General features: G+C 70.8%; 162 protein-coding genes, 4 tRNA genes and 1 pseudogene (1 of these 167 cut by a window edge). 91 read left to right on the top strand and 76 right to left on the bottom strand.

Features of this window, described 5'->3' with window-relative positions; genetic code table 11:
• Both H7A73_RS00535 and nucS read right to left on the bottom strand, forming a co-directional pair.
• Positions 1–547, bottom strand: the 5' portion of a protein-coding gene (locus H7A73_RS00535) for an HAD hydrolase-like protein (protein ID WP_182064210.1). Its footprint begins 128 nt before the window's first position; 547 of the gene's 675 nt are visible here — the first part of the coding sequence; it begins with the start codon at positions 545–547; its stop codon lies beyond the left edge, outside the window.
• Between the two features lie 103 nt (positions 548–650).
• Positions 651–1,346 carry an endonuclease NucS gene (gene nucS / locus H7A73_RS00540; protein WP_182064211.1) on the bottom strand — a complete coding sequence of 232 codons (696 nt, stop codon included), beginning with the start codon at positions 1,344–1,346 and terminating at the stop codon, positions 651–653.
• 174 nt (positions 1,347–1,520) lie between these two features.
• Here nucS and H7A73_RS00545 point away from each other — a divergent pair, with 174 nt between their 5' ends.
• The 6 genes from H7A73_RS00545 (at position 1,521) to H7A73_RS00570 (ending at position 9,597) form a co-directional block, all read left to right on the top strand.
• On the top strand, positions 1,521–2,894 hold the full coding sequence (locus tag H7A73_RS00545; protein WP_182064212.1) for a purine-cytosine permease family protein: 1,374 nt from the start codon (positions 1,521–1,523) through the stop codon (positions 2,892–2,894).
• A 165-nt stretch (positions 2,895–3,059) separates the two neighbouring features.
• On the top strand, positions 3,060–4,616 hold the full coding sequence (locus H7A73_RS00550) for a hydantoinase/oxoprolinase N-terminal domain-containing protein (RefSeq protein ID WP_182064213.1): 1,557 nt from the start codon (positions 3,060–3,062) through the stop codon (positions 4,614–4,616).
• The gene (locus H7A73_RS00555) at positions 4,613–5,767 is read left to right on the top strand and encodes a DUF917 domain-containing protein (protein ID WP_220456572.1); all 1,155 of its coding nucleotides are present in this window, start codon (positions 4,613–4,615) and stop codon (positions 5,765–5,767) included. The genes H7A73_RS00550 and H7A73_RS00555 overlap by 4 nt, the downstream gene beginning before the upstream one ends.
• Entirely contained in the window at positions 5,764–6,888 is a 1,125-nt protein-coding gene (locus H7A73_RS00560) for a DUF917 domain-containing protein (protein WP_182064214.1), read from the top strand. The genes H7A73_RS00555 and H7A73_RS00560 overlap by 4 nt, the downstream gene beginning before the upstream one ends.
• Before the next feature lie 94 nt (positions 6,889–6,982).
• A complete protein-coding gene (locus tag H7A73_RS00565; protein WP_182064215.1) occupies positions 6,983–8,077 on the top strand; it encodes a DUF917 domain-containing protein in 1,095 nt (364 codons plus the stop codon).
• Positions 8,074–9,597: a PucR family transcriptional regulator gene (locus H7A73_RS00570; RefSeq protein WP_182064216.1), complete on the top strand. Its 1,524-nt coding sequence runs from the start codon at positions 8,074–8,076 to the stop codon at positions 9,595–9,597. The genes H7A73_RS00565 and H7A73_RS00570 overlap by 4 nt, the downstream gene beginning before the upstream one ends.
• A gap of 12 nt (positions 9,598–9,609) precedes the next feature.
• Here the strand turns inward: H7A73_RS00570 and H7A73_RS00575 are convergent, their stop codons facing one another.
• Positions 9,610–10,983 carry an MFS transporter gene (locus H7A73_RS00575; RefSeq protein WP_259362635.1) on the bottom strand — a complete coding sequence of 458 codons (1,374 nt, stop codon included), beginning with the start codon at positions 10,981–10,983 and terminating at the stop codon, positions 9,610–9,612.
• A 49-nt stretch (positions 10,984–11,032) separates the two neighbouring features.
• On the opposite strand from H7A73_RS00575, the gene H7A73_RS00580 reads away from it, so the two are divergent.
• A complete protein-coding gene (locus tag H7A73_RS00580) occupies positions 11,033–12,166 on the top strand; it encodes a substrate-binding domain-containing protein (protein ID WP_182064217.1) in 1,134 nt (377 codons plus the stop codon).
• Between the two features lie 262 nt (positions 12,167–12,428).
• A complete protein-coding gene (locus H7A73_RS00585; RefSeq protein WP_182064218.1) occupies positions 12,429–15,962 on the top strand; it encodes a hypothetical protein in 3,534 nt (1,177 codons plus the stop codon).
• A 69-nt stretch (positions 15,963–16,031) separates the two neighbouring features.
• On the opposite strand, the gene H7A73_RS00590 is transcribed toward H7A73_RS00585, so the two are convergent.
• Positions 16,032–17,255: a lipopolysaccharide biosynthesis protein gene (locus H7A73_RS00590; RefSeq protein ID WP_182064219.1), complete on the bottom strand. Its 1,224-nt coding sequence runs from the start codon at positions 17,253–17,255 to the stop codon at positions 16,032–16,034.
• A 92-nt stretch (positions 17,256–17,347) separates the two neighbouring features.
• Positions 17,348–18,658 carry an MATE family efflux transporter gene (locus tag H7A73_RS00595; protein WP_182064339.1) on the bottom strand — a complete coding sequence of 437 codons (1,311 nt, stop codon included), beginning with the start codon at positions 18,656–18,658 and terminating at the stop codon, positions 17,348–17,350.
• A 175-nt stretch (positions 18,659–18,833) separates the two neighbouring features.
• On the opposite strand from H7A73_RS00595, the gene H7A73_RS00600 reads away from it, so the two are divergent.
• A complete protein-coding gene (locus tag H7A73_RS00600; protein ID WP_182064220.1) occupies positions 18,834–19,091 on the top strand; it encodes a hypothetical protein in 258 nt (85 codons plus the stop codon).
• A 65-nt stretch (positions 19,092–19,156) separates the two neighbouring features.
• Here the strand turns inward: H7A73_RS00600 and H7A73_RS00605 are convergent, their stop codons facing one another.
• Both H7A73_RS00605 and H7A73_RS00610 read right to left on the bottom strand, forming a co-directional pair.
• Complete coding sequence (locus H7A73_RS00605) at positions 19,157–19,588, bottom strand: hypothetical protein (RefSeq protein ID WP_182064221.1); 432 nt, start codon at positions 19,586–19,588, stop codon at positions 19,157–19,159.
• Between the two features lie 184 nt (positions 19,589–19,772).
• Entirely contained in the window at positions 19,773–21,110 is a 1,338-nt protein-coding gene (locus tag H7A73_RS00610) for a uracil-xanthine permease family protein (RefSeq protein WP_182064222.1), read from the bottom strand.
• An 81-nt stretch (positions 21,111–21,191) separates the two neighbouring features.
• Here H7A73_RS00610 and H7A73_RS00615 point away from each other — a divergent pair, with 81 nt between their 5' ends.
• From H7A73_RS00615 to H7A73_RS00625, 3 genes are read left to right on the top strand one after another with little or no spacing between them, the layout of a single operon-like run.
• Entirely contained in the window at positions 21,192–23,156 is a 1,965-nt protein-coding gene (locus H7A73_RS00615) for a M13 family metallopeptidase (protein WP_182064223.1), read from the top strand.
• Positions 23,156–24,094, top strand: coding sequence for a serine hydrolase (locus tag H7A73_RS00620; RefSeq protein WP_182064224.1), 939 nt, complete (start codon positions 23,156–23,158; stop codon positions 24,092–24,094). The genes H7A73_RS00615 and H7A73_RS00620 overlap by 1 nt, the downstream gene beginning before the upstream one ends.
• A 17-nt stretch (positions 24,095–24,111) precedes the next feature.
• Positions 24,112–24,456 (top strand): YciI family protein, encoded by a 345-nt coding sequence (locus tag H7A73_RS00625; RefSeq protein ID WP_182064225.1) that lies wholly within the window; start codon positions 24,112–24,114, stop codon positions 24,454–24,456.
• Between the two features lie 10 nt (positions 24,457–24,466).
• On the opposite strand, the gene H7A73_RS00630 is transcribed toward H7A73_RS00625, so the two are convergent.
• Genes H7A73_RS00630 through H7A73_RS00640 form a run of 3 tightly spaced genes read right to left on the bottom strand, consistent with a single transcriptional unit; the run spans position 24,467 to position 26,941 of the window.
• Positions 24,467–25,777 (bottom strand): hypothetical protein, encoded by a 1,311-nt coding sequence (locus H7A73_RS00630; protein WP_182064226.1) that lies wholly within the window; start codon positions 25,775–25,777, stop codon positions 24,467–24,469.
• Positions 25,778–25,837: 60 nt separating this feature from the next.
• Entirely contained in the window at positions 25,838–26,257 is a 420-nt protein-coding gene (locus H7A73_RS00635) for a GNAT family N-acetyltransferase (RefSeq protein ID WP_411468918.1), read from the bottom strand.
• Positions 26,258–26,278: 21 nt separating this feature from the next.
• Complete coding sequence (locus tag H7A73_RS00640; protein WP_182064228.1) at positions 26,279–26,941, bottom strand: DUF4232 domain-containing protein; 663 nt, start codon at positions 26,939–26,941, stop codon at positions 26,279–26,281.
• Positions 26,942–27,040: 99 nt separating this feature from the next.
• Here H7A73_RS00640 and H7A73_RS00645 point away from each other — a divergent pair, with 99 nt between their 5' ends.
• Positions 27,041–27,316 (top strand): hypothetical protein, encoded by a 276-nt coding sequence (locus tag H7A73_RS00645; protein ID WP_071404469.1) that lies wholly within the window; start codon positions 27,041–27,043, stop codon positions 27,314–27,316.
• A gap of 3 nt (positions 27,317–27,319) precedes the next feature.
• On the opposite strand, the gene H7A73_RS00650 is transcribed toward H7A73_RS00645, so the two are convergent.
• Complete coding sequence (locus tag H7A73_RS00650; protein ID WP_259362636.1) at positions 27,320–27,718, bottom strand: NUDIX hydrolase; 399 nt, start codon at positions 27,716–27,718, stop codon at positions 27,320–27,322.
• Positions 27,719–27,753: 35 nt separating this feature from the next.
• Complete coding sequence (locus tag H7A73_RS00655) at positions 27,754–29,076, bottom strand: glutamyl-tRNA reductase (protein ID WP_182064230.1); 1,323 nt, start codon at positions 29,074–29,076, stop codon at positions 27,754–27,756.
• A gap of 38 nt (positions 29,077–29,114) precedes the next feature.
• Here H7A73_RS00655 and hemE point away from each other — a divergent pair, with 38 nt between their 5' ends.
• From hemE to hemL, 11 genes are all read left to right on the top strand, one after another.
• A complete protein-coding gene (hemE, locus tag H7A73_RS00660; protein WP_182064231.1) occupies positions 29,115–30,251 on the top strand; it encodes a uroporphyrinogen decarboxylase in 1,137 nt (378 codons plus the stop codon).
• Complete coding sequence (locus tag H7A73_RS00665; protein WP_259362637.1) at positions 30,248–31,564, top strand: protoporphyrinogen/coproporphyrinogen oxidase; 1,317 nt, start codon at positions 30,248–30,250, stop codon at positions 31,562–31,564. The genes hemE and H7A73_RS00665 overlap by 4 nt, the downstream gene beginning before the upstream one ends.
• Positions 31,565–31,664: 100 nt before the next feature.
• Positions 31,665–31,919, top strand: a complete 255-nt coding sequence (locus H7A73_RS00670) for a hypothetical protein (protein ID WP_017887727.1) — start codon at positions 31,665–31,667, stop codon at positions 31,917–31,919.
• The gene (locus H7A73_RS00675; RefSeq protein ID WP_071248880.1) at positions 31,916–32,374 is read left to right on the top strand and encodes a phage holin family protein; all 459 of its coding nucleotides are present in this window, start codon (positions 31,916–31,918) and stop codon (positions 32,372–32,374) included. The genes H7A73_RS00670 and H7A73_RS00675 overlap by 4 nt, the downstream gene beginning before the upstream one ends.
• A 41-nt stretch (positions 32,375–32,415) precedes the next feature.
• Entirely contained in the window at positions 32,416–32,646 is a 231-nt protein-coding gene (locus H7A73_RS00680) for a DUF3618 domain-containing protein (protein ID WP_182064232.1), read from the top strand.
• Positions 32,647–32,714: 68 nt separating this feature from the next.
• Complete coding sequence (hemQ, locus tag H7A73_RS00685) at positions 32,715–33,467, top strand: hydrogen peroxide-dependent heme synthase (RefSeq protein ID WP_247737316.1); 753 nt, start codon at positions 32,715–32,717, stop codon at positions 33,465–33,467.
• An 11-nt stretch (positions 33,468–33,478) separates the two neighbouring features.
• Positions 33,479–34,696: a ferrochelatase gene (locus H7A73_RS00690; protein ID WP_182064342.1), complete on the top strand. Its 1,218-nt coding sequence runs from the start codon at positions 33,479–33,481 to the stop codon at positions 34,694–34,696.
• Positions 34,693–35,745, top strand: coding sequence for a hydroxymethylbilane synthase (hemC, locus tag H7A73_RS00695; protein WP_182064233.1), 1,053 nt, complete (start codon positions 34,693–34,695; stop codon positions 35,743–35,745). Before H7A73_RS00690 ends, hemC begins: the two co-directional genes overlap by 4 nt.
• 258 nt (positions 35,746–36,003) lie before the next feature.
• Positions 36,004–36,585 (top strand): uroporphyrinogen-III synthase, encoded by a 582-nt coding sequence (locus tag H7A73_RS00700; protein WP_259362638.1) that lies wholly within the window; start codon positions 36,004–36,006, stop codon positions 36,583–36,585.
• Positions 36,582–37,637 (top strand): porphobilinogen synthase, encoded by a 1,056-nt coding sequence (gene hemB, locus H7A73_RS00705; protein ID WP_259362639.1) that lies wholly within the window; start codon positions 36,582–36,584, stop codon positions 37,635–37,637. The genes H7A73_RS00700 and hemB overlap by 4 nt, the downstream gene beginning before the upstream one ends.
• Positions 37,634–38,965 carry a glutamate-1-semialdehyde 2,1-aminomutase gene (gene hemL / locus H7A73_RS00710; RefSeq protein ID WP_182064234.1) on the top strand — a complete coding sequence of 444 codons (1,332 nt, stop codon included), beginning with the start codon at positions 37,634–37,636 and terminating at the stop codon, positions 38,963–38,965. Before hemB ends, hemL begins: the two co-directional genes overlap by 4 nt.
• 48 nt (positions 38,966–39,013) lie before the next feature.
• Here hemL and H7A73_RS00715 read toward each other — a convergent pair whose 3' ends face one another.
• From H7A73_RS00715 to H7A73_RS00740, 6 genes are all read right to left on the bottom strand, one after another.
• The gene (locus H7A73_RS00715; RefSeq protein ID WP_182064235.1) at positions 39,014–39,691 is read right to left on the bottom strand and encodes a hypothetical protein; all 678 of its coding nucleotides are present in this window, start codon (positions 39,689–39,691) and stop codon (positions 39,014–39,016) included.
• Positions 39,692–39,790: 99 nt separating this feature from the next.
• On the bottom strand, positions 39,791–40,588 hold the full coding sequence (locus tag H7A73_RS00720) for an ABC transporter ATP-binding protein (protein ID WP_182064236.1): 798 nt from the start codon (positions 40,586–40,588) through the stop codon (positions 39,791–39,793).
• A complete protein-coding gene (locus H7A73_RS00725; protein WP_182064237.1) occupies positions 40,585–41,901 on the bottom strand; it encodes a hypothetical protein in 1,317 nt (438 codons plus the stop codon). The genes H7A73_RS00720 and H7A73_RS00725 overlap by 4 nt, the downstream gene beginning before the upstream one ends.
• A 3-nt stretch (positions 41,902–41,904) precedes the next feature.
• Complete coding sequence (locus H7A73_RS00730; protein ID WP_182064238.1) at positions 41,905–42,573, bottom strand: GntR family transcriptional regulator; 669 nt, start codon at positions 42,571–42,573, stop codon at positions 41,905–41,907.
• 92 nt (positions 42,574–42,665) lie between these two features.
• Positions 42,666–43,643, bottom strand: a complete 978-nt coding sequence (locus H7A73_RS00735; protein ID WP_182064239.1) for an MDR family oxidoreductase — start codon at positions 43,641–43,643, stop codon at positions 42,666–42,668.
• A 209-nt stretch (positions 43,644–43,852) separates the two neighbouring features.
• Positions 43,853–44,881: a 6-phosphofructokinase gene (locus tag H7A73_RS00740; protein WP_027467034.1), complete on the bottom strand. Its 1,029-nt coding sequence runs from the start codon at positions 44,879–44,881 to the stop codon at positions 43,853–43,855.
• 73 nt (positions 44,882–44,954) lie between these two features.
• Here H7A73_RS00740 and H7A73_RS00745 point away from each other — a divergent pair, with 73 nt between their 5' ends.
• On the top strand, positions 44,955–45,923 hold the full coding sequence (locus H7A73_RS00745; RefSeq protein ID WP_182064240.1) for a DNA-3-methyladenine glycosylase family protein: 969 nt from the start codon (positions 44,955–44,957) through the stop codon (positions 45,921–45,923).
• Between the two features lie 86 nt (positions 45,924–46,009).
• On the opposite strand, the gene H7A73_RS00750 is transcribed toward H7A73_RS00745, so the two are convergent.
• Positions 46,010–46,867, bottom strand: coding sequence for an NAD-dependent epimerase/dehydratase family protein (locus H7A73_RS00750; protein WP_259362640.1), 858 nt, complete (start codon positions 46,865–46,867; stop codon positions 46,010–46,012).
• A gap of 99 nt (positions 46,868–46,966) precedes the next feature.
• On the opposite strand from H7A73_RS00750, the gene H7A73_RS00755 reads away from it, so the two are divergent.
• The 6 genes from H7A73_RS00755 to H7A73_RS00780 all read left to right on the top strand — a co-directional run bounded on the left by H7A73_RS00755 (position 46,967) and on the right by H7A73_RS00780 (position 52,130).
• Positions 46,967–48,331 carry a hypothetical protein gene (locus H7A73_RS00755; protein ID WP_182064242.1) on the top strand — a complete coding sequence of 455 codons (1,365 nt, stop codon included), beginning with the start codon at positions 46,967–46,969 and terminating at the stop codon, positions 48,329–48,331.
• An 87-nt stretch (positions 48,332–48,418) separates the two neighbouring features.
• Positions 48,419–48,946: an AAA family ATPase gene (locus H7A73_RS00760; protein WP_182064243.1), complete on the top strand. Its 528-nt coding sequence runs from the start codon at positions 48,419–48,421 to the stop codon at positions 48,944–48,946.
• 119 nt (positions 48,947–49,065) lie between these two features.
• On the top strand, positions 49,066–50,181 hold the full coding sequence (locus H7A73_RS00765; protein ID WP_182064244.1) for a TerC family protein: 1,116 nt from the start codon (positions 49,066–49,068) through the stop codon (positions 50,179–50,181).
• 43 nt (positions 50,182–50,224) lie between these two features.
• A complete protein-coding gene (locus H7A73_RS00770) occupies positions 50,225–50,914 on the top strand; it encodes a YceI family protein (RefSeq protein ID WP_182064245.1) in 690 nt (229 codons plus the stop codon).
• On the top strand, positions 50,911–51,426 hold the full coding sequence (locus tag H7A73_RS00775; RefSeq protein WP_071245305.1) for a sigma-70 family RNA polymerase sigma factor: 516 nt from the start codon (positions 50,911–50,913) through the stop codon (positions 51,424–51,426). Before H7A73_RS00770 ends, H7A73_RS00775 begins: the two co-directional genes overlap by 4 nt.
• Complete coding sequence (locus tag H7A73_RS00780; protein ID WP_182064246.1) at positions 51,423–52,130, top strand: zf-HC2 domain-containing protein; 708 nt, start codon at positions 51,423–51,425, stop codon at positions 52,128–52,130. Before H7A73_RS00775 ends, H7A73_RS00780 begins: the two co-directional genes overlap by 4 nt.
• Here H7A73_RS00780 and H7A73_RS00785 read toward each other — a convergent pair.
• Positions 52,127–52,606, bottom strand: coding sequence for a MarR family winged helix-turn-helix transcriptional regulator (locus H7A73_RS00785; protein ID WP_182064247.1), 480 nt, complete (start codon positions 52,604–52,606; stop codon positions 52,127–52,129). The genes H7A73_RS00780 and H7A73_RS00785 overlap by 4 nt on opposite strands.
• A gap of 128 nt (positions 52,607–52,734) precedes the next feature.
• On the opposite strand from H7A73_RS00785, the gene H7A73_RS00790 reads away from it, so the two are divergent.
• Entirely contained in the window at positions 52,735–56,304 is a 3,570-nt protein-coding gene (locus tag H7A73_RS00790; protein ID WP_182064248.1) for a bifunctional proline dehydrogenase/L-glutamate gamma-semialdehyde dehydrogenase, read from the top strand.
• 102 nt (positions 56,305–56,406) lie between these two features.
• Here the strand turns inward: H7A73_RS00790 and H7A73_RS00795 are convergent, their stop codons facing one another.
• The 4 genes from H7A73_RS00795 to H7A73_RS00810 are packed head-to-tail and all read right to left on the bottom strand — an operon-like array spanning position 56,407 to position 58,528.
• Complete coding sequence (locus H7A73_RS00795) at positions 56,407–56,604, bottom strand: hypothetical protein (RefSeq protein WP_035809337.1); 198 nt, start codon at positions 56,602–56,604, stop codon at positions 56,407–56,409.
• 10 nt (positions 56,605–56,614) lie between these two features.
• Complete coding sequence (locus tag H7A73_RS00800) at positions 56,615–57,157, bottom strand: dihydrofolate reductase family protein (RefSeq protein ID WP_182064249.1); 543 nt, start codon at positions 57,155–57,157, stop codon at positions 56,615–56,617.
• A 34-nt stretch (positions 57,158–57,191) separates the two neighbouring features.
• Complete coding sequence (locus H7A73_RS00805; protein WP_182064250.1) at positions 57,192–57,515, bottom strand: hypothetical protein; 324 nt, start codon at positions 57,513–57,515, stop codon at positions 57,192–57,194.
• Between the two features lie 17 nt (positions 57,516–57,532).
• The gene (locus tag H7A73_RS00810) at positions 57,533–58,528 is read right to left on the bottom strand and encodes an SDR family oxidoreductase (RefSeq protein ID WP_182064251.1); all 996 of its coding nucleotides are present in this window, start codon (positions 58,526–58,528) and stop codon (positions 57,533–57,535) included.
• Positions 58,529–58,627: 99 nt separating this feature from the next.
• Between H7A73_RS00810 and H7A73_RS00815 the strand changes: the two genes are divergently transcribed.
• Positions 58,628–59,248 carry a hypothetical protein gene (locus H7A73_RS00815; RefSeq protein WP_182064252.1) on the top strand — a complete coding sequence of 207 codons (621 nt, stop codon included), beginning with the start codon at positions 58,628–58,630 and terminating at the stop codon, positions 59,246–59,248.
• Between the two features lie 12 nt (positions 59,249–59,260).
• On the opposite strand, the gene H7A73_RS00820 is transcribed toward H7A73_RS00815, so the two are convergent.
• From H7A73_RS00820 to H7A73_RS00835, 4 genes are read right to left on the bottom strand one after another with little or no spacing between them, the layout of a single operon-like run.
• On the bottom strand, positions 59,261–60,022 hold the full coding sequence (locus tag H7A73_RS00820) for a YqjF family protein (RefSeq protein WP_259362641.1): 762 nt from the start codon (positions 60,020–60,022) through the stop codon (positions 59,261–59,263).
• Positions 60,019–60,852, bottom strand: a complete 834-nt coding sequence (locus tag H7A73_RS00825; RefSeq protein WP_182064253.1) for a nitroreductase family protein — start codon at positions 60,850–60,852, stop codon at positions 60,019–60,021. The genes H7A73_RS00820 and H7A73_RS00825 overlap by 4 nt, the downstream gene beginning before the upstream one ends.
• Positions 60,853–60,855: 3 nt before the next feature.
• On the bottom strand, positions 60,856–61,236 hold the full coding sequence (locus H7A73_RS00830) for a hypothetical protein (protein ID WP_182064254.1): 381 nt from the start codon (positions 61,234–61,236) through the stop codon (positions 60,856–60,858).
• Positions 61,237–61,246: 10 nt separating this feature from the next.
• Complete coding sequence (locus tag H7A73_RS00835; RefSeq protein ID WP_017887694.1) at positions 61,247–61,684, bottom strand: Lrp/AsnC family transcriptional regulator; 438 nt, start codon at positions 61,682–61,684, stop codon at positions 61,247–61,249.
• Positions 61,685–61,920: 236 nt separating this feature from the next.
• Here H7A73_RS00835 and ddaH point away from each other — a divergent pair, with 236 nt between their 5' ends.
• Entirely contained in the window at positions 61,921–62,823 is a 903-nt protein-coding gene (gene ddaH / locus H7A73_RS00840; RefSeq protein WP_182064255.1) for a dimethylargininase, read from the top strand.
• Positions 62,823–64,052 (top strand): ornithine--oxo-acid transaminase, encoded by a 1,230-nt coding sequence (gene rocD / locus H7A73_RS00845; protein ID WP_182064256.1) that lies wholly within the window; start codon positions 62,823–62,825, stop codon positions 64,050–64,052. Before ddaH ends, rocD begins: the two co-directional genes overlap by 1 nt.
• A gap of 121 nt (positions 64,053–64,173) precedes the next feature.
• Here rocD and H7A73_RS00850 read toward each other — a convergent pair whose 3' ends face one another.
• Both H7A73_RS00850 and H7A73_RS00855 read right to left on the bottom strand, forming a co-directional pair.
• Positions 64,174–65,166 carry an NAD-dependent epimerase/dehydratase family protein gene (locus tag H7A73_RS00850; RefSeq protein WP_182064257.1) on the bottom strand — a complete coding sequence of 331 codons (993 nt, stop codon included), beginning with the start codon at positions 65,164–65,166 and terminating at the stop codon, positions 64,174–64,176.
• 43 nt (positions 65,167–65,209) lie between these two features.
• Positions 65,210–65,869 carry a hypothetical protein gene (locus tag H7A73_RS00855; protein ID WP_182064258.1) on the bottom strand — a complete coding sequence of 220 codons (660 nt, stop codon included), beginning with the start codon at positions 65,867–65,869 and terminating at the stop codon, positions 65,210–65,212.
• A gap of 206 nt (positions 65,870–66,075) precedes the next feature.
• Between H7A73_RS00855 and H7A73_RS00860 the strand changes: the two genes are divergently transcribed.
• Complete coding sequence (locus tag H7A73_RS00860) at positions 66,076–67,086, top strand: aldo/keto reductase family protein (protein WP_182064259.1); 1,011 nt, start codon at positions 66,076–66,078, stop codon at positions 67,084–67,086.
• 141 nt (positions 67,087–67,227) lie between these two features.
• Here H7A73_RS00860 and H7A73_RS00865 read toward each other — a convergent pair.
• The 3 genes from H7A73_RS00865 to H7A73_RS00875 form a co-directional block, all read right to left on the bottom strand.
• A tRNA-Phe gene (locus H7A73_RS00865) sits at positions 67,228–67,300 on the bottom strand.
• Position 67,301: 1 nt separating this feature from the next.
• Positions 67,302–67,378, bottom strand: a tRNA-Asp gene (locus H7A73_RS00870).
• 76 nt (positions 67,379–67,454) lie between these two features.
• Positions 67,455–67,527 (bottom strand) — tRNA-Glu (locus tag H7A73_RS00875).
• A 258-nt stretch (positions 67,528–67,785) separates the two neighbouring features.
• Between H7A73_RS00875 and H7A73_RS00880 the strand changes: the two genes are divergently transcribed.
• Together H7A73_RS00880 and H7A73_RS00885 are read left to right on the top strand one after the other, a co-directional pair.
• The gene (locus tag H7A73_RS00880) at positions 67,786–69,063 is read left to right on the top strand and encodes a M23 family metallopeptidase (RefSeq protein ID WP_182064260.1); all 1,278 of its coding nucleotides are present in this window, start codon (positions 67,786–67,788) and stop codon (positions 69,061–69,063) included.
• Between the two features lie 34 nt (positions 69,064–69,097).
• Positions 69,098–70,570, top strand: coding sequence for an NlpC/P60 family protein (locus H7A73_RS00885; RefSeq protein WP_182064261.1), 1,473 nt, complete (start codon positions 69,098–69,100; stop codon positions 70,568–70,570).
• 254 nt (positions 70,571–70,824) lie between these two features.
• Here H7A73_RS00885 and H7A73_RS00890 read toward each other — a convergent pair whose 3' ends face one another.
• The gene (locus H7A73_RS00890; protein WP_027467055.1) at positions 70,825–71,316 is read right to left on the bottom strand and encodes an inorganic diphosphatase; all 492 of its coding nucleotides are present in this window, start codon (positions 71,314–71,316) and stop codon (positions 70,825–70,827) included.
• 64 nt (positions 71,317–71,380) lie between these two features.
• On the opposite strand from H7A73_RS00890, the gene tilS reads away from it, so the two are divergent.
• The 15 genes from tilS (at position 71,381) to H7A73_RS00960 (ending at position 84,213) form a co-directional block, all read left to right on the top strand.
• Positions 71,381–72,400: a tRNA lysidine(34) synthetase TilS gene (gene tilS, locus H7A73_RS00895; protein WP_182064262.1), complete on the top strand. Its 1,020-nt coding sequence runs from the start codon at positions 71,381–71,383 to the stop codon at positions 72,398–72,400.
• Positions 72,401–72,409: 9 nt separating this feature from the next.
• On the top strand, positions 72,410–72,961 hold the full coding sequence (gene hpt / locus H7A73_RS00900; protein ID WP_017887686.1) for a hypoxanthine phosphoribosyltransferase: 552 nt from the start codon (positions 72,410–72,412) through the stop codon (positions 72,959–72,961).
• 158 nt (positions 72,962–73,119) lie between these two features.
• Complete coding sequence (ftsH, locus tag H7A73_RS00905; protein WP_182064263.1) at positions 73,120–75,108, top strand: ATP-dependent zinc metalloprotease FtsH; 1,989 nt, start codon at positions 73,120–73,122, stop codon at positions 75,106–75,108.
• Between the two features lie 6 nt (positions 75,109–75,114).
• Complete coding sequence (gene folP, locus H7A73_RS00910; protein WP_182064264.1) at positions 75,115–76,083, top strand: dihydropteroate synthase; 969 nt, start codon at positions 75,115–75,117, stop codon at positions 76,081–76,083.
• Positions 76,080–76,469 carry a dihydroneopterin aldolase gene (gene folB, locus H7A73_RS00915; RefSeq protein WP_182064265.1) on the top strand — a complete coding sequence of 130 codons (390 nt, stop codon included), beginning with the start codon at positions 76,080–76,082 and terminating at the stop codon, positions 76,467–76,469. The genes folP and folB overlap by 4 nt, the downstream gene beginning before the upstream one ends.
• The gene (gene folK, locus H7A73_RS00920) at positions 76,466–77,020 is read left to right on the top strand and encodes a 2-amino-4-hydroxy-6-hydroxymethyldihydropteridine diphosphokinase (protein ID WP_182064266.1); all 555 of its coding nucleotides are present in this window, start codon (positions 76,466–76,468) and stop codon (positions 77,018–77,020) included. Before folB ends, folK begins: the two co-directional genes overlap by 4 nt.
• Positions 77,017–77,508, top strand: coding sequence for a DUF3180 domain-containing protein (locus tag H7A73_RS00925; RefSeq protein WP_182064267.1), 492 nt, complete (start codon positions 77,017–77,019; stop codon positions 77,506–77,508). Before folK ends, H7A73_RS00925 begins: the two co-directional genes overlap by 4 nt.
• Positions 77,509–77,532: 24 nt before the next feature.
• Positions 77,533–78,054, top strand: a complete 522-nt coding sequence (locus tag H7A73_RS00930; protein ID WP_182064268.1) for a PH domain-containing protein — start codon at positions 77,533–77,535, stop codon at positions 78,052–78,054.
• Between the two features lie 9 nt (positions 78,055–78,063).
• Positions 78,064–79,824, top strand: a complete 1,761-nt coding sequence (locus H7A73_RS00935) for a PH domain-containing protein (RefSeq protein ID WP_182064269.1) — start codon at positions 78,064–78,066, stop codon at positions 79,822–79,824.
• Positions 79,821–80,513 carry a Rossmann-like and DUF2520 domain-containing protein gene (locus H7A73_RS00940; protein ID WP_182064270.1) on the top strand — a complete coding sequence of 231 codons (693 nt, stop codon included), beginning with the start codon at positions 79,821–79,823 and terminating at the stop codon, positions 80,511–80,513. Before H7A73_RS00935 ends, H7A73_RS00940 begins: the two co-directional genes overlap by 4 nt.
• Before the next feature lie 71 nt (positions 80,514–80,584).
• Positions 80,585–82,111, top strand: a complete 1,527-nt coding sequence (lysS, locus tag H7A73_RS00945) for a lysine--tRNA ligase (RefSeq protein WP_110863567.1) — start codon at positions 80,585–80,587, stop codon at positions 82,109–82,111.
• Between the two features lie 29 nt (positions 82,112–82,140).
• Positions 82,141–82,344, top strand: a complete 204-nt coding sequence (locus tag H7A73_RS00950; protein ID WP_071245264.1) for a hypothetical protein — start codon at positions 82,141–82,143, stop codon at positions 82,342–82,344.
• 86 nt (positions 82,345–82,430) lie between these two features.
• Positions 82,431–82,604 carry a hypothetical protein gene (locus H7A73_RS00955; RefSeq protein WP_182064271.1) on the top strand — a complete coding sequence of 58 codons (174 nt, stop codon included), beginning with the start codon at positions 82,431–82,433 and terminating at the stop codon, positions 82,602–82,604.
• Between the two features lie 63 nt (positions 82,605–82,667).
• The gene (locus H7A73_RS18010) at positions 82,668–82,802 is read left to right on the top strand and encodes a hypothetical protein (RefSeq protein WP_258320880.1); all 135 of its coding nucleotides are present in this window, start codon (positions 82,668–82,670) and stop codon (positions 82,800–82,802) included.
• A 352-nt stretch (positions 82,803–83,154) separates the two neighbouring features.
• On the top strand, positions 83,155–84,213 hold the full coding sequence (locus H7A73_RS00960; protein ID WP_035809350.1) for a sigma-70 family RNA polymerase sigma factor: 1,059 nt from the start codon (positions 83,155–83,157) through the stop codon (positions 84,211–84,213).
• Positions 84,214–84,441: 228 nt separating this feature from the next.
• Here the strand turns inward: H7A73_RS00960 and H7A73_RS00965 are convergent, their stop codons facing one another.
• A complete protein-coding gene (locus H7A73_RS00965) occupies positions 84,442–85,374 on the bottom strand; it encodes an NAD(+)/NADH kinase (RefSeq protein ID WP_027467066.1) in 933 nt (310 codons plus the stop codon).
• 206 nt (positions 85,375–85,580) lie between these two features.
• Here H7A73_RS00965 and H7A73_RS00970 point away from each other — a divergent pair, with 206 nt between their 5' ends.
• Entirely contained in the window at positions 85,581–88,100 is a 2,520-nt protein-coding gene (locus tag H7A73_RS00970; RefSeq protein WP_027467068.1) for an ATP-dependent Clp protease ATP-binding subunit, read from the top strand.
• A gap of 302 nt (positions 88,101–88,402) precedes the next feature.
• Here the strand turns inward: H7A73_RS00970 and H7A73_RS00975 are convergent, their stop codons facing one another.
• The 5 genes from H7A73_RS00975 to H7A73_RS00995 form a co-directional block, all read right to left on the bottom strand.
• Positions 88,403–89,425: an alpha/beta fold hydrolase gene (locus tag H7A73_RS00975; RefSeq protein WP_182064272.1), complete on the bottom strand. Its 1,023-nt coding sequence runs from the start codon at positions 89,423–89,425 to the stop codon at positions 88,403–88,405.
• The gene (locus tag H7A73_RS00980; RefSeq protein ID WP_182064273.1) at positions 89,422–90,372 is read right to left on the bottom strand and encodes a hypothetical protein; all 951 of its coding nucleotides are present in this window, start codon (positions 90,370–90,372) and stop codon (positions 89,422–89,424) included. The genes H7A73_RS00975 and H7A73_RS00980 overlap by 4 nt, the downstream gene beginning before the upstream one ends.
• A 4-nt stretch (positions 90,373–90,376) precedes the next feature.
• Entirely contained in the window at positions 90,377–90,832 is a 456-nt protein-coding gene (locus H7A73_RS00985; protein ID WP_182064274.1) for a hypothetical protein, read from the bottom strand.
• Positions 90,829–91,272 carry a hypothetical protein gene (locus H7A73_RS00990; protein ID WP_182064275.1) on the bottom strand — a complete coding sequence of 148 codons (444 nt, stop codon included), beginning with the start codon at positions 91,270–91,272 and terminating at the stop codon, positions 90,829–90,831. Before H7A73_RS00990 ends, H7A73_RS00985 begins: the two co-directional genes overlap by 4 nt.
• Positions 91,273–91,465: 193 nt before the next feature.
• Positions 91,466–91,918, bottom strand: coding sequence for an SRPBCC family protein (locus H7A73_RS00995; RefSeq protein ID WP_182064276.1), 453 nt, complete (start codon positions 91,916–91,918; stop codon positions 91,466–91,468).
• Positions 91,919–92,038: 120 nt separating this feature from the next.
• Between H7A73_RS00995 and H7A73_RS01000 the strand changes: the two genes are divergently transcribed.
• Positions 92,039–92,581, top strand: coding sequence for an amino-acid N-acetyltransferase (locus H7A73_RS01000; RefSeq protein WP_071245253.1), 543 nt, complete (start codon positions 92,039–92,041; stop codon positions 92,579–92,581).
• Positions 92,582–92,645: 64 nt separating this feature from the next.
• Positions 92,646–93,341: a hypothetical protein gene (locus H7A73_RS01005; protein ID WP_182064277.1), complete on the top strand. Its 696-nt coding sequence runs from the start codon at positions 92,646–92,648 to the stop codon at positions 93,339–93,341.
• 111 nt (positions 93,342–93,452) lie between these two features.
• Here H7A73_RS01005 and H7A73_RS01010 read toward each other — a convergent pair whose 3' ends face one another.
• Complete coding sequence (locus H7A73_RS01010; RefSeq protein WP_017887662.1) at positions 93,453–93,662, bottom strand: cold-shock protein; 210 nt, start codon at positions 93,660–93,662, stop codon at positions 93,453–93,455.
• A gap of 280 nt (positions 93,663–93,942) precedes the next feature.
• On the opposite strand from H7A73_RS01010, the gene H7A73_RS01015 reads away from it, so the two are divergent.
• Entirely contained in the window at positions 93,943–94,326 is a 384-nt protein-coding gene (locus H7A73_RS01015) for an SseB family protein (RefSeq protein ID WP_182064278.1), read from the top strand.
• A gap of 4 nt (positions 94,327–94,330) precedes the next feature.
• On the opposite strand, the gene radA is transcribed toward H7A73_RS01015, so the two are convergent.
• Together radA and H7A73_RS01025 are read right to left on the bottom strand one after the other, a co-directional pair.
• On the bottom strand, positions 94,331–95,692 hold the full coding sequence (gene radA / locus H7A73_RS01020) for a DNA repair protein RadA (protein ID WP_182064279.1): 1,362 nt from the start codon (positions 95,690–95,692) through the stop codon (positions 94,331–94,333).
• 10 nt (positions 95,693–95,702) lie between these two features.
• Positions 95,703–96,710, bottom strand: coding sequence for an SGNH/GDSL hydrolase family protein (locus tag H7A73_RS01025; RefSeq protein WP_182064280.1), 1,008 nt, complete (start codon positions 96,708–96,710; stop codon positions 95,703–95,705).
• Between the two features lie 144 nt (positions 96,711–96,854).
• Between H7A73_RS01025 and H7A73_RS01030 the strand changes: the two genes are divergently transcribed.
• Positions 96,855–96,944, top strand: a tRNA-Ser gene (locus tag H7A73_RS01030).
• A 359-nt stretch (positions 96,945–97,303) separates the two neighbouring features.
• On the top strand, positions 97,304–99,001 hold the full coding sequence (locus tag H7A73_RS01035; protein WP_182064281.1) for an acid phosphatase: 1,698 nt from the start codon (positions 97,304–97,306) through the stop codon (positions 98,999–99,001).
• 51 nt (positions 99,002–99,052) lie between these two features.
• On the opposite strand, the gene H7A73_RS01040 is transcribed toward H7A73_RS01035, so the two are convergent.
• On the bottom strand, positions 99,053–99,550 hold the full coding sequence (locus tag H7A73_RS01040; RefSeq protein ID WP_182064282.1) for a MarR family winged helix-turn-helix transcriptional regulator: 498 nt from the start codon (positions 99,548–99,550) through the stop codon (positions 99,053–99,055).
• A 96-nt stretch (positions 99,551–99,646) separates the two neighbouring features.
• On the opposite strand from H7A73_RS01040, the gene H7A73_RS01045 reads away from it, so the two are divergent.
• The gene (locus H7A73_RS01045) at positions 99,647–100,588 is read left to right on the top strand and encodes an EamA family transporter (protein ID WP_182064283.1); all 942 of its coding nucleotides are present in this window, start codon (positions 99,647–99,649) and stop codon (positions 100,586–100,588) included.
• On the opposite strand, the gene H7A73_RS01050 is transcribed toward H7A73_RS01045, so the two are convergent.
• Entirely contained in the window at positions 100,548–101,072 is a 525-nt protein-coding gene (locus H7A73_RS01050; protein ID WP_182064284.1) for a hypothetical protein, read from the bottom strand. The genes H7A73_RS01045 and H7A73_RS01050 overlap by 41 nt on opposite strands.
• Positions 101,073–101,587: 515 nt before the next feature.
• Between H7A73_RS01050 and H7A73_RS01055 the strand changes: the two genes are divergently transcribed.
• The 6 genes from H7A73_RS01055 (at position 101,588) to H7A73_RS01080 (ending at position 108,926) form a co-directional block, all read left to right on the top strand.
• Complete coding sequence (locus H7A73_RS01055) at positions 101,588–102,271, top strand: hypothetical protein (RefSeq protein WP_182064285.1); 684 nt, start codon at positions 101,588–101,590, stop codon at positions 102,269–102,271.
• Between the two features lie 83 nt (positions 102,272–102,354).
• The gene (wecB, locus tag H7A73_RS01060) at positions 102,355–103,521 is read left to right on the top strand and encodes a non-hydrolyzing UDP-N-acetylglucosamine 2-epimerase (RefSeq protein ID WP_017887643.1); all 1,167 of its coding nucleotides are present in this window, start codon (positions 102,355–102,357) and stop codon (positions 103,519–103,521) included.
• Positions 103,522–103,541: 20 nt separating this feature from the next.
• The gene (locus H7A73_RS01065) at positions 103,542–104,741 is read left to right on the top strand and encodes an MFS transporter (RefSeq protein WP_182064346.1); all 1,200 of its coding nucleotides are present in this window, start codon (positions 103,542–103,544) and stop codon (positions 104,739–104,741) included.
• Between the two features lie 16 nt (positions 104,742–104,757).
• The gene (locus H7A73_RS01070) at positions 104,758–106,020 is read left to right on the top strand and encodes an FG-GAP repeat domain-containing protein (protein WP_017887641.1); all 1,263 of its coding nucleotides are present in this window, start codon (positions 104,758–104,760) and stop codon (positions 106,018–106,020) included.
• 3 nt (positions 106,021–106,023) lie between these two features.
• Complete coding sequence (locus H7A73_RS01075) at positions 106,024–107,754, top strand: FAD-dependent oxidoreductase (RefSeq protein WP_182064286.1); 1,731 nt, start codon at positions 106,024–106,026, stop codon at positions 107,752–107,754.
• Positions 107,751–108,926, top strand: a complete 1,176-nt coding sequence (locus H7A73_RS01080; RefSeq protein ID WP_182064287.1) for an acyltransferase family protein — start codon at positions 107,751–107,753, stop codon at positions 108,924–108,926. The genes H7A73_RS01075 and H7A73_RS01080 overlap by 4 nt, the downstream gene beginning before the upstream one ends.
• Before the next feature lie 49 nt (positions 108,927–108,975).
• Here the strand turns inward: H7A73_RS01080 and H7A73_RS01085 are convergent, their stop codons facing one another.
• A complete protein-coding gene (locus H7A73_RS01085; RefSeq protein ID WP_182064288.1) occupies positions 108,976–109,860 on the bottom strand; it encodes a helix-turn-helix domain-containing protein in 885 nt (294 codons plus the stop codon).
• Positions 109,861–110,074: 214 nt separating this feature from the next.
• Between H7A73_RS01085 and H7A73_RS01090 the strand changes: the two genes are divergently transcribed.
• Positions 110,075–111,460, top strand: coding sequence for an MFS transporter (locus tag H7A73_RS01090; RefSeq protein ID WP_182064347.1), 1,386 nt, complete (start codon positions 110,075–110,077; stop codon positions 111,458–111,460).
• A gap of 81 nt (positions 111,461–111,541) precedes the next feature.
• Here H7A73_RS01090 and H7A73_RS01095 read toward each other — a convergent pair whose 3' ends face one another.
• The 13 genes from H7A73_RS01095 to ppk2 form a co-directional block, all read right to left on the bottom strand.
• Complete coding sequence (locus H7A73_RS01095) at positions 111,542–112,255, bottom strand: NADPH-dependent F420 reductase (protein ID WP_182064289.1); 714 nt, start codon at positions 112,253–112,255, stop codon at positions 111,542–111,544.
• A 26-nt stretch (positions 112,256–112,281) separates the two neighbouring features.
• A complete protein-coding gene (locus H7A73_RS01100) occupies positions 112,282–112,902 on the bottom strand; it encodes a TetR/AcrR family transcriptional regulator (RefSeq protein WP_182064290.1) in 621 nt (206 codons plus the stop codon).
• A 103-nt stretch (positions 112,903–113,005) separates the two neighbouring features.
• Positions 113,006–113,347: a hypothetical protein gene (locus H7A73_RS01105; RefSeq protein WP_182064291.1), complete on the bottom strand. Its 342-nt coding sequence runs from the start codon at positions 113,345–113,347 to the stop codon at positions 113,006–113,008.
• Positions 113,348–113,396: 49 nt separating this feature from the next.
• On the bottom strand, positions 113,397–113,927 hold the full coding sequence (locus H7A73_RS01110; protein WP_182064292.1) for a DUF6611 family protein: 531 nt from the start codon (positions 113,925–113,927) through the stop codon (positions 113,397–113,399).
• Positions 113,924–114,484, bottom strand: coding sequence for a hypothetical protein (locus H7A73_RS01115; protein WP_182064293.1), 561 nt, complete (start codon positions 114,482–114,484; stop codon positions 113,924–113,926). The genes H7A73_RS01110 and H7A73_RS01115 overlap by 4 nt, the downstream gene beginning before the upstream one ends.
• Before the next feature lie 85 nt (positions 114,485–114,569).
• Positions 114,570–115,163 carry a biotin transporter BioY gene (locus tag H7A73_RS01120; protein WP_182064294.1) on the bottom strand — a complete coding sequence of 198 codons (594 nt, stop codon included), beginning with the start codon at positions 115,161–115,163 and terminating at the stop codon, positions 114,570–114,572.
• A 30-nt stretch (positions 115,164–115,193) separates the two neighbouring features.
• The gene (locus tag H7A73_RS01125) at positions 115,194–115,886 is read right to left on the bottom strand and encodes a TetR/AcrR family transcriptional regulator (RefSeq protein WP_182064295.1); all 693 of its coding nucleotides are present in this window, start codon (positions 115,884–115,886) and stop codon (positions 115,194–115,196) included.
• A gap of 26 nt (positions 115,887–115,912) precedes the next feature.
• A complete protein-coding gene (gene atzF, locus H7A73_RS01130; protein WP_259362642.1) occupies positions 115,913–117,679 on the bottom strand; it encodes an allophanate hydrolase in 1,767 nt (588 codons plus the stop codon).
• A gap of 17 nt (positions 117,680–117,696) precedes the next feature.
• A complete protein-coding gene (uca, locus tag H7A73_RS01135) occupies positions 117,697–121,416 on the bottom strand; it encodes an urea carboxylase (RefSeq protein WP_220456573.1) in 3,720 nt (1,239 codons plus the stop codon).
• Positions 121,413–122,117, bottom strand: a complete 705-nt coding sequence (locus H7A73_RS01140; protein ID WP_182064296.1) for an urea amidolyase associated protein UAAP2 — start codon at positions 122,115–122,117, stop codon at positions 121,413–121,415. Before H7A73_RS01140 ends, uca begins: the two co-directional genes overlap by 4 nt.
• Positions 122,117–122,956 carry an urea amidolyase associated protein UAAP1 gene (locus tag H7A73_RS01145; protein ID WP_182064297.1) on the bottom strand — a complete coding sequence of 280 codons (840 nt, stop codon included), beginning with the start codon at positions 122,954–122,956 and terminating at the stop codon, positions 122,117–122,119. Before H7A73_RS01145 ends, H7A73_RS01140 begins: the two co-directional genes overlap by 1 nt.
• Before the next feature lie 15 nt (positions 122,957–122,971).
• Positions 122,972–124,564 carry an APC family permease gene (locus H7A73_RS01150; RefSeq protein WP_182064298.1) on the bottom strand — a complete coding sequence of 531 codons (1,593 nt, stop codon included), beginning with the start codon at positions 124,562–124,564 and terminating at the stop codon, positions 122,972–122,974.
• A gap of 186 nt (positions 124,565–124,750) precedes the next feature.
• Positions 124,751–125,659, bottom strand: a complete 909-nt coding sequence (ppk2, locus tag H7A73_RS01155; RefSeq protein ID WP_027467245.1) for a polyphosphate kinase 2 — start codon at positions 125,657–125,659, stop codon at positions 124,751–124,753.
• Between the two features lie 177 nt (positions 125,660–125,836).
• On the opposite strand from ppk2, the gene H7A73_RS01160 reads away from it, so the two are divergent.
• Positions 125,837–126,196, top strand: coding sequence for a UBP-type zinc finger domain-containing protein (locus H7A73_RS01160; protein ID WP_182064299.1), 360 nt, complete (start codon positions 125,837–125,839; stop codon positions 126,194–126,196).
• Between the two features lie 18 nt (positions 126,197–126,214).
• Here H7A73_RS01160 and msrA read toward each other — a convergent pair whose 3' ends face one another.
• On the bottom strand, positions 126,215–126,736 hold the full coding sequence (gene msrA / locus H7A73_RS01165) for a peptide-methionine (S)-S-oxide reductase MsrA (protein WP_111024046.1): 522 nt from the start codon (positions 126,734–126,736) through the stop codon (positions 126,215–126,217).
• Between the two features lie 252 nt (positions 126,737–126,988).
• Between msrA and H7A73_RS01170 the strand changes: the two genes are divergently transcribed.
• The 3 genes from H7A73_RS01170 to H7A73_RS01180 all read left to right on the top strand — a co-directional run bounded on the left by H7A73_RS01170 (position 126,989) and on the right by H7A73_RS01180 (position 128,649).
• Positions 126,989–127,465, top strand: a complete 477-nt coding sequence (locus H7A73_RS01170) for a DUF4265 domain-containing protein (RefSeq protein ID WP_182064300.1) — start codon at positions 126,989–126,991, stop codon at positions 127,463–127,465.
• A 163-nt stretch (positions 127,466–127,628) separates the two neighbouring features.
• Positions 127,629–128,003 carry a hypothetical protein gene (locus H7A73_RS01175; RefSeq protein ID WP_182064301.1) on the top strand — a complete coding sequence of 125 codons (375 nt, stop codon included), beginning with the start codon at positions 127,629–127,631 and terminating at the stop codon, positions 128,001–128,003.
• 43 nt (positions 128,004–128,046) lie between these two features.
• Positions 128,047–128,649, top strand: coding sequence for a HEAT repeat domain-containing protein (locus tag H7A73_RS01180; protein ID WP_182064302.1), 603 nt, complete (start codon positions 128,047–128,049; stop codon positions 128,647–128,649).
• Between the two features lie 57 nt (positions 128,650–128,706).
• Here H7A73_RS01180 and H7A73_RS01185 read toward each other — a convergent pair whose 3' ends face one another.
• The 3 genes from H7A73_RS01185 to H7A73_RS01195 are packed head-to-tail and all read right to left on the bottom strand — an operon-like array spanning position 128,707 to position 130,483.
• Positions 128,707–129,528, bottom strand: a complete 822-nt coding sequence (locus H7A73_RS01185; protein ID WP_182064303.1) for an aldo/keto reductase — start codon at positions 129,526–129,528, stop codon at positions 128,707–128,709.
• Between the two features lie 35 nt (positions 129,529–129,563).
• Positions 129,564–129,962, bottom strand: a complete 399-nt coding sequence (locus H7A73_RS01190; protein ID WP_182064304.1) for a hypothetical protein — start codon at positions 129,960–129,962, stop codon at positions 129,564–129,566.
• Between the two features lie 2 nt (positions 129,963–129,964).
• Entirely contained in the window at positions 129,965–130,483 is a 519-nt protein-coding gene (locus H7A73_RS01195) for a hypothetical protein (RefSeq protein WP_182064305.1), read from the bottom strand.
• 139 nt (positions 130,484–130,622) lie between these two features.
• Between H7A73_RS01195 and H7A73_RS01200 the strand changes: the two genes are divergently transcribed.
• Positions 130,623–131,354 carry an OBAP family protein gene (locus tag H7A73_RS01200; RefSeq protein WP_182064306.1) on the top strand — a complete coding sequence of 244 codons (732 nt, stop codon included), beginning with the start codon at positions 130,623–130,625 and terminating at the stop codon, positions 131,352–131,354.
• 58 nt (positions 131,355–131,412) lie between these two features.
• Here H7A73_RS01200 and H7A73_RS01205 read toward each other — a convergent pair whose 3' ends face one another.
• Positions 131,413–131,874: a DUF4383 domain-containing protein gene (locus H7A73_RS01205; protein ID WP_027467234.1), complete on the bottom strand. Its 462-nt coding sequence runs from the start codon at positions 131,872–131,874 to the stop codon at positions 131,413–131,415.
• A 78-nt stretch (positions 131,875–131,952) separates the two neighbouring features.
• A complete protein-coding gene (locus tag H7A73_RS01210; protein WP_182064307.1) occupies positions 131,953–132,585 on the bottom strand; it encodes a TetR family transcriptional regulator in 633 nt (210 codons plus the stop codon).
• Positions 132,586–132,673: 88 nt separating this feature from the next.
• Between H7A73_RS01210 and H7A73_RS01215 the strand changes: the two genes are divergently transcribed.
• Together H7A73_RS01215 and H7A73_RS01220 are read left to right on the top strand one after the other, a co-directional pair.
• A complete protein-coding gene (locus H7A73_RS01215; RefSeq protein WP_182064308.1) occupies positions 132,674–133,288 on the top strand; it encodes a GNAT family N-acetyltransferase in 615 nt (204 codons plus the stop codon).
• Between the two features lie 85 nt (positions 133,289–133,373).
• Positions 133,374–133,730 (top strand): VOC family protein, encoded by a 357-nt coding sequence (locus H7A73_RS01220; RefSeq protein WP_182064309.1) that lies wholly within the window; start codon positions 133,374–133,376, stop codon positions 133,728–133,730.
• Positions 133,731–133,814: 84 nt separating this feature from the next.
• Here H7A73_RS01220 and H7A73_RS01225 read toward each other — a convergent pair whose 3' ends face one another.
• Complete coding sequence (locus H7A73_RS01225) at positions 133,815–134,837, bottom strand: LacI family DNA-binding transcriptional regulator (RefSeq protein ID WP_071245173.1); 1,023 nt, start codon at positions 134,835–134,837, stop codon at positions 133,815–133,817.
• A 216-nt stretch (positions 134,838–135,053) separates the two neighbouring features.
• Here H7A73_RS01225 and H7A73_RS01230 point away from each other — a divergent pair, with 216 nt between their 5' ends.
• The 4 genes from H7A73_RS01230 to H7A73_RS01245 all read left to right on the top strand — a co-directional run bounded on the left by H7A73_RS01230 (position 135,054) and on the right by H7A73_RS01245 (position 140,345).
• Entirely contained in the window at positions 135,054–137,087 is a 2,034-nt protein-coding gene (locus H7A73_RS01230) for a beta-galactosidase (protein ID WP_182064310.1), read from the top strand.
• Positions 137,084–137,998, top strand: coding sequence for a carbohydrate ABC transporter permease (locus H7A73_RS01235; RefSeq protein ID WP_027467229.1), 915 nt, complete (start codon positions 137,084–137,086; stop codon positions 137,996–137,998). The genes H7A73_RS01230 and H7A73_RS01235 overlap by 4 nt, the downstream gene beginning before the upstream one ends.
• On the top strand, positions 137,995–138,945 hold the full coding sequence (locus tag H7A73_RS01240; protein WP_247737319.1) for a carbohydrate ABC transporter permease: 951 nt from the start codon (positions 137,995–137,997) through the stop codon (positions 138,943–138,945). The genes H7A73_RS01235 and H7A73_RS01240 overlap by 4 nt, the downstream gene beginning before the upstream one ends.
• Before the next feature lie 62 nt (positions 138,946–139,007).
• Positions 139,008–140,345 (top strand): ABC transporter substrate-binding protein, encoded by a 1,338-nt coding sequence (locus tag H7A73_RS01245; RefSeq protein WP_182064311.1) that lies wholly within the window; start codon positions 139,008–139,010, stop codon positions 140,343–140,345.
• Between the two features lie 141 nt (positions 140,346–140,486).
• On the opposite strand, the gene H7A73_RS01250 is transcribed toward H7A73_RS01245, so the two are convergent.
• Genes H7A73_RS01250 through aztB form a run of 4 tightly spaced genes read right to left on the bottom strand, consistent with a single transcriptional unit; the run spans position 140,487 to position 144,680 of the window.
• Complete coding sequence (locus H7A73_RS01250; RefSeq protein ID WP_182064312.1) at positions 140,487–141,665, bottom strand: hypothetical protein; 1,179 nt, start codon at positions 141,663–141,665, stop codon at positions 140,487–140,489.
• A gap of 26 nt (positions 141,666–141,691) precedes the next feature.
• Positions 141,692–142,594 (bottom strand): metal ABC transporter substrate-binding protein, encoded by a 903-nt coding sequence (locus H7A73_RS01255; RefSeq protein WP_259362643.1) that lies wholly within the window; start codon positions 142,592–142,594, stop codon positions 141,692–141,694.
• On the bottom strand, positions 142,591–143,790 hold the full coding sequence (locus H7A73_RS01260; RefSeq protein WP_182064313.1) for an ABC transporter: 1,200 nt from the start codon (positions 143,788–143,790) through the stop codon (positions 142,591–142,593). The genes H7A73_RS01255 and H7A73_RS01260 overlap by 4 nt, the downstream gene beginning before the upstream one ends.
• Positions 143,787–144,680, bottom strand: coding sequence for a zinc ABC transporter permease AztB (aztB, locus tag H7A73_RS01265; RefSeq protein WP_182064314.1), 894 nt, complete (start codon positions 144,678–144,680; stop codon positions 143,787–143,789). The genes H7A73_RS01260 and aztB overlap by 4 nt, the downstream gene beginning before the upstream one ends.
• A gap of 50 nt (positions 144,681–144,730) precedes the next feature.
• Here aztB and H7A73_RS01270 point away from each other — a divergent pair, with 50 nt between their 5' ends.
• Positions 144,731–145,375, top strand: a complete 645-nt coding sequence (locus H7A73_RS01270) for an ATP-binding cassette domain-containing protein (protein WP_259362644.1) — start codon at positions 144,731–144,733, stop codon at positions 145,373–145,375.
• A gap of 96 nt (positions 145,376–145,471) precedes the next feature.
• Here H7A73_RS01270 and H7A73_RS01275 read toward each other — a convergent pair whose 3' ends face one another.
• From H7A73_RS01275 to H7A73_RS01290, 4 genes are read right to left on the bottom strand one after another with little or no spacing between them, the layout of a single operon-like run.
• Entirely contained in the window at positions 145,472–146,704 is a 1,233-nt protein-coding gene (locus H7A73_RS01275; RefSeq protein ID WP_182064315.1) for an MFS transporter, read from the bottom strand.
• A 53-nt stretch (positions 146,705–146,757) separates the two neighbouring features.
• Complete coding sequence (locus H7A73_RS01280; protein WP_182064316.1) at positions 146,758–147,495, bottom strand: copper homeostasis protein CutC; 738 nt, start codon at positions 147,493–147,495, stop codon at positions 146,758–146,760.
• Positions 147,492–149,039: a M81 family metallopeptidase gene (locus H7A73_RS01285; RefSeq protein ID WP_182064317.1), complete on the bottom strand. Its 1,548-nt coding sequence runs from the start codon at positions 149,037–149,039 to the stop codon at positions 147,492–147,494. The genes H7A73_RS01280 and H7A73_RS01285 overlap by 4 nt, the downstream gene beginning before the upstream one ends.
• Complete coding sequence (locus H7A73_RS01290) at positions 149,032–150,216, bottom strand: ROK family protein (protein ID WP_182064318.1); 1,185 nt, start codon at positions 150,214–150,216, stop codon at positions 149,032–149,034. Before H7A73_RS01290 ends, H7A73_RS01285 begins: the two co-directional genes overlap by 8 nt.
• A gap of 227 nt (positions 150,217–150,443) precedes the next feature.
• Here H7A73_RS01290 and H7A73_RS01295 point away from each other — a divergent pair, with 227 nt between their 5' ends.
• The 5 genes from H7A73_RS01295 to H7A73_RS01315 all read left to right on the top strand — a co-directional run bounded on the left by H7A73_RS01295 (position 150,444) and on the right by H7A73_RS01315 (position 156,788).
• Entirely contained in the window at positions 150,444–152,237 is a 1,794-nt protein-coding gene (locus tag H7A73_RS01295; protein WP_182064319.1) for a peptide ABC transporter substrate-binding protein, read from the top strand.
• A 96-nt stretch (positions 152,238–152,333) separates the two neighbouring features.
• Positions 152,334–153,293 (top strand): ABC transporter permease, encoded by a 960-nt coding sequence (locus tag H7A73_RS01300; protein WP_017887592.1) that lies wholly within the window; start codon positions 152,334–152,336, stop codon positions 153,291–153,293.
• A complete protein-coding gene (locus H7A73_RS01305; RefSeq protein ID WP_111024068.1) occupies positions 153,290–154,183 on the top strand; it encodes an ABC transporter permease in 894 nt (297 codons plus the stop codon). Before H7A73_RS01300 ends, H7A73_RS01305 begins: the two co-directional genes overlap by 4 nt.
• On the top strand, positions 154,183–155,868 hold the full coding sequence (locus H7A73_RS01310; RefSeq protein ID WP_182064320.1) for a dipeptide ABC transporter ATP-binding protein: 1,686 nt from the start codon (positions 154,183–154,185) through the stop codon (positions 155,866–155,868). The genes H7A73_RS01305 and H7A73_RS01310 overlap by 1 nt, the downstream gene beginning before the upstream one ends.
• On the top strand, positions 155,865–156,788 hold the full coding sequence (locus tag H7A73_RS01315; protein WP_182064321.1) for an ROK family protein: 924 nt from the start codon (positions 155,865–155,867) through the stop codon (positions 156,786–156,788). The genes H7A73_RS01310 and H7A73_RS01315 overlap by 4 nt, the downstream gene beginning before the upstream one ends.
• A gap of 15 nt (positions 156,789–156,803) precedes the next feature.
• On the opposite strand, the gene H7A73_RS01320 is transcribed toward H7A73_RS01315, so the two are convergent.
• On the bottom strand, positions 156,804–157,526 hold the full coding sequence (locus H7A73_RS01320) for a hypothetical protein (protein WP_182064322.1): 723 nt from the start codon (positions 157,524–157,526) through the stop codon (positions 156,804–156,806).
• 122 nt (positions 157,527–157,648) lie between these two features.
• Here H7A73_RS01320 and H7A73_RS01325 point away from each other — a divergent pair, with 122 nt between their 5' ends.
• From H7A73_RS01325 to H7A73_RS01350, 6 genes are all read left to right on the top strand, one after another.
• A complete protein-coding gene (locus H7A73_RS01325) occupies positions 157,649–158,935 on the top strand; it encodes a HupE/UreJ family protein (RefSeq protein WP_182064323.1) in 1,287 nt (428 codons plus the stop codon).
• A gap of 138 nt (positions 158,936–159,073) precedes the next feature.
• Positions 159,074–161,206 carry an Ig-like domain repeat protein gene (locus tag H7A73_RS01330; RefSeq protein ID WP_182064324.1) on the top strand — a complete coding sequence of 711 codons (2,133 nt, stop codon included), beginning with the start codon at positions 159,074–159,076 and terminating at the stop codon, positions 161,204–161,206.
• A 335-nt stretch (positions 161,207–161,541) separates the two neighbouring features.
• Positions 161,542–162,807 carry an ice-binding family protein gene (locus H7A73_RS01335; RefSeq protein ID WP_307804538.1) on the top strand — a complete coding sequence of 422 codons (1,266 nt, stop codon included), beginning with the start codon at positions 161,542–161,544 and terminating at the stop codon, positions 162,805–162,807.
• Positions 162,808–162,971: 164 nt separating this feature from the next.
• Positions 162,972–164,009, top strand: coding sequence for a carboxypeptidase-like regulatory domain-containing protein (locus H7A73_RS01340; RefSeq protein ID WP_182064326.1), 1,038 nt, complete (start codon positions 162,972–162,974; stop codon positions 164,007–164,009).
• A 266-nt stretch (positions 164,010–164,275) separates the two neighbouring features.
• Positions 164,276–167,077: a hypothetical protein gene (locus H7A73_RS01345; protein WP_182064327.1), complete on the top strand. Its 2,802-nt coding sequence runs from the start codon at positions 164,276–164,278 to the stop codon at positions 167,075–167,077.
• A gap of 2 nt (positions 167,078–167,079) precedes the next feature.
• On the top strand, positions 167,080–167,583 hold the full coding sequence (locus H7A73_RS01350) for a GNAT family N-acetyltransferase (RefSeq protein WP_182064328.1): 504 nt from the start codon (positions 167,080–167,082) through the stop codon (positions 167,581–167,583).
• Between the two features lie 4 nt (positions 167,584–167,587).
• On the opposite strand, the gene H7A73_RS01355 is transcribed toward H7A73_RS01350, so the two are convergent.
• Entirely contained in the window at positions 167,588–168,325 is a 738-nt protein-coding gene (locus tag H7A73_RS01355) for a GAF and ANTAR domain-containing protein (protein ID WP_182064329.1), read from the bottom strand.
• A gap of 166 nt (positions 168,326–168,491) precedes the next feature.
• On the opposite strand from H7A73_RS01355, the pseudogene H7A73_RS01360 reads away from it, so the two are divergent.
• Positions 168,492–168,877: pseudogene (locus H7A73_RS01360) on the top strand (acyl-CoA desaturase); the annotation flags it as partial.

A 168,877-nucleotide genomic window follows, 5' to 3' on the forward strand; every position in this document is an offset into this window, starting at 1 on the left:
CGTGCACGGTCGCGCCCTCGACGTCGTGCTTCCGGTCGCCGATCAGCACCGGGCGGCTGGTGTCGAAGCCGTGGGCCTCGAGGCGTCGCAGTGCCTCCTCGACGACGTCGGCCTTGCTCGACCGCACCTCGTCGTCGCTCGCACCCGTGATGATGTCGATGTCCCCGGTGAGGCCGTAGTGCTCGAGGATGTAGGTCGCCGGGGTCTCCGGCTTGCTCGTCGCCGTCGAGATCGGCAGCCCCGCCTGGTGCAGGGTGCGCAGCACCACGTCGATGTCCGGGAACATGGCGGAGTCGAGCGCCCCGTGCGAGAAGTAGTGCTCGCGGTAGACGGCGAGGGTGCGGTCGGCGAGCTCCTCGTCCATGCCCATCGCGACCCGGAACGTGTCCATGATCGGCGGGCCCACGAACGACATCAGGGTGTCGTGGTCCGGCACCGGGACGCCGACGGTGCGGAAGGTGTGCGTCAGGCTCTCGAGGATGCCCGGCGCGGAGTCGCTGATGGTGCCGTCGAGGTCGAACAGGATGGCGGAGAACGGGCTGGTCATGTCCTGCCCACCCTAGCCGGGCCGTGGCGGCGACCATCCGGGATCCCGTCGGCCGCGGGGCGGGGGTGCGCCGTGCCTCCAGACCGGGGGTGACGTGGTCCGCTCAGAACAGGCGGGTGTGACCGCCCTCGATGCCGCGCATCGCGTCGTAGTCGAGCACGAGGACGCGGATGCCGCGGTCCTCGGCGAGGGTGCGGGCTTGCGGTGCCACCGTCTGCGCAGCCAGCACGCCCTGCACCGGGCGCAGGTGCGGGTCGCGGTTCATGAGCTCGAGGTACCGTGTGAGCTGCTCGACCGCGTCGATGTTGGCGTTGCGTTTCATCTCGACGGCGACGCTCGCGCCCGCGTCGTCACGCGCCAGGATGTCGACCGGCCCGATCGCCGTCATGTACTCCCGGCGGACCAGGGTGTGGCCGTCGCCGAGGAGCTCGATCTGCTCGGCCAGGAGCTGCTGCAGGTGCGCCTCGACCCCGTCCTTCACCAGGCCCGGATCGACGCCCAGGTCGTGGGACTCGTCGGACACGACCTCGTACAGCGAGACGATGAGCTTGTCCTGCGTCTTCTTCTGGGTGACCGTCCACACCTGCGTGATGCCGGCGCCCGACTGCTCGTCGTCCGGCTCGGTGATCTCGATCGAGCAGGGCGGGCTCATCCAGTTCAGCGGCTTGTAGCTGCCGCCGTCGGAGTGCACGAGCAGGGAGCCGTCCGCCTTGAGCATGAGCAGGCGGGTCGCGAGCGGCAGGTGGGCGGACAGCCGGCCCGCGTAGTCGACGGAGCACCGGGCGATGACGAGACGCACCCCGGAAGCCTAACCGGCATGGTGTCGTGACCCGGACCGGGCGCGCAGGCTGTGCACAGCGCACGGATTCACATGCCCGTAACGACGTTCTGCACATGTACGGCGGTCCGACGCCGTCCTACCGTGGCTGACACCCCGATCGGCTCACGCCGACCCCCTCCCCGAGGAGCCACGATGGCCAGCGAGACCGCAGTGTCAGCACCACGAACGCCCCGTTCCGAGTCGGTCGCCGTCGACGACTACTCGCTCAGCCGAGTCCCGATGTCCGCGCGCTACGGCTGGTTCCAGGTCGCCGTGCAGCGCTTCGGGCAGATCTCGGCCCTGTCCCAGTTCCTGCTCGGTGCGACGCTCGGCTTCGGCATGAGCTTCTGGGATGCCTTCTGGGCGATCACCCTCGGCGCCGTGATCCTGGAGATCGTCTCGGTGCTCGTCGGCGTCATCGGCGTGCGCGAGGGGCTCAACACCTCGGTCATCGCCCGCTGGACCGGGTTCGGCAAGGCCGGCTCGGCGCTGGTCGGGCTGGCGATCGGGCTGAGCCTGATCGGCTGGTTCGGCATCCAGTCCGGGGTCTCGGCGGCCGGCCTCGTCGCGATCCTGCCGATCCTGCCCGCGTGGGCGTGGTCGCTCGTGTTCGGGCTGCTCGTCACCGCGATCGTCCTGCGCGGCTTCCACTCCATGCAGTGGCTGGCGAACGTCACCGTGCCGCTGTTCCTGGTGCTCGTCGGCTGGGCGGTCATCGTCGAGCTGAGCCGGCACTCGATCGCCGAGCTCGCCGCGCGTGCCCCGGCCGGTCCGGAGCTGAGCTTCGTCGCCGGCACCACCCTGGTGGCGGGCGGGTTCATCGTCGGTGCGGTGATCACGCCGGACATGACGCGCTTCAACCGGTCGGTCGGCGACGTCGTGAAGCAGACGCTGCTCGGCGTGACGCTCGGCGAGTACGTCATCGGCCTGGCCGGTGTCCTGCTCGCCCACGCCGTCGGCTCCGCGGACATCACCCGCGTGATCACGTCGAGCGTCGGCTGGGTCGGCATCCTCGTGATCCTGCTCGGCACGTTCAAGATCAACGACTGGAACATCTACAGCTCGAGTCTCGGCGTCACGAACTTCATCGACGCGGTGTTCGGCAAGCAGGTGAACCGCGGGCTCGTGACGCTCGTGATGGGCGTCGTCGGCTCGGTGCTCGCCGCGGTCGGGTTCCTCGGGGCCCTGACACCGTTCCTGTCCGTGCTCGGCGTCGTCTTCCCGCCCATCGCCGGGATCATGGTGGCCGAGTACTTCGTCGTGAAGCGCTGGCGCCGCGAGCTGAGCGACGCCGAGAACATCCCGGCGACCTCGCCCACCTGGGTGCCGGCCACCCTGGTCATCTGGGCGATCGCCTCGCTCGTCGGGTACTTCGTCGCCGTCGGCATCCCGTCGATCAACTCCGTGGTCATCGCCTTCGTGCTCTACGTCGTCGCCGGCAAGGTCGGGCTGATCCGCGGCGTCGGGGTCAGTCGGACCGAGGCCGCGCCGGCCCCGGCGTCGGCCCCAGCCACCCCTGCCGCCTGACGCAGGCTCCCCGAACGGCCGGTCGCGGCGTCGCGCACCTGATCCGCGTGACGGCGCGGCCGGTCCCCACGAACCACCAGCACCCACGAACCACCAGCACCCACGAACCACCAGCACCCACGAACGACCCCGCACCCGCTCCACCGCACCACCGAAGGGAACCCCATGCGCATCGGCATCGACGTCGGCGGCACCAACACCGACGCCGTCCTGATGGACGGCAGCACCGTCCGAGCGGCGGTCAAGCGGTCCACCACCCCCGACGTCACCTCGGGCATCGTCGCCGCGCTCGACGGCCTGCGCGAGCAGCACGCCTTCGGTGCCACGGACATCGACGGCGTGATGATCGGCACCACCCACTTCATCAACGCCCTGGTCGAGGCGCGCGGCCTCGCCCCGACCGCCGCGGTCCGCCTGGGCCTGCCGGCGACGGCGTCGCTGCCGCCGTTCACGGACTGGCCCGGACACCTGGTGTCGGCCGTGCACGCGCAGCCGTTCCTGGCCCACGGCGGCCACGAGTTCGACGGCCGCGTCATCTCGGAGCTCGACCCCGAGGAACTCAAGCGGCACGCCGGTGCCATCGCGGCCGCGGGCATCCGTTCCGTCGCGATCTCGTCGGTGTTCTCCCCGATCAACGACGAGTTCGAGCAGCGCGCGCAGGAGATCATGGCCGCCGAGCTCGGCCCCGACGTGGCGTTCTCGCTGTCGTCCGAGATCGGTCGCATCGGCCTGCTCGAGCGCGAGAACGCGACGATCATCAACGCGGCGCTCCGTGAGCTCGCCGACCGCATCGTCGACGGCCTGTCCGGGTCCGTCACGGGCAGCGGCATCGACGCACCGCTGTTCCTGAGCCAGAACGACGGCACGCTGATGGACGTCGAGTACGCCCGTCGCTACCCGGTCGCGACGTTCGCCTCCGGCCCGACGAACTCGATGCGCGGCGCCGCGGTGCTGTCCGGCTTCGACACCTGTGCAGTCGTCGACGTCGGCGGCACGACGAGCGACGTCGGCGTCCTGACCGCGGGCTTCCCGCGTGAAGCCACGGGCGAGGTCGCCGTCGCCGGCATTCGCACGAACTTCCGGATGCCCGACGTCCTGTCCGTCGGCATCGGCGGCGGCTCCCGCATCCGCGAGGACGGCAGCGTCGTCGGCCCGGACTCCGTCGGGTACCGCCTGACCGAGGAGGGCCTGGTCTTCGGCGGCACGACCCTGACCGCCACCGACGTGGCCGTCCGCGGTGGCCGTGGCGCGATCGGGGACCCGTCGCTCGTCGCCGGGGTGCCGGCCGAGGTCGCCGCCCGCGCGCTCGACGTCATCGCGGAGCGCGTCGCCGACATCGTCGAGCGGATGCGCACCTCGTCCGACCCGCTGCCCGTCGTGGCGGTCGGCGGCGGCTCGGTGCTGCTGCCGGACACCCTGCCCGGACTCGGCACCGTGCACCGCCCGGAGCACTACTCGGTCGCCAACGCCATCGGCGCGGCGATCGCGCAGGTCAGCGGCGAGGTCGACAAGGTCTACGCGATCAGCGACGGCCGCCGGTCGGCCGTGGTCGACGAAGCCCGGCAGGAGGCCGTCGACCGTGCCATCGCGGCCGGCGCCGACCCCGGCTCGGTCGACATCGTGGACTTCGACGAGGTCCCGATCCCGTACCTGCCGGGCAACGCGACGCGGATCCGCGCCAAGGCCGTCGGCGACCTGGCACTCGGGGCGCTGGTCCGATGAGCGCCACGCAGGCCGCGCCCCGCGCCGCCGCGCCCACGGCACCCCTCACCGCCATCGGCGCCGACTGCTCCGCCCTCGCCCGCGGCGCCGCGATCCTCGGCACCGGCGGCGGCGGTGACCCCTACATCGGACGCCTGCTCGCCGAGGCCGCCGTCCGCGCCCACGGCCCGGTCGACATCGTCCAGGTCGAGGACCTGCCCGACGACGCCGTGGTGCTCTCGGTCGCGATGATCGGCGCACCCACCGTGATGGTCGAGAAGCTGCCGTCCGCCGGCCAGTTCGCCGAGGCCATCCGCAGCCTCTCGGCGTTCCTCAACGTGACCCCCACCCACCTGGCCTGCATCGAGGTCGGCGGCGTGAACTCGACGACCCCGATCGTCGCCGCGGCCGAGCTCGGCCTGCCCCTGGTCGACGGTGACGGCATGGGCCGCGCCTTCCCCGAGGTGCAGATGGTGCTGCCGACCCTGTCCGGGGTCAGCGCGACACCGATGGCCCTGGCCGACGAGAAGGGCAACACCGTCGTCTTCGACACGGTGGACAACCGGTGGGCGGAGCGGCTCGCCCGCACGGCGACGGTCGAGATGGGCTGCTCCGCGATCACGGCGCAGTACGCCATGTCCGGCGCGCAAGTGAAGGAGTCGTTCGTCCGGGGCAGTCTGTCGCTGAGCGTCCGGCTCGGCGAGACGCTGGTCCGCGCACGCAGCGAGAACGCGGACCCCGTCACGGCGGTCACCGAGGTGCTCGGCGGCACGGTCGTGTTCCAGGGCAAGGTCGCCGACATCGAGCGCAAGACCGTCACCGGGTTCGCCCGTGGCACGGCCCGCATCGCCGGTTCCGGCAGCGACACCGGCCTGGAGGCGGTGCTCCGGTTCCAGAACGAGCACCTGCTGGTCGAGGTGGCCGGCCAGGTCCGCACCACGGCTCCCGACCTCATCATCACGTTGGACGCCGAGACCGGCGAGCCGATCACCACCGAGGCCCTGCGGTTCGGCGCCCGCATCCGGATCGTCACCGCACCGGCCGACGAGCGCTGGCACTCCCCGGACGGCCTGCGCCTGGCCGGCCCGCGGTACTTCGGTTACGACACCCCCGCGGTCCGCCACGACGGCACCACGAGCGCGGGCGAGACGAACACGGGAGCGCACCGATGAGCTGGATCCTCGACGTCGACGACCTGCCCGACCTGGCCCGCGGCGCCGCGCTGCTCGGCACCGGCGGCGGAGGCGACCCCACCATCGGGATGCTCCTGGTCCGTGCCGCGATCGAACAGCACGGCCCCGTCACGATCCTCGACCCGTCCGAGGTGCCCGACGACGCCCTCGTCATCCCCACCGCGCAGATGGGCGCACCGACCGTGGTGCTCGAACGCATCCCGGCCGGACCGGAACCCCTCGGCGCACTCCGTCGGCTCGAAGCCCACCTGGGCAGGACGGCGACCGCGACGATGCCCATCGAGTGCGGCGGCATCAACTCGATGATCCCGCTGCTCGTCGGTGCCACCGGTGGCCTGCCCGTCGTCGACGCGGACGGCATGGGCCGCGCGTTCCCCGAGCTGCAGATGGAGACGTTCTCGGTCTACGGGGTCCCCGGCAGTCCACTGGCGATCAGCGACGAGAACGGTCACGGCGTCATCATCGAGACCGGCACGGACAACAAGCAGATGGAGTGGCTCGCCCGCGGGGTCACCATCCGGCTCGGCGGCGTCGCCTACATCGCCGAGTACGCCATGTCCGGCCGCCAGGTGAAGGAGACCGCCGTCCCACGCACGCTGTCCCTCGCGCTCGCCGTCGGCCGGGCGATCCGGGTGGCCCGCGAGACGCACCGCGACCCGATCGACGCCCTGGCCGAGGCGTTCGGCGCGACGATCTACACGCACCTGCGCGAGCTGTTCAACGGCAAGGTCGTCGACGTCGAGCGCCGCACGGTCGACGGGTTCGCTCGCGGTCGTGCCACCGTGCAGGGGACCGACGGCTCCGAGCTCGAGCTCCGGTTCCAGAACGAGAACCTCGTCGCCCGGCGGGACGGCCGCCTCGTCGCCGTCGTGCCCGACCTGATCTGCGTCCTCGACGCCGAGACCGCCGAGCCGATCACCACCGAGCGCCTGCGGTTCGGGCAGCGCGTCTGCGTGATCGGCATCTCGACGCCCGACCTGATGCGGACCCCGGAGGCGCTCGCCGTGTTCGGGCCGTCGTGCTTCGGGCTCGACGAACCGTTCGTCCCGGTCGAGGACCTGCACGAGCACGTCCGCCCGGCCGCCCCGGCGGTCGGCTGACCGACGGCCGCGCGCCGACCCCGGCGCCCGGCACGTGCACCCGGCCCCGGGCTCTGCCCCCCCCGGGACGCGACCACGGCAGCAGAATGGACCCATGGACCACGGTGAGCGGCGGGGCGGCGGTGTGGCGGGCCTCCAGGCCGACGACGCGACCGTCTTCGGACGCGGCACCGCCCTGCTCGGCTGCGGTGGGGGCGGCCGCGTCGATCACATGGTCAGCGCACTCCGCGTCGCACTCGGCGACCGCAGCGTGCCGGTCGTCCACCTCGACGACCCCGCGCTCGGCTCGGTGGTGGCCGTCGGGCTGATCGGGTCGACGACCGTGCTCGAGGAGAAGATGCCGAGCGGCGAGGAGCTGCCGGCCGCGCTCGCGGCGGTCGAACGCTGGACGGGCACCCGTGCCGACGCCGTCGTCGCCGCGCAGATCGGCGGCGTGACCGGACCGGCCGCGGCCCTCACCGCCCACGCCGCCGGACTGCCGCTCGTCGACGCCGACCTGGTCGGCCGCGCGGTCCCGCGCATCGACCAGCTGTCGGTGTTCGTCGGCCCGACCACGACGGTCACGGCCGCCGCGGCCACCACGAGCCGGCTGCGGATCGTGGTCGACGCCCGGCACCCCCACGACGTCGAGACGGTCTGGCGCGAGGCCGTCTCGCACAGCGGCGGCTGGGCGGCCTTCGCGATCGGCCCGGTCCCGGTTGCGCTGCTGCGCGAGCGGGCCGTCGTCGGCAGCGTGCAGCGTGCCCTCCGGATCGGACGTGCGGCTGGTGGTGCACGCGACGCGGCGGAACTCGCCGCGCTCATCGGCGGCCGGGTCGTCGCACAGGGCCGGGTCATCGACGTCCAGCGCGAGGGGGACGCGCTCGCGTTCGTCCGCAGCAGCCTGGCCATCCGCGACGCCGACACCGGTGCGGTCGCCCGGGTCGAGGCGGGCAGCGAGTACGTGCACTGCCTGGTCGACGGCCTGCCGGTCGCCAGCACGCCGAGCGTGATCACCGTCGTCGACGCGCGGTCGCTCGCGCCGGTGGCGACCGACCGCACGCGGGTCGGCAACGAACTCGCCGTGCTCGTGCTGCCGTCGGCACCGTGGTGGTGGGCGGACCCCGACCGCACCGCGCGCATGGGCCCGCGGGCGTTCGGCATCGACGCGGACGTCGTCCCCGAGGCCGTGGGCCAGGTGCTCGCGTGAACGCCGTCGGCGACCTGTTGCCGCTCCTGCCCTCCGGCACCCGCCTGCTCGTCGGCCCCGGCAGCACCGCGGTCGGGAGCGTCCGCGGGGTGGTGGGGACCCCCGACCAGGTCGGCCGGTCCCTGTCGCAGGGCGACGACGTCGTCGTGCTGCTCACCCCGGTCGACCGCGCGGACGCGCGCTTCGACGTGTTGCTGCGCCGGGCGTCCGCGGTCGGCACCACCCTGCTCGTCGTCGACGGCGCCCTGGAACTCGGCCCCGGCACCACGACGCTCGCCGACCGGCTCGGCGTCGCCGTGCTCGCCACCCCGGACCCGTGGGCGACCTCGGTCCGCCTGCACGAACTCATCGGCACCGGGATGGGCCCGGCGGCCCGGGCCGCCCTCGACGCCTCCCGCGTCGCGCTCGATGCCGGCCCCGAACTCGACGACCTGTTCGCCCGGCTCGACCGCTCGCTCGGCCACCCGGTGCGCTTCCTCGACGCCTCGGGCCTGGCACTCCGCGGAGCCGCGGTCGACGACGCGGCCCGCGCCGTGCTCGTCCGCCGCGCCGGCACCAGCGACGTGCTGACCGCCGAGGGTATCGACGAGACGCTCGTGGCGATCCCGGTCGGCACCGGCATCGGACCGCGCGCCTGGCTGGCCGTCGGCCTGTCCGTCCCGATCGCCGCCGAACAGCAGGTGGTCGCGAGTGCCCTGCAGGTCGCCGCCGTCGCCGTCGGCCACCGGCTGCTGCTCACCAGGCTCGACGACGAGCGCGACGCCCGCTACCGGATGGCGATGCTCGACGAACTCCGTGCGGCCGACGGGGCGCCCGCCCCGCAGCTCGTGCAGCGGACCATCGCCGCCGGGTGGCGGCTGGACGCCTGGCACGTCGGCGCACGCGTGGTCGCGCGGCAGGGCGTCGACCTGGTCGCGCTCCGCCAGCAGGTCGACGCCGCGGTGCGCGCCGAGGGACTCGACGCGGTCGTCGTCGAACAGGCGGACGGCTGGGTGCTGTGGCTGTCGGAACCCGACGAACCCGGCCGGGAGGCAGTGGCCGACATCGCGGGTCGGCTGCGGCGCGCGCAGAACACGCTCCGCACCACCGTGGAGACCAACGTGGGCGTCGGCAGTCTGCAGGCGGGCCCTGCCGGGCTGGTCCGGACGCTCGGCGAGGCGGGCGACGCCGCCCGTCTGGCCGCCAGCCGTCCGGAGTCGGGGCACTTCGTGCACGTCGACCGGCTCGGGCTCGCGCAGCTGCTGCTCGCGTGGACGCAGACGGACACGTTCCTGCCCGCCTCTCGGCAGTTGCTCGCACCGCTCGAACGCGGCGGCGGGGCGCTCCTGACGACGCTCGCCGCCTACCTGGACGCGGAGTCGTCGATCGCCGAGACCGCCGCGGTGCTCGGGGTCCACCGGAACACGGTGTCCGACCGCATCGCGCGGGTGGAGCGGCTGCTCGGGGTGGACCTGTCCGACCCGGAGACCCGGCTCGCGCTGCACCTGGCGACGCGGGCGCGGGCGGGGGGCGGCGACTGAGCGCGGGGTGCGTCAGCTGCGGCTGGTCTCGCTCGTCTTGTCGGTCTGGCTGGCTTTCTCGGTCTCGCGCTTCGTCGTCCCGCTCGTCTTGGCGGTCCCGCGGGCGGGCCGGGCGGCGGCACCGGTCTCGCGGGCCGCGCCCGAGGCCAGGCCGGCCGCGATGATGAACACGAAGACGATGAGCAGCGCGCCGAGCAGGCCGATCTCCTCACCGAGGAACCCGATCAGCGGCGGCCCGGCCAGGAACGCCACGTAGCCGATCGTCGCGACGGCGCTGACCTTGGCGGCGGCGGTGCGGGGGTCGTCGGCCGCGGCGGACATGCCCATCGGGAAGCCGAGGCTGGCACCGAGGCCCCAGAGCACGACGCCCACGATCGCGAGCGGGACGTTGTCGATGAAGATGAGCATGCCGAGGCCCACCACCGCGACGGCGGCGCTGATGCGCAGGATCGGCACGCGGCCGAACTTGTCGATCAGCGGGCTGCCGGCGACGCGGCCGGCAGTCATCGCGGCGAGGAACACCGTCAGCACGGCAGCACCGCCGGCGTTGTCGAGCCCGTGGCCGTCGATCATCGCGAGGGGCAGCCAGTCGTTCGCGGACCCCTCGGCCAGCGCCATGCCGAGCACGATCACGCCGATGAGCAGCGTCGAGGGCTGTGCCCAGACCTGCCAGCGGGTGAGCGGGGTCGCGACCGGGCTGGTGTCGGTGGACACCGGCTGCTCGAAGCGGTGCTCGTCCTGGAACTTCCTGACGGCGACGAGCATGGCGGCGCTCGTGACGACCACGAGCACGATGAAGTGCCACGACACCGGGATCTCGAACCGCTCGGCCAGCGCACCGAGGCCTGCACCCGCGAGCGTGCCGAGGCTGAACGCGGCGTGGAACAGCGGCATGATCGTGCGTCCGCCGGCTTTCTCTGCCGCGGCGCCGGAGACGTTCATCGACACGTCGCACAGGCCGTTGCCGAAGCCGAACGCGATGAGCGCGATCCAGATGGCGGCGAAGCCCCACCCGAGCGTGACCGCGACCCCGGCGAAGATCATCCCGACCGCCAGGCACGCCGCAGCCACCTGCACGCCCCGACGAGCACCGAGCTTCGCGACGATGTGCCCGGCGAAGGTCAGACCGCCGATGGAACCGACGGCCATGCCGAGCACGAGCAGGCCCATCTCGAACGTGCTCGCCCCCAGGGAGTCGCGGACGCTCGGGATCCGGCCCAGCCACGTCGCGATGTCGAGCCCGGACAGGGTGAACACCACGAACACCGCGATGATCCAGGCCTTGGTGGTCGGGATGGTGCGGGTGGACGGCGTCGTCATGGTGGTTCCCATCGTGCTGCGGCGCGCTCGGTGCTGCGCGTTCCGGTGCGGGTTCGTGCTGGTCATGCCGCTGTCGAATCGATTCGACTGCTTGTTCCGGCTACGCTAACGGGCGATGGACGAACCGGCAACAGGACCCGGCGCGTCGCCTCCCCGCGACGTCGCTGCTCGACGACCGCGCCCGACGCTCGCCGCGGTCGCCCGTGCCGCCGGCGTGGCGCCGTCGACGGCCTCACTCGCCTTCAGTGGTCTCGGCCCGGTGTCCGAGGACGCCAAGGCCCGCGTGCTCGCCGCCGCCGCCGACCTCGGGTACGGCGGCCCCGATCCCCGTGCCCGTTCCCTGCGCCGCGGCCGCTCCGGCGTCATCGGTGTCGTGATGGACGAGCGCCTGAGCGATGCCTTCCGCGATCCGGTCAACGTCCTGACGCTCGACGGCATCGCCGAGGTCGCCGGTGCTGCCGGTGCCTCACTGTTGCTCGTGCGGAGTCCGCTCGACGACGAGCAGGGTGCCGGCCCGCTGGTGGACGCCCCGATGGACGCCGTCGTGCTCGTCGGGTGCAACGTCCGGATCGACCCCGCCGTCGCGGTGCTGCGTCGCCGACAGATCCCCGTCGTCGCGATCGAGGCGGACGAGATCGAGGGTGCCGTCCCCGTCCAGCTCGACAACCGCAATGCCTCACGCCGTGCTGCCGAGTACCTGCAGGGGCTCGGCCACCAGGACGTGACCGTCGTGACCCTGCCGCTCGATGCCGCGCGTCGCCGTGGCCCGATCAACGCGGCCCGGCAGAACGAGGGCATCGCCTTCACCACGCTCGAGCGCCTGCGTGGTGTGCGCCAGGTCTACCCGGACGCCGTCGCGATCGAGACCGCTGGCAGCTCGGTGGAAGAGGGACGTCTCGCCGGCACCCAGCTCTTCGCGCCGGACGGCCCCCGCCCCACCGCCGTCATCGCCCAGAGCGACCTGATCGCCGTCGGGGTGATCTCGGCTGCACTTGATGCCGGGCTCCGTGTGCCCGAGGACGTCAGCGTCGTCGGCTTCGACGGCATCACCGTGGACGACAGCCTGCTCCACCGGACCCCGATCCGGCACCTGACCACCCTGGTGCAGCCCTTCGTGCAGAAGGGGCAGGCCGCCGCACGTGCCGCCCTGGCGATGCTCGAGGGGGCGGAGCCGCAGCCGGCGTCGTTCACCTCGGAGTTGCGGGTGCGGGACACGACGGGGCCGCCGCCCGGCTCGATTGCGGACTAGCGCGAGCACCGTCTTCGGTTGCGTATGGCATTGGGGTTGGACCCTTACGCGCATCTGCGGCGAGAGCCCTGGCGGACCCCAGAACGACGCCCGTTCGGGCGTGGGGCACGATGGTGATTAGGCATAACCCACGACTGCAGCGAGACTGACCGGAAGGGGACGTCACGGCGTGCCGCACCCGCTGCGGAAGCTGACGAGTGTGGGCGTTTATCGGACTGTGTCTGTCAGAGGGGCATGACAACCTGAGGGCGGGAGGCCATCCATGTCGGAACTCGTACCCGCTGCGAAAGCTGCGAGTGGTTTGTTAAAATTCGTCCCTATCGTCGCCCGTCCCTTCAGGATTGCGAAGCTTGCGAGTGCAGAGCTTGCTGAGCGTGGCATTCATGTGAGCCGACCGGAAGTCAGAAGGCTGCTGCGCTTTGGGCAGGTGCGTAAATCGCTGCTGACTCGGGGGCTCGGAGAGCACACGCAGCAGGAGATAGCGCGTCGGATGCCGCCGCATCGTTTTCACTTGAGCGAACTCGAAGCCTTGGCGGAGGTGCTACTCGAAGCCCACGCAATTTATGACACCGCTAATTCTGCAAGGTACGCACAACTGGGTACGGGCCGGTCGATAGAGAGAACGGAGCAGGTGGTCCTCGGGGCCTTGGCGACCTTCCAGACTGATGACGCGCGTTTCGACTTACTCGCAGCAAAACTTCCGCAAAAATTCGCGCGAGAAGCAGCGGCTGTTCGACGAGATTGGCCCGCCCTGGCTAAATTCCTTGGGGAGTATTTTAGTAGCGAAGATCTCAGACAGTTGTTTTCCCTTTGGACTACTCGGCCAGAAGTATCCCAAGCGCCCTGGCGAGCGACGGCTTTCCTCGGAGAGCTCGCGGAGGCGCACGGCTTAACATCGAGCGCTGATGAGTTTTTGGAGGCAGCGCTCAAGTCCGGAGCGCAGCCACAGGGATACTGGGCTGTACGCAGAGTGCAATGTATCGCCGGAGCGAGCGATGATGAACGCGTTGCATTGCTCGGTACGATGGACCCGCATCCTTGGGCGAGTCTCGCAAGTGCACAGTTGCAAAATATCCTCACCGACGAGGACGTTGACCGACACATGCAGCTATGGAAGGAATCTGCGAAGGACCCATCGGAGCGGAGTTATCTCCGCGTGGTGGAGGCGCGAGTTGCACGGGCGGCAGGGCGACTTGATGAGGCTCGGACGCTCGGCTGGAAAGCCTGGGAAGAAGATGACAATCTTGACGGTGCCGAGATCAGCATCGAGGCGAGCCTTGCGCAGGATGCCTCTGGAGACGTACGCCTGCGCAGCACGGCGCTGGAGCGCATTTTGGTCTCTGGGCTTGCGGTTCGCGACCGCGCGCGCGGCCTTCGGCTTCCTACTGGGGATTTAGTTCGACAAGCGATGGTGGCAGCGTTACTCCTTCAAGACGTTGACCGTGCAAGGTCGTTGGGACAAGCACCGCCTATCGGAGAAGCGACACTCCAGGAGGCGAGTAACCAGGCTGTAGTGAGTGAACTCGCTCTTCTGTTCGCGAGAGGCGGTGAGGTCAACCCTACGAAGCAGCTCCTAGGCAGGATGGAGAGTGCAGGCACCCGCGCGGATGTCATGGCTACTCTAAACGAGACTCTTGGGCATGGAAGTGCCGCCGTTGTGCTCTGGCACATGGCACTATCGGCGGAGCCGGATGTTAGACGCGCTTCGCAATTGTGCATGATGCTGGCGCAATACGGCGTCGAGCACGACTCAATTGCTAGAGTTCGTCGACTTGCCCCTGAAGTTGCGGACGACATCGAGTTGACCGCAAGCCTTGCGCGCGGGAGCGCCGAGGCACTTGCAATCGCGCGACGGGATGCACTTCAGAACCCTCGGGTGGCATTTAGTCTCCTTCAGTTCTACCAGCGGAATGGCGACGAGCATGCTGTGGACGCTCTGGCGACGCAACTAGCGCGACAGTCGGGAGATTCGGACCTATGGTTAACGGCTGCTCGAGTGTCGCAGCGCGCCAAGCGCTGGGCAGAGGCGATCGACCGGGCGGAGAATGCTATAGCTCGGGCGAGCGATTCTTGGGGAGGGCTCGGCAACGCCTACTCGGTTTTGGTTGAGGGGCACAGCAGTCTCGGAAATTGGGCCGACGCGGCAGTAGCGGCGGAGGAACTGCACGCGTATCTTCCACGTAATGAAACGGCGCTCTGGTGGATCATTCAATGTAGGACGAACGCCGGTCACCTAAGAAAAGGTCTAGAAGCATGGATCAAAGGGGGACGGCCGGATCCTGTCTCCCTTGATCAGGCTCTCAACTTGATGCACCTCAGGCAGAGACTTGGGCGCGAGGTGTTTGGGCTTGCTGAAGCTCTGCGTCTAGTCGCTCGATGGCCCGATGACGAGCGCATCCATGCGGCGTTGGTAGCAACCTTCGCCGGGGAGGTGCGCGAAGAGGAGGAAGCCGAAGAGTTCTCTGGCTTCTTACAAAGATACTTCGATCGATTCCCAGAATCGAAGTTGGTTCGGCGGTTCGAGGTGAGCGATGCGGGGAACTTCCTCGACAGTCTTGGGTCAGCTCTCGGTCCCGTTCCCGACTTGACGTCGCTTGAAACGGCCGTGCGGGAAGGCAAGCTGCCGCTTGGGGCGCTTCAAGCCGCGACGGGACGGCTATTTGCGACTATCAATGCCGCCTGGTTTGCATCGCCGCGCTTCTCAACTCCGGTCGATCTAGAGAATGAGATTGCCGCCGTCGCGGCTGCTCTCGCTGACCCTGTTGTAATTGACACGACAGCTGTCTTCGCATTGGCGCTTTTTGATGATCGGAGTTCTGCTGTTCTTTATGGCCTTTTCGCGTCGCCGCGTGTAGTTCTAGCGCAGGCGGCAGATGCCTCTGAGGCAGAATTTGACCTACCCACTCGCGACAGTTTGGTGCCGAACTGGGGACCTGGGCCGGACTGGGTCCCGAGGAGAGTGCACGATTCGGTCGTGGATCGTCAAAGTGGGTTGCAACGCAAAATCGCGCAGTGGTTTACGCGCGCGGAGCACGTTCACCACAGCGTGACGGTCTTTAAGGACGAGGCAGAGTCGACCAGTACGGATCTGTCAGGAAACGTGTGGCTGCTTGCAGCCGATCGGGCTATTGATGCTGGTGAAGTGCTGTGGTCCGACGACAGTGTGATGCGTGCAATTGCTCGCCAGAGCGGTGCCCAAGCGTTTGGTACGATCGCGCTAATTGAGTGGGCTGCGCGTGCGGGTAGCCTCAGCGACGCCGAGAGGGATTTGCTAGAGGCGCAGTTGTTGAGCGCTGGGTTCTCGGGAGTGCCGTTCCGGCCACGTACTTTCGCGCTTGCGTTGCAATTAGATGGTCAAGAACCAAAAGGGGTCGCCGCTGGCCTGCGCCTTGACCCTGCAATCGACGTTGACAGAAAGTTGGTGGCGATCCTTCGAGCCCTCGAGGCCTCCGCTGGCAGTCCGGATTCGTTGCAAGGCTGGGTCCAAGCCGTAGGCAAATGGCTCCGCCGTATCGCCGGAAACGCTGCCGGAGGTGCAATCGCACAATTTGTATTAGTGTTACTAGAGCAATCCTGGATGACTTCGTCGGCCTTCGGTGCAGTTGTGCGCGGGCTTATGTCTGACGATCATGCGGCAGATGGGTCTGGAATTGTTGTCGACGCTTGCTCGCAATATCACAGGAGGCTGGTGGACGTAGTTGGCGCAAGAATTGCCTACACATCTGTCCGGCAGCTCGTCGGTGAGATTCCTGAGGCACTGCAGCTCCGAGTAGCCGAAGCCTTGCTCAGGGCCTGATCACGGGTCTCGCTAGGACAGAGTGATTCGACATGGGAGTGCCTTATCGGAACGCAGGAGCGTAGCCGGTCACCCCTTCCGCTGGTCGGCTACCGGTCCTCGGCGAATGGACGTGGCCGCTCTGACCGGCCACACCCCGACCCCCACCACCGCAACCAGGTTCACCGCACTCCCCACCAAGAACCCCGTCGTCCCACCAGCGACACCCGCGACTGGCCCGAGCACCGCCATGAGCCCAGCCCCGACGACGAACCCGGCGACCGAAGCCAGTGCGACCTGCCGTGAACGCCCAGCGGCGAGCAGCAACGCGGCAGGCACGAGCCCGACGGTGAACACCCACACCGCGACCATCAGGTACCGCAGGTCGGCGACTGCCGCGGCACCCTCGGCGGGGTAGACGATCGGCAGGAACCACCCGGCGAGCAGCGCGACCAGGCCGAACACCACGGCGGAAGCAGCGGCGAACCCGACCACGAGCACCAGCGCCCCACGAGACCGCAACGAACCACCACCGGTCCGGTGCGCGAACGCCGGCACGAGCACCTGCCCCAACGCCTGCCCGAGCATCGACGCCGGCGTCGCCAGGGTGAAGGCGGCCGCGTAGACACCGGCGTCGTGCGCCGACGACGTCACCTGCGCCGAGATCATCGTCAACTGCAGCAACCCGTTCGAGGTCACAACCGCCAGCACGTTCCATGCCGCAAACCCGAGCACCCCGGCAGCGGGTTCGCGCGAAACAGGTGGGAAGCCGTTGCCCCGGGGCCAGCACGCGATCGCGAACACCGTGTACCCGATGGCCAGGGGCAGCAGCACGAAGGGCTCGAGCCGGGCGACGCACGCCACCACGAGCAACGCGAGCGCCAGCACGCTCGTCACGGAGTCCCACAGCGCTACCCGGGGTGCCCGGTCGTAGCCGAGCTGCGCGCCGCGGGCGTAGCAGTAGAGGCCGTAGCCGACGACGACCGCGGCACCACCGAGCACCATCCCGGGGCCGTTGCCCCAGGCCAGCGCAATCGGCACGGTGACTGCGGCGAGCACCACGCTCGACACCAGCATCGACACCCCGAGCAGCCGGTTCACCGCGGCATCGGACCGCCGACCCCGCAGCGCGATCGCCAGGAACCGCGACGCGGTGTTGCCCGCGGCGTTCGGCCAGAGCAGGGCGACGAACACCGAGAGCGACAGCAGCGCGGTGGTCTGCCCGAGGGTCTCGGTGCCGAACACCCGCCCGACGACGACGGTCACGAGCAGCTTCGCGACGCCCTGCACCCCGATGCCGACCGTGGCGAGCACGGCCGACGAAGCGACCGAAGACGACGGTGCCGCAGGAGAATCAGGCCCGGCAGGCGAGGCAGACGAAGCGGGCCCAGAAGGAGCAGACCCGCTCACCGCGCCAACGCCTGTTCCACCCAGCCGCGACGGTGCGCCCGCGCCCCGAGCGTCACCGCCCGGACTCCGATGTACCCGAGGGAGAACACCGCCCACAGCCCCGCGAGCGTCCCACCGGCCCACCAGAGCAGCGGCAGGTACACGACCAGGTTCACGCCTCCGGCGATGGCCAGGTACCGCGCGTCCCCGGCGCCGATCAGCACCCCGTCGAGCACGAAGACGTACCCGGCGACGGGCATCCCGACCGCGATGAGCACCAGCACGACGGGCAGGGCGTCCCGCACCGCCTGCGAGTCCGAGAACACCGGCCCGAGCAGCCCGCTCACGGCCAGGGTCAGCACCCCGAGCACCACTCCACCGGCAATCCCGAGCAGCACGAGCCGCCTGGTCACCAGCCGCACCCGCTCCGGGTCACGTCCGCCGAGTCCGTGTCCGACCAGCGCCTGCCCGGCGATCGCCAGGGCGTCGAGCGCGAACGCCAGCGTGGAGAACACGGTCAGCCCGACCTGGGTCGTCGCCAGTCCGGTGGTCCCCAGCCCGGCGGCGGCCCCGACGGTCGCGAGCATCGCGATCCGCAGCGACGCGGTCCGCAGGAACAGCCACGCGCCCGACCGCAGTGCCCGTGCGACGCCCGAGGCACCGGGTCGCAGCGGCGCCCCCGACGACCGAGCGGCCCGCACCGCGATGCGCACGTAGACGACGGCCATCGCCCACTGCACGATGACGGTGCCGGCGGCGGATCCCTCGACACCCCAGCCGGCGCCGTAGATCAGGACGGCGTTGAGCAGTCCGTTCGCGACGAACCCGACGGTCGCGACGACGAGCGGGGTCTTCGTGTCCTGCAGCCCACGCAGCAGTCCGGTCGAGGCGGTCACCACCAGGATGCCCGGCAGCCCGATCAGCGAGACGGTCAGGTACGCGGTCGCGGCGGCCGCCACCTCGGCCGAGGCGCCGAACAGGTCGACGAGCGGCCCGGCGAGCGGCCACCCGACCAGCGCCAGCACCACCCCCAGCACGAGCGCGAGCCACATGCCGTCGATGCCGGCGTGCACGGCTCCGCGACGGTCACCACCGCCGAGCGCACGGGCCACGGCCGGCGTCGTCGAGTACGCCAGGAACACCAGCAGCCCGGTCACCGTCGACAGCACGGCACTCGCGAGCCCGACGGCCGCCAGCGGCGTCGCCCCGAGGTGCCCGACGAGCGCGGTGTCGGTCAGCAGGAACAGCGGCTCGACCACGAGCGCGCCGAGCGCCGGCACCGCCAGCCGCACGATGTCGCGGTCGACCGCGCGCCGCTCAGCGGTCACGGCAGGTCGGGTGGGTCGGTGCACCGACCCATTCTGTCGGCGATGCCGACCCGTCGTGATCACCAGGCGCGGTGGGCGCGACCCCATGACGGACTGGAGGCCCGTGGCGGCGCCGCCACGGGCCTCCAGCCCGCCATCCCTGTGTTCGCGACCAGGGGTCGTTATCGTGGGCCGGGTGAAGCCGAGCAGACGCGAACGCCGTCTCCGCAACGTCCAGTCACTGATCCTCGTCGGGTCGATGTTCGGAGTGGTCGCCCTGGCAGGTCTTGCCGGCTGGCTCGGTGCCCCGCAGTGGGCGGTCCTGCCGTTCGTCGGCATCGGCTATCTCGTCTGCTGGCAGGTGACGCTCAGGGCGGTCCGGCGTCGCCGAGCGCTGTGGAACGACCACGCCGAGCGCTCGCCCACCGGAACGGCGACCGAGACGGACGGGTGAATCGGGCACGGCGAACGCCCTCGTCCACGCCGCGGCGGAGCTGCGCGCTCGTCACTCGGGCAGGGTCAGGGACAGACCCATCCGCTCCCGAACGCCTCGTGCACGCGTCGGAGGGCTTCCGGGTTGCCCCACTCCTGCACGTGCGAGCAGTCGGCGTCCGCCCGGGCCGCGACGAGTCCCCAGTTGCCGACGTTCTGGTACGCGTAGTGGTCGCCCGACTCCGAGGTCGACGCGCCGCCGCCGCCCTGTTGCTCCGGCAGCTGGATCTGCTCGCCGTCGGGGAAGACGAGGGTCTGCCCGATCGGATCACAGGTGGGCAGTTCCTCGGTCCGCAGCGCCTCGACCTGCACCGGCGCCGCGGTCGGACAAGCCGACAGGGTGGCCTCGCCCGCAGTCAGCGTGAGGTACCCGTCTTCCTGGCCCTGGTGGGCGCAGCTCGTGATCGACAGCGCAGCGGCGAGGAGCATCCCAGAGACAGCGGGTGTGCGGAGGTTCACGGGGACGAGTCTGCCGCTGATCTGCCGTGGGCGTCGTCCCCGTTGCTCAGCCCGAGCCGGACGCGTTCCTGATTGCACCCCGCACCGTGACGGACTGGAGGCCCGTGGCCGTGTCCGCCACGGGCCTCCAGTCCGGTGGTCCCACGTCGTCGGGCCGGACGCGCGTTCCGGCCGACCACTCGCGTCAGTCGGCGCGCGGTTCGGCGGGGACGCCGCCGGTGGCGGCGTGTGCCGGGTCGGGAGCCTCGGTCGACGGCTCGTCGGTGCCGCGAGCCCGGCCGATGACGTCCATCACGTGGTAGACGACGATCGCGGCGATCGTGCCGACGATGATGCCGCCGAAACTGGCCTGGCCGAAGCGGAACGTGAAGTCCGCGATGCCGATGATCAGGGCGATGCCGGCGGTCAGCTGGTTCTTCGGTTTCGAGAAGTCGACGCGGTTCTCGACCCAGATGCGGATGCCGATGACGCCGATCAGGCCGTAGAGCGCGGTGGTGGCACCGCCGAGCACGCCGGCCGGCACCGAGGAGATGACGGCGCCGATCTTCGGCGACAGGCCGAGCAGGACGGCCGCGATCGCGGCGACCCAGTAGGCGGCGGTGGAGAAGACGCGGGTGGCGGCCATGACGCCGATGTTCTCGCCGTAGGTGGTGGTGGCGGAGCCGCCGCCGACGCCGGCCAGCACGGTTGAGATGCCGTCGGCGAAGAGCGCCCGACCGGTGAGCGGCGTGAGGTCGCGGCCGGTCAGCTGCCCCACGCCCTTGACGTGGCCGACGTTCTCGGCGACCAGTGCCAGGACGACCGGCACGAACGCCAGGTAGATCGCGAGCTGCGACGGGTCGAAGGCGGGAGCGGTGAACTCCGGCAGACCGATCCACGGTGCTGCGTCGACCTTCGAGAAGTCGACCTGGCCGCCGATGAGCGCCGCGACGTAGCCGACGAGCACACCGATGACGATCGACAGCCGGCCGATCAGGCCCTTGAACAGGACCGTGACCAGGATGATCGCCGCGAGGGTGATGAGCGCGATGACCGGGGCCGCCGTGAAGTTGTCGCGGGCCGCCGGGGCCAGGTTGAAGCCGATCAGGGCGACGATCGCGCCGGACACCACCGGGGGCATCAACCGGTCGATCCAGCCGGCGCCGGCCAGGTGCACGACGAGCCCGACGATCGCCAGCAGCACGCCGACGACGATGATGCCGGACAGGGCGAGCGGGATGCCACCGATCTTGGTCGCCGCACCGATCGGGGCGATGAAGGCGAACGACGAGCCGAGGTAGCTCGGCAGGCGGTTGCCCGTGATGAGCAGGAACAGGATCGTGCCGATGCCGCTGAACAGCAGCGTCGTCGACGGCGGGAACCCGGTCAGCAGCGGCACCAGGAACGTGGCGCCGAACATCGCGACGACGTGCTGCACGCCGAGACCGATCGTCCGGGGCCAGGTGAGCCGTTCATCGGGTGCCACGATCGTCGTCGCGGAGACGGTCTTGCCGTCGCCGTGCAGCTTCCACGGAAGTCCCATGCGATGACCGTACCGGCAGCCGTGTGCCGGTGACGACCCGGATCGGCCTGCCCCATGGGGTCGGTGGCTATCGTGGACCGCATGACCGACGTCGCACGTGCCTCCGGCATCCACACTGACGAACTCGACCCCGCGGTGCGCCCCCAGGACGACCTGTACCGCCACGTGAACGGGACCTGGATCGAGGCGACGCCGATCCCCGACGACAAGGCCCGGTACGGCTCCTTCACGGTGCTGGCCGAAGCCGCCGAGATCGCCGTGCGCGACATCATCGAGCGCTCGCAGCAGGCCGCCCCCGGCACCGAGGAGCGCAAGGTCGGTGACCTCTTCACCTCGTTCACCGACGAGGCCCGGCTCGAGGAGCTGGCGACGGCACCCATCGAGCCGCTGCTCGCCGAGATCGACGCCATCCAGTCCGTGCCCGAGGTCATCGCCACCGTCGGCCGCTTCGAGCGGCTCGGCCTGCCGAGCTTCCTGCAGCTCTTCGTGGACAACGACCCGGGCGACCCCGAGTCGTACGTCGTGTTCCTGGAGCAGTCCGGCCTGGGGCTGCCCGACGAGTCGTACTACCGCGAGGAGCGGTTCGCCGACATCCGCACGAAGTACCGCGAGTTCGTCGCCGCGATGTTCCCGCTCGCCGGATTCGAGGACGGCGGGGAGCGCACCGAGCACGTCATCGCGCTCGAGACGGCGCTCGCCGCGAAGCACTGGGACAACGTCACCACGCGTGACAGCCAGAAGACCTACAACAAGCTGCCGTGGGCCGACGTCGCCGCGCTCGCGAAGGGCGTCGACCTGCAGGTCTGGTGGCAGGCCATCGATGCTCCGGCCGGCGCCTTCGAGACCGTCGTGGTCCGCGAGCCGTCGTTCATCACCGGTCTCGCCGACCTGCTCAACGACCAGCCGCTCGAGGTCTGGAAGGACTGGCTGCGGTGGCAGGTCATCCGCGGGTCGGCCGCGTACCTGAACAGTGCGTTCTCGGCCACGAACTTCTCGTTCTACGGCACCGCACTCACCGGTGCGCCGAAGCAGCGCGAGCGCTGGAAGCGCGGCGTCTCGCTGGTCGAGGGTGCGATGGGCGAGGCCGTCGGCCGCATCTACGTGCAGGAGCACTTCGACGAGACGTCGAAGGCCAAGATGGACGACCTCGTCGCCAACCTGGTCGAGGCGTACCGGCAGAGCATCACGGCGCTCGACTGGATGACCGACGAGACCCGTGCCCGTGCGCTCGACAAGCTCGACAAGTTCACGCCGAAGATCGGCTACCCGGTGCGGTGGCGCGACTACTCGGCGCTGCCCGTCCGTGCCGACGACCTGGTCGCGAACGTCCGCGCCGTCGCCTCGTTCCAGGTCGACCGCGAGCTCGGCAAGATCGGCAAGCCGATCGACCGCGACGAGTGGTTCATGACCCCGCAGACGATCAACGCGTACTACAACCCCGGCTTCAACGAGATCGTGTTCCCGGCGGCGATCCTGCAGTTCCCGTTCTTCGACGCCGGTCGCGACGCCGCCGCGAACTACGGCGCGATCGGTGCCGTCATCGGGCACGAGATCGGCCACGGCTTCGACGACCAGGGGTCGCAGTACGACGGCGACGGCAAGCTCGAGAACTGGTGGACCGAGGCCGACCGCGCGGCGTTCGAGGAGCGCACGAAGGCCCTCATCGCCCAGTACGACGCCCTGGTGCCGACCGAGGTGCCCGACAGCCACGTGAACGGTGCCCTGACGATCGGCGAGAACATCGGTGACCTCGGTGGCTTGTCGATCGCGTGGAAGGCGTACCTGCTGTCGCTCGACGGCCAGGAGCCCCCGGTCGTCGACGGCCTCACCGGTGCCGAGCGCTTCTTCCTGAGCTGGGCACAGGCGTGGCGCATGGCGATCCGCCCGGAGGAGGCGGCTCGTCTGCTGAGCATCGACCCGCACTCGCCCAACGAGTTCCGCTGCAACCAGGTCGTGCGGAACATCGACGTCTGGTACGACACCTTCGGCGTGACCGAGCAGGACGCGATGTACCTCGACCCCGCCGAGCGCGTCGCGATCTGGTGATGACGGAGCCGGACGCGGCCCGGTCGTCGCGCCGCCGGCGACCGGACGACCGCCCAGCAGGTGGCGGCCGCGGTCGTGGTCGGCACAGCGGCCGGTCCGACGACCGCTTCACCGCCACCACCGAGGCCCTCGGTGCTCTCGCGCTCGAGGGCGCCGGGGTCAGCGCCTCGGTGATCGACACCTCCAGCGGCAAGGCCCTGCTCGCGATCGACGACACCCTCGTGCAGCCGGTCGCGAGCCTGGGCCGCGTCCTGCTGCTCATCGAGGTCGCCGCCCAGCTCGAGGACGGCCGCCTGCACGGCGACCGACTGCAGCGCATGGCCCGCGACACCGCGACCGGTGCCGGCCTGTGGCAGTTCCTGCAGGAGCCGACCATGCAGGTACCCGACCTGGCGACCCTGGTCGGGGCCACCGCCGACGCCTGGGCCGTGAACGCGCTGCTGTCGACCGTGGGCATCGACGCCGTCCGGGAGCGCGCGGAGTCCCTGGGCATCGAGCGCACGGCGTTGATCGACCGCGTGCGGGACCGCCGCGGCCCGGACGACGCCCCCGACGCCTCCGTCGCGCCGACCGGGGAGCTGTCGTGGGTGATGCGCGGACTGGCGCTCGGCGAGGTCGTCGACGAGGCGGTGTCGAACCGCGTGCTCGGCTGGTTGTCCCTGGCGAGCGACCTGAACCTGGTCGCCGGTTCCTTCGGGCTCGACCCCCTGGCACACCGTGCGCTCGACCACGGGCTGCAGGTCGTCGCGGTCACCGGGTCGAGTACCGGCGTGCGCGCCGAGGCGGGGATCCTGCGGGGGCCTGGGTCGTCGGTCAGCTACGCCGTGACGGTGACGTTCGACGACGCCTCGTTGCAGCGGCGGTTGGCCGTCGTCGAGGCGCTGCGCACCATGGGGACCGAGGTGCTCGAGGCCGTGCACGCCCCGGCTCGTCGCTGAGGAGCATGATGCTGGGCATGACCCGGTACCTGATCTCCTTCGACGAGGGCACGATGGTGTTTCCCATGGCCGACCTGCCGGTCGTCTCCGAGGCGTCGCACGCCGTCGTCCGACAGGCGAAGTCCGCCGGTGTGTGGGTGTTCGGCGGCGGGATGCTGGAAGCGTCGGGCGGCGCGGTCGTCGACACCGACGGCACCGTCCACGATCCCGCCACACGCCCCGGTAAGGACATCTTCATCGGGGGTTTCTCGGTGATCGATGTCGAGAGCCGGGCAGATGCACTGGCCTGGGCCGCCCGTATCGCCGAGGCGTGCCGCTGTGCGCAAGAGGTGCGCGAGATCATGGACGACCCCGAGTCCTGACCGCGTTCGGTCAGGGGACGCAGACCGACTCGGCGCTCAGACTCAGCCCGTCGGCGGTGCCCCGGATGCTCGCCGTGGCGGGGTCCGCCCCGGTCGACGACGACCAGTAGTCCCGCCCCATCGCCCGGCCGCTGACCCTGAAGCCCTCCGACGTCCACAGCGCGGTCACGGCGTCGAACGGCCCCTGTGCGTCGTCGACGATCTGGAACACCGGCACGACGCTGAACGCCGTCGCGCGGGTGCCGGTCGCGTCGGGCGACCAGCTCGACCCGGGCGGCGCGCACTGTTCGGTGCCCGTGGTCACGGTCGCCGGGACCCCGGCAGCGTCGGCGGAGCGCTCGAGGAACCCACGGAGCGTCGCGGCCCGGTCGCTGACGTCGGCGGCCACCCACGGGGTCGGCGACGGGCCCGACGTCGGGGTGCCCGGGGCGGTGGCGTCCTGCGGCTTCTCGGCGTCGAGGGGGAGTCCGAGCCAGCCGCTCGTCCCGTCGAGGCCGACGGAGAACGCGGTGCGCGGAGCGCGGTGTGCGTCGGCGGCTTCGTCCTTCGTTCCGACGAGGACGTCGACGACGGCACCGAGTCGTTCGCCGGAGATCGACAGGTACGGGCGTTCGGCCTCGGCGACCGTTTCGGTCGGGGCCTGCGCCGTGTCGGCGTAGGTCGTGCCCGGTGAGTAGTACAACTGCTCGACGTCGTGGTCACCGTCGCCGACGAACCCGTCGATCGCGCGCAGGAGCGCTCGGCCGGGCTGTGTCGCCGTGATGCCCACGGACACGTCACCACGGAGCAGGGAGGCCGGGTGATCATCGAGGATCGGCCGGGCCTGCTCGACGGCGTCGCTGAAGCTGATGCCCTGCACGAGCCGGATCGTTGCATCGGACGGCGTCAGCCACAGCCGACGCACGAAGGGCTCCGCACGCAACCGACCGGCCAGCTCGACGACGTCGGCGTCCATCGGGTCGACGATGACCGGAGCCGACGCTCGCCCGCGCGGCACGTCCACGCTCACCGTCAGCGTCGTCCCGGTGACACCCCGCGCTGCCGTGTGCCGGATCCGTTCGGCGACGGCGAGGTCGCTCGTGTCGGCCTGCACCTCGAGCGACGTGATCCAGTTGTGCGGGTCGTCCTTCGCGTCGACCTGACGGACCTCGCCCTCGGCCGTGTCGACGCCGGGCAGTCGTTCGACCCGGGTGATGAGCTTCGCGAGCGCCGATTCCGACCCAGCCGGCGGTGGTGGCGACGTGCACGCGGCGAGGGCGAGCACGACGCCGAGCGCGGTCGCGACGGCTGCCGCTGAACGTGTCCGTGCGCGAGCCCCCATGCGTCCGAGTCTAGGAACGCCATCGTGTCGCACGGAATCGGTCGCGAGACCCATCCGTGCTCAGCGCAGGAGCACGAAGGAGCGCAGCGACTGCGGTTCCATGTCGTGGGCCTCGACGAAGCCACGTGACTCGTAGAACGCTCGCTGCCCCGGCTCGTCGTCGGTGAGCAGGACCGTCTGGCGAACGTCGGCGTGCCGCTGCAGCACGGCGTCGAGCAGTGCACCACCGATGCCCGACCTGTGCGCGGACGGCACCACGAGGACGTCCTGCACGTACACGATCGTCACGCCGTCGGAGACCGTGCGGAGCAGGCCGAGCAGGTGTCCGTCGTCGTCGCGGGCGGTCAGCACGGTGTGGGCCCCGGCGATCGCCGCGGTGAGGACCGCGGGGTCCTGCGTGTACGCGGTCCACCCGACGGCGTCGTACAGCGCCACCAGCTCATCGGTGTTCGGGCGTTCGTCGCTGATCGTGGTGGTCACGGTGACCATGGTGCCCGACCGCTACGACGTCGCCTGCCCCTCCGGCACGAACGCCTGCACGGACAGCAGCGAGGCATCGGCCGACGCGCACGCCTGGTAGTCCGTGTCCTTCACGAACAGGGACTGCTTCGAGCCGGGCGGGTACACGCGGAAGCCGTCCGGGGTCTGCGGCGAGCAGTCGCCCGCGGAGTAGTTCTCGGCCCGGACGATCTTGAGCGGGGCGACGGCGGTCTTGCCGGGAGCGAGTGTGACGGTCGGGTGCGGGGAACTCTTCTCCGCCACGGCCGCCGCTCCGATCTGCTTGCCGGTGCCACCCCCGACGAACGAGACCCCCGGCCACCCCTGCACAGTGCAGGTCGTCGACCCGGTGTTCTCGAGCACCAGGTGCACGATGACGCTGCCGGCGGCACCACCGCTGCCGGCCTCGATGCGTCCGGCGAGCGACGACGCCGCGCACCGGTCACCAGCAGACGAACCGGTGGCACCGGATCCGGAGGACGGTGCCGCCGAGGCGGACTCCTCGGACGACTGCGGCGTGGACGGCGACGCGGACGGCGACGGCGCGGGCGCCGTGACGGTCTCGGTGGCGGCGGGCTGCCCGTCCGAGGCGCACCCCGCCAGGGTCCCGACGGCGACGAGCCCGGTCACGACGAGCAGGAACTTCGATCGGCTGCTGCGTTGCATGGTGCACAGGCAACCACCGAACGCCGCATCCGGTTCGGTCGGCGTCCAGGGACCACGGGCACACTCCGAGGCAAGCAACCCGAGCAGCGGAGGTCGGACATGACGGGCAAGCACGAACAGGCACGAGGCGACGAGGGTCGCGCGGACGGGGTCGAACCCCGCGCCGGAGCCTTCACGGACAGCGAGATCCCGGGCGAGGAGCACGTCGAGTCGACGGAGCCCGTCGGCGAGTTCGTCTCGAGCGACATCCCCGGCGAGACGCGTCCGACCGGAACCGGACCCGACGGCGAGTACGTCGACTCGGACATCCCCGGCGAGGCCGAGCCGGCCCAGAACGGCGAGGTCGGGGAGTACACCGACACCGACAAGGCCTGACGGTCAGTCGATCAGCTCCGCCGCCACCAGGCGGCGGAGCGTCTCCACGCCAGCAGGCGGACAACGACCCGCGTCGGCGGAGGTGACCCAATCGACCTCGTCCACCTCGGACGAGGCGACGGGCGTGGCGGAGTCCAGCGGGCCTCCCGGCCGGACCAGGAACAGCGTCATCGCGACCATGGTCCCGGGAGCCTGCCCGTGGGCGGGCTCGAGCACGACGCCGAACGGGTCGACGTCGGCGGCGGTGAGCCGCAGACCGGTCTCCTCGTACGCCTCGCGCACGGCGGCCTCGACGTCGGTCTCGTGCGGCTCCGCCTTGCCGCCGGGCAGGTAGAGCACGTCGCGCGCCCGGGCGCGCACCATCAGGACACGTCGGTCACGCACCAGCAACAGCGCACTCACGCGCAGCGTGGGTGGCTGCAAGCCTGTCTGGAGGCTCAGCTCGCGTCCGCCTGGTCGTCGCGATCCGACGCGGTCGGGTCCAGTGCCGTGCGGTCGGCCAGCGGGACGACGGGCGACGACAGCTCCGGCTCGGCCTCCGGCCGGACGCCGTACAGGGAGTCGATCGCCCCGACGAACTCCTCACCGCGACCGGCGCGACCGAGCTCGCGAGCGCGGACCGAGGGACGGTGCAGCAGCACGCCGACCAGGTGCCGGAGCGCCCGCTCGGTGTGCTCGACGGACTCGCCGTCGGCGTCCGCGCGGCGCTTGGCCCGGTCGATCTCGTCGTCGAGGATGTCGAACACGTGCTTGCGGAACGCCACGAGCGCCGGGGTCGTCGACTGCTCCATCGCCTGGGCGCGGAACCGGGACACGGCGTCGTCGACCATCGCGCGGGCCTCGGACTCGGCGTTCAGCTCGGAGATCGGGGCGTGGATGCTGATCGTCTCGAGGTCGAGCAGTTCGACGCCGTCGACGCCGGCGGCTGCGGGGTCGACGTTGCGGGGGAGCCCGAGGTCGATGACGATGCGGCGCACCCCGTCGTCGAGGTCGGCCGGTGCGACGACCGGGACCTCGCTCGAGGTGCAGGTGATCAGGACGTCGCTCTCGCCGATGGCCTGGCGCAGGTCACGGGCGGCGACGAGGTCGTGCTTGGCAGCGAACCAAGGAGCGCGGCCCGAGGGCGAGAACACCTGGATGTTCGTGGCGCCGCGGTCACGCAGGGCGGCGATGGTGGTGGCCGCGTAGCTGCCGGTGCCGACGAGCAGCACGCGGGTGCGGGCCCAGTCGGTGACCCGCGACGAGGCGAGCTCGAGGCCCAGGCGCACGAGCGACCGGCCGGCGGCGCCGATTCGGGTGCGGGTCTTGACGCCGCGCGAGGTGTGCGCAGCCTCTTGGAAGAGGCGCTCGAGGTCCGAGGTGGTGGTGCCGTTCGACCGGGCGTCCTCGAGCGAGCGCCGGACCTGGCCGGAGATCTCGGTCTCGCCGACGACGACGGACTCGAGTCCGCTCGACACGGCGAACAGGTGCTGCACGACGTCCTTGCCGCCCAGCACGTTGACGGAGTCCAGGACCTCGGTGGCGTCCAGGTCGCTCGCGGCAGCCACGGCCTGCACGGTGGCGGAGACGGCGGAGTCGCTCTCGTCGCCCGCGATGTCGAGGTACGCCTCGAAGCGGTTGCAGGTCGCGAGGACCACTGCACCGTCCAGGACGCCGGCATCCGTGACGAGTCGGCTGGCTGCCGCGGGTGCACCGATGCTCAGTCGCTCCAGGAGATCGAAGCTGGCGTTGCGATGCGACGCCGTGAGACAGATGAGCACGTAGTCAATGGTAACGCGCTCGATGGGAGAATCATCCGGTGACCGAAGCGACGACCACATCCCTCCCCGACTCCCACCCCCTGGCATCAGGGCGGACGAGTGGTTCCCGCCTGGTGCGGGCCCTGAGGGGTGACCGTCCGGAGACGCTCCCGGTCTGGTTCATGCGGCAGGCCGGACGGTCCCTGCCGGAGTACCGGGAGCTCCGGGTCGGCACAGCCATGCTCGACGCCTGTCTCGACCCGGAGATGGCGTCGGAGATCACCCTGCAGCCGGTCCGCCGGCACGGGGTCGACGCGGGCATCTTCTTCAGCGACATCGTCGTGCCGATCAAGCTCGCCGGTGTTGACGTCGAGATCGTCCCCGGTCGTGGCCCGGTGCTCTCGTCGCCGATCCGCACCCCCGCCGACGTCGACGCCCTCGAGCAGCTCGACCCCGCGGCCCTCGCCCCGATCGAGCAGGCCGTCCGGCGCACGGTCGAGCAGCTCGGCGACACCCCGCTGATCGGTTTCGCGGGGGCGCCGTTCACCCTCGCCGCCTACCTGGTCGAGGGCGGCCCGTCCAAGGACCACATCCGCGCCCGCACGCTCATGCACGCCGACCCCGAGACGTGGGCGCGGCTGCTCGCCTGGGCCGCCGAGGTGTCCGGGATGTTCCTCCGGGCACAGGTGCTCGCCGGGGCCTCGGCCGCGCAGCTCTTCGACTCGTGGGTCGGGTCGCTCTCCCGCGCCGACTACGTCCGCTCCGTCGCACCGCACTCCGCGCAGGCGATGTCGCACGTCGCCGAGCTCGGGGTGCCGCGCATCCACTTCGGTGTCGGCAGCGGCGAGGTCCTGGCCGACATGACGACCTTCGGCACGGACACCGTTGGTGTCGACGCGGTCGGGGTCGACTGGCGCCTGCCGCTCGACCAGGCGGTCCAGCGCGTCGGCACCGGTGTCAGCGTGCAGGGCAACATCGACCCGGCGATGCTCTCGGCGCCGTGGGGCGTCCTCGAAGCGCACGTCCGCGACGTCGTCCGTCGGGGCGGTGCCGCACGGGCCCACGTCGTGAACCTCGGCCACGGGGTCCCGCCCGAGACCGACCCGGACGTCCTGACCCGCGTGGTCGAGCTGGTCCACTCGCTCGGCGACGGCCGCGCGGACGACGGTGCAGCGCAGGACGGAGCCGGCGCGTGACCGACGTCGTCGTGATCGGCGGCGGGATCGCCGGGCTCGTCACCGCCCGTGACCTCGCCAAGGGCGGCGCCCACGTGGTGCTCGTCGAGTCCTCGGGCGAGCTCGGGGGCATGATCCGTCGGCACACCGTCGGCGGGATCGACCTGGACATGGCGGCGGACTCCTTCGCCACCCGCACGGACGCCGTCGGCCGCCTGGCGATCGAGCTCGGGCTCGGCAACGACGTCGTCGCCCCCGACCCGCGCGGCGCCTGGCTCATGACCCGCGACGGCCGGACCTCCCCGATCCCCGCGACCGGGCTCCTCGGCATCCCGAGCACCCCGATGGCCGCCGACGTGCTGGCCGTGGTCGGGCAGAAGGGCGGCCTGCGCGCCCAGATGGACTCGCTGCTGCCGGCACCGGTGGGTGCCAAGGCGTCCTCGCTCGGCGAACTCGTCCGCCGGCGCATGGGGGAGCGGGTGCTCGACGACCTCGTGGTGCCGATCGCCGGTGGCGTGCACTCCACCCACCCCGACCAGCTCGACCCCGACCGGGTGGCTCCGGGCCTGCGTGCCGCGCTGCTCCGCGAGGGGTCGCTCGCGCGGGCGGTCCTGTCACTCCGCGCACGCGCGGCCGCCGGCACCCCGGTGCAGGGGATCCGCGGTGGGACGGTGCGTCTGGTGGACGAGCTCGTCGCCGACATGGAGACCTACGGGGTGGACGTCCGGCTGCGCACCCGGGCGACCCGCATCGAGGCGCACGCGGTCGAGATCGTCCGCGCCGACGGCACGACCGAACGGCTGCCGGCCCAGCACACCCTGTCCTCCGTCGCCGATCCGGAGCGCACCGCCGCCCCCGACCGGACGGGCATCCAGCTCGTCACGCTCGTCGTCGACCAGCCGGACCTCGACGCCGCACCGCGTGGCACCGGGATGCTCGTGCACCCGGACGCGCAGGCGGTGTCGGCGAAGGCCCTCACACACGCGACGGTGAAGTGGCCGTGGCTGGCCGACGTGGCGGACGGACGCCACGTCCTGCGGCTCAGCTACGCGACCGCCGCGACGGACCCTGCGGGCGTCGCCACGAGCCTCCCGGTCGACCCGGCCGACCCCGTCGGCAGCCGCGCCCTGCAGGACGCGTCCACGCTGCTCGGCGTGCCGATCACGGCGGACCGCGTCAGCGGCGCCGCGCGTGTCGGCTGGTACGGACCGGACCTCGCCGCGGCCGGTCTGGCCGAGGGTGTCGTCGGCATCGGCGAGGCCTCGACCGGACGCGGCCTGGCGGGCATCATCGCCGCCGCTCGGAAGGCGGCCGACGAGATCCTCGCTTCCTGAGCGGACCCCGCAGCCCCTGAGGGCTACTGTTGGTGAGACCGCCGGACGTATTCCGTTCGGTGCATGACCACCGCACAACCAATGCACGGAGGAATCGCACATGCGCGGAAAGCTCCTGTTCGTCGCCGGCGCCGCACTCGGGTACGTCCTGGGATCGCGAGCCGGACGGGCGCGGTACGAGCAGATCAAGACCGTCAGCGGCAAGGTCTGGAACAGCAACGGCGTCCAGAAGGGCGTGCACGTCGCCGAGGACTTCATCGCCGACAAGACCCCGGACGTCGCCGAGTTCATCGGTGAGACGACCAAGAAGGCCGTTCGCAAGGTCGGCCAGAAGAAGGACACCACCACCTCATGACCGACACCCGCGATCGCAAGTCGCGTTCGCTGTTCGGCCTGGTCGGTGACGTCCCGAAGCTCGTCAAGGGCCTGGTCAAAGGCGAGATCGACCTGCTCAAGGCCGAGATGCTCGCGAAGGCGAAGATCTTCGGCCTCGCAGCCGGTCTGCTGGTCGGCGCGCTCGTCGTCGTGCTCTACGCGATCGGCGTCCTGCTGACAGCAGCCGTGATGGGCCTCGCGACCGTGATGCCGGCGTGGCTGGCCGCGCTGGTGGTGGCCGTGGTGATGCTGATCATCGCCGCGATCCTCGGTCTCGTCGGCTGGAAGCGCCTGAAGAAGGGCCTGCCGATCACGCCGAAGCGCACCATCGCCAGCGTCAAGGACGACATCAACGCGGTCAAGGGCCTCGGCAAGAAGCCGACCCCGCCGACGCAGTACGGCAGCCGCAAGCCGGACGTCGACGGCCGCTCCTGAGCGCCGACAGCCCTGACAGCCGCACCACCGACGGAGGAACCGTGACCGACCCGCACGACGATCTCGCTGCTCGCGTCGCCGCGACCCGCGCCCAGTTGTTCGACACCCTCGACGCGATCGAGGACAAGCTCAACGTCCCGAGGCAGATCGGGATCGCGGCGTCGAAGTTCAAGCGCGGCCTCGACGAGAAGCCGGTGCCCTACCTGGCCGGTCTCGCAGCCGGCGTGGCGGTGGTCGGGGGTATCGTCGTGATGGTGCTCCGACGGCGGTAGACCGCCCGAGCGCGGTCCACCGGATGCGGGGCGGCCAACACCCTGGCAACCGATAGGACAATGGATCCATGAGCTCCGACGCGCCCGCGCACGCGAACGACCACCCCCACACCGAACCCGCCGAGACCGTTCACCCGGACTCCGGGATCGACCCGAACCTGCTGACGGCCTACGCCCTCTGGGCAGTGTTCCGCCGGCCCCTCGGTCCGGTCCACCGCGTCGGCGACGACGCCGTGGCCGAACTCGACACCGTGATCGCCGGCGCCGCCGAGCGCGGGGTCACGATCCGCGGCTTCTACGACGTCTCGGCCTTCCGTGCCGATGCCGACGTCATGGTCTGGCTGCACGGCGACGACGCGCAGGCCATCCAGGCCGTGCTGCGCGAGATCCGTCGCACCGGCCTGTTCCAGGACGCCGAGCCGGTCTGGCACGTGATGGCGATGCACCGCGAGGCCGAGTTCAACAAGCGGCACACCCCCGCGTTCCTGCGCGGTAAGGACCCCGAGGCGTGGATCACGGTGTACCCGTTCGTCCGCTCCTACGAGTGGTACCTGCTGCCCGAGGAGGAGCGCTCGAAGATGCTCCGCGACCACGGCATCGCCGGCGCGAAGTACCGCCGCGTGCTCACGAACACCATCGCGACCTTCGCCCTGAGCGACTACGAGTGGATCCTGCCGCTCGAGAGCCCGGACCTCGTCGACCTCGTCGACCTGATGCGCGATCTCCGCTACACCGAAGCGCGCATGCACGTGCGCGAAGAGGTCCCCTTCTTCACGGGTCGTCGCGTGACGACCGCCGAACTCCCGGAGGTGCTGTCTTGACCGACACCAGCATGATCACGAACGGCCAGGTCCTCGCCGCCACCCCCGCGGCGGCGTCCGGTCCCGAGCACGTCGAGACCCCGAACGCGTACGACGCGATCCTGCTCGCCGGCTTCGGTGGCCCCGAGGGCCAGGACGACGTCATCCCCTTCCTGCGCAACGTCACCCGCGGCCGCGGGATCCCGGACGAGCGTCTGGAAGAGGTGGCGCACCACTACCGCCACTTCGGCGGCGTGAGCCCGATCAACGCGCAGAACCGGGCGCTCAAGGCCGCACTCGAGGCCGAGTTGGCGTCGCGCGGCATCGACATGCCGGTCCTCTGGGGCAACCGCAACTGGGAGCCCTACCTGGAAGAAGCCTTCACCGAGGCGGCGGACAAGGGCTACACGAAGCTCGTCGCCATCGCCACGAGCGCGTACTCGTCGTTCTCGAGCTGCCGGCAGTACCGCGAGGACTACGCCCGCGTGCTCACCGAGACCGGTCTGATCGACACGATCCAGATCGACAAGGTCCGCCAGTTCTTCGACCACCCGGGCTTCGTCCGCCCGTTCATCGACGGCGTCCGCGACGGCATGGCCCGCGCGATCGCCGAGAACGAGGGCCTCGACGTCGCGACCGAGCTGCAGGTGCTCTTCTCGACGCACTCGATCCCGTCGTCCGACGCCGCCCGCTCCGGGCCCGACTACCGCGGGTTCGACGAGCACGGCGCGTACGAGGCGCAGCACCTGGCCGTCGGCGAGGTCGTCCTCGACCAGGCTTGGGCCGAGCTCCTCGAGCAGCCCGAGCACGCCCACCTGCAGGGCACGTCGAAGCCCGCCTGGAAGCTCGTCTACCAGTCGCGCTCCGGCCCCCCGACGCAGCCGTGGCTCGAGCCCGACATCAACGACTACATGAACGACGACCTCAAGGGCGGCCCGACCCGTGCCGTGCTGATCGTCCCGCTCGGCTTCGTCAGCGACCACATGGAGGTCATGTGGGACCTCGACGAGGAAGCCACCGAGACCGCCGGTGAGCTCGGCTTCTGGTCGCTCCGCACGCAGACCCCCGGCATCGACCCGGCCTACGTGTCCGGTCTCGTCGACCTGGTGCTCGAGCGCGTCAACGGCACGCCCAAGGCCGAGCGCCCGCACATGACCGACATCGGCCCCTGGTACGACGTGTGCCGTCCGGGCTGCTGCGAGAACGTGCGAGCGGGGTTCAAGCCCGCCGCCGCGGGCGTCGCTCCGTGACCGACACGACCGCGGACGACCCCAGCGCCACCGGGCCCGACGGGCCGACCCCGATCCGGCTCGGCACCCGTGCCAGCCGGCTCGCGGTCGCGCAGTCGCAGGACGTCGCCGACCGCCTGGCGAAGGCGGCCGGTCGCCCCGTCGAACTCGTCACCGTCACGAGCGAGGGCGACACGAACCGTGCCTCGCTGGCGTCGCTCGGCGGCACCGGCGTCTTCGCCAGCGCGCTGCGTGAAGCCCTGGTCGCGGGCGAGGTCGACGTCCTCGTGCACTCGCTCAAGGACCTGCCGACCGCGCCGTACCCGGGCCTGACGATCGGTGCCGTGCCGAAGCGTGCCGACGCCCGTGACGTCCTCGTCGCCCGGAACGGCGCCACCGTCGACACCCTGCCCGAGGGCGCGAAGGTCGGCACCGGTTCGCCGCGCCGTGCCGCGCAGCTCCGTGCGCAGCGCCCGGACCTCGACGTCGTCGACATCCGCGGCAACATCGACACCCGCCTCGGTCGGGTGGACGACGACCTCGACGCCGTGGTGCTCGCGGCCGCGGGCCTCGGCCGCATCGACCGCCTGTCGGCCGCCACGGAACTGCTCGACCTCGGCTTCTGGCCGAGTGCTCCGGGACAGGGCGCGCTCGCGGTGGAGATCCGCTCGGACGAGACCGACCGGGGGCTGCTCGCCGCACTCCGCAAGATCGAGCACGCCCCCACCCGCTTGACGGTGACGGCCGAGCGCGAGGTCCTCGCCAAGCTCGAGGCCGGCTGCTCCGCCCCGATCGGTGCGACGGCCGTCGTGGACGCCGAGCTGCTGCTCGTGTCCGCGACCGTCTACCGTCCCGACGGCACCGAGTACCGCACCGCGTCGCACGCGGCCGTGCTCGACGGGTCGGCGCAGGACCGCCTCGACGAGGCGCTCGCGGTCGGCGGTCGCGTGGCGACCGAGCTGCTCGAGAACGGCGCTGCAGACCTCGCCGACCTGGCGACCACCGTCGCCGAGGACACCACGGACGGGCCGTACACCGCGGGTCCCGGCCTCGCGACGCCGGCCGAGTAGGCGGTCACCACGGAACCCTCCACCACCGCGACGGACGAGGCGCGACCCCCGGTCGTCCTCGTCCCGCGTGGCGGTGCGTGGGGGGACCGGGTCAGCACGGCGGCGCGGGCCCGTGGGCTCACCCCCGTCGTCGTCCCGCTCATCACGGACGCTCCGCCGTCCGACCCCGCCGCGCTCGACGCTGCGGTCCGCCGACTGGTCGCCCAGGACACGGCCGGGAGGAACGGATCGCCGACGCACGTCGGTGACCGAACCCCTGTGGCTGGGTACGCCTGGGTGGTGGTGACCAGTGCGACGGCCGTGACGGTCCTGTCGGAACGCGTGGCGGGCCTCCCGGCCGGGGTCCGCGTCGCCGCGGTCGGCGAGCCGACCGCCCGTGCCGCGCGCGCTGCGGGCTGGATCGTCGACCTCGTGCCGGACGAGACGTCCGCCGCCGGCCTGGTGCAGGAGCTGCCGGACACCGACGGCACCGTGCTGTTCCCCCGCTCCGAGATCGCGGCACCCACGCTCGTCGACGGCCTGCGTGCCCGCGGCATCGACGTGGACGACGTGGTCGCGTACCGTACCGTGGGGACCGGCGACGAGCCGATCACCCTCGAGACGGCGCCGGCTGCGGTGCTCGTGACGAGCGGCAGCGTCGCCCGCGAGATCGCCCGCCGGATGACCCCGCTCGACCTCCGCACCATGGTGGCCTGCATCGGCCCCGGGACCGCGACCGACGCCCGTGCGGCCGGACTCCCCGTGCACGCGGTCGGACGAACCCGGTCCGCAGAAGCCCTGCTCGACGCCGTCGTCGAGGCACTGAACCCAACCACCCCCCACCAGGAAGGTCACCCGTGACTGGACGCTTCCCCCAGGTCCGACCCCGTCGGCTCCGCGCCACCCCCGCGATGCGACGACTCGTGGCCGAGACCCGGCTCCACCCCGCCGAGCTCGTGCTGCCGATGTTCATCCGCGAAGGTGCGACCGACGCCGTGGACATCTCGAGCATGCCGGGCGTGCAGCAGCACTCCCTCGACTCGTTCCGCCGCGCGCTGGTCGACGCCGCGTCGGTCGGTGTGGGTGGCGTGAACCTGTTCGGCGTCCCGACCACGAAGGACGCCACCGGCTCCGGCGCGACCGACCCGGACGGCATCCTCAACGTGGCGATCCGCGTCGCTCGGCAGGAGGTGGGGGATGCCCTCGTGGTGCAGTCCGACCTGTGCCTCGACGAGTTCACCGACCACGGGCACTGCGGCGTGCTGGCGGCCGACGGCTCCGTCGACAACGACGCCACGCTGCTGCGCTACCGCGACATGGCGGTCGCCCAGGCCGAGGCCGGCGCCGAGCTCGTCTGCATGAGCGGGATGATGGACGGCCAGATCGCCGCCGCACGTGACGCCCTCGACGGCGCCGGGCACAGCGGCACCGCGCTGCTCGCCTACGCCGCCAAGTACGCCTCGGCGTTCTACGGTCCCTTCCGCGAGGCCGTGTCGTCCTCGCTCGTCGGTGACCGCCGGACGTACCAGATCGACGCCGCGAACGGTCGGCAGGGGCTCCGCGAGGTCGCGCTCGACGTCGACGAGGGCGCCGACATCGTGATGGTGAAGCCCGCGATGAGCTACCTCGACGTGCTCGCCGAGACCGCGGCGACCTCGCCGGTCCCGGTCTGGGCCTACCAGATCTCCGGCGAGTACGCGATGATCACCGCAGCAGCGCAGAACGGGTGGATCGACCGCGACGCCGCCGCGATGGAGTCGCTCGTCGGCATCAAGCGCGCCGGAGCCGACGCGATCCTGACCTACTTCGCCGTCGACATCGCACGGAAGCTCAACGAGGAAGCGGGCCTCCGCACCTCGGGCAGCACCGCGGACGTCGCCGGCATCGCCTCGACCGGGAAGGCCCCCGAATGACCACGAACGACCAGCTCTTCGGCCGTGCCAAGAACGCGATCCCCGGTGGCGTGAACTCCCCGGTCCGCGCCTACGGGTCGGTCGGCGGTACCCCGCGCTTCCTGGTGTCCGCGAAGGGCGCCTACGTCACCGACGCCGAGGGCCGCGAGTACGTCGACCTCGTCGCGTCGTGGGGCCCCGCGATCCTCGGGCACGCCCACCCGGGCACGGTCGAGGCCGTGCAGCAGGCCGCCGCACGTGGACTGTCGTTCGGGGCGTCGACCCCGGGCGAGACCGAGCTGGCCGAACTCGTGAAGCAGCGGGTGTCGGTGGACGGCGACGGCCCCATCGAGAAGCTCCGCATGGTGTCGACGGGCACCGAGGCCACGATGACCGCGATCCGGCTGGCCCGCGGCTACACCGGTCGCGACCTGCTCGTGAAGTTCGCCGGGCACTACCACGGGCACTCGGACTCCCTGCTGGCCGAGGCCGGCTCGGGTGTCGCGACCCTGGCCATGCCGGGCAGCGCGGGCATCACCGCCGAGACCGCCGCGCAGACCCTCGTGCTGCCGTACAACGACCTCGACGCCGTCCGACGCGCGTTCGACGAGCACTCCGAGCGCATCGCCGCCGTCATCGTCGAGTCCGCCGCCGCGAACATGGGTGTCCTGGCACCCGAGCGCGGCTTCAACCGTGCCCTGGCGCAGATCACGCAGTCGCACGGGGCCCTGCTCATCGTCGACGAGGTCCTCACCGGGTTCCGTGTCGGTGCTGCCGGCTGGTGGGGCCTCGAGGCGTCCAAGGTCGTGCCGGACGGCGCCGGGTGGAAGCCCGACCTCATCACGTTCGGCAAGGTCATCGGCGGCGGCATGCCCCTCGCCGCGCTCGGCGGTCGGCGCGAGGTCATGGACTTCCTCGCCCCGCTCGGGCCGGTGTACCAGGCTGGCACCCTGTCCGGGAACCCGCTGGCCGTCGCCGCCGGCACCGCGACGCTCCGGGCCGCCACCGCCGAGGTGTACGAGCACCTCGACCGCACGGCCTCGACGATCGCCACCGCGACGAGCGAAGCCCTGTCGGCCGAGGGCGTCGCCCACACCGTGCAGCACGCCGGCAACCTGTTCTCGTTCGCGTTCTCGGAGACCGCGCCGCGGAACTACGACGACGTGCGGGCGCAGGACGTGTTCCGCTACGCGCCGTTCTTCCACGCGATGCTCGACGCGGGGGTGACCCTGCCGCCGAGCGTCTTCGAGGCGTGGTTCGTCACCGCCGCGCACGACGACCGCGCGGTCGGGCGGATCCTCGACGCCCTGCCCGCGGCCGCGAAGGCTGCTGCCGCCGCGACCGCGTGACGGCCGCGAAGGCTGCTGCCGCCGCGACCGCGTGACGGGCAGCGGGCCTCAGGAGCAGTCGGACTTCGTGAAGGTCGTGTCGACGGTCTTCGACGAGCCCTCGAACGCGTAGGTGTACCGCATGTCGACGTCCTCGTCGAGGAGCTTCTTCGTCTCGCTGTTCGAGCAGAGGTTCGGCCCGACGGCGTCGCGGATGGCCCCCTCGGTGATCGAGGCCGGGTCGACGTTCGCCGACACGGTGTAGTCGTAGTGGATCGCGGCGCCCTCGGCCTCGATCCCGGTCCACGTCGTGACGGAGTCGACCTGCTTGGGCAGGTCGCTCTGCTCGCGGATCTGCGCGACGGCCTTCGAGACCTTCTCTTCCGTGGAGTCGCTGAAGGCCGCGTTGAGGCCCTGGCGGACGAGGAACGCCACCACCACGGCGACGACGACGCCGAGCACCGAGATCAGGACGCGCTTGCCTCGGGAGGACGACGACTTGGGCGGGGGTGCGTACGGTGCGGCTCCGGCGGGGGCGGCCTGGGCGTAGGGCTGGCCTGCGAGCGGTTGCTGCGCATAGGGCTGGCCTGCTGGCTGCTGCTGCGCGTAGGGCTGGCCCGCGGGCTGCTGCTGGGGCTGGCCGACGGGCTGCTGCGGGTACTGCTGGCCGTTGGGCTGGCCGGCGTCGGGCTGGCCGGCGTTGGGCTGCGGCTCGGACCCCGGGTAGGGCGGCGGCGTGTTCGTCATGGTTCCCCCTGGTGACGGTCCGCGGCGTGACACCATCGTGCGGTGCCGGGTCCCTCCCCGACACGGGCCGCGGACACTGAACAGCCATTCAAGCACGCGTCAGGCGGATCGGCGCGCGGCCCAGCGCCCCTCTGCCCGCAGGATCGCGAGCGGGAAGTCGAACGCGTGTGACACCGCCGACGACGTGATGACCTCGTCCGAGGTGCCCTGAGCCACGACGGCGCCGTCGCGGAGCAGCATCGCGTGCGACGTCGAGGCCGGCAGGTCCTCCAGGTGGTGGGTCACCATCACGCTGCCCAGCTCGGGGTGCCGGTGCCGCAGCGCGTCGACGGTCTCGAGCAGGTGCTCCCGCGCGGCGACGTCGAGGCCGGTCGCCGGCTCGTCGAGCAGCAGCAGCTGGGGTTCGGACATCAAGGCTCGGGCGATGAGGGCGCGTCCCCGCTCACCCTGCGACAGCACCGGCCAGCGGGCGTCGCGTCGTGCGGTGAGCCCGACGTCGGCGATGTGCTGCTCTGCCAGGGCGACCTGCTCGGCCGAGGGGTCCCACCGCATCATGAGGTCCGTCGTGCCGGTCAGCCCGGTGAGCACCGTCTCGAGCACGGTGAGCGGTGAGAGCATCCGGTGCCGGGGGTCGACGTGGCCGATGTGCTCGCGGAGTTCACGGACGTCGACGCGTCCGAGCCGGCGGCCCAGGACCTCGACCGTGCCCGCGGTGGGGTGCCCGGTGGCACCGAGGACGGCCAGCAACGTGGACTTGCCGGCACCGTTCGGTCCGAGCAGGGCCCAGTGCTCCCCGCGTCGGACGGTCAGGTCGACGTCGTGCAGCAGGTCGCGGCCGGAGCGCGTGACGCGGACCCCGGTGGCGTTGATCAGGACGTCATCGTGCGCGTCGGTCATGACCCCATCGTGCCCCACCGCGCCGTGACGTCGTCCACGTGGGCCCGCGCGATGTCGACGAAGAGCTCGGCGGCCGTCCGGGCGGCCACCGGTTCGCCGCTGCCCGCAGCCGCGTCGAGGGCGGACCAGAGCGCTCCGGCGTCCCACTGCCGGAACGCAGGGGCCTCGGGCAGCGCGTAGACGAGCCGGCCGAGCGCAAGGCGCAGTGCTCCTCGTTCCCACCGGTTGCCCGAGTGCTCGGCGAAGAACCGGCTCACGGCGAAAGCACTGTCCGTGTACCGGTGGTCGCGGACCTCGCCGTCGGTGCGGGCGCGCTCGACGAGGTCGTGGAACTCCTCGAGCGCGTCACCCTCGAGCGCCGGGAGCAGGCGCCGAGCAGCTGCCGTGAACAGTCCCGCGAGCAGCTCCATCGCGTCCCGCCACGCGGTGAGGGACGGTTCGGCGATCCGCACCATCCCGTGGTCGTCCTCGATCAGGGCGAGGTCGGCCAGGCTCCTCAGGGCTTCGGCCACCCTCGCCGGAGGCGAGCCGGTCCGCGCGACCAGGCTCTGGAACGCGTGCGTCGAGCCGACGGGGAGCGCGCCGGTGCGGATGTCCCGCAGGAGCGCCCGCTCCGTCGCCGACCGACGGCGTTCGGAGGCGGACACGGCGAGGCCGGAGGGGTGGGGGATCCCGGCGTTCCGGCGTTGCACGTCGAAGAGCGCGGAGAGCTCGTGGACGGCCGTGTCCACGTCGTCGGCTGCACGGCCTGCGGCGACACGCTCGACCGCGGCGAGCCACGGGCCGAGTTGCGGGACGGTCCAGGGTTGGTTCGGGAACCTCGCCCATCGGAGTCGCTCGAACGCCTGCACGCCCAACGACCGGACCAGGCGGTTCGGGCAGTGCTCGAACCAGAGCTGGGCCGTGGTCGCGAACGCCGCGCGGTACTCCGGCTGCCGGAGCGCCGCGAGTGCCCGTGTGCTGGCGGCAGCGGTGCCCAGGCGTTGCACGAGGTCGTCCGACAGCACCGGCACCGTCGCCCGCATCGCCGGGCCCATCAGGGCGACCCAGAAGTCGTACCCGTCCGAGATGTCCTCGTCGGAGAGCCCGTCGTACTCCCACGACCCGTCGCTCCGGAGCGTGAACAGCCCGAGGTCCTGCAGGCGGGCGGCTGCGGCGCGCAGCCGTGCTGGGGGTGCCCCCTGCGTGACAGCGAGGTGGTCGACGTCGACCACGACAGCGTCCCCTGGACCGGAACGGACGTGGGCGAGCAGGGCGGTGTACGCGTCGTCGTTCACCGACGCCCACGGATCACCCCACTCGCCGGTGACCACGGGTCAGCCGCGGTCGGCGCGGACCGCTTCGATGTGCTGCTCGAAGTTGCGCGTGAGGGCTCGTCCGGCCTCGGCGGCACCTTCGCCGTCGCGCTCGGTGAGCGCTTCGCGCAGGATCGAGAAGAACGCCTCGGACCCCCACTGCTCGAACGCCGGCGTGGGGTTGAGCGTGAAGCGGACCCGCTCCATGGCCCCGACGGCCGCGTTCTGCACCAGGGGATTGCCGGAGTGCTCGACGCCGAACTCGATGATCTCGGTGAGCGCACCGCTGAAGCCGTAGTCCCGCACCTTGCGCATGCGGTCGGCCTTGTCGAGCAGCGCGGTGAGGGCTTCGACGTCCTCGTCGCTGTACTCGGGGACGCCCCAGCGCAGGCTGAGCTCGAAGAACCCGGCGGTCGCGCGGGTCGCGATGACCCAGTCCTCGAAGGTCGGGGTGGCGACGCGGGTGTACCGGTTCGCCTCCATCTCGACCAGGCCGATGTCGACGAGCTTCGCGATCGCCTCGCGGATCGGGGTGCGACTCACACCCAGCCACTGCACCAGTTCGTCGTCGTTCAGGCGCTCGCCGTGCTGCAGCGTGCCGTCGCGCAGGGCCGCGAGCATCTTGTCGTAGACGACGTCGCGCAGGAGCTTCCGGGGAGAGCTCTCCACGGTGGATTTGGGGACCGGCATGTCATCTCCTCGAGGACGAAATCGACACTCGAAATCCTAGCGTGTCAATATGCAAACGTTTGCTAAATCAACCGCTCGGGGAGCTTGCCCGATCAGCCCGCGACGGCGACGACCGTCCGACCGTGCACTCGCCCAGCGACGACCTCGGCACCCACCGCGATGGCCTGCTCGGGCGTGACCGTGCGGGTGACGTCGGCCAGGAGCGCTGCGTCGAGATCGGTCGCGAGCCGGTCCCACGCCCGACGTCGGAGCTCCAGCGGCGCGTCGACGGAGTTGATCCCGAGCAGCGACACCGACCGCAGGATGAACGGCAGCACGGTCGTCGGCAGCGCGGAGTCCTGCGCCAGCCCGCACGCCGTGACGGCACCACCCCACCGGGTCGATGCCAGCACGTTCGCCAGCGTGGCCCCACCGACGCTGTCCACCGCTCCGGCCCAGGTGGCGCGCTGCATCGGCTTGCCCGGCTCGGACAGGGTGGCGCGGTCGACCACCTCGGTCGCACCGAGTCTGCGGAGCGAGTCCGTGTTGGCCGCGCGACCGGTCGACGCCGTCACCCGGTACCCGCGGGCCGCGAGGAGCGCGATCGCCGCCGTGCCGACCCCGCCGGACGCCCCGGTCACGAGCACCGGTCCGTCGTCCGGTGCGACGAAGCGCTCGAGGGCGAGCACACTGAGCATCGCCGTGAACCCCGCCGTACCGATGGCCGCGGCGAACGAGTCGTCGATCGCCTCGGGCAGCACGACGAGCGACCCGGACGGCACCACGGCCTGCGTCGCCCAGCCCCCGTGCCGGGTCTCACCCAGGCCGGCGCCGTTCAGCACCACCCGGTCACCGATCGCGACCTCGTGCACACCCGGTCCGAGCCCCGACACCGTTCCGACCACGTCGATCCCCGGCACGAGCGGATCGAGCCGGGCGACGCCGGGGTTCCGCGCGAGGGCCAGGCCGTCCTTGTAGTTGACGCTCGAGTACGTGACGTCGACGAGGGCCTCGCCCTCGGCCGGATCCGGCAGGTCGACGTCGGTGACGGTGGGCGGGGCTGCACTGGACACGAGGACGGCGCGGGTCATGCGCCGGACGCTACCCCGGGCCTCCCGGCGGCCTGCCCGTTCTTTCCCAGAACGCGCGCGATGCCTGGTGGTTTCGGGCTTACTGGGTCGGAAGAACCGACCAGGTACGCCCGATTCGACCCGCTACGCCCGAAACCGCCCAGCCCAGCCCAGCCCAGCCGCCCCACCCTCCCCAGCCCAGCCGCCCCAGCCCGCCCCAGCCAGCCCACTCAGCCGAACATGATGGCGGCCTCGTCGAACCGCGCCTGCGGCACCGTCTTGAGCTCGCCGAGCGCCTCCTCGAACGAGACGTGCTCGATCTCGGTGCCCCGGAGCGCCACCATCCGGCCCCAGCGCTCCTCGACCACGGAGTCGATCGCCGCCAGCCCGAGCCGGGTCGACAGCACCCGGTCGTAGGCGGTCGGCGTACCACCGCGCTGGATGTGCCCGAGGGTCGTGGCCCGCGTCTCGATGCCCGTCATCTCCTCGATGAGCGGCGCGAGGCGCTCGCCGATGCCGCCGAGCCGCGGCCGCCCGAAGGCGTCGAGTCCGCGCTCGGTGTGCGCGGTGTCCTCGTGGTCGGGGACGAAGCCCTCGGCCACCACCACGAGCGGTGCGCGACCGCGGTCGTACGCGGCCCGCACCCACTTCGCGATCTGTTCCATGCTCGTCTTCTGCTCGGGGATGAGGATCGCGTGCGCGCCCGCGGCCATGCCGGAGTGCAGCGCGATCCAGCCCACGTGCCGACCCATCACCTCGGCGACCATGCAGCGCGAGTGCGACTCACCGGTGGTGCGCAGGCGGTCCATCGCCTCGGTCGCGATGGCGACGGCGGTGTCGAAGCCGAACGTGTAGTCGGTCGCGCCCAGGTCGTTGTCGACCGTCTTCGGCACACCCACGATCTTCAGGCCGGCGTCGGTCAGGCGCTTCGCGGCGGCCAGGGTGCCCTCGCCACCGATCGCGACGATGGCGTCGATGCCGTGCCGCTGCAGGGTCGCGGAGATGTTCTCGACCCCGCCGTTGGGCCCTTCGAACGGATTCGTGCGGCTCGTCCCGAGGATCGTGCCGCCCTGCTTCGCGATGCCCTGGATGTCCTTGCGGCCGAGCGGGACGATGTCGCCGTCGACCACCCCGCGCCACCCGTCACGGAAGCCGACGAAGTCGTGTCCGTAGATGGCGATGCCCTTCAGGACGATCGCGCGGATGACCGCGTTCAGGCCGGGGCAGTCGCCTCCGGAGGTGAGGATGCCGATGCGCATGGGAACTCCGTCGTCGGGTGGTGGGGATCAGTGCCCATCATGACTGACGGTGGTTCCGCATTACCATCCCCGTGTGTCCCTGCTCGCTTCCGCTTCGCCGCCTGCGGCCGCTGGTGCGTCCGGCGAAGCGTCTCGCGTCGACACGGTGTACCGGCCTGGAGGCGCGGTGGACGTCGCGTCGACCTTGCGGCCCCTGCAGCGCGGCTCCGGCGACCCGGCCTTCCAGGTGGTCGGCGGCGTCGTGTGGCTCGCGCTGCGCACGCCCTCCGGTCCCGCTTCCGTGGCGATCCGGCGGGCCGGCGACACGATCGCGGTGTCGGCGTGGGGCGACGGTGCTGCGTGGGCCGTTTCCCACGCTCCGGAGATGCTCGGTCGCGGCGACGACTGGGACGGGTTCGACGTCACGCGCCACGAGTTCCTCGCCGCCGCCCGCCACAAGCAGCCCGGGCTCCGGCTGCTCCGCACGAACACCGTGGTCGCGATGCTCGTGCCGGCGATCATGGAGCAGAAGGTGACCTCGCGCCAGGCGTGGGGGGCGTGGCGGTACCTGCTCCGTCGGCACGGCACCCCGGCGCCCGGTCCGGCACCCGCGGGCATGATGGTGCCGCCGGACGCTCCGACGTGGGCGCGGATCCCGAGCTGGGAGTGGCACCGTGCCGGCATCGAACCGGGGCGCTCGGCCACCGTGATGCGTGCCGTGAAGCTCGCGCCGGCACTCGAGCGGACCCTGGCCCACGGCCGCGGTGGCGAGGTCGTGTCCACGAAGCTGCAGACGATCCCCGGGGTCGGCCGGTGGACCGCAGCCGAGACCGCGCAGCGCTCCCACGGTGACCCGGATTCGCCGAGCGTGGGGGACTTCCACGTGCCGGCGCTCGTCGGGTGGGCACTCACGGGCGCCCCCGTGGACGACGACGGGATGCTCGAGCTGCTCGAACCCTGGCGCGGGCACCGGGAGCGTGTCGTGCGGTTGATCGGCGGCTCCGGGTTCCGGAAGCCGTCGTTCGGGCCGCGGATCACGATCCAGGACCACCGGGGCCACTGAGCGGCGGTCCGTGGAACACCGGTGTTCGCAGCTTGAACACCCGCACGCGGGTGTTCGGCGCGTGGACACCGGTGTCTTGCGGGGTGTCAGGGGTGGCGGGTGCCCTCACCGGCCAGCACGGCGCGGTAGCCCTCGCGGAACGTCGGGTACTGGGGCGTCCATCCCGTCGACCGGAGCAACGCGTTCGACAGGCGCTTGTCGCCGCCGGCCTGCCGCGCGTCACCGTCGCCCGTCGACGGCTCGGCGACGTGGAGTTCGTCGGCCAGGAACCGCAGCACGTCGTCCAACCGGCTCGGCTCGTCGTCTGTCCCCAGGTAGAGCGGTGCCGGGTCGGGCAGGGCCGCCAGGTGCACGAGCGCGGCGGCGGCGTCGTCGCGGTGGATGCGGTTCGTGTGCGGTGAGGTCCCCGGTGCCAGCCGTGCGGACCCGGACCGGACCTGGTCGATGAGCCGCTCGCGGCCCGGACCGTAGACGCCCGACAGCCGGACCAGCACGGCGCCGGGAGCGCGCTCGCGCAGCAGGACCTCGGCCTCGACCAGGACCTCGGCGGTCGGGGTCGCACCGCGCGACGGGGTCTCCTCGGTGACCTCGCTGCCGTCCGAGACGTCGTACACGGCGGTCGAGGACACGACGAGCACCCGGGGGTCGGCCTCCGAGGCGTCGATGCCGTCGAGCACGTTGCGCAGGCCGTCGACGTAGGTGGCGCGGTACTCGTCGACGTCGCGGCTGCCGGCGGCGAAGGCCACGACGACGACGCTCGTGTCGGCGGGGATCTCGGGGACCTCGTGGCGCAGGTCGACGCTCCGGCCGGTGATCGGTGCGGGGATCAGCTCGGCGCGGCGGCGGAGTCCGATCACGTGGTGGCCCTGGTCGGCGAAGCGCAGGCCGGCTTCGGTCCCGAGGTCGCCGCATCCGGCGATGACGACTGTCGTGGAGTTCTGCACGGCTCGACCTTGGCACGGTCTCATGGTGGAAGGCGGAGAGCTTTGTGATAATCGTTCTCAACTGGGCGACCACCGTCCGGTCTTCCCGACAGGAGCTCCATGTCCGCTCGATCCCTGCGTCTCCTCCCCGCACTCGTCCTGGCCGGGCTCGTCCCGCTCGTCGGCGCCGCGATCGCCGTCCCCGCCTCGGCTGCACCCACCGTGACCCGGACCGCCCACCACAGCTGGCTCGTCACGGCCGATCCGACGGCGAAGCGCGTGTACGTCAACGACGCCGTGACGGGCCGGCGGACCGCCACCCTGAGCGGGATCGAGTTCGGCACCCACGCGGGCTCCGTGCAGCTCGGCCACGGGCAGATCGCGTTCATGGACGAGTCGAAGCCGCAGCTCGACGTCCTCGCCATCGGCCCCCGCGGCACGGCTCGCATTGCGCAGCACTACGCGATCCCGAACGGCGACGGCAGATGGGAGCGCGCCGGCTGGCTGTCCACCGACACCGCGCGGCGTCACCTGGCGGTCGGTTCCGACTTCGACGGCTCCGAGCGCCAGCGGGTCACGGTGATCGACCTGCGGCGGAAGACGGAGCGCACTGCTCGGATCGACACCTCGGCCGTGCAGCTCGCCACGACGGGCAAGCGCGGCACGGAAGAGGTGGAGACGTTCCTGGTCGGCAGCCCCCTGCGCCTGGTGGTCACCGCGGGCGGACGACTCGACGCCTACTCCGTCTCGGCGATCATGCAGGGCGCAACGCATCCGCGCCCGGTCGCGACCACGCCACTCGGCGCCTACCCGCACGGCCCGATCGTCAACGCCACCGGGACGGTGATCGGCTCCGACCTCGCCGCCGGCGTGCAGACCGTCCGGGTGACGCGGGCCGGCTTCACGAGCTCCCGGTCCGTCGCCTACCCGAAGCCGAGCGTGCAGAGCTACCGACCCCGCATGGCACCGGACGGCACGACCGCGGTGGGCACGCAGGCCGGGATCACGGCCGCGGGCACCCCGTGGAACGCCGTCCCCGTCTACCTGACCACCTCGTCGACGTCGTCCAGCAGGATCAGCAGTGTCGACCTCGGCACCGGGTCCTTCACCCGGGTCGCCGTCACCGCCCGGTTCGCCGCCGTCGCGCTGACGTCGGGTACCGGGGACTCGCTCGTCCTGGTGCGGAAGCAGGCCGACGGTGTCTACTCCGGCCGCACGGCCTCGGTCCCGCTCACGCCGCTGCGCAAGGGGCCCGTCGCCGGACAGTCGGCCGCCGGCGCGTCGGTGCGGTTCACCGCGGCGACCGACGACGGCCGCAGCGTGTTCGTGACGCGGGGCGACGAGGGGAAGATCACCCAGATCGACACGACCGGTGCGAAGCCATCCGTGCTCCGCACCATCACGCTGCCCACGGCGCTCGCCGGGGGTGGGTACCTGACCACGGTCGACTCGACGGTGGCCCCGTACGACCTCAGCGGTCGCTGACCGTTCGACCGGTCGGCCGAACCGCTGACTGCCCGGCCGACCAGCCGCCGACCGCCCCTCGGGGTGGTCGGCGGCTAGGGTCCTGGTGTGATCGTCTGGTTGAACGGAACGCACGGGGCGGGCAAGACCACGACGAGCCGACTCCTCCAGCCGCTGCTGCCCGGCTCGCGGATCCTCGATGCCGAGAAGGTCGGCGAGGTGCTGATGGACGTCACGCCGGGGCTGCCGGAGAGCGACAACTTCCAGCACTGGGACCCGTGGCGGCCGCTCGTGGTCGAGACCGCTCGGCGGGTGCACGACTACGTGGGCGGGCCGCTCATCATGCCGATGACGGTCCTGGTCGAGGCGTACTGGCGTGAGATCGCCGCGGGGCTCGCGGACCACGGGATCCCGGTCCAGCACTTCGTGCTGCACGTCGACGAGTCGACGCTCCGCGACCGGATCCAGAACGACCCGATCGTGGGGCCGTCCACGTTCCGGTTCGCGTACGTCGACGCCTACGCCGAGGCGGCGCGCGGCTGGCTGCACGCCGAGGCCGAGGTCATCGACGCGACCGACGTCCCCGCCACCGAGGTGGCCCGGGCCGTCGCGGACGCGGTGACGTCAGCGCGCTGACAGCACGAGCCTGTCCGCCGCACGCAGCCCCCGGGTTCGCCACCGCCCGGATCATGCCGGAGACTGGTGCGGGTCGCTCACGAAGCTGCCCGCCCCACCACCAGCAAGGAAGGCTCCGCATGCCCGAGCTCCCCGTCGTGTTCGAAGTCGGCTCGATGATCGCCCTGGTCGCGATCCTGCTCGCCGACCTGCTCATCGTCGCGCGTCGCCCGCACGTGCCGACGCTGCGCGAATCCGGCGTCTGGGTGGGCATCTACGTCGGGCTCGCACTGGTCTTCGCGGTGCTCATGCTGGTCTTCGCCGGTGGCGACTCCGCGGGGCAGTTCCTGGCGGGCTGGCTGACCGAGTACAGCCTGAGCATCGACAACCTGTTCGTGTTCGTCATCATCATGGCGCGCTTCTCGGTGCCGAAGAAGATCCAGCAGGAGGTGCTGCTGCTCGGCATCATCATCGCGCTCGTGCTCCGCGGGATCTTCATCCTGGTCGGCGCGCAGCTCATCGAGAACTTCTCGTGGATCTTCTACATCTTCGGCGCCTGGCTGATCTGGACGGCGATCCAGCAGCTCCGCGGCGAGGACGAGGACGACCAGAAGGACACCTTCATCGTCCGGCTCCTCCGCCGCCGGGTCCGTCTCACCGACACGTACGACGGCATGAAGTTCCGCACCCACCACGACGGTGTCCGGCACTTCACGCCGCTGCTCATCGTGCTCATCGCGATCGGCACCACCGACCTGCTGTTCGCGCTCGACTCGATCCCGGCGATCTTCGGCATCACCGAGAGCCCCTTCATCGTGTTCACCGCGAACGTCTTCGCGCTGATGGGTCTGCGCCAGCTCTACTTCCTGCTGGGCGGACTGCTCGAGCGTCTCGTCTACCTGAAGTACGGCATCGCCGTGATCCTGGCCTTCATCGGTGTGAAGCTCGTCCTGCACGCGCTGCACGACAACGAGCTGCCGTTCCTGAACGGCGGCCACCACATCGAGTGGGCGCCGGAGATCAACACGTGGGTGTCCCTGCTGGTGATCGTCGCCGCGATGGCCGTGTCGACGCTGGCGAGCCTCGTCCGGATGCGCGGGGAGACCCCCGCGACCGACGACGGCGCCGTGACGAACACCGCGACCGACGGCGAAGCGGCGACCGACGGCGAAGCGGCGACCGACGACGACCGGGCCGACCAGGACCGATCCGACCAGGACCGCGCCGACCAGGACCGCGCCCGCACCGCCGACTGAAACCCGTCTGAACGATCCGCCCGGCTACCTCGTCGTTCAGGGTATGGCACTCCGCAAACGAACCAAGGTCATCATCGGGATCTCCGCCGGCGTCGTCGTCGTGGCGGCAGCAGCCGTCATCGCCGGCCCGGTCATCTACGCGAACACCGTCAACGGCCAGGCCGCCGCAGCACCCTCGCTGTCGGCGTCCTCGTCCGGCACCCTCGACGCGAAGGACGCCGACGGCACCTGGACGAGCAAGAGCAGCTCGTACGCCGGGTACCGGGTGCACGAGGTCCTGCAGGGGAACGATGTGAACGTGGTCGGTCGCACGAAGGACGTCAAGGGCACCGCCGTCGTCGACGGTGGGTCCCTCACCAAGGCGTCCGTCACCGTGCAGGTCGGCAAGATCAGCACCCCCGAAGCCGCCCGCGACGAGTACTTCCGCTCCACCGCACTGCAGACCGACAAGTACCCGACCGCGACGTTCGAGCTCACGAAGCCCGTCGACGTCACGAAGGCGCTCGACGGCTCCACGCAGGACGTCACCCTGACCGGCACGATGGACCTGCACGGCGTCGAGAAGCCGGTCACCGCCGATGCGCAGGTCGCGGTCGGCGAGGGCGGCACCGTCCAGGTCGCCGGCACCGTGCCGATCACCTTCGCCGACTACGGCGTGAAGGCGCCGTCGCTCGGCTTCGTCACCGTGGACGGGAAGGGCTCCGTCGAGTTCTCCCTCGACCTCGGGAAGTGACCGTGACGAGTCGTTCCGCGGACGAGCTGCTCGCGACGCTGTACCGCGAGCACGGTGACGCGCTCACGCGGTACGTCCGGCACCTCACGCGGGACGGCTCGACGGTCGAGGACGTCGTGCAGGAGACGATGGTCCGCGCCTGGCAGCGTCCGGCCGTGCTCGAACGGGCACCCGACAGCGCGCGGGCGTGGCTCTTCACGGTGGCGCGCAACCTGGTGGTCGACGACGCACGGTCGGCCCGCAACCGCCGTGAGCACGGCACCGAGCACCAGGTCGAACGGATCGAGTCGGACAGCACGGACGCCGTGCTGGACCGGATCGTGGTCGCCGACGCACTCGCGTCGCTGACCCCGGACCACCGCCGCGTGGTGGTGGACGCGTACTGGCTCGGGCACACGGTGCCGGAGATCGCACGACGACACGACATCCCGGAGGGCACCGCCAAGTCGCGGCTGCACTACGGGCTGCGAGCCCTGCGGCTCGCACTGCAGGAACGAGGAGTGACCCGATGAGCGACGACAGGTACGCGGAGTGGGATGCGGCGTACGTCCTGGGGTCGCTCCCGGCCACTGAGCGGCTGGAGTACGAACGGCACCTCGAGACGTGCGACCGCTGCGCGGCCGCCGTCGCGGAGTTGGTCGGTCTGCCGGGGCTGCTCGGCAAGCTGCCGGCCGACCAGGCGATCGAGATCGCAGAACCGGACGGGAGGCCCGACACCCGTTCCGAGAGCGACCTCGCCTCCGTCGCGCACCGCGTCCGACACCGTCGCCGCCGTCGCCGGGTCTGGGTCGCCGCCACCGCGGGGCTCGCGGTGGTCGCCGCCGTCCTGGGCGGGCTCGCGGTCGGTGCCGCCGGCGAGCGCATCACGGTGCAGGCCGGTGCCACTCCGACGGCAGCTGCCACCGCCGACCGCTACGACATGACCGGCGTGCAGGGACTCGACGTCCAGCTCGCCATCAGCGGCGAGCAGTGGGGCACCCGCTTCGACTGGGGGTGCTCGTACGGCGGCAAGGAGTGGTCGCCGGACGGGTCGATCCTCTACGACCTGGTGGTCGTCCGGACCGACGGCACGACGCAGACCGTGGGCTCGTGGACGGCTGCCGGTGCGGACGCCCGAGGACTGTCGGCGTCGACGGACATCCCGCGGGACGACATCGAGAGCGTGCAGGTCCGGCTGCGCGGTGAGCGCGGCGCGCTCGCCGTCGTCACGCTCTAACCGGCCTCGGCCTCGTCCGACGCATCGTCGGGGCCGATGGCGTCCTGGACGCGCGCGCTGACGGACCGCAGCGTCTCGGCGTCGGTCCCCACGGGCCTCCAGAACAGGTCCTCGAGCGCACCGGTGTGCGCGCGGATGCCGGCGAGCACCGCGCGACGGCCGTCCGCGGTCATCACCACCCAGCTGCCACGGGCGTCGCTCGGGCAGTCCGCCCGCTCGACCAGGCCGCGGGAGACCATCCGCGTGACCTGGTGGCTGACGCGCGACTTCTCCCAGCCGATCCCCGCGGCGATGTCCCGGACACGCAGACGGTGGTCGGGGTCACGGTGCAGGCCGATCAGGATCTCGAACTCGGGGACGGAGATGCCGGCGCCCGCCTGGACGGCCCGGTCGAGCGCCCGGTCGAGTCGTCGCCAGACGTCGTGGTACGCGTCCCAGGTGGCCCAGTCGTGGCCACCGTTGCCCTCCGTCGACATGCCGACCAGCGTATCCACCGGGCGGACGGTCGGACCGCGCAGCGGCCCCTTTCATCCGCTCGGATGACTCCTGGCCGACGTACGGCGTGCTCCGAGGTCGCGTCGGACGTGCGGCATACGATCGGAGGATGCCGAGTGCTCGCCTCCAGGACACCACCGATGACGCCGTCGCGCTCGTGCGCCGGTGGCTGGCGGCGTCCGCCGGGGTGAAGCCCGACCCGGGTGCTGCGCGTCTGGCCGAGGTCCTGCGCGACGAGCAGGGCCTCGACTTCACCCGTGGGTTCGTGGACAAGGTCATCCGCCCCGAAGACCCCCGGGTGGCGGCACGCAACCTCGAGCAGCTGAGCCGTGACGTCCCCGACTTCCTCGCCTGGTACCTGCGCGGGGCGGTGACGCTCGGCGGGGGGTTCGCCACCATGGCGCCCTGGGCCGTGATCCCGACCGCGCGCCGGATCCTGCGCCGGATGACCGGCCACCTGGTCATCGACGCGAGCACGAGCAAGCTCGGCCCCGCCCTCGCCAAGGTCCGCGGTCCGGGGACGCGACTGAACGTCAACCTGCTCGGCGAAGCCGTCCTCGGCAGCGCCGAGAGCGACCGACGCCTGCAGGGCACCATGGACCTGCTCGCCCGCGACGACGTCGACCACGTGTCGATCAAGGTGAGCGCCGTCGTGCCGCAGACCTCGCCGTGGGCCTTCGACCAGACGGTCGAGCGCGTCGTCGACCGGCTCGTCCCGCTCTACCGCCTGGCCACGGCACCGACGGCCGCCGGACGCCCCGCCAAGTTCATCAACCTCGACATCGAGGAGTACCGCGACCTCGACGTCACCATCGCCGTGTTCCGGGCGCTGCTCGACCGTGACGAGTTCGCCGACCTGCCGGCCGGCATCGTGCTGCAGGCCTACCTGCCCGACGCGGCGGGAGCACTCGACGCGCTGACCGAGTGGGCGCAGGAACGCCGGGCGCGCGGCGGTGCCCCGATCACGGTGCGGCTCGTCAAGGGCGCGAACCTCGCCATGGAGCACGTCGACGCGATCCTGCACGGGTGGCCCCTCGCCACGTGGGGCAGCAAGCCCGAGACCGACACGGCCTACCTCCGGATGCTCGACGCCGCACTGACGCCGGAGCGCACCGACGCCGTGCGGATCGGGGTCGCCGGACACAACCTGTTCGACCTCGCCACCGCGTGGGTGCTCGCGCAGCGCCGCGGGGTCACCGACGCGGTCGACGTCGAGATGCTGCTCGGCATGGCGTCCACCCACGCCCAGGCCGTCCGGGCCGACGTCGGGCAGATCCTGCTCTACACGCCCGTCGTGCAGCCGGACGAGTTCGACTCGGCCATCGCGTACCTGGCCCGTCGCCTGCAGGAGAGCGCGAGCCCCGAGAACTTCATCGCCGCCGCGTCCGACATCGACCACGACGCCAGCGTCTTCGAGCGGGAGCACAGCCGGTTCCTGGCGTCCGTCACCGCACTCGACGAGCCCGTCCCCGCCACCCACCGCACGCAGGACCGCCGTCGTGCGCTCGGCGAACCCGTCCTGCGCGACGCGTTCCGCAACGCCCCCGACACCGACCCGTCCATCGCCGCGAACCGCGCCTGGGCACTCGACGTCCTGCGCCGCGTGCCGCGCTCGCAGCTCGGCGCGCAGACGATCCGCGGTGCGAAGGTCGCCGACCGCTCCAAGCTCGAGCGGATCATGGCACGGACCGCCCAGGCCGGCGTGAACTGGGGGCGGCAGGACCCGTCCGACCGTGCCGAGCTCCTCGACCTCATCGGGCACGAACTCGAGACCCGCCGCGCCGACCTGATCGAGGTGATGGCCGCCGAGACGGGCACGACCTTCGCCGAGGCCGACGCCGAGGTGACCGAGGCCGTCGACGCCGCCCACTACTACGCCGAGAGCGCCCGGCGCCTCGGTGACGTCGAGGGCGCGCAGTACGTGCCGCCGCGGCTGACCGTCGTCGTGCCGCCGTGGAGCTCCCCGGTCGCGATCCCCGCCGGTGGCGTGCTGGCGGCGCTCGCTGCGGGCAGCGGTGTCGTGCTCAAGCCCGCGCCCGAGGCGAAGCGCTCCGGTGCCGTGCTCGCCGACGTGCTCTGGGACGCCGGGGTGCCGCACTCGCTGCTGCAGCTCGTCGACCTGGCCGAGGACGAACTCGGCCGCGACCTCATCGGCCACCCCACGGTCGACCGCATCATCCTGACCGGCTCGTCCGACACCGCCCGTTCGTTCCGATGGTGGCGTGCCGGACTGCCGCTCACCGCCGGGACGAGCGGCAAGAACGCCATCGTCGTCACACCGAGCGCCGACCTCGACCTGGCGGTGCAGGACATCGTGCAGTCCGCCTTCGGGCACGCCGGACAGCAGTGCTCGGCGGCGTCCCTCCTGATCCTGGTCGGATCGGTGGGTGAGAGCGAGCGCTTCCAGCGGCAGCTCGTCGACGCGACCCGCACGCTCCGCGTCGCGTGGCCCGACGACCCCACGTCGCAGGTCGGCCCGCTCATCGCAGAACCGCAGGGCGGGCTCCGCCGCGGTCTGACCGAGCTCGGGCCGGGGGAGTCCTGGCTCGTGCAGCCCGAGGCGGTCGACGACTCCGGCCGGCTCTGGTCGCCGGGCATCCGCGACGGTGTCCGACCCGGCAGCGACTTCCACCAGACCGTGTACTCCGGCCCGGTGCTCGGCATCATGCGAGCCGAGACCCTCGAGCAGGCCATCGCCATCCAGAACGGCACCGACTTCGGGCTGACGGCGGGCATCCACTCGCTCGACGTCGACGAGGTGTCCGAGTGGCTCGCCCACGTCCGCGCCGGCAACCTGTCCGTCAACCGCGGGATCACCGGTGCCGTCGTGGGACGGCAGCCATTCGGCGGCTGGAAGGGTTCCTCGGTCGGCACCGGCACCAAGGCCGGCGGCCCCATGTACGTCGCGACCCTCGGCCGCTGGCTGCCCACGCCCCGGACCGTGCACAAGAGCATCCAGCTGCACGGCCTGCCCCCACGCGTCACCGCGGTGATCGAGGCCGCACGCAGCGGGCTGTCGTTCGAGGAGTTCGACCGCGTCCGCGCCGGGGCCCTGAGCGACGTGCGTGCACGAGAGACCCTCTTCCGGTCGCGGGACCTGTCCGGGCTCGTGGTGCAGCGGAACGTGCTGCGCCACCGACCCCAGTCCGTCATCGTGCGCCAGGCCGAGGACGCCTCGACCGTGGACCTCGTCCGCACGCTCGTCGCCGCGACCTCGGCACGTGCGCACATCCTGCTCAGCACGGCTCGGCCACTGCCCGGCCCGCTCACGCAGCTGCTGGCGGGGACCCGGTCGCCGCTCGACGTCGTCGACCACCTGGTGGAGTCCGACCAGGAGTTCCACGCCCGTGCGTCCTCGGGGGCCGTGTTCCAGGCGGACTGGTCCACCGATCAGGACGACCAGCCCGTCGACGCGCTCGAGGCCGTGTTGTCACAGGGGCAGGACCGGCCGGCGCACACGGCGTTCGGTGGTCCCGGAGCCCGGATCCGGTTGCTCGGCGGGGACCCCCTGGCCCTCGAAGAAGCCCTGGGTGCGAGCATCGACGTCGCGATCCATGACGCCCCCGTGGTCGAGGCCGGCGTGATCGAGATGCTGCCGTACCTGCGCGAGCAGTCGGTGTCGATCACAGCGCACCGGTTCGGCGACGTCGACAGCGACTTCTCCGAGTTGCGCGTCTAGGCGCGTTCGCGCGTTCCGCTTCGCGCGTTCCGCTTCGTGAGCAGAAGAGGTCGGGTTCCCAGACGGGACCCGACCTCTTCTGCTCACGAAGTGACCCGAGGATCAGTCCTCGGCGTCACCCGCGTCTTCGTCCTCGACGCCGGTCTCGTCCATGCGGTCCCGCAGGTGGTCGGCCATCGCGCCGGCACCTTCACCGGCGTGGTCGTGGTCGACCTGCTCGATCAGGCCCTGCAGCTTCTCGTGGTTCGTGGCATCGGTGGCACCGTCCATGACGGGCTCGGTCTGCTCGTTGTCGCTCATGCTCCGGACGCTACGCCGCGGTTGCTGCGGAACGGTAGTGGAGCTCGACCGCCCCGCCTTCGAACTGCGTGGTGCCGACGAGCTCGAACACCGGGGTCGGGGCCGCCACCGGCAACAGCGGTGCGCCGGCGCCGAGCGCGACCGGCATCACGGTGACCCGCAGCTCGTCGAGGAGCCCCGCCTGCTGGTACTGCGCCGCGAGCAGCCCGCCGCCGACGACCCACACGTCACGGTCACCGGCCGCGCGCTCGAGGTCGGCCTGGTGGTCGCCGACCGCGCCGGAGACGAACCGCACGTCGGCGCCGTCCGGCACCGGCAGGTCGCGGGTCGTGAACACCCACGTCGCCAGGTCCGGGTACGCCCACGTGTCGTCGTGCTCGAGCAGCCACTCGTACGTCGTCGACCCCATCGCGATCGCACCGACGCCCGCGAAGAACCGGTCGTGGTGCTCCTGGAACGGCTCGAAGCCGAACTGCAGCAGCCAGCCGAGGTCGTCGTCGGGTGCGGCCACGAACCCGTCGAGCGACGAGGCGACCGAGTAGATCGTGCTCATGTCGGGGGACGCTACCGAGCACCCCCGACAGGAGTCAGCGACGACCGCCGGGACCGACGACCGCTGCCTCGGCGACCGCGAGCACCGCGGCGATCCAGCACTGGTCGAGCGCGAACCGGCGTCGACGGGGATCGGCGACGACCAACGGCACCATCGTCGCACCGTGCAGGGCGTCCACGACGGCACTCAGGGTGTGCGCGTTGCCGGAACCAGCCCGCGCGACGAGCGCAGCCTGTGTGAGCTGTCGGACCCCGAGCACGCCGTGCAGCACGGCCTGGTCCGACCCTCGGGCCGCACGGCTCAGGTGCCACAGGCCGAGCCCGGCACGGGCCAGCTCGACGACGGCTGCCCCGCTCACGGACGGCGACCGGCGGCTCATCGTCGGCGTCCCGCGACGAGCGCGACGGCCCCGGCGGCACCGAGCACGGCCCCGATGATGCCGTTGCCGACCCGGCGGTGCTCCACCCACCAGGTCTGCGGCGACCAGGCGTGCGCGGACTCGTCGAAGACCCCGTGCGCACCGTGGTCGCCCGGCACCGGCTCGTACAGGTTGTCCCGCATCTCGAGGCCGTCCTTGTCCGGCGCCTGCTGCCCGTCGACCAGGGTCTTGGCGGCGTACCAGTCGGCGAAGCGTCCGCTGATCCGGTTGCCGAGGATCGTGTAGACCGTCGACTCGCCCACCCAGGTGCGGCTGCGCGGTCGTTCGGCCACGGCGGCGATGGCGCGGGCGCCGACCTCGGGCTGGTAGATCGGGGCGACCGGCTGTGGGTGGTGCGGCAGCTTCGACTTCACCCACTGGAACTGGGGCGTGTTGAGCGCCGGCATGTCCACGCGGGAGACCCGGACCTTGCTGCCCTGCTCGCGGAGCTCGGAGACGACGGACTCGGTGAACCCGACGATCGCGTGCTTCGCACCGCAGTACGCGGCCTGCAGGGGGATGCCGCGGAACCCGAGCGCCGACCCGACCTGGATGACGTGGCCACGGCCACGCGGGACCATCCGCGACAGTGCGGCCCGGGTCCCGTTCACGAACCCCAGGTACGTGACGTGCAGCGCCCGTTCGAAGTCCTCCGGCGCGGTGTCGAGGAACTTGCCGAACACGCCGACCATGACGCCGTTCACCCACAGGTCGATCGGTCCGAGCTCCCGCTCGATCCGGTCGGCAGCGGCCTCGACGGCCTGACGGTCGGACACGTCGACGGCGACGGCCAGTCCCCGGCGTCCGGCGGCCTCGACCTCGGCGGCCGCGGCGTCGACGCCCTCCTGACCGCGGGCCAGGACGGCCACGTCCCACCCCCGTGCGGCGAGCTCCCGGACGGTCGCCCGTCCCAGTCCTGCGGATCCACCGGTCACCACTGCCACTCGAGTCATGGCTCCCTTGTACCTGCGGTCGACCGTGCACCACTCAGCCGCTGTCCCCCGAAGTCGCCGTACCGAACCACGCACGCACCGATCGGACATCATGGCCAGGTGGAGACCCGAGACCCCGATACCGACGACCCCGCAGAGGAGACGCCGCCGGGTTGGGTCCTCAACACACCGACCCGGCCGCTCGAGGTCTGGCTGTACCCGGTCCTCGCCCTGCTCCTCGCCGCCGCGCACGTCGCCCTCGGCATCGCCTTCGGTGGTGCGTTGGCCCTCATCGTCGGGGTGTCCGCCGCACTGGTGACGACCGTCGGCGCAGTTGCCCTGCTCGTGACGGGTCTGCGCGCGTACGACGAGCAGAGCCGCGAAGCCTCGTGGCGGTCCCACGTCACCCGCGTAGTCGTCGCGGTCGTGAGCGTCGGCATCGTGTCGGTCACCACCCTGACCGTCGGGTTCCCCTTCGGCGCCCTGTTCGGTGTGCTCGTCGGCGTCCCGACGGCGTTCCGCTTCGCGCGATCCGTGCCGCGGATCGATCGCCTCGTCGTTGCATGGACGGCACTCGCGGTCGCCGTGTGCTGCGTCGTCCTGGCGGTCCTCGGCCTGACGCTCGCTGATCTCCCCGACTACCGGAACACCTTCTGGACGTTCGGCATTGCCTTCGCGGTGATCAGCGCCGCGGAGGCCGTCCATCAGTTCGTCGTCGCGCGCCGAGCACCCTTCGACTGACGTCGTCCGGCCTCAGCGTCCCCGACCGAACCGCGTCGTGACCCCCGGCGAGTAGAGCACCGAGTCCGGCTCGAGCTCCGTCAGCCCGAAGGGCAGCCCGGCTGCCCCGACCAGGTCGTCCCGCAGCGACACCACCGAGGCCCGGTGCAACGGCCACGACTCGTGCTCGTTCGGCCAGAACCGCGTCCGCCCGGCCCGGTGCACGTGCATGCCCCACCGCGCCGTCAGGAACGTCTCGAGCGGCCCCGGCTCGTCGAGCGCCTCGCCCACATGGACGTCGAGCATCGACCGCAGGTGGGTACCGTGGCGACGCATCGCGTACCCGACGCGGCCGTCACCGCTACGCGACTGGGCGACCGCCCACCGGTACGGCAGTCCGGTCGCGACGCGTGCGCCGATGGTCGGCAGGAGCTTGCCGGCGTCGAGCGACAGGAACACCACCCCGCGCTGCCCCTGTTCGTCGACCGTGTAGACGCGGACGTTCAGCTCGACGAAGTCGCCGATGCTCCCGGTCGAGAACGGCGGGAACCGCGTGTCCTCGAACCGGAACGCGATGAGGCCCACCCAGGTGGTCACCCCGTCGTCGGTGCCGTCGAGCGCCATCGTGTCGGGCCGCGTTCCGGCCGGCAGCAGCGGCGCCACCGCCGACACGTCGACGCGCCAGTGCACGAAGACGACGTCGAGCCAGTCCTGCGAGATCCAGGGGCGGCCCGGCAGGCCGGGGGCGACAGCCGGGAGGCCCGGGGTGCTCTGAGTTGGTCGGGTGTCGATCACGATGTGGTCGCCTCCGGTTCGATGTGGGCTGCGACGGGTGCGTCGTCCCACCCCTGCTGCGGGGTGTCGCAGGTGCCGCGGAACACGTACTGCGAGGGTCGCTTGCGTTCGCTCGACGTCCAGTCGATGGCCGGCCGTCGTCGTTCCGGCGGCAGGTACCCGATCCGGTAGACGGCCATCAGCTCGAGCGACTCGGGCACACGGAGCAGTCCCTCGATCTCCTCCCACGCGCCGGGGGTCTCCATCGGGAAGGACACGAACTGGATCCCTAGGCCGAGCTCGGTCGTCGCGAGCCAGATGTTCTCCATCGCCGCGCCCATGCTGAACACCGAGTAGAAGCCGGACAGCTCCTCCTTCCGGTACTCGTGACGGTCGAGCATCACGCCGAGCAGCAGCGGTGACCCGGCGACGAGCTTCCGGTTCTCCTCACCCAGGGTCTGCGGCACCCGGAGCGTGTTCATGAGCAGTTGCCCGCGCTTCGTGAACACCTGCTTCGTGAACGGCCGCAGCGGCCCGGGGAGCTTGTCGAAGAGCATGCCGTCGCGTCGGGAGTCCATCTCGGCCTTGGAGAACCGGAAGTACGGCTTGTACCGCTCGAAGAACGTGCCCTCGGCCATGGTGCGGGTCATCGAGCTGCCGCTGATCTCGGCGACGCGGTCGATCGTCTGGCGTTCCTCGATCAGCACGAAGCGCCACGGCTGGCTGTTGAGCTGCGACGGTGCCCGGCCGGCGAGCTCCATGAGCAGCCGCTGGTGCTCGTCCGACACCGGATCGGGCAGGAACGGCCCGTTCGTCGTGCGTCGTCGTCGGATGGCCTCGAACAGCTCCACTGCTCACCTCTCTGATCGCCTGCGTGCGAGCACGGCCCCCAGGTAGGACGGTGCGGCGGCGACCGCGACCTTCCAGTGTGCTCCGGAGCGCGGGTCGGTGCGTGGAGCGACCGCCAGGGGCACGAGTGCCGGCAGCAGGAACAGCGCGGTCCGGTCGCGCGTCCACGCGGGGGTCGTCGCGGCGACGCCGGTCAGGGTCGCGGTCACGACGAACAGGCCGTGGTGCACGACGCGGAGCTTCTTCGTGCGGATCAGCCGCACGGCGACCGCGGTGCCCCACAGGCAGTTCGCGACGTAGGCGACGCTCGCAGCGGTGACCAGCTGCCGGGCCGGGCGCGATCTCGTGGGTGCCGAGCCGCGCCTCCAGACCATCTTCCGTCCCATGCGTGGGACGTTACGCGGTCTCTCGACTGACGAGCTTGGAGAGCACGATCGCGGAGCGGGTGTGGTCGACCTGGGGTGCGAGGCGGACCTTGTCGAGCGCCTCCTCGAGCGCGGACAGGTCCTTCGAGCGCATGTGCACGACGGCGTCGGCGCTGCCGGTGACCGTGCCGGCGTCGATGACCTCGGGGACGGTGTCGAGCAGGGCACGCAGCTCGTCCGGCGAGACGGTGCCGCGGCAGTACAGCTCGACCCAGGCTTCGGTGCCGCGGTCCTCGACGGCGGGGTCGACCTTGATCGTGAAGCCCTGGATGACGCCGTCACCGACCAGCCGGTCGACACGGCGCTTGACGGCCGAGGCCGAGAGTCCGACCACCGACCCGATGTCGCCGTAGCCGGCGCGGGCGTTGTCCCGGAGCTGATCCAGGATGCGGTGGTCGAGCGTATCCATTTGTCCCCATCGTACGCGGACTTGTTGCGAGGCCGGTGGGTCTCGCGCACGAAACGTGCGTCACCCGAACGGGTGTCACGGTCCCGCAGGCGGGGGACTGCACTCGTCGGACGGTTCATGCCAGACTTCTGAGTGGCGTCGACCTGGTCCGCTACGGCGAGTGAGCCTGCATCTCGCCGGAGCATCTCTTCAGTGGTGGTTCCTGGCAGGCTCGGACCCCGGTCCTCGGAGGACTGATGTCGAACACCGCACCCGCCACTCCCGCCGCTCCGGCGCGTGTCGCCACGAAGCGCACGATCCTGATGTGCAAGCCGGACTTCTACACCGTGAGCTACCGGATCAACCCGTGGATGCACCCGGAGGAGCCGACCGACACGTCGAAGGCCGTCGAGCAGTGGGAGTCGCTCGTCGCCGTCTACGAGCAGCTCGGCTTCGACATCTCGTACATCGACCCCATCGACGGTCTGCCGGACATGGTCTACGCGGCCAACGGCGGGTTCGTCCTCGACGGCATCGCGTACGGCGCGAAGTTCCAGTACCCCGAGCGCCAGCCCGAGGGCCCGGCGTACATGGACTGGTTCCGCCAGGCCGGCCTGACCGTCGCAGAGCCGGAGCAGACCAACGAGGGCGAGGGTGACTTCCTGCTCATCGGGGACACCATCTTCGCCGGCACGGGCTTCCGGTCGGACAGCACCTCCCACGACGAGCTCGCGACGATCTACGGCCGCGAGGTCGTCACGCTCAAGCTCATCAACCCGAGCTTCTACCACCTCGACACCGCCATCGCCGTGCTCGACCCGGAGCCCGCGGCTGACGGTACGTCGAACATCGCCTACCTGGAGAGCGCCTTCGACGAGCCGTCGCTGGCGATCCTGCGCGAGCGCTTCCCCGACGCGATCATCGCGACCGAGGAGGACGCCGCGATCCTCGGTCTGAACTCGTACTCGGACGGGTACAACGTCGTGATCGCGTCGCGCGCGACCACGTTCGCGTCGCAGCTGCGTGAGAAGGGCTACAACCCGATCGGCGTCGACCTGTCCGAGCTGCTGCTCGGCGGTGGCGGTGTGAAGTGCTGCACGCTCGACCTGCACCCGGTCGGCACCGGCACCTCGGTCGCGCGTTCGCTCGGGGTCAGCTGATGTCGGCGGCAGCGTCGCTCGGGGTCAACACCGCGGCGGCGCTCGCCGTCGAGGACCGCGCCCTCGCGCACAACTACAGCCCGCTGCCCGTCGTCATCGCGTCGGGCGCCGGAGCGACCGTCACCGACGTCGACGGGAAGCAGTACCTGGACGGCCTCGCCGCGTACTCGGCGGTGAACTTCGGCCACGGCAACCCGCGGCTGCTCGACGCCGCACGGGCGCAACTCGACCGGGTGACGCTCACGAGCCGCGCGTTCGTGAACGACCAGCTCGGGCCGTTCGCCGCAGCACTGGCAGCGCTGACGGAGACCGAGATGGTCCTGCCGATGAACACCGGCGCCGAGGCCGTCGAGTCCGCGATCAAGGTGTCCCGCGCCTGGGGCTACCGCGTCAAGGGCGTGCCGTCCGAGCGGGCGACGATCATCGTCGCGTCCGGGAACTTCCACGGCCGCACCACGACGATCATCTCGTTCTCCGACGACCCCTCGGCACGCGGCGACTTCGGGCCGTTCACGCCGGGCTTCCGCACGGTGCCGTACGGCGATGCCGCTGCCCTGCGCGAGGCGATGGACGAGACCGTCGTCGCCGTGCTGCTCGAGCCGATCCAGGGCGAGGGCGGCGTGGTCATCCCGCCGGCCTCGTACCTGTCGTCCGTCCGGGAGGTCTGCGACGAGTTCGGTGCGCTGTTCGTCGCCGACGAGATCCAGTCCGGCCTCGGGCGGACGGGCCACACCCTGGCCGTGCAACGCGTCGGCGTCCGGCCCGACCTCATCACGCTCGGCAAGGCACTCGGCGGTGGGATCGTGCCGGTGTCCGCGGTGGTGGGCTCGCGCGAGGTCCTCGGTGTCCTGCGCCCCGGCGAGCACGGATCGACCTTCGGCGGGAACCCGCTCGCCGCAGCCGTCGGCGCCGAGGTCGTGGCGATGCTCGGTGAGGGCACGTTCCAGCAGCGGGCCCTCGAGGGCGAACCGCTGCTGCGCGGCCTGCTCGACGACCTCCTCGGGCACGGCGTCGTGTCGCACCGCGTGGCCGGTCTCTGGGCCGGGATCGACATCGACCCCGCGCTCGGTACCGGCAAGGCGATCGCGAAGGACCTCGCCGACCGCGGGCTCCTGGTGAAGGACACCCACGGGTCGACGATCCGCTTCGCGCCGCCCCTGGTCGTCACCGACGACGAGGTGCGCTTCGCGATCGGAACCCTGGCCGACGTCCTGGCGGCGCGCGCCTGATCTGATCCGCGGGACACCGGTGTTCGTGCGTTGAACCCCCGCATTCCGCGGTGCGGAGCGCGAACACCGGTGTCTTGCGTGCGCCGGGCCGTCGGCGCCGGCGCCCGCCACCGAGTGCGGCTCACACCGCCCAGCGCGCCGCCAACTCGTCCATCAGGGCATCGAGCCGCTCGTCGACGACCTGCTCCTCGGGGTGCGCCTCGTACCAGGCGATGACCTCACGCACACCCTGCCGGTAGGTGGTGCGCGGCCGGTACCACGGCACGAGCGCCCGGACCTTGCTGTTGTCGAACACCGAGCTGTTCGCCTTGTCGCCGAGCAGCGCCGCGCCCCACTCGGGGTCGACCGCGTTGATCGCGTCCGCCGGCACGTGCACGATCCGCAGGTCATCGACGCCCGCCGCCGCAGCGATCTCGTGCGCGATGGCGTTCCACGTCGGCGCCTCGTCGCTCGTGATCGTGAAGGGCTCGCCGATCGCCTCGGCACGATCGAGCAGCCCCGTGAACGCGACCGCGAAGTCACGGCTGTGCGTCAGGGTCCACAGCGAGGTGCCGTCCCCGGTGATGATGACCGGCTTGCCGGCCCGCATCCGCGCGACCGCGGTCCAGCCGCCGGTCAGCGGCAGCTTCGTCTCGTCGTAGGTGTGCGACGGCCGCACGATCGTCACCGGGAAGTCCTGCTCCCGGTACGCCTGCACCAGCAGCTCCTCGCACGCGATCTTGTCGCGCGAGTACTGCCAGTACGGGTTCTTCATCGGCGTCGACTCCGTGATCGGCAGGTGCGTCGCCGGCGTCTGGTACGCCGAGGCCGAGCTGATGAACACGTACTGCCGCGTCCGTCCGGCGAAGAAGTCGACGTCGGCCTGCACCTGGTCGGGTGTGAAGGCGATCCAGTTCACGACCACGTCGAAGTGGCGGTCGCCGAGTGCGTCCGCCAGTGCGCTGCGGTCCGACACGTCGGCTTGGAGGCGCGTCACGCCCTCCGGGATCGGCCTGCCCCCGGTGGTCCCCCGGTTGAGCACGGTGACGTCGAACCCCTGCTCGACGGCTTCCCGGACGCAGGCGGCGCTGATGACGCCGCTCCCGCCGATGAACAACACGCTCGCTCCGGTCATGGATGCTCCCTCGCTCCTGGCTGCACCTCTCCGTGCCGCACTCCTACTGATCCTGCACCCCCACGTCAGGGCGGGCGCGGAGCACGACGTGCAGCGAGGTGGTCTCCGCGGCCCAGCTCGCCGCGTGCGGGCTGATCCACCCGAGCAGCTCAACCGCGTAGTCGTGGTCCCGCTGCAGGTCTCGCGCGTGGATGGGCTCGTGGTGCGCAGCCCGGTTGCGCACGAAGTGCAGCTGTTGCAGTCGGCGCCGGACCTCGCGTTGACGGGTCAATGAGTCTGCAGGCCCGTCGGGGAAAGCCCCGGAGAGCGCAGGCGTCCACAGTGCGGTCAGGTACCGCGACTCGACGAGGTAACGCCAGAACCCGAAGCTGAGTCCCGCGATCACCCTTCCGTGGACTTCGTCACGACGTCCGTCTGGACTGGCTCGTGCCCGTGCCTTCGCCAAGTCAGTCCGTCCACGATGGTCCAACGGGGCGATGTCGAACCAGGACGCCCCGGTGCGAGCCGCCGCCCAGGCGCGGAGTTCGCGGTCGAGCGCGTTGCGCGCGAACATCTCCACGGCGCCGGTGAGCTCCATGACGGAAGCTGCGGCTCGCGTGTTCCACTCGTACAGCCGCAACGCCATGGTCGCGGATCCGGTCTGCTCCGTGTACGAGCGGAGACGCTCTCGGGTGATCAGCCGTTCGAGCTCGTCTTCCTGCATCGCGCCCCTGTCTGCTACCGTTGTCGGCGAAGACCCCGGAACGATCACTGGCCCAGGCCACATCGCCGGGGTTTCGTCTTTCCCCACCACTTCTGAAACATCAGCGTACAGTGCTGTGTCGCGTTGCCGAGTACGCGGCGACGACGTCGGACTACCGTCACGGTTCGGGTCGCACCGACGCGCCCCACGACAGGAGTGACACGCACATGGAGTACCGCTACCTCGGCAACTCGGGCCTCAAGGTCTCCGAGATCACCTACGGCAACTGGCTCACCCACGCCTCCCAGGTCGAGAACGACGCGGCCATCGCCTGCGTCAAGGCGGCGTTGGAGGTCGGCATCTCGACGTTCGACACCGCCGACGTCTACGCCAACACCGGCGCGGAGACGGTCCTCGGTGAAGCGCTCAAGGGGGAGCGGCGCCAGTCCCTCGAGATCGCCACGAAGGTGTTCGGGCCGACCGGTCCGAAGGGCCACAACGACACCGGGCTGTCCCGCAAGCACATCCTCGAGTCGATCGACGGATCGCTGCAGCGGCTGCAGACGGACTACGTCGACCTGTACCAGGCGCACCGCTACGACCACGAGACCCCGCTCGAAGAGACGATGCAGGCCTTCGCCGACATCGTGCGCCAGGGCAAGGTCCTGTACGTCGGCGTCAGCGAGTGGACCGCGGACCAGCTGCGGGCCGGTGCTGCGCTCGCGAAGGACCTCGGTTTCCAGCTCATCTCGAACCAGCCGCAGTACTCGGCACTGTGGCGGGTCATCGAGGACGAGGTCGTCCCCACCTCGAAGGAACTCGGCATCTCGCAGATCGTCTGGTCCCCGATCGCCCAGGGGGTGCTCACCGGCAAGTACAAGCCGGGTCAGCCCCTGCCCGAGGGCTCCCGCGCGACCGACGACAAGGGCGGCGCGGACATGATCAAGCGGTTCATGCGTGACGAGGTGCTCTCCTCGGTGCAGGAGCTGCAGCCGGTCGCCGACGAGCTCGACCTGTCGATGGCGCAGCTCGCGGTCGCGTGGGTCCTGCAGAACGACAACGTCGCGAGCGCCATCATCGGGGCATCGCGCCCGGAGCAGGTGCACGACAACGCGGGCGCCGCCGGCGTCACGATCCCGGCGGAACTCATGTCGCGGATCGACGATGCCCTGGGTGCCGTGGTCGAGCGCGACCCCGCGAAGACGAACGACAGCAGCCCGAAGACCCGCGAGGCCTAGCCCCTCCGCAGAACACCGGTGTTCGCCCGTTGCACACGCGCCTGCCGCGGTTCGATGCGCGAACACCGGTGTTCTGCGAACGACGTCACACCGGCCGGACAACGGAAAAGGCCCCCTGCCGAAGCAGGGGGCCTTCACCGGTGGCTGGACACGGCATCGATCCGTGGACCTTTCGATTTTCAGTCGAACGCTCTACCAACTGAGCTATCCAGCCGTGGCGACCCTGACGGGACTTGAACCCGCGACCTCCGCCGTGACAGGGCGGCACGCTAACCAGCTGCGCTACAGGGCCATGTTGTGTTGTGGGTACTGCGTGTTGTGTCTTGCTGTGGTGTTGTTCAGTACTACTTGCTCGCTCACTCAAGGAGTGACCCCAACGGGATTCGAACCCGTGCTGCCGCCGTGAAAGGGCGGTGTCCTAGGCCACTAAACGATAGGGCCGCAAGCAGTGCATCGCGCTACCGATGGACAAGCATACGGACGCCCCCCGGGTTTCACAAATCCGACCCCGCCAACCGTGCATCCCCGGCGTGTCGCGGCGTCCGCGCACGGGTCTCCGATGCTGCCGGTGCGAGCATCGTCGGCGGTCGCACCCCTCGTCCGAGGGGCTGTCGAGCCTGCGACCCGTGTTGTTACTGTTGCACCTGTTAACAGTGTTACGTGCGTGAGCCTTGCCGCGCTGTTACGAAATCGAGATACATGTCGACCTCCACTCCCTTGTCCCTCCGCTCCCGCAGCCGCCTGATCGCCGCCGCGGTCGCCGTCGCGCTCACGGCCGGCGCGCTCGCGGCCATCGCCCCGACGTCGTCCGCCAGCGCCGCGAGCTACCCCAGCTGGGACGAGGTGCAGCAGGCGAAGTCGTCGACCAGCGCCCAGCAGGCCAAGGTCAGCGAGATCAAGTCGCTCATCTCGTCGCTGAAGAGCGAGGCGGCTGCCAAGCAGAAGGCCGCACAGGCCGCGGGCGAGGCGTACCAGGCCGCGCAGAACAAGTACGACGAGGCGACGCTCAAGCAGAAGAAGTTCCAGTCGCAGGCCGACGACGCCGAGCAGACCGCCGCGCGGTCCGAGGAGCAGGCCGGTCAGCTCGCCGCCCAGCTCGGTCGGACCAGCGGTGACGACGTGACGACGGACATCCTCACGCACCCGTCCGACTCCGGCGACCTGCTCTACGAGCTCGGTGCCATGTCGAAGCTCAGCGAGCAGTCCGAGGGCATCTACGCGCAGGCCTCGCAGGACCGCGGTGTGGCCCAGGGCCTCGCCGACAAGGCCGACCGAGCCAAGCAGGCCCTCGGGGACCTCGCCGACGCCGCACAGTCGAAGATGCAGCAGGCGCAGGGTGCCGCCGACGCCGCACAGACCGCGGTGGACGCCCAGAACGACAACGAGGCCCGGCTCGAGGCGCAGCTCACCGCGCTCACCTCGAAGCAGCGCGGCGTCGAGGCCGACTACCGCAAGGGCGTCGCCGCCGAGAAGGCACGCCAGGCCCGCCTCGCCGCAGCCGCCGCGAAGGCAGCAGCCAAGGCCGCGGCGACCAGCCAGGGCGGCACCGGTGGCGGCAGTGCCAACCCGGCGGGCTGGGTCCGACCCGCGGGCGGGTTCCAGACGAGCCCCTACGGCTACCGCGTCGACCCCTACACGCACGTCAGCGCCCTGCACGCCGGCGTCGACCTGGCCCCGGCCTGCTACGCCCCGATCTACGCGGCACACGACGGCACCGTCACCTTCGCCGGCAACGGCGGCGGCTACGGCAACGAGGTCATCCTCGACAACGGCGGCGGCATCTCCACCGCGTACGGCCACGTCGTCGACGGCGGGATCATGGTCACCGCCGGCCAGCACGTCACCGCGGGTCAGCAGATCGCCAAGATCGGCTCGACCGGCTGGTCGACCGGGTGCCACCTCCACTTCGAGACCCGGATCAACGGCGCCGCCGTCGACCCGGTCCCCTTCATGGCAGCGCGGGGGATCTCGGTATGAGCATCAGCGCCACCAGAAGGCGTCGACCCACGTCATGACCACCACCGCTCGCTCGTTCTCCTGCGGGATCGCGACCATCGCCGTGCTCGGCATCGGCCTGTCGGTCGTCATCGCCGGACCGGCCCAGGCCGCACCCTCTGGTCCGTCCTGGGACGACGTCAAGGCCGCCAAGTCCGACGCGGCCGACGCTCAGCAGACGGTCGACGAGCTGAGCGACCGGCTCGGCGCGCTGCAGGACGCCGCCGACCGGGCCGGTGTCGCCGAGCAGCAGGCCGGGCAGGCGTACGCCCTCGCGGCGTCGCAGCAGCAGGAGGCGAAGGACACCCTCACCGACCTGTCCGCGCAGTCGAAGCGCGCGAAGGACCGGGCGGACGACTCGGCGGGCCAGGTCGCCGGGCTCGTGGTCGAGCTGTCCCGAACGGGCGGCGGTGACCTGTCGACGACGATGCTCATGGACTCGTCGGACTCGAAGGACCTGCTCTACCGCGTCGGCACGATGTCGCACCTGTCCGAGCGCTCCGCGACGGTCCTGGCCGAGGCACGCGCTGACCAGAAGACCGTCGAGTCCCTCGCAGCGCAGCAGTCCGCGGCCGAGAAGGCCCTGAGCAAGGCGACCGAGACGACGAAGACCGCCTTCGCCACCGCGAACGACGTGTCCGCCGACGCCCAGGCTCGGGTGCAGGAGGAACAGGACCAGCAGGACGAGGTCCTGCGCCAGCTCGCGTACCTGAAGGGCACGAGCGTCGCGACGGAGACCGCGTACTGGAGTGCGCAGCAGGCGAAGGCAGCCGCGGCGGCCATCGCGAAGCAGACGCGCGATGCCGGCACCGGGAACGCCACCGGCGGCAGCAACGCGGGCGACACGGGCAGCACCGGCTCTGGCAGCGACGGCGGTACCTCTGGCGGAAGCACCACCGGGAACACCGGCGGCAGCGCCTCCGGCGGGACCTCCACCCCGGCCGTGCCGAGCACGCCGTCCAAGCCCAGCACCCCGTCGAACCCCGGCACCCCCGCGAAGCCGAGCACCCCGAGCAAGCCGAGCACGCCGAGCAAGCCGGCTCCCGCCCCAGCTCCCGCGCCCGCCCCTGCCCCCGCTCCGGCCCCGAGCAGCCCGTCGAAGGCCGCCGGCGCGATCTCCTACGCCCGTGGGCAGCTCGGCAAGGCGTACGTCCTCGGCGGTGCCGGCCCGAACACCTGGGACTGCTCCGGCCTCGTGATGATGGCCTACAGCTCGCAGGGCATCGCGACCGGTGGGCACAACGTGGTCTGGCAGTACAACTACTTCAAGTCGATCGGCCGCCTCGTCCCGCTGTCCCAGCGCCAGCCGGGCGACATCCTGTTCTACTCGTCGAACGGCACGGCCTCGGGGGCGTACCACGACTCGATCGTGACGAGCTACGGCACCATGGTCGAGGCTGCTCGCCCCGGCGTCGGCGTCGTCGAGCGCGCGATCTGGCTGCCGAACCAGCTCATGCCGTACGTCGCCCGCCCGAGCGGTTCCCTGTAGCCCGCTCCCGGTGTGCCCGTTCTTTCCCAGAGCGGCTGCGGTAGCAAGCGGGATCGGGCGTACCTGCACGGATCAGCGCACCCGGTACGCCCGTCTCCACCCGGTACGCCCGTTTCCACCAGGCGCGCTCCCGCACGCCCCGCGTGCCCCCGCACGCCCTGCCCCCGCACGCGCCGCGCCGCGCAACAGCACCACCACAGAACGGCGCCCGCCCTCCGGATGGAGAGCGGGCGCCGTTCGTCGTCAGGGGATCGTCAGTGCGAGCCGGGCACGTACGCGGCCTGACCGGCCTGCACGATCCGCTCGGCCTCGGCGGCGTCGCCCCAGCCCTCGGCCTTGACCCACTTGTTCGGCTCGAGGTCCTTGTAGCGCTCGAAGAAGTGCGCGATCTCGGCCTTCGTCTGCTCCGGCACGTCCGAGATGTCCTGGATGTGCGCCCAGCGCGGGTCCTTGGCGGGGACGACGAGGACCTTCTCGTCGTTGCCGGCCTCGTCGCTCATCTTGAAGACGCCGACGGGGCGGACCTTGACGCCGACGCCGGGGAACGTCGGGAACTCGAGCAGCAGCAGCGCGTCCACGGGGTCACCGTCGTCGGCCAGGGTCTTCTCGAAGAACCCGTAGTCGGTGGGGTAGACGAACGAGGTGAACAGCACGCGGTCGAGGTAGACGCGACCGGTCTCGTGGTCCACCTCGTACTTGTTGCGGCTGCCCTTGGGGATCTCGACGACGACGTCGTACGCGGCCATGTTGCGCTCCTGTGTCTGCTTCGGGGACTGTCGTGTGTTGCGAAAGCGCGGCTAACGTTACCGGGTGAACTCTCCGCGTCCCCGGCTCGACCCCGCCGTCGCCGAGACCCGCCTGGCCGTCCGCGACCTGCTCGCCGCAGCCGTCGACGACGGCGTGGTCGCCGCAGGCGACCTGGTGCTCGTCGCACTGAGCGGCGGACCGGACTCCCTCGCCCTGGCGGCGGCCACCGCGTTCGAAGCGGGCAAGCAGGGTCTGCGGGCCGGAGCAGTGGTCGTCGACCACGCGCTCCAGGCGGGCTCCGAGGCGGTCGCGAGCCGCGCCTCCCGGCAGGCATCCGAGCTGGGACTCGACCCGGTGACGGTCCGCAGGGTCACGGTCGGCTCCGACGGTGGTCCGGAAGGCGCCGCCCGGGAGGCCCGCCACGCGTCGATCGCCGAGGTCGCGGCCGCCACCGGGTCGCCCCTGGTGCTGCTGGGCCACACGCTGGACGACCAGGCCGAGACCGTGCTGCTCGGCCTGCTGCGCGGCAGCGGGCCGGACAGCCTGTCCGGCATGCAACCGCTCGCTCGACGCGACGGCGGTCCGGCGTACGGCCGGCCGCTCCTGTCGGTCCGGCGCCACGCAACCCGGCAGGCGTGCGCCGCGGCGGGGCTGGCGCCGTGGCACGACCCGCAGAACGACGACCCCGCGTACGCGCGGGTGCGGGTGCGGAACACCCTGCTCCCGGTGCTCGAACGGGAGCTCGGTGCCGGGGTTCCCGAGGCCCTGGCCCGGACGGCCGACCAGCTGCGCGAGGACTCCGCGGCCCTCGACCACTTCGCCGAGGAGATCGCGGAGGACATCGCCGAGCACTCCGAGGCGGGCATCTCGCTGTCGGTCCGGGCGCTCGGGGCGAACCCGCCGGCGCTCCGGCAGCGACTCGTGCGCCTGGCGGTGGAGAGTGAGTTCGGGGTGACGCTGTCGCGCGTGCAGACGCTCGAGGTCTGCCGGCTCGTCACGGACTGGAGTGGACAGGGCCCGATCGACCTGCCGGGCGTCCGTGCGGCGCGGACCGGCGACCGCATCGAGTTCAGCGCCGGTTAGGCTGGCGTGGTGGAACTCTCCGACGTCCAGGCAGACCTGTCCGAAGTGCTCTTCACCCCCGAGCAGATCGACGAGAAGCTCGCCGAGCTCGCGGCGGTCGTCGACGCCGACTACGCGGGCCGCGACCCGCTGCTCGTCGGGGTGCTCAAGGGTGCCGTCATGGTGATGGCGGACTTCTCGCGCCACCTCAAGATGCAGGCGCGGATGGACTGGATGGCGGTGTCGTCGTACGGCTCCGGCACGAAGTCGTCCGGCGTGGTGCGGATCCTGAAGGACCTCGACACCGACCTGCACGGCCGCGACGTCCTGATCGTCGAGGACATCATCGACTCCGGTCTCACCCTGTCGTGGCTCAAGCAGAACCTGCAGTCCCGTGGTGCCGCGAGCGTCGAGATCGTCGCCCTGCTGCGCAAGCCCGAGGCCGCCAAGGTCGAGGTCGACGTGAAGTACGTCGGCTTCGACATCCCCGACGCGTTCGTGGTCGGGTACGGCCTGGACTACGACGAGCGCTACCGCAACCTGCGCGGCGTCGGCGTCCTCGCTCCGCACGTCTACTCCTGACGCAGGGACCGCTGCGCTCGGGTCGCACTCGGCCGACTCTGGCCCGGGGGTGAGTTCGCCCGCAGAGGACACCCATTCTCGCCACAGAATCGCGGCCGTATGCTGATCAGCACGCAACTTCGGCAGAGAAAGGTGTCGGGCACTCGCGCCCGGATCACATGAACTTGAAGCGCATCTTCCGCGGCCCGTACCTCTACGTGCTGATCGCGCTGGCGGGCATCTTCATCGGCTGGAGCGTCATCAGCCAGGGCAGCACGCAAGAGATCGACACCCAGAAGGGTCTCGAACAGCTGTCGGATGACAAGGTCTCGTCCGCGACCATCAACTCCACCGAGCAGCGGGTCGACCTCGTCCTGAAGGACGGCGACAAGCAGGAGCAGTTCTACTACTCCACGCCCCGTGGCGAAGAGGTCGTGCAGGCCGTCAACGACGCCAACCTGCCCGACGGCTACAACGACCGCGTCGCCCAGGGCAACTGGTTCCTGTCGCTGCTCGGCATCCTCCTGCCGTTCCTGATCATCGGTGCCCTCTTCTGGTTCTTGCTCTCGAGCGCCCAGGGCGGCGGCTCGAAGGTCATGCAGTTCGGCAAGTCGAAGGCCAAGATCAACAACAAGGAGAACCCGCAGGTGTCGTTCGCCGACGTCGCGGGTGCCGACGAGGCGATCGAGGAACTGCACGAGATCAAGGAGTTCCTCAAGGAGCCCGCGAAGTTCCAGGCCGTCGGGGCGAAGATCCCGAAGGGCGTGCTGCTCTACGGCCCTCCCGGAACCGGCAAGACCCTGCTCGCCCGCGCCGTCGCGGGTGAAGCCGGCGTGCCGTTCTACTCGATCTCCGGTTCGGACTTCGTCGAGATGTTCGTCGGTGTCGGTGCGAGCCGTGTCCGCGACCTCTTCGAGCAGGCCAAGGCGAACTCGCCGGCCATCGTCTTCATCGACGAGATCGACGCCGTCGGTCGGCACCGTGGTGCCGGCATCGGCGGTGGCAACGACGAGCGCGAGCAGACGCTGAACCAGCTCCTCGTCGAGATGGACGGCTTCGACGGCAAGACGAACGTCATTCTCATCGCCGCGACGAACCGTCCCGACGTGCTCGACCCCGCGCTCCTGCGTCCGGGCCGCTTCGACCGCCAGATCGGCGTCGACGCCCCGGGGCTCGCCGGTCGCAAGCAGATCCTCGAGGTGCACGCGAAGGGCAAGCCGCTCGCCGCGAGCGTCGACCTCGAGCTGCTCGCCCGTAAGACGCCTGGCTTCACCGGCGCCGACCTGGCGAACGTCCTGAACGAGGCGGCCCTGCTGACCGCCCGCTCGAACGCGCAGCTCATCGACAACCGTGCCCTCGACGAGGCCGTCGACCGTGTGATGGCCGGCCCGCAGCGCCGGACCCGGATCATGTCCGACCAGGAACGCCTGATCACCGCGTACCACGAGGGCGGCCACGCCCTGGCGGCAGCGGCGATGCGGCACACCGACCCGGTCACCAAGATCACGATCCTGCCCCGCGGCCGTGCCCTCGGCTACACGATGGTGCTGCCGCTCGAGGACAAGTACTCGGTCACCCGCAACGAGCTCCTCGACCAGCTCACCTACGCCATGGGTGGTCGCGTCGCGGAGGAGATCGTGTTCCACGACCCCACCACGGGCGCCTCGAACGACATCGAGAAGGCCACCGGCACCGCCCGCAAGATGGTGACCGAGTACGGCATGAGCCAGGCCGTCGGGTCCGTCAAGCTCGGGTCCGGCTCGAGCGAGCCGTTCGTCGGCCGTGACATGAGCGGTGGCACCGGTCGCGACTACTCGGAGACCATCGCCCAGACGGTCGACGCCGAGACCCGCGCCCTGCTCGAGGCCGCGCACGACGAGGCCTACCAGGTGCTCAACGACAACCGCGACATCCTCGACCGCCTGGCCGGCGAGCTCCTCGAGAAGGAGACGCTCGACGCCCCGGAGCTCGTGGAGATCTTCAAGGACGTCCGCAAGCTGCCGGAGCGCCCGCAGTGGCTCTCCAGCGACAAGCGCCCGGTCAGCAACCTGCCCGCGATCGACGTGCCCGGCAAGGCCGCCTCGACCGCTGCGGACCCGTCGGACTCCGAGTCGACCTCGAAGACCCGTCGTCGCCCGTTCGGCAACCCGGGTATCGCCCCCGCGTAGGCCGGCATGACCGAGCTGCCGACGCGACGAGAGCGTCGACTCGCCGAGGTGAGTCGTGCCCGCGCCGCCGCCGCCGAACCGGCGACGGTCGCGATCGACCTCCGTGCACCCCAGCCGGTGCCGGAGGTCGTGACCGGCCGTCGCCGCGACCGCGGTGGCCCGGCCGGGGAACGCACCCGGGTGCTCGGCATCCTCAACGTCACCCCCGACTCGTTCAGCGACGGCGGGCTGCACCAGGCCTACGACGCCGCCGTGCAGCACGCACGTGACCTCGTCGCCGCCGGTGCGGACGTCATCGACGTCGGTGGGGAGTCCACCCGCCCTGGTTCCGAGCGCGTGCCCGTGCCGGTCGAGCAGGAACGTGTGTTGCCGGTCGTGCAGCAGCTCGTGGCCGAGGGGATCCCGGTCAGCGTCGACACCATGAACGCCGCGACTGCAGAGCGTGCCGTCGACCTCGGTGCCGCGATCGTCAACGACGTCTCCGGCGGCCTCGCCGACCCGGACATGGCCCGGGTCGTGGCGTCGACGGGGGTCGGCTTCGTCGTCATGCACTGGCGCGGCCACAGCGACCGGATGTACCGCAACGCCGAGTACACGCACGCGGTCGAGGAGGTCCGGCGCGAGGTCGAACTCCGGGTCGCCGAACTCATCGTGCTCGGCGTCCGGCAGGAGCAGGTCGTCGTCGACCCGGGCCTCGGCTTCGCCAAGCACGGCGTGCAGAACTGGGAGATCCTGGCCGGCTACGAGCGCTTCGCCTCGATCGGCCTGCCGGTGCTCGTCGCCGCCTCACGCAAGCGGTTCCTCGACGGTGTCGGGAGCCCGGAGGGCGCCCCGCCCAGGGAGCGCGACCTCGCCACAGCCGCCATCAGCCTGCTCGCTGCCGAACGCGGCGCGTGGGGTGTGCGCGTGCACGACCCGGCACCGACCCGTGCCGTGCTCGACGTCTGGGACGCCTGGAGGGCAGCTCGATCGTGAACGACACCATCCGCCTCACCGGGGTCCGCGCTCGCGGGCACCACGGCGTCTTCGACCACGAGCGCGCGGAGGGCCAGGACTTCGTCGTCGACGTCGCCGTTGAGCTCGACGCCCGCGCCGCCTCGAGCAGCGACGACCTCGACGCCACCGTGCACTACGGCGTCCTCGCCGAGCAGGTCGTCGCCGAGATCGAACGCGACCCGGTCGACCTGATCGAGACGCTCGCCGAGCGCATCGCCGCGGCCGTGCTCACCCACCGTGCCGCGTCGGCGACGGAGGTCACGGTGCACAAGCCACAGGCCCCGATCACCGTGCCGTTCACCGACGTCTCGATCACCATCCGGCGCACGCGCGGCGCCACGGTGCCGGACGAGGAAGAAGCATGACGCACCGGGTCGTCGTCGCCCTCGGAGCGAACCTCGGCGACCGGGGGAGCACGCTCCGCGCCGCCGCCACCGCGATCGCCGCCCTGCCCGGAGTCGAGCCGGTGGCCTCGAGCCGCGAGGTCGAGTCCGTCGCCGTCACCCTCGACGGCCTCGACACGTCGAAGCCCCGCTACCGGAACGCCGTCGTGGTCGTCGACACCGACCTCGAGCCGCAGGCCTTCCTCGACGCCCTGCACGGCATCGAGGACGCGCACGGCCGCACGCGCGAGGTCCGGTGGGCCGACCGCACCCTGGACCTCGACATCGTCGCGGTGGACGACCTGCGGATCGCCACGGACACCCTGGTCGTGCCGCACCCCCGGGCAGCGGAGCGCGCGTTCGTGCTCGCCCCGTGGCTCGACGCCGACCCCGAGGCCGTCCTGCCCGGTGCCGGACCGGTGGCCGACCTGCTCACCGCCGTGAGCGACGACACCGAGCGCGTCGACGAGCCGCGCCTGTTCGCGGAGCCGGCACGGGCCTCCCGGCCGGCGGGGAGCGCGACCAGCGCATGAAGCCCACCCGTGCCTCCACGCTGATCAGCATCGCCGTCGTGACGGTGGTCGCCGGTTTCGCGCTCGACGCCGTCCTGGCGTCGCGCCAGCTGCCGACGTTCCTGTTCTCGGTCCCGCTCGGCATCACGCTCGCGTTCATCGGCGTCGCCGTCGTGCTCATGGCGCGCCCGGTGCGCCGACACGCACGCGACGGCGCCGGACGCCAGCGGCCGGTCGACCCGCTCTACGCGACGCGGGTCGTCGTGCTCGCGAAGGCGTCCAGCATCTGCGGCACGCTGCTGGGCGGGTTCGCCCTCGGCCTCGTGCTGTACCTGCTGACCCGTTCCGCGACGCCTTCGCTAGGCTCGACCCTGCCGAACGTGATCGCCGTCGGGGGCGGGATCGTCCTGACGGTCTGCGCACTCGTGGCGGAGCGCATGTGCATCGCACCTCCGGGTGACGACGACGACCGTGACGATCCCCGCAACGGCTCGACGACGGTGAACTGACCGAGCAACCCCAGGAGGCCCGCGATGCCGCGTGAACGACTCGACGAGCCCGGCCTCGGCCTCGGGGGGATCGCCTGGCAGCGGGTGTCCGCGAAGCTCGTGTGGACCGAACTCATCACCACGCTCGTGATCGGCGTCGTGCTCACCGCGGGCTGTGTGCTCATCGGGATCGTCACCGGCGCCTTCGGTTCCGGAGCCGGCACCGTGTGGCTCACCATCGGCATCGTCATCGCGGTCACCACGGCGATCACCGCCGCGCTGACGCCCCGACGGGTCCGTGCCATCGGCTACGCGCTCCGCGACGACGACCTGGTCGTGCGCCGTGGGCTCATGTGGCAGCGCTTCACGGCGGTCCCGTACGGCCGGATGCAGCTGGTCGACGTCGCCCGCGGCCCGCTCGACCGGGCGCTCGGCATGAGCGAGCTGAAGTTCGTGACCGCCGCGGCCGCGACGAACGTCCGGATCCCGGGTGTCCCCGCAGCGGACGCCGACGAGCTGCGCGACCGCCTCGTCGAGCTCGCCGAGTCCCGTCGCGCCGGACTGTAGGGGTCGTCCGTGACCTTCCGACCGGGCACCCCGCCACCCGCTCCGCCCGCCCCGCCCAGCCGGGGCAACGCCGCCGCGGCGGCGCCCCTGACCGACGGCGAGTGGCACCGCCTGCACCCGCTCACCCCGCTGCTCAAGGGCGGGATCTTCCTCATCGTCATCCTCGGCTACGTGCTGAACAGCCTGCGCGACCAGCTCGTCGAGTTCTTCATCCCGGGCGAGCAGCAGGAGGACGGTGACCCGGTCCGGTACGTGTACGAGCACGGTGCCGTCGGCTGGGTCCTGCTCGGCATCGTGGTGCTGCTCCTGGTGCTGATCGGGCTGTTCTACCTGTCCTGGCGCATGCACGAGTTCCGTGTCACCGGCGAGATCGTCGAGGTGCGCTCGGGCGTGCTCTTCCGGAACCACCGCAAGGCCCGGCTCGACCGGATCCAGGGCATCAACATCCAGCGGCCGCTCGTGCCCCGGGTGTTCGGCACCGCCAAGCTCGAGATCGCACAGGCCGGCAACGACGCCAACGTGCAGCTCGCCTACCTCGGGGCCCGCGCCGCCGACGACCTGCGGCAGCGGATCCTGGTGCTCGCGTCGGGCGCGAAGGACGACGACGGCCACGGCGGTCCGTCGCGGCAGTCGCACGGAGCACTGCAGGACCGCGTCGACGAGATGTTCTCGCCCGAGCTCGACCCGGCAGCCGTGCACGCGACCCGCATCGTCAGGGTGCGTCCCGGTCGCCTCATCGCGTCGATGCTGCTGTCCGGCACGACGCTGTTCCTGGTGCTCGTCATCGCGGCGATGATCGTCAGCGTCGCCGTCACCGGTGAGTACGGTCTGCTGTTCGGGCTGTTCCCCGCCGTGCTCGGTGCCGGCGGCTACTACGTCCGCAAGTTCTCCCGTTCGCTGCAGTACACGATCGCCGAGACGCGCGACGGCATCCGGATCGGCTTCGGGCTGGTCTCGACGTCGAACGAGACGCTGCCGCCCGGCCGCATCCACGCCGTCAGCGTCGCCCAGCCGCTGCTGTGGCGTCCGTTCGGCTGGTGGGACATCCGCATCAACCGTGCGACGAGCGCCGGCAACGGGGCGTCGAGCAACCAGCAGGTGTCCTCGATCGTGCTGCCGGTGGGCACCACCGCGGACGTCCGCGAGGTCCTCGACATCATCCTGCCCGGGCTCGTCGGCACCGTCGCCGCCGGCCCCGAGGCCTCGCAGGAAGCCCTGCGCGAAGGGGCTGCCGAAGCCGTGGACGTCGTCGACGACAGCCTGACCACCTCGGGCGGCCGCGGCGGCTTCGTGCACTCCCCACGACGCGGCGCCTGGCTCCGGCCGTTCGCGTTCCGGCGCAACGGCTACCGGTTCGTGCAGGGTGCGGTGCTGCTGCGGCTCGGTGCCGTGTGGCGGTCGCTCGTCATCGTGCCGCTGCCCCGGGTGCAGAGCGTCAAGGTCGAGCAGGGCCCGCTCGAGCGTGCCCTGCGGCTCGCAGCCGTCCACGTCCACACCGTGGCCGGTCCGGTGGCGGCCCGGGTCGGCGCGCTCGACGCGCGGGACGCGCAGCGCCTGTGGTCGGAGACGACGCAGCGTGCCGTCGAAGCGGCCGCGGTCGACACGACCCACCGCTGGCGCGAACGGGAGGCCCGTCCCGCGGCCGCCACGCACGCTGCGGCCGACACCGTGGCCGGGTCCGGAGCCCCTGCCGCACCGACGGCGGACCACCGGTCCGCCACCGTCCCTCCCGGCTGGGGCGACGTCCCACCGACCGGAGCCGCACGATGAGGGCCGGGCGTCTCGGGGTCGGCATCGTCGGCGCCGGACGGGTCGGACCCGTCCTCGGAGCGGCCCTGGCGAACGCGGAGCACGCCGTCGTCGGGGTGACCGCCGTGTCCGAGGAGAGCCGTGACCGCGCCGAGGCCATGCTGCCCGGCGCCCCGGTGCTCGCGACGCCGGACCTGGTGGAGCGGAGCGAGCTCGTGCTGCTCGCGGTGCCGGACGACCAGCTCGCCTCGCTCGTGCAGGGTCTGGCGGACGCTGGGATCTGGCAGCCGGGGCAGCTCGTCGTGCACACCAGCCCGGACCACGGCGTCGGCATCCTCGCCCCGGCGATGGCAGCCGGTGCGATCCCGCTCGCGATCCACCCGGCGATGGCCTTCACGGGCACGAGCGTCGACCTGTCCCGGCTGCGCGACGCGTACTGCGCGGTGACCGCGCCGGCGCCCGTGCTGCCGATCGCCCAGGCGCTCGTGGTCGAGATGGGGGCCGAACCGTTCGTCGTGGCCGAGGGCGACCGGCCCGCCTACGCCGATGCGGTGCGGGCCGCCGTGAGCTTCTCGACCGCGATCGTCGACCAGTCCGCCGGCACCCTGTCCGGCATCGGCGTCGAACACCCGGGTCGTGTCCTCGGTGCGCTCGTCCGCTCCGCCGTCGACAACGCGCTGACCGCCGCCGACGGGCAGTCGGCGCTCTAGCGGTTCGGGGGCGGGACCGCGGCGCGGGTAGCATTTCCCCCGACCCCCACGACCATCGGAGCCGCACCCGCATGACCGACGAGACCGTCACCCCCGACACCGCGATCGCCGACGCCGCCGCCCTGGCCGAGCAGGAGACCAGCGAGCAGCGACAGGTCCGGCTCGACAAGCGGGCGAAGCTGCTGGAGTCGGGCATCGAGGCGTACCCCGCCGAGCTCCCCATCACCACGACGATCCCGGCCGTGCGCGAGCAGTACGCGCACCTGGAGACCGGCGAGGAGACCCAGGACGTCGTGGGCATCGCGGGTCGTGTGGTGTTCTCGCGCAACACCGGCAAGCTCTGCTTCGCGTCCCTGCAGTCGGGCGACGGCTCGCGCATCCAGGCGATGGTCTCCCTGGCCGAGGTGGGGGACGAGTCCCTCGCCCGCTGGAAGGAGTTCGTCGACCTGGGCGACCACGTGTTCGTGCACGGCCGGGTGATCTCCTCGCGCCGCGGTGAGCTGTCGATCATGGTCGACGACTGGGCGATCGCGGCGAAGGCGATCCTGCCGCTGCCGAACCTGCACAACGAGCTCAACGAGGAGACGCGGGTCCGCCAGCGCTACCTCGACCTGATCGTCCGCGACGAGGCCCGCGCCACCGTGCGCGCCCGCGCTGCCGTGATGGCCTCGCTGCGCCAGACCTTCACGGCGCACGAGTACCTCGAGGTCGAGACGCCGATGCTGCAGACCCAGCACGGCGGCGCCTCGGCCCGACCGTTCGTGACGCACTCGAACGCCTTCGACACCGAGCTGTTCCTGCGCATCGCACCCGAGCTGTTCCTGAAGCGCGCCGTCGTCGGCGGCATCGACCGGGTGTTCGAGATCAACCGCAACTTCCGGAACGAGGGCGCCGACTCGTCGCACTCGCCCGAGTTCGCGATGGTCGAGGCGTACCAGGCGTACGGCAACTACGAGCAGATGGCCGACCTGACGCAGGAGCTCGTGCAGAACGCGACCCGCGCGGTGACCGGCGGTGCGCTCGAGGTCACCCTGCCCGACGGCAGCACCTACGACCTGGGTGGCGAGTGGCCCCGCATCGACATGTACGGCTCGCTGTCCGAGGCCGCCGGGCGCGAGATCAGCCCGGAGACCCCGCTGTCCGAGCTGCAGGCGCTCGCCGAGGCCGAGGGTGTCGAGGTCGCCCACGCCACGCACGGCAAGTACGTCGAGGAGCTCTGGGAGCACTTCGTCATCGACTCGCTCGACCGCCCGACCTTCGTGATGAACTTCCCGGTCGACACCTCGCCGCTCACCCGGCAGCACCGAACCCGTCCGGGCGTCGTCGAGAAGTGGGACCTGTACGTCCGCGGCTTCGAGCTCGGCACGGCGTACTCCGAGCTCGTCGACCCGGTCGTGCAGCGGGAGCGGTTCGTCGAGCAGGCGAAGCTCGCGGCCGGTGGTGACCTCGAGGCGATGCGCGTCGACGAGGACTTCCTGCGGGCCCTGGAGCACGCGATGCCCCCGTCGGGCGGCATGGGCATGGGGATCGACCGCCTGCTCATGGCCATCACGGGCCTGGGCATCCGCGAGACGATCCTGTTCCCGCTCGTGAAGTAGCTCCCGGTCCACCGGGGTACGATGCTCGGGTGCCTGAAGGAGTCGTAAGCGGGATCGTCTTCGCCCTGACGCCGACCATCGTCGTCGGCCTGATCTTCTGGTTCGTGATGCGCGCGATCATGCGTGCCGACCGGACCGAGCGTGCCGCGTACGCCAAGGTCGAGGCCGAGGAGCGCGCCCGCTTCGAGCGTGAGCACGGTCGCCCCGCGCCGGCTCCGACGTCGGCCGAGTAGCCACAGCCGCAGCACCCTGCTCCCGGCGCGCACGTCCTTTCGCTGACTTCACCCCGCGTTCACCGCGCGGTGTGACGCTGTCGCACATGCCGACCTGCCCGGAACCCGTCGAGGACCTCGACGACCTCGACGTGGAGGACGCCTTCGGGCACCCGGTGTCCGGCACGTCCGGCCTGCCCGTGGGCGTCGACGGAACCGGCCGCGGGGCCGACGGCACAGCCCTCGACGACGAGGGCGACGTCGACGACCTCGACGTCTGAGCGCCGACGGACCGTCACGCACCGTTCACCTCGCCGACGCGTACCGGGGTGAGCATCGTCCGCATGGCAACCACCGCACATCCCTTCACGGGCCGCAGCCTCGTCGGTGACATCGAGAGCGAGTACGACGAGTTCGACCGAGACGCAGACCTCGAGGTCTCCAAGCGCCGGGACGGGTGGCTGGAACCTTCCTGGTGACCCCACCCGTTCGGTATTCGGGGTACGACGACCAGATCGCACTGATCCGGTCGGACGTACCCCTTTTGCATGTCCGGAGTGCGCAGTTGCCCGGGGTACAGGGTTGGAAACGCTGGTGAAACACGCCTGCAACGCCGGAAACACGGCGTTATCCGCTTGATCCAGGGCCGATTGGGGGACCAAACTGTCGGAGGGCTGTACCCCGCGGGGGACGCTTTCGATGACGAAGCACGGAGAACCCTGAGAATCGCTCCGAACGATTTGTGGGGTACACCTCCGGGCCGCTTTACTCATCAGCACCCCCCGGCAACGCCCCACGAAGCCATCACCGTCGAACGCAGGGAGAAACACCATGACGATCGCAACGGCTGCACCCAGCACCACCCGCCGCACCGCCACCAAGAAGGCATCGGCGTCGAAGACCGCGACCGCCGAGTCCGCCACCACCTCCCTTGACACCGAGGTCGAGGCCGACGAGCAGCTCGCCGGTGTCCGCGGTGCCTCGGTCGACCAGGTCGGCGACTACCTCCGTCACATCGGCCGTCTCTCGCTCCTCACCGCCGAGGAAGAAGCGCAGATCGCACGCCGCATCGAGGTCGGGCTCTTCGCCGAAGAGAAGCTCGCCACCGAGAAGGGTCTCGCGAAGACCCTGCAGCGTGAACTCCGCTGGCTCGTCCGTGATGGTGAGCGCGCCAAGGAGCGCATGATCACCTCGAACCTCCGCCTGGTCGTGAGCATCGCCAAGCGGTACTCGCAGCGCGGCCTGCCGTTCATGGACGTCATCCAGGAAGGCAACCTCGGCCTGGTCCGTGCGGTCGAGAAGTTCGACTTCACGCAGGGCTACAAGTTCTCGACCTACGCCACCTGGTGGATCCGCCAGGCAATCTCGCGTGGTCTCGCCGACAAGGCGCGCACGATCCGCATCCCGGTGCACACCGTCGAGCTCATCAACAAGATCTCGCGCACCGAGCGTGACCTGACCGTCGACCTCGGCCGCGCGCCGATGCCGGAGGAAGTGGCCGCCGAGCTGAGCATGAGCGTCGAGGAACTCGTCGACCTCAAGGGCCGCTCGCACGAGCCCGTCTCGATCCACACCGTGGTCGGCGACTCCGACGACAGCGAACTCGGTGACTTCATCGAGGACGAGGACGCCGCGAGCCCGAACGAGCTCACCGAGACGACGCTGCTGCACCGCGACATCCGCTCCATCGTCGCCGAGCTGCCCAGCGACGAGGCGAACGTCATCCGCATGCGCTACGGCCTGGACGACGACAAGCCGATGACCCTCGACGAGATCTCGAAGATCGTGCACACGACCCGCCAAGCCGTCAGCCGGGTGGAGTCGCGCGCCAAGCTGCGGCTGTTCGCCAAGGCGGTCTCGCAGGACATGCAGCTGTACCTGACCGACTAGGTCAGAGGACTTCGGCCGGCGCGTTCACCGTGCCGGCGCGGGGAAACCGGGTCGTTCTGTGGGAAGACGATCCGGTGGGGTGATGGGACGGCCCGCTCGAGCACTGCTCGGGCGGGCCATTCACGTTCCCGGCGCCAGGACCGGGACCGGCGCCAGGACCGGGACCGGTGGGAGGACCGGGACCGGGTCGGGGCCAGGACCGTGGCCCGGTCCACCGGCCCCGCGGCGTCAGTCGTCGATCTCGCGCCGGAGCTTCTGCCGCAGGTCACTCGGGATGAGCTCGACCAACTGGTCGGGACGCACCGGCAGGTCGAGCAGGCTGAGCTTCACGCGTCCGGTCCGCCCGTGCCGCTCGGCGTCGAGGCGCACCACACTGCCGGCGTCCTTGCGGAGCCGCATGTCGATCTGCGCCCCGGTGGCCACCTCGCCGACCACGAGCCCGTCGACCTCGAGCGCGGCGCTCCTGGTGCCCTCGGCGATGTCGAACCGGTAGCGCTCACGTGCGGCGAGCACCACCGAGCGGTCGATCCCGGCCATCGGCGCGACCGGCGTCACCACGGAGCCGGACAGTGCGGGGGAGAGCACCGGACCACCGGCGGCGTAGTTGTACGCGGTGGAGCCGGCGGGGGTGGCGGCCACGATGGCGTCGGCGCGGTAGTACCCGTACCCGAGGCCCCCGACGCTGAGGTCGGCCGACACCTGCCCGGCGCCCGGCCGCCGCACGATGGTCAGGTCGTTGAACGCCAGGTAGTCGGTGCGGGCACCACCCCAGGACAACCGGGCCTCGAGCGCGTGGTGCGGCTCGAGCTGGTACTCGCCGGCGGACAACCGTTCCAGAGCGCTCTCGAGCTCGGGCGGCTCGATCTCGACCAGGAACCCGACGTTGCCGTAGTTCACCCCGAGGACGGGCACCGGGCGCTTCGCCACGAGCCGCATCGCGCCGAGCATGGTGCCGTCGCCGCCGAGGGCCACGACCAGGTCGACGCGGTCGGTGAAGTCGTCGTCGTCGACCACGTCGACCCCGCCGCCGATGCGCTGGGCGTCCGCGCGGCGGGCGAGCAGTTCGCCCTGGCCGGACGCGTTCCAGCGCTGCAGGGTCGTCACGGACTCCTGCACGTTCTTGGTCGGGTGGACGACGAGGCCGACGACGGGCTGCTCCATGAGCGGATCGTACCGAGCGGACCTCCGACGCGATCTCCCGTCCGTCTCGTCGTTCGCTCGCTGCGCACAAGACGCACCCTGGTCACGCCCACGGCGAACAGGGGCAGCCCCCGGGCGGAGCGCTGGTTACTCTCGAAGTACTTGGCCGGACTCACACGAGACCGGCACAGCGTCGGCTCCGCTCATCAGGGGCCAAGGGAGAGCACATGTTCGAGAGATTCACCGACCGGGCCCGTCGTGTTGTCGTCCTCGCTCAAGAAGAAGCGAAGATGCTCAACCACAACTACATCGGCACCGAGCACATCCTCCTCGGTCTCATCCACGAGGGCGAGGGCGTCGCCGCCAAGGCGCTGGAGTCGCTGGGCATCTCGCTCGACGCCGTGCGCGAGCAGGTCCAGGACATCATCGGACAGGGCCAGCAGCAGCCGACCGGGCACATCCCGTTCACGCCGCGCGCCAAGAAGGTGCTCGAGCTGTCCCTGCGCGAGGCGCTGCAGCTCGGCCACAACTACATCGGCACGGAGCACATCCTGCTCGGCCTGATCCGCGAGGGCGAGGGTGTCGCAGCCCAGGTGCTCGTGAAGCTCGGCGCCGACCTGAACCGGGTGCGCCAGCAGGTCATCCAGCTCCTGTCCGGCTACCAGGGCAAGGAAGCGGTCGCAGTCGGCGGCGAGCAGCAGCAGAACGCGCAGCAGGGTTCGCAGGTCCTCGACCAGTTCGGTCGGAACCTCACCCAGGCCGCGCGCGACGGCAAGCTCGACCCCGTCATCGGGCGCGAGAAGGAGATGGAGCGGGTCATGCAGATCCTCTCCCGCCGTTCCAAGAACAACCCTGTCCTGATCGGTGAGCCCGGCGTCGGCAAGACCGCCGTCGTCGAGGGCCTCGCGCAGGCGATCGTCAAGGGCGACGTGCCCGAGACGCTGAAGGACAAGCAGCTCTACTCGCTCGACCTCGGGTCGCTCATCGCCGGGTCCCGCTACCGCGGTGACTTCGAGGAGCGCCTGAAGAAGGTCACGAAGGAGATCCGCACCCGCGGCGACATCATCGTCTTCATCGACGAGATCCACACGCTCGTCGGTGCCGGTGCAGCCGAGGGCGCGATCGACGCGGCCTCGATCCTCAAGCCGCTCCTTGCCCGCGGTGAGCTCCAGACCATCGGTGCCACCACGCTCGACGAGTACCGCAAGCACTTCGAGAAGGACGCCGCACTCGAGCGTCGCTTCCAACCGGTGCAGGTCAACGAGCCGTCGCTGCCCCACGCGATCAACATCCTCAAGGGTCTGCGCGACAAGTACGAGGCGTTCCACAAGGTGTCCATCACCGACGGTGCGATCGTCGCCGCGGCGAACCTAGCGGACCGTTACGTGCAGGACCGCTTCCTGCCGGACAAGGCCATCGACCTGATCGACGAGGCCGGCGCTCGCCTGCGTCTGTCGATCCTGTCGGCACCGCCGGAGCTCCGCGAGTTCGACGAGAAGATCTCGACGGTCCGCGGGTCGAAGGAAGCCGCCATCGAGGAGCAGGACTTCGAGAAGGCCGCGAGCCTGCGCGACGAGGAGAAGAAGCTCCTCGGCGAGCGTCTCCGCCTCGAGAAGCAGTGGCGTGCGGGTGACGTCGCCGCGTCCGGCACCGTCGACGAGGGCATCATCGCCGAGGTCCTGGCCCAGGCCACGGGCATCCCGGTCTTCAAACTCACCGAAGAGGAGACCTCGCGGCTCGTCTTCATGGAGAAGGCACTGCACGAGCGCGTCATCGGTCAGGAAGAGGCCATCTCGGCCCTGTCCAAGACCATCCGCCGTACCCGTGCCGGCCTGAAGGACCCGAACCGTCCCTCCGGCTCGTTCATCTTCGCCGGCCCCACGGGCGTCGGGAAGACCGAGCTCGCCAAGGCCCTCGCCGAGTTCCTGTTCGACGACGAGGGTGCGCTGATCTCCCTCGACATGTCGGAGTTCGGTGAGAAGCACACCGTGTCCCGCCTGTTCGGTGCCCCTCCCGGGTTCGTCGGGTTCGAGGAGGGTGGCCAGCTCACCGAGAAGGTGCGCCGCAAGCCGTTCTCCGTGGTCCTGTTCGACGAGATCGAGAAGGCCCACCCGGACATCTTCAACTCGCTGCTGCAGGTGCTCGAGGAAGGCCGTCTCACCGACGGTCAGGGCCGCGTGGTCGACTTCAAGAACACCGTCATCATCATGACCACGAACCTCGGTTCGCAGGGCATCGCCGGTGGCCCGGTGGGCTTCCAGGTCGAGGGTGACTCGGCTGTCGGCTACGACCGCATGCGCGGCAAGGTGAACGAGGAGCTCAAGAAGCACTTCAAGCCCGAGTTCCTGAACCGTGTCGACGACACGATCGTGTTCCCGCAGCTGTCGCAGCCCGAGCTGCTGCAGATCGTGGACCTGTTCGTGAAGCGTCTGGCCGACCGTCTGCTCGACCGTGACATGACCGTCGAGCTCACGCTGCCGGCCAAGGAGCAGCTCATCAAGGTCGGGTTCGACCCGTCACTCGGTGCTCGGCCCCTGCGTCGCGCGATGCAGCACGAGGTCGAGGACCAGCTGTCCGAGCACATCCTGCAGGGTGAGCTCAACGCGGGCGACCACGTGAAGGTCGACTTCGTCGACGGTGCGTTCCACTTCGAGACCGGGCGCCAGCCGGGCCGCGAAGAGGTCCTCGCCGGCGCGGCCGCGGTCGAGGCCGCGACCGACACGCCCCAGGGCGAGATCGAGTCCTAGGACCTGACACCCCACGGACAGGAGGCTCGGTGCCAGCTGGCACCGGGCCTCCTGTCCGTTCCCGGGTCGCGTTCAGATCCCGCATCACCGATCTGCGCGTCCTTGCGGTCACGGACCCCCGTCCGGGGGTACTGTGATGACAACGCGCGAGACGTTCCCCCCAACTCCTCGCGCGTCGCGCTCGATCGGTTCCCCCCAACGGATCGAGACGCAGCCGGCCCCGGTCTGTTCGCAGACCGGGGCCGTTGCACGTCCGGGGGAATGCCTGCAGCGCCGTGGTCGATGCCGCAGGCGGCGCTGGGTCAGGCGGCGTCGGGCAGCTGTGCGGCGAAGTCGCGGACGGCGCGCTCCCAGCGCTCCGGGTCCTCGTTCCACTCGAGCGTGTGCGGTGCCGTGCGGAACGTGACCGCGGTGGCGCCCTGCCGCGCGGCGACGGCGGCGACGTCGTCCGCCGCGACCAGGGCGTCGGCCTCGGAGTGGATCAGCAGCGTCGGCGTCGACGAGTCCTGCCACGTGGTCGTCGTCACGGGGGTCGGGGCCCCGGCGAGCCGCGACAGCACGTTCGTGGTCGCGATGCGGGCGGCCACGGTGCCGACGAACACGGGCAGGTGCGCGCCCCGGACGGCCCCGCGGAGTGCCGCGGCGACGTCGAGCAGGGGTGAGACCGCCACGAGTCCGTCGACGTCGACGCGCGCGGCGGCGACGGAGCAGGCGAGCGCGCCGGCGGACCAGCCCTGCAGCACGACGCGCTGTGCACCGCGTGCCCGGGCGGCTCGGACGGCGGCGACGATGCGGTCCGCCGCCGCGGGGTCGAGCGAGCGGAGCGGCAGGTCGGTGGTGTCGACGACCTCGGACGAGGCGCCGAGCGAACGCCAGACCCCGACACCGCGCAGGACCTGGCGCGGGCCGAGGGACTGCCCGTGCACGTGGACCACGTGGGTCGTGGCGGCCTCGGGCTCGGTGCCGGGTACGTCGTCCGGTCCGTCGTACCGCAGGGCGTCCCAGGCCCACTCACCGGTCGCCACGGGGGCGGTGACGCTGCGGCGGACGGTGTCACCGTCGCTGCCGGCCCCGGTCTCCGTGCTCGCGGTGAGGATCGCGCCGACCTGCACGCGGGTGTCGTCGCGCTGCAGGTCGTAGGTGCCCGGCAGGCGGGTGTCGCGGGTGGCGATCAGCTCGACCTCGGAGTCCGTGGCGCTGCGGACCGTGGCCGTCGCCGTGTACGGCGTCGGGAACAGCAGCCGCCGTGCGACGAAGGCACCGAGTCCGAGCGTGCCGACCGCTCCTGCCGCGGTGCCGAGTGCCGTGATGCGTGCGCCGGTCATGTGATCTCCTTGAGTCGTTCCGTGGTGAGCGTCGCAGCGGCCGGCACTGCCTGCCCGGCCTCGCGCGCGCGGTCCTCGATCTCGACGGACAGCCGGTGCTGCCGACTCCGCCACTGGCGACGCTGCCACACGATCGTGAAGTAGAGCCCGGTGTTGCCCGATGCCGTCTCGAGTCGGCGGAGCTCCGGCTCGAGCGCACGGAACCGGCGTCGAGCGGCCCGCCAGTCGCGGAACTCCCGCACGGCGTCGGGCAGCACGCCGCCGGCGGCGCCGATGGCGAGCAGGACCATCGAGCCGAGGAACACCGGGGTGTAGAGCTTCGACAGGACCCCGACCGCACCGTCCGCGCCGGCGACGTGCACGGCGTCGAGGGCGATCGCGATGCCGGCGAGCAGCACGAGGCCGGCGGCACCGACGACGAAGAGCCAGTACAGGCGCCCGAGCCCGTCCCCGTTCCGGAACCCACGGAGCACGGCGACGGCGGACCGGGCGATGACGATGGCGATGTACGTCATCTCGACCGCGGAGTACAGCGCGGTCGGCAGTTGGTCCCCGTAGGCCACCATGAACTGCGCCGTCGGGGTCGGCGCGTCGATCAGGCCGAACAGCACGACGAGGGCGACGAGCACCAGGACGCAGCCGATGATCCGACCGGGGCGGAGAAGCTTGGCGGAGCGTGCAGCGGCCTCGACCGACTGCGCGAGGGCGAACATGCCGCACACCATCAGGCAGCGACCGATCAGGTCGGCGATGTTCGGCACGTGCGTCACACCAGCGAGGAACGTCGTCACGTCGGGCTGGTTGATCGTGAGTCCGACGGCGACGCAGCTGCAGCAGACCATCAGCCAGGTGACGCTGGCCGACTGGGTGCGCACCAGGACGAGCCGGACGACCAGCACCGCCAGGATCAGCCAGACCGGGATCGATCCCCAGACGTGCAATGTCACCGCGTCACCGGAAGATCCCGGGCTGGCCCTCGGGGTCGAGCAGCCCGATCCGCAGCGCGAGCTGGTCGGCGACGAGCTCGACGGTCTGTTCGTGCGGGGTGTCCAGCGAGCGGGTGAAGGCCGTCCGGCCGGAGAGCAGCCCCGTGTACGCCTGGTGGTCGCAGCCGGTGTCGTCCATGAACACGTGGGCGAGTTCGTGCAGCACACAGGCCACACGGGAGCGCTCGGACAGTCCGGGGCGGGTCTCGAGCAGTGCGTGGTCGGTGCGCTGGATGAGCCGCGCGGACAGGTCACCCGGCAGCTCGGTCGTGCGCACGTGGATCGGCTTGCCGAGCGCCGCCTCTGCCCGTGCGGTCAGCTCCGGCAGGGACAGCCGACGGGGGAGTCCGAGGCGCTGCACGCGGCGGCGGGCCGCGGTCTGCCGGCGCAGGGCGTCGAAGCGGTCGCGGTACCCGCTCACGGTGTGCTCCCCGACTCGTCGAGGCGGCGCAGGTGGTCGGTGAAGTCGCGGATCTCGTCCGCCGAGGCGAACTCGCCCAGACGCCGGGTGGCGAACGCGACGACCTCGCGCTTGCGGAGTTCGAGCACGAGCTCCAGCTGCGCCTGCACCCGCTCCGGCACGTCCGTGCTGCCGGCCGCGTCGGTCAGGTACTCCGCCGGGACGCCGAAGTAGGTCGCCAGAGCGGCCAGGAGTCGCTGGTCGCGGACGGCCGGACCGTTGCCACCGAGCATGTAGCCCCAGCGCGGTCGACTCATCGACGCACCCTGCGCCTCGATCTCGGCGGCGATCTCCTTGTACGGGGGACGCTGGCCCGAGTTCGCCTCGACGACGTCCATCAGGAGCTGCAGTTTGCGCGACAGTTCCCGACGGTGCGCGTCGTCGTCGTTGTACTCGATCACGTGACCCCACTCTCACATCTGTCTCAGACATGGTAAAACTGAACCAGCGCGTCGGCCGGTGTCACCACTCTGCCAGGCTCGCGCTCGCTCGTCAGGTCGGCATTTCGATGGGGGGATGCCGAACGGGGGGACGAACGGACGGGAGGCGCGGTGCCAGCTGGCACCGCGCCTCCCGTCCGTCGTGTGGTGCGGACTACGCCTGCACGTCGCCGCGCCAGCCCGGCTGGGTCGGTGCGTTCTCGACGCGCTCCTTGTAGTTCTGCAGGTCCTTCTTCACGGCGTGCCCGCCGACGCCCACGGCGGAGCCGAGCTTCTCGAGGAAGCCGGAGGGCTCCCAGTCGATCTGCACGGTGACGCGGGTCTCGGCGTCGGAGAGCTTGTGGAAGGTGACGACGCCGGCGTGGTCGGTCTCGCCGTCCTTGACGGTCCAGGCAACACGCTCGTCGGGGTGCTGCTCCGTGATGAGGGCTCGGAACTCGCGCTCCTGGCCGGCGATCTTCACGGTCCAGTCGGTGGTCTTGTCGTCCACCTGGACGATCTTCTCGACCTCGTCGAGGAAGTGCGGGAACTCCTCGAAACGGGTCCACTGGTCGTAGGCCTGGCGGACGGGGACGTTGACGTCGACGGTTTCGATGATCTGAGGCATGCACCGGACGGTAGGCCGATCGACCTGGGTGGCACTCAGCAGCGCTGTCCCCCTGCGGTACCGTCCGGGCGTCGTCGCGGACGGCGTGCGCGTCCGGCGTCGCGCAGTAGTGTGGGGCGGATGACAGAGCACGGGAAGCACGCGTTCCATGAACGTGACGACCACGGGATCCTCGTGCGCCCGGCGCTCGCCTCGGACGTCCCGCACATCCAGCGGCTCATCGCGCCCTACGTCGACCGGCGCATCCTGCTCGGCAAGGAGAACGTCGCGCTGTACGGCTCGATCCAGCAGTTCCGGATCGCCGAGGGGCCCGACGGCACCCCGATCGGGTGCGGCGCGCTCGCGGTGTTCTGGGACGACATCGCCGAGGTGCGCACGCTCGCCCTCGACGAGCAGTGGATCCACAAGCGCGTCGGGCACCGGATGCTCGAAGCGCTGGAGCACGACGCACGTGAACTCGGCGTCGCCCGGATCTTCTGCCTGACCTTCGAGGTCGACTTCTTCGCGAAGCACGGGTACCTGGAGATCGGCGAGAGCGTGGTCTCACCGGACGTCTACGCCGAACTCGTCCGCTCGTCGGACGAAGGGGTCGCGGAGTTCCTCGACCTCGCGCGGGTCAAGCCGAACACCCTCGGCAACACCCGCATGCTGAAGAACCTCTGACGCTTTCTCGTGCCGCCCGGCGGGGTTGGCGTGCGTCTGCCGTGCCGTTGTCTACCCTGTGCGCATGTCGTCGTTGCGTCACCCCGTCGGGCCCGAGAAGCCGGTCGTCTACTGGCGTCGTCGGGCGCTCGTGCTCGGGGCGCTGCTGGTCGTCGTCCTGGTCGTGGTGCTCATCGTCGTCGGGCGGGGGAGCGGGGCGACTTCGGCGGCGCCGAGTGCGTCGGCCTCTGCCGGTGCCGGTTCCGGTGCGTCGTCTGCCGGGTCTGCCGGTTCCGGATCTAGGTCCTCGCGGTCTGCGGCGCCCAAGCCGGCGGCCTCCGCGTCGGCTTCTGCGTCGAAGCCCGCTGCTGCCGACGGCTCGACCTGCACGAAGGACCAGATCGTCCTGACCCCGGTGCTCGACAAGTCGGCCTACGGCCCCACTGAGGACCCGAAGATCGCGATGTCGATCAAGAACTCCGGCACGAACTCCTGCCACATGGACCTCGGGTCGGCGCAGCAGGTGCTGACGATCAGCTCGGGCCAGGAGCAGTACTGGTCGTCGAAGGACTGCCAGACCGGCGGCACGAACCAGGACGTCACGATCAAGTCCGGTCAGACGCTCACGACCCCGGCGATCGCCTGGGACCGCACCCGCTCGTCCACGTCGACGTGCGACTCGTCACGGCCGGCGGTCACCGCGGGAGGCGCGAGCTACCACCTGCAGGTCGCCGTCGGGAACCTCGAGTCGAAGACCTCGGTGCAGTTCATCCTGCAGTAGCCGGGTCCGCGGTTCCGATCCGTTCCGGTTGTGCTGTGCCGATGAGGGGTGCCGGAAACAGCAACAGGCCCCGTCGTCCGAAGACGACGGGGCCTGTTCAAGCTGATGTGATCAGCCGAGGACGGTGATGTTCTCCGCCTGCGGGCCCTTGCGGCCCTCGGTGATGTCGAACTCCACCTTCTGGTTCTCCTCGAGCGACTTGTAGCCGTTGCCAGCAATCGCAGAGAAGTGCGCGAAGACGTCAGCGCTGCCGTCGTCCGGGGCGATGAAGCCGAAGCCCTTTTCGTTGTTGAACCACTTGACGGTACCGGTAGATGCCATGATGGCGTTTCCTTAGCTTTCTTGCTTCCGCCAAGGTGCAGATGCACCGACGGAGACCCCGACGTACGTCGACGGGGGTGATGCGCCACGCGGGCAGGTGCCGGCGGGACGGGTTCGGGGTCAGGCCTGTCGGCCAGTGACCCTGGGGCCCGGGTTGAGGGGCAAACCACCTCGCCCGGACGTTGAGCGCCGCCGAAGCGGTTCCATCAGGCTAGCGTGCTCTGGGCCGACTGGCTACCCGTGCGTCACGGAACGACGAAAATCTGGTGGAATTGAGCTGATGGCAGACAAGGAACAGCGCTTCCGGAGTGAACAGCTCGAGGAAGCCCTCGCGAAGCAGGACGTCGCTGCGGTGGCGTTCGCGCTCCGCCACGACATCGTGATCGTCCCCCGGCTCGTCACCGGCAAGAAGGACATGCAGGTGCGGGTGTTCGGCCGAGAGGGGTCGGACAAGCGCATCCTGCTGCTGTTCTCGTCGGCGGACGCCTACACGGCGATGGTGCCGGACGAGAAGATCCGGCAGGTCATGGTCTACGACGGGCCGCGGCTCGAGGAGTTCCTGGCCGCCCACCTCGACATGCTCGAGGGCGTGTTCTTCGACATCGCCGGCCCGCACACCATGCAGGCCGCACCCGAGGACCTGCTGGCCGCTTTGCGCGCGTAGCGCCTCAGAACGCGCGGTCGAGCTCGCGTTCGCGCGGGGACTGCGTCATCGAGAACGCCACGCGCAGGGCTTCGCGCAGGTGCCCGGAGTCCGAGCCGAGCACCGTCGTGAACCCGAGGCGGGTGGCCTCGTTCACGCGCTGCTTCGTGCCCGTGGCCGGACGGATCTCGCCGGCGAGGCTGATCTCGCCGACGGCCGCGAGCGTGTGCGGATACGGACGGTCACGAGCGGCGCTGGCGAGCGCCAGTGCGATCGCCAGGTCGGCGCCGGGCTCCGTGAGCTTCATGCCGCCCACCGTGGAGACGTAGACGTCGGCGTCGGACAGCTTGAGGCCGGCCCGGCGTTCGAGGACCGCGAGCAGCATCGCGACACGGGAGGCATCGACACCGTTCACGACCCGGCGTGGCTGCGGTGCCGAGCTCGGGACGATGAGCGCCTGCACCTCGACCGGCAGCGCCCGACGCCCCTCGAGCGCGACGGTGACGCAGGTGCCGGACACCGGGGTGGCGTTCTTCGACATGAAGAGGCCGCTCGGGTCGGGGACCTCGTGGATGCCGTCGCCGCCCATGTCGAAGCACCCGACCTCGTCCGTGGGGCCGAAGCGGTTCTTGAGCGCCCGGACGAAGCGCAGGGCGGTCTGCCGGTCGCCCTCGAAGTGGCAGACGACGTCGACCAGGTGCTCGAGCAGCCGCGGGCCGGCGATCGTGCCGTCCTTCGTGACGTGGCCGACGATGAGGACGGGCAGGGCGCGGTCCTTCGCGATGCGGATCAGGGTCGAGGCGACCTCGCGCACCTGGGACGTGCCACCCGCGATGCCGTCGATCGAGCTCGACGAGATGGTCTGCACGGAGTCGGCGATGAGCAGGTCGGGCTGCACCTGGTCGATCTGGCCGATGATGACGCCGAGGTCGACCTCGCTCGCCAGGTACAGGTCGTCGTGCATCGCCCCGGTGCGTTCGGCGCGGAGTCGGACCTGGTCGACGGACTCTTCGGCGCTGATGTAGAGGACGCGCTTGCCCGAGGCTGCGGCTCGGGAGGCGACCTCGAGCAGCAGGGTCGACTTGCCGACACCCGGCTCACCGCTCAGCAGGACCGCCGCACCCGGCACCACGCCGCCGCCGAGGACACGGTCGAACTCGCCGATGCCGGTCTGCCAGCGCTGCACCGAGGTGCCGCGGGCCTCGGTGATCGGTCGCGCGGCCCGGGCGCCGGTGACGGCGACCGCTGACGTGCCACGGGTGCTCGCCGACGCCGCTGAGCTGTCTTCGACAGTGCCCCAGGTCTGGCATTCACCGCACCGGCCGACCCACTTGATGCTGGTCCAGCCGCACTCGGTGCAACGGTAGAGGGACTGCGGGCGCGCCATGTCGTCGAGGCTAGGCCGTACGGCCGACATCACCGGCGTGGTCGCCCGGCTCGTCCGGTCCGCTTGGTTCGTCTGACTCGTCTCGTTCGTCGGGCACCGCGATCGACCCCGTCATGCGGTGGCGGAGGCGCTCGACCGGCCCCGGCCCCTGGCGCGAGGCGTGGTCGAGTGCCTCGGCGCCGTCGGTGTCCTGCTCGGCGCGGGCGTTCGCCACCGCCCCGGCTTCGCGACCGAGGTTCTCGGCCTCCCGCACGGACAGGTAGTGCCGGATCGCCGCCACGGTGTCGACCCGGGCGTCGACCGCCGGCTCGAACGCGCTCGCCCAGACCTCGTACCCGCGGTCGTTCGGGTGGAACAGGTCGCCGTAGCTGTTGAAGAAGGTCCGGCGGACCCCGACGCGCTTCGTGATGGTGTGCAGCGGCGCCACCGTCAGCCCGAACTCGTCGGCCACCCGGTGCACGATCTCGTTCGCCACCGCCACCTTGCGCTCCCGGTCCGGCACGAACATGCACGGCAGCTCGGCCACCACGGCGTGCGAGGGGACCGCGCCGTAGATCGCCCGGATGTTCCGCTCGAACTTGTCCGGGTGGAAGTCGGCGATGTCGTTCGCCCCGATCGACACCGTGCAGACGTCGGGCGCGTAGTGCCGGAGCTTCGGCAGCTGATCACGTTTCGCGCCCCACGTGGTCGAACCGGAGACGCTGAGGTTCACCACCCGCACCGACATGTGGGAACGATGCCGGATGCGCCGTGCGAGCAGCCCCACGTAGCCGCGCCCGGGTGCGGTCGCGCCGACGCCCTGTGCTGCCGAGTCACCGATCGCCACGTAGAGCAGCTGCCCCTCGTGCTGCTGGCGTTCGCGCCACCAGTCGGCGTGGATCGGGAGCATGTCGACGACGCGTTGCGCCGCTGCCCGCTGGCCCTTCACGCCGGCGCGGGCACCGACGGCTGCGGCACCGACGACGCCGAGGCTGCCGATGACGGAGGTGAGGAGTGCGATGAGCGTGCGGGATCTCATGCCGTGGACGGTACGCCCGCCGGTCTTGCCGGAAGCGAGGAGGACCTGTGGGTGTGGGGGAGAGCCCTGCAGGTGACCGCCTGTGGAGGGCGAGCCGACCCGGGGTGTCATCACGGACCTCCCGGATCGTGTAAACTCTTTCCCGGTACCGTGTCCGAGCGGCCGAAGGATCATGTCTCGAAAACATGTGTGGGGGCAACTCCACCGTGGGTTCAAATCCCACCGGTACCGCCATCCAGAAGAGCCTCAGATCCCCGTCCAGACGGGGATCTGAGGCTCTTCTGCTTCTCGGCGTTGGACCCGGTGCCGTTCCGTGGTGGGCGACAGCAGCGAGTACGGCGGTGGTTCACGCAGGTGCCACTTCCGGTTCACGAGCCTGCGCCACGCTTCTGCTCTGTGTCACCGAGTCGCGTGACCACGCCCCGAGTGGAGAGAACGCCATGCGCCGGTTCCTGATCGCTGTTCCGAGACGTCGGGCCCGCACGGTGCTGGGGGTCCTGGCGGTGGCGTGCGCCGTGTCCTTGATCGCTCCGGCGGGAGCGTCCGCGGCGACATCGCGAACCGCGCCGCGTCCAGGGGCCTACGGGTACTTCGTGGACACCTACAAGACGAACACCCCTGCCGCTACGACGCCGGAGACGAACGCCGCGACCGGGGTGCTGTCGCAGTTCGGCAACCTGTGGAGCCCGGGATCGTCGTGGGACAACGGGGTCGCAACCAGTGCCGCAGCGCAGCGGATCCTGGACTCGAACATCGCGCAGGCAGCGCGGACCACGCAGACCCGCACGGATGCGCAGGGGCACGAGGCGTACCTGATCGACCGACGGAACCAGAGCTACTCGGCCATCGCGGGTTTCGGTGACCTGTCCGACGCGGTGCGGACCGCGACGAACGCCGGCACCACGATCCCCGACGAGATCCCGGCGGATGCCACGACGAAGCAGTACGTCGACCAGGGCAACGCGAAGGGGTCGTGGGCGGACACCGATTCGGAGCTCGGCGAGGTCGTCCAGCTGGTGAACACGCTGCGTGGCGACTACTCCTCTGCCAGCAACGCGAAGAAGTACTACCAGTACGCGCGGCCGTACCGGCAGAGCCAGGACGTGCAGGTCCTGCCGCAGCTCGTCCCCGAGAAGTCGCCGACGCCCGCCACCGACGGCGGGTTCCCCAGCGGACACACCAACGCCGGCTACCTGGCTTCCCTGGCGTTCGCGTACGCGTACCCGGAGAAGTACACCGAGCTCCTCGCCAACGGCTCGGAGATCGGCAACAGTCGGATCGTCGCGGGGATGCACTCACCGCTCGACGTCATGGGCGGACGGGTCCTGGCGACTGCGCTGGCGGCGGCCGTCCTGAACGACCCGGCCAACACGCAGCTCGCGCAGCAGGCGCACCAGCAGGCGGAGAAGTTGCTCGCCGCTGCCGGCCCCAGCGCCGTCGATCGGGACGCGGACTACGCGTCGGACAAGAAGGACTACCGCGGGCGTCTGACGTACGGGTTCACGCGGACCGGCACGAAGACGATCCCCGCCACGGTGCCGAAGGGTGCCGAGGCGCTCCTACGGACCCGCCTGCCGTACCTCAGCAACGACCAGATCCGAGAGGTGCTCCGGACGACCGCGCTGCCGTCGGGCTACCCCCTGCTGGACGACGCGGAAGGGTGGGGGCGCCTCGACCTCTTCTCGGCAGCGTCCGGCTACGGAGCGTTCGACAGCGCGGCGACGGTCTCGATGGACGCCGCCGAGAAGGGACTCGACGCCGCCGACACCTGGCGCAACGACATCGGCGGGAACGGGTCGCTGATCAAGCGGGGGACCGGCACCCTCACCCTCGCCGGCTCGAACCGCTACACCGGCGGCACCGTCGTCCGCGGTGGGACGCTGATCGCGGACTCCGCTGCTGCCCTGGGCAAGGGGTCGGTGACCACTGTCTCCGGCACGCTCGCCGAGGCCAGCACGAGGGTGATCCGAATCGGCGGCAACCTGACGCAGCGCTCGCACGCCGCACTGTCGCTGAGCGTCTCCGGGCCCCGTCCTACCCTGCGCGTCGAGGGCACGGCGTCGTTCGGTGGGACGCTGCGGGTGCACGTCGCCAAGGGCACGGCCGTGGCGAACGACTTGGTCCTGATCACGGCGGACCGGATCGCGAAGGGCTCGAGCTTCAGCCGGGTCCGCATCGCCGGCCTGCCCGCCGGGTACGAGCCCGTGGTGGAGCGCCACGGCAACGAACTGCACCTCGTCAACGCCAACGCGACGAAGCACGGCCACGGCCGGAGCCACGGCGCCGCCTGAGACGGAGCGCGCCAGGCCGGCTCCGAGTGCGGCCGGCACGACGGGGTGTGCTCAGGCCGCCCCGTCACCGAGGCCGAGCAGCAGCTTCCGGAGGAGTCCGGCCAGCTGCTGCTCCTCGTCGCTGCTCAGCGTGCCGAGGAGCGCCCGTTCGTTCTCGACGTGCCGGGCCAGCGCCGCGTCCACCACCGTCAGCCCGTGATCGGTCAACGTGACCAGCACGCTCCGCCGGTTCGCGGGGTCGGTCTCCCGCGTGACGTAGCCCTTCGCGACGAGCCGGTTCAAGCGGTTCGTGACGGCGCCGGAGGTCACCATCGTGGCGGCGAGCATCTGTCCGACGGCCAGCCGATGTGGCGATCCCGAACGTCGGAGGGTCGCGAGGAGGTCGAACTCACCCGGCAGCAGGTCGTGCTCAGCGAGGACGGCACCGACCTTCCGGTCAAGGATCGCTTCGGCACGCCCGATGCGCCCGATGACGGCCATCGCGCGGACGTCGAGGTCTGGTCGTTCCCGGCCCCACTGGGCCAGGACTCGATCGACGGCATCCTCCATCGGACCACTCCTTCACGCTGAACTGTTTGACGCGAGCCTAGCGGAGCCATAATGGCTCAACGTTGAGAAGTTCAGCATGAAGGAATCGAGGCTCCGATGACCGATCGCCCACTGTCCACGTCGGCGACGGCCGGCCTCACGCTCAGCGCGGCAGTGGCGCCGATCGTGTGGGGGTCGACCTACGTGGTCACCACCGAGCTCCTGCCCGCCGATCACCCGATGACGGCGAGTGTCCTCCGTGCGCTCCCCGCAGGCCTGCTGCTGCTCGCGCTCCGGCCGGGAGTCCCACCGAGGGGCTGGCGCCTCCGGACGTTCGTGCTCGGCATGCTCAACATCGGGTGCTTCTTCCCGCTGCTGTTCGTCGCGGCCGACCGGCTGCCGGGTGGCTTGGCGGCCATCGTCGGTGCGCTCCAGCCGCTCGTCGTCGCGGCCCTCACCCTGGCGCTGCGGTGGGGACGGCCCGCGATCACCCACGTGGCGTGGGGAGTCGTGGCCCTGGTGGGCGTCGCGCTCGTCTCCCTCAGCGGAGGTGCCGTGTTCAACGTGCTCGGGCTCGCGGCCGCGGCGCTCGGGACGGTGTCCATGGCACTGGGGCTCCTGCTCACTCGTCGGTGGGGCACCCCGGAGGGCACACACCCCCTGACCTCGACCGCATGGCAACTCATCGTCGGGGGCGTGGTGATCGCCCCGCTCATCCCGATCGTCGACAGCGGGCCGTGGCAGCCGACCGCCGCCGGGTACGCGGGGTACGCCTGGCTCACGCTGGTCGGTGGGGCCCTGGCCTACAGCGTCTGGTTCCGAGGCGCACGGGCGCTGCCGTCAGCCCGGATCGCGTTGTTGGGCGTCCTCAGTCCGTTGACCGCTGCGGTGCTCGGGTGGGTCGTCCTCGGCCAGGCGCTGTCGCCGCTGCAGATCGTCGGCTTCGTCGTCGCGCTCCTCGGTTCCCTGGGTGGGCAGCTCGGACGAGCGGGCTCTCGGGAGACTCCTCCCGAGTCACTCAGCCGTAGATCGAGTCCGGGATCTCCGGGCAGGCGGTGACGAGCTCGTAGTACTGGGACTGCGGCAGATCGACCGACCGGTACGGCGACCACGCCCCGTCGCTGTCGACGAACTCATGCTCGCTCGGGCCACGCTCCACCGAGATGCCGTGGTCCTGCAGGCACTTCGTGAGCTCGCCCGTGGAGTAGCGGTAGAGCCACTCCAACTGGGACTCGTTGAAAGCGGTCTGGTACTTCGCGGCCATGGGGTACTCGACCCCGCACGTGTACTCAGCGACCGCGAACGCCTCGGACCGTGCGTCCGGGACCTGCCCGGAGGTGAGGCTCGCGTCGGGCATCGCCTTCGCCTGCGGGAACCCCGCGGCGGTCATGCACCGTTCCTGCGTCGGGGCCCAGCCGGCGTGCGAGACGGTCCGGACGCGGTCGACCGCCGGCCGCTCGAGCCCTGGATGGCGTGACTCGACCAGCTGCCACGCCTGGTCGGCGTTCGCGTCGAGGATGTTCTCCGCTCGCACTGCGCTCAACGCATCGGGCTCCGGCCCGGAGGCAGCCCCTGGCGCGGCACATGCGGACAACCCGGTGACCACGGCGATGCAGACCACGCCCGCCGCTGCAGTGAGGAGCTGATGGTTTCGTCCCCGCAAGGTTCCCCCAAAGAATTGCGATCGGTTCGCTCACGTTAGGCGACTCCATGAGGATGCGCCGCACGGTGTTGATCCTGCGGAACAAGATTCCGGCAATCTTCATCATCTGGAAATCGATTTGTTACGTCGCGCTCGTCGTGCAGCGAGAACGGCGGTGCAACGCGCGCGTCCCTAGCGCGCAGATTTCACCTGGGTCAAGAGAAACGCGGAAGCAGCCTGTCACTGTCAGGGAGTGGATGCTTTGGCTGAGCAACTGCTGTCATTGCCTCACTGCGGGACGAGGAAGTGCCACACGGTCAGTCAACCGGCTTCTTCATCCCGCAGTTTTTCCTGTTCAGAGTGGGGGTTCGGCAGGAGCGCCCCCGCCTGGCATCAAATGACTCAGGGGGGTCAGCATGGAAAACACCATCGCCGAGAAACTGAACTTCGACAGCGAACTCGCGACGGTCGCGCTCATCCGGGATGCCGTCGATTTTCCGATCACCGAACGTACAGTGATCGTGAACCTGGCGCAGACCGATGCATTCACCGGTACGACGCAGCTCGCTCCTCTTCCTCCGCTGAGTTCGACGATCCTCGTCAAAGGGGTCGTCACCGGCGAGCTCATCCTCGCCGTCGCGGCGGCATCCGAGGATGAACAGGAGCGGCGTGCGCGCGCCATCGGCTGGCACGACTTCTACGGTGAGGGCGGGCCGGTTCTGCTGAAGTCGCCGCAAGCCGTGATCGGAACGGTGCTCATCGACCGGCGCACGGTGCTCCACCAGCCGACACTTCCGTCGCGGCCCGAACGGTTCACGGTAAAGGCGAACCTGTGGTTCAGCCCGGCCGGCACGGACTGCGGCATCCACAACGTCCATCCGTTCATCGAAGTGCACACACAGATCAGCGGACTCGGGCGAATGCAGAAGTTCGACGAGAAGACCCATCGATCCCTGTACGAGGACCAGATGCTGAGTCCGGGCACCACGAACCCGATCCCGTTCTGTGCCGACGTCGAGGGCACCTTCACCTACCCGTGGCACCAGTACCGAGCCGACTCGGACTGTCTCTGGCTCGCACTCGAGTTCCACGCGGCCTGATCCAGCACCGCCCACCACCACCGACGCCGACCGCTTCGTCACCGGTTCGTCCGGCGTCCCCGAAACCAGGCAGGAGCTCCACCATGAAGACCATCGGCATCGTCTTCGGCACTCGCCCCGAAGCCGTCAAGTACGCACCGCTCATCCACGCACTCCGAGGCGACGAGCGTTTCCGCACCGTGCTCATCTCCACCGGTCAGCACCGGGAGATGCTCACCAGCACGCTCGACGAGTTCGGCATCACGCCGGACGTCGACCTCGCGGTCATGAAGGACGGGCAGAGCCTGTCCGAGGTCACGCACCGGATCCTCGAAGGTCTGTGCTCGGGGAACCACCTCGACGGCCTCGACGCAGTGCTCGTGCACGGAGACACCGCGACGACCCTCGCCGGCGCGCTCGCCGGACTGCACGCGCAGGTCCCCGTCATCCACGTCGAAGCGGGTCTCCGCTCCGGGAACAACTCGTCACCGTTCCCAGAGGAGGCGAACCGCAAGCTCGTCGGTCAGATCGCCGCGCTCCACCTCGCGCCGACACCGGGGAACCACGCGAACCTCATCCGAGAAGGAATCCGAGAGAGCGCGATCACGGTCACGGGCAACACCATCGTCGACGCTCTCGCCTGGGGGATGCAGAACCTCCGCTCCTACGGCGACCCCCGTCTCGAGGACCTCGACACGGATCCCCGACGCGTCATCCTCGCGACCACGCACCGCCGAGAGAGCCACGGACAGCCGATGCTCGAGATCGCTGAGGCCCTCGCGGACATCGCGACCCGCGACGACGTCCGCATCGTCGTGCCGTTGCACCTGAACCCGAAGGTCCGCTCGGTGCTGGTCCCGGTCCTGTCGGGCATCGACAACGTGGACCTCGTCGACCCGCTGCCGTACCTGTCGTTCTGCCGACTGCTCCGTCGGAGTGACGTCATCCTGTCGGACAGCTCGGGGGCTGAAGAAGAAGGCCCCGCCCTGGGGAAGCCGACGCTCGTGCTCCGTGAGGTCACGGAACGCAGCGAGTCGATCCTCACCGGCTCGTCCCGCCTCGTCAGCCGGCATCGTGGCCAGATCGTCGCTGAGGTGCAGCGCCTCCTGAACGACCCGGAGGCCTACGCGGAGATGTCGAACGCGATCAACCCGTACGGTGACGGACGCGCGACCGACCGGACCATCGCGGCCATCGCAAACTACTTCGGCATGGGGCCGGCCGTCATGCCCTTCGTCCCCGGCGCCGACGTGGTGCCCTCGCTCGCATGACCACGCCTTCGACGGCGAGGGTGCCCGCCGGTCTCGTCGCGCTCGCGATCGGTGGGTTCGGCATCGGCCTGACTGAGTTCGTCATCCTCGGATTGCTCCCCGAGGTCGCGACGGACTTCGCCGTGTCCATCCCCCAGGCGGGGTACCTCGTGTCCGGCTACGCCGTCAGCGTCGCATTCGGCGGTGTCTTCGTCACGGCGGTCACGGCGTCGATGCGCCCGAAGACGGTGCTGTGCACCCTGATGGTGCTCTTCATCGTCGGCAACCTCGTCTCCGCCGTGGCGAGCGGGTTCGGAGTGATGCTCGTGGGCCGGATCATCGCGGCCCTGTGCCACGGCGCGTTCTTCGGGATCGGTTCGGTGCTCGCCGCCTCGCTCGTCCCGGCGGACCGACGGGCGCGAGCGATCTCGATCATGTTCCTCGGACTCACGATCGCCAACGTGCTCGGGGTTCCGCTCGGCACGTTCCTGGGACAGTCGTACGGCTGGCGGTCGACGTTCTGGACCATCACGGCGATCGGCATCATCGCGCTCCTCGGCCTGCTGGCGTTCATCCCGACACGGGCCGCGGAACAGCGACCGGCAGGACAGTTCCGCCGAGAGCTCTCGGCGTTCCGCAACGGGCAAGTGTGGCTGTCGATCCTCGTGACGGTCTTCGGCTTCGGTGCGATGTTCGGCACGTTCACCTACGTCGCACCGATCCTCACCGACGTCGCTGGTTTCCCTGACGCAGCGGTTCCGTGGATGCTCGTGCTGTTCGGTGGCGGACTGTTCGTCGGCAACATCGTCGGTGGACGCGCCGCGGACGTGCAGCTCGACCGGACGCTCCTCATGCTGCTCGGCGCACTGATCGTCGTCCTCGTCGGCTTCGCGATCGTCGCGGGCACACCGTGGGCAGCAGGCCTCGCACTCTTCCTGCTCGGTGCCGTCGGCTTCGCGTCCGTACCGGGGATGCAGATGCGCGTCCTCGAGTTCGCCTCTGCGGCCCCGACCCTGGCATCGGGCGTCAACATCTCCGCCTTCAACGCGGGGAACGCCATCGGCGCCTGGTTGGGCGGTCTCACGATCACCGCTGGTCTGGGCTACCGGTCGCCGATCATCGTCGGCGCTGCGCTCGCCACCACGGCGCTCATCCTCATGATCGCGGCAGCGAGCGCGCATCGGCGCCGCTCCGCATCGTCTCCCACAGCGGCTCCACGCCCCGTCACCATCCCCTCCTGAACCGGAAGGCACACTCATGACACTCGAAGCACTCCGCCCCGCGTCGCCGGCCCTGGCGCTCACCCCGCCGTCGTTCGACTCGGAGACCGTCACCGACTTCCTCCGGGACGGCTACTGGCTCGAAGCAGCCGACGTCGACGGCGACGGCAACCTCGACCTCATCGGCTACGGCCTGACCGTCGGGGAGATCTACTGGTACAAGTCCCCGACGTGGGAGAAGCACCTCATCGTCGACCGGATCAAGGAACCGGTCGGTGCCGACACGGGCGACATCACCGGCAACGGGCTGCCCGACCTGGTCGTCTGCTACCAGCTGTACGGTCCGGGCGGAACCATCCACCACGCCGACGGCGGCGGCGGCAAGATCGACTGGCTGGAGAACCCCGGTGACCCGGCCACGGCCACCGAGAACTGGAAGCGACACTACGTCGGCCGGGCGACCGGCATGCATCGCCTCCGTGTCGGGCACTTCTCCCGGACCGACCGCGTCCAGATCATCGGGTTCCCGATCGTCGCGGTCGAGGACGTGCACGCGGTCCTCCCGGTGATGTTGTTCACCCAACCCGACGACCCCACTGCGGAATGGGACGCCGAAGTGATCAGCCGCACCGATTTCCGGATGATCCACGGCGTCGCCAGCAAACCCGGTCTCATCCCCGGTTCCGCTCTGGACACCATCCTGATGGCGTCCGACGAAGGCGTCACTTGGCTCTACTACGACGATGTGACCGGACGGTTCGCCTGGGAACACATCGGCGACGGTGAGTCGAGCCAGTTCGAGCAGACGACGTTCAAGGGCTCCGGCGACGTCGACGGGGGCCGGATCGGGGACGACCCCCTGGCGTACGTCGCCGCGATCGAACCGTTCCACGGCAACACCGTCGCGGTGTACACGCGGACCACCGCCGATGCCACGGCGTCGACGTGGCAGCGGCACCTCCTCGACATCTACGGCGACCCGAACGAGAACGGTGAGGGCCCCGGCCACACGGTGATGTGTCGTGACTTCGACGGTGACGGCGACGACGAGTTCCTGATCGGCCTCCGCGGGCCCGATCCCTGGCAGGGCGCCTACTACTACAAGGCAGTCGACTTGGAGAAGGGGCTGTTCGTGAAGTGGAAGGTGTCCAGCGAATCCATCGCCCGCATCGTCGCGGGTGACTTCGAAGGCCGCGGGATCGACGACTTCGCCACCATCTCGTACTCGGTGCCGCACTACTTCGTCGCGCCGAAGGCCGAGATCACCCTCCACCGCAACCGCACGCCCCAGGAAGGCTGAACCATGCAGGCGAAGACCAGCACCGAAGTACCTCCCCCGAAGAACAGGGTCGGCCGACGGGGGTTCCTGTTCGGCTCTGCCGGCACAGCCGCGGCCGGGGCGATGATGGCGCTCGAGAACGGCAATCCGCTCGCAGCGATGGCGTCCGAGACGAACCACGATGCGCGCACGGTGGCAGGGGCCACGATCACGGCGAGTGATTCCCGGTACCTGGACATGATGACGGGCAACAACGTCCGATTCGTCGCTCGGCCCGACTACATCCGGCTCATCGGTTCGGCGAAGGACGCGGAGAGTGCGGTCCGATCGGCAGTCCGCGCCGGCAAGAAGCTCTCCGTCCGCAGCGGCGGCCACTGCTTCGCCGACTTCGTGTGCAACCCGGAGGTCGAGGTCATCCTTGACCTCTCCACGATGACGGACGTGTACTACGACCCCGCGATGCGCGCGTTCGCCGTCGAGCCCGGTGCACGGCTGCTGAACGTGTACGAGAAGCTCTTCAAGGGGTGGGGTGTCACGATCCCGGGAGGCATCTGTTACAGCGTCGGCGCTGGCGGCCACATCGCCGGTGGTGGGTACGGCCTGCTCACCCGTGCACACGGCCTGGTGGTCGATCACCTCCACGCGGTCGAGGTCGTGACCGTCGACGAGCACGGCACGGTCTCGACGCACGTGGCCACTCGTGAGTCCAAGGGGGCGCTCGGCGACCTCTGGTGGGCGCACACCGGCGGTGGTGGGGGGAACTTCGGCATCGTCACGAAGTACTGGTTCCGATCCCCCGGCGCGACGGGGACGAACCCGTCGGACCTGCTCGTGAAGGCACCGTCCCGCGTGCTCGTGAGTGCGCTGTCGTTCCCCTGGGACCAGGTGGACGAGACCGCCTTCCGACGGCTCATGACCAACTGGAACACCTGGCACGAACGGTACAAGGACCCCGGCACGCCGGAATCGAACCTGTCGAGCCTGTTCAACCTGAACCACCGGGCACACGGCAGCCTGGGGATGTTCACCCAGATCGACGCGGATGCGCCGGACGCCGCTGGTGTGCTGCATCGGTTCATCGCTGCCATCACCGCCGGCGTCGATGTCAGCTCGGAGCCGATGACCGCTCCCAGCGGTGAGCTCCCTGCACTCCCGGACTTCTACGAGACCAAGCAGATCTCATGGATGCAGGCAACTCGGACGGTCGGCACGAACAATCCCACCATCACGAACCCGACCAGTCGTGGCGCGCACAAGAGCGCCTACTTCAAGAAGGGGTTCACGGACCGACAGCTCGGCGTCATGTGGAAACAGATGACGCGGACCGACTTCACCAACCCGGACACGATGATGGTCGTGTTCTCCTTCGGGGGCCAAGTGAACGCCGTCGCCGAGGACGCCACCGCGAACGCGCAACGCGACACGATCTTCAAGATCTGCCTGCAGACCTTCTGGCAGGACGAGAAAGACGACGCCTTCTACCTCGGCTGGGAACGGGAGACCTTCGAGGGGCTCTTCCCGGAGACCGGTGGTGCGCCGGTTCCCGGCGATCAGATGGACGGTTGCTACATCAACTACCCCGACGTCGACATGGCGGATCCGAAGCGCAACCGGTCGGGTGTGCCGTGGTCGACCTTGTACTACAAGGGCAACTACCCGCGGCTGCAGCGCGCGAAGCGACGATGGGACCCCGCCAATCACTTCACGCACAAGCTCGGTGTCGAGCTCCCGCCGAGGAAGGACGGGAACCGATGACCATCGACGCCCCCACCACGAAGCGGCCACCGAAGCTGCCGTCGCTCACCGGTCTGCGCTTCTTCGCTGCGCTGCTGGTCTTCGGGTTCCACATCACGCTGTCCGCGTCTCCGATACCGCCGAACGATCCGATCAACCTCTTCGCGGACGAGCGGGTCGCGGACACCGCCGAGAGGATCTTCGTCACCACGGGCTACATCGGCGTCTCGTTCTTCTTCGTCCTCAGCGGGTTCCTGCTCGCGTGGGCCGCGAAGCCCGGTGAACGGATGACGTCCTTCTGGCGGCGCCGACTCGTGAAGATCTTCCCGAACCACCTGGTGATGTGGGTGCTCGCCATGGTGTTGTTCGCCGCTTCGATCACGCCCGCACACGCAGTCGTCCTGAACTTCTTCCTGCTCAACTCGTACTCGCCCGACGGCGCCGTGAACGTCGCCGTGAACCCACCGTCCTGGACACTCTGCAGCGAGTTGTTGTTCTACATGCTCTTCCCGCTCATCATCATCGGGCTGCGGAAGATCCCGGGGAACCGGTTGTGGTTCTGGGCGGCGATGATGGTCGTCGGGATGATCCTGGTGCAGATCATCAACCTGACCGTCGTGCCGGACAGCCCGAGATCCGCGCTCACCCCCGTGTCCTCGTTCCAGTTCTGGTTCGGCTACATCTTCCCGCCGGCACGCCTGTTCGAGTTCATCCTCGGATCGCTCCTCGCCCGTATCGTCATGGAGCACCGCTGGCCCGCGGTGCGCATGTGGCAGGCACTGCTCGCGTGCGCCGCTGGCTACGCGCTCGCCAACGTGGTGCCCTTCGTGTGGACGTTCAACGTGGCGACGATCGTCCCCATCGCGATGCTCATCGCGACGGCGGCCAGCGGTGACGCGGCCGGTAGGTCGACCTTCCTGCGGTCTCGGCCGATGCAGTGGCTCGGTGACACGTCGTTCGGGTTCTACCTGTGTCAGGGCGTCGTCATCTTCTGGGTCCGCCAGATGATGCAGAACGCGACCTTCTCGACGCCGGTGGCGCTGTTGCTCATCGCGGCGTTCTTCGGTCTGACGATCCTCGGCGGCTGGGCGCTCTACGCGCTCGTCGAGAAACCCATGATGGATCGGTTCGCACGGCCTCGTCGGAAGTTGCTCCCGGCGCCCGAGCCGGCAGTGGCGACGCCGACGGTGTGAACAGCGAGAAGGCCCGACCCCAGCGGGGTCGGGCCTTCTCGCTGCGCGCTCAGCGCACAGCCGGAGCAGCGTTCGTAACCCGTTCCTCCACTCCGCGTCCGAGCAGCTCGAGCGCACCGGCTGCAGCTGATCCGGCGTCCGGCGTGTACATCAGGACGCGGTGGCCGGAGTCGTCCGGCGGTGTGAGCACTTCGAAGTTGAGGTCGAAGTCGCCGACCTCCGGATGGCGGAACGACTTCAGGCCGGACACGCAGTTCTCCACGGGGTGCTTCGCCCACAGCGTGCCGAACTCCGGGCTCTTCACGGTCAATTCGCCGACGAGCGCGGTCAGCTGCGTGTCTTCGGGGCTCTTCCCGCCGAGGACCCGGAGGGACGACACCGCCCGGACAGCTTCTTCCTGCCACCGCGTGTACAGCTCGCGGGTGTGGGCATCGAGGAAGAGCATGCGCGTCATGTTCGGCCGCTCGCCCATCCGCTCGGGGCTCTCGAAGTCGAGGTGCCCGGCGACCAGGCGGTGCCCGAGGGCGTTCCAGCCGAGTACTTCACTGCGTTTGCCGATGATGACCGCCGGCGTCGATGCCAGCGAGGTGATCAGCCGGACGGTGCCCGCCCGGGCGTGGTCCGGCTTCGCGGCAGATCGCCGTTTCGGCGTCGAGTGCTCGGGACGCGCAAGGTTGAAGAGGTGTGCACGCTCGTCGGCATTCAGGTTGAGTGCACGGGCGATCGAAGCGATCACCGCCTCGGACGCGTTCGTGCTCAGACCCTGCTCGAGCCTCGAGTAGTAGGTCGGGCTGACACCGGCGAGCATGGCGAGCTCCTCGCGGCGGAGTCCCGGAACCCGGCGCACACCGTAGCCCTGCAGCCCGACGTCTTCGGGCTGCAGGGCGGCGCGACGGACGCGAAGGAAGTTCCCCAGTTCGTTCGGACCGTTCATCTGCTCATTCTGCTGCCGGATAGACCGATCTGTCCTGTCACTGTCAGTGACAGGCACGGCGGGGTGTGGCTGGTGGACCGGGTGGTGGCGATGGTTGGAACACGTCAGAACCCTGGCGAACCTGATCCACCGGGCACGAAGAGAGGCCACCGTGACCACTGAACACGCAACGGACGTCACGTCGACCACGTCGACGACGGGCGACGGCAGGGCGATGACGACGAAGCAGCGGGTCGCACTGACCGTGCTCCTCACCGCGAGCTTCACACTCGCCGTCGATTTCTCGATCCTCAACGTCGCACTGCCGACCATCGGGGCCGACGTGGGGTTCGCGATCGAGAACCTGCAGTGGATCGCGACGGCGTTCGCACTGTGCGCCGCCGGCTTCACCCTCCTGATGGGTCGAGTGGCCGACATCGCAGGTCGTCGCCGCATGTTCCTGATCGGGATGGTGCTGCTCGGCGCGGGCTCGTTGGCGGGCGGACTCGCGACGACTCCGGAACTCCTGCTCGTCGCCCGAGTCGCACAGGGCTTCGCCACCGCGATCGTCGTTCCCGCTGCCCTCGCGCTCCTGCTCAGCGCCTTCCCCGAAGGCGCCGCCCGGGACAAGGCGCTCGGGTTGAACGGCTCGCTGATGGCCGCCGGGTTCACCACCGGCGCGATCCTCGGCGGGCTGCTCACCGACCTGCTGTCCTGGCGATGGGCGTTCCTGATCAACGTCCCGGTCGCGGTCGCGGTGCTCGTCGTGGCACCGATGGTGCTGCAGGACAGTCGAGCCGCCCAGCGGACGCGCCTCGACGTCCCGGGCGCCATCACGGTCACGCTCGGCCTGCTCGCCCTGGTGTTCGGGCTGACCACCGCTGCTGAGACGTCCTGGATCGACCCGGTCGTGATCGTGTCGTTCGCCGCCGCAGTGGTGCTGCTCATCGCCTTCGCGTTCATCGAACGGCGTGCGTCGTTCCCCTTGGTGCCGCTCGGTGTCCTCCGGCGCTCCAGCGTGTCCTGGGGCAACATCGCCGGGATGCTCGCGTTCGTCACCGAGACCTCGTTGGTCTTCCTGCTGACGCTGTACCTGCAGAAGGTGCTCGGGTACACGCCACTGGCAGCGGGGCTGTCCTTCGCCGTGCTCGGCATCGGGACGGTCCTCGGTGGTCTCGTCGGTCCGCGGGTCATCGGCCGCTTCGGGAACAAGGCGGCCATCGTCGGGGGCTTCGTCGTCCAGGGGATCGCGACGCTCACGCTCGTGCTGATCTCCGACGACGCATCGTCGATCTGGCTGGTCCTCGCGGCCACGTTCGTCGGAGGAGTCGCGAACCTCGTCGTCATCGTCGGGTTCATGGTCACCGCGACGTCCGGGCTCCCGGAAGGCGAGCAGGGCATGGCCACGGGGCTTACGACCATGAGTCAGCAGGTCGGCATCACGATGGGCACCCCGATCATGAGTGCCGTCTTCACGGCGGTGGCCCTCGCGAGCACCGCGCCGCAGGCCGAGGCCGTGCTGACCGGCGTCACGACCGCGATCTGGGTGAACGGCGGGATCTGCATCGCCGCCGCCGCCGCCGTCGCGCTCTTCCTCCGGGGGCGTGTCAAGACCGCCTGATGGGATCAGGCAGGCGGACGGCCTCGCGTACACCCCCTGTGCGCGAGGCCGCTGCACGCGGTCGGGCGCAGCGGTGACGACTCAGAACTGCCGGTTCGCCACATCCGCCCGGTACGACACGGTCAGCAGCTCCCGCAGCCGCTCCGCGGGCAACGGCGCTCCCGGATCCGCCAGGTAGTCCGCCGCGAACCCCTCGGCACTCGCCGCGTAGATCCCCGTGTACGCCCCGGACTCCGGCTCGAAGCGCCACGACTCGGCCAGGGTCCCGGCGTCCACGGTGTCGAACCCGAGCAGCTGCACGAGCTCGGCGACCACAGCCTTGGCCTGCTCGTCGTCGCCCGCGATCGGCAGCGCCGTGCGGGGCGTGGAGCCGGCGAGGTTCGGGATGTGGTGCGCGACGATGTTGTTGAACGCCTTGACGATCCGCGTGCCGGGCAGGAGCGTCTGCTCGTACTCCGCCGTGGTCGTCGCGAGGCTGTCGAGCTGCTCGATCCGGCCGTCGCGGCCGGGGTAGTAGTTGCCCGTCGACAGCACGGTCCGCCCGGCGAAGGCGTCGAGGTCGGGGGCGAGTGCCGGGTAGGCGGTGAGCGGGATCGCGAGGACGGGCACGTCGCCGAACTCGACGGCCTGGCGCACGGTGCCGGCCTGTGCCCGCGGGCCGAGCTCGGCGACGAGGTCCTGCAACGACTCGGGGCCGCGCGAGTTCGCGATGAGGACGTCGAGGTCGGCGGCGACGGCCAGGCGTGCGATCGCGGTGCCGATGGCGCCGCTGCCGATGATGCCGATGCGGTTCATGTGGTGCCCTTCCAGAGAGGTGGATGTCAAGGGAGGATCGGGGCTTCCCAGCCGCGCCGCGACAGGGCGGAGAGCGCGGCGTACGACGAGTCGTCGGCCAGCGCGGCACCCCGGACCCAGCTGGTCGCCAACGCGGCGAGGAACAGGTCCCGCGCGCGGACGTCGGCGCGCGCACGGCCGGAACGCTGGGCGGCGCGGAGGAACTCGTCCGTGGTGGTGATGAACCCCTGGCACGTCAGGGCGAGCGGCGACGAGTCGGACGAGGCGGCGGCGCGGAGTGGTTCGGGCAGCCCGTCGAACGTGCCGGCCCACTCGGTGACCGCGTCGAGCCAGCCGTGCAGGGCATCGCCGGTGTCCGCGGAGCCGCCGCGCAGCGCTTCGCGACGCGCCACCAGGTGCTCGTCGCGGGCGGCGAGGAGCTCGGCGAGCAGGGCCTCACGTGTGGGGAAGTGCCGGTAGAGAGTGCCGGCGCCGACGCCGGCCTGCTTGGCGATCGCGTCGAGCGAGCCGGTCACGCCGTGCTCGGCGAACGCGCGCTCGGCGACCCGCAGAATGTGGTCCCGGTTCCGCAGCGCGTCGGCGCGCGCGGGACGCGGGGAGTGCAGTGAACGCGGCGCGCGCCCGGCGGGAGCGGTCTGCTCGGGCACGGCGGGCCTCCAGGCTGCGGCTCAGGAACCGGAGAAGCTCTCCGGGGTCACCACAGTACAGGAGACACTCTCCGTTTCCACCCTGCAGCGCGACGCCCAGGCGTCAGTGCTCCTCGGCAGCCTCCGCCGCGTCCGCCAGGTCGTCCCGCGAGTTCGCGTGGATCGGCTCGCTGTGCCCGAAGGTCTTGGCAGCCGCCCGCAGCCGCGCGACGAAGTCCCCGTCGTCGAGCTCCAGCTCGTCCTCGTCCGCGTCCTCGATGACGATCTCGCTCGCGGGTCCGATCAGGATCTTCGTGGTGGTCATCGTCCCGTCGTCGGCGACGGCCGGCACCTCCACGGTGTCGGCCCGGTCACCCCCGGCGAGGGCCGCGGCGTACTCGATCACGGCGTCGGCGACGTCGTCACCGACCAGGATCGTGGTGGCGTCGTAGTGGATGTGCTTCATCGCGGACTCCTTCCCGGACCCATACAAACGCGCGGCGCGGGAACCGGCTTCAGGATGACCGCTGTGCGCGGTGGTCCGGTTCCGGGGACTCCAGGGCGTTCCACACGTCGCCCCAGATCAGCTCGAAGTCGACGGGCCGGATGCGGTCGGCTCGGAGCGCCTGCTCCAGGATCGACAGTGCATCCAGGGAGCCGGTGAGCAGGCGTTCGTCGCCGTGGACCTCGCGGCGGCCGTCGCCCAGGAACGTCGTCACGGTGACGGACCGCACCCGTGGTCGCAGCGCGCGGGTGGCGCGGGCGAGGACCGCGAAGCCGCCGCCGTAGACGAGCAGCGCGGTGGTCGTGCCGACGGCGGGGACCGAGACGGCGAGCACCAGTGCGGCGAGGGCGACGACCGCCCCGACGGCCGGCCAGACGTGCCAGGCACGCAGCAGCAGGCGCTCGCCGGCGTTCGCGCCGGGCGGGAACACGACGAGGGTCCGCGAGCTCCACAGGGTCCGCCCGACGGGCCGGACCGTGTACCGGCCCCACAGGTGGGTGCCGTCGAGCAGCCGGGTGCGGACCGGCAGCGCCGTGGTCATCGATCGACCGGGGCGGGTTCCGCGCGCACCGGCGCGAGTTCCGCCCGGACCGGCTCGACGACGTCGCGGTGCCGGACGGTCGCCAGGCACGGGAAGCAGACCAGGTCGCCTTCGCGGACGTCGGCGGGCAACGGAGCCGGGAGGCGGTGGAACGGACCGTCGGCCCGACCGTCACAGCGGGTGACGACGTACATCGGGGAGCGGGGAGCGGTGCTCCGGCGTCCGATCAGGCGCACCTGGTCGAGCACGGCGCAGGTCGGCAGGACCGCGTCGAGTTCCAGGAGCACCACCCCGGTGCGCGGTCGCCGCACACGGGTGACCGCCGCGACGGCGACGCTCACGTCGCGAGGTGCCCAGCCGCGCGGGCGGTACCGGGGCGGGGACTGCTCGGCGGTGTGCACGGTCGGGGTGCCGGTGAGGTCGGCGAGCCGGACCATCGAGATCGCCGAGACCAGCAGGTCGTCGGTGGTCGCGACGGTGTGTGCCGGCCAGAGGAACGGGTCCATCGGATCGGGGAGCGACGCGCGGAGCGTCGGCATGATCGCAGTCAGTGTCACGACCACACGCTCTCGCGGGCTCGAACAGCGCGGAAGGCCTCCTGACGGAACCCCTACGGCCGGCGCCGGAGTCCTGACGGAGCGCTCACCGGCGGGTGGCCGAGCGCAGGGCTGCGGTCCACCCGAGCGAGATCACGCCGGCGCCGATCAGGGTCTTCACCACACCACCGAGGACGAACGGGTACAGCCCGTACTGCAGGGTCTGCTGCAGGTCGAGGCCGAGTGCCACCGCGAGCCAGGCCATCCCGGTGACGAAGGTGACGACGGTGCCGAGGGCGAAGGACAGCAGCGCGTTCCGCAGCGGGCGGTCGCCGAAGCGTTCGGCGACCCAGCCGACCAGGGCCGCGGCAGCGACGAAGCCGACGATGTACCCGCCGGAGGGGCCGACGAGCACGCCGACCCCGGCCGAACCGTCCGCGAAGACCGGCAGCCCGACGACACCGAGCAGCGCGTAGACGAGCATCGACAGGGCACCGCGACGGGCACCGAGGGCACTGCCGACGAGCAGCACGGCCAGGGTCTGCCCGGTGATCGGGACGGGCCAGATCGGCACGGACACCTGCGCGGCACCGGCGGTCAGCAGCGCGCCGCCGAGGACCAGGGCGGTGCTGACGACGGCGGTGCGGGGGAGCAGCGCGTCGGCGAGCGGACGGTGTGCGGCGGGGGTGATCGTGGTCATGGTGACTCCTTGCAGAGGGGAGAGGGAGGGTCAGACCGCGACGGCGGCCAGCAGGGACTCGGCGTCGCGCCGGGCCTCGGCCACGGCGGCGGTGTCGAGGCCGCACGCGCGCAGGCAGGTCGCGACGAGGGCGTCCCGGTCGGCGTCCTGCACGGGGCCGGAACGGCGGAGCTGGATGACGGTCTCGGTGATCTGGATGAGCACAGCACCGAGACGCGACGGCGCGACACCGGCGGCGACGTCCGGGGTGGCAGCGCGCGAGCCGAGGCGCCCGTAGGCCTCCTGCAGTTCGACCCGCTCCGCCCGGAACCCGTCGTAGCGCTCGCCCTGCACCTCGGGCAGCAGGTACAGCGTGCCGATGTTGTGCGGCGTGCGGGCGAGGGTGTCCACGTCGGCGACGACCAGCGCGGCGAGGGCACCGGCTGCCGAGGCCGACTCCGGCACGAGCTGCTCGAGCCCGCGCACCAGCTCGAGGCTCGGGCGCACCGAGGTCGTGAGCAGCTCGACGAGCATGTCGTCCTTGCCGGCGAAGTGGTAGTACAGCGAGGCCTGCCGGATGCCGACCCGTTCGGCGATCGCCCGGGTCGAGGTCGCGCTGATGCCGTTCTCGACGAACAGCGCGGCGGCGGCGTCGAGGATCTGGTCACGCGGGCTCAGCGCGGAGTCGGCGTTCGGCACGACCCGCGGTCGGCCGGGGCGCACGGGCCGGTCGTCGGGGGACATGCCCCCATCCTGACAGCCGGTGTCCGTCACGACTGCTCCCGGTACGCGCGCCAACCGCCGTGGTGGGTGATGTCCTCGGCCCCCTGGACCGCGAACGGCTCGACCAGGAACCCGGTGACCTCGGTGCCGTCGTCGAGCGACACGGTGCCGATCGCCATCGGTGCCGGCAGAGCCGCGACGAAGGTGCCGAAGCCGGCGGCGGGCAGGCGCCAGACCTCCCCGACGATGCCCGAGCCCGAACCCGAGCCCGAACCCGAGCCCGAACCCGAGTCCGACCCCGAACCCGGCGCAGCAGCGCCGGACGCGACCGGACCCACGCGGACCAACCCGGGCTTGGGCGGCACCGTGTCGAGGGCGTACAGCCGGTAGTCGGGCGCGGTGCGGGCCTCCCGGACGAACGATCCGCCGGACGCGACCAGCTGCCCGTTCAGCGGCTGATCGCGCAGGTGCGCCCCGACGACCAGCAGGTCGACGGTCGGGGCGGCGAACGCGGCGGCCAACGCCGCCAGGCGCCGGTCACTGAACGCCGGGCCGGTGAGCATCACGCCGAACGGCAGGCCGTCGACGAAGCCGGCGGGCACGGCGAGCGACGCCATGTCGAGCAGGTTGGCGAAGTTCGTGTACCGACCCATCCGGCTGTTCGCGCCGATCGGGTCGGCCGCGACCTGCTCGAGCGTCGGGTGCCACGTCGTCGTCGGCGTGAGCAGTGCCGTGGTGCCCTCGAGTGCTGCGCGACCCGCTGCCCCGAACGCGTCGAGCCGTTCCTGGTCGGCGAAGAGCTCCGCGGCGGTCGGTCGTGCACCACCGAGCACGATCGCGGCGACCGACGGGTCGAGGTCGGCACCGACCTCGTCGCGGTGGGCCTCGATGTGGGCGCCCACTGCTGCGTACCGCTCCGCGACGAACGCGCCGTCGTAGAGCAGCGACGCGGCGTCGAGCAGGGGTGCGATGTCGACCTCGACCACCTGGTGTCCGAGCGCACGGAACCGGTCGACGGCAGCGGCGAACGCCTCGGCCCAGCCGGGCGCGAGCCCCTCGAGCTGCGACGGCAGCGGCACCGCGATGCGCGGGACGGCGGGCAGGTCGGCGAGGGCGAGGTCGGGCCGCGCGAGCGGGTCGACGCCGTCCGGACCGGCCATCAGCTCCGCCGCCGTGCGCGCCAGGTCGAGCGACCGGGCGAACACCGTGACGCAGTCCTGCGAGCGACAGGCGGGGACGACCCCGGTGTTCGGCACGAGCCCCTTCGTCGGCTTCACCCCGACCAGGTTGCCGAGCGCGGCGGGCACCCGGCCGGACCCGGCGGTGTCGGTGCCGAGTGCGAAGTCGACGATGCCCAGGGCGACCGCCGTGGCGGAACCGCTCGACGAGCCGCCGGAGATCCGCGTCGGGTCCCAGGCGTTCCGGACCGCCCCGAACGGCGAGCGGGTGCCGACCAGGCCGGTGGCGAACTGGTCGAGGTTCGTCTTGCCGACGACGACGGCGCCGGCGGCGCGGAGCCGGGCGACGGCGGTGGCGTCGGTGGCGGGGTCGTGGGCGTAGGAGCGGGCGGCTGCGGTGGTGGGCAGGCCGGCGACGTCGATGTTGTCCTTCACGGCGAACAGCAGGCCGGCCAGGGGCAGCGTCGGGTCGACGGCTTCGGCCTCGGCCAGCACGTCGGCACGGTCGCGCAGGGTGATCCAGACCTCCGGGCGGTCGACGGCGTCGATGCGGGCGAAGGCGTCGCGGACGCGGGTCGCGGCGGACGTCGTGGCGGCCGCGGTGGCGGCGGCGGCGCTCGCCACGGTGCTCGCCACGCCGCTCACGCTCCCGCTCACGCCGCCGCTCCGATCGCGGCGAGGACCTGGCCCGGCGCGACCTGGTCGCCCGGCTTGATGTACACCTCGAGCACGTGGCCCGGCACCGGTGCGTGCACCATCGACTCCATCTTCATCGCCTCCACGGCCAGCAGCTTCTGTCCTTCGTCCACCCGGTCGCCCGGTCGGACGTCCACCTGCCACACGGTCGAGGTGAAGGGGGCGTACACGGCGGTCGACCCCTCCGGCACGGTCACGGCGTCGGCCACCACGGCGGCCGGCTCGTCACGGACGTCGAACTCGCCCGATGCCCGCCACCGCTCCTTCTCCTCGCCGAACGCCTGCGCCTGCTGCGCCCGGAAGTCCGCGATGGACCCGGCGTTGTCGGCGAGGAACCGGTTGTACGACGCGATCGAGAACTCGCCCTCGACGGTCTCGAACGAGCCCCGCCCCGCGTCCGTCTCGGCGCGCAGCTCGAGCAGCTCGTCGGCACCGACCGGGTACCACTCGATCCGGTCGAAGAACCGCAGCGCCCACGGGTTCTCCTGGAACAGCCCGCCGCGGCGGAACCGGTTCCAGATCTGCACGGTGCGGCCGACGAACTGGTAGCCGCCCGGACCCTCCATGCCGTAGATGCACAGGTACGCGCCGCCGATGCCGACGGAGTTCTCGGCGGTCCAGGTGCGGGCCGGGTTGTACTTCGTCGTGACCAGCCGGTGCCGGGGGTCGAGTGGGGTCGCGACCGGGGCGCCGAGGTACACGTCGCCGAGGCCGAGCACCAGGTAGCTCGCGTCGAACACGGTGCGGAAGACGTCGTCGACGCTCTCGAGCCCGTTGATGCGACGGATGAACTCGATGTTCCACGGCGTCCACGGGGCGTCGTTCCGCACGCCGTTCATGTACCGCTCGATCGCCAGCCGGGTGGCCGGGTCGTCCCACGACAGCGGCAGCTTGACGGTGCGCGACGGCACGACGAGCTGGTCGGTCGGCGGGATCTCGTCCTCGAGCTCGCGGAGCAGCCCTGCCACGTCGCGCGCCTTGAGCACGGACGCGTCGGTGTGGACCTGCAGGGAGCGGATGCCCGGCGTGATGTCGAGGATCCCCTTCGGCGTGTGCTCCTGCAGCTTCGTCATGAGCGCGTGCACGCGCATCCGCAGCGCGATGTCGAGGGTCATGTCGCCGTACTCGACGAGCACGTTGTCGTCGCCGTCGCGTCGGTACGCGACGCTCGGCCGCACGTCGGTCGCGTCCAGGCGGGCGATCACGCCGTCGTCGCCGTCGCCTCCGGTGCTGCCGTCACTCCCGGTGCGTGGCACCGTCCTGGAGGCCCGGTGTGCGTCGAGCGCGGCGGCGTCGGCTTCGCGGACGGGGACGAACCGGACCGTGTCACCCGGTCGGAGCTGGCCCAGCTTCCACAGGTCGCCGCTGGCGACCACGGCGGGGCAGACGAACCCGCCGAGCGACGGCCCGTCCGGTCCGAGGATGATCGGGGTGTCCCCGGTGAAGTCGATCGCACCGACCGCGTACGGGGTGTCGTGGATGTTCGACGGGTGCAGACCGGCCTCGCCGCCGTCGGTCCGCGCCCACTCCGGCCGCGGCCCGATGAGCCGGATGCCGGTGCGCGCCGAGTTGTGGTGCACGGCGTAGTCGGTGGCGTAGAAGACGTCGAGGTCGGCGCGGGTGAAGAAGTCCGGCGCCGCGTGCGGCCCCTCGGTGACGGCGATCTCCCACGCGTCGGTCAGCGCGGTGCGGCGGTCGGCCGGGGTCGGACCGCCCACCAGGCCCAGGCGGGTGCCGGACGGGAACGCCGGGTGCGGGGCGTCCGAGTCCGGGGAGCCGGGGCGCAGGACGTCGCCGGCGAGCAGGGCCCGGCCGGCGTGGCCGCCGAAGCCACCGAGTGTGAAGGTCGCGGTCGAGCCGAGGTAGGTCGGCACGTCGAAGCCACCCCGGACCGCCAGGTAGGTGCGGAGGCCCGGACCGGGGGCCGTGCCGATCGCCAGGGTCTGGCCGGCGCCGACCTCGACCGGCTCCCACAGCGGCACGGGTTCGCCGCCGAGGGTGACCGGCACCGGCGCACCCGTGATCGCGACCACCGCGGCGGCCGAGAACCGGAGCGTCGGGCCCATGGCGGTGACCTCGAGTGCGGGGGCGCCGTCCGGGTTGCCCACGGCTCGGTTCGCCTCCGCGAAGGACGCCGCGTCGAACGGGCCGCTCGGCGGGACGCCCACCTGCCAGTACCCGACCCGGCCGGGCAGGTCCTGGATCATCGTCATGGTGCCCGGCGCGACGACGTCGATGCGCGGGTCCGGGTCCTCGGTCGCGTCGAGCGTCGAGGTGGAGTGCGTGGCGGTGCGGAGCTCGAGGTCGTCGGTCAGCGCACGGAGCAGCCCGGCGTTCGTGACGATGCCGTCGATGCGGGTGGCCGCGAGCCCGTCGCGCAGCAGGTCGAGGGCGTCGTCGCGGGTCTCCCCGGTGGCGATCACCTTGGCGAGCATCGGGTCGTAGAAGGCGGACACCTCGGAGCCGGTCTCGACCCAGCCGTCGACGCGGATGCCGGTGCGCTCGCCGGATGCCGTGGTCGCGCTCGGGAACACGGCCTGGGTGACGAGGCCGCTGGAGGGCAGCGAGCCCTTCGCCGGGTCCTCGGCGTAGACGCGGGCCTCGACGGCGTGGCCGTTCGGGGTCCAGGTGCGGTCGAACACGTCGGGGTCGATGCCGACCGCGCCGTCGCGGGCCAGGCGGAGCATGAGCTCGACGAGGTCGACGCCGAACACTTCCTCGGTGACCGGGTGCTCGACCTGCAGGCGGGTGTTCACCTCGAGGAACGACGCCTCTTCGCGCACCGGGTCGTAGACGAACTCGACGGTGCCGGCGCTGCGGTACCCGACGCTCTCGGCGAGGCGGCGGGCCGACGCGTGCAGCTCGGCGCGGACGTGCTCGGGGAGCGCCGGTGCCGGGGCTTCCTCGATGACCTTCTGGTTGCGGCGCTGCAGGGAGCAGTCGCGGTCGCCGATCACCGCGACGCGGCCCTCGCCGTCACCGAAGAGCTGGACCTCGACGTGCCGGGCCGGCCGCACGAGCCGTTCTAGGAAGATGCCGGTCGACCCGAAGGCCGCGGTGGCCGTGCGGGTGACGCTCGTGTACGCCTCGCGGACCTCGTCGAGGGTGGAACACGCCTGCATGCCGATCCCGCCGCCACCCCCGGTGGCCTTGAGCATGACGGGCAGCCCGATGCGCTCGGCCTCGGCCACGGCGTCGTCGACGCTGGCGAGCAGCCCGGTGCCGGCGAGCATCGGGACCCCGGCGGCGGCGGCCAGCTCGCGGGCGGTGTGCTTCGCGCCGAACCGGACGATCTGGTCGGCGGTGGGCCCGACGAACCGGATGCCGGCGTCCTCGCAGGCCCGGGCGAAGTCGGTGTTCTCGGACAGGAACCCGTAGCCGGGGTGCACGAGTCCGGCGCCGGTGTCCTTCGCGGCCTGCACCACCGCGTCGATGCGCAGGTACGAGTCGCGCGCGGGTGCGGGACCGAGCCGGACGGCGACGTCGGCCTCGCGGACGTGGGGTGCCGCGCGGTCGGCGTCCGAGTACACGGCGACGGTGCGCATGCCGAGCGCCTTCGCGGAGCGGATGATGCGACGGGCGATCTCACCGCGGTTCGCGACGAGGACGGTGTCGGTGCGGAGGGCAGGGGTCTGGTTCACGGTGGCGGTCCCGGTGGGGTCGGGCGCGGCGGTCACGGCTGGACCACGATCATGCGCAGCGGTGTGCAGGAGAAGTCGTTGCAGGGGTTGTTCATCTGCGGGCAGTTCGAGACGACGACGAGCACGTCCCGCTCGGCCCGGATCGCGACCCGCTTGCCGGGGGCGCTCATGCCGTCGACGATGCCGAGCGCGCCGTCGGCCTCGACCGGGACGTTCATGAACCAGTTGAGGTTCGAGACGATGTCGCGGGCACCGAGTCCGTGGCGGCCGGCCTCGGCGAGGAAGTTCTCGCGGCAGCCGTGCTGGTACTGGGTGTGGTGCCCGTACCGCAGGGTGTTCGACTCCTTCGAGCACGCGCCGCCGATGGTGTCCTGCCGGTCGATCTCGTTCGCGACGACGGTCATCAGCGGGTGGCCCTCGTTCGACATCAGGACGGTGCCGGTCCGGACGTACGCGTTGCCCTGTGCGGCGAGGGTGTCCGGCACGCTGTACCGCTCGTCGGGGTCGTGGGCGTCGTAGAGCAGGCAGTCGGCGCTCTGGTTGCCGCCGACGTCGACGATGGTGAGCACCTCGCCGGCGCGGACCACGGCGGACCACGGTGCGAGCGGGGCCACCCGGTCGTCGCGGACCACGGTGCCCGGCACCAGGGACTCGCTCCAGTCGAGGGCGACGTCCGGGTCGTGGACGGCTCCGACCGGGACGGTGGAGGTGGGGGAGTGGGTCGTCGTGTCGGTCATCACAGGCCTCGGGCTTCCGCGTGGTCGATCGAGTTCAGGTAGGCGCGCGTGAGCTCCGGCGTCGCGGTGAACCGCTCGTCGGCCGCGGTCGTCGGGGCCCCGCGCCAGGCGTGCACCCGCAGCGGTCCGACCAGGTAGTCCGGGCGCGGGTCGATCGGGTGCGCGACGTTGGCGACCAGCACGAGCAGCGGCAGCTCGGCGACGAGCGTGACGTGGGTGCCCGCGCCGGCCGAACCGGTGAAGGTCATCGCCCCGTCGGCGTCGATCCGCACGCCCTGGAAGAACGAGATGCTCGGCGGCAGGTCCCGCTTGGTGAGCCCGTGCTTCGCGGCGGCCTTCGCGAACAGCGACCGACCGCTCGGGGTGCGCCCCTCGGGTGCTGCGTCGCCGTACTTCCGCTCGTTCCAGGCGTCGGTCGAGGTGCCGCAGAACGCGTCGTGGTGCCCTGAGGTGTCCTCGAGGACGGTCGCGAGTGCCCTGCCGTCCCCGCTCAGCAGCGGCGAACCCTGGCCCAGGTACGCCTGCCACGGGATCTTCTGGGTGTCGGCGACGTTGAGCCGCTCCCACGGTTCGAGCGCGTTGAACACCAGGACGTTGGCGCAGGCCTGACCCGTCGGATCGTCGAACCGCAGCCGTGACCCGCGGGCCAGCACCTTGTGCGTGTACCCGCCCGGTGCCACCGTCTCGGCCCAGACGAGCTGTGCGGGGTCGACGCCCTCGGGGGTGAACGGTGACGACGACGCCGGCAGGTACGGCATGTGGTCGGACTGCGAGCCGGCCTGGGCGCGTGCGTCGGATCGAGAGGCGAGCACGCTGTCGGTCTGGTGGAGGTCGCGCATGGGGTTCCTTCCGGATCAGGCTTCTGCGGGCACGGGGGTGGCGGCCGTGGTCGGCACCTCGGCCAGGGTGATCGGCCCGTGCGTGCGGTGCCGCCAGCTCGACCACGCCCAGCCGACGAGCAGCACGCCGCCGATGAAGAGCAGGGCGCTGTACTGCAGCCACCACGAGGTGCCGGTCAGGTCGTAGATCTCCGGCCGGGGCCAGATGAGGTTGATCGCCATGCCGATCTGGAACGCCACGGCCAGGGCGTTGAGCGGGATGCCCCAGCGACCGAGGGTGAACAGCGGCTTGCCGTCCTCGTCCACCCCGGTCGGCAGCCCCGTGCGCCGGAGCTTGATCCGCTGGACCAGCAGCGGCCCGGTGACCCCGAGGTAGGCCAGGTAGAGCATCGCGATGCACAGGCTCGACAGGGCGGTGAAGATCGCGGACTGCCCGATGTTGACGGCGAGGGCCAGCCCGGCGCCGACCCCGACGACGATCGACGCGGCGATCGGGGTGCCGGTGCGGGGCGAGACCCGGGCGAGGGTGCGGTGGAAGGGCAGCGCCTTCTCGCGGGCCATCGAGTAGACCATCCGGGCTCCGGCGGTCTGCACGGCGAGGGTGCAGGCGAAGACCGCGACGGCGACGGTGCAGAGCAGGAGCCGGCCGAAGACGTCGCCGAGGGTCGAGGTGATCACCCAGGCGAGCCCCTGCGTGGCGAGCTTGCCGTCGGTCAGGCTCGGGGCGGCGACGAGGGCGCCGATGATGAGCAGCCCTCCACCGAGGCCGGAGACCGTGAGGGCCCGGACGATCGTCTTCGGGGTGGTCCGGCGCGGGTTGTGGGTCTCCTCGGCGAGCTCACCGGCCGAGTCGAATCCGACCATCACGTACGCGGCCATCAGCGAGGATGCCAGGAACGCCCACACGTACGGCTCGGTGCTCGTCGAGCCGGCGGTCGTGAACACCACGGAGGCGCTGCGGTGCGGCAGCAGGAACAGGGCGCCGATGAGCACGACGACGCCGACGATCTCGATGAGCACGCCGAAGCTCGTCACGCGGGCCATCAGCCGGACGCTCGTGATGTTCACGATCGTCGTCACGGCGAGCATCACCAGACCGAGGACCACCGCGTTCGCGGCACCGGTCGGCGACGCGACGGACGGGTCCGCACCCGGACCGCCGACGACCTGGAACCCGTCCCAGATCGCGGGGAGCACGGCCTGCACGGCGATGGCCGCCACCGCGACGGTGAGGATCTGGCCGATGATCATCGTCCAGCCGGTGAACCACCCGAACCGGGCTCCGGCCAGACGGCTCGACCACTGGAAGATCGCGCCGGAGATGGGCCAGCGGGCCGCGAGCTGCGCGAAGTTCAGCGCGACGAGCAGCTGGCCGCCGAAGACCAGCGGCCACGCCCAGAAGAACGCAGCACCGCCGAGCCCGAAGCCGAGTCCGAACAGCTGGAAGACCGTGGTGAGGATCGAGACGAAGGAGAAGCCCGCCGCGAAGGAGGAGAACGAGCCGACCCCGCGGTGGAGTTCCTGCTCGTAGCCGAGGCGGGCGAGCCCCTGGGTGTCGACGTCGGACGTGGCGCGCGGTGCGTGGAGCGGTGCTTGCGGAGAACGCATGACTGCAGACCTTTCGCGGAGTACCTGTCGGTTGACAGGTAGTGCGACAAGTGTCGTGCGGCCCTGTGTCGTCGCCGTTGCCCGACTGTTTCGAGTGCGTGACGGCAGGCCTCGGCGTGTAAACGTTCCGAGTCGGCGGGCGGATCAGCGGCGGGGGATCACCGGTGGGGGATCACCCGTGGGGGGTCACTCGACGTCCACGTCCCGCTTTCCGCGCCGGACGATGAGCGGGTCCGGCTTGCCGATGACGTCGGCGGCCTTGTCCGGGTAGTCGAACTGCGTCAGGAAGTACCGCATCGCGTTGAGCCGCGCGCGCTTCTTGTCGTTCGACCGCACGATCGTCCACGGCGCGTAGCGCTTGCTCGTCCGGGTGAACATCGCCGTCTTCGCCTCGGTGTAGTCCTCCCACCGGTCGAGTGACAGCAGGTCGATGTCGGACAGCTTCCACCGCCGCACGGGGTCGAGCTGGCGCATGGCGAACCGGGTCCGCTGCTCGCGACGGGTCACCGAGAACCAGAACTTCGTCAGGTGGATGCCGGAGTCGACGAGCATCCGCTCGAACTGCGGCACCTGGGTCATGAACGACTCGTACTCGTCGTCGCTGCAGAAGCCCATCACCCGTTCGACGCCGGCGCGGTTGTACCAGGAGCGGTCGAACAGGACCATCTCACCCGCGGCGGGCAGGTGCTGGACGTACCGCTGGAAGTACCACTCACCGCGCTCGCGCTCGGTCGGCTTGCTCAGCGCGACGACCCGCGAGGTCCGGGGGTTGAGGTGCTCCGTGAACCGCTTGATCGTGCCGCCCTTGCCCGCGGCGTCACGCCCCTCGAAGAGCACGACGACCTTCTGCCCGGTGTCCTCGAGCCAGTACTGGCACTTCAGCAGCTCGATCTGCAGCAGGTACTTCTGGTACTCGTACTCGTCCCGCGGCAGGCGCTCCGAGTACGGGTAGTCGTCCTGCCAGGTGAGCACCGGGTTGCCGTGCGGGTCGATCAGCTCCGGGTCGGCCGTCTGACCGTCCGCGACGCTGTACCCCTCGGTCCGCAGCTGTTCGATGTACTCCCGCAACGGCTGCGAGTACGGCGCTGTGTCCACGGTGTCCTCCCTCTGCGAGCCGATCGGCTGTCGGCCCCAGGGCCATCCTGGCCCGGCCACCCGCACGACCGCCCCACGCCTCGCCCTGGACGCGACCCGACGACGGCCTGGAGGCGCGGTGCGGGCCCGCCCCGTGCCTCCCGACCGCATGTGGCCCTGCGCAGGCATGATGGGGCCATGACGGACCAGGCCGAGATGATCCACCCCGAGATCGCACCGAGCGGAGACGGGTGCGTCGAGTGCGACGCGACCGGCTCGTGGTGGGTGCACCTGCGCCGCTGCGCGGCGTGCGGCCACGTCGGCTGCTGCGACGACTCCCTCAACACGCACGCGACGCGGCACTGGGAGGAGACCGGGCACGCGGTCATCCAGAGCTACGAGCCCGGCGAGACCTGGGCGTGGGACTACCGCGACGACACCCGCTTCGAGGGGCTCGAGCTCGCCGCACCCACCAGCCACCCCGTGACGCAGGCAGTCCCCGGGCCGGCGGATCGCCTTCCCGGGGACTGGTTGGAACTGCTCGGCGGATCACGCTGATCCGCAGCGGTCGTCAGGTCAGACGGCCGCGGTCGCCTCGTCGCGGTGCGGGAGCTTCCAGCCCGGACGCACGAAGTGGCAGGTGTAGCCGTGCGGGTTCTTCTCGAGGTAGTCCTGGTGCTCGTCCTCGGCCTCCCAGAACGGGCCGGCCGCGGTGACCTCGGTGACGACCTTGCCGGGCCAGATGCCCGACGCGTCGACGTCCGCGATGGTGTCGAGCGCGACCTGCTTCTGCTCGTCGGTCGTGTAGAAGATGGCCGAACGGTAGCTTCGACCGATGTCGTTGCCCTGGCGGTCCTTCGTCGACGGGTCGTGGATCTGGAAGAAGAACTCCAGCAGGTCCCGGTACGAGATCTGGGACGGGTCGAAGACGATCTCGACCGACTCGGCGTGGTCGCCGTGGTTGCGGTACGTCGCGTTCGGCACGTCGCCGCCGGAGTAGCCGACGCGGGTGCTGACGATGCCGGGACGACGACGGAGGAGCTGCTGCGCTCCCCAGAAGCATCCGCCGGCGAGGATGGCGGTCTCGGTGGTGGTCATGGTGGCCTCCTGGGCTCTCGTGTCACTGGCTGCGACACCGTGTGGTGCAACCGGCAACAGGGACGATCTGTTCCCGTCGTCAGGTCCGCTGTGGGGTGCGGACCCACCCGGGTGTGCGGTCGGTACGACTCGACCCTACGAGTCCGTGCTCCGTGTCACCCCTGCGGTACGGTCAGGCCACATGAAGCGGTCATCCGTGCACGACGAGGGGCAGCGCCCGTGTGTTCGTGACGCCTCGCCGGAGCAGGTCGGATGACTGCACCTGATCCAGCTCGGTGGGTGTTGCACCCGAATCCGGTCTGGGCGGGCCGAGTCGACTTCGTCGCAGACGCGATGATCGCTGGAGATCCGACGAGTCCTCTGCGATTCGAGCAGCTCCTCTTCCGGGACCTCGGTGACGGCATCCACCAGCTCTGCTGCATCCCGTTCTTCACGTACGGCTGGTCGCTCGGTGATGGAGTGCGTCTCGAGGAGCGTGACGGAGTCGGTCCCACGCCGGCTGCAGTTCTCGAACGAAGCGCATTCTGGGTTCTCCGAGCTTTCGTTGAGAGCGATGACGCAGCCGCAGCACTCCTCGAGCTGTTGCAGCGGAATGACGCGCTCGTGGAAACGCGCGGGCGTCTGGTCGCGTTCGCGGTCGAGGGCGCCCAGAGGCTCGCTGCTGTTCGAGAAGAACTGGAAGCTCTGCAGCGTCCCGGCTTCCTGTCCTACGAGACCGGCTGGCTCTGACCCCGCTCGTTGCGGAAGGCTGCTCTCTCGTGTCGACTTTCATGGAGAAGCGCTTCCAGTGAGCCGGATCGACGCGATGGACTTCGGCTTCCACATCGAGTTCGCGCGTGCCTGAGGCGGCACGGCCGTTCTCGACCCGTCGGCGCGGTACGGTCAGGCTCACATGAAGCGGTCATCCATCGACGAAGTCCAGCGCCGTCCCCGTGGTTGGTGGCTGCTCGGACTCGCGTTCTGTTTCCTCGTCTTCCTCGAGGTGTTCGTGGCGATCGGCTCGCTGCCGGGGATGGTCGTCGCGCAACTTGAGCAGTACACGCCCTGCGCCTCCGACACGACGTTGCAGTGTTCGTACGCCGTCGGGGAGACCGTACAGTTCCTCGTGCCGGTCCTCGCACTCGTCGTCGCGATCACGACCTGGGTCATCGGGGGGTCCGGTGCTCCCACGGTGCGGCGACGGGTGCTGATACCCACGATCGGCCTCGTGGTCATCGTCCTGATCTTCGTACTCGGCGTCGTCGCGATCAATCTGTCGATCCGATGATGGTCATCAACCAAACTCGCCGCCCCGCGCTCCCGAGGAGCTGATGCCGTTCACACCAGCAGAAGCTGCCGAGCAGGCGGCGATCCTGGCCGACCTCCGCGCGCTGGGGTACGACTTCTCGAACCTGTCCGTCTTCGCCCAGGCCGGGATTCGTTACAAGGACGCGGTCCCCCTACTGATCGAGTGGCTGCGGAAGGCGCGGACGCCGGCGATGCAACAGGACCTCGCTCGGGCGTTGAGCAATCCATCCGCGAAGGGAACCGCGATGCCCGCACTGATCGAGGCGTTCCGGAACTTCCCTGACGAAGCGGGTACGCGCTGGGCGGTTGGGAACTCGATCGAGACCGCGTACGTGGACGCGTACTTCGATGACGTGGCGGCGCTCGCGCTGGATTCTCAGTACGGGCGTACCCGTCAGATGGTGGCCCTCGCGCTGGGGAAGTCGAAGCGGCCCGAAGCGGTCGATGTCCTCCTGCAACTCATGGACGACCACAACATCAGCGGGCATGCGGTGTTCGCACTGAGCAAGCGGCCGAACCCCCGAGCGCGCGAGGCCTTGGAGGAGAAGCTGACCGACGACCGCCCGTGGGTGCGGAAGAAGGCTGCGCTCGGGCTGCGGAAGATCGGGGTGGAGCCCGCCGTCTGACGGACCGGAGGCGCGGTGCCAGCTGGCACCGCGCCTCCCGTCCGGGGTGGGGCCGCGTCAGCTCGCGGTGTCCTCGAGCGCGTCGAGCGCGGCCACGTCCTCAGCGGCGAGGACGAAGTCGACGTCGGAGTTCTCCGCGATGCGCGACGGGGTCGTGGACTTCGGCAGCGGCAGGACGTCCTTCTCGAGCAGGTAGCGGATCGCGACCTGGGCGACGGTCTTGTCGTACTTCGCCGCGATCTCGGCGATCTGCTCGTTCTCGAGCAGTCCGCCGGTGGCGAGCGGGGAGTAGCCCTCGGTCAGGATGTCGTGCTCGCGGTCGAAGGCGGTCGTCTCGTCCTGGGTGTTGCCGATGAACCAGCGGATCTGGTTGGCGTGCGGGACGACGTCGGTGCGGCCGAGCAGGTCCTCGAGGTCGGCGACGGCGAAGTTCGAGACACCGATGCTCTTGGTGCGGCCGGCGTCGTAGAGCTCCTCGAAGACCTTCCACACCTCGACGTTGCCGTCGCGGTGGTCGGAGCCCATGTCGCTCCAGGGCCACGGCGCGTGGATCAGGTACAGGTCGACGTGTCCGAGGTCGAGGTTGCGGCTCGACTCCTCGAAGGCGTCGCGGGCGCCCGAGGCCGTCTTGATCTCGGCCGGCAGCTTCGTGGTGATGAAGAGTTCGTCGCGGGGGATGCCGCTGTCGCGGACGGCCTCGCCGACGCTCGCCTCGTTGCCGTACGCCAGGGCGGTGTCGATGTGGCGGTAGCCGAGGTCGAGAGCGGTCTTCGTGGCGTCGTACGCGTCGGAGCCGGACGGGATCTGCCAGGTGCCGAAGCCGATCTTCGGGATGTGCAGACCGTTGGACAGGGTGAACGTGTCGATGAGTGCGGGCATGCAGCGGACAGTACGCCGGTCTGGTTCAGCCACGGTCACGGTGCGGAACGCGGGTGTTCTCGGGCTTGCGCGCACTCGGGGAGGAAGTGTCGGTACTCCTCCTTGCGGGCAGCGGTGCTCACTGCGCCGTCGAAGTCGGTCTCCGGAACAACCCCGACCGCGACGTCCCCGTGGCCACTCCCATCGCAGACGGCGACGATGACGCCGTCCGCTCCGTCGGCCTGAGACAGTGTCGCTGGGCGATGGAGCACCTGTGGAGACAGGTCGTACCAGACGAACGCGTCACCGTCCGGGACGAGGGCACCGGCTTCGGTGACCGTCATCCCGACCGTGACATCCACACGGGCCGGGTGACCTGCTGTGGAACATCCCGCCAGCAGCAAGGCGCCGACGGCAATGCTGACCGCGCTGATGCTCAGGCGCAGGGCGGACATGTTCAGCGGTACCGGATGATGTCGCACGTCACGCGTGCACTGCCCGGGTTGAAGGCGTACAACCAGCCGGAACGACCTGTGACGTAGTCCTTCCCAGCGCCGGTCATGTGCTGCTCGATCTTGTACTTGTAGCGGTTCCCGACCGGGTAGGCGACGAGCATCCGTCCCTTGGGGACACGCTGCCTGCTGCAGGTCACCGAGACGCTCTGTGTGCGGGAAGCACTGAAGTTGAGCTTGCCCGCGGCCCACTTCCTCGTCGCACCGAACTCCAGACCGATCGTTCGTGTTGCTGCGCGGCCCTTCGTGAGGCCGCAGTTCATCGAGGACGTGCGGGACCCGCAGGATGCGAGGATCTGCGAACCGGTGTGGTGGGACTTCTTCGACTTGCTGACCACCTTGTTGTAGTACCCCCACGCGGCTCGAGGTTCGCGCGGTTGCGTCGCTTCGGCTGCGGTACCGCTGGCGAGCAACAGGGAGATGGTGGTGGCAGCTACGAGGGCGCTCTTGACGGAAGTCTTCATGAACGTCGAGCCTGGCGGAGAACCGACGAAATATGTAGAACATCAAACGTTGGTGCGAAGTCGTGACCTGACCTCCGGCGCCAGGAAGGGCGTTCCGGGTTGCATGGCGCCCACCTCGAACGGACGGAAGGACGCCCGCATGCCCCTGAACCCCACCGTGCACGACCGGAAGACCGGTGTCACCCCGCCCGGAGGGCCCGGCGGCTTCGAGCTCGCCCTGCTCGACCGCGGCGCCGCCGTGCTGCAGACCTCGGCGCCGCTGCGGGGCTTCGACGTCTACGTGGTGGGGTTCCACTGCGTGAAGGGCGAGCCCGACGTGCAGATGGAGGCGCACCACTTCTGCAAGGTGGTGAACGCCGAGATGCTGCAGTGCGTGCTCTTCGACGGCAACACCGCCGACGCGAACCTGATCGGCATCGAGTACATCGTGTCCGAGCGGCTGTTCGACTCCCTGCCCGAGGACGAGCAGGCGTCGTGGCACCCGCACAACCACGAGGTGTTCTCCGGTGAACTCGTCGCTCCGGGCCTGCCGATCGCGGTCGAGACCGAGCTGATGGGGCACCTGGTGAACTCGTACGGCAAGACCTGGCACACCTGGCACAGCACCCCGATGGGTTCGCAGCCCGCACACGACCTGCCGATCGGCGACCCGATGCTCATGTGGTCGTTCAACCGCGAGGGTGAGGTGGACAGCGCGCTGCAGCAGGACCGGAACCAGGCGATGCGCACCGATCCGGAACCGCGCAAGGAGTCGCGGGCGAAGTACCTCGACCGCGCCCACCCGCAGCGCGGTGTCGGCACGATGCGCGACGCCTTCACGGGCACGACCCCGACCCCGGGCGTCGTCGACGCGGACGACGGACGCCCCTGACGACGGACGGGAGGCCCGTGGTGTCGCCACGGGCCTTCCGTCCGGTGTGTGCTGTGGTTCAGCGCGCGGTGCGCGTCCCGATCCGCGGCAGGACGAAGCCGAGCACGATCATCGCGACGGCCAGGAAGGCGTGCAGCACGTTGTCCGCGCTGTTCAGCGGCACGAAGTTCGCGCCACCGGCCATGCCCGCGGTGAAGAGCCCGTAGACGAAGAGCACCGCGTAGACGATGCCGCCGGCGACGAGGTACAGGCGCGCGGAGGCTGCACGGCGGGCGGCGAGCAGCCCGACGATGCCGAAGAGCAGGTGCACGATGTTGTGCAGGACGGACACCTGGAACAGGCCCAGGAGCAGGGCCATGGAGCCGTGGCCGGCCATCGACATCGAGCCCATGTCCATGGTGAGTCCGGGGATGAACCCGGCGATGCCGACGATCAGGAAGACGACACCGAAGACGAACGCGCCCCGCTGGGTCCACGTCGAACCGGAGGTGGTGCGTGCGGTTGCTGCGCTGCTGGTCATGATCAGCCCTCTTTTCTGTACGCGCCGCGGTGTGCGGCACACATGACATTCGGAGCGCTTCCCCGGACGGTTTGCAGGTCAGTGCTCGGCGGTCACGGCGGCGGTCACCGCGGTGGTCAATCCGCGCACCAGCAACGCCCGCGATCCGGCGGTCACGGTGCTGTCCGGATCGCTCCACGCGGCGCGGGCGAGCCCGTCCACCAGGGTGATCACGGCGTCGGCGACGACGGGCACCGGCTCGGACGGCGTCGCTCCGTGCCGCGCGGTCCAGCGCTCGATCCCGGCGACCACGCCGTCGCGCCAGAGCCGACGTTCGGCGTCGAGCAGGTCCCCGTCGCCGTCCGGGGCGAGGCCCGTCGCGCTGAGGGCCTCGAGCACGCGGAACCGCTCGGGTTCGCGCCGCACCAGGTCGAGGTACGCCGAGATCCCCGCCTCGAGCGCTGCGGCGAGGTCGTCGTGCTCGTCGGCGGCCGCGAGCACCGGCGGCAGGATCGCACGTGCCTGCCGTTCGAGCAGCGCGACGACCAGGTTGCGCCGGGCCCCGAAGGCGTAGTGCACGACACCGTGGGCGACGCCGGCTCGGGCGGCGACGGCCCGGGTGGTGAGGCCGCGCAGGCCGTCGTCCCGCACGACCAGGGCGGCCGCGTCGAGCAGCTCCGCACGCCGGTCCTGTCGGCTGCGGTACCCGCGCGTCTGCTGCTGGTCGGTCATCACAGGAAGCGTACGGGGCGCGTGCAGGACCGGACGCGAGGATGAAATCGGCCAAGTGGCCAAATCAGTGATCACCTGAGGAGTCAGCATGGAGACCGTCGTCCGAGCAGCAGGACCCGCCGAGCTCGAGGCAGCCGCGGCCGTCCTCGCCGAGGCCTTCGCCGACGACCCGGTGCTCGCCGAGTTCCGGCCGCCGCGACCCGGTGAGGACCGCCCCGCCGCGCTGACCGGGCTGTTCGCCGCGCTCATCCGGTCGGTGCCGATGCCCGCGCGTCGGGTGGACGTCGCCACGATCGGTGACCGCGTGGTCGGCGCCGCCTTCTGGCAGGCACCCGGTCGGCAGCCCGGTGGCGTCCGGGCCTTCGTGCGGCAGGTGCCGGCGTTCCTCCGGACCCTGGGGCTCGGCGGGGCGCTCCGCGCGGTGGCCCACCTGCGCCGCATGGAGCGCGCCCGACCGGCCACCCCGCACTGGTACCTGGCCGAGATCGGGGTGTCGGCGTCAGCACGTGGTCGGGGCATCGGTGGACTGCTGCTCGGCCACGCACTCGAGCGTGCGGACCGGACGTCCGCCGGCGCGTACCTGGAGTCGTCCACCCCAGTGAACCGTCGCCTGTACCGACGGCACGGGTTCACCGACGGTGCGCCGATCGCGGGGTTCCGCGCGGCGGCCCCGATCGGCATGTGGCGTCCGGCGGCCGGCTGACCCGGCACCGGGGGACACCGAGCCTGTGGCCCCGTGCACGCGCGCTGCCTACCGTCCACGGCACACCACGACGAGAGGAAACACCATGGCAAGTGGAGTCGCAGCAGTCTGGGTCCCGGTCAGCGACATGGAGCGCGCCGTCGCGTTCTACCGCGACACGCTCGGTCTCACCGTCAAGGACCAGTCCGACGACTGGAGCGAGATCGACGCCGGTGGCCTGATGATCGGCCTGAACGGGCGCGAGTCCGCCGGTCAGGGCAGCGACGGCGGTGCCGTCGTGTCGTTCCAGCCGGACGGCAGCATCGAGGACGAGGTCGCCTCGCTCAAGGAGCGCGGCGCGGACATCCAGGGCGAGATCAGCGAGCATCCGTGGGGCAAGATCATCCCCTTCAAGGACAGCGAGGGCAACGACCTGCAGCTCTACTCGCCGCCGCAGGGCTGACCCGGACGGGTGCGGGACGCACCCGCGGACGGACGGGAGGCCCGTGGCGGCGCCGCCACGGGCCTCCCGTCGGTCTGCGGCCGGCTACGCGGACCCGCGCCAGACGACCTCCGTCGGCAACAGCAGACCGCGTGGACCGTCGTCGGTGCCGCCGATCTGCTCGAGGACCTGGTGCGCCGCCTGCTCGCCGAGCAGGCGCGCCGGCTGCCGCACCGTCGACAGCTGCGGGTCACACCGGAGCGCCCAGGCACTGTCGTCGAACCCGACCACGCCGACGTCACCCGGCACGCTCCGGCCGCTGCGCTGCAGGACGTCCATGGCACCGGCGGCGACCGCGTCGGACGCAGCGAACACTCCGTCGATGTCCGGGGCTCGCTCGAGCAGCTCGCGCATGCCCTCGGCGCCGGCGGTGTAGCTGAACAGGGGGTTCCGGGCGACGAGGTCGGGGTCGAAGCGCTCGCCGAGTGCCGCGGTGAACCCCGCCAGACGGTCCTGGCCGGAGTCGCGGTCGAGCCCGGACGCGAGCATCCCGATCCGGCGTCGACCGGTGTCGACCAGCCGTCGGGTGATCTGCTCGGCGGCGGCGCGGTTGTCGATGCCGATGTACGAGATGTTCGCGGCGTCGGACGGGTGCCCGACGAAGCACGCGGGCATGCCGATCTCCTCGATCGCGCCGGTGATCGGGTCGCCGTCACGGGCGGACAGCACGATGGCGCCGTCGACGAACCCGCCGCGCAGGTACTCGACCACGCGCTCGCTGTCGCGGGCGGAGTCGACCATGATCGTGACGAGCTGCTGGTCGGCATCGGACAGCACGGCGTTCGTGCCGATCAGGATGTTGCCGATGTTGGGGTCGTCGAGCACCACGACCGAGGGTTCGTGGACGATGAGCGCGATCGCCCCGGACCGCCGGGTGACCAGGCTGCGGGCGGCGGCGCTGCGCACGTAGCCGACACGTCGGACGGCGTCCTGCACGGCCTCGCGCGCCTTCGGGGACACGTACGGCTCGTCGTTGAGCACCCGTGAGACGGTGCCACGCGACATCCCCGCTTCGTCGGCGACGTCCTGGATCGTGGCGCGCTGACGAGCGGATCGGACCTCGGACATGGGGCAACCATATCCGCCACTGAGGAGCCCTCGGAACGCCTCGCAGTTGACAGGGTGCAGCCGCTGGTGTTTGATCTGGGAGCGCTCCCAGAAACAGTCGGCCCCGATCGGCCGGTGCTGACTGGGAGCGCTCCCAGAACACTGGGTGGCCTTCGCCGTCGAAGGGGTCGCACGCGACCGAGGCGGCCGGGGCCGCCCCGATCAGCGAGGATCCCCGTGACGACCACCACCCTGCCGACGACCGCCACCGGCGCGCTCGGCCTCGGCTCGACGGGCCTCGCGTTCGGGTGCGACTACAACCCCGAGCAGTGGGACCCCGAGGTGTGGGTCGAGGACGTCCGGCTCATGCGCGAGGCCGGCGTGAACCTCGTCGCGATCAACGTCTTCGGCTGGTCGCACGTCGAGCCGCGGCAGGGCGAGTACGACTTCGACGCGCTCGACACCGTCATCGAGCTGCTGCACGGCGCGGGCATCGGGGTCGACCTCGGCACGGGTACCGCCTCGACGCCGCCGTGGCTCACCAGCCGGTACCCCGAGGTCCTGCCCGTCGTCGCCGACGGCACCACCCGCTGGCCCGGTGGCCGCCAGGCGTTCTGCCCGAGCTCCCCGGTCTACCGCGAGCACGCCCTCGCCCTGGTCCGCGCCACCGCCGAGCGCTACGGCGACCACCCCGCCGTGCGGCTCTGGCACGTGTCGAACGAGCTCGGCTGCCACAACGCGCACTGCTACTGCGACGTCTCCGCCCAGGCGTTCCGCGGCTGGCTGCAGGCCCGGTACGGCACGGTCGACGCACTCAACGCCGCCTGGGGCACCTCGTTCTGGAGCCAGCGCTACTCCGCGTGGGAGCAGGTGCTGCCGCCCCGCGCGACGCTGTCGTTCACGAACCCGGCGCAGACCATCGACTTCGACCGGTTCTCGTCCGACGAGCTCCTCGGCCACCACCGCGCCGAGGCCGCCGTCCTGCGCGAGCTGAGCGACAAGCCCGTCACGACGAACTTCATGGTCGCCGCGCACATCACGGCACTCGACTACTGGTCGTGGGCCGGCGACATGGACGTCATCGCGAACGACCACTACCTGGACCACCGCCTGCCCCGGCCGCACGTCGAGCTCGCCTTCGCCGCCGACACCACCCGTGGCCTGGCCGGCGGAGCGCCCTGGCTGCTCATGGAGCACTCGACGGGTGCCGTCAACTGGCAGCCGCACAACGTCGCGAAGGCCCCGGGCGAGATGCTCCGGAACACCGCGGCGCACATCGCCCGCGGTGCCGACGGGGTCTGCTTCTTCCAGTGGCGCGCGTCCGTGCAGGGCAGCGAGAAGTTCCACTCCGCACTGCTGCCGCACGCCGGCACCGAGTCGACGACCTGGCACGACGTGGTCGCGCTCGGCGCCCTGGTCGAGCGGCTCGGCGAACTGCGCGGCTCCCGCGTGGTCGCCGACGTCGCGCTCGTGTTCAGCTGGGAGAACCAGTGGGCGGCCGACCTGGAGGCCCACCCCAGCACCGCGCTCCGCTACCTGGAGCAGGTCCACGCCTTCCACGCCGCGCTCTGGGACCTCGGCGTGACCGTCGACGTCGTCGCGCCCGGGGCACCGCTCGACGGGTACGCGCTCGTCGTCGTCCCCGAGCTGTACCTGGTCCGCGACGAGCACGCGGCCGTCATCGCCGACCACGTCGCCGGCGGCGGGCACGCGATCGTCAGCTGCTTCAGCGGCATCGTCGACGAGCGCGACCGGGTCCGCACCGGCGGCTACCCGGGCGCCTTCCGTGACCTGCTCGGCGTACGGGTGGACGAGTTCCTCCCGCTCGCCGCCGACGCCACGATCGCGCTGTCCGACGGCACGACCGGCAGCGTCTGGTCGGAGCCGGTCGAGCTGCGCGGTGCGACGAGCGTCGTCGACTACGCCGAGGGCTCGCTCGCCGGCCGCCCGGCCGTCACCCGCAACGAGCACGGCGCCGGGACCGCCTGGTACACGTCCACGGTGCTCGACACCGGTGCGCTGGGCGGGTTCGTCCACCGCGTCCTCGACGAGGCCGGGGTGCGCGCCGACCCCGCCGTCCGCCCCGGACTCGAGGTCATCCGACGCCGGGACGACACCCACGAGTGGGTCTTCCTGCTGAACCACTCCGACCACACCGTCGAGCACCACGAGGCCGGCCACGAGCTCGTCGCCGACCGCCCCGTCACCGGGACCACCGCGATCGCACCCGGCGGGACCCAGATCATCCGCACCGACAGGAACCGCTCATGACCACCACCGCACAGTCGCCCAGCGCGACCCGACGACGCCGGGGCGGCGGGTTCCGCTACCGCCGCGCCATCGCGATCTTCGTCCTGCCGTTCGCCGTCCTGTTCACGGCGTTCTACCTGGTCCCCATCCTCTACGCCGTGTGGGAGTCGCTGCAGAAGATCGAGCGGCAGGGCACGTTCGGTGCCCCGACGCAGGTCTTCGGCGGTCTGAGCCAGTACGCCCTGGTGTTCCAGGACGGCGAGTTCTGGAGCTCGGTGCTCCGCGTGCTGCTGTTCGGTGTCGTGCAGGTGCCGGTGATGCTCGGGCTCGCGCTCCTGTTCGCCCTGCTGCTGGACTCCCCGCTGCTGCGCGGCAAGCGGTTCTTCCGCCTGGCGTTCTTCGCGCCGTACGCGGTTCCCGGCGTCATCGCCGCGATCATGTGGGGCTACCTCTACGCCCCCGACCTGTCGCCGTTCTCCGCGGTGACCTCGCGGGTCGACCTGCTCGGCGGCAGCACCGTGCTGTGGGCCGTCGCCAACGTCGTGACCTGGGTCTACGTCGGCTACAACATGCTCATCATCTACTCGTCGCTCCTCGCGATCCCGGCCGAGGTGTACGAGGCGGCGAAGCTCGACGGTGCGTCCCAGCTCCGGATCGCCCTGTCGATCAAGATCCCGCTCGTGGTGCCGGCCATCGTCCTCACCGCGGTGTTCTCCGTCATCGGCACCCTGCAGCTGCTGACCGAGCCGACGGTGTTCCGACAGTTCACCTCGACCATCTCGTCGACGTTCACGCCGAACATGCTCGTCTACTCGACGTCCTCGGTGCCGAACTTCAACCTCGCCGCGGCGTTCTCGGTCGTCCTCGCCGTCGCCACGTTCGTCCTGTCGATCGGGTTCCTCCGACTGACCCAGCGGAAGGCCGCCGAATGACCGTCAACGCCCCGACCCAAGGTGACCTCGTCCGCGACGTCGGCCGACCGCTCGAGCCGAACCGGGCCTCCCGTCCGCACCAGCGCGGAGCGCGCGGTCCGCGGGAGAGCGTCATCTCGCGCAGCGCCGCGATGATCGTGATGGGGGTCTTCACCCTCTACTTCCTGCTGCCGATCTTCTGGCTGCTGGTCTCGTCCACCAAGACCGCCGCGAACTTCAACTCGACGTTCTCGTTGTGGTTCAGTGCCACCTCGGTGCAGGACTTCTTCGGCAACCTCGTCGAGTTGTTCACGCGCCAGGACGGCATCTACCTGCGCTGGCTGCTGAACAGCATCGCCTACGCCGGGGTCGCCGGCCTGCTCGGCACCGTGCTCTCCGCGATGTGCGGGTACGCCCTGGCCAAGTACCGGTTCCGCGGCCGCGAGGTCCTGTTCAACGTGTTCCTCGGCGGCGTGCTCGTGCCGGCGACCGCCCTGGCCCTGCCGCTGTTCCTCATCTTCAGCCAGGTCGACCTGACCGACACCTTCTGGTCGGTGTTCCTGCCGAGCATCGTCAGTCCGTTCGGTGTCTACCTGTCGCGGTTGTTCGCGGCGTCGAGCGTGCCCGACGAGATCATCGAGGCCGCCCGGATCGACGGCTCCGGCGAGGTCCGGACGTTCTTCACCGTGGCGGTCCGGCTCATGTCGCCCGCGCTCGTGACGATCTTCCTGTTCCAGTTCGTCGCCGTGTGGAACAACTTCTTCCTGCCGCTCGTGATGCTCCGCGACTCGTCGCTGTTCCCCGTCACCCTTGGCCTCTACACGTGGAACTCGAGCGTGAACCAGTACCCGGACCTACGCACCCTCGTGCTCATCGGATCGTTCGTCTCGATCATCCCGCTGCTCATCGCCTTCCTGAGCCTGCAGCGCTTCTGGCGCTCCGGCCTCGGCTCCGGCGGCCTGAAGTAGCCCCTCGACCCGCACCCCTTCCCGCACCAGCTCTCCCCACACCACATCCGAACGGAAACAGCATGAAGACAACGAAGTTCCTCAGCGTCGCCGCGATCGCCGTGGCCGCCACCGTGGCCCTCGCCGGCTGCAGCACCGGCGGCAGCAGCAGCGGCGGCGGATCCGACACCGCGGCTGCCAGCTGCAAGCCCTCGGACGGCAAGGTCACCCTCGACTTCACGACCTGGGTGCCGAACATGGACAAGGTCGTCGCGATCTGGAACAAGGCCAACCCGGACATCCAGGTCAAGGTCTCGATCGTCGCGAACGGCAACAGCGGCACCTACCAGAACTTCTTCAACCAGCTGAAGGCCAAGCAGGCGCCGGACATCGGCCAGGTCGAGTACGACACCCTGCCGGCGTTCCGCGTGCAGGGTGGCCTCGAGGACATCGGCGCGTGCGCCGGCATCAGCGACGCGAAGAAGGACTTCGCCGACGGCCTGTGGAACCAGGTGACCTTCGGTGAGTCGAAGTCGGTCTACGCGGTGCCGCAGGACTCCGGTCCGATGGCGCTGTACTACCGCAAGGACCTGTTCGAGAAGGCCGGCCTCGACGCTCCGAAGACGTGGGAGGAGTACGCCGAGGACGCCGTGAAGATCAAGAAGCTCGGCGGGAACATCACCAACTTCGCCAAGGGTGACGTCAACCAGTTCGCCGGGCTCGTCTCGCAGGCCGGTGGCCAGTGGTTCGAGAACTCGGGCCAGGACTGGAAGGTCAACCTGAACGACGACGCGTCGAAGAAGGTCGCCGACTACTGGCAGGACCTGATCGACAAGAAGCTCGTCAACACCCTGCCGAGCTTCACCGACCAGTGGAACAGCGCCTACGACAGCGGCAAGGACTGGACCTGGGTCTCCGCGGTCTGGGGTGCGAACACCATCTCGAGCGGTGCACCGTCGACCTCGGGCAAGTGGGCCGTCGCGCCGATGCCGCAGTGGAAGTCCGGTGAGACCAAGTCGGCCGCCTGGGGCGGTTCGTCGAACGTCGTCTTCGCGGGCAGCGAGCACCCGGCCGAGGCATCGAAGTTCCTGGTCTGGCTGAACACCTCGACCGAGGCGCTCTCCGCACTGAACAAGGAGGCCAACCTGTACCCGGCCTCGACCACCGGTGCCGACCTGCCGGCGCTGACCGAGGGGCTCGACTTCTACGGTGGCCAGAAGATCTACGAGGAGTTCGCCACCGCGGCGAAGGACATCCAGCCCTTCACCTGGGGCCCGACGATGACGCAGACCTACTCGGACGTCTCCGACGGCTTCGGGCAGGCCGCGTCCGGCTCGGGCACGTTGGCCGAGGCGCTCGAGTCCGGGCAGTCCAAGACCATCGCTGCGCTCAAGGCGCAGTCGATCCCGGTCGAGGGCTGACGGACGGCGGCTGACGTCGCGCGGTCCACGCGCTGACGACGGACAGGAGGCCCGTGGCGGGATCGCCACGGGCCTCCTGTCCGTCTCCGGGTCGTGTTCGGACGCCGTCGCGCGCTCGCAGCGCGCTCGTTCTCCTCGTCGCTACGCGACCGCGATCTCGTTGGGCACGCCCGGCAGTTCGTCGCTCGAGGCGATGACCTCGCCGGTGGTCAGGTCGACGGCGTGGACCTTCTGCTCGGCGGGGTCGGTGACGTAGGCGACGTCACCCTCGACCTTCAGGGCCGGGTGGGCGTCCTGCCACTCGGCGGGGCCCTCCCACGCGGCGATCACCGGGTACGACTCCAGCTGTTCGCCGGTGGTCTCGTCGAAGGTGTGCAGGGCACCGTCGGAGCCGAGCACGACGGCCTCGTCACCGGGGCCGCGGGCCAGGTCGCGGAACGTGAAGCCGACGCCGTCGGGCATGTCCGCGACGGTGTACTCGCCCGAGGCGGCGTCGATCAGGGCGATCTGGTCGAGCAGGTACCCCTCGCTGTCGGGGTCGTCGTTGTAGTCGCCGACCGCGACGGACGAGTCCTCGGTGGTGAACAGGTTGCCGGTGCGGCCGTACTCGGTCGGGGCGTCGATCTTCTCGAACGCGCCGTCCTCGTAGACCAGCGCGCCGTCGGTGCACCCGAACACCGCGACCTCGCCCTTGACCGCACCCTCGCCGTGCACGTCGGGGCACTCCTCGGACCGGGCGGTCTCCTCGCCGTCGGCGTCCAGGGCGCGCACGCCGGAGCGGTGCTCCTCGGTACCGATGGTCGTCAGGAGCGTGCCGTCCTCGAGCTCGATCGCGACGCCGTGGTGGGCGGCCTCGGACTTCGTCGTCTCGACCTCGGGCAGGTCGGCGCCGTCGAGCTCGGTGTGGTCGAACGTCGTCACGTCGCCGGTGCCGTCGGCGAACAGGGCGGTGCGGTCGCCGTGGACGACCGCGTGGCCGCCGGTGTCGGCGGGGAAGACCGCGTCGGTCAGGGCGGGCTCGGCCTGGGTGTCGAGGACCCGGAAGCCCTCGGGCACGGTGACGAGCACGTGGCGTCCGTCACCGGCCGGGTTGACCCGGGTGAAGCCGTCGATCGCGTCGTCGGCCACCACCTGCAGGTCCTCGTCGAGGACGAGCAGGCCGCCGTCGTGGGTCAGGGTGATGCGGGTCCCGTCGGCCTTCGGGGTCGCACTGCTGTCGGACTCGGCGTCGGTGTTCGTGGCGCACCCGGTCAGGGCCAGGGCGGCCGCGCCGAGCAGGGCGGCGGGCCACACGGCCCGGAGCGTCTTCGTGTTCGTCATGTCGCTCACTGTATTGATTCTCATTCTCAATTACCAGTCGACAGGCCGTCGACGATTGCCTCGGTGTTCGAGCGCATCATGCCGAGGTAGGTGGCGGCGTCGCCGTCCTCGGTGAGTGACTCCGTCGCCAGCGGGCGGATCTCGACGTGCAGGTCGACCTCCTCCGCCAGCACCTCGGCCAGTCGCGCGGGCTGCGAGGCGTCGGCGAAGATCGTCCGCACTCCCGCCTCGTCGATCGCGTCGGCCAGATCGCGCAGGTCGGCGGCGCTCGGGGAGGCCAGGGTGGTCCCGCTCGGGATCACCGCCCCGACGACCCGGAACCCGTAGTGGTCGGCCAGGTACCCGAACACGTGGTGGTTCGTCACGAGCGCCCGGCGTTCCTCGGGCACGGTCCGGAACGCGGTCGTCATCGTGTCGTCCAGGTCGCGGAGCTCGTCCAGGTAGGCATCGGTGCCGGTCGGCTCGATGCCGGCGTCGCGCAGGTCCCGGTCGAGGGCCTCGACCACGTCGACCATGCGGGCGGGGTCGGTCCAGAAGTGCGGGTCGGGGCCGCTGTCGTCCTCGGTGGTCCACTCCAGCGGGTCGAACGCGTCCCCGGCGGTGGAGACCGGCACGCCGTCCTCGGCCGCCGCTGCGACGTGACGGGCGACCCCTTCTTCGAGCCCGAGGCCGTTCTCGACCACCAGGTCGGCGCTCCGCAGTCGGGCGGCTTCCTGCGCGGAGACCTCGAACGAGTGGGGGTCGGCGCCCGGGGGCATCAGGACCATGACGTCGGCCTGGTCCCCGACGACTTCGCTGACGACGTCGCCGAGGATGTTCGTGGTCACCGCGACGAGGGGCCGGTCGGAGCCGGCGGTGGTGCACCCGGTGGCGACGAGGGCGACGATCGCGGCGACGAGGCTCGCGGTCAGGGCCCTGGTGCGGGTCACAGTCCGACCTCGGCGAAGGCGACGGGGGCGACGGGGAGCTCGATCGTGCGGGCGACCCGGGCGTCGTCGGCGAAGTCGATCTCGTGCACGGTGCCGTCCGCGGGGTCGGCCAGGTAGGCGCGCTGGGCGTCGAGCTGCAGCAGCGGTGCGGGGTCGTCGGGGCCGGCCTCGAGCAGCGGCTCGGTCGTGGCCACCGTCCCCGTCGAGGCGGTCACGGCGACCACCCGCCCGGAGTCGTCGACCCCGACCACGTGCTCGTCCTCGTCGTCCACCGCGGCCACGGCGCGCAGGGGTCGCTCGGTCGGCACGAGCCGCCACGAGCCCTCGCGCACGTCGAGCAGCCAGAAGCCGGTGTCGCCGGCCAGCCCGGCGACCGTGGGACGGCCAGCGCGTGCCGCGAACGCCGTCGGGCGCTCGGCGCCGTCGGGCAGGTCGACGAACGAGGGCTCGCCGGTGTCGTCCACCACGACCGCTCCGTCGGCGCAGCCCACGACGGCACCGGCGCGGGTGACGATCCCGCCTGCGGGGTCGGTGCAGGTCTGCGCGGTGTCGGCACCGTCGATCGCCTCGCCGTCCGTGCCGAGCACGCGGACCGTGTCGCCGTCGGCCGCCACGAGCTGCTCGCCCATCGGCAGCAGGACGCTCGCGTCGATCCGTGCGGTCTCGTCGACCTCGCCCTGGCCCAGTGTCTCGCGGTCGAGCACGACGGCCTCGGCCCGGTCCGGCCAGGTGATCGTCGTCATGGTCTCGGACGAGTGCACCGCGACCCGGCCGCCCCCGTCGATGGTGCCGACGACCCGGGGCTCGGCGGCGTAGTAGTGCGTGTGGTCGCCGTGGTCGACCGTCCACGAGCCGCCGTCGACGATCGTCGTGCGGTCGCCGTCGCTCGTCACGAGGAACCGGCCATCGGTCGCCGAGTGCTCCGGGGCGTCCACGTCGTCGAGTTCGGTGGTCTCCTCGGTGAGCAGGTCGTGCAGGGCGGTCGCGCCGGTCGCCGACACGGCCAGGAGGCGCACCTCGGGTTCCTGGGACTCGCTCGCGCCCGCCACGTAGCCGTGGGGACGGGCGGTGCCGGTCGAGCTGTCGGCCGACGGGGTGCCCGTGGAACAGGCGCTGACGGTGAGGGCCAGGCCGGTGGCGAGGCCGATGGTGGACAGGAGGCGCGCGGGGGCGCGGCTGGTGGTCGAGTGCTTCATGCTCCCTCTCGAGACGGTGCGGCGGATCGTGGTGCTGCCGGTGCGGCCGCGCGCACCGGTGTGGGGATCGGGGTGCGCCGCAGGACGACGACGGCCAGGGCGCGCGAGACCACGACGCCGCCGACGGCGACCGCGGCGATGCTCGCGCCGGCGGCGGTGCCGGCGTGCCAGGAGACGAGCAGGCCGACGAGGACGGCGACGGCGCCGATGCCGGCCCCGAGGACCATCGTCGAGCCCACGTGCCGGGTCCACGCGCGGGCGGCGGCCGCCGGCGCGAGCAGCAGGCCCACGACGAGCAGGGTGCCGACCGCCCGGTACGAGGCGACGACCGCCAGGGTGACGAGTCCGATGAGCACGACCTCGGCCAGGCGTGGGTGCAGTCCGAGCGTCGTGGCCTTGCGGGTGTCGAACGCCAGCGCGGTGAAGGGGCGGTGGAACGCCACGGCGACGGCCAGGGCCACGGCTGCGGCGATCGCGAGGCCGCCGACGTCGGCCCGGGTGACGGCGAGGACGTCGCCGAACAGGATCGCGGTGACGTCGGTGGCGAACGACCGCGAGGACGACACGATGATCACACCGAGCGCGAGCATCCCGACGAACAGCAGGCCGATCGAGGTGTCGTACGACAGTCGGGCACGACGACGCAGCGCACCGACGCCGAGCACCATCACGCCCGCGCTCACCGCGGCGCCGAGCACCGGCGGGATCCCGGTCAGGGTGGCGATCGCGACGCCGGGCAGCATGCCGTGCGAGAGCGCCTCACCCAGGAACGCCATGCCCCGGACCAGCACCCACGTGCCGACCACGGCGCAGAGGACCGCCGCCAGGGAGCCGCCGACCAGGGCGCGCACCATGAAGTCGACGGAGAACGGATCGGTCAGCCAGGTCACGGTCCGAGACGCTACATGAAAACGAGTATCGATACTGATAGCGTGCTCAGGTGCCTCCGACCGAGTCAACCGAGCCGACTGATCTCCGATCCGCCGTCCACCTGGACCGCGTGACGGCCGTCCTCGGCGACCGGACCGTCCTCGACGGTGTGGACGCGGTCTTCCCCGCCGGGGTCGTCACCGCGCTCACCGGGCCGAACGGATCCGGCAAGTCGACGCTGCTCGACGTGGTCGCGGACGTCGTGCGGCCGACCGCCGGGCGGGTGACGGGCCTCCCGTCCGACGGCGTCGCCTACGTGACCCAGTCCGTGCCGCCGACCACGCTCCCGCTCACGGTCCGCGCGACCGTCACGATGGGGCGGTGGCGGCAGCGCGCGTGGTGGCGGCCGCTCGGACGCGCAGACCGGGCGATCGTCGACGCGCAGCTCGAGCGGATGGCGATCACGGACCTGGCGGATCGGCCCATCGAGGAACTGTCGGGCGGGCAGCGTCAGCGGACGCTCGTCGCGCTCGGGCTGGCACAGCGGGCCGGGGTGCTGCTGGTCGACGAACCGACCGCGGGGGTCGACGCCGAGTCGGCGGCGCTCGTGGTTGCGGCGCTCGCCGCCGAGGCGGCAGACGGCGTCGTGGTCGTGCACGCAGCCCACGACCCGGTCGCGATCGCCGCGGCCGACCGCGTCATCGCCCTGACCTGACCGAGTCCGCAAAACACCGGTGTTCACCCGTTGAACCGCGGTCTGCGCGTGTTCAGTGCGCGAACACCGGTGTCTTGCGACCGATCCCGACCGGGGTCAGGGGCAGGCGACGGCCACCGGGCCGGTCGGCGTCGGCTCGGCCGCGACCGGCTCGACCACCGGCACGGCACTCGACTTCCGCAGCCCCATCGCGACGAGCACGACAGCGCCGACGATCGCTACCCCGCCTGCCAGCCAGAAGTCAGCAGCCAGTCCGAACGACGACACCGCGGCACCGCCGAGCACCGAACCGGCGGCGATCGCGAGCTGGATCGTCGTGACGAACAGCGCGAGCCCGGTCTCGGACCCGGCCGGCGACGCCGTCGACATCCAGGTCTGCATCCCGAGCGGCAGCGCACCCCACACCAGGCCCCACACGACGAGCAGCACGAAGACCCCCACGACGGAGTGGGCGAGCAGCGGCAGCAGCACGACGGCCGCCGCGAGCACGAACTTCGACGCCCCGATGGTGGCGAGGACACTGCGGTCGAGCGTGAAGCCGGCGGCGAAGTTGCCGACGATGCCCGCGACGCCGAACACCAGCAGCGCGATCGTCACGGTGTCCGGGCCGACGCCGACGAGCTGCTGCAGGTACGGCGCGATGTAGGTGTACGCGGCGAACTGGGCCGCGAAGACGAAGGCTGCGGCGATGAGCCCGACCCGGGCGCGGGGCACGCGGAGCAGCGACCCGAGCGTGGCGAACCGCACCCGCTGCTGCGCGGGGATCCTCGGCAGCATCGCCAGCTGCAGGACGAGCGCGACGACACCGAGCGCCCCACCGATCACGAAGCCGAGACGCCAGCTGGCGAGCGACGACACCAGGGCGCCGAGCGGCAGGCTCACGACGGTCGCGACGGAGACGCCGGCCGTGATGAGCGAGGTCGCGCGGATCGTCAGCTCGGGCCGGACGAGTCGCCCGGCGATCCCGGCACCGATGGCCCAGAAGCCCCCGATGCCGACACCGAGCAGCATCCGTGCGATGAGCAGCACCCAGAACGACGGCGCGATCGCGGCGAGGCCGTCGGCGACCACGAGCAGCACGGTCAGGGACACGAGCACCACCCGGCGGTCGAGTCGCGAGGTCAGGACGGTGACCACCGGTGCCGCGACGGCTCCGACCAGTCCGGTGGCGACGACCATCAGGCCGGCGGTGCCGATGCCGACGTCCAGGTCGTCGGCGATGGCGGGGAGCAGTCCGATGGGCAGGAACTCGGACAGGACGAGCACGAACGACCCGAGTGCGACGGACGTGACGCTGAGCCACCCGCGGCGCGCTGCTGACGATGTCATGGGGGCGTCAAGCGGGTTCCGACGGCCGCCATTCCCGTGTGACGGTGAGCGGGTCAGGCGTCGAGCGCGCGCCGCGCGGCCGCGACGACCTCGGCGTCGGTGACGAAGTGCGCGGAACCGTCGTCCCCGGCACCCATCGGCACCCCGGCGTGCGTGCTGTCCGCGGCCGGACGCTTGGCCGACAGGTGCACGGCGGCGGCACCGGTGGCGAGCAGCGCGCGGACGTCGGCGGGGGTGACCCCGGCGCCGGCCATCACCTGCACGGGCCCGGCGGCCTCGACCATGCGCGCGATCGTCTCGGCGCCGGCGACCGCGGTGGGGGCGGCACCCGAGGTCAGGACGCGGGTGAACCCGAGCGCCGCGAGCGAACCGGCAGCGGCGACGGGATCGGTCGCGTGGTCGATCGCCCGGTGCAGGGTGACCTCGGCGGTGGCGCTGACCGAACGGGCGGCGTCCACGAAGCGGCGGAGCGCGTCCTCGTCCAGGGTCCGGTCGGGGCGCAGGGCACCGACCACGACGCCGGCGGCCCCGGAGCGCAGGACCGTGCGGACCTCGCGCACCATGAGCTCGACCTCGTCGGGGGTGTGCACGAACCCGCCCGGGCGGCAGCGGACCAGCGCGTGCGCCGGGATCCCGGTCTCGTGGGTCGTCTCGACCAGGGCCTGCGACGGGGTGAGCCCGCCGAGCTCGAGCCCGACGCAGAGTTCGACGCGGTCGGCGCCGCCGTCCCGCGCGGTGATCGCACCCGCCGGTGAGGTGACGGCGATCTCGAGTGCGGCGGTGGTGCTCATGCAGGGGCTCCGAGCGGTTCGTTGGAGGCGGGGACGATGCGGGCGCGGAGGTCCGGTGCCGTCGGGAACACTCGATCGTAGGGGAACATCGGCCGCTCGATCCTGTGGTGCCCGAGGCGCAGCAGGTCCTGGTCGACACCGCCCGGGGTGAGCGCGAGCATCCAGTCGGCGGACATGTCGAACAGCTCCGGTTCGAGGTACCCGATCTTCACGATGACGACGTCCGCCTGCCGCGGCGCCAGGTCGAGGTCGGTGAAGTCGTGCTCGTGGTGGTACGGCTTCCGCAGCTTCGTCAGGATCGCGAAGACGCTGCCGACCTGCAGCACGACCTCGGTCTCGGCGTCTCGGTCGCCGTGCTTGATCGCGTGCACCCGCCCGGTCATCGTGATCGGGCCGGCATGCACGTGGTCCACCGACGCTCCGGCGGTCACGGTGATCGTCGCACCGACGCCGGCGTCCACGGCCGCAGCGACCGCGGCCGGCCCGGGCACGCTCGCGTAGATGACGGTCGGGCCGGACGGGTCCTGGAACTCCGGGCGGGCGAGCACCTGCGTCAACCCCCACGTCATGTCCCCGGAACCGCCCGCCGTGGGGTTGTCGCCCGAGTCCGAGACGAAGTACGGCTTCGCGGCGCCCGGGGCGAGCGCTGCGTCGAGGCACTCCTCGAACGTGCCGGTGGGGGCGACGAACACGAAGTCCTCGCGGACGTCCCAGAACGCCCGGGCGAGCCGTTCGGCACCGGCGGCGACGGCGGCATCGTCCCATCCGGTGACGACGGTGACGGCCTGGTCGCGGGGCTGGTCCGCCCACGCGTACCCGACCCAGATCGCGGCGTCGAGCACGCCCTCGGTCTGCTCGACGAGCGGGACCTGCGCGTACAGGGACTTCGCCGGCTCGAGGCGGGTCGAGGTCTGCTCGCCGGGCAGCAGCACGGGGATCGGGATCCAGGCCTTCACGGGTCGCTGCGCACCGACGGGTCGTTCGGTCAGCACGTCGACGAGGTTCCGGACGGCACGCTCCTTCGTCTCGAGGGTGTCCTCGTGCGGGGCCATCCGGTAGCAGGTGACCAGGTCGACCTGGTGGGCGAGCTCGCGCGTGACGTTGCCGTGCAGGTCCATCGACGCGGACACGATGACGTCGGGGCCGACGACCGCGCGGATGCGGCCGAGCAGGTCCGTCTCGGCGTCGTCGAGTCCCTCGACCACCATCGCGCCGTGGATGTCGTACCAGAGGCCGTCGACCGGACCCAGCGCACCCAACCGCTCCACGATCTCGTCGGCCAGCGCTTCGTACGACGCCCGGTCGACGATCCCGCCGGGCAGCGCGTGCCCGATGAGCGCCCCGCGGAAGTCCGCCCGGTCGGCCATGGTCGCCAGGAACGGGTACCGGGCGACGGCCTCGTCGCCGCGGTCCGGGTGGAACGCGGGTGCGTGGGTCCGGGTCGGCGTGAACGTCGAGGTCTCGATGGCCAGGCCGGCGATGGCGATGACCGGACGGCTGGCGGCGGCGGGGACGGCTGGGGTGACGGGACCGGTCTCAGACACGGACGCTCCTGTTCCTGGTGGTGGACTGGGGGATGGGCGCGGAGAGCTCCTCGAGTGAGGCGGCGAGACCCCGCTGCAGGGCGAACTGGCCGGCGCCGACGAGCCCGGCGTCGGCACCGAGCGACACCGGCTCGATGGCCAGGTGCTGGGTCATCAACGGGTGGCAGCTCTCGTAGAGCTGGCTGCGCACGGCGGCGATGAACGGGTCCAGGGTCGACAGGATGCCGCCCAGGTAGACGGCGTCCGGGTTGAAGAAGTTCACGTTGGCGGCGAGCACCTCGCCCAGGTACCCGCCCGCCATCCGTACGGCGCGGGTGGCCTCGGGGTGCGCGTCCGAGGCGAGCCGGACGACGTCGGCGGTCGAGGCGACGTCGACCCCCGCGTTCGACAGGATCCGGACCAGGGCGGCCCCGGACGCCACCGTCTCGAGGCAGCCGGTGTTGCCGCACGAGCACGGGGTGTCCCCGGCGGCGTCGATCCGCACGTGCGTGATGTCCCCGGCGGCCCCGGTCGACCCCCGGTAGAGCCGACCGTCGATGACGATGCCCGCGCCGATCGCCGAGCCGGCCTTGATCGTGATGGTCTGGCGGCGAGCCGGGGCCTGCACGGTCTGTTCACCCGCTGCCATGCAGTTCGCGTCGTTGTCGACGATCGCCGGCAGGCCGAACCGGTCGCTCAGCCACGCGGCGACGGGGAACCCGTTCCACCCCGGCATCCGGCTCGGCAGGTCCACGACGCCGGCGACGACGTCGACGGGACCGGGCAGGCTGAGCCCGACGCCCCGCAGCCCCTCGCGACCACGGTCGTCGGCGAGCCGCTCGAGCAGCGCGGCCAGGCGCTGGAGCCCGGCGGTCGGACCGTCGGAGAGTGCGAACGGGACGTTCGCGACCGACTCGAGCGCGCCTCCCGGCAGGACCACGCCGATGCGCGCGTGTCCGCCCCCGACGTCCGCGGCGACCGCGTACTCGTCGACGCCGCCGATGCGGAGCACCTTGCGGGGTCGCCCGCCGGTCGAGACATCCGTGCCTTCCTCGGCGAGGATCCCGTGCTCCAGGAGCTGCCCGACGACGTGCGAGACGGTCGAGGGGGCGGCTCCGAGCACCTTCGCGATCTCGGTCCGGCTGGCGGCCTGCCCCGATGCGACGAGCTCGAGGACGCGGGCGCTGAGATCGGCCACGACTTTCTCCAATCCGGGCGGAACGGGAGTGGAACACCGGTCGGTGGTCCGTTCTGCCGCGAGCCTACGGGGCGGATCGAGCGGTCCACCCTTTCGTCCGATCCGCAGTAACGCAGTTTTTACATCGAGATGTTTGTTTTTCCAATCGCTTTGGTCCTTGACTGTCCTCGTGCCGCTCGGCACCCGTGCTCCACCTCCCCGAAGTCCCTCGCACAAGGAGACACCGCATGTCCAAGCCCCGTCGCTGGGCGCTCCTCACCGGAGCTGCGATCGCCGTGAGCGCGCTGCTCGCCGGCTGTTCCGGAGGCGGCAACGCCTCGCAGGGATCGACCGACGAGATCGACTACGCGCTCCCCGCCAACTTCACGCCGAACTGGATCCTGCCGATCGGCACCGCCGCGCACCTCAACACGAACAACGGCTCCATCGCCCAGTCGCTGTACGAGCCGCTCGTCGCGTACGACGGCTCCACCGGCAAGATCGCGTGGAACAAGGCCGGCTCCGTCGCCACCGACGCGCAGTTCGCCGACGACGGCAAGAGCGTCACCATGACGCTCGGCGACCGGCACTGGTCGGACGGCGAGGCGATCACGAGCCGCGACGTCGGCTTCTGGTTCAACCTGATCAAGGCGAACAAGGACCAGTGGGGCTCGTACTCCAAGGGCAAGGCGCCGGACAACTGGACGTCGTTCAAGGCGGTCGACGACACGCACTTCACCATCACGTTCGACAAGGCCTACAACTCGGACTGGATGCTCGCCAACCAGCTGAGCCACATCATCCCGCTGCCCCAGCACGCCTGGGACAAGACCAGCGCGACCGCGAAGGTGACCGACGCCGACGAGACCACCGCCGGCGCGAAGCAGGTGTGGAAGTACCTCAACACCGCCGCCGGCAAGATCTCCGACTACGCCACGGACGACCTGTGGAAGACGATCTCCGGTCCCTACGGCGTCAAGACCTTCACCACGGCCGGCAAGGTCACGCTGACGGCCAACAAGAAGTACGACGGTGGTGAGAAGCCGTCGATCACGACGGTGAACCTGCTGCCCTTCACCACGGCCGACGCCGAGGTGAACGCCGTCCGCTCGGGCGAGGTCGACTACGGGTACATCAACGCGACCGACATGGACCAGGAGTCGTCCTTCACGGCGAAGGGCTACGAGGTCGAGCCGTGGACCGGCTGGGCGATCACGTACATGCCGTACAACTTCAACAACCCCGACATGGGTGCCGTCTTCAAGCAGCTGTACGCCCGTCAGGCCGTCCAGATGTCGATCGACCAGACGTCGCTGTCGAAGGTCGTCTTCAACGGCACCGCAACCTCGACCTACGGTCCGATCCCGCAGGCGCAGGAGTCCGACTACGTCTCCGACGTGCAGAAGTCGAACCCGTACCCGTTCAGCACCTCGAAGGCCAAGGACCTGCTGACCAGCCACGGCTGGGAGGAGCAGGGCGGCACGATGGTCTGCACCGACCCGGGCACGTCCGCCAGCCAGTGCGGCGAGGGTGTCGAGGAGGGCACGAAGTTCTCGATGCAGGTGCTGTCGCAGTCCGGTTCGACCGTGACCGACAACATGATGAGCGCGATCCAGTCCTCGCTCGCGAAGACCGGCATCGACTTCACCATCAAGACCGCGCCGGTGTCGAGCGTGCTGTCGCAGACCCCGACCTGCACCTCGGACGAAGCCAGCTGCGACTGGGACCTGTCGTTCTTCGGCACCGCGGGCAGCTGGTACTTCCCGGCCTACCCGACCGGTGAGTCGCTGTTCCAGACCGGCGGTTCGGCGAACTTCGGCAGCTACTCGAACAAGGAGGTCGACTCCCTGATCGACGCGACCACCACCTCGACCGACGCGACCGCCGTGCAGGACTACAGTGCCGCGGTCGCGAAGGACCTGCCGGTGATCTGGCTGCCGAGCCCCGACTACCAGATCTCGGTCGTCAAGAAGGGCCTGTCCGGGTTCGACCAGGACTCGCTCGCCAACTTCCACCCGGCCCAGTGGAAGTGGACCGAGTAGGTCGCTGACGCGACCACGGCCTGGAGGCGCGGTGCGGGCCCGACCCGCACCGCGCCTCCGCCCCGGCTCACGCAAGAACCGACCATCGGAAGCCGCATGACCACAGCTCTCTACCTCACCAGGCGCGTCCTGCAGGCGCTCGCGGTGATCCTCATCGTCACCGTCGTGGTGTTCTGCCTGCTCCACGCGCTGCCCGGCGGCCCCGCCCGCGGCGTGCTCGGCGTCTCCGCGACCCCCACGCAGATCGCCCAGTTCAACCAGGCGCAGGGGCTCGACCAGCCGCTGCCCGTGCAGTACCTGCGGTTCCTCGGCCGTCTGCTGACGGGCGACCTCGGCACCTCGTACACGCTCAACGAGCCGGTCTCGCAGCTCATCGCCGAGCGCCTGCCGAAGACCCTCGTGCTCACCGGCATCTCCGCGGTGCTCGGACTCGTCGTCGCGATCCCGGTCGGGATGCTCCAGGCGGCCCGCCGCAACGGCGCGGTCGACTACGCCGCCACCGCCCTGGCGTTCGTCTTCTACTCGACGCCCGCGTTCTTCCTGGGACTCGTCCTGATCATCGTCTTCAGCCAGCAGCTGCCGTGGCTGCCGTCCCAGGCCCCGAGCGGGAACACCCTCGCCGAGGTCTTCCAGGACCCAGCCGGGCTCGTGCTGCCCGTGGTGACCGGAGCCCTCGCGATGATCGCCGTGTTCAGCCGGTACATGCGCGCCTCGACGCTCGAGAACCTGCAGGAGGACTACGTCCGCACCGCCCGCGCCGGCGGCGCCTCGACCGCGACGATCCTGCGGCGGCACGTGTTCCGGAACTCGCTGACCCCGGTCGTGGCGATGCTCGGGTACTACCTGCCGGTGCTGTTCGGTGGCGCCCTGGTGACCGAGCAGCTGTTCAACTACCCCGGCATGGGGCTGCTGTTCTGGAACGCGGCACAGTCCTCCGACTACCCGACGCTGCTCGGCTGCGTGCTCGTCATCTCCATCGCGACCGTCATCGGCACCCTGCTCGCCGACGTCGCACAGTCCCTCATCGACCCGCGAGTGAAGGCGAGCCGCGCATGACCGCCGTCCAGATGGCCCCCGAAGCCCCGGGTGCCCCCGTCACCGTCGCGGCCACCGGGTTCCGGCTCGCCGCCCGCCGGTTCCGGAGCAACACCCTCGCCGTGATCGGCCTCGCCCTGATCGTCGTCATCGTGCTGTTCTGCTTCGTCGGCCCGTTCGTGTACCCGACCGACCAGACCCACACGCTGCTCGAGCAGGCCAACCAGGGCCCGAGCGCCGCGCACTGGCTCGGCACCGACGCCGTCGGCCACGACGTCCTCGGCCGCCTGATGTACGGCGGCAAGGTCTCCCTCATGGTGGGCATCGCCGCCGGGGTCCTGGCCACCGTCGTCGGGACCCTGTGGGGTTCCGTCGCCGGGTACGTCGGCGGCTGGGTCGACGCGCTGATGATGCGCGTCGTCGACGCCGGCATCGCGATCCCGGCCCTGTTCATCCTCCTCGTCATCTCGGCGATCACGAACCCGGGAGTGGGCGGCCTCATCGTCATCCTCGGCCTCGTGTCGTGGCTCGTGCCGTCCCGCCTGATCCGCGCCGAGACGCTGACGCTCAAGAACCGCGACTACGTCCTCACCCTGCGCGCGATCGGTGGCTCGCACGCCCGCGCGATCGGCAAGCACCTGCTGCCGAACTCGGTGTCGACGATCGTCGTCGCCGCGACGTTCCAGGTCGCCGACGCGATCCTGCTGGTCGCCTACGTCTCGTACCTCGGGCTCGGCGTGCAGCCGCCGGCGACGGACTGGGGCGGCATGCTGTCGGCGGGTCTCACCGCCGCATACTCCGGACGCTGGTGGCTCATCGTGCCGCCGGGTCTGGCCGTGATCCTGGTCGTCTGCGCGTTCAACGCGGTGGGCGACGGACTGCGGGACGCCTTCGACGTACGGGGACGCTGATGACGACCGAACCGATCCTGCGGACGACCGACCTCGGCGTCTCCTTCACCACCGAGTCCGGCACGGTCGACGCCGTGCGGGGGGTGTCGCTGTCGGTCGCCCCCGGCGAGACCCTCGCCCTGGTCGGCGAGTCCGGCTCCGGCAAGTCGACCGTCGCCCTCGCCGCGATGGGCCTGCTCTCCGGCAACGCGACGGCCTCGGGCAGCGCGGTCGTCGCCGGCCACCAGGTGGTCGGGGCCCCCGAACCCGCGCTCCGGGCACTGCGCGGATCGACCGTCTCGATGGTCTTCCAGGAGCCTGCGACCGCCCTCGACCCGCTCACCCGCGTCGGTGCGCAGATCGCCGAGGTGATCCGGAACCACCGTGACGTCTCCGCGTCCGCCGCCGCGGCCGAGGCCGTCGACCTGCTCCGTCGCGTCGGCATCCCCGACCCCGAGTCGCGCACCCGGTCGTTCCCGTTCCAGTTGTCGGGTGGGCAGCGTCAGCGCGTGGTCATCGCGATGGCGATCGCGAACGCGCCGAAGCTGCTCATCGCCGACGAACCGACCACGGCCCTCGACGTGACCGTGCAGGCCGAGATCCTCGAGCTCCTCCGAGCGCTCGCCGTCGAGACCGGCACCGGCGTGCTGCTCGTCACGCACAACATGGGTGTCGTCGCGGACTTCGCCGACCGGGTCGCGGTCATGCTCCAGGGCGAGATCGTCGAGACCGGCGGGGTCGAGGACGTCCTGCTCCGCCCCGAGCACGAGTACACCCGGCGGCTCCTCGCCGCGGTGCCGCGGCTCGACGTGGCGGGCGACCGCCCGTCGGCTCCCGTCACCGACGCGGAGACCGAGACGGCCGGGAGGCCCGGTGCGGCCCCGGCGGTCGACCTGCGGGACGTCTCGGTGACCTTCGGGCGCGGGGCGCGCGCCGTCCACGCGCTCGCGGGCATCGACATCGCGGTGCACGCCGGTGAGACCGTCGGCCTGGTCGGCGAGTCCGGCTCCGGCAAGTCGACCGCGGCCCGGGTGGCGCTCGGGCTGATCAAGCCGACGTCCGGCACGGTGTCGCTGTTCGGGCAGGACCTGCGGACCGCGAAGGGCCGTGACCGTCGTGCCCTCCGCTCCGGCATCGGCGTCGTGCTGCAGGACCCGGTGGCCTCCCTGGATGCCCGGATGTCGGTGGCCGAGTGCATCGCGGAACCCCTCGCCGTGCACCGTCGCGGGATGTCCTCGGCCGACCGTCGTCGGCGCATCGACGAGGTGCTCGACGCGGTACGGCTGCCGCGGACCCTGGCGTCCCGTGCCCCGCGCGAGCTCTCCGGCGGGCAGCGCCAGCGGGTCTCGCTCGCCCGGGCGCTGGTGCTCGAACCGCGGTTGCTCGTCGCCGACGAGCCGACCTCGGCGCTCGACGTCAGCGTGCAGGAGACCGTGCTCGAGGTCCTCGGTGAGCTGCAGGACGACCTCGGCTTCGCGTGCCTGTTCGTCTCGCACGACCTGGCCGTCGTGCAGCACTTCGCCGAGCGCGTCGTGGTGATGCGCCAGGGCGTCGTCGAGGAGCAGGGCACCACCGGCACGACGCTGCTGCACCCCACCACCGACTACACCCGGCGTCTGCTCGCCGCGGTGCCGGTGCCCGACCCCGTGCTGCAACGGCAGCGTCGGACGGAGCGCCTCGCCTCGCTCGCGGCGGTGACCGCGTGACCCGGGTCCTGGCCGGGGTCGACGTCGGCGGCACCAACACGAAGGTCGTCCTGACCACGCCCGACCTCGAGGTCATCGATCGCGTCGACCTGCCGACGCCCGCCCACGCGGGCGGGGCGGCGATCGTGACGGCCGCACTCGGGGCCGTGACGGGTCTGCTCGAGACGCACCGGGCCTCCTTGGCGGGTGTCGGGGTGGGCGCGGCCGGCGTCGTCGACCGGACCACGGGAACCGTCCTGGTCACCGGCAACTCGTTCACCGGCTGGGCCGGGTACGGCGTGACCCGGGCGGTGACGGACGCCCTCGGGGTCCCCGCGACCCTCGACAACGACGTGAACGCGTTCCTGCTCGGCGAGATCGCCACCGGCGCGGTCGTGGGGGAGTCCGACGTGCTCGGCATGACCCTCGGTACCGGTGTCGGCGGCGCGCTCGTGCTCGACGGACGGCTCTTCGCCGGCCCGCGCGGGGCCGCCGGTGAGATCGGCCACGTCCCCGGCTTCGGTGACGCCCGGTGCACCTGCGGGCAGACCGGGCACCTGGAGACCATCGCGGGCGCGCGCGGCATCGCCGACCGCTACGCCGAACGCTCCGGGCGGATGCTCTCGGCGCGGGACGTCGCCGTCGCCGCACGCGGCGGGGACGCCGACGCGGCCGCCGTCTTCGCCACCGCGGGGTGGGGTCTGGCCCGTGCCGCACTGCTGACCGCGGGGATCCTCGACGTCACGACCGTCCTGGTCGGCGGCGGCATCGCGCGGTCCTGGGACCTGCTCGAACCGGCCATCACGGCGGCGATCGCCGCGGAACCGCCGGTCAGCGGGGCGACGATCCGGCTCGCGCAGTCGACGCTCGGATCCGACGCCGTCGCACTCGGCGCGGCGGCGCAGGTGCGAGCGCGCGTGCTGGAGCCGGAGACCGCGTAGCGGGGGAGCGCCCGGTCAGGGGACCCAGACGACGATGCCGCGCAGGTCGTGGAGCACGGCGGCGAGCCCGGCGCGCAGACCACGGGCCGCGCGCTCCTCGGTGAAGGTGTCGGGGTCGTAGTGGCTCGACGGACCGAGGCCCTCGCCGCGGAACCCGCCGCCCGTCCAGTCCGCCGCCGTGACGTTCGACGTCGGCTCGGCGATCTCGGCACCGACGACCAGGAACTGCTGGTGGAGCGCGGTCGGTGAGACGGCCGCGAGCGGGTCGACCATGTGGTTGCCGACGGTGATGACCAGGTCGGGTTCGGCGTCGACGGCGCGCAGGACCGCGGCGATCCGGTCGTCGGGGCCCTTCGCCGAGACCAAGGTGACGGTGACGTCCTCGTCCGCGGCCCACGACTCGACGGCGTCGAGCAAGGTCCGGGTCGGAGCGTCGGCGGCGTCACCCGCGTCGGAGAGCAGCACGACGTCGTAGCCGGCGGGGGCGTGCACCCCGGACCACGAACCGGGCTCGGGGTGGATCGTGGCCTCGGGCGCCGGCGGCTGGTCGGGGTCGGAGAAGCCGGTGCCCAGGACCCCGGCCGAGGCGTGCGCCGACGTGGTCGCCGTCGGGCCGGTGCCGGTGCCGCCGGTGGCGCCGTTCGACGTCCCGGAGCAGCCGGCCAGCAGGGCAGTGCCGGCCGCGGCGAGGGCGACGGCGGTCAACAGGACGGTCGTCCGGGTGGCGGGGCGGATCACGGCACCATGCAAGCACGCCCGAGGGCTGCTCCGGGCCGGACGGGGGACCTGTCCAACACCCGTCCCGTTGCTGGTCACCGGTTGTTCACCTGCCGGTCGTCTGCGGGCCGGATCGTCTGCGCGTGCCCTCCGGAACCACCGCCGCGCTCCTCCGCGCCCGCCCTGCCCACTCCGCTCCCCTGTTCGCGCTCGTCGCACGGGTCGTCGCCGCGCTCGTGCTGCTCGGGGTGGTCGTGATCGGTGCGCTCGCGGGGGCGGCACCGGCGTCGGCGCACGGCTTCAGCTCGGTGGTCTACGCCGACGTCACGTCCACGAAGCCGACGGTCGTGCAGGCGAAGCTCGGGCTCGAGTACGACCTGATGCTCGTCTCGGTGGCGACGAGCGAGGACGACGACGCGCTGCACGAGCAGGGGCAGCAGGCCTGGGACGACGGGGACTTCCCGGGGATGGTGACGGCTGCCGAGGCGCACACCGACGCGATCGGGAAGTACGTGTTCGACCGGTTCCGGGTCACCGGAGCCGGCGGGCAGGCCTGCACGGGCACGCTCGACGACACCGTCACCGTCGACCTGCAGGACGAGGTGCCGTACGCCCACGTGACCGCGGACTTCACCTGCCCGGAACCGTCGCAGACGCAGTCCGGGCACGTGGTGTCGTCGGAGCTCTTCCCCGACGACGAGACCTTCGTGCGCGACACCAAGACGATCGTCACCTACGACGTCGACGACCGGACGGGTTCGGCCACCCTCGATGCCTCGCAGCGCACGTTCTCGACCGAGCAGTCGGCGGGTGAGCGCTTCTGGGAGTTCTTCCGGCTCGGCGCCGAGCACCTGCTGACCGGGATCGACCACATCCTGTTCCTCGTGGCGCTCATCGCCGGGTCGCGTCGCCTGCGCGAGGTCGTCTACACGGCGTCCGCGTTCACGATCGCGCACTCGATCACGTTCATCCTCGCCGCCCTCGGTGTGGTCAGCCCGCCCGCGATCGTCGTCGAGCCGCTCATCGCCCTGTCGATCGCCGCGGTCGCCGGCTGGTACCTCTGGCGGCTCTGGCGTCGTCGATCGCGGGCCGACGAACTGGTGGTCGGCGAGCACGGGCACTTCTCGCTCGACCGCGCCGGGTGGACCCGCCTGGCCGTCGTCTTCGCCTTCGGCCTCATCCACGGCCTCGGGTTCGCCGGGGCCCTCGGCATCCACGAGGCGTTCTCGTGGCAGCTGCTCGTCTCGCTCCTCATCTTCAACGTCGGCATCGAGGCCGTGCAGCTCGCGATCATCGTCATCGTCTTCCCGCCGCTCTCGCTGCTGCGGCGGAGGGCGCACCGGGTGTCCCTCTGGGTGACGGGCACCGTGACCGCCGGCGTGTTCGTGATGGGGATGATCTGGTTCGTCGAGCGGCTCGCGGCGGGCTGACGCTCGCCACGGAGCTGCTGGCAAGTCGCCTTCGTCCCGGAACAGCGACGAACCGTCACTCAGCGTTTACCAAGACGTTTTGCAGTGCATGCAGAGTCTTCCGTGCTGCACCATCCCACGTCTGAGAAACGGACCAACATGAGTCTCCTGTCCGGCGCCACTACCCGGCGCAGAACCACCACCCTCCGCGTCTGCGGAGCCGTCCTCGGGGCCGCGCTCATCGCCGGTGCCTCGATGGTCGGCACGAACGCCGCCACGGCTGCGACGAACACCCCCACCACCAACATCTCGACCGGTGGCCCGATCCACATCCTGCTCGGCGTCGGCGCGACCGAGAGTCAGCGCATCGCATCGTGGTACTTCCCCACGAACGTCGCGCAGTCGCTCGAGATCCAGAAGACCGCGTCCATGACCGACGGTGTCTTCACCGACGCCAAGCAGACGGTCGCCGCCTCGGAGGCCGCGAACACCGCAGCCGACACGAGCACGACCGACTCGAACACCAAGAGCATCCCGGGCATCGCCGCCGAATCGGGCTACATCAACGCGCACGCGACGATCTCGGCCCTCGAGCCGAACACGTCGTACACGTACCACGTCGGTGCGGCGGACGGCTCGGCTTGGTCCGCGTCGTACACCTTCACCACGAAGAGCTTCTCCGGCGACTTCGACTTCCTGTTCTTCGGTGACCCGCAGATCGGTTCGTCCGGCTTCACCGACGACGACGGTGCCGGCTGGGCGGACACGCTCAAGTACGCCACGTCGACCGAACCGGACGCCGAGCTCCTGGTCTCCGGTGGCGACCAGGTCGAGCACGCCAACAACGAGTACGAGTGGGGCGCGTTCGCGGACAGCAGCGACGTGCTGAAGCGCTACCCGTGGGCCTCGACCATCGGCAACCACGACGTGGGCGGCAAGGCCTACGAGCAGCACAACCAGGTGCCGAACTCCCTCAAGGTGCCGGACTTCTACCCGGGCGGCAACACCACCGCGAACTCGGGTGGCGACTACTGGTACATGTACAAGGGCGTCCTGTTCATCGACATCAACTCGAACGCCTACGCGGCCGGCTCCGACGCTGCCCACGTGAACTACGTGCGCGACGTCATCAACCGCTACGGCGACGACGCGAAGTGGACCACGCTGGTCTACCACCACTCGATCTACTCGCCGGCCGACCACGCGAACGATCGTGACAACCAGCAGCGCCGGTTCGACTTCACGCGTTCGTTCTCGGACATGGGTGTCGACCTCGTCCTGCAGGGTCACGACCACTCCTACTCGCGCAGCTACGCGATCAAGAACGGCAAGAAGGCCAACGTCAACGAGCAGCCCGCTGCTCCCGAGGTCTTCTCCGGCCCCGGCGGCGTCATCTACATGACGGCCAACTCGGCCTCCGGCTCGAAGTACTACGACCTCACCACCCCGGACGCCACCCAGGGCTACGGCGCGGACCCGCTCGACCCCACCGGTCAGCGTCACTTCGCCAACTCGGTCGAGAACCAGGAGCACGTCCGCACCTTCGTGAAGGTCTCGGTCACCGACGACAAGCTCGCCGTCGAGAACATCCGCGCCAGCGACTGCACCACGCTCAACTCGGCGGTGCAGCACGGCAAGGTCGACAGCTGCGGCGTGACGCTCCAGCCGACGGCCACGGCCGACCCGGCGGCGATCGGTTCGACGGTCGACAAGTTCAACCTGCACGCCACGCTGCCGACGACGACCACGACGCTCACCGCGTCGGCCGCCGAGCAGACCTACCGCACCGCCAAGCCGGCCAAGGTCACCGCGACCATCGCCGGTGGCATCGGCACCCAGCAGGGCACGGTGACGTTCAAGGACGGCAGCAAGGTCCTCGGCACCGCCCCGGTCAAGGACGGCGCGGCCAGCATGACGCTGCCGAGCACCCTCGCCATCGGCAAGCACGCGGTCACGGCCTCGTTCGTCAACGCGGACCCGGTGTACTCGGGTACCGACTCGAAGACGGCGAAGGCCATGACGGTCACCGTCGAGAAGGCTCCGTCGCGCACCGCCATCAAGTACAGCGGCGGCAAGGCGACCGTCCAGGTGAAGGCCACCGGCTTCAGCGTCGACGGCACCGCCCGGATCTACCAGGGCGCGAAGCGCCTCGCCACCGTCACGGTTGAGGACGGTGTGGTCACCTCGAAGCTCCCGCTGAAGAAGGGCGCGCACAACCTGCACGCCGTCTTCGCCGGGACCTCGGAGCTCACCACGAGCACCAGCCCGACCATCACGGTCGTCGTCAAGTAGCACCCGTCACCAGCAAGGGCCCCGCGATCTCGATCGCGGGGCCCTTCGCCGTGTGGTCCGGGGGTGGGCGACCGGTCCTACCCGGGACCGGCGCCGCACCGGCTGACGGGAGACCCGAACTCCCTCCCCGTCCGCTGGTGAGCGGCCGGCCAACCTGGGGTGATGATGCGCCCGCAGCCCCGGGATCCGCCTGTGACCCGGGCGGATTCCCAGCCTTCGACCGAATGTCCTGACGTCTCTGTGTTTTCGCTGTGCAGAAGCGCATACTTCGAGTCTCCGAGAATGCGCGCTCGTCGCCGACGACCCCTCGCCTCTCCTGCAGGCAGAGGTTGGCCGTGCACACTCATCAAACTCGACGAGGCTCGATCCTCGTCATCTCGGCGGCTGCCGTCGCCGCGCTGATCACCCTCGGGACCGGTGGCGGAGCATCCGCCGCCACGGTCATCGACGGTCCGGTCAACCTCGGAACCGCATCGACCTACGGCGTCCTCGGCGCGAGCGCGGTCACGAACACCGGCCCGTCCGTGGTGAACGGCGATCTCGGCTTGTCGCCGGGCACGTCCATCACCGGCTTCGGCGGCGCACCGAACGGCACCGTCAACGGGACCACGCACCAGACCGACGCCGCAGCGGCGCAGGCCCAGCGCGACACCACCACCGCGTACGACGTCGCCGCGTCGCTCTCCCCGACCCAGACCGGTCTGACCGAGCTGAACGGCCTCTCGCTCTCACCCGGCGTGTACTCCGGCGGCGCCCTCGCCCTGGCGAACAACGGAGCGCTCACCCTGGCCGGCAGCGCGGACTCCGTGTGGGTGTTCCAGGCCGCGTCGACCCTGACCATCGGGTCCGCCAGCCAGATCGTGATCACCGGCGGTGCCAGCTCGTGCAACGTGTTCTGGCAGGTCGGCAGCTCCGCCACCGTCGGCACCGGCGCGCAGTTCCAGGGCACCGTCCTGGCGCAGCAGTCCGTGACCGCCACCACCGGCGCGACCGTGCAGGGCCGACTGCTGGCCCGCACCGGTGCGGTCACCCTCGACACGAACACGATCACGGCCTCCGCCGGCTGCCCGGCGCCGGGTACGCCGTCCGAGTCGCCGACGATCACCTCGGGCACCCCGTCCGACGGCACCGTCGACGTGCCCTACTCGTCCACCGTCACCGCGACCGGTGCCCCGAACCCGACCTTCACCGCCACGGGCCTGCCCGACGGCCTGACGATCGACAGCACCACCGGCGTCATCTCCGGCACCCCGACCACCCCGGGCACCTCGACCGTGACGATCACCGCGTCGAACGGCACCAGCCCGGACGACACCCAGACGGTCACCATCACGGTCCGTGCTCCGGCACCGGTGCCCACCGCGACACCCACCCCGACGGCACCCGCAGTGGTGCCCACCGACACCCCGAGCGGCCCCGCGGCCCCTGGCGCCGGCGGTGGTGGGGGTGCTGGCGGCGGAACCGACCAGCCCACCGGTGAGCTCGCGTTCACCGGCTCGGACCCGACCGTCCCACTGAGCATCGCCGCCGCGCTGCTCGCCGCGGGCGCCACGCTGATGGTCCTGCTGCGCCGTCGCCGTCACACCGTCGGCCGGATCTGAGGAACATTGCGAAGGACCCCGTGACCCAGGTCGCGGGGTCCTTCGCCGTCGCCCGCACCCAACGAGCCGTGCACACGTGGCGACGGCGCGCGGGTGCCGGAAGACGGCTACGCTCCACTGCAACGGGGTCAGGGGTGGCCTCGCAAGGGGATCAGGGGTGGGCCATGACGGCTCGACGACGCACGGCGGTCGGCATCACGACCGTGTTGACACTGGTCGGAGTGCTCGTCGCACCGACCACCGCGGCCCTGGCCGCTCCGGACGACGGGGCACTCACCGTCATGCTCACCGATCCGGAGAAGCGCCCGCTGCCGATGGCGGGCGTGGTGGTCGACCTGCGGACCCCGGAGGGCACGACGACGGCGTCTGCCTCGAGCGACGCCCGCGGGCGGCTGACGTTCGACGCGGTGCCGTCCGGAACGTGGAGCCTGCACGGTGAGCGCGAGGGCTCGTACGGCTTCGACGACGTGCTCCCCGCCGAGCGGGCCGGCATCACGGTCAGCCCCGGTGCGCACGAGACCGTCGTCCTGGTCGTGCGTCGCGGCGCCTCGATCGGTGGGACCGCGCGCAACCCGTACGGCGCCGACCTGTCCGGCGCAGCCGTCGTCGTGCGCGGCTGGAACACCGGGACGGTGCGACGCACGGTCACCGCTCGCGACGGGCACTACTGGGTGCACGGCCTGCCGAGTGACGACTACAGCGTGCAGGTCAACGCGCACGACGAGACGCTCGACTCGTGGCCGGCACTGCGCGATCAGTCCTGGGGGTTCCACCGCGACCCGGGCTCCACCGCACCGCGCTCCTACGTCCGCGTCGCGCACCAGGCGGGCGGTCGCGCCGAGACCGTGCTGGACGACGTCGACGCGAGCTCGACCGTCGGGGTCACCCTGTCCGCCATCGTGAACCCCCAGCTCGACACCGACTTCACCGGGGCAACGGTCCACGTGTACGGCGAGTCGATCGGCAGCACCTTCGACACCCGGATGACCTCCTGGTCGCCGGGCCGGGGCGGCGTCTTCGGTGTGGTCCTGAGCCCCGGTCGGTACAAGGTCGAGGTGGTCGGTTGGTCGCCGAGCCAGAAGCGGTACGTCTCGTACTGGTACTGCGGCGAGGGCAACCGCCCGGTGGCCGACCGGGCGTCGTCGCACACCGCGGTCGTACGGGACGAGAGCCGGACCATCTCGTTCTGGAGCACGCGCTGATCCCGGAACACGACGCCCGAGAACCCGACGGCGCGTTCACCGGATGCGTCCTCGACGACGTGCCGGACCCGGCCGGCGGCGTCCGCCACACGATCCCGGGCCGGGGGCACTCCATGCCCCGCACCGGGCCGTCGTACCCGTGAGGACCCTCAGGTACCGAGCCTCGACCTCATCCTCCAGGACGATCCGCGGCGAGCGGCGCGCTCCCTACTGTTGGCGACGGAGCGTGCGGTGGCGCATGCCCGTCGCACCAGGGGAGATCCGACGTGAACCGTTCGCCGAGACGCCGTTCCACCATCGCGCTGCAGATCGCGTGTTCGACACTCATCGCCGGGGCGCTCGCCGTCTCCGGCACGATCGCGGCTCTGCCAGCGACGGCCGCGCCGGGCGACGGGTCCACCACCGCGACGGGGACGACCACGATCACGACCCCGGGCACGCCCGTCGCGCAGGGTGACGACTGGACGGTCACGCCGACCGACGGCGGGTACGCCGTCGTCCTCACCCTCGCCGACCCGCTACCGCTCCGTGCGGCGGCCCCCGTCCTGCTCGTGGACGGTACCGACATCGGCGTCGCACAGACGAGCCTCGACCAGCGGCAGCTGACGGTCACCACGACCGACCCCGCCGTCGCCGACGCCCGCAGCGTCGAGCTCGGCTGGACGGGCGAAACCGACCTGCAGGGCAACCGGCAGGCCGCCACCGCGCCGCAGACGGTCGCGCCGAGCGACGCCCCGGCGCCCCTGACCGACGACCCGGCGGCCGCGGGCCAGTACGCGGTGACCCGGGCCGACTACGACCTGGGCAACGAAGCCGAGACGATCAAGGGCTTCGGTCGCAAGGGCGAGATGCGTGCCGCGGTCTTCGTGCCGAAGGACGCCCCGGGCAAGCGTCCGGTCGTGGTGTTCCTGCACGGCCGCCACGAGGCCTGCTACGGCGGCACCGACAACCCGAAGGCGTGGCCGTGCGGGAAGGGACAGACGGACATCCCGAGCTACCTCGGCTACAACGCGGCGGCGACCGCGCTGGCGAGCCACGGCAACGTCGTCGTGTCGATCTCCGCGAACGCGATCAACGCCCTCGACGGCAGCTACTCGGACGACGGCGGAGCGGTGGCCCGCGGGCAGCTCGTCCTCGACCACCTCAGCCTGCTGCAGCGGGCGGACGCCGGTCAGGAACCCCGGCTCTCGCCGCTGCTCACCGGCAAGCTCGACCTGCAGGACGTCGGCCTCATGGGTCACTCGCGCGGTGGTGACGGCGTGGTCCGCGCGGCCCTGCTCAACACGCAGCGCACGAACCCCTTCGGCATCCGTGCCGTCCTGCCCCTGGCGCCGACCGACTTCGGGCGCATGACCCTGCCGGACACCAACACGGCGGTCGTCCTGCCGTACTGCGACGGCGACGTGTCCGACCTGCAGGGACAGCACTTCTACGACGACTCCCGCACCGCCTTCGGGGACGACGTGCTGCGCTCCTCGGTCCTGGTGATGGGTGCGAACCACAACTTCTTCAACACGACGTGGACGCCGGGCAAGTACGCGAAGGCGTCGTCGGACGACTGGTACGACGAGTCCGACGCGGTCTGCGGGGCGAAGGCGAAGCGCACCACGCGGCTCTCGTCCGACCAGCAGTACGCCGTCGGCACGAGCCTGATCAGCGGCTTCTTCCGCCTGACGCTCGACGGTGAGCAGCAGTTCCTGCCGATGTTCGACGGCACCAACCGTCAGCCCGCCGCCCTGGGCACGGCCGACATCCGCGTGAGCGCCTCCCAGCCCGGCGCGAGTCGGCGCGACCTCGCCCTGTTCGACGTCGCGAACCCGGCGATCACCACGACCGGTGCCCTGACGGCGAAGACCTGCGCGAGCACCGACGACCTGCCCGCGAAGCAGATCCTGCCGGCGTGCGTCTCGATCACGTCCAACGCCCCGGACTACACCCCGGCGTACCTGGCGTCCTCGGTGCCGGCCACCCCCGCCCTGCACGTCTCGCCCACCAAGGCGGCGACCGGCGGCCAGGTGCACGTCCCGGTGGGTCCGGCGGCCGGTGACCTCACCGGGTTCCAGGCGCTCTCGCTCCGCCTCACCCCGGACGACACCGCGACGACGAACGCCGACGTCTCGATCACCCTCCGTGACGCGACGGGTGCCGTGGCGACCCGCCGCGTGTCCGACACCAGCCGTGCCGGACAGCTGCTCCCCGGTACCCGGATGGCCCCGCGCAAGACGATCCTGCAGCAGGCGCGCATCCCCCTCGACGCGTTCGCCGGCATCGACCTGACATCGGTGCGCGAGGTGACGATCGACGTCCCGCAGAAGGACGGCGGGGTCCTGCTGAGCGACCTGTCGCTCGTGCCGGCCGCGACCCTCGGTGCCCCGGCGGTCACGAAGCGTCCGGCCGCACGCATCGCGGACCGGTTCGTCGACGAGGGCCGCACCCGCACGGTGGTCCGGGCAGCGGTCGTGCTCTCCCGACCTGCAGAGCAGGCCACGACGGTGTACTTCGACCTCGACCAGGCGTACGACGGGCGCATCCGCCCGGCGGTGCAGCCCGTCACGTTCCAGCCCGGCGAGGTCTGCCGCGCGGTGGCCGTCTCGGTGAACGGTGACCGCACCCCGTCGTTCTCGCGGACGTCGGACTACGCGATGACCCTCAGCAACACCCGGGGTGGTTCGGTGATCGGTGACTCGGTCGGCACGATGCGCATCCGCGAGGACGACGGCGTGCGCAGCGTGAACGGACGGGCGACCGCGTCCGCTCCGGCGGTCGGCACCCCGGGTGACGCGTGTGCCGAGGCGCAGGCGTCGAGCACGGCCATCGCCGTGACGCCGACGAGCAGCCGGAAGGGTGCCAAGGTCGCGATCTCGGCGACGGGGTTCCGTGCCGGGGAGTCGGTCACCGTCAGCATCGACGGCGGTCGGGCCACCCGCACGACTGCCGACGCCGACGGCAAGGTCCGCCTGAAGATCACGAAGGCCGTGGCGGCGCTGGCACCGGGCACGCACGTCGTGCATGCCCGTGGCTACGGCTCGGACCAGCGGGCCCGGGGCACCTTCACGACGACGAAGTAGCCGTGCGCGATCCGGCACCGGTCATCGCGCGCGCCACCACGGGTGACGCGCGCGAGATCGGTGCGTTCCAGGCGCGCTGCTGGGAGCAGACGTACCGCGGAGTGGTGCCGGACGCCTTCCTCGACGGCACGGCTGCCGTCGACCGAGCCGCGCGCTGGGAGGCGCGGATCCGGACGCGCGCTCGGAGCGTGCTCGTCGCGCGGTCCCGTGACGGAACCCTGCTCGGTGTCACGAGCACCGCGCGATCAACCGCGACGGTCAGCGATCTGCCGGCCCTGGAACTCGTCACGCTGTACGTCGACCGGCCCGCGCACGGCACCGGTGTGGCCGCCCGGCTCCTCGCGGCGGCCATCGGCGACGAGGACGCTCACCTGCTCGTCTTCGCGGCGAACACCCGTGCACGGCGGTTCTGCGAGAAGCACGGGTTCGCACGGGAGGGTGCGAAGACGATCGACCCCGGGACAGGGCTCGACGAGGAACGGTGGGTCCGGGGACGTCCCGTGTGAACCCTCAGGACGCCCCGGCCGCGCGGAGGTCGGCGAGCGGGACGTCGTCGCGTGCCACGGCGGCAGCGACCTGGCTCAGCGAGCGCTGGGTGGCACGTGCGTAGCGACGGATCATGCCGAAGGCCTCCTCGACATCGACGCCGGCCGCACGCGCGAGGTACCCCTTCGCCTGCTCGATGGCGACCCGGCTGTCGAGCGCGCGTTGGAGCTGCTCGGCGGTGTGGGTCGCGTGCTCGAGGGTCCGCTGCTGCAACAGGCTGATCGTCGCGACGTCGGCGAGGGCCTGCGCAGCTCGGGCATCGGCACCGTTCAGCGCTCCCTCGGTCTCGCGGAACAGGTTCAGCGACCCGACCGTGGTGTCCCGCAGCCGGAGCGGGATGGCGTGGACCCCCGCGTAGCCGCGAGCCCGCGATGCCTCGGCGAACCGTGGCCAGTGCTGCCGCAGGTGGTCGGCGTCCTCCGAGGTCACCAACCGGCCGGTGGTCACGGCGGTGATGCACGGCCCCTCGCCGGCGTCGAGCTGGAGCAGGCCGATGAAGCTGCTGCGCTCGCTCGTCGACGCGACGACGTGCAGCTCGTCCTTCTGGTCGATCAGGTGGATGGCGCCGGCGGCGGCGTCGAACAGCTCGACGGCCCGGTCGACCAGCGTCTGCAGCACGTCGACCACGTCGTAGTCCGCCACCAGGCTGTCGGTGAGGGTCACGAACGTCTCGACCAGTCGTGCTTCGCGTACCTCGGTCATGTGGGGAACGGTCCTTCCGTCGAGCAGGCGGGACAACCGTAGCCGAGCAGCGGACACGCGGACCTGTGGCTTGCACCCGGGAGCGTGACGGCTCTAGCGTTGGACCAGCAGCCCCAGACCCCGGCCGCCGGAACGTTCCTCCATTCCGTTGACGACCAGGGAATCCATGACCACGCAGCACGCCGGTACCAGCCCGCAGCGGGAGACCAGCTCGAAACCCCTCTCCAGCGGCTTCCGGAAGACCGGCTCCTCGGCCGGAGCGCGGACCGGCGGCACCTCGTCGTACTCCGCACTGCTGGCGCAGGTGAAGGAAGCCGGGCTGCTCGAGCGCCGTCGGGGGTTCTACTGGGCGCTGTTCTCGGCGCTCGTCGTGGCGACGGCCGCCTGCTGGGTCGCGTTCGCGTTCCTGGGCGAGTCGTGGTTCCAACTGATCGTGGCCGGTGCGCTGGGTGTGCTGTTCACGCAGTTCGCGTTCCTGTCGCACGAGGCTGCGCACCGTCAGGTGTTCGAGTCCCAGAAGTGGAACGACCGTGCGGGCCGCTGGCTCGGCAC

Origin of the sequence: Curtobacterium sp. ME12 (genome assembly GCF_903970855.1) — a bacterium.
GTDB classification, from domain to species: Bacteria; Actinomycetota; Actinomycetes; order Actinomycetales; family Microbacteriaceae; genus Curtobacterium; species Curtobacterium poinsettiae_A.

What these genes read in the sequence shown, in the direction of transcription:
- H7A73_RS00545 (WP_182064212.1), top strand. Translation starts at nt 1,521, where the DNA reads ATGGCCAGCGAGACCGCAGTGTCAGCACCACGAACGCCCCGTTCCGAG.
- H7A73_RS00550 (WP_182064213.1), top strand. Translation starts at nt 3,060, where the DNA reads ATGCGCATCGGCATCGACGTCGGCGGCACCAACACCGACGCCGTCCTG.
- H7A73_RS00555 (WP_220456572.1), top strand. Translation starts at nt 4,613, where the DNA reads ATGAGCGCCACGCAGGCCGCGCCCCGCGCCGCCGCGCCCACGGCACCC.
- H7A73_RS00560 (WP_182064214.1), top strand. Translation starts at nt 5,764, where the DNA reads ATGAGCTGGATCCTCGACGTCGACGACCTGCCCGACCTGGCCCGCGGC.
- H7A73_RS00565 (WP_182064215.1), top strand. Translation starts at nt 6,983, where the DNA reads ATGGACCACGGTGAGCGGCGGGGCGGCGGTGTGGCGGGCCTCCAGGCC.
- H7A73_RS00575 (WP_259362635.1), bottom strand. Translation starts at nt 10,983, where the DNA reads ATGACCAGCACGAACCCGCACCGGAACGCGCAGCACCGAGCGCGCCGC.
- H7A73_RS00580 (WP_182064217.1), top strand. Translation starts at nt 11,033, where the DNA reads ATGGACGAACCGGCAACAGGACCCGGCGCGTCGCCTCCCCGCGACGTC.
- H7A73_RS00585 (WP_182064218.1), top strand. Translation starts at nt 12,429, where the DNA reads ATGTCGGAACTCGTACCCGCTGCGAAAGCTGCGAGTGGTTTGTTAAAA.
- H7A73_RS00610 (WP_182064222.1), bottom strand. Translation starts at nt 21,110, where the DNA reads ATGGGACTTCCGTGGAAGCTGCACGGCGACGGCAAGACCGTCTCCGCG.
- H7A73_RS00615 (WP_182064223.1), top strand. Translation starts at nt 21,192, where the DNA reads ATGACCGACGTCGCACGTGCCTCCGGCATCCACACTGACGAACTCGAC.
- H7A73_RS00620 (WP_182064224.1), top strand. Translation starts at nt 23,156, where the DNA reads ATGACGGAGCCGGACGCGGCCCGGTCGTCGCGCCGCCGGCGACCGGAC.
- H7A73_RS00625 (WP_182064225.1), top strand. Translation starts at nt 24,112, where the DNA reads ATGACCCGGTACCTGATCTCCTTCGACGAGGGCACGATGGTGTTTCCC.
- H7A73_RS00630 (WP_182064226.1), bottom strand. Translation starts at nt 25,777, where the DNA reads ATGGGGGCTCGCGCACGGACACGTTCAGCGGCAGCCGTCGCGACCGCG.
- H7A73_RS00640 (WP_182064228.1), bottom strand. Translation starts at nt 26,941, where the DNA reads ATGCAACGCAGCAGCCGATCGAAGTTCCTGCTCGTCGTGACCGGGCTC.
- H7A73_RS00645 (WP_071404469.1), top strand. Translation starts at nt 27,041, where the DNA reads ATGACGGGCAAGCACGAACAGGCACGAGGCGACGAGGGTCGCGCGGAC.
- H7A73_RS00670 (WP_017887727.1), top strand. Translation starts at nt 31,665, where the DNA reads ATGCGCGGAAAGCTCCTGTTCGTCGCCGGCGCCGCACTCGGGTACGTC.
- H7A73_RS00675 (WP_071248880.1), top strand. Translation starts at nt 31,916, where the DNA reads ATGACCGACACCCGCGATCGCAAGTCGCGTTCGCTGTTCGGCCTGGTC.
- hemQ (WP_247737316.1), top strand. Translation starts at nt 32,715, where the DNA reads ATGAGCTCCGACGCGCCCGCGCACGCGAACGACCACCCCCACACCGAA.
- H7A73_RS00690 (WP_182064342.1), top strand. Translation starts at nt 33,479, where the DNA reads ATGATCACGAACGGCCAGGTCCTCGCCGCCACCCCCGCGGCGGCGTCC.
- hemL (WP_182064234.1), top strand. Translation starts at nt 37,634, where the DNA reads ATGACCACGAACGACCAGCTCTTCGGCCGTGCCAAGAACGCGATCCCC.
- H7A73_RS00715 (WP_182064235.1), bottom strand. Translation starts at nt 39,691, where the DNA reads ATGACGAACACGCCGCCGCCCTACCCGGGGTCCGAGCCGCAGCCCAAC.
- H7A73_RS00720 (WP_182064236.1), bottom strand. Translation starts at nt 40,588, where the DNA reads ATGACCGACGCGCACGATGACGTCCTGATCAACGCCACCGGGGTCCGC.
- H7A73_RS00730 (WP_182064238.1), bottom strand. Translation starts at nt 42,573, where the DNA reads ATGCCGGTCCCCAAATCCACCGTGGAGAGCTCTCCCCGGAAGCTCCTG.
- H7A73_RS00735 (WP_182064239.1), bottom strand. Translation starts at nt 43,643, where the DNA reads ATGACCCGCGCCGTCCTCGTGTCCAGTGCAGCCCCGCCCACCGTCACC.
- H7A73_RS00740 (WP_027467034.1), bottom strand. Translation starts at nt 44,881, where the DNA reads ATGCGCATCGGCATCCTCACCTCCGGAGGCGACTGCCCCGGCCTGAAC.
- H7A73_RS00755 (WP_182064242.1), top strand. Translation starts at nt 46,967, where the DNA reads ATGTCCGCTCGATCCCTGCGTCTCCTCCCCGCACTCGTCCTGGCCGGG.
- H7A73_RS00765 (WP_182064244.1), top strand. Translation starts at nt 49,066, where the DNA reads ATGCCCGAGCTCCCCGTCGTGTTCGAAGTCGGCTCGATGATCGCCCTG.
- H7A73_RS00770 (WP_182064245.1), top strand. Translation starts at nt 50,225, where the DNA reads ATGGCACTCCGCAAACGAACCAAGGTCATCATCGGGATCTCCGCCGGC.
- H7A73_RS00780 (WP_182064246.1), top strand. Translation starts at nt 51,423, where the DNA reads ATGAGCGACGACAGGTACGCGGAGTGGGATGCGGCGTACGTCCTGGGG.
- H7A73_RS00785 (WP_182064247.1), bottom strand. Translation starts at nt 52,606, where the DNA reads ATGTCGACGGAGGGCAACGGTGGCCACGACTGGGCCACCTGGGACGCG.
- H7A73_RS00790 (WP_182064248.1), top strand. Translation starts at nt 52,735, where the DNA reads ATGCCGAGTGCTCGCCTCCAGGACACCACCGATGACGCCGTCGCGCTC.
- H7A73_RS00795 (WP_035809337.1), bottom strand. Translation starts at nt 56,604, where the DNA reads ATGAGCGACAACGAGCAGACCGAGCCCGTCATGGACGGTGCCACCGAT.
- H7A73_RS00800 (WP_182064249.1), bottom strand. Translation starts at nt 57,157, where the DNA reads ATGAGCACGATCTACTCGGTCGCCTCGTCGCTCGACGGGTTCGTGGCC.
- H7A73_RS00810 (WP_182064251.1), bottom strand. Translation starts at nt 58,528, where the DNA reads ATGACTCGAGTGGCAGTGGTGACCGGTGGATCCGCAGGACTGGGACGG.
- H7A73_RS00830 (WP_182064254.1), bottom strand. Translation starts at nt 61,236, where the DNA reads ATGGGACGGAAGATGGTCTGGAGGCGCGGCTCGGCACCCACGAGATCG.
- H7A73_RS00835 (WP_017887694.1), bottom strand. Translation starts at nt 61,684, where the DNA reads ATGGATACGCTCGACCACCGCATCCTGGATCAGCTCCGGGACAACGCC.
- ddaH (WP_182064255.1), top strand. Translation starts at nt 61,921, where the DNA reads ATGTCGAACACCGCACCCGCCACTCCCGCCGCTCCGGCGCGTGTCGCC.
- rocD (WP_182064256.1), top strand. Translation starts at nt 62,823, where the DNA reads ATGTCGGCGGCAGCGTCGCTCGGGGTCAACACCGCGGCGGCGCTCGCC.
- H7A73_RS00850 (WP_182064257.1), bottom strand. Translation starts at nt 65,166, where the DNA reads ATGACCGGAGCGAGCGTGTTGTTCATCGGCGGGAGCGGCGTCATCAGC.
- H7A73_RS00855 (WP_182064258.1), bottom strand. Translation starts at nt 65,869, where the DNA reads ATGCAGGAAGACGAGCTCGAACGGCTGATCACCCGAGAGCGTCTCCGC.
- H7A73_RS00860 (WP_182064259.1), top strand. Translation starts at nt 66,076, where the DNA reads ATGGAGTACCGCTACCTCGGCAACTCGGGCCTCAAGGTCTCCGAGATC.
- H7A73_RS00880 (WP_182064260.1), top strand. Translation starts at nt 67,786, where the DNA reads ATGTCGACCTCCACTCCCTTGTCCCTCCGCTCCCGCAGCCGCCTGATC.
- H7A73_RS00885 (WP_182064261.1), top strand. Translation starts at nt 69,098, where the DNA reads ATGACCACCACCGCTCGCTCGTTCTCCTGCGGGATCGCGACCATCGCC.
- H7A73_RS00890 (WP_027467055.1), bottom strand. Translation starts at nt 71,316, where the DNA reads ATGGCCGCGTACGACGTCGTCGTCGAGATCCCCAAGGGCAGCCGCAAC.
- ftsH (WP_182064263.1), top strand. Translation starts at nt 73,120, where the DNA reads ATGAACTTGAAGCGCATCTTCCGCGGCCCGTACCTCTACGTGCTGATC.
- folP (WP_182064264.1), top strand. Translation starts at nt 75,115, where the DNA reads ATGACCGAGCTGCCGACGCGACGAGAGCGTCGACTCGCCGAGGTGAGT.
- folK (WP_182064266.1), top strand. Translation starts at nt 76,466, where the DNA reads ATGACGCACCGGGTCGTCGTCGCCCTCGGAGCGAACCTCGGCGACCGG.
- H7A73_RS00925 (WP_182064267.1), top strand. Translation starts at nt 77,017, where the DNA reads ATGAAGCCCACCCGTGCCTCCACGCTGATCAGCATCGCCGTCGTGACG.
- H7A73_RS00930 (WP_182064268.1), top strand. Translation starts at nt 77,533, where the DNA reads ATGCCGCGTGAACGACTCGACGAGCCCGGCCTCGGCCTCGGGGGGATC.
- H7A73_RS00940 (WP_182064270.1), top strand. Translation starts at nt 79,821, where the DNA reads ATGAGGGCCGGGCGTCTCGGGGTCGGCATCGTCGGCGCCGGACGGGTC.
- lysS (WP_110863567.1), top strand. Translation starts at nt 80,585, where the DNA reads ATGACCGACGAGACCGTCACCCCCGACACCGCGATCGCCGACGCCGCC.
- H7A73_RS00955 (WP_182064271.1), top strand. Translation starts at nt 82,431, where the DNA reads ATGCCGACCTGCCCGGAACCCGTCGAGGACCTCGACGACCTCGACGTG.
- H7A73_RS18010 (WP_258320880.1), top strand. Translation starts at nt 82,668, where the DNA reads ATGGCAACCACCGCACATCCCTTCACGGGCCGCAGCCTCGTCGGTGAC.
- H7A73_RS00960 (WP_035809350.1), top strand. Translation starts at nt 83,155, where the DNA reads ATGACGATCGCAACGGCTGCACCCAGCACCACCCGCCGCACCGCCACC.
- H7A73_RS00965 (WP_027467066.1), bottom strand. Translation starts at nt 85,374, where the DNA reads ATGGAGCAGCCCGTCGTCGGCCTCGTCGTCCACCCGACCAAGAACGTG.
- H7A73_RS00970 (WP_027467068.1), top strand. Translation starts at nt 85,581, where the DNA reads ATGTTCGAGAGATTCACCGACCGGGCCCGTCGTGTTGTCGTCCTCGCT.
- H7A73_RS00975 (WP_182064272.1), bottom strand. Translation starts at nt 89,425, where the DNA reads ATGACCGGCGCACGCATCACGGCACTCGGCACCGCGGCAGGAGCGGTC.
- H7A73_RS00995 (WP_182064276.1), bottom strand. Translation starts at nt 91,918, where the DNA reads ATGCCTCAGATCATCGAAACCGTCGACGTCAACGTCCCCGTCCGCCAG.
- H7A73_RS01000 (WP_071245253.1), top strand. Translation starts at nt 92,039, where the DNA reads ATGACAGAGCACGGGAAGCACGCGTTCCATGAACGTGACGACCACGGG.
- H7A73_RS01005 (WP_182064277.1), top strand. Translation starts at nt 92,646, where the DNA reads ATGTCGTCGTTGCGTCACCCCGTCGGGCCCGAGAAGCCGGTCGTCTAC.
- H7A73_RS01010 (WP_017887662.1), bottom strand. Translation starts at nt 93,662, where the DNA reads ATGGCATCTACCGGTACCGTCAAGTGGTTCAACAACGAAAAGGGCTTC.
- H7A73_RS01015 (WP_182064278.1), top strand. Translation starts at nt 93,943, where the DNA reads ATGGCAGACAAGGAACAGCGCTTCCGGAGTGAACAGCTCGAGGAAGCC.
- radA (WP_182064279.1), bottom strand. Translation starts at nt 95,692, where the DNA reads ATGGCGCGCCCGCAGTCCCTCTACCGTTGCACCGAGTGCGGCTGGACC.
- H7A73_RS01025 (WP_182064280.1), bottom strand. Translation starts at nt 96,710, where the DNA reads ATGAGATCCCGCACGCTCATCGCACTCCTCACCTCCGTCATCGGCAGC.
- H7A73_RS01040 (WP_182064282.1), bottom strand. Translation starts at nt 99,550, where the DNA reads ATGGAGGATGCCGTCGATCGAGTCCTGGCCCAGTGGGGCCGGGAACGA.
- H7A73_RS01045 (WP_182064283.1), top strand. Translation starts at nt 99,647, where the DNA reads ATGACCGATCGCCCACTGTCCACGTCGGCGACGGCCGGCCTCACGCTC.
- H7A73_RS01055 (WP_182064285.1), top strand. Translation starts at nt 101,588, where the DNA reads ATGGAAAACACCATCGCCGAGAAACTGAACTTCGACAGCGAACTCGCG.
- wecB (WP_017887643.1), top strand. Translation starts at nt 102,355, where the DNA reads ATGAAGACCATCGGCATCGTCTTCGGCACTCGCCCCGAAGCCGTCAAG.
- H7A73_RS01070 (WP_017887641.1), top strand. Translation starts at nt 104,758, where the DNA reads ATGACACTCGAAGCACTCCGCCCCGCGTCGCCGGCCCTGGCGCTCACC.
- H7A73_RS01075 (WP_182064286.1), top strand. Translation starts at nt 106,024, where the DNA reads ATGCAGGCGAAGACCAGCACCGAAGTACCTCCCCCGAAGAACAGGGTC.
- H7A73_RS01080 (WP_182064287.1), top strand. Translation starts at nt 107,751, where the DNA reads ATGACCATCGACGCCCCCACCACGAAGCGGCCACCGAAGCTGCCGTCG.
- H7A73_RS01085 (WP_182064288.1), bottom strand. Translation starts at nt 109,860, where the DNA reads ATGAACGGTCCGAACGAACTGGGGAACTTCCTTCGCGTCCGTCGCGCC.
- H7A73_RS01090 (WP_182064347.1), top strand. Translation starts at nt 110,075, where the DNA reads ATGACGACGAAGCAGCGGGTCGCACTGACCGTGCTCCTCACCGCGAGC.
- H7A73_RS01095 (WP_182064289.1), bottom strand. Translation starts at nt 112,255, where the DNA reads ATGAACCGCATCGGCATCATCGGCAGCGGCGCCATCGGCACCGCGATC.
- H7A73_RS01105 (WP_182064291.1), bottom strand. Translation starts at nt 113,347, where the DNA reads ATGAAGCACATCCACTACGACGCCACCACGATCCTGGTCGGTGACGAC.
- H7A73_RS01110 (WP_182064292.1), bottom strand. Translation starts at nt 113,927, where the DNA reads ATGACCACGGCGCTGCCGGTCCGCACCCGGCTGCTCGACGGCACCCAC.
- H7A73_RS01120 (WP_182064294.1), bottom strand. Translation starts at nt 115,163, where the DNA reads ATGACCACGATCACCCCCGCCGCACACCGTCCGCTCGCCGACGCGCTG.
- H7A73_RS01125 (WP_182064295.1), bottom strand. Translation starts at nt 115,886, where the DNA reads ATGTCCCCCGACGACCGGCCCGTGCGCCCCGGCCGACCGCGGGTCGTG.
- H7A73_RS01140 (WP_182064296.1), bottom strand. Translation starts at nt 122,117, where the DNA reads ATGACCGACACGACGACCCACTCCCCCACCTCCACCGTCCCGGTCGGA.
- H7A73_RS01145 (WP_182064297.1), bottom strand. Translation starts at nt 122,956, where the DNA reads ATGCGCGACCTCCACCAGACCGACAGCGTGCTCGCCTCTCGATCCGAC.
- H7A73_RS01150 (WP_182064298.1), bottom strand. Translation starts at nt 124,564, where the DNA reads ATGCGTTCTCCGCAAGCACCGCTCCACGCACCGCGCGCCACGTCCGAC.
- H7A73_RS01160 (WP_182064299.1), top strand. Translation starts at nt 125,837, where the DNA reads ATGACGGACCAGGCCGAGATGATCCACCCCGAGATCGCACCGAGCGGA.
- msrA (WP_111024046.1), bottom strand. Translation starts at nt 126,736, where the DNA reads ATGACCACCACCGAGACCGCCATCCTCGCCGGCGGATGCTTCTGGGGA.
- H7A73_RS01170 (WP_182064300.1), top strand. Translation starts at nt 126,989, where the DNA reads ATGACTGCACCTGATCCAGCTCGGTGGGTGTTGCACCCGAATCCGGTC.
- H7A73_RS01175 (WP_182064301.1), top strand. Translation starts at nt 127,629, where the DNA reads ATGAAGCGGTCATCCATCGACGAAGTCCAGCGCCGTCCCCGTGGTTGG.
- H7A73_RS01180 (WP_182064302.1), top strand. Translation starts at nt 128,047, where the DNA reads ATGCCGTTCACACCAGCAGAAGCTGCCGAGCAGGCGGCGATCCTGGCC.
- H7A73_RS01185 (WP_182064303.1), bottom strand. Translation starts at nt 129,528, where the DNA reads ATGCCCGCACTCATCGACACGTTCACCCTGTCCAACGGTCTGCACATC.
- H7A73_RS01190 (WP_182064304.1), bottom strand. Translation starts at nt 129,962, where the DNA reads ATGTCCGCCCTGCGCCTGAGCATCAGCGCGGTCAGCATTGCCGTCGGC.
- H7A73_RS01195 (WP_182064305.1), bottom strand. Translation starts at nt 130,483, where the DNA reads ATGAAGACTTCCGTCAAGAGCGCCCTCGTAGCTGCCACCACCATCTCC.
- H7A73_RS01200 (WP_182064306.1), top strand. Translation starts at nt 130,623, where the DNA reads ATGCCCCTGAACCCCACCGTGCACGACCGGAAGACCGGTGTCACCCCG.
- H7A73_RS01205 (WP_027467234.1), bottom strand. Translation starts at nt 131,874, where the DNA reads ATGACCAGCAGCGCAGCAACCGCACGCACCACCTCCGGTTCGACGTGG.
- H7A73_RS01210 (WP_182064307.1), bottom strand. Translation starts at nt 132,585, where the DNA reads ATGACCGACCAGCAGCAGACGCGCGGGTACCGCAGCCGACAGGACCGG.
- H7A73_RS01215 (WP_182064308.1), top strand. Translation starts at nt 132,674, where the DNA reads ATGGAGACCGTCGTCCGAGCAGCAGGACCCGCCGAGCTCGAGGCAGCC.
- H7A73_RS01220 (WP_182064309.1), top strand. Translation starts at nt 133,374, where the DNA reads ATGGCAAGTGGAGTCGCAGCAGTCTGGGTCCCGGTCAGCGACATGGAG.
- H7A73_RS01225 (WP_071245173.1), bottom strand. Translation starts at nt 134,837, where the DNA reads ATGTCCGAGGTCCGATCCGCTCGTCAGCGCGCCACGATCCAGGACGTC.
- H7A73_RS01235 (WP_027467229.1), top strand. Translation starts at nt 137,084, where the DNA reads ATGACCACCACCGCACAGTCGCCCAGCGCGACCCGACGACGCCGGGGC.
- H7A73_RS01240 (WP_247737319.1), top strand. Translation starts at nt 137,995, where the DNA reads ATGACCGTCAACGCCCCGACCCAAGGTGACCTCGTCCGCGACGTCGGC.
- H7A73_RS01245 (WP_182064311.1), top strand. Translation starts at nt 139,008, where the DNA reads ATGAAGACAACGAAGTTCCTCAGCGTCGCCGCGATCGCCGTGGCCGCC.
- H7A73_RS01250 (WP_182064312.1), bottom strand. Translation starts at nt 141,665, where the DNA reads ATGACGAACACGAAGACGCTCCGGGCCGTGTGGCCCGCCGCCCTGCTC.
- H7A73_RS01260 (WP_182064313.1), bottom strand. Translation starts at nt 143,790, where the DNA reads ATGAAGCACTCGACCACCAGCCGCGCCCCCGCGCGCCTCCTGTCCACC.
- H7A73_RS01275 (WP_182064315.1), bottom strand. Translation starts at nt 146,704, where the DNA reads ATGACATCGTCAGCAGCGCGCCGCGGGTGGCTCAGCGTCACGTCCGTC.
- H7A73_RS01280 (WP_182064316.1), bottom strand. Translation starts at nt 147,495, where the DNA reads ATGAGCACCACCGCCGCACTCGAGATCGCCGTCACCTCACCGGCGGGT.
- H7A73_RS01295 (WP_182064319.1), top strand. Translation starts at nt 150,444, where the DNA reads ATGTCCAAGCCCCGTCGCTGGGCGCTCCTCACCGGAGCTGCGATCGCC.
- H7A73_RS01300 (WP_017887592.1), top strand. Translation starts at nt 152,334, where the DNA reads ATGACCACAGCTCTCTACCTCACCAGGCGCGTCCTGCAGGCGCTCGCG.
- H7A73_RS01305 (WP_111024068.1), top strand. Translation starts at nt 153,290, where the DNA reads ATGACCGCCGTCCAGATGGCCCCCGAAGCCCCGGGTGCCCCCGTCACC.
- H7A73_RS01310 (WP_182064320.1), top strand. Translation starts at nt 154,183, where the DNA reads ATGACGACCGAACCGATCCTGCGGACGACCGACCTCGGCGTCTCCTTC.
- H7A73_RS01330 (WP_182064324.1), top strand. Translation starts at nt 159,074, where the DNA reads ATGAGTCTCCTGTCCGGCGCCACTACCCGGCGCAGAACCACCACCCTC.
- H7A73_RS01340 (WP_182064326.1), top strand. Translation starts at nt 162,972, where the DNA reads ATGACGGCTCGACGACGCACGGCGGTCGGCATCACGACCGTGTTGACA.
- H7A73_RS01355 (WP_182064329.1), bottom strand. Translation starts at nt 168,325, where the DNA reads ATGACCGAGGTACGCGAAGCACGACTGGTCGAGACGTTCGTGACCCTC.